This is a genomic window from Actinoplanes sp. NBC_00393, assembly GCF_036053395.1.
In the GTDB taxonomy this organism is placed as follows: domain Bacteria; phylum Actinomycetota; class Actinomycetes; order Mycobacteriales; family Micromonosporaceae; genus Actinoplanes.
The window spans coordinates 6,488,733-6,719,418 of sequence record NZ_CP107942.1 but is presented as its reverse complement, the minus strand read 5'-3'; the positions used below and the strand labels follow the sequence as shown (position 1 = coordinate 6,719,418).

190 protein-coding genes, 1 tRNA gene, 4 pseudogenes and 2 riboswitches (2 of these 197 only partly in view) are annotated in these 230,686 nt (G+C 69.8%); of the genes and pseudogenes, 102 read left to right on the top strand and 93 right to left on the bottom strand.

Going from position 1 to position 230,686, the window contains the following annotated elements; genetic code table 11:
• A protein-coding gene (locus OHA21_RS31080) for a DUF998 domain-containing protein (protein ID WP_328460909.1) crosses the window boundary here: on the bottom strand, positions 1-23 show its start. It extends 661 nt beyond the left edge of the window; the window shows 23 of its 684 coding nt (coding positions 1-23); the start codon lies at positions 21-23; its stop codon lies off the left edge, out of view.
• A 133-nt stretch (positions 24-156) separates the two neighbouring features.
• Here OHA21_RS31080 and OHA21_RS31075 point away from each other — a divergent pair, with 133 nt between their 5' ends.
• Positions 157-480, top strand: a complete 324-nt coding sequence (locus OHA21_RS31075; RefSeq protein ID WP_328460907.1) for a YciI family protein — start codon at positions 157-159, stop codon at positions 478-480.
• Positions 477-2,342: an RNA polymerase sigma factor gene (locus OHA21_RS31070; protein WP_328460905.1), complete on the top strand. Its 1,866-nt coding sequence runs from the start codon at positions 477-479 to the stop codon at positions 2,340-2,342. Before OHA21_RS31075 ends, OHA21_RS31070 begins: the two co-directional genes overlap by 4 nt.
• 1,027 nt (positions 2,343-3,369) lie before the next feature.
• Here OHA21_RS31070 and OHA21_RS31065 read toward each other — a convergent pair.
• Positions 3,370-4,533, bottom strand: a complete 1,164-nt coding sequence (locus OHA21_RS31065; protein WP_328460903.1) for an acyl-CoA dehydrogenase family protein — start codon at positions 4,531-4,533, stop codon at positions 3,370-3,372.
• An 83-nt stretch (positions 4,534-4,616) separates the two neighbouring features.
• Here OHA21_RS31065 and OHA21_RS31060 point away from each other — a divergent pair, with 83 nt between their 5' ends.
• From OHA21_RS31060 to OHA21_RS31030, 7 genes are all read left to right on the top strand, one after another.
• Positions 4,617-5,612, top strand: coding sequence for a polyprenyl synthetase family protein (locus OHA21_RS31060; RefSeq protein ID WP_328460901.1), 996 nt, complete (start codon positions 4,617-4,619; stop codon positions 5,610-5,612).
• Between the two features lie 64 nt (positions 5,613-5,676).
• Complete coding sequence (locus tag OHA21_RS31055; RefSeq protein ID WP_328460899.1) at positions 5,677-6,492, top strand: MEDS domain-containing protein; 816 nt, start codon at positions 5,677-5,679, stop codon at positions 6,490-6,492.
• On the top strand, positions 6,489-7,409 hold the full coding sequence (locus OHA21_RS31050) for a sensor histidine kinase (RefSeq protein WP_328460897.1): 921 nt from the start codon (positions 6,489-6,491) through the stop codon (positions 7,407-7,409). Before OHA21_RS31055 ends, OHA21_RS31050 begins: the two co-directional genes overlap by 4 nt.
• A 76-nt stretch (positions 7,410-7,485) precedes the next feature.
• Entirely contained in the window at positions 7,486-9,276 is a 1,791-nt protein-coding gene (locus tag OHA21_RS31045; RefSeq protein ID WP_328460895.1) for a putative Ig domain-containing protein, read from the top strand.
• 17 nt (positions 9,277-9,293) lie between these two features.
• Entirely contained in the window at positions 9,294-9,965 is a 672-nt protein-coding gene (locus tag OHA21_RS31040; RefSeq protein ID WP_328460893.1) for a PulJ/GspJ family protein, read from the top strand.
• Positions 9,966-10,006: 41 nt separating this feature from the next.
• Entirely contained in the window at positions 10,007-11,491 is a 1,485-nt protein-coding gene (locus OHA21_RS31035; protein WP_328460891.1) for a ricin-type beta-trefoil lectin domain protein, read from the top strand.
• A 25-nt stretch (positions 11,492-11,516) separates the two neighbouring features.
• On the top strand, positions 11,517-12,422 hold the full coding sequence (locus tag OHA21_RS31030; RefSeq protein WP_328460889.1) for a DUF6282 family protein: 906 nt from the start codon (positions 11,517-11,519) through the stop codon (positions 12,420-12,422).
• Here OHA21_RS31030 and OHA21_RS31025 read toward each other — a convergent pair.
• Together OHA21_RS31025 and OHA21_RS31020 are read right to left on the bottom strand one after the other, a co-directional pair.
• Complete coding sequence (locus tag OHA21_RS31025) at positions 12,416-13,216, bottom strand: hypothetical protein (protein WP_328460887.1); 801 nt, start codon at positions 13,214-13,216, stop codon at positions 12,416-12,418. The two genes, OHA21_RS31030 and OHA21_RS31025, sit on opposite strands and share 7 nt — an antisense overlap.
• Positions 13,213-13,719, bottom strand: a complete 507-nt coding sequence (locus tag OHA21_RS31020) for a SigE family RNA polymerase sigma factor (protein WP_328478633.1) — start codon at positions 13,717-13,719, stop codon at positions 13,213-13,215. The genes OHA21_RS31025 and OHA21_RS31020 overlap by 4 nt, the downstream gene beginning before the upstream one ends.
• A 165-nt stretch (positions 13,720-13,884) precedes the next feature.
• Between OHA21_RS31020 and OHA21_RS31015 the strand changes: the two genes are divergently transcribed.
• A complete protein-coding gene (locus OHA21_RS31015; RefSeq protein WP_442874919.1) occupies positions 13,885-15,141 on the top strand; it encodes a hypothetical protein in 1,257 nt (418 codons plus the stop codon).
• Between the two features lie 148 nt (positions 15,142-15,289).
• Here the strand turns inward: OHA21_RS31015 and OHA21_RS31010 are convergent, their stop codons facing one another.
• Positions 15,290-17,731, bottom strand: coding sequence for a glycogen/starch/alpha-glucan phosphorylase (locus tag OHA21_RS31010; RefSeq protein WP_328460885.1), 2,442 nt, complete (start codon positions 17,729-17,731; stop codon positions 15,290-15,292).
• A 126-nt stretch (positions 17,732-17,857) separates the two neighbouring features.
• Positions 17,858-21,055 (bottom strand): helix-turn-helix transcriptional regulator, encoded by a 3,198-nt coding sequence (locus OHA21_RS31005; protein WP_328460883.1) that lies wholly within the window; start codon positions 21,053-21,055, stop codon positions 17,858-17,860.
• Between the two features lie 97 nt (positions 21,056-21,152).
• Here OHA21_RS31005 and OHA21_RS31000 point away from each other — a divergent pair, with 97 nt between their 5' ends.
• The gene (locus OHA21_RS31000; RefSeq protein WP_328460881.1) at positions 21,153-21,968 is read left to right on the top strand and encodes a methyltransferase domain-containing protein; all 816 of its coding nucleotides are present in this window, start codon (positions 21,153-21,155) and stop codon (positions 21,966-21,968) included.
• Between the two features lie 12 nt (positions 21,969-21,980).
• Entirely contained in the window at positions 21,981-22,637 is a 657-nt protein-coding gene (locus tag OHA21_RS30995; RefSeq protein WP_328460879.1) for a 4'-phosphopantetheinyl transferase family protein, read from the top strand.
• Positions 22,638-22,705: 68 nt separating this feature from the next.
• Here the strand turns inward: OHA21_RS30995 and OHA21_RS30990 are convergent, their stop codons facing one another.
• Positions 22,706-26,812: an AAA family ATPase gene (locus OHA21_RS30990; RefSeq protein ID WP_328460877.1), complete on the bottom strand. Its 4,107-nt coding sequence runs from the start codon at positions 26,810-26,812 to the stop codon at positions 22,706-22,708.
• A 102-nt stretch (positions 26,813-26,914) separates the two neighbouring features.
• Between OHA21_RS30990 and OHA21_RS30985 the strand changes: the two genes are divergently transcribed.
• Both OHA21_RS30985 and OHA21_RS30980 read left to right on the top strand, forming a co-directional pair.
• Positions 26,915-28,426 carry a glycosyltransferase family 39 protein gene (locus tag OHA21_RS30985; RefSeq protein WP_328460875.1) on the top strand — a complete coding sequence of 504 codons (1,512 nt, stop codon included), beginning with the start codon at positions 26,915-26,917 and terminating at the stop codon, positions 28,424-28,426.
• Between the two features lie 834 nt (positions 28,427-29,260).
• The gene (locus OHA21_RS30980) at positions 29,261-30,100 is read left to right on the top strand and encodes an LLM class flavin-dependent oxidoreductase (RefSeq protein ID WP_328460873.1); all 840 of its coding nucleotides are present in this window, start codon (positions 29,261-29,263) and stop codon (positions 30,098-30,100) included.
• Position 30,101: 1 nt separating this feature from the next.
• Here OHA21_RS30980 and OHA21_RS30975 read toward each other — a convergent pair whose 3' ends face one another.
• The 5 genes and pseudogenes from OHA21_RS30975 to OHA21_RS30955 form a co-directional block, all read right to left on the bottom strand.
• Positions 30,102-30,869 carry a class I SAM-dependent methyltransferase gene (locus OHA21_RS30975; RefSeq protein WP_328460871.1) on the bottom strand — a complete coding sequence of 256 codons (768 nt, stop codon included), beginning with the start codon at positions 30,867-30,869 and terminating at the stop codon, positions 30,102-30,104.
• A gap of 132 nt (positions 30,870-31,001) precedes the next feature.
• Positions 31,002-32,195 carry a CynX/NimT family MFS transporter gene (locus OHA21_RS30970; RefSeq protein ID WP_328460869.1) on the bottom strand — a complete coding sequence of 398 codons (1,194 nt, stop codon included), beginning with the start codon at positions 32,193-32,195 and terminating at the stop codon, positions 31,002-31,004.
• A 71-nt stretch (positions 32,196-32,266) separates the two neighbouring features.
• Complete coding sequence (locus OHA21_RS30965) at positions 32,267-33,106, bottom strand: siderophore-interacting protein (RefSeq protein ID WP_328460867.1); 840 nt, start codon at positions 33,104-33,106, stop codon at positions 32,267-32,269.
• A gap of 791 nt (positions 33,107-33,897) precedes the next feature.
• Positions 33,898-34,443: pseudogene (locus OHA21_RS30960) on the bottom strand (Pecanex-like protein 1); the annotation flags it as partial.
• A 417-nt stretch (positions 34,444-34,860) separates the two neighbouring features.
• Positions 34,861-35,622, bottom strand: coding sequence for a glycerophosphodiester phosphodiesterase (locus tag OHA21_RS30955; protein ID WP_328460865.1), 762 nt, complete (start codon positions 35,620-35,622; stop codon positions 34,861-34,863).
• 135 nt (positions 35,623-35,757) lie between these two features.
• Here OHA21_RS30955 and OHA21_RS30950 point away from each other — a divergent pair, with 135 nt between their 5' ends.
• The 15 genes from OHA21_RS30950 to OHA21_RS30880 all read left to right on the top strand — a co-directional run bounded on the left by OHA21_RS30950 (position 35,758) and on the right by OHA21_RS30880 (position 55,876).
• Positions 35,758-37,239 (top strand): GMC family oxidoreductase, encoded by a 1,482-nt coding sequence (locus OHA21_RS30950; protein ID WP_328460863.1) that lies wholly within the window; start codon positions 35,758-35,760, stop codon positions 37,237-37,239.
• A gap of 3 nt (positions 37,240-37,242) precedes the next feature.
• Positions 37,243-38,268, top strand: coding sequence for a quaternary amine ABC transporter ATP-binding protein (locus OHA21_RS30945; protein ID WP_328460861.1), 1,026 nt, complete (start codon positions 37,243-37,245; stop codon positions 38,266-38,268).
• Between the two features lie 116 nt (positions 38,269-38,384).
• Positions 38,385-40,187, top strand: coding sequence for an ABC transporter permease (locus OHA21_RS30940; RefSeq protein ID WP_442874918.1), 1,803 nt, complete (start codon positions 38,385-38,387; stop codon positions 40,185-40,187).
• Positions 40,187-41,137, top strand: a complete 951-nt coding sequence (locus OHA21_RS30935; protein ID WP_328460858.1) for an ABC transporter substrate-binding protein — start codon at positions 40,187-40,189, stop codon at positions 41,135-41,137. Before OHA21_RS30940 ends, OHA21_RS30935 begins: the two co-directional genes overlap by 1 nt.
• Positions 41,138-41,140: 3 nt before the next feature.
• Positions 41,141-43,477: a GcvT family protein gene (locus OHA21_RS30930; RefSeq protein ID WP_328460856.1), complete on the top strand. Its 2,337-nt coding sequence runs from the start codon at positions 41,141-41,143 to the stop codon at positions 43,475-43,477.
• Positions 43,478-43,487: 10 nt separating this feature from the next.
• Positions 43,488-44,627 (top strand): N-methyl-L-tryptophan oxidase, encoded by a 1,140-nt coding sequence (solA, locus tag OHA21_RS30925; protein WP_328460854.1) that lies wholly within the window; start codon positions 43,488-43,490, stop codon positions 44,625-44,627.
• Between the two features lie 6 nt (positions 44,628-44,633).
• On the top strand, positions 44,634-45,743 hold the full coding sequence (locus tag OHA21_RS30920) for an aromatic ring-hydroxylating oxygenase subunit alpha (protein WP_328460852.1): 1,110 nt from the start codon (positions 44,634-44,636) through the stop codon (positions 45,741-45,743).
• An 84-nt stretch (positions 45,744-45,827) separates the two neighbouring features.
• Complete coding sequence (locus OHA21_RS30915; RefSeq protein WP_328460850.1) at positions 45,828-46,592, top strand: L-type lectin-domain containing protein; 765 nt, start codon at positions 45,828-45,830, stop codon at positions 46,590-46,592.
• A 108-nt stretch (positions 46,593-46,700) separates the two neighbouring features.
• The gene (locus OHA21_RS30910; protein WP_328460848.1) at positions 46,701-47,534 is read left to right on the top strand and encodes a glycosyltransferase family 2 protein; all 834 of its coding nucleotides are present in this window, start codon (positions 46,701-46,703) and stop codon (positions 47,532-47,534) included.
• A complete protein-coding gene (locus tag OHA21_RS30905; protein WP_328460846.1) occupies positions 47,531-48,676 on the top strand; it encodes a glycosyltransferase family 4 protein in 1,146 nt (381 codons plus the stop codon). Before OHA21_RS30910 ends, OHA21_RS30905 begins: the two co-directional genes overlap by 4 nt.
• Before the next feature lie 32 nt (positions 48,677-48,708).
• Positions 48,709-50,607 carry a hypothetical protein gene (locus tag OHA21_RS30900; protein ID WP_328460844.1) on the top strand — a complete coding sequence of 633 codons (1,899 nt, stop codon included), beginning with the start codon at positions 48,709-48,711 and terminating at the stop codon, positions 50,605-50,607.
• A gap of 797 nt (positions 50,608-51,404) precedes the next feature.
• Positions 51,405-51,926 (top strand): hypothetical protein, encoded by a 522-nt coding sequence (locus OHA21_RS30895; RefSeq protein WP_328460843.1) that lies wholly within the window; start codon positions 51,405-51,407, stop codon positions 51,924-51,926.
• Positions 51,920-53,446 carry a lipopolysaccharide biosynthesis protein gene (locus tag OHA21_RS30890; RefSeq protein ID WP_328460842.1) on the top strand — a complete coding sequence of 509 codons (1,527 nt, stop codon included), beginning with the start codon at positions 51,920-51,922 and terminating at the stop codon, positions 53,444-53,446. Before OHA21_RS30895 ends, OHA21_RS30890 begins: the two co-directional genes overlap by 7 nt.
• A complete protein-coding gene (locus OHA21_RS30885; RefSeq protein WP_328460841.1) occupies positions 53,443-54,684 on the top strand; it encodes a glycosyltransferase family 4 protein in 1,242 nt (413 codons plus the stop codon). Before OHA21_RS30890 ends, OHA21_RS30885 begins: the two co-directional genes overlap by 4 nt.
• Positions 54,659-55,876 carry a glycosyltransferase gene (locus OHA21_RS30880; protein WP_328460839.1) on the top strand — a complete coding sequence of 406 codons (1,218 nt, stop codon included), beginning with the start codon at positions 54,659-54,661 and terminating at the stop codon, positions 55,874-55,876. The genes OHA21_RS30885 and OHA21_RS30880 overlap by 26 nt, the downstream gene beginning before the upstream one ends.
• On the opposite strand, the gene OHA21_RS30875 is transcribed toward OHA21_RS30880, so the two are convergent.
• The 4 genes from OHA21_RS30875 to OHA21_RS30860 form a co-directional block, all read right to left on the bottom strand.
• On the bottom strand, positions 55,813-57,339 hold the full coding sequence (locus tag OHA21_RS30875) for a cellulase family glycosylhydrolase (protein ID WP_328460837.1): 1,527 nt from the start codon (positions 57,337-57,339) through the stop codon (positions 55,813-55,815). The two genes, OHA21_RS30880 and OHA21_RS30875, sit on opposite strands and share 64 nt — an antisense overlap.
• A 201-nt stretch (positions 57,340-57,540) precedes the next feature.
• Positions 57,541-59,193 (bottom strand): precorrin-2 C(20)-methyltransferase, encoded by a 1,653-nt coding sequence (locus OHA21_RS30870; RefSeq protein ID WP_328460835.1) that lies wholly within the window; start codon positions 59,191-59,193, stop codon positions 57,541-57,543.
• A gap of 2 nt (positions 59,194-59,195) precedes the next feature.
• Positions 59,196-59,813 carry a precorrin-8X methylmutase gene (locus tag OHA21_RS30865; protein ID WP_328460833.1) on the bottom strand — a complete coding sequence of 206 codons (618 nt, stop codon included), beginning with the start codon at positions 59,811-59,813 and terminating at the stop codon, positions 59,196-59,198.
• Positions 59,813-61,231, bottom strand: a complete 1,419-nt coding sequence (locus tag OHA21_RS30860) for a precorrin-3B synthase (protein ID WP_328460831.1) — start codon at positions 61,229-61,231, stop codon at positions 59,813-59,815. The genes OHA21_RS30865 and OHA21_RS30860 overlap by 1 nt, the downstream gene beginning before the upstream one ends.
• Before the next feature lie 76 nt (positions 61,232-61,307).
• Positions 61,308-61,432, top strand: a riboswitch (cobalamin riboswitch).
• A 36-nt stretch (positions 61,433-61,468) separates the two neighbouring features.
• Here OHA21_RS30860 and cobN point away from each other — a divergent pair.
• Positions 61,469-65,005 carry a cobaltochelatase subunit CobN gene (gene cobN / locus OHA21_RS30855; RefSeq protein ID WP_328460829.1) on the top strand — a complete coding sequence of 1,179 codons (3,537 nt, stop codon included), beginning with the start codon at positions 61,469-61,471 and terminating at the stop codon, positions 65,003-65,005.
• A gap of 3 nt (positions 65,006-65,008) precedes the next feature.
• Here the strand turns inward: cobN and OHA21_RS30850 are convergent, their stop codons facing one another.
• Entirely contained in the window at positions 65,009-65,461 is a 453-nt protein-coding gene (locus tag OHA21_RS30850) for a carboxymuconolactone decarboxylase family protein (protein ID WP_328460827.1), read from the bottom strand.
• A 93-nt stretch (positions 65,462-65,554) separates the two neighbouring features.
• Between OHA21_RS30850 and OHA21_RS30845 the strand changes: the two genes are divergently transcribed.
• Together OHA21_RS30845 and OHA21_RS30840 are read left to right on the top strand one after the other, a co-directional pair.
• Positions 65,555-66,397 carry a sigma-70 family RNA polymerase sigma factor gene (locus OHA21_RS30845; RefSeq protein ID WP_328460825.1) on the top strand — a complete coding sequence of 281 codons (843 nt, stop codon included), beginning with the start codon at positions 65,555-65,557 and terminating at the stop codon, positions 66,395-66,397.
• Between the two features lie 101 nt (positions 66,398-66,498).
• Complete coding sequence (locus OHA21_RS30840; protein WP_328460823.1) at positions 66,499-66,996, top strand: GNAT family N-acetyltransferase; 498 nt, start codon at positions 66,499-66,501, stop codon at positions 66,994-66,996.
• Here the strand turns inward: OHA21_RS30840 and cobF are convergent.
• Entirely contained in the window at positions 66,969-67,736 is a 768-nt protein-coding gene (cobF, locus tag OHA21_RS30835) for a precorrin-6A synthase (deacetylating) (RefSeq protein ID WP_328460821.1), read from the bottom strand. The genes OHA21_RS30840 and cobF overlap by 28 nt on opposite strands.
• 70 nt (positions 67,737-67,806) lie before the next feature.
• A complete protein-coding gene (gene dinB, locus OHA21_RS30830; RefSeq protein WP_328460819.1) occupies positions 67,807-69,003 on the bottom strand; it encodes a DNA polymerase IV in 1,197 nt (398 codons plus the stop codon).
• 77 nt (positions 69,004-69,080) lie between these two features.
• Here dinB and OHA21_RS30825 point away from each other — a divergent pair, with 77 nt between their 5' ends.
• Positions 69,081-69,434 (top strand): Hsp20/alpha crystallin family protein, encoded by a 354-nt coding sequence (locus tag OHA21_RS30825; RefSeq protein WP_328460817.1) that lies wholly within the window; start codon positions 69,081-69,083, stop codon positions 69,432-69,434.
• Here OHA21_RS30825 and OHA21_RS30820 read toward each other — a convergent pair.
• The 9 genes from OHA21_RS30820 to OHA21_RS30780 all read right to left on the bottom strand — a co-directional run bounded on the left by OHA21_RS30820 (position 69,428) and on the right by OHA21_RS30780 (position 80,406).
• A complete protein-coding gene (locus OHA21_RS30820) occupies positions 69,428-70,051 on the bottom strand; it encodes a carbohydrate-binding protein (protein WP_328460815.1) in 624 nt (207 codons plus the stop codon). The two genes, OHA21_RS30825 and OHA21_RS30820, sit on opposite strands and share 7 nt — an antisense overlap.
• Positions 70,052-70,182: 131 nt before the next feature.
• Complete coding sequence (locus OHA21_RS30815) at positions 70,183-71,091, bottom strand: TIGR03619 family F420-dependent LLM class oxidoreductase (RefSeq protein ID WP_328460813.1); 909 nt, start codon at positions 71,089-71,091, stop codon at positions 70,183-70,185.
• A 473-nt stretch (positions 71,092-71,564) separates the two neighbouring features.
• Positions 71,565-71,999 (bottom strand): TIGR03618 family F420-dependent PPOX class oxidoreductase, encoded by a 435-nt coding sequence (locus tag OHA21_RS30810; RefSeq protein ID WP_328460811.1) that lies wholly within the window; start codon positions 71,997-71,999, stop codon positions 71,565-71,567.
• Positions 72,000-73,139: 1,140 nt separating this feature from the next.
• On the bottom strand, positions 73,140-75,863 hold the full coding sequence (locus OHA21_RS30805; protein ID WP_328460809.1) for an EAL domain-containing protein: 2,724 nt from the start codon (positions 75,861-75,863) through the stop codon (positions 73,140-73,142).
• 77 nt (positions 75,864-75,940) lie between these two features.
• The gene (locus OHA21_RS30800) at positions 75,941-76,594 is read right to left on the bottom strand and encodes a response regulator transcription factor (protein WP_328460807.1); all 654 of its coding nucleotides are present in this window, start codon (positions 76,592-76,594) and stop codon (positions 75,941-75,943) included.
• Between the two features lie 2 nt (positions 76,595-76,596).
• Positions 76,597-77,712: a sensor histidine kinase gene (locus tag OHA21_RS30795; protein ID WP_328460805.1), complete on the bottom strand. Its 1,116-nt coding sequence runs from the start codon at positions 77,710-77,712 to the stop codon at positions 76,597-76,599.
• 102 nt (positions 77,713-77,814) lie between these two features.
• Positions 77,815-78,765 carry a DNA polymerase domain-containing protein gene (locus OHA21_RS30790; RefSeq protein ID WP_442874917.1) on the bottom strand — a complete coding sequence of 317 codons (951 nt, stop codon included), beginning with the start codon at positions 78,763-78,765 and terminating at the stop codon, positions 77,815-77,817.
• Positions 78,766-78,783: 18 nt separating this feature from the next.
• Complete coding sequence (locus OHA21_RS30785) at positions 78,784-80,046, bottom strand: ABC transporter substrate-binding protein (protein WP_328460803.1); 1,263 nt, start codon at positions 80,044-80,046, stop codon at positions 78,784-78,786.
• A 111-nt stretch (positions 80,047-80,157) separates the two neighbouring features.
• The gene (locus OHA21_RS30780) at positions 80,158-80,406 is read right to left on the bottom strand and encodes an SCO4226 family nickel-binding protein (RefSeq protein ID WP_328460801.1); all 249 of its coding nucleotides are present in this window, start codon (positions 80,404-80,406) and stop codon (positions 80,158-80,160) included.
• A gap of 199 nt (positions 80,407-80,605) precedes the next feature.
• Between OHA21_RS30780 and OHA21_RS30775 the strand changes: the two genes are divergently transcribed.
• Entirely contained in the window at positions 80,606-81,223 is a 618-nt protein-coding gene (locus OHA21_RS30775; protein WP_328460799.1) for a hypothetical protein, read from the top strand.
• 53 nt (positions 81,224-81,276) lie between these two features.
• The gene (locus tag OHA21_RS30770) at positions 81,277-81,630 is read left to right on the top strand and encodes an MmcQ/YjbR family DNA-binding protein (RefSeq protein ID WP_328460797.1); all 354 of its coding nucleotides are present in this window, start codon (positions 81,277-81,279) and stop codon (positions 81,628-81,630) included.
• 11 nt (positions 81,631-81,641) lie between these two features.
• On the opposite strand, the gene rnhA is transcribed toward OHA21_RS30770, so the two are convergent.
• A complete protein-coding gene (rnhA, locus tag OHA21_RS30765; RefSeq protein ID WP_328460795.1) occupies positions 81,642-82,100 on the bottom strand; it encodes a ribonuclease HI in 459 nt (152 codons plus the stop codon).
• Between the two features lie 255 nt (positions 82,101-82,355).
• Here rnhA and OHA21_RS30760 point away from each other — a divergent pair, with 255 nt between their 5' ends.
• The 7 genes from OHA21_RS30760 (at position 82,356) to OHA21_RS30730 (ending at position 90,861) form a co-directional block, all read left to right on the top strand.
• Positions 82,356-83,273 carry an ABC transporter ATP-binding protein gene (locus tag OHA21_RS30760; protein WP_328460793.1) on the top strand — a complete coding sequence of 306 codons (918 nt, stop codon included), beginning with the start codon at positions 82,356-82,358 and terminating at the stop codon, positions 83,271-83,273.
• Positions 83,274-83,341: 68 nt separating this feature from the next.
• Positions 83,342-84,028 carry an ABC transporter permease gene (locus tag OHA21_RS30755; protein WP_328460791.1) on the top strand — a complete coding sequence of 229 codons (687 nt, stop codon included), beginning with the start codon at positions 83,342-83,344 and terminating at the stop codon, positions 84,026-84,028.
• A gap of 84 nt (positions 84,029-84,112) precedes the next feature.
• The gene (locus OHA21_RS30750) at positions 84,113-84,949 is read left to right on the top strand and encodes an ABC transporter ATP-binding protein (protein ID WP_328460789.1); all 837 of its coding nucleotides are present in this window, start codon (positions 84,113-84,115) and stop codon (positions 84,947-84,949) included.
• The gene (locus tag OHA21_RS30745) at positions 84,946-85,737 is read left to right on the top strand and encodes an ABC transporter permease (protein WP_328460787.1); all 792 of its coding nucleotides are present in this window, start codon (positions 84,946-84,948) and stop codon (positions 85,735-85,737) included. The genes OHA21_RS30750 and OHA21_RS30745 overlap by 4 nt, the downstream gene beginning before the upstream one ends.
• Positions 85,698-86,864: a sensor histidine kinase gene (locus OHA21_RS30740; RefSeq protein WP_328460785.1), complete on the top strand. Its 1,167-nt coding sequence runs from the start codon at positions 85,698-85,700 to the stop codon at positions 86,862-86,864. Before OHA21_RS30745 ends, OHA21_RS30740 begins: the two co-directional genes overlap by 40 nt.
• Entirely contained in the window at positions 86,861-87,478 is a 618-nt protein-coding gene (locus OHA21_RS30735; RefSeq protein ID WP_328460783.1) for a response regulator transcription factor, read from the top strand. Before OHA21_RS30740 ends, OHA21_RS30735 begins: the two co-directional genes overlap by 4 nt.
• A 333-nt stretch (positions 87,479-87,811) precedes the next feature.
• Positions 87,812-87,891, top strand: a riboswitch (cyclic di-GMP riboswitch).
• A 15-nt stretch (positions 87,892-87,906) separates the two neighbouring features.
• The gene (locus tag OHA21_RS30730; RefSeq protein WP_328460781.1) at positions 87,907-90,861 is read left to right on the top strand and encodes a Calx-beta domain-containing protein; all 2,955 of its coding nucleotides are present in this window, start codon (positions 87,907-87,909) and stop codon (positions 90,859-90,861) included.
• 64 nt (positions 90,862-90,925) lie between these two features.
• Here the strand turns inward: OHA21_RS30730 and OHA21_RS30725 are convergent, their stop codons facing one another.
• From OHA21_RS30725 to OHA21_RS30715, 3 genes are read right to left on the bottom strand one after another with little or no spacing between them, the layout of a single operon-like run.
• The gene (locus tag OHA21_RS30725) at positions 90,926-92,884 is read right to left on the bottom strand and encodes an ABC transporter ATP-binding protein (RefSeq protein ID WP_442874916.1); all 1,959 of its coding nucleotides are present in this window, start codon (positions 92,882-92,884) and stop codon (positions 90,926-90,928) included.
• A complete protein-coding gene (locus tag OHA21_RS30720) occupies positions 92,881-94,620 on the bottom strand; it encodes an ABC transporter ATP-binding protein (protein WP_328460779.1) in 1,740 nt (579 codons plus the stop codon). Before OHA21_RS30720 ends, OHA21_RS30725 begins: the two co-directional genes overlap by 4 nt.
• Positions 94,614-95,237, bottom strand: coding sequence for a TetR/AcrR family transcriptional regulator (locus tag OHA21_RS30715; protein ID WP_328460777.1), 624 nt, complete (start codon positions 95,235-95,237; stop codon positions 94,614-94,616). The genes OHA21_RS30720 and OHA21_RS30715 overlap by 7 nt, the downstream gene beginning before the upstream one ends.
• Positions 95,238-95,334: 97 nt before the next feature.
• Here OHA21_RS30715 and OHA21_RS30710 point away from each other — a divergent pair, with 97 nt between their 5' ends.
• Positions 95,335-96,990, top strand: coding sequence for a sulfatase-like hydrolase/transferase (locus tag OHA21_RS30710; RefSeq protein ID WP_328460775.1), 1,656 nt, complete (start codon positions 95,335-95,337; stop codon positions 96,988-96,990).
• On the opposite strand, the gene OHA21_RS30705 is transcribed toward OHA21_RS30710, so the two are convergent.
• Positions 96,987-97,961, bottom strand: a complete 975-nt coding sequence (locus OHA21_RS30705) for an Acg family FMN-binding oxidoreductase (protein WP_328460773.1) — start codon at positions 97,959-97,961, stop codon at positions 96,987-96,989. The genes OHA21_RS30710 and OHA21_RS30705 overlap by 4 nt on opposite strands.
• Before the next feature lie 70 nt (positions 97,962-98,031).
• Between OHA21_RS30705 and OHA21_RS30700 the strand changes: the two genes are divergently transcribed.
• Together OHA21_RS30700 and OHA21_RS30695 are read left to right on the top strand one after the other, a co-directional pair.
• The gene (locus tag OHA21_RS30700; RefSeq protein ID WP_328460771.1) at positions 98,032-98,571 is read left to right on the top strand and encodes a GNAT family N-acetyltransferase; all 540 of its coding nucleotides are present in this window, start codon (positions 98,032-98,034) and stop codon (positions 98,569-98,571) included.
• 7 nt (positions 98,572-98,578) lie between these two features.
• Positions 98,579-99,250, top strand: a complete 672-nt coding sequence (locus OHA21_RS30695) for an adenosylcobinamide amidohydrolase (RefSeq protein WP_328460769.1) — start codon at positions 98,579-98,581, stop codon at positions 99,248-99,250.
• A 15-nt stretch (positions 99,251-99,265) separates the two neighbouring features.
• Here OHA21_RS30695 and OHA21_RS30690 read toward each other — a convergent pair whose 3' ends face one another.
• Together OHA21_RS30690 and OHA21_RS30685 are read right to left on the bottom strand one after the other, a co-directional pair.
• Entirely contained in the window at positions 99,266-99,856 is a 591-nt protein-coding gene (locus tag OHA21_RS30690; protein WP_328460767.1) for a DUF1684 domain-containing protein, read from the bottom strand.
• Complete coding sequence (locus tag OHA21_RS30685) at positions 99,853-100,317, bottom strand: molybdate ABC transporter substrate-binding protein (protein ID WP_328460765.1); 465 nt, start codon at positions 100,315-100,317, stop codon at positions 99,853-99,855. Before OHA21_RS30685 ends, OHA21_RS30690 begins: the two co-directional genes overlap by 4 nt.
• Positions 100,318-100,434: 117 nt before the next feature.
• On the opposite strand from OHA21_RS30685, the gene OHA21_RS30680 reads away from it, so the two are divergent.
• Positions 100,435-101,415, top strand: a complete 981-nt coding sequence (locus OHA21_RS30680; RefSeq protein ID WP_328460763.1) for a class I SAM-dependent methyltransferase — start codon at positions 100,435-100,437, stop codon at positions 101,413-101,415.
• A gap of 75 nt (positions 101,416-101,490) precedes the next feature.
• On the opposite strand, the gene OHA21_RS30675 is transcribed toward OHA21_RS30680, so the two are convergent.
• Together OHA21_RS30675 and OHA21_RS30670 are read right to left on the bottom strand one after the other, a co-directional pair.
• Positions 101,491-102,585, bottom strand: coding sequence for a hypothetical protein (locus tag OHA21_RS30675; protein WP_328460761.1), 1,095 nt, complete (start codon positions 102,583-102,585; stop codon positions 101,491-101,493).
• A gap of 11 nt (positions 102,586-102,596) precedes the next feature.
• The gene (locus OHA21_RS30670; protein ID WP_442874915.1) at positions 102,597-103,538 is read right to left on the bottom strand and encodes a phosphotransferase; all 942 of its coding nucleotides are present in this window, start codon (positions 103,536-103,538) and stop codon (positions 102,597-102,599) included.
• 38 nt (positions 103,539-103,576) lie between these two features.
• On the opposite strand from OHA21_RS30670, the gene OHA21_RS30665 reads away from it, so the two are divergent.
• From OHA21_RS30665 to OHA21_RS30655, 3 genes are read left to right on the top strand one after another with little or no spacing between them, the layout of a single operon-like run.
• Positions 103,577-104,719, top strand: a complete 1,143-nt coding sequence (locus OHA21_RS30665; RefSeq protein ID WP_328460757.1) for an NAD(+)/NADH kinase — start codon at positions 103,577-103,579, stop codon at positions 104,717-104,719.
• A gap of 12 nt (positions 104,720-104,731) precedes the next feature.
• Positions 104,732-106,390 carry an FAD-dependent oxidoreductase gene (locus OHA21_RS30660; protein WP_328460755.1) on the top strand — a complete coding sequence of 553 codons (1,659 nt, stop codon included), beginning with the start codon at positions 104,732-104,734 and terminating at the stop codon, positions 106,388-106,390.
• Positions 106,391-106,393: 3 nt separating this feature from the next.
• Positions 106,394-107,860 (top strand): ATP-binding protein, encoded by a 1,467-nt coding sequence (locus OHA21_RS30655; RefSeq protein ID WP_328460753.1) that lies wholly within the window; start codon positions 106,394-106,396, stop codon positions 107,858-107,860.
• A gap of 8 nt (positions 107,861-107,868) precedes the next feature.
• Here OHA21_RS30655 and OHA21_RS30650 read toward each other — a convergent pair whose 3' ends face one another.
• Genes OHA21_RS30650 through OHA21_RS30640 form a run of 3 tightly spaced genes read right to left on the bottom strand, consistent with a single transcriptional unit; the run spans position 107,869 to position 110,442 of the window.
• A complete protein-coding gene (locus OHA21_RS30650; RefSeq protein ID WP_328460751.1) occupies positions 107,869-108,369 on the bottom strand; it encodes a mycothiol transferase in 501 nt (166 codons plus the stop codon).
• Positions 108,370-108,371: 2 nt separating this feature from the next.
• Entirely contained in the window at positions 108,372-109,085 is a 714-nt protein-coding gene (locus tag OHA21_RS30645; protein WP_328460749.1) for a hypothetical protein, read from the bottom strand.
• 10 nt (positions 109,086-109,095) lie between these two features.
• Entirely contained in the window at positions 109,096-110,442 is a 1,347-nt protein-coding gene (locus OHA21_RS30640) for an MFS transporter (protein ID WP_328460747.1), read from the bottom strand.
• 291 nt (positions 110,443-110,733) lie between these two features.
• Here OHA21_RS30640 and OHA21_RS30635 point away from each other — a divergent pair, with 291 nt between their 5' ends.
• Positions 110,734-111,171, top strand: coding sequence for a hypothetical protein (locus OHA21_RS30635; RefSeq protein WP_328460745.1), 438 nt, complete (start codon positions 110,734-110,736; stop codon positions 111,169-111,171).
• A 561-nt stretch (positions 111,172-111,732) separates the two neighbouring features.
• Here the strand turns inward: OHA21_RS30635 and OHA21_RS30630 are convergent.
• Positions 111,733-112,961: pseudogene (locus OHA21_RS30630) on the bottom strand (IS110 family transposase).
• A 1,138-nt stretch (positions 112,962-114,099) separates the two neighbouring features.
• Here OHA21_RS30630 and OHA21_RS30625 point away from each other — a divergent pair.
• From OHA21_RS30625 to OHA21_RS30615, 3 genes are all read left to right on the top strand, one after another.
• Positions 114,100-115,101, top strand: a complete 1,002-nt coding sequence (locus OHA21_RS30625) for a GDP-L-fucose synthase family protein (RefSeq protein WP_328460742.1) — start codon at positions 114,100-114,102, stop codon at positions 115,099-115,101.
• Complete coding sequence (locus OHA21_RS30620; RefSeq protein WP_328460740.1) at positions 115,094-115,636, top strand: DapH/DapD/GlmU-related protein; 543 nt, start codon at positions 115,094-115,096, stop codon at positions 115,634-115,636. The genes OHA21_RS30625 and OHA21_RS30620 overlap by 8 nt, the downstream gene beginning before the upstream one ends.
• Positions 115,637-115,698: 62 nt before the next feature.
• Entirely contained in the window at positions 115,699-116,793 is a 1,095-nt protein-coding gene (locus OHA21_RS30615; protein ID WP_328460738.1) for a glycosyltransferase, read from the top strand.
• Here OHA21_RS30615 and OHA21_RS30610 read toward each other — a convergent pair.
• The 12 genes and pseudogenes from OHA21_RS30610 to OHA21_RS30560 form a co-directional block, all read right to left on the bottom strand.
• Positions 116,776-117,618, bottom strand: a complete 843-nt coding sequence (locus OHA21_RS30610) for a transposase family protein (RefSeq protein ID WP_328460736.1) — start codon at positions 117,616-117,618, stop codon at positions 116,776-116,778. The genes OHA21_RS30615 and OHA21_RS30610 overlap by 18 nt on opposite strands.
• Positions 117,619-117,819: 201 nt before the next feature.
• A complete protein-coding gene (locus OHA21_RS30605; protein ID WP_328460734.1) occupies positions 117,820-119,127 on the bottom strand; it encodes an O-antigen polymerase in 1,308 nt (435 codons plus the stop codon).
• A gap of 196 nt (positions 119,128-119,323) precedes the next feature.
• Entirely contained in the window at positions 119,324-120,088 is a 765-nt protein-coding gene (locus tag OHA21_RS52825) for a class I SAM-dependent DNA methyltransferase (protein WP_442874914.1), read from the bottom strand.
• On the bottom strand, positions 120,085-120,741 hold the full coding sequence (locus OHA21_RS30600) for a phosphotransferase family protein (protein ID WP_328460732.1): 657 nt from the start codon (positions 120,739-120,741) through the stop codon (positions 120,085-120,087). Before OHA21_RS30600 ends, OHA21_RS52825 begins: the two co-directional genes overlap by 4 nt.
• 331 nt (positions 120,742-121,072) lie before the next feature.
• Positions 121,073-122,371, bottom strand: coding sequence for a lipopolysaccharide biosynthesis protein (locus OHA21_RS30595; protein ID WP_328478623.1), 1,299 nt, complete (start codon positions 122,369-122,371; stop codon positions 121,073-121,075).
• An 85-nt stretch (positions 122,372-122,456) separates the two neighbouring features.
• Positions 122,457-123,089, bottom strand: a complete 633-nt coding sequence (locus OHA21_RS30590) for a glycosyltransferase family 4 protein (protein ID WP_328460730.1) — start codon at positions 123,087-123,089, stop codon at positions 122,457-122,459.
• A gap of 491 nt (positions 123,090-123,580) precedes the next feature.
• Positions 123,581-124,606, bottom strand: a complete 1,026-nt coding sequence (gene gmd, locus OHA21_RS30585) for a GDP-mannose 4,6-dehydratase (RefSeq protein WP_328460728.1) — start codon at positions 124,604-124,606, stop codon at positions 123,581-123,583.
• Positions 124,603-125,856, bottom strand: coding sequence for a glycosyltransferase family 4 protein (locus OHA21_RS30580; protein WP_328478621.1), 1,254 nt, complete (start codon positions 125,854-125,856; stop codon positions 124,603-124,605). The genes gmd and OHA21_RS30580 overlap by 4 nt, the downstream gene beginning before the upstream one ends.
• A gap of 761 nt (positions 125,857-126,617) precedes the next feature.
• Positions 126,618-127,111: pseudogene (locus OHA21_RS30575) on the bottom strand (transposase); the annotation flags it as partial.
• Positions 127,051-127,413: pseudogene (locus OHA21_RS30570) on the bottom strand (hypothetical protein); the annotation flags it as partial. The pseudogenes OHA21_RS30570 and OHA21_RS30575, both read right to left, overlap by 61 nt.
• Positions 127,391-127,945: a transposase gene (locus tag OHA21_RS30565; protein ID WP_328478619.1), complete on the bottom strand. Its 555-nt coding sequence runs from the start codon at positions 127,943-127,945 to the stop codon at positions 127,391-127,393. The pseudogene OHA21_RS30570 and the gene OHA21_RS30565, both read right to left, overlap by 23 nt.
• Positions 127,946-128,074: 129 nt before the next feature.
• Entirely contained in the window at positions 128,075-129,346 is a 1,272-nt protein-coding gene (locus OHA21_RS30560) for a sugar transferase (RefSeq protein WP_328460725.1), read from the bottom strand.
• Between the two features lie 483 nt (positions 129,347-129,829).
• Between OHA21_RS30560 and OHA21_RS30555 the strand changes: the two genes are divergently transcribed.
• Positions 129,830-130,486: an arsenate reductase/protein-tyrosine-phosphatase family protein gene (locus OHA21_RS30555; protein WP_328460723.1), complete on the top strand. Its 657-nt coding sequence runs from the start codon at positions 129,830-129,832 to the stop codon at positions 130,484-130,486.
• A gap of 7 nt (positions 130,487-130,493) precedes the next feature.
• Here the strand turns inward: OHA21_RS30555 and OHA21_RS30550 are convergent, their stop codons facing one another.
• The 6 genes from OHA21_RS30550 to OHA21_RS30525 form a co-directional block, all read right to left on the bottom strand.
• The gene (locus OHA21_RS30550) at positions 130,494-131,957 is read right to left on the bottom strand and encodes a polysaccharide biosynthesis tyrosine autokinase (RefSeq protein ID WP_328460721.1); all 1,464 of its coding nucleotides are present in this window, start codon (positions 131,955-131,957) and stop codon (positions 130,494-130,496) included.
• 272 nt (positions 131,958-132,229) lie between these two features.
• Positions 132,230-132,820 carry a hypothetical protein gene (locus OHA21_RS30545; protein WP_328460719.1) on the bottom strand — a complete coding sequence of 197 codons (591 nt, stop codon included), beginning with the start codon at positions 132,818-132,820 and terminating at the stop codon, positions 132,230-132,232.
• A gap of 167 nt (positions 132,821-132,987) precedes the next feature.
• Positions 132,988-134,814, bottom strand: coding sequence for a DUF4012 domain-containing protein (locus OHA21_RS30540; RefSeq protein WP_328460717.1), 1,827 nt, complete (start codon positions 134,812-134,814; stop codon positions 132,988-132,990).
• A gap of 146 nt (positions 134,815-134,960) precedes the next feature.
• Positions 134,961-136,829, bottom strand: a complete 1,869-nt coding sequence (locus tag OHA21_RS30535; RefSeq protein ID WP_328460715.1) for a S9 family peptidase — start codon at positions 136,827-136,829, stop codon at positions 134,961-134,963.
• 10 nt (positions 136,830-136,839) lie between these two features.
• Positions 136,840-138,606 (bottom strand): N-acetylglutaminylglutamine amidotransferase, encoded by a 1,767-nt coding sequence (locus OHA21_RS30530; RefSeq protein ID WP_328460713.1) that lies wholly within the window; start codon positions 138,604-138,606, stop codon positions 136,840-136,842.
• Between the two features lie 25 nt (positions 138,607-138,631).
• Positions 138,632-141,211, bottom strand: a complete 2,580-nt coding sequence (locus tag OHA21_RS30525) for a carboxylate--amine ligase/circularly permuted type 2 ATP-grasp protein (RefSeq protein WP_328460711.1) — start codon at positions 141,209-141,211, stop codon at positions 138,632-138,634.
• Between the two features lie 201 nt (positions 141,212-141,412).
• On the opposite strand from OHA21_RS30525, the gene OHA21_RS30520 reads away from it, so the two are divergent.
• A complete protein-coding gene (locus tag OHA21_RS30520) occupies positions 141,413-142,483 on the top strand; it encodes an NAD-dependent epimerase/dehydratase family protein (RefSeq protein WP_328460709.1) in 1,071 nt (356 codons plus the stop codon).
• 533 nt (positions 142,484-143,016) lie between these two features.
• Complete coding sequence (locus OHA21_RS30515; RefSeq protein ID WP_328460708.1) at positions 143,017-145,143, top strand: bifunctional SulP family inorganic anion transporter/carbonic anhydrase; 2,127 nt, start codon at positions 143,017-143,019, stop codon at positions 145,141-145,143.
• A gap of 1 nt (position 145,144) precedes the next feature.
• On the opposite strand, the gene OHA21_RS30510 is transcribed toward OHA21_RS30515, so the two are convergent.
• The 7 genes from OHA21_RS30510 to OHA21_RS30480 all read right to left on the bottom strand — a co-directional run bounded on the left by OHA21_RS30510 (position 145,145) and on the right by OHA21_RS30480 (position 155,543).
• The gene (locus OHA21_RS30510) at positions 145,145-145,561 is read right to left on the bottom strand and encodes a hypothetical protein (protein WP_328460707.1); all 417 of its coding nucleotides are present in this window, start codon (positions 145,559-145,561) and stop codon (positions 145,145-145,147) included.
• A 58-nt stretch (positions 145,562-145,619) separates the two neighbouring features.
• Positions 145,620-149,171, bottom strand: a complete 3,552-nt coding sequence (locus OHA21_RS30505; RefSeq protein ID WP_328460706.1) for a discoidin domain-containing protein — start codon at positions 149,169-149,171, stop codon at positions 145,620-145,622.
• A 109-nt stretch (positions 149,172-149,280) separates the two neighbouring features.
• Positions 149,281-150,864, bottom strand: a complete 1,584-nt coding sequence (locus OHA21_RS30500) for a glycoside hydrolase family 13 protein (RefSeq protein WP_328460705.1) — start codon at positions 150,862-150,864, stop codon at positions 149,281-149,283.
• 72 nt (positions 150,865-150,936) lie between these two features.
• Positions 150,937-151,809 (bottom strand): carbohydrate ABC transporter permease, encoded by an 873-nt coding sequence (locus OHA21_RS30495; protein ID WP_328460703.1) that lies wholly within the window; start codon positions 151,807-151,809, stop codon positions 150,937-150,939.
• A gap of 7 nt (positions 151,810-151,816) precedes the next feature.
• The gene (locus OHA21_RS30490; protein WP_328460701.1) at positions 151,817-152,755 is read right to left on the bottom strand and encodes a carbohydrate ABC transporter permease; all 939 of its coding nucleotides are present in this window, start codon (positions 152,753-152,755) and stop codon (positions 151,817-151,819) included.
• A gap of 59 nt (positions 152,756-152,814) precedes the next feature.
• Positions 152,815-154,197, bottom strand: coding sequence for an ABC transporter substrate-binding protein (locus OHA21_RS30485; protein WP_328460699.1), 1,383 nt, complete (start codon positions 154,195-154,197; stop codon positions 152,815-152,817).
• Positions 154,198-154,544: 347 nt separating this feature from the next.
• On the bottom strand, positions 154,545-155,543 hold the full coding sequence (locus tag OHA21_RS30480; RefSeq protein WP_328460697.1) for a LacI family DNA-binding transcriptional regulator: 999 nt from the start codon (positions 155,541-155,543) through the stop codon (positions 154,545-154,547).
• Positions 155,544-155,794: 251 nt separating this feature from the next.
• On the opposite strand from OHA21_RS30480, the gene OHA21_RS30475 reads away from it, so the two are divergent.
• The 6 genes from OHA21_RS30475 to OHA21_RS30450 are packed head-to-tail and all read left to right on the top strand — an operon-like array spanning position 155,795 to position 161,939.
• The gene (locus tag OHA21_RS30475; RefSeq protein WP_328460695.1) at positions 155,795-157,516 is read left to right on the top strand and encodes a hypothetical protein; all 1,722 of its coding nucleotides are present in this window, start codon (positions 155,795-155,797) and stop codon (positions 157,514-157,516) included.
• A gap of 29 nt (positions 157,517-157,545) precedes the next feature.
• On the top strand, positions 157,546-158,058 hold the full coding sequence (locus OHA21_RS30470) for a methyl-accepting chemotaxis protein (protein WP_328460693.1): 513 nt from the start codon (positions 157,546-157,548) through the stop codon (positions 158,056-158,058).
• 42 nt (positions 158,059-158,100) lie between these two features.
• Complete coding sequence (locus OHA21_RS30465) at positions 158,101-158,463, top strand: YchJ family protein (protein WP_442875182.1); 363 nt, start codon at positions 158,101-158,103, stop codon at positions 158,461-158,463.
• Between the two features lie 10 nt (positions 158,464-158,473).
• The gene (gene kynA, locus OHA21_RS30460) at positions 158,474-159,325 is read left to right on the top strand and encodes a tryptophan 2,3-dioxygenase (protein ID WP_328460691.1); all 852 of its coding nucleotides are present in this window, start codon (positions 158,474-158,476) and stop codon (positions 159,323-159,325) included.
• Positions 159,322-160,551 (top strand): kynureninase, encoded by a 1,230-nt coding sequence (gene kynU, locus OHA21_RS30455; RefSeq protein ID WP_328460689.1) that lies wholly within the window; start codon positions 159,322-159,324, stop codon positions 160,549-160,551. Before kynA ends, kynU begins: the two co-directional genes overlap by 4 nt.
• Positions 160,548-161,939 carry an amidohydrolase family protein gene (locus tag OHA21_RS30450; RefSeq protein WP_328460687.1) on the top strand — a complete coding sequence of 464 codons (1,392 nt, stop codon included), beginning with the start codon at positions 160,548-160,550 and terminating at the stop codon, positions 161,937-161,939. The genes kynU and OHA21_RS30450 overlap by 4 nt, the downstream gene beginning before the upstream one ends.
• A 154-nt stretch (positions 161,940-162,093) precedes the next feature.
• On the opposite strand, the gene OHA21_RS30445 is transcribed toward OHA21_RS30450, so the two are convergent.
• Positions 162,094-163,113 carry a Gfo/Idh/MocA family protein gene (locus OHA21_RS30445; RefSeq protein WP_328460685.1) on the bottom strand — a complete coding sequence of 340 codons (1,020 nt, stop codon included), beginning with the start codon at positions 163,111-163,113 and terminating at the stop codon, positions 162,094-162,096.
• A 187-nt stretch (positions 163,114-163,300) separates the two neighbouring features.
• On the opposite strand from OHA21_RS30445, the gene OHA21_RS30440 reads away from it, so the two are divergent.
• Entirely contained in the window at positions 163,301-164,128 is an 828-nt protein-coding gene (locus OHA21_RS30440; RefSeq protein ID WP_328460683.1) for a methyltransferase domain-containing protein, read from the top strand.
• On the opposite strand, the gene OHA21_RS30435 is transcribed toward OHA21_RS30440, so the two are convergent.
• The 4 genes from OHA21_RS30435 to OHA21_RS30420 all read right to left on the bottom strand — a co-directional run bounded on the left by OHA21_RS30435 (position 164,118) and on the right by OHA21_RS30420 (position 169,005).
• The gene (locus OHA21_RS30435; RefSeq protein ID WP_442874913.1) at positions 164,118-165,605 is read right to left on the bottom strand and encodes a glycoside hydrolase family 130 protein; all 1,488 of its coding nucleotides are present in this window, start codon (positions 165,603-165,605) and stop codon (positions 164,118-164,120) included. The genes OHA21_RS30440 and OHA21_RS30435 overlap by 11 nt on opposite strands.
• Entirely contained in the window at positions 165,602-166,684 is a 1,083-nt protein-coding gene (locus tag OHA21_RS30430; protein WP_328460681.1) for a glycosyltransferase, read from the bottom strand. Before OHA21_RS30430 ends, OHA21_RS30435 begins: the two co-directional genes overlap by 4 nt.
• Positions 166,681-167,844: a glycosyltransferase gene (locus OHA21_RS30425; RefSeq protein ID WP_328460679.1), complete on the bottom strand. Its 1,164-nt coding sequence runs from the start codon at positions 167,842-167,844 to the stop codon at positions 166,681-166,683. Before OHA21_RS30425 ends, OHA21_RS30430 begins: the two co-directional genes overlap by 4 nt.
• Before the next feature lie 159 nt (positions 167,845-168,003).
• Entirely contained in the window at positions 168,004-169,005 is a 1,002-nt protein-coding gene (locus tag OHA21_RS30420) for a glycosyltransferase family 4 protein (protein WP_328460677.1), read from the bottom strand.
• A gap of 82 nt (positions 169,006-169,087) precedes the next feature.
• On the opposite strand from OHA21_RS30420, the gene OHA21_RS30415 reads away from it, so the two are divergent.
• Positions 169,088-170,785: an alpha-glucosidase gene (locus OHA21_RS30415; protein WP_328460675.1), complete on the top strand. Its 1,698-nt coding sequence runs from the start codon at positions 169,088-169,090 to the stop codon at positions 170,783-170,785.
• Here OHA21_RS30415 and OHA21_RS30410 read toward each other — a convergent pair.
• Positions 170,782-170,931, bottom strand: a complete 150-nt coding sequence (locus tag OHA21_RS30410) for a hypothetical protein (protein ID WP_328460673.1) — start codon at positions 170,929-170,931, stop codon at positions 170,782-170,784. The genes OHA21_RS30415 and OHA21_RS30410 overlap by 4 nt on opposite strands.
• Before the next feature lie 61 nt (positions 170,932-170,992).
• Complete coding sequence (locus OHA21_RS30405) at positions 170,993-172,426, bottom strand: CocE/NonD family hydrolase (RefSeq protein WP_328460670.1); 1,434 nt, start codon at positions 172,424-172,426, stop codon at positions 170,993-170,995.
• Here OHA21_RS30405 and OHA21_RS30400 point away from each other — a divergent pair.
• From OHA21_RS30400 to OHA21_RS30390, 3 genes are all read left to right on the top strand, one after another.
• Complete coding sequence (locus tag OHA21_RS30400; RefSeq protein ID WP_328460668.1) at positions 172,398-173,033, top strand: TetR/AcrR family transcriptional regulator; 636 nt, start codon at positions 172,398-172,400, stop codon at positions 173,031-173,033. The two genes, OHA21_RS30405 and OHA21_RS30400, sit on opposite strands and share 29 nt — an antisense overlap.
• Before the next feature lie 20 nt (positions 173,034-173,053).
• Positions 173,054-173,542, top strand: coding sequence for a TspO/MBR family protein (locus OHA21_RS30395; RefSeq protein ID WP_328460666.1), 489 nt, complete (start codon positions 173,054-173,056; stop codon positions 173,540-173,542).
• A gap of 117 nt (positions 173,543-173,659) precedes the next feature.
• Entirely contained in the window at positions 173,660-175,738 is a 2,079-nt protein-coding gene (locus OHA21_RS30390) for an N-acetylmuramoyl-L-alanine amidase (protein ID WP_328460664.1), read from the top strand.
• Here the strand turns inward: OHA21_RS30390 and OHA21_RS30385 are convergent.
• Complete coding sequence (locus OHA21_RS30385) at positions 175,726-176,634, bottom strand: NADP-dependent oxidoreductase (protein WP_328460662.1); 909 nt, start codon at positions 176,632-176,634, stop codon at positions 175,726-175,728. The genes OHA21_RS30390 and OHA21_RS30385 overlap by 13 nt on opposite strands.
• Before the next feature lie 72 nt (positions 176,635-176,706).
• Here OHA21_RS30385 and OHA21_RS30380 point away from each other — a divergent pair, with 72 nt between their 5' ends.
• The 3 genes from OHA21_RS30380 (at position 176,707) to OHA21_RS30370 (ending at position 182,760) form a co-directional block, all read left to right on the top strand.
• Positions 176,707-177,738: a class I SAM-dependent methyltransferase gene (locus OHA21_RS30380; RefSeq protein ID WP_328460660.1), complete on the top strand. Its 1,032-nt coding sequence runs from the start codon at positions 176,707-176,709 to the stop codon at positions 177,736-177,738.
• A 625-nt stretch (positions 177,739-178,363) separates the two neighbouring features.
• Entirely contained in the window at positions 178,364-182,152 is a 3,789-nt protein-coding gene (locus OHA21_RS30375) for an AfsR/SARP family transcriptional regulator (protein ID WP_328460658.1), read from the top strand.
• 35 nt (positions 182,153-182,187) lie between these two features.
• Complete coding sequence (locus tag OHA21_RS30370) at positions 182,188-182,760, top strand: hypothetical protein (protein ID WP_328460656.1); 573 nt, start codon at positions 182,188-182,190, stop codon at positions 182,758-182,760.
• A 77-nt stretch (positions 182,761-182,837) separates the two neighbouring features.
• Here OHA21_RS30370 and OHA21_RS30365 read toward each other — a convergent pair whose 3' ends face one another.
• A complete protein-coding gene (locus OHA21_RS30365; RefSeq protein WP_328460654.1) occupies positions 182,838-183,116 on the bottom strand; it encodes a DUF1707 SHOCT-like domain-containing protein in 279 nt (92 codons plus the stop codon).
• A 51-nt stretch (positions 183,117-183,167) separates the two neighbouring features.
• Between OHA21_RS30365 and OHA21_RS30360 the strand changes: the two genes are divergently transcribed.
• On the top strand, positions 183,168-184,031 hold the full coding sequence (locus OHA21_RS30360; protein ID WP_328460652.1) for a hypothetical protein: 864 nt from the start codon (positions 183,168-183,170) through the stop codon (positions 184,029-184,031).
• Between the two features lie 59 nt (positions 184,032-184,090).
• Here the strand turns inward: OHA21_RS30360 and OHA21_RS30355 are convergent, their stop codons facing one another.
• Together OHA21_RS30355 and OHA21_RS30350 are read right to left on the bottom strand one after the other, a co-directional pair.
• On the bottom strand, positions 184,091-184,498 hold the full coding sequence (locus tag OHA21_RS30355) for a hypothetical protein (RefSeq protein ID WP_328460650.1): 408 nt from the start codon (positions 184,496-184,498) through the stop codon (positions 184,091-184,093).
• 8 nt (positions 184,499-184,506) lie between these two features.
• Entirely contained in the window at positions 184,507-185,334 is an 828-nt protein-coding gene (locus OHA21_RS30350) for an IS5 family transposase (RefSeq protein WP_328460648.1), read from the bottom strand.
• Positions 185,335-185,716: 382 nt separating this feature from the next.
• On the opposite strand from OHA21_RS30350, the gene OHA21_RS30345 reads away from it, so the two are divergent.
• The 4 genes from OHA21_RS30345 (at position 185,717) to OHA21_RS30330 (ending at position 189,411) form a co-directional block, all read left to right on the top strand.
• The gene (locus OHA21_RS30345) at positions 185,717-186,355 is read left to right on the top strand and encodes a bifunctional 4-hydroxy-2-oxoglutarate aldolase/2-dehydro-3-deoxy-phosphogluconate aldolase (protein WP_328460645.1); all 639 of its coding nucleotides are present in this window, start codon (positions 185,717-185,719) and stop codon (positions 186,353-186,355) included.
• The gene (locus OHA21_RS30340) at positions 186,352-187,281 is read left to right on the top strand and encodes a sugar kinase (RefSeq protein ID WP_328460643.1); all 930 of its coding nucleotides are present in this window, start codon (positions 186,352-186,354) and stop codon (positions 187,279-187,281) included. The genes OHA21_RS30345 and OHA21_RS30340 overlap by 4 nt, the downstream gene beginning before the upstream one ends.
• 95 nt (positions 187,282-187,376) lie before the next feature.
• Entirely contained in the window at positions 187,377-188,927 is a 1,551-nt protein-coding gene (locus OHA21_RS30335; RefSeq protein ID WP_328460641.1) for a pectate lyase family protein, read from the top strand.
• Positions 188,928-188,994: 67 nt separating this feature from the next.
• Positions 188,995-189,411 carry a PRC-barrel domain-containing protein gene (locus OHA21_RS30330; RefSeq protein ID WP_328460639.1) on the top strand — a complete coding sequence of 139 codons (417 nt, stop codon included), beginning with the start codon at positions 188,995-188,997 and terminating at the stop codon, positions 189,409-189,411.
• A 24-nt stretch (positions 189,412-189,435) separates the two neighbouring features.
• Here OHA21_RS30330 and OHA21_RS30325 read toward each other — a convergent pair whose 3' ends face one another.
• Positions 189,436-190,167: a MerR family transcriptional regulator gene (locus OHA21_RS30325; protein WP_328478613.1), complete on the bottom strand. Its 732-nt coding sequence runs from the start codon at positions 190,165-190,167 to the stop codon at positions 189,436-189,438.
• Positions 190,168-190,249: 82 nt separating this feature from the next.
• Between OHA21_RS30325 and OHA21_RS30320 the strand changes: the two genes are divergently transcribed.
• From OHA21_RS30320 to OHA21_RS30305, 4 genes are all read left to right on the top strand, one after another.
• Positions 190,250-191,764 carry a DUF6194 family protein gene (locus tag OHA21_RS30320; protein ID WP_328460637.1) on the top strand — a complete coding sequence of 505 codons (1,515 nt, stop codon included), beginning with the start codon at positions 190,250-190,252 and terminating at the stop codon, positions 191,762-191,764.
• 68 nt (positions 191,765-191,832) lie between these two features.
• Positions 191,833-192,381, top strand: coding sequence for a cysteine hydrolase family protein (locus OHA21_RS30315; RefSeq protein ID WP_328460635.1), 549 nt, complete (start codon positions 191,833-191,835; stop codon positions 192,379-192,381).
• A 7-nt stretch (positions 192,382-192,388) separates the two neighbouring features.
• Entirely contained in the window at positions 192,389-193,279 is an 891-nt protein-coding gene (locus OHA21_RS30310) for a GlxA family transcriptional regulator (RefSeq protein ID WP_328460633.1), read from the top strand.
• Positions 193,276-193,953 (top strand): HAD family hydrolase, encoded by a 678-nt coding sequence (locus OHA21_RS30305; RefSeq protein ID WP_328460631.1) that lies wholly within the window; start codon positions 193,276-193,278, stop codon positions 193,951-193,953. The genes OHA21_RS30310 and OHA21_RS30305 overlap by 4 nt, the downstream gene beginning before the upstream one ends.
• Positions 193,954-194,111: 158 nt before the next feature.
• On the opposite strand, the gene OHA21_RS30300 is transcribed toward OHA21_RS30305, so the two are convergent.
• Both OHA21_RS30300 and OHA21_RS30295 read right to left on the bottom strand, forming a co-directional pair.
• Positions 194,112-194,660 carry a nucleotidyltransferase family protein gene (locus tag OHA21_RS30300; RefSeq protein ID WP_328460629.1) on the bottom strand — a complete coding sequence of 183 codons (549 nt, stop codon included), beginning with the start codon at positions 194,658-194,660 and terminating at the stop codon, positions 194,112-194,114.
• A gap of 641 nt (positions 194,661-195,301) precedes the next feature.
• A complete protein-coding gene (locus tag OHA21_RS30295) occupies positions 195,302-196,840 on the bottom strand; it encodes a hypothetical protein (RefSeq protein WP_328460627.1) in 1,539 nt (512 codons plus the stop codon).
• 111 nt (positions 196,841-196,951) lie between these two features.
• On the opposite strand from OHA21_RS30295, the gene OHA21_RS30290 reads away from it, so the two are divergent.
• From OHA21_RS30290 to OHA21_RS30270, 5 genes are read left to right on the top strand one after another with little or no spacing between them, the layout of a single operon-like run.
• On the top strand, positions 196,952-197,872 hold the full coding sequence (locus OHA21_RS30290) for a hypothetical protein (protein WP_328460625.1): 921 nt from the start codon (positions 196,952-196,954) through the stop codon (positions 197,870-197,872).
• Positions 197,869-198,294, top strand: coding sequence for an ABA4-like family protein (locus tag OHA21_RS30285; protein WP_328460623.1), 426 nt, complete (start codon positions 197,869-197,871; stop codon positions 198,292-198,294). The genes OHA21_RS30290 and OHA21_RS30285 overlap by 4 nt, the downstream gene beginning before the upstream one ends.
• A 5-nt stretch (positions 198,295-198,299) precedes the next feature.
• Positions 198,300-199,478 (top strand): sensor histidine kinase, encoded by a 1,179-nt coding sequence (locus tag OHA21_RS30280; protein WP_328460621.1) that lies wholly within the window; start codon positions 198,300-198,302, stop codon positions 199,476-199,478.
• Positions 199,475-200,101: a response regulator transcription factor gene (locus tag OHA21_RS30275; protein ID WP_328460619.1), complete on the top strand. Its 627-nt coding sequence runs from the start codon at positions 199,475-199,477 to the stop codon at positions 200,099-200,101. Before OHA21_RS30280 ends, OHA21_RS30275 begins: the two co-directional genes overlap by 4 nt.
• 42 nt (positions 200,102-200,143) lie before the next feature.
• A complete protein-coding gene (locus OHA21_RS30270; protein ID WP_328460617.1) occupies positions 200,144-201,793 on the top strand; it encodes a S8 family peptidase in 1,650 nt (549 codons plus the stop codon).
• A 6-nt stretch (positions 201,794-201,799) separates the two neighbouring features.
• Here OHA21_RS30270 and OHA21_RS30265 read toward each other — a convergent pair whose 3' ends face one another.
• Entirely contained in the window at positions 201,800-202,282 is a 483-nt protein-coding gene (locus OHA21_RS30265) for an NADPH-dependent FMN reductase (RefSeq protein WP_328460615.1), read from the bottom strand.
• Positions 202,283-202,460: 178 nt separating this feature from the next.
• On the opposite strand from OHA21_RS30265, the gene OHA21_RS30260 reads away from it, so the two are divergent.
• The 4 genes from OHA21_RS30260 (at position 202,461) to OHA21_RS52820 (ending at position 205,488) form a co-directional block, all read left to right on the top strand.
• Entirely contained in the window at positions 202,461-203,000 is a 540-nt protein-coding gene (locus OHA21_RS30260) for a winged helix-turn-helix domain-containing protein (protein WP_328460613.1), read from the top strand.
• Between the two features lie 255 nt (positions 203,001-203,255).
• The gene (locus tag OHA21_RS30255; protein WP_328460611.1) at positions 203,256-204,284 is read left to right on the top strand and encodes a S1 family peptidase; all 1,029 of its coding nucleotides are present in this window, start codon (positions 203,256-203,258) and stop codon (positions 204,282-204,284) included.
• Between the two features lie 148 nt (positions 204,285-204,432).
• The gene (locus OHA21_RS30250; protein ID WP_328460609.1) at positions 204,433-205,170 is read left to right on the top strand and encodes a hypothetical protein; all 738 of its coding nucleotides are present in this window, start codon (positions 204,433-204,435) and stop codon (positions 205,168-205,170) included.
• 33 nt (positions 205,171-205,203) lie between these two features.
• Positions 205,204-205,488 (top strand): cytochrome P450, encoded by a 285-nt coding sequence (locus OHA21_RS52820; RefSeq protein WP_442875181.1) that lies wholly within the window; start codon positions 205,204-205,206, stop codon positions 205,486-205,488.
• Positions 205,489-205,678: 190 nt separating this feature from the next.
• On the opposite strand, the gene OHA21_RS30245 is transcribed toward OHA21_RS52820, so the two are convergent.
• Positions 205,679-206,620 carry a hypothetical protein gene (locus tag OHA21_RS30245; RefSeq protein WP_328460607.1) on the bottom strand — a complete coding sequence of 314 codons (942 nt, stop codon included), beginning with the start codon at positions 206,618-206,620 and terminating at the stop codon, positions 205,679-205,681.
• A 134-nt stretch (positions 206,621-206,754) separates the two neighbouring features.
• Between OHA21_RS30245 and OHA21_RS30240 the strand changes: the two genes are divergently transcribed.
• Positions 206,755-207,669: a serine hydrolase gene (locus tag OHA21_RS30240; protein WP_328460605.1), complete on the top strand. Its 915-nt coding sequence runs from the start codon at positions 206,755-206,757 to the stop codon at positions 207,667-207,669.
• On the opposite strand, the gene OHA21_RS30235 is transcribed toward OHA21_RS30240, so the two are convergent.
• From OHA21_RS30235 to OHA21_RS30225, 3 genes are read right to left on the bottom strand one after another with little or no spacing between them, the layout of a single operon-like run.
• Positions 207,644-208,231 (bottom strand): DedA family protein, encoded by a 588-nt coding sequence (locus tag OHA21_RS30235; RefSeq protein WP_328460603.1) that lies wholly within the window; start codon positions 208,229-208,231, stop codon positions 207,644-207,646. The genes OHA21_RS30240 and OHA21_RS30235 overlap by 26 nt on opposite strands.
• A complete protein-coding gene (locus OHA21_RS30230) occupies positions 208,228-209,004 on the bottom strand; it encodes an MBL fold metallo-hydrolase (RefSeq protein WP_328460601.1) in 777 nt (258 codons plus the stop codon). Before OHA21_RS30230 ends, OHA21_RS30235 begins: the two co-directional genes overlap by 4 nt.
• Complete coding sequence (locus tag OHA21_RS30225) at positions 209,004-209,501, bottom strand: DUF1990 family protein (RefSeq protein ID WP_328460599.1); 498 nt, start codon at positions 209,499-209,501, stop codon at positions 209,004-209,006. Before OHA21_RS30225 ends, OHA21_RS30230 begins: the two co-directional genes overlap by 1 nt.
• 60 nt (positions 209,502-209,561) lie before the next feature.
• Between OHA21_RS30225 and OHA21_RS30220 the strand changes: the two genes are divergently transcribed.
• Genes OHA21_RS30220 through OHA21_RS30200 form a run of 5 tightly spaced genes read left to right on the top strand, consistent with a single transcriptional unit; the run spans position 209,562 to position 214,291 of the window.
• Positions 209,562-210,515 carry a diacylglycerol/lipid kinase family protein gene (locus OHA21_RS30220; RefSeq protein WP_328460597.1) on the top strand — a complete coding sequence of 318 codons (954 nt, stop codon included), beginning with the start codon at positions 209,562-209,564 and terminating at the stop codon, positions 210,513-210,515.
• Positions 210,508-211,512: a YihY/virulence factor BrkB family protein gene (locus OHA21_RS30215; protein ID WP_328460595.1), complete on the top strand. Its 1,005-nt coding sequence runs from the start codon at positions 210,508-210,510 to the stop codon at positions 211,510-211,512. Before OHA21_RS30220 ends, OHA21_RS30215 begins: the two co-directional genes overlap by 8 nt.
• A gap of 60 nt (positions 211,513-211,572) precedes the next feature.
• The gene (locus OHA21_RS30210; protein ID WP_328460593.1) at positions 211,573-213,000 is read left to right on the top strand and encodes a phosphatase PAP2 family protein; all 1,428 of its coding nucleotides are present in this window, start codon (positions 211,573-211,575) and stop codon (positions 212,998-213,000) included.
• Positions 212,997-213,785, top strand: coding sequence for an endonuclease/exonuclease/phosphatase family protein (locus tag OHA21_RS30205; RefSeq protein ID WP_328460591.1), 789 nt, complete (start codon positions 212,997-212,999; stop codon positions 213,783-213,785). Before OHA21_RS30210 ends, OHA21_RS30205 begins: the two co-directional genes overlap by 4 nt.
• Positions 213,782-214,291, top strand: a complete 510-nt coding sequence (locus tag OHA21_RS30200) for a mycothiol transferase (RefSeq protein ID WP_328460589.1) — start codon at positions 213,782-213,784, stop codon at positions 214,289-214,291. The genes OHA21_RS30205 and OHA21_RS30200 overlap by 4 nt, the downstream gene beginning before the upstream one ends.
• A gap of 6 nt (positions 214,292-214,297) precedes the next feature.
• Here the strand turns inward: OHA21_RS30200 and OHA21_RS30195 are convergent, their stop codons facing one another.
• Complete coding sequence (locus OHA21_RS30195) at positions 214,298-215,884, bottom strand: GGDEF domain-containing protein (RefSeq protein ID WP_328460587.1); 1,587 nt, start codon at positions 215,882-215,884, stop codon at positions 214,298-214,300.
• Between the two features lie 184 nt (positions 215,885-216,068).
• Positions 216,069-217,649 carry a fibronectin type III domain-containing protein gene (locus OHA21_RS30190; protein ID WP_328460585.1) on the bottom strand — a complete coding sequence of 527 codons (1,581 nt, stop codon included), beginning with the start codon at positions 217,647-217,649 and terminating at the stop codon, positions 216,069-216,071.
• A gap of 73 nt (positions 217,650-217,722) precedes the next feature.
• Here OHA21_RS30190 and OHA21_RS30185 point away from each other — a divergent pair, with 73 nt between their 5' ends.
• Entirely contained in the window at positions 217,723-218,625 is a 903-nt protein-coding gene (locus OHA21_RS30185) for a hypothetical protein (RefSeq protein WP_328460583.1), read from the top strand.
• Here the strand turns inward: OHA21_RS30185 and OHA21_RS30180 are convergent.
• The 4 genes from OHA21_RS30180 to OHA21_RS30165 form a co-directional block, all read right to left on the bottom strand.
• Positions 218,622-218,804, bottom strand: a complete 183-nt coding sequence (locus tag OHA21_RS30180) for a DUF4236 domain-containing protein (protein WP_229069700.1) — start codon at positions 218,802-218,804, stop codon at positions 218,622-218,624. The genes OHA21_RS30185 and OHA21_RS30180 overlap by 4 nt on opposite strands.
• A 60-nt stretch (positions 218,805-218,864) precedes the next feature.
• Positions 218,865-219,320, bottom strand: coding sequence for an RrF2 family transcriptional regulator (locus OHA21_RS30175; protein ID WP_328460577.1), 456 nt, complete (start codon positions 219,318-219,320; stop codon positions 218,865-218,867).
• A 66-nt stretch (positions 219,321-219,386) separates the two neighbouring features.
• The gene (locus tag OHA21_RS30170) at positions 219,387-220,271 is read right to left on the bottom strand and encodes a helix-turn-helix transcriptional regulator (RefSeq protein WP_328460575.1); all 885 of its coding nucleotides are present in this window, start codon (positions 220,269-220,271) and stop codon (positions 219,387-219,389) included.
• A gap of 195 nt (positions 220,272-220,466) precedes the next feature.
• Positions 220,467-220,898 carry an SsgA family sporulation/cell division regulator gene (locus OHA21_RS30165; RefSeq protein ID WP_014446635.1) on the bottom strand — a complete coding sequence of 144 codons (432 nt, stop codon included), beginning with the start codon at positions 220,896-220,898 and terminating at the stop codon, positions 220,467-220,469.
• A gap of 276 nt (positions 220,899-221,174) precedes the next feature.
• Here OHA21_RS30165 and OHA21_RS30160 point away from each other — a divergent pair, with 276 nt between their 5' ends.
• The 5 genes from OHA21_RS30160 (at position 221,175) to OHA21_RS30140 (ending at position 224,655) form a co-directional block, all read left to right on the top strand.
• The gene (locus OHA21_RS30160; protein ID WP_328460573.1) at positions 221,175-221,582 is read left to right on the top strand and encodes a TIGR02611 family protein; all 408 of its coding nucleotides are present in this window, start codon (positions 221,175-221,177) and stop codon (positions 221,580-221,582) included.
• Between the two features lie 51 nt (positions 221,583-221,633).
• A tRNA-Val gene (locus OHA21_RS30155) sits at positions 221,634-221,705 on the top strand.
• A 625-nt stretch (positions 221,706-222,330) separates the two neighbouring features.
• Positions 222,331-222,939: a DUF4352 domain-containing protein gene (locus OHA21_RS30150; protein ID WP_328460571.1), complete on the top strand. Its 609-nt coding sequence runs from the start codon at positions 222,331-222,333 to the stop codon at positions 222,937-222,939.
• Positions 222,940-223,142: 203 nt separating this feature from the next.
• Positions 223,143-223,484, top strand: coding sequence for a DoxX family protein (locus OHA21_RS30145; RefSeq protein ID WP_328478611.1), 342 nt, complete (start codon positions 223,143-223,145; stop codon positions 223,482-223,484).
• Positions 223,485-223,569: 85 nt separating this feature from the next.
• Positions 223,570-224,655, top strand: a complete 1,086-nt coding sequence (locus OHA21_RS30140; protein ID WP_328460569.1) for a lipase family protein — start codon at positions 223,570-223,572, stop codon at positions 224,653-224,655.
• Between the two features lie 53 nt (positions 224,656-224,708).
• On the opposite strand, the gene OHA21_RS30135 is transcribed toward OHA21_RS30140, so the two are convergent.
• Positions 224,709-227,336, bottom strand: a complete 2,628-nt coding sequence (locus OHA21_RS30135) for a carbohydrate binding domain-containing protein (protein WP_328460567.1) — start codon at positions 227,334-227,336, stop codon at positions 224,709-224,711.
• A gap of 283 nt (positions 227,337-227,619) precedes the next feature.
• Positions 227,620-228,282: a TetR/AcrR family transcriptional regulator gene (locus OHA21_RS30130; RefSeq protein ID WP_328460565.1), complete on the bottom strand. Its 663-nt coding sequence runs from the start codon at positions 228,280-228,282 to the stop codon at positions 227,620-227,622.
• Positions 228,283-228,361: 79 nt separating this feature from the next.
• Here OHA21_RS30130 and OHA21_RS30125 point away from each other — a divergent pair, with 79 nt between their 5' ends.
• Positions 228,362-229,801, top strand: coding sequence for an MFS transporter (locus tag OHA21_RS30125; RefSeq protein WP_328460563.1), 1,440 nt, complete (start codon positions 228,362-228,364; stop codon positions 229,799-229,801).
• A gap of 19 nt (positions 229,802-229,820) precedes the next feature.
• Positions 229,821-230,686: the 5' portion of a magnesium transporter CorA family protein gene (locus OHA21_RS30120; RefSeq protein ID WP_328460561.1), read on the top strand. 133 nt of this gene lie beyond the right edge of the window; the window shows 866 of its 999 coding nt (coding positions 1-866); it begins with the start codon at positions 229,821-229,823; its stop codon lies off the right edge, out of view.

The window sequence follows — 230,686 nt, the reverse complement described above, 5'->3', positions numbered from 1 at the left end:
CGGGCGAGAGCAATGCTGGTCATCTCGGGCTCCTTCGTTGGTTGTTGCCCAGACGTCGATCCGCCGATGCGACAGATAATGTTCTGATTACCTGTCACATCGCGTCTTTCGACGCCGGAGTACAAGACCAGGCAGCCCGACGAACGGAGAGACACGATGCGTTACCTGATGATGCAGAAGGCCGGCGGCGCCGAGCCGGACGCGCAGCTCTACGCCGACATGGCCGCTTTCGTCGAGGAGCTGACCGCCTCCGGCGTCCTGCTCGCCACCGGCGGTCTGGACCCGGTCGGCTTCAAGATGACCTCGGCCGGCGACGAGATCACCGTGACCGACGGGCCGTTCACCGAGGCCAAGGAGGCGATCGGCGGATTCGCCCTGGTCGAGGTGCGCACCAAGGAGGAGGCGCTCGAGCTCTGCCGCCGCTTCCGCAAGATCGTCGGTGACGGGGAGAGCGTGATCCACCAGGTCTACGGTCCGTGACCGACGTCTCGGCCACGGTCGGCGCCGTCTGGAGGCAGGAGTCCGCGCGCATCGTCGCCGGGCTCCTGCGCCTGGTCCGCGACGTCGGCCTGGCCGAGGAGCTGGCACAGGACGCGCTGGTCGCCGCGCTGGAGCAATGGCCGGCCGGCGGGGTGCCGGACAATCCCGGCGCCTGGCTGATGACCATCGCCAAGCGCCGGGCCGTCGACCACATCCGGCGATCGCGCACCCAGGAACGGCTGGCTCCGGAGCTCGCTCAACTGCCGGAGCCGAGTCAGGACGACGTTCTGCGGTTGATGTTCACGTCCTGTCACCCCGTACTCCCCACGGAAGCCCGGGTGGCACTCACCCTGCGCGTGATCGCCGGCCTGAGCCCGGCGGAGATCGCCCGGGCTTTCCTGGTCTCCGAGCAGGTGATCGCGCAGCGGATCGCTGCGGCCAAGCGCACGCTCGCCGACGCCGGGGTCGCCTACGAGCCGTCCAGACAGCTGGCGTCCGTGCTCGAAGTGGTCTACCTGATCTTCAACGAGGGCTACTCGGCCACCTCCGGCGCCGACCTGATCCGCGCCGACCTGTGCCTGGAAGCGCTCCGGCTCGGCCGCCTGCTCGCCGTGCTCGCCCCCGACGAGGCAGAGGTGCACGGGCTCGTGGCGCTCATGGAGATCCAGCAGTCGCGGTCGGCGGCGCGCACCGGGCCGCGCGGCGAGCCCATCCCGCTGCACGAGCAGAACCGCGGCCGCTGGGACCAGTTGCTCATCCGCCGCGGCTTCGCCGCGATGCTGCGCGCCCGCGAGGCGGCCGGCCCGCCCGGGCCGTATGTGCTGCAGGCGGCCATCGCGGTCTGTCACGCCCAGGCACACACCGCCGAAGACACCGATTGGGTACGCATCTCAGCGCTCTACCAGGCCCTGGAGCAACTGCTCCCGACCCCGGTCGTCCGGCTGAACCGGGCCGTCGCAGTGGGTTTCGCGCAGGGCCCGCAAGCCGGCCTGGACCTGCTGGACGACCTGCACACCGCCCCGGAGCTGGCGGACTACCACCTGCTGCCCAGCGTCCGCGGCGACCTCCTGCTGCGGCTCGGCCGGACCGCCGAGGCGCGCCGGGAACTGGAACGCGGCGCGTCCCTGGCCCGCAACACCGCCGAACGCGCCTTCCTGCTGCGCCGCGCCGCGACCCTGGACGTGCCGGAGGACCAGCGCCCCCGCCTCGGTCCGGCGGTGGCCGACTTCCTGGACTCGCTCGGCCCGGCGACCGCCCGCGCCTACGGCCAGACACTGCACCGGGTAGCCCGCGCCGCAGGCGTCAGCCTTCCGCTCGCCGAGTTGACTCCCGCCCGAGTCGCCGAGATCTTCGCGACGACCTGGCCGTCCGTGGCCCCGCGAAGCTGGAACCGGCACGTGGCCGCTCTTCGCTCCTTCGCCACCTGGGCCGACACCCCCGACCTCGCCACAGCGGTCAGCCCGCGCCCGGTCGTCGCTGCGCCCCCTCGTCCGGCCGTTACCGCGTCGGAGGAGGGGTGTGCGTTGCGGGAACGGGTGCTGTGGTGCCTGCTGCGCGAGTCGTCCGCGAAGGTCGGGGCCGTGCTGTCGCTCAATGTGGAGGATCTGGACCTGGCCGACCGCAGCGCCCGGAACGCGACGATCGTCTGGCGTTCCGGAACGGCCCGGTTGCTCCCGGACCTGATCGGCGGCCGAACCCGCGGCCCGCTGTTCCTCTCCGACCGGCGACCCGGTCCGGGCCGCCCGCCCGCAGCGGCTGATCTCTGCTCGGAAACCGGGCGGCGGCGCCTCTCCTACGAACGCGCCGAGTACCTCTGCAAGCGGGCGACCGGACGCACCTTGGGCAGTCTGCGTGGGGTATGAGGTCATCGGCGGCGGGTCCAGGAGAACCCGATCAGGCCGGTGACGGGCCGGGACGCCGCCACCCACGGTCCAGAACCAGCGGGACGATAAGTCCGGCAGCCAGTCGTGCTCTCCTCCGGAGCGGCCGCCTCCAGATCCGCCGGCGTGGGCACACCGACCTTGCCCGGCCTGAGCGACGGCTCGCGGACTCGGGCCCGTCACCCACGCACGGATTGCGTCCAGTTACCTGCGTGGGCGGCGGCTCGGCGTCGCGAGCCGTCGTTGGGGCCTGGAATGCGGGCCCGGTTACGTGCGTGGGTGGCGGCTCGGCGGCGGGAGCCGTCGTTGGGGCCTGGAATGCGGGGCTGGTTACGTGCGTGGGTGGCGGCTCGGCGGCGGGAGCCGTCGTTGGGGCCTGGAATGCGGGGCTGGTTACGTGCGTGGGTGGCGGCTCGGCGGCGGGAGCCGTCGTTGGGGCCTGGAATGCGGGGCTGGTTACGTGCGTGGGTGGCGGCTCGGCGGCGGGAGCCGTCGTTGGGGCCTGGAATGCGGGGCTGGTTACGTGCGTGGGTGGCGGCTCGGCGGCGGGAGCCGTCGTTGGGGCCTGGAATGCGGGGCTGGTTACGTGCGTGGGTGGCGGCTCGGCGGCGGGAGCCGTCGTTGGGGTCTGGAATGCGGGGCTGGTTACGTGCGTGGGTGGCGGCTCGGCGGCGGGAGCCGTCGTTGGGGTCTGGAATGCGGGGCTGGTTACGTGCGTGGGTGGCGGCTCGGCGGCGGGAGCCGTCGTTGGGGTCTGGAATGCGGGGCTGGTTACGTGCGTGGGTGGCGGCTCGGCGGCGCGAGCCGTCGTTGGGGTCTGGAATGCGGGGCTGGTTACGTGCGTGGGCGGCGGCTTGGGGGGACCGGGCTGCCGGTCGCTGTCGTAGGGGTGACGGCGTGCTCAAGCCCGGCGGGCGCGTTGCAGGCCGCGACGGACTGGTGGGCCGCGCGGCTCGGCGGGACAGGCAGGGTTTGGCGGGACGGGGAGAACCCGTACCCCGAAAGGGTTTTATCGATAGGCGGCGTGACCGGTAAGGGTCTGGCCGATCACCAGGGTGTGGATCTCGGAGGTGCCCTCGTAGGTCAGCACCGACTCCAGGTTGTTGGCGTGCCGCAGCGGCGAGTATTCGAGGGTGATGCCGCTGCCGCCCAGGATGGTGCGGCATTCACGGGCGATGGCCAGCGCCGTGCGGACGTTGTTGAGTTTGCCGACGCTGACCTGGTGGGGCTTGAGCGTTCCGGCGTCCTTGAGGCGGCCGAGGTGCAGCGCGAGCAGTGTGGACGTGTTGAGGTCGACCGCCATGTTGGCCAGCTTCTCCTGGGTGAGCTGGAAGGCGGCGATCGGCTTGCCGAACTGGATGCGGGTGCCGGCGTAGTCGAGGGCGGCGCGCAGGGCGTCGCGGGCGGCGCCGGTGGAGCCGAAGACGATACCGAAGCGGGCCTCGCCGAGGCAGCTCAGCGGGGCGCCGAGGCCGCGGGCCTGGGGCAGGCGGGCGGAATCGGGCAGGCGGACCTCGTCGAGGATCAGCTCGCCGGTGATCGAGGCGCGCAGGGAGAGCTTCTGCTTGATGGTCCGGGAGGTGAAGCCGGGTGTGCCGCGCGGGACCAGGAAGCCGCGGATGCCGTCCTCGGTCTGCGCCCAGACGGTGGCGATGTCGGCGATGCTGCCGTTGGTGATCCACATCTTGGTTCCGGTGAGGATCCAGTCGTCGCCGTCGCGGACGGCGCGGGTGCGCATGTTCGCCGGGTCGCTGCCGTGATCCGGTTCGGTCAGGCCGAAGCAGCCGATCGCCTCGCCGGCGGCCATCCGGGGCAGCCACTCCTGCTTCTGGTCCTCGGATCCGTACTTCCAGATCGAATACATGGCGAGCGAGCCCTGCACCGAGACGAAGCTGCGCAGACCGGAGTCGCCGGCCTCCAGCTCGAGGCAGGCCAGGCCGTAGGCGACCGCGCTGGTGCCGGCGCAGCCGTAGCCGTCCAGGTGCATGCCGAGGACGCCGAGTTTGCCCAGTTCGGGAGCCAGTTCGCGGGGGAAGGTGCCCTCTTCGAACCAGGCGGCGACGTACGGCCGGACCCGGTCGGCCACGAACCGTCCGACCGTCTCCCGGATCTGCCGCTCCTCGTCGCTGAGCAGTCCGTCGATGTCGATCAGGTCGAGCGGGTCGGCGGTCATCGGTCCTCCAGGGGTGTGTTCGGCCGGGCGTACCTGAGGATTCTGCCCGGTTCAGGCTCCTCTCAGCGAGGTGATCTAGCCTCATGATCATGACGGGCTCGAGCGGACTCCACGACCTCATCGATCCGGCCGTCCGGGATTCCGTCGCCGGTTTCCTGGAGTCCGTGGAGGCGGGCCTGCGTACCGCGGTGGCCAGCGACGACCCGCTCGTCACCGAGGTCGCCACCCACCTGGTCGAGGCCGGTGGCAAACGGTTCCGCCCGCTCGTCGTGGCCCTCGGCGCGCAGTTCGGCGACCCGGCCCGGCCCGAGCTGGTGACTTCCGCGGTGCTCATGGAGCTCACCCACCTGGCCACGCTCTACCACGACGACGTGATGGACGAGGCGCCCATGCGTCGCGGCGCGGCCAGCGCCAACTCGCGCTGGACCAACTCGATCGCGGTCTACGTCGGCGACTATCTGCTGGCCCGCGCCGCCGGGTTGGCCGCCGGCCTCGGCCAGGACGCGGTACGCCTGCAGTCGCGCACGCTCGCCCAGCTCGTCGAGGGGCAGCTGAAGGAGACGGTGGGCCCGCGCGGCGACGACCCGATCCGGCACCACCTGCGCGTCATCGAGGACAAGACGGCCTCGCTGATCGCCACCTCGGCCCGGTTCGGCGGCATGTTCGCCGGGCTGCCCGCACCGCACGTCCAGACCCTGACCGATTTCGGCACGTCGATCGGGATCGCCTTCCAGCTCTCCGACGACCTGCTGGACATCGCCTCCGAGTCGGACGAGTCGGGCAAGACACCCGGCACCGATCTGCGCGAGGGCGTGCCGACCCTGCCGGTGCTCTACGCGCTCACCGGCGACGAGAGTCCGCGCCTGAAGGCCCTGCTGGCGCAGGGCCCGCTGACCGACGACGCCGAGCATGCCGAGGCGCTCGCGCTGCTGCGCGACTCGGCCGCGCTGAAACAGGCCCGGGAAACCGTTCATGGGTACGCCGAGGACGCGCGCCGCCACGCCCGGATGCTGCCGGACGGGGCACCCCGTCGCACCCTGGAGTCGATCTGTCACTACATCGCGGACCGCACCGGCTGACCCCCGTTTCAGCGATACCGCCCGTCACCGCCGGGAAAGTAGCGTGACGCCCTGAGGGGGTGTCATGGCCGAGTCAAGTCTGCTCGATCGGCTCACTCCGGGCGACCACGTGTGTCTCATCTTCGACGACGAGCCACTACGCACCCGCAGCGTCGCCGCCTACATCCGGGCGGGCCTGCGCGATCACCACCGCATCCTCTATTACGGGCCGGGCGGTGATCGGGTCGAGGAGGAGCTGACCACTCAGGGCATCGACGTGCGTCCCGCGCTCGATCGCGGCCAGCTCCGGTTCGGCGGGGAGTACCTGCGTGGTGGCGTCTTCGACCCCGAGGCGACCTTCGCGAGCTGGCAGGCCGAGATCAGGGAGACTGCGGCGGCCGGTTACCGGGGCATGCGCGCGGTCGGCGACATGTCCTGGGCGCGCAACCAGGGCAAACAGTTGTTCCGCTACGAGGCCCGGGTGAACCGGATCTTCGCTGAGGGCTTCGCGATGGGGGTCTGCCTCTACGACCGGCGCCTGTTCAGCGAGGACCGGCTGCGGCGGGTCACCGGAACCCACCCGACCACGGTCACCGCGGCATCCGACCCGCGGCTGGTGCCGCTGCTTCGGGCGGTGCGGACCACCGACCCGCCCGGCATCCGGCTCGAGGGCGAGGCCGACCTGTCGAACCGGGAGGCTCTCCGCGAGATCTTCGAGCACCTGGCCGAGGAGTCCGTGCCGACGCTCACCGTCGACGTCAGCGGCCTGCGGTTCGCCGACTCGGCCTCGGTGCGGATCCTGCTGATGCTGGCGGACGGACGGCATCGCGTGGTTCTCCAGGGCTGCTCCGGCGCCCTCCGGCGGCTGCTGGCCTTTCACGGCGCGGACCACCTCCTATGATCACCTTCGAGCATCCGGCGCTCTTCTACCGGGACGTCGAGCAGTACCTGAGTGGTACCACCGGTTTCGTCCGTTCCGCCGTCGCCGCCGGTGACGCGGTCCTGGTCGCGGTACCCGGTAGCAACCTGACCCTGCTCCGGGACGCCCTGGCCGACCTGGACGGCGCGGTGACCTTCGCCGACATGGCGGTGGCCGGCCGCAACCCGGGCCGGATCCTGCCGGGCATGCTGCTGGCGTTCGCCGCGGCCAACCCGGGCCGCCGGGTGTCGATCCTCGGCGAGCCGGTCTGGCCCGGCCGGTCCGCCGTCGAGTACCCGGCCTGTGTCACCCATGAGGCGCTGACCAACACGGCGTTCCTCGGACGGGACGCGGTTGTTCTCTGCCCGTACGACGCGCGACGTCTGCGCCGGGAAAGGCTGGACGACGCGCTGCGTACCCACCCGGTGATGATCGTGGACGAGGTCCGGCGGGAAAGCCGCTGGTACGCCGACCCGCTGGTCACCGCGGCCCGGCACAACGGCCCGCTCTCGCCGGTGCCGCCGGGCGCGCCGGTCCGGTCGTACGCCGGACCGGCCGATCTGAGCGCGGTGCGCCGATCCGTCACCGAACAGGCGTCTTCGGCCGGCCTGTCCGACGAGCGGGTCGCCGACCTGGTGCTGGCCGCCAACGAACTGGCGGTCAACACCATCCAGCACACCGGCGCGGGCGGCACGGTCACGGTCTGGACCGAGCCGGGGTACGTGCTGTGCCAGGTCGACGATCACGGCGACCTCGCGGATCCTCTCGCCGGCCGGATCCCGCCCGATGATGACCGGGAGACCGGCCGGGGCCTGATCCTGGTCAACGAGCTCTGCGACCTGGTTCGGGTCCACGCCCGCCGCGACGGCACGACGATCCGGTTGCACATGGCTCGCTGAGAAAGTCTCCACTTCCGCGGCGCGCTGCCGATGGAGCCCTAGGCAGATCCCTGTCCTGGGGCCAGTTGGGAGTGAGATGCGCAGCGAACCGGTCGGCCGTGGCGCCGATGAGGGCTTCACCCTCCTCGAGGTCCTCGTCTCCATGGTGGTGGTCAGTGCCGCCATGGCAGGGCTGGGCGCGTTCTACGTGAACGGCACGCTCACGGTCGCGCAGCAGCGGGACCAGCGGCAGGCGGCGCAGCTTGCGAACAACGCGCTGGAGCAGGTGCGTGCGCTCGAAGGATCGTCGCTGCTCAACGGCCGCGACAGGGCGAGCGTCCAGGAGCAGTGGAACTACGGCGCGACCGGCCCGTTCAAGGACAAGATGCTCCCATACCTCAAGACCATGGCTCCGCCGACCGAGGCCCTGCCTCTGGGCATGCTGGCGTACGACAACTACGCCGCCGCTGGCAAGGGTGAGGACGCGCCGGTCTCGACCGCGCCGCAGACGATCACCACCGGTGGCATGACCTTCCAGCAGCGGACATTCGTGGGAGGTTGCGAGGTCTACGTGCGCCGAACGGACAAGTGCACCCGTCCGCTGGCCGAGGACGACCCCAAGCGGCCGGACAGTTCGGCAGTTCTGTCGTACTTCCGGGTGGTCGTGCTGATCACCTGGCCGCACAAGAGCTGCACGACCACCGGCGGCGAGTGCGGCTTCGTCGCCTCGACCATGGTCACTCCCGAGAAGGGCGGCGAGAAGTACAGCGACAAGCGGGCGACTCCGGTGATCCGGAAACCCAGCATGGAGATCTTCTACCGGGGCCGTAGCAACGTGTCCGTCCTGATGCAGGCCAAGGGCGGCAACCTGCCGAACACCTGGAGTGCCGTCAATCTGCCGGACGGGCTCACGATCAACAAGGACACCGGTCTGGTGTCCGGTACGCCGACGAAGACCGGTACCTGGTCGTTTGCGAAGACGGGCACGCTGATCACGGTGAAGGAGAGCACCCCGCCCGCGGGTGTGCTGACGCCCCGCTCCGACACAGACAAGGAGGACGGCTCGGTCTGGAAGGTGATCGAGCCGCCGACGGTCACGGTCACCGGTCCGACGGGTGGCTACCCGGATACCGCGGTGACGCTGACGGCTGTCGGCAAGGGTGAGGCGGAGACTCTGCCGTTCACCTACTCGGTGGCGGAGAAGACGCCGCTGCCGACGGGCTTCACGCTCGACGAGACCACCGGTGTGATCAAGGGGACGCCGACCAAGAACTTCTCGTCGACGATCATCGCCACCGACAAGTACGGGCAGACCGCCGAGGTCGTGTACACCTACACGGTCTACCAGCCGATGACCATCCAGCCGATCGCCAACCAAGAGATCACCGCGCTGTCGACGCTCACGCTGAACACGGTCGTGGCGGGTGGTGACGGGAAGTACACGTACACCGCCAGCGGTCTTCCGGCGGAACTGGCGATCAACGCGACCACCGGCGTGATCTCCGGGCTCCCGGTCATCATTCCGGGCCGGTATCTGCCGACTGTCACGGTGACCGACGGGCTCGGCAACTCGGTGAGCACCAGCTTCGAGCTGGTCGTCGCAGCGAGCGCCAACAGCCTGAGCATCACGTCGCCGGCCTCCGTGGTGAAGTCGGTCCGGGGCCAGCAGGTGACTCTGCCGGTCATCACCAATGCCGACGCGATCGACGCCAAGGGCGTCAAGGTCGCGGTCGTCGGACTGCTGCCGCTGGGCACGTCGTGGAACAACGGGAAGGACACCATCAGTGGCGCGCCGACCCTCCCCGGGACGTACCTGGTCACTCTGTCCGCGACCAGCTCGAAACCGGCGCAGACCGTTCTCTACACCTTCACCTGGATCGTCAGTTGAGCCGCAGGGAGACCCGAGTGCGACAGTGGTTACGCCGCCGTCCAGCAGACGGTGACGCCGGATACTCCCTGATGGAGGTCCTGGTCACGACCGCGATCATGTCGGTGGCGACGCTGGTGATCGTGGGTGCCACCATCCAGATCTACTCCGGCACCAAGCAGATCGAGCAGACGTCGGTCGCCCGTGACCAGATGGACACCAGCTTCCGGCGGCTGGACCGGGAACTGCGCTACGCGACCTTCGTCAACCCGCCGAAGATGGTGGGCACCCGGTGGTACATCGAGTTCGCGCTGCCGGCGACCGCCCCCGGAGTCGTTCCGTGCCGCCAGCTGAAGATCGAGAACGGCACGCTGAGCATGGCCGACTGGGTCCGCACCTCGTCCACGACCCCGACGGTGGGGCCGGCGAACACGATCGCCACCGGCGTGGTGCTCTACAACAACATCGATCCGTTCCAGGTCTACGCGCCGGGTGACACTCCCTACGCCTCGGCAAGCGCTGGGACCACAGGCGTTGGTGGCGGATTCAGCAACATGTACCAGATGGTCCGGTTTCGGTTCCAGGTGAAGGACGGCACCGTCACCATGCCGTTCGACAGCGTCTTCACCTCGCAGAACATCGGCGCGGAAGAAGTGAAGACCGCTCCCGACGGCGCCAGCGACTGCAAACTAGGAAGGCCGACGAAATGATGCCGTTCCGCCGTTCCGGCGACGATCGCGGATCCCTGCCAATGGCGATGATGATCATCACGGTCGGAGTGGTTCTGTCGGTGGCGCTCCTGCCGGTCATCGTCCGGCAGGTCACCACCACGCGCAGCTTCATCGACCGCAACGCCGCTCTCAGCGGGGCACAGATCGGCATGGACGTCGTGCTGGCGCGGATCGCGGCGGCGGCCGACACCGACGACGAGTCCAAAGGCCTGCTGGAGGATCTGCCGAGGGACTGCGTGTTCACCGGTGACGCCGGCGTGGCCGGCACCGGCGAGAAGCTGTCGTACGAGGTGACCATCCACTACTACGACGAGAACAATGTCGAGCTTCCCTGCCCGCTCACCAAGGCGCCGAGGAGCGCGAAGATCGAGTCGAAGGGGTACGGCACCCTCAACCAAGCCGCGACGGGGTCGGACGCGACCTATGGCTCGCGCACTCTGGCCGGCACCTACACGTTCACCCTCGACAACACAAACATCGACGGCGGCGCGATCCGGGTCAGCTCCTCCACGGTCGGCAACCTCTGCATGGACGCCGGCTCGACGACGCCGGCGGCCGGCACCGCGGTCAAGATGAAACTCTGCGACGGCAGTAGCACGCAGCAGTTCCAGTACACCAAAGAGCTGTACCTGCACCTGGTCAACTCGGAGACGGACGCCAATCCGAACGGCATGTGCCTGCACTCGGGCGCCACGCACTCCAGTGGCAATGCCGTCGTGTTGCAGCCGTGCCCGACCGGAACCGCCATCGTGACGCAGTACCAGTGGAGCCTCGACGGCAACAGCGCGATGCACTCCACGAGCCCGACCCAGTCGGTCGAGAGCCTCTGCATCAGCCTCAAGAACGCGAACAAGGTCGACTCGACGCTCCAGCTGGGTGGTTGCGGCGCGAACGGTTCGACGAACGTCTGGCGGTTCGACGCCGGGGTCGGCGCAGGCATGGCCGGTGAGGAGACCTACCAGCTGGTCAACTACTCGCAGTTCAGCCGGTGCCTGGACGTCACGAACAAGAGCGTCGGCTACGCGTACATGATCGCCTGGTTCTGCAAGCAGGACCCGAAGGGCGTCGTGGAGTGGAACCAGATCTGGGTGCACCCGATCCCGGTCGCCCCGGCGACTCAGAAGCTGGGTGCCATCGTGGTCACCAACAGCGGAACGAAGTACTGCCTGAAGTCGCCGTTGAAGGCCACCACCGACAGCTGGGTGACGACGGAGAAGTGCCCCTCGAACTACACCAACGTCGATGCGCTGAAGGTGAGCAACCCGAACCTGGTGTGGAACGTGCGGCACAACACCGGCAGCTACACCACCAGCTACCGGATCGAGGACACCAAGGGCTTCTGCCTGCAGCCCACCGATCTCACCAACGCGCCCAAGGAGACCCTGCACTCCGACGGCACGAGCCGGGTCAAGGTGGCCGTCTGCAACAGCTCCGAACTGCAGAAGTGGAACGCCCCGGCGAACCTCACCAGGCGGACCCCGCTCAGCGACGTCAAGGAGAAGTAGCCGGCGCTGTGACAGCATGGGCGGCATGTCGGGACCCTCGGCTGCCGCCCGTGCGCTTGTCGCCGGGGCCTATGACACCCATGTGCACGTCGCTCCGGATGTGATGGAGCGGCGCATCGACGACCTGGATCTGGCCCACCGCTTCGCCGCGGTGGGCCTTTCCGGTTTCGTGCTCAAGTCGCATTACGTGACCACCGCTGAGCGGGCCGCCGTGGTCCGCAAGGCGGTGCCCGGCGTCGACGTGCTCGGCGCGATCACCCTGAACGGCTCGATGGGCGGCATGAACCCGGCCGCCGTGGAAATTGCCGGCCGGCTCGGCGCCCGGATCGTCTGGATGCCGACCGTCGACTCGCGCAATCAGCGCACCAGCACCGCCGGCGATCTGCCCGGGGCGAGACCGGCCATGTGGGGCGCGCTGCAGGCCGACCTACACGCCCAGGGGATCGTGCCGGACATCGTCGAGGTGGTCGGTGCGGACGGGGAGGCGCTGGACAGCGTGCGCCGGGTGCTGCGGGTGGTCGCCCGGCACGACATGGTGCTGGCCACCGGCCATCTCGCGGCCGCCGAGATCGTCGCGGTGGTGCGGGCGGCACGCGACGAGGGGGTACGCCGGATCGTCGTCACCCACCCCGAGTTCACCTCGCAGCGACTGCCGGTGGCCGACCAGCGCCGCCTCGCCGGGATGGGCGCCCTGCTGGAACGCTGCTTCACCACCCCGCACACCGGCAAGGTCGCCTGGGACGACCTGTTCGCCAACATCCGCGCGGTCGGCCCGCAGCATTCGGTGCTCTCCAGCGACCTGGGTCAGCCCTTCAATCCGCCGGTCGAGGACGGCCTCGCCCTGTTCGCCGACCGTCTCCTCGCCGCCGATTTCACCGAGGAGGAGGTGCACACCATGGCGGTGGCCAACTCTCGCGCGCTGGCTCAGTAGAAGTCGCCGGCGACCTTGAGTGCGGCGCCGTTCGCCGAGGTCGCGGTCGCCTCGTAGGTGTCGGCACCGGCGTCACGGCGGTCGGAGAGGTGGGTGTATTTCGCCGTGAACGTGTAGGTGCCCGGCGCGAGGGTGTCGGCCGAGGACAGCACGAACCGGTAGATCAGCGCGCCCGGCTCCTCGGTGACCGAGGTCGAGACGCTGGCGCCGGGTGTCTGTTTGGTCCCGCCGCGAGAGATCAGGCCATCGGTACGGGCTACCCGAACGATCACTTCGAGGGCGGTGAGCTGCTCGGTCGTCTTCAGGGTGAGCACGCTGGCGCGGCCCTCCGGGTCGACCGAACCGTCCGACCAGAGCGGTCCCTGCTCGGCCCGGGGCGTGTCGGCCGGGGCCGGTGGCGACGAAGGTGGCGCGGCGGGCCGGCTGGCAGGCCTCTTCGACCCCGGTGCCCGCGACGCTGGCACCGCCCGGCTGGGCGAGGTCGCCGGGCTGGGCGGAACCGTTGTGCTCGGCGAGGCCGCCGGGCTGGGCGAGGCGGTGGTGGCAGTGGCGGTGGGCGCCGGCTCGGGGTCCGAGCTTCCGGCGAGCGCCCAGTTCGCGATGCCCCCACCAGCGAGAACGGCGACCACCGCGGCGGCTGCGGCGGTCATCCGTACCCGGTGACGGCCCTGGACCGGGCGTGCCGGATCCATGGCGGTCTGCGTGATCCGGTGGAGCATCGCGTCGCGGTCGGGCCGGTGCGTAGCCGCTTCCGCGCGCAGCGCGGAGCGCAATTCGTCGTCGGAGAGCCTCATCGTGCCGCCTCCCACCCGTCGATCCGGCCCACGTGGCTGTCGCCCAGCAGTTCGGCCAGTTGTCTCGCTCCGCGAGAGGTTGCGCTCTTCACCGCGCCGACCGAGATGCCGAGGACGGCGGCGACGTCCTTCTCCGGCAGGTCGAAGGCGTACCGCAGGACCACGCAGGCACGCCGGCGATGCGGCAGCTTGCGCAGGGCGCCGCGCACGTCCAGCACGGCAGGAACATCACTTTCCCGGGTACGCCGTAAGCCCTCGAACGACAGCAGACGTTCCCGGCCGCGGCGCCGGACCCAGTTGCGGGCCAGGTTCATCACGATGCCGTGCCCGTACGCCGCGGGGTCGTCGGCCGCGGTGACCCGGTCCCAGTGCCGCCACACCTCGGTCAGCGCGTCGGCCGCCAGGTCGTCGGCGGCCTCGGCCTCGCCGGTCATCAGGTAGGCCAGCCGGGACAGCGAGGCGTGGTGCTGCTCGAAATACGCGCGGAACGCGTCGTCGTGCATCAGCACCCCTCTCCTTCGGCGAAATGACCGGCCGGACCGCACGACGTTAGAGATCACGGCGGGTTGCAGGCAAGGGCTGGGCGGCCGGTGAGACGTGGATATCAGCCGTGTATCAGACCGTTCACATACTTTCCCGATGGGCAATATTGACGACACTCCATCGAAATGTTCACATTGATCATGGCCCGGAAATCGCTGGTTGCCCATGTCCTGACCGCCGCCGCCTCCATATTCCTCCTGCTCACGCCGGTCGCTCCGGCCCAAGCCGCACTGCCGGCCGCAGCCGTGGCGCTGGGCGACAGTTTCATCAGCGGGGAGGGCGCCGGCGCCTATCAGCCGGTCACCGACGTCAACGGAACGGCTCAGGGCTTCCCGGGCTGGTCCGCGGCGAACTCGAACGCGTACTTCTGTCACCGGTCGGCCAACGCCTCGATCTTCCGGGCCGATCTGCCGGGCATCTCGGCCCGGATCAACCTCGCCTGTTCCGGCGGCCGGCCGTACGACATCGCGTCGGCCTCGAACACCCGGGCCAACGGCCGTCAGGTGGCCGCCCAGATCGATCAGTTGCGAGCGGTCGCGCAGACCCACGACATCGACCTGGTGCTGCTCGGGCTGGGCTCCAACAACAGCTCGTTCACCTTCGGCGACGTGGCGGTGAAGTGCGCGAACCGGTTCATCGCGGACGCCTGGACCGGGTGGTGGGAGTTCTGGGCGTACCTGGGCGGGCCGGTGGAGCAGGAGCCGTGCGCCCCGGACGACCTGGCCACCGCGGCCCAACTGTCAGCGGCCACCGCCGAGACCGTGCAGGCGGTCCGGACCCTGCTCACCGTCCTGGACGAGATCGACACTGACGGCCAGCACCGGGTGGTGTTGCAGGACTACACGAACCCGCTCGCCCCGGACGTGCTGCCCAGCCTGATCGAGGAGGACAGCCGGCAGGACGACCGGGACAAGTTCCGGGCGCTCGGCGCCGAGCGGTACCGGGCCGGCTGCCCGATCCACCGCGCCAGCCTGCCGTCCGGGCACGTCTTCTCGGCCGCGCTCGGTGACCTGGTCGGCTCGGTCCACACCCAGCTCTCGCCGTCGTTCCCGGAGCTCGTCCACCTCAACGTGCAGCGCGCCTTCGACGGCGCCCGGCTCTGCGAGGCGAGCACCAACCCGGCCACCACGCTCGCCACCCCGATCCGGGTGCAGGACGGCACGACCGGCGTCTTCCTGACCGACCTGGCCGGCTACGACAAGATCGCCATCCAGCGGATCGCCAACACCTGCGGCACCTACTACCAGACCTGCCAGGAGTCGTGGCACCCGAGCGCGGCCGGGCACGGCGTCCTCGCCCAGTGCCTCACCGGCGCGGCCGCCACCACCGCCCGCAAGGTGAGCTGCGTCCGCACCGCCGGCGGAACGGTCACCGTCGGCTGACCCCCAGCCGAAAAACCCACTGCTCAAGCCCGGCGGCGGCGTTGGAGGCCTCGCGTGGCTGGTGGCCGCCCCGGGCACGGCGGGACGGCGTGGGTTCGGCGGGACGGGTCGGCCTTGATGCGGCGGATCGACTGGCGGACGTCCTCGGTCAGTCCTCCCGGGGAACCGGGACCGGGGCGACCCGCCAGATCCGGGCCGCGTAGTCCGCGACGGTGCGGTCGGCGGAGAAGAAGCCGCTGTGCGCGGTGTTCAGGATCGACATCCGGGTCCAGGTGTCCGGCTCGCGCCAGACCCGGTCGACCTCGTCCTGGCAGTCGACATAGGAGCGGTAGTCGGCGAGCGTGAGGTACTCGTCCCAGCCGAGCAGGGAGCCGGCCACCTCGTGCCCGACGCCGCCGAACGTCCCGCACTGGATGGCGTCCAGCGCGGCCCGCAGCTCGTCGTCCTTCTCGTAGAGGTCACGCGCCCGGTACTGCCCGCTGTAACGCAGCTCGGCCGCCTGGAACGCGTCCAGTCCGAAGAGGAAGAAGTTGTCCGCGCCGACCCGCGCCCGGATCTCGATGTTCGCCCCGTCCAGCGTGCCGATCGTGAGCGCGCCGTTGAGGGCCAGCTTCATGTTGCCGGTGCCGGACGCCTCCTTGCCGGCCAGCGAGATCTGCTCGCTCAGGTCGGCCGCCGGGACGATGCTCTCGGCGAGCGTCACGTTGTAGTTCTCGGCGAAGACGACTTTGAGGTACGGCGAGACGACCGGATCGGCCGCGATGGTCGCCCCGACCGCGTTGATCAGCCGGATGATGTCCTTGGCCGCGTGGTAGGCCGGGGCCGCCTTGCCGGCGAACAGCACGGTACGCGGCACCCAGTCGGCGCCCGGATCGTTCCGGATCCGGTGGTACATCGTGATGATGTGCAGCAGTTTGAGCTGCTGCCGCTTGTACTCGTGGAACCGCTTGATCATCACGTCGGTGAGCGAGTCCGGGTCGCCGGCGGCCAGGTCGACCTTGTTGGCCCGCTTGATCGCCCGCCACCGCTCCTTGAACGACGCGTCGTCGGCGAGCGCTTCCAGCTCGGCCAGTTTCTCCAGGTCCTTGAGCCAGCCGTCGCCGCCGAGGCCTTCGGTGATCAGATCGGACAGACGCGGGTTGGCGATCTTGATGAACCGGCGGGGCGAGATGCCGTTCGTGACGTTCTGGAACTTGGCCGGCCACAGGTCGGCGAAGTCGTTGAGCACGGTCTCGCGCAGCAGCTTGGAGTGCAGCTCGGCGACGCCGTTGACGGCCTCGGTGCCGACCACCGCGAGGTGGGCCATCCGGACCCGGCGCTCCGGCTCCTCCTGGATGATCGACATGCGCCGGAGCCGGTCGGTGTCGCCCGGGAAGTGGGCCTCGACCTCGCGCAGGAACAGCATGTTGATCAGGTAGATGATTTCCAGGTGGCGGGGGAGCAGCCGCTCGAAGACGTGCACCGGCCAGGTCTCGAGCGCCTCCGGCAGCAGGGTGTGGCACGTGTACGCGAAGGTGCGCCGGGTGATCGACCAGGCCCGGTCCCACTCCAGTTCGTACTCGTCGACGAGCAGGCGCATCAGCTCGGCGATGGCGATCGTCGGGTGCGTGTCGTTGAGCTGGATGACCGTCTTGTCGGCGAAGTCGTCCCAGTCCTCGTTGCGCAGCCGGAACCGGCGGATGATGTCGCGCAGCGAACAGGAGCAGAGGAAATACTGCTGCTTGAGGCGTAGCTCCCGGCCCAGCTCGGTGCTGTCGTCCGGGTAGAGCACCTTGCTGATGTTCTCGGCGCGGACCGCTTCCTGGACCGCCTCCGCGTACTGCCCGGCGGAGAACCGGGACAGGTCGAAGGAGGCCTCGCTGCCCCGGGCCCGCCACAGCCGGACGATGTTCACCGTCTCGGTGCCGTAACCGGGGACCAGCATGTGGCTGGGCTCGCCGAGCACGACCTCGCCGGGCACCCAGCGCTTGCGCGTCTGCGAACCGGGGACCGGCTCGGTGTGGCCGTAGAAACCGACGGTCTGCCGGTCGTCCGGCGCCGGGAACTCCCACGGGTTGCCCTGGAACGCCCAGTCGTCCGGCCCCTCGGCCTGCGCCCCGCCCGCGAGGGACTGCTTGAAGATGCCGAAGTCGTAGCGGATGCCGTAGCCGACCGCCGGGATGTCCCGGGTGGCCATGGCGTCGACCAGGCAGGCGGCGAGCCGGCCCAGGCCGCCGTTGCCCAGGCCCGGCTCGATGTCGAGGTCCTCGAGCTCGTCGAGGGTGAAACCGAGCGCCTTGACCGCCTCGGCAGCGAGCTCGCCGGTGCCCGAGTAGAGCAGGTTCTGTTCGAGCTGGGCACCGAGCAGATACTCCGCCGACAGGTAGTACACCCATCGTGGGTTGCTCGCGTAGTGCGCGGCCGCGGTGCGGGCCCGGCGCTCGGCGAGGCGGTCCCGCACGGTCAGCGACAACGTCTCGTACGCGTCGCGGGGGCTCGCCGATTCGACGGTCGTCCCGCGCCGGTAGAAGAGGTTGCTCAACAGGTCCTGCTGGAACTCATCGGCGGTCCTGCCGAGACGGCGCAGACCGATGCCCTGGCGAAGATCCATGCGGCCCATTCTGCCCGCCGCACGTTTCGGATGGCTGCCGTTCCCGGTTCCGGAAGGCGAAGTCGCGCCCAAAGTCCGAGATCCGACCGGCTCGTCCGGATGTCCGATTACGCCGTTCGGCATAGGTCAACCCCGCATTCGCCCCGGTCCCGGGTCGGGTCCTCGGTGGAGCTTCGCCGATCGATCCGCGACGCCCACGAGTTCGGCCCGGGAATGGATGTCGAGCTTCTGGTACGCGTGCGCCAGATGCGTCTCCACGGTGCGCCGGCTCAACGTCAGCCGTTCGGAGATCTGGCGATTCGTCAGGCCGTTCGTGGCCAGGCGGACCACCTGCCGTTCCGCATCGGTCAGCGCGTCCACCCCGTGCTGTGCGGTCCGGCGCGGGCGGGCGCCGGCGGCGTGCAGCTCGGCCAGGGCCCGCCCGGCGAGCCGAGCCGCGCCGCCGGCATCGGCTATTTCGAGAGCCGCGCGCAACGGTTTCCTCGCCTCGGCACCACGATGGGTACGGCGAAGCGCCGCCCCGAGGTCGTGCAGGGCGTACGCGTGTTGCAGCCGGTTGGGTGTGCCCGCCGTCGCCCGGACCGCCTGATCGAGCCGGTCGATCCGTTCGATCCCGGTGGTGACCAGCGCGGATGCCCGCAAGGCCGCGCCCAATGCCTCCGGGGCACCGGTCCGCAGTGCCGAGGCGAGGTACTCGTCGGCCGTGCGGCCCGCTTCCTCGGGCCGGTTCAGAGCGAGGTACGCGCGGACGGCGCCGGCCGGCCACGAGACCAGCGTGGGATGGGTGATGTCCAGTTCCACCCAGCGGGCGGCGGCGTTGCGCAGGTCGGCGAGGGCTTTCGCGGGCTGTTGCTGGGCCAGCCTCAAGCGGGCTCGGCTCTGCAGGAACATCGGGGCGGTCAGGGCATGCGGTGGCGGTTCGGCGTCGGCCCCGGCCGCAGTGCCGCCCCCGGCCGCAGTGCCGCCCCCGGCCGCCGTGGCGCCCCCGGCCGCCGTGCCGGCTACGGCTTCGGCTTCGTCAAGCCGGTCGGCCTCGACCAGTGCCTCGACGAGCGGGGCGAGAGCCCAGAGGACGGCGGCGGCCGGCGTCGTACCCGTCTCGATCTTGAAATTCAGTGCGGCCCGGGCGTCCGTCACGGCCGCGCCGATCGCGCCGGCCGGGACCAGGGCCAGCGCCCGTAGAAAGCGGCCGTGCGCCACCGTGCTGGGCCAGCCCCGCGCCTGACCGTCAGCGATCATCGCGTCGGCCAGGGCACGCGCGTGATCCAGATGCCCACCGGCGGTCAGCATGATGGCGGTGGCCGTGGGCAGCAGAGAATCGGTCTCGGCAGCCAGGGCGCCGCTGTCGAGCAGGGGAGCGAGCAGCGTCAGGCACTCAGCAGGCGGATGACCGGAAAAGGTCGCCTCGGAGGCCGCAGCGACCCGCCAGAGCTCGCCCTCCCCGCCGGGCCGATGCTCGCCGCGGAGCTTCCCGCCGGGCCGATGCTCGCCGCGGAGCTTCCCGCCGGGCCGATGCTCGCCGCGCGGCTTCGCGCCGCGCCCCGTGACGGCCGGGGACTCACCGGCGGACGACGCTTGCCGGGCGAGGGCCAGGGCGCCGGCCGCCGGGCGGGTGCGGCTGTCGGTCCAGGCGTTGGCGGTCCACTCGGCCTCGATCCGGGCCAGAGTGGACGGTGGGACGTCGCCGGGCTCGTCCATGATCAGCCGGTAGAGGTCCATCGCGGCCGGTTGATCACCGGTCAAGGCCAGCGCGCGGCCGCATCGCAGGGCGGCGTCGGCCCGGTCGGCGGGTGTGTCGATGCCGGCCACCAGGCGTCGCGCCAGTTCGGTGGCGCCGGCCTGCCGCCCGGCCGCGAGGGCCAGCGCCAGGTCCAGCCGGATCGCGGTGTCGGCAGCGCGGTCGGCCGGCGGCTCGTCCAGGGCCCGGCGCAGAAAGGTCACCGCCACCTCGGGCGCGCCGCGCGAGGTCGCATGCCGGGCGGCGGCCTGCAGCAGCGCGGTCGCGAAGGCGTCACCGGCCGGCTCAGCATGCAGGAGATGTAGGGCCGCGCGTTCCGGGTCATTTGCGGCGAGGCCGGGACCGGTGCCGAGAGGGCCGGGGGTGTTGTCGGGCGGGCCGGTGCCAAGGCCGGGACCGTTGTCGGGCGGGCCGGTGCCAAGGCCGGGACCGTTGTCGGGCGGGCCGGTGCCAAGGCCGGGACCGTTGTCGGGCGGGCCGGGGGCAGGGCCGTTGACGGGCGAGTCGCTCTCAGGGAAGCCTTCGGCGGCCAGCAGGCGGGCAGCGCGGGCATGCTGGAGGCCGCGCAATCCCGCGCCCATGCCGTCGTACAGGGCGGCTGCCACGATCGGATGGGCGAGCATCGGCGCCGGGTCCGGGCTGAGCAGGCCGGACGTACGCATGGTGTCGCTCAGGACGGCCGCGCGGGCCGTGCTGAGGCCGGCGAGTGCCGCCGCGTGCCGCAGGGTGGCGGCCGGGCCCAGCACGGCGAGGGCCCACGCCAGCTCTCGGGCGCCGTCCGGCAAACGCCGCAGGTGCTGCTCGACCCAGCGGTTGATCCGGTCCGGGCCCGCCGTGCCCAGCCACGGCACCGCATCGTCGTCCGGGGTGATGCCCGCGGCGCGTACCTCGGAGAGCAACGTCGTCAGCAGGAACGGATTGCCACCGGTGCTGGTGTGGCACGCGCGGGCGAAGCCCGGCGTCGCTGTGGGCAGCGCGGACCGAACCAGCGCGGCCGCCGCGGCCGGATCGAGCGGCTGCGGCCGCACCACGGACGCGGCCGCGGTCAGTTCGCCGAGGATGCGCGGATCGAAAACCGGCTCCCCGGTACGCGTGGCCAGCACCACCACCAGCGGCATCTCGTCGATCCGCCGGGCCACCCCGACCAGCCACCGCAGCGACGGCAGATCGGCCCAGTGCACGTCGTCGACGCAGAGCACCGCCGGACCCCGCGCCGCGTGGTTGGCGGTGAGCCAGAAGAGGCCGTGCGCGGCGGCGTGCATCGCCTCCACGTTGTGACCGGGCGCGGGCGGCTCGGTGGTGAGCACCCGCTCGGCGAGCTCGGCCGGTCCGCGGCAGATCGCCGCCCAGGCCGCGGTGGCCCGAACCGGAGCGAACAGCTGACGGGCGATCCCGAACGCGAAGTCCTGCTCGAGCGGGTTCCCCCGGGCGCGCAGCACCGTCATACCGCGACGGCCGGCCTCCGCGGCGGCGGCGTCGAGCAGGGTGGTCTTGCCGATCCCGGCGGGGCCCTCGACCACCACGACACTGCCGGTACCGGCGCCGGCTGCGGCCAGGTGCTGCGACAGCACCGCGAGCCCGCTCATCTGCACCCCCGGCGAAAACCTCAGTACGGCTTCCACGATGAGCGTGTCCGGCGCCCGGGGCCAGTCTGGCGACACAACCTGACAGCCGGGAGGAACGATGACCACCACCGAGGGGTACGTGCTGGGGCGTACCGATGCCGAGTACGAGCGACTGCGCGCACAGGCACGCGTCTGGGAGCAGGCCACGGCGACCCTGCTGGACCGGGTCGGTCTGGCCGCCGGGGCGCGCTGCCTGGACGTGGGCTGCGGGCCGGGCGAGACGATGCGGCTGATGGCCGAGCGGGCCGGTCCGGGCGGCACGGTCGTCGGGATGGACATCGACGCCGCAGTGGGCGCATCCGCCGTCGCCATGTTGCACGCTGCGGGACACCGGCAGTGCACGTTCGTGGCCGGGGACGCCACCCGCGACGATCCACCGGCGGGCGGGTACGACCTGGTCTTCGCCCGTCTGCTGCTGCTCCACCTCACCGAACCGGTGGCGGCGCTGCGCCGGATGTGGCAGTGGGTCGCGCCGGGTGGGCACCTCGTCGTGCAGGACTACGACATGCGTACGGTCGACGTCGACCCGCCACTGCCGGTGGTGGCCGAGTGGCGCCGGGTCTTCCTCGGCACGTTCACCGCGGCCGGCCGCGACATCCGCCTCGGGCACCGGCTGCCGCACCTGTTCGCCGAGGCGGGACTGGGCGCGCCGGACGGCATCGAGGTCACCGGCCGGATGGAGCCGCTACGTGCCGCCGGTGGGATGCTCGCCGCCACCTATCGCAGCGTCGCACCGGCTGCGGTCTCGCTGGGCATCGTCACCGAGCCGGAACGGGACGCGTGGCTGTCCGGCATGGAACGCGCCATGACCGAGCACGGCGACCACACCGCGATGTGGCCGCTCCTGATCGGCGTGCACAAGCAACGCGGATGACACACTCCTCGCGTGCTGGAACTGTTGCTGCCGTCGTCGGTGGTCACCGCCGAGGCGTACGCCGACGACGACACCGAACTGTGCTTCCCGGGCGAGGAGGACCTGGTCGCCACCGCGGTCGTGGGACGGCGCCGGGAGTTCGTCACCGCACGGCGGTTGGCCCGGGATGCCCTCGCCGTTCTCGGGCACCCGCCGGTGGCGATCCGGCCCGGGCCCCGCCGGGAACCGGTCTGGCCGGACGGGTTGGCGGGGAGCATCACCCACTGCAGCGGGTATCGGGGTGCGGCTGTCGCGCGTACCGATGAGGTGGTGAGCCTGGGAATCGATGCGGAACCGCACGCACCGCTGCCGCCGCGCGTGCTCGGCGCGGTGACCGCGCCGGGCGACGCCGAGCACCTGGCCGGGCTGGCGCGTGCCGAGCCGGCGGTGCATTGGGACCGGTTGCTGTTCAGCGCCAAGGAGTCCATCTACAAGGCCTGGTATCCACTCACCCAGCGCTGGCTGGGCTTCAGCGACGCGAGGCTCACCCTGCAACCGCAGATGGGTACGTTCACCGCGCACATCCTGATCGACGGCACCCGGCTCGACGGCGGGCCGCCGCTCACCAGCCTGCACGGCCGATACCTGATCGAGAACGGTCTGGTGGTGACCGCGGTGTGGGTCGTCTGAGAAACGACCCGGTGTGCCGAGACCGAGGAAGTGCCGGCACACCGGGAAGGTAAGGGTAGCCTAACCTATCAACGGCACAGCGGGGAGACCTCAGTGTTTTCGGTCCGGCTGAGCGGCACCGCGATCTGACACAGACGGTGTACGGCCACCGCCGGATCCAACGACCAGACGCCGACCTGGGTGTCGGTGCCGCCACTGGCAAGCAGAGCACCATCCGGCGAGAACGCCAGCGCCGCCACCGTGTTGGTGTGCCCCTGCAGGGTCGCCGTCATCCGGTGGCTGCGGGCGTCCCAGAGCTGGACCGGGCCGCCGGCATCGGTGGTCGCCAGCGTTCGCCCGTCCGGTGAGAAGGCGATGCGATCGACCTGACCCGGTCGAAGGTCCGACTCCCAGCGCACCGCGGACCCGTCGGCAGTGCGGATCTCCATCCGTCGGTTGGTTCCGGCGACCGCGATGGACTGCCCGTCCGGCGAGACGGCCAGGTCCAGCGCCTGGTGATCCCCCAGGCCGAAACTTCCCAGCGAGCTCAGGTCAGAGGTGCGCCAGGAGCGAAGCTCGGAGCGGACACTCGCGAGGTTGGTCACCTCGTCGATCTTGCTGGTCGTGGCCGCGGCGTGCAGCGTGGTGCCGTCGGCGGAGAAGGCGATCGCATACGCGGTGTCGAAGCCAAGCGCGATGCTGCCCCGGAAGCGTCGTTGCCGGACGTCGTAGATTTCGACCGAGGACTTCACCGTCTCGGGAGGGTCTTCGACGGCGGCCCCGACCGAAACCGCAAGCAGGCTTCCGTCCCGGGAGACGGCGACATCCTTCGGCTCGGCGACGAGCTTCGCCGAAGCCTGTCGCCGCCCGGCACCGTCCCAGATCTCCAGAGTTCTGGCGAAGGTGGCGACGCCGAGCACATCGTCCGCCGCGTAGCCGATCCCGCTGACCATGCCGGCCGGGCGGAACGAGGTGATCAACTCTCGCGTGGTGGTGTCCCAGATGCGTACCTCGTCATCCATGCCTCCGGAGGCAAGTCGGCGGCCGTCCGGCGAGAACGCGGCGTCGTAAACGGGGCCGTCAGTGTTCAGCATGTTGATCACCCGGCGGTAGACCACGGTCGGCGCGTCCGGCGCGGTGACCACGACGACCTGACCGTTCGCCGACGCGGCACCCGCGCCGAAGCTGGCCTGCCCGGTGTTCAGCGAGCCGGTGACGTCGCTGGTGAGTGACCACAATGTGGCGGTGCGCCGAATGCCATTGGTGATCACCATCCCGTCGGGGGTCACGGTGATGGGCCGCGGCGGGGGAGTCGACTCGGTGCCGGGCGTGATGTCTCGCAGCCGCCGGCCGGACGGAACCGCCCATTGCGCCAGCTTTCCCTCGTTGTCCTCGGTGAGCCGGATCGTGACCAGAGTCCCGTCCGGAGCGAACGCCAGTTGCCGCGCCTCCGGAACGGTCATCGCCAGGACCCCGTCGTCCAGCCCCCAGACCTGGGCGCCCCCGTCAGCGCCGATCTCCGCGACGAAACGGCCGTCGGGACTCACCGCGACATCCATCGCGGTGGTGGGCCCGGCCCGGAACAGCGGGCTAAGCTCTCCGGTCTCTGCCTCCCATCGGCCGAGCGGCAGCCCGTTCATCACCCGAGCGGCCACCACTGCCGTTGTGCCCGGCACCCAGGCCGCCGCACCGACGGCCGGTAGCGTGCGCACCAACCGACCGGTTGTCGCATCCCAGATCTTGACGCCGTGTTCGGCCATCAAGCCGCTGGCCAGAAACCGGCCGTCCGGCGAGAACGCCACGGTGATCACCTGGTCGGCCTTCGGGTAGGCCATCCGCTCGCCGATCTTGGTGAGCGTGTCGGTGTCCCAGAGTTGGACCGTGCCGTCGGAGTTACCCACCGCGATCCGCTTGCCATCCGGGCTGACTGCCGCTGACCAGCCGCCCGGCTCGTCGCCGAGCCGGCCCGCGAAGCGCACCATCTGGGCGGAGAGCAGGGCACTACGCGCCTCGGTCGTCTGTCCGCTCTGCCAGGCATCGAGCGACTTGCCCACGGCGGCGGCCTCGTCATCGGCGGCGAGCGCACCCATCGCCTCGGCCGCTGCCTGGCGCGACACGGCTGCGCGGCGGTTCGCCTCGGCCTCCTCGCGCTGGTCCAGGGCGACCAGCCCACCCCCGACCGCCAGCAGCAGAGCCACCCCGAGCCCTGCCACCAGCTGCCGCAACCGTCGCGTCCCACGCCGCCGGGCTTCCTCCTCCTGCTCGGCCGCTGCCCACCCGGCCGCCAGGTATTCACCGACCACCGGTGGCACGCCTTCGCCGTCCGGCACCCGTTCCCGCGCGGCCAGCAACCGTGAACCCCGCAGCAGCAGATCCGGATCGCGGCCGGACCGCGACCAGTCCTCCGCGGCCGAGGTCACCTGCTGGCGCAGCAGCAGGTCCTCGCGCGCCTCGGCGAGCCACCCGGCCAGCCGGGGCCAGCTGGTCAGCAGCGCCTCGTGGCTGATCTCCACGGTTTCCGTGCCGACCGTCACGAGTCGTGCCTTCACCAGCCTTCGCAGCACGCGCGAGTCGGCAGCGGCCCGCTCGCCGCGGCGCCGGACGACCGTACCGTTGCTGGTGACCGTGACCAGGGCGAGCAGTGCCGACCGCAACCGTTCGCGATCCTCGGCGCTCAGCTCCACATAGATCTTCTCGGCGGTCTCCGCGACGGCGTGCCGGATGCCGCCGGTCGCCTGGTACGCCCCGACGGTCAGCCGGGCGCCCTCCCGCCGGTCCCAGGTGGCCCGGAGTGCGTGGGCGAGCAGCGGCAGAGCGCCCGGCTCGTAGCCGTCCCGGCCGTCGGCGCCGAGGTCTCGCAGCAGCAGGTCGGGCAGGCCCGGTTCGACGCTGAGCCCGGCCTGTTCGGCCGGCTCGACGACGGCGCGGCGGATCGCGTCGGCGTCGAGCGGGCCGAGGACGACGTGCCCGGCGGCCAGCACCTTCGCCAGCGGAGGCAGCTCGACGCACGCCGGATAGAAGTCGGAGCGGACCGCGATCACCACGAGCGCCGGGGCGGCGTTGGTCAGCGCGGTCACGTAGGCGAGGCGCTCGGCCGGGTCGGGGCACTGGGTGAACAGCTCCTCGAACTGGTCGACGACGATCACCGGGCGGCGGCCCTCGGCGGCGGCTTTCGCGGCCAGGTCACCCAGCCCGTACGGTTCCCTGCCGTCCACATCGGCCACCGACCGCAGTCGCCGCTCCAGGTCAGCGAGTGGGCGTACCCCCGGGTTGGTCAGAATCCACGGCCATGCCGCCGCCTCTGTGCCCAGCGTGCCTCCGGCGATACCGGGCAGCAGACCGGCCCGGACCAGCGAGGACTTGCCGGCGCCGGAGACCCCGGTGATGATCAGCGGCGGACCGCCGACGGCCTGCTCGGCGAGGCGCCCCAGCAGCTCGGCCACCTGCGGCTCGCGGCCGCGGAACCAGGGCGCGTCCTCGGGCTGGAAACTGGCCAGACCCGGGTACGGCGGGACCGCGCCGGGCGGCACCTCGGCGGGCACCGGGTCGTCGGGCGGCAGTTGTTCCCGGGTGAAGGCGTACAGGTGACGGCGTACCTCGTTCAGCTGCTGATGCAGCGACAGACTCTGCTGCGCGAGCTGCTGACGCAGGCCGTCCACACTCTGCTGCACGTCGGTGAGCATCCAGCGCAGCTCGCTGACGCCCAGCCCCAGCTCCTGGAACGCGCTTTCCAGAGTGTGCCGCAGCTCCTCGTCAGTAACGGCGGCCTCGGAGATCGCCGTGCCGACCGCGTCCACCTCGCGCAGCACCTGCGAGATCTCCTCGTGCAGCGCGCGGCCCTGGTCGCCGGCGGCGGCCAGCCGGGGGAGCAGGTCGGCGGCGATCGCGTCGCGCCACTGCTCCTCGCTCGGCTTCTCGTCGTCCGCCCGCAGCTTGCGGGCCGTGCCGGCCAGCGCGTCCGACAGGAAGTTGCTGCCCACGCCGCCGAGCTGGTCCAGCGCGGCGGTGAACTCCGCGGAGGCGCCGAGGCCGGCGCCGGCGATCGGCGCGACCGCCGAGGCGGTCAGAAAGGCCAAGATGGCGTACGGGCTGGCCGACCGGACCCGCGCCCTGGTGCGCCGGCCGGCGTCGCGCACCCACGCGCGTACGCCGGCACGGGCCCGCTCGGCGGCTTGTTCGGGATCCGGTTCGCGCAACGTCGGCCGTCCTTCGTGGACATCGATACGCTTCGGCGTTTCATCATGGCACTGGCGGGCTACCGGACTGCGGAGATGGCGCTCCTCTTCTAGGGTGGGGGCGTGCTCGATGCGCTGAGTGACCCAGCACCTACGGAACGTATTGATGCGGCTCGGCGATCGATCGCCTGGTGGCCGGTCGGGCTGATCGCGGCGGCCACGACGTTACTGCTGCTCGGCACCGCCAACCGGTACGGCTACCACCGCGACGAGCTCTACTTCCGCCTGCTCGGCGAGCATCCGCAGTGGGGGTACACCGACCAGCCGCCGTTCACCCCGCTGCTCGCCCGTCTCGGCATCGAGCTCTTCGGCGACACCGTGTGGGCGATGCGCGTACCGTTCGCGATCCTTCTCGGACTGACCGCGATCGTCGCCGCCATGATCGCCCGCGAGCTGAACGGCGGACCCGCCGCACAGTCCCTCGCCGCCGTCGGCGTTTTCAGCGCCGGCCCGCTCTCCGCCGCGCACGTCAGCTCGACCGCCGCCCCCGACCTGCTGGTCTGGCTCGGCGTGAGCTACTTCGTGATCCGCGCCCTGCTCGCCGGCCGGGAACGCGCCTGGATCGGCGCCGGCCTGGTCACCGGGCTCGGCCTCTACAACAAACACCTCGTGGTGCTCCTGCTGCTCTGCATCGCCGCCGGCCTGCTCTGGCTCGGCCCGCGGCACGTGCTGCAGTCCCGCTGGCTGTGGGCCGGCGCCGGCGTCGCCCTCCTGATCGGCCTGCCCAACCTGATCTACCAGGTGGCCAACGGCTTCCCGCAGGCCGACATGGCCGCCGCCATCGCCGAGAACAAGGGCACCGAGTCCCGCGTCCTGCTGCTCCCGCTCCAGTTCGTGCTGCTCATGCTGCCGCCGGTGTGGATCGCGGGCATCGTCACCCTGCTCCGCGACCCCCGGCTGCGCCCGCTGCGTGCCCTGGCAGTCGCCTACCCGCTGATGCTCGTCCTGGTCCTGGTGATCGCCGGCCAGCCCTACTACCCGGTCGGCCTGCTCTACGCCCTCTTCGCGATCGGCGCCGTACCCACCGCACGCTGGGCTTTCGGCCACCGCCCCCGCCAGGCGCTGCTCGCCGTCGGCGTCACCCTCTCGGTCGCCATGGGCATCGTCTCCGCACTCCCCGTCATCCCCGAACGCAGCCTCGCCGGCAACCCGGCAGTCGCCGCCAACCAGACGATCGCCGACCAGATCGGCTGGCGCGAATACGTCTGGCAGATAGCCGGCGTCCACAACGAACTGTCCCCAGCTGATCAGGATCGGGCAGTCCTGTTCACCGGCAACTACGGCGAAGCCGGCGCCCTGGACCGCTACGGCGCCCAGTTCGGCCTGCCGCCGGTCTACAGCGGCCACAACGAGCTGCACAACTTCGGCCCGCCGCCGGAAGGAAAAACCGTGGTGGTCGCGGTCCTGCAGGCCCCGCTGCCGCGGGCCGCGGCCCTCTTCGGCGCCTGCCAGCAGAAGGCCACGCTGCACAACTCGCTCGGCGTGGAGAACGAGGAACTGGAGGCTCGGATCTACGTGTGCCGAACCAGCGAGCCGTGGGCCGCCATCTGGCCACGCACCCAGCATTACGACTGACCAGTACGACCTGCGCCGCCCACTTCCCACCCACGAAGCGACCCGGCCACCCACTCCAGGCAGCGCCCCCGCCGGGCTCACCCAGGGCCCCGCGCACCCCGCCGGGCTCACCCAGGGCCTCGCGCACCCCCTGCCGGGCCACCAGCGCCGCCCGCTGTGCTCGCCCGCGGCTTCCCTGGGCTCCCGCGCTCGCGGGTTTTGCGGCCCGCGAGGTTGCTGCCGCCGCCGGGCTCACCCACGGCCTCGCGTAATCGCCGCTCACCGCCCAAGCACAGACCCCTCCCGTCAGTCACTCACCAGCCCACCGGGGGCGCTGCCCGGCGAACGACCCTGGGAGTCGGGCCTGGCCTGCCTGCTGCCGGGCTGACCGTGAGCGCAGCCTCCCTGGCCGGGAGACGACCGTGAGTGCCAGCTGGGCGGCTCGGCTGACGGTGGGTGTTGCTTCCGGTGGTTGGAGGCAGCGTTGGGGGTCAGCTGGGCGGCTCGGCTGACTTCGGGCTGAGCTGACCCCGCCCCGGCTGACTGTGAGGGCTGCTTCGGCGGCCGGGAAACGACCGTGGGGCTCAGCTGGGCTTGTCCGGCTGACTGTGGGTGTTGGTTCCGGCGGTGGGAAACGACCGTGGGGGTCAGCTGGGCTTGTCCGGCTGACTGTGGGTGTTGGTTCCGGCGGTGGGAAACGACCGTGGGGGTCAGCTGGGGTTGATCTTGAAGGGTGCGGCGCGGGGAGGGGGGCGGCGGAAGGGTTGCAGGGGTGGCTTCTACGTTGCGGGGCGTAGGTGGGGGGTCGACTGGGGGCGGATGTGGGGGAGGCCGGGTGGCGTGAGGGTTGGGGGTATGACTGAGCGGGCGTTTCGGTTCGGGGTGGTTGCGGGGGTGGCGCATTCCGGGGCTGAGTGGGTGGGTGTCGCGCGGAAGGCTGAGGGGCTCGGGTATGACGCGTTGCTCGTACCGGACACGCTTTTCACGCTGGCGCCGTTTGCGGCGCTTGCCTCGGCAGCTACGGCGACCACCGCATTGCGTGTGGGGACCTATGTGCTGAGCGCGCCCAATCGGGCGCCTGCGCAGGTGGCGTGGGAAGCCAGGAGCCTGCAGACGCTCAGTGATGGCCGCCTGGAGCTCGGTGTCGGTGGTGGGCGGCCGTCGGGTGAGGCGGATGCGGTTGCGCTCGGCGGGGAGTTCGGCACGCCGGGGGAGCGGCTGCGCAGGGTTGCGGAGACCATCCGGGCGGTTCGGGAACTGCCTGCGCCGCCGCCTGTGCTGGTGGCTGCTTCGAAGCCGGGCATGTTGCGGCTGGCTGCTGAGCAGGCTGACATCGTGACGTTCGGGTTGCCGCCGGGTACGCCGTTCGGTGAGTTGGCTCGTGCGGCCGCAAGGTTCCGTGAGCTGGCGGGGGACCGGGCGGATGCGGTTGAGCTGCAGTTCAACGTGGCGGCGGTGGCCGGGAGTGTGGACGCGCTGCCGTACTGGGTGTCGCGGCAGGTTGGTGGTGACGCCCGTGCGATGGCTGCGGCCGGGGGCGCGAGTTTTCTGATCGGTGATCCTGATCGGATTGCTGAGGAGCTTCTGCGGCGGCGGGCTGAGGCCGGGTTCTCCTATGTTGCGATCAACGCCATGTTCATGGAGGAGTTCGAGCCGGTGGTGGCTCGTCTGCGCGCAGTGGCCCGGGCCGGCTGAGTCAGGTACGGGTGCCGCGGACGGCCCAGGCAGCGGCGGTCAGCGGGATGGAGCCGTCGGTGCTGGTGGGGAGGCGGGTGCGGAGCAGTTCGCGGAGGGCGTCTCGGTCGGGGTCGGCGAGGGTGGCGACGTAGCTGGGGGCCGGGCCCTGACCGCCCAGGAACGGATTCCAGAAGTCGTCGAAGTCAGTGAAGATCGTCCGGATTTGGATGCGGCGGGTTGATACGTCTCGGAGTCCGGCCTGATGCCAGAGGCCGGCCAGGACGTCGTCGCGGCAGAGTTCGAAGCGCAGGTTCTCGGCGAGGGCTGCGGCGGCCGGGTCGCGTTCGGCGGCTGCGGCCCAGAAGTACCACATCATCTCCATGCCGCCGGCGTAGTCCCAGACGTAGGCGGCGACGACCGCGCCCGGTGCTGCGACGCGGCTGAACTCCTGGACTGCGATCTCCGGGCGGCCGACGAAGTTGAGTGCCAGGCCACTGACCACGGCGTCGAACGAGGCGTCGGCCAAGGGCAGGGCGGTGGCGTCGCCGACGCAGAGGGCCGGCCCGGAACGGGCGGTGGTCAGGAAGCCGGACGAGCGATCGACTCCGACGAGGGTGCCCGGGCTGGTGATGGAGCTGGTCAGGGCGCCGGTGCCGCAGCCTACGTCGAGCCAGCGGCGGTTCGGGGGCACGTCGAGCCAGGACACGAAGGTCTTGGCGACGAGCCGGCTCCAGCGCCCGACGTACGCCTCGTAGGCGTCGCCGGACTCCCAGACAACCCGTCCCATCGCCGTACGGTACGCCGGGAGCGCCGGAAAGAAGAGGGCGCCGGAAAGGAGAGCGCGCCGGAAAGGAGAGCGCGCCGGAAAGGAGAGGGCGCCGGAAAGAAGAGGGCAGAGGGTGGGGAAGGGGGCAAGCGTTCAGATCTGGCGGTTCCGGCCGGCGGCCATGCCGGCCAGCATCTGCGGGATCATCAGGCCGGCCATGACCGCCAGCGGGACCTCCCAGCCACCGGTGGCGTCGTGCAGCGCACCGATCAGGATCGGTCCGGGGATGGCGATCAGGTAGCCGACCCCCTGGGCGAAGGCAGACAGCCGGACCACCGTGCCCGGGTTCTTGCCGCGCAGCGCGATCATGGTCAGAACCAGCGGGAACGCCGTGTTGACCACGCCCAGGAAGACGGCCCACAGCCAGGGCGCCGCGCTGGGCGAGGCCCACAGCCCGCCCCAGCCGGCGATGCCGAACAGGCCCAGGACCAGCGCGATGCCGCTCTGGCTGCGCAGCCGCCCGGCCAGGGCGGAGAGCAGGAAGGCCAGCGGGATGCCGAGGAACGAGGTGACCGCGAACAGCACGCCGGCCATCTCGGCGGAGATACCGGCGTCGCGGTAGATCTGGGGCAGCCAGCCGATGATCACGTACGCCGAGGTGGACTGCATGCCGAAGTACAGGGCGAGGGCCCAGGCGACGGGGTGCCGGCTCACGCGTACCGGGGCGGGTTGCTCTTGGGAAGCCGGGCCACCGGCGGCCGTGCGATCGCGTGCCATCAGCAACCACGGCGGCAGCGCGATCAGCGCGGCCAGCGTCCATCCGGCCAGGCCGAGCCGCCAGTCGTCGAACGTGTTGGTCAGCGGCACGGTCGCGGCGGCGGCGGTGGTCGCGCCGATGTTCAGCGCCACCGTGTAGAGGCCGGTGACGGTGCCCACCTGGTCCGGGAACTTGTCCTTGACGACCGACGGCAGCAGCACGTTGACCAGCGCGATCCCGGCCATCGCAACCGCGCTGAGCAGCAGGAACAGGATCGGCCCGCCGGTGTAGGGGCGCACCGCCAGGCCTGCGGTCAGCAGCAGCAGACCGCCGAAAATCACCGGCGCGGTGCCGAAGCGCCGGGCCAGGCGCGGCGCGGCCAGGCCGATCGAGGCGAAACAGAGCACCGGTACGGACGTCAGCAGCCCCGCCATCGTGGCGCTCATGCCGAGGCCGTCCTGGATCTCGCGCAGGACCGGGCCGACGCTGGTGACCGCGAGTCGCAGGTTCAGCGCCGCCAGGAGTAGTGCGACGAGGGTGAAGAGTCGTCCCTGGCGGCGGCTGACCGCCTGTTCTTCCCGGATGGCCACGGGCCCATCATCGTCCGGTTACGCCGAGGTTGCGCGGCCAGGTGTGTACGGTCACACCCGCTGACCGCTACTTACACCGCGGCGGGGGTCTCCTGCTCACGCTCGACCTGTTCGTTCCACTCGCGCTTGCTGGACTGCCAGCCGTCCTCATTCATCTCGCGCCGCCAGTAGCCGGAGATGGAGAGCTGATCCATCGTCAGCCCGCGCTCCCGCCGCAGGTGACCGCGGAGGTCCCGGACGAACGTGGCCTCGCCGTGCACGAAGGCCTGCACCCGTCCCTCGGGGAAGGTGATGCCCCGAACCGTGTCGCAGAGCAACTCGCCGACCGGCCGGGCGCCCCGGTGCAGCCAGGTGATCTCCGCGTTGGCCGGGGTGACGAGTCTCTGCTCCTCGGCGGGCCCCTCGACCTCGATGAACGCCTTCACCGGGGCGCCCTCGGGCATCCCCTCGAGCGCGGCGGCGATCGCCGGCAGGGCGCTCTCGTCGCCGGCCAGCAGGTGCCAGGCGGCCTCCGGGCTGGGGGCGTAGCCGCCGCCGGGGCCCATGAACCGGACGATGTCACCGGGCTTGGCCTGCGCGGCCCACGGGCCGGCGATGCCGGTGTCGCCGTGCACCACGAAGTCGATCCACATCTCGGGGATCTCGGGCAGCCATTTACGGACCGTGTACGTCCGGACGGTGGGCCAGTCCTCCCGGGGCACGCTCTCCCGGATGACACCCATGTCGAAGGGCTCCGGGTAGTCGACGCCGGGGCGGGGGAAGAGCACCTTGATGTAGTGGTCGGTGCAGTGCCCGGCCTCGATGCGGGACAGAGCGTCACCGCCGACCACGACGCGCACCATGTGCGGGGTCAGCTGCTCGACCCGGGTGACCACGCCCTCGTGGGCCGGTCGCGCCGGTCTGTTCGCCATGACTGCACCTCACTGCCGGGGATGGATCAGCAGGTAAGGCTACCCTTATTCCGGGCGATCAACCGGTCCGGACCGCGTTTTTTGAGGTTTCTCCTGACGTGTTGACATGACGATGGGCGGGACCTCTCGCGAGGTCCCGCCCATCGGGTGGTTCGTCAGCGCCAGTTGTTACGCGGGCGGCTCCGGGCGAACGCGAGGGCGATCAGGGCGATCAACAGGAACACCGCCCCGCCACCGACCCACGCCAGGTTGTTGCTGATCAGGGCGAGCGGTCCACTCTGCTCGGCGGGCGGCTCGGCCAGCGTCTTGTCGGGGTCGGCCGCCTCGTACTGGAAGTCGTCGGGAGCGCCGTCGTCCTCACCGGCGGCCAGGGCCGGACCGTCGGTCTCGGTCGGCTGCGGCTTGGCCTTCTTGGTCGCCTTCGGGGTCGCGGTCTCCTCGGCTTCCGTCTCCGTGCCCGAGTTCTCCGTGCCCGAGTTCTCCGAGTTCTCCGAGCCGGAGTTGTTCTCGTTGTTCGAGGTCGCGGTGCCCTCGTCGTCGCGGGTCTCGGAGTCCGGCGTGGTGGCGTTGGTCCGCGGCGGGGTGGTCGCCTTGGTCGTCGCCTTCGTGGTGGGGGCCTTGGTGGGGTTCGTGGTGGCCGGGTTGGTGGCGGCGGGCTTGGTGGGCTTCACCTCGCCGCTGTTGGTGTTGTTGCCACCGCCGTTGTTGTTCCCGCCGCCAGCGTTGTTGTTCCCGCCGCCGCCGTTGTTGCCGCCACCGTTGTTGTTGCCGCCGTTGTTGTTGCCGGCGGCGCGGACGGTGACGCGGACGGAGTCGAGCGCCGGCGTCTGGTTGGCGCGCTCCATCATCGGGATCCGGTGCGAACCGTCACCGGCCCACGACGAGCACTGGGCGGTGCCCTCCTGCGGCAGGCCGGGCACCTGGATGGTGACCGTGTCCGGGGTGGCGTTGCCGCGGCTGTCCTCGGTGGCGACGAAGAAGGCCGGCACCGGCGCGGGGTCCGGCGCCTCGTTGGTGCTGGTCAGCATCCGGCAGGCGGTGTGGAAGTGACCGCGGACCAGGCCGTTCTGCAGAACGCTGCTCTCCACGTAGTACCCACCCTGGCCGGCCGCGAGGAAGCGGTCACGGATCAGGTTCCGGGTGCTGATGCGGAGGGTGAACGGCGCGCCGACCGTGACGTTGCGCGGGGCCTCGGTGATCAGCAGTGTCGGGTTGTTCGCCGCCGAGCCGACCTCACCGAACTCGGTGGAGACGCACCGGTTGCCCTTCTGGAAGCCGTCGTGCGCCTCCAGCTGGCTGTCGATGCAGGTGTCGGTGAGGATCGTCAGGTTGTTCCCGACCACCTTGCCGGCGCCGCTCTCGGTGGCCGCCCGGGTATTGGCGGTGTCGTCGGCCGAAGCGAACTGGGTGAAGCCGATGACACCGGCGGCCGCGACCAGGACTGCTCCCGCGGCCAGGATCCGGGTGCGCCGGGGGTGACCCGATCTACGCATGACGAGACCTTCTTTTCCCTGAATTCCAGGACCGTCAGCCACCCCTGCGGCGCCGACGCCCAGACGTTAAGAGCAGCTCTCACAGAAATCAATTCCGCGGTGTCAATTAACCAATTCTTGTCCGGAACTTAAGGAAGAAATATGGGTCCGGCCGTGAACCCCCGGCATCATCCGTTCGGATGATGTCCCCGGTTCACGTGATCATGTGCCAACTTCGCTGACCTGGGAGATTAGCGGAACCCCCGTCGAGGCGGTAGTTCCTCAGGCCGGCCAGAGGCCGCGCGCGCCGAAAACGTCCCGGAGCACTTCGATGCGGTCCGTCAATATGCCGTCCACACCCATGTCGAGAAGCCTATTCATTTCATTCTTCTCGTCTATCGTCCAGACGTGCACTGCTAGGCCGAGCCGGTGCAGATAAGCCAGGAACCGCGGAGTGAGCACGGTTACCCGGCCGTGCCGGACCGGGATCTGGGCGGCGACGACCGACGGGGGCACCCGCAGCGGCAGGCCGGTGGTCGAGGCGATCCGCAGCCGGGCGATCCCGCGCATCCCGATCGAGGTGGCCACCCGGGGACCGGCCAGCGCGCGGACCCGGGTCAGGCGGGAGTCGCTGAACGAGGCGAGTAGCACCCGGTCCTCGGCGCCGGTACGCCGGACCGCCTCGACCGCCGGTTCGACCACCCGGTCGTCCTTCACGTCGACGTTGAACCGGACCTGCGGCCAGGCGTCCAGCACCTCGTCCAGGCGGGGCACAGCGGACGCCCCACCGACCCGTACGGTCGACAGGTCCGCCCACGTCAGCGCGGCCACCCGCCCGGGCCGCCCGGCGACCCGGTCCAGCGCCGGATCGTGGATCACCACCGCCACGCCGTCCGCCGTCGCGTGCACGTCGGTCTCCACGTACCGGTAGCCGAGTTCGATCGCCCGCTCGAAGGCCTTCGCGGTGTTCTCGTCACCCGCCGCCGCCCCGCCCCGGTGAGCGAACGCCAGCGGTCCCGGTGCGTCGAGATACGGATGATCCACGGGAGCCAGTATGGCGGGGTTTATTGCGCACGGGTAAAACACCTTCGTTCCCATTGACCGCCGCCACTGCACGTGAAGATCCTGTTTGTCTGGGCCCACGGAAGGTGACGCAAACTGGAAACGATCGAGTACGACGTGGTAATCGTCGGCGGCGGCACGGCCGGATCAGTCGTGGCGTCGCGGCTCTCAGCCGACCCCGGACTCCGGGTGTGCGTCCTCGAGGGCGGCCCCTCTGACGTCGGTGACCAGCGCATTCTTCAACTTCGCAACTGGCTGAACCTGCTCGAGACGCCATTCGACTACGACTATCCGATCGTCGATCAGCCGCGCGGGAATTCGTTCCTGCGGCATTCCCGGGCGCGGGTGCTCGGCGGGTGCTCGTCGCACAACACCATGATCAGTTTTCTGCCGCCGGCCGAGGATTTCACCGATTGGGTGACGTCCGGAGCGGCCGGCTGGTCGTACGACGAGATGATGCCCTACTGGAAGCGGCTGGCGATCAATATCAGTCCGGTGGCCGAGCGGGACCGCAACCCGCTGACCGCCGACTTCGTGGCGGCCTGCCACGCCGCGCTCGGGGTGCCGGTGCACGAGGACTTCAACGCCGGCCCGTTCGCCGACGGGACCGGCTTCTTCCCGGTCGGGTACCACCCGGAGACCGGGGTCCGGTCGTCCGCCTCGGTCGCCTACCTGCACCCGCACCTGGACCGGCCCAACCTGACGATCCGGACCGAGACGTGGGCGTACCACCTGGATCCCGAACGCGGGGTCACGGTCCGCGACGCCGAGGGGGTCAGGCTGATCCGGGCCCGGCAGGAGTACGTGCTCTGCGCCGGCGCCATCGACACCCCGCGTCTGCTGCTGCTCTCCGGCATCGGCCCGGCCGCCGACCTGGACCGGCTGGGCATCCCCGTCCGGCTGGATCTGCCCGGCGTGGGGGATCATCTGCTGGACCATCCGGAGTCGCTGATCCTGTGGGAGGCGAGCCGGCCGATCCCGCCGATGTCGGCGATGGACTCGGACGCCGGCCTCTTCGTCCGCCGGGACCCGTCCGCGACCAGGCCTGATCTGATGTTCCACCTCTATCAGATCCCGTTCACGGTCAACACCCAGCGGCTCGGCTACGACGTGCCCGAGCACGGCTTCGGGATGACGCCGAACGTGCCCCGGCCACGCAGCGTGGGCAAGCTGACGCTGGCCGACGCCGATCCGGACACCAAGCCTCTGCTGGACTTCCGCTATTTCACCGACCCCGAGGGGTACGACGAACGCGCCATCGTGGACGGCCTGCGACTCGCCCGTGAGGTGGCCGCCACCGAGCCGTTCGCGTCGTGGATCGCCCGGGAGATCGCGCCGGGTCCGCACCTGCGCACCGACGAGGAGCTCTCCGCGTACGGGCGGGCCGCCCACCACACCGTCTACCACCCGGCCGGGACGTGCCGGATGGGCGCCGTGGACGACCCCGGCGCCGTCGTCGACCCGGAGTTGCGGCTGCGGGGGTTCCCCAACGTACGGATCGCCGACGCCTCGGTCTTCCCGACGATGACCTCGGTGAACCCGATGGTCGCGGTGCTGATGATCGGGGAACGCGCCGCCGACCTGATCGGCCGGGGCTGAGCGATGATCACGGTGACCGGTTTGTGGAAGGTGTTCGGGCCCCGCGCGGACCGGGTCGTCGGCACCCCGCTCGCCGAGCTGTCCCGGGCCGAGCTGCGGGACCGCACCGGTTGCCTGGTGGCGGTCCGGGACGTCAGCTTCGAGGTCCGGCCGGGCGAGGTGTTCGTGGTGATGGGACTCTCCGGCAGCGGCAAGTCCACCCTGGTCCGCTGCCTGACCCGGCTGATCGAGCCGACCGCCGGCGAGGTTTTCCTGGACGGCGAAGAGGTCGGCGCGATGTCCCCGAAACGGCTGCGTGAGCTGCGCCGGCACCGGGTGGCGATGGTCTTCCAGCACTTCGGGCTGCTGCCGCACCGGGAGGTGCTGGACAACGTGGCCTACGGGCTGGAGATCCAGGGGGTGGGCCGCGCCGAACGGCACCGCCGGGCCGCCGAGATGCTCGAGCTGGTCGGGCTGACCGGGCACGAGCACCAGTTCCCGGAGCAGCTCTCCGGCGGGATGCAGCAGCGGGTCGGGCTGGCCCGGGCGCTGGCCGGCGATCCCGACGTGCTGCTCTTCGACGAGCCGTTCAGCGCGCTGGACCCGCTGATCCGCCGCGACATGCAGGACGAGGTGCGGCGGCTGCACGCGGAGGTCGGCAAGACACTGGTCTTCATCACCCACGACCTGACCGAGGCGCTCACCCTGGGTGACCGGATCGCGGTGCTCCGGGACGGCGAGCTGGTCCAGGTGGGTACGCCGGAGGATCTGGTCGGCGACCCGGCGGACGGGTACGTGGCGGACTTCGTCCGGGACGTGCCGCGCGCCGACGTGCTCACCCTGCGCTGGATCACCCGGCCCGCGGTGGACGGCGAGGAGTACGAGGACCCGCCGCTCCCGCAGGACACGGTGATCCGGGACGCGGTGCCACGGGTGCTGCGGGCCGCCCGGCCGATCCCGGTGGTGGACGGCGACCGGCGGATCGGTGTGGTCGACGCCGAGCAGCTGCTCCCGGCCCTGCTGGGACACCGCAGACAGGTACCTGCGTGACCACGACCGTAGCCCGCCCCGAGCTCAAGCCCGGCGGCCCCGCTGGGGCCCGGACCGGGCGCGGAGATCGGTGGGGACTCCGGGGACTTCTGTCGGCCCGTACCATCGCCGCGTTCTTGATCGTGGCAACCGTCGCCGCCTATCTGAGCTTCGGCGGGACGCAGGCCGCGGATTCGGCGGACGCCGCGGCGTTCCGGTTCTTCGACTCGGTGCGCGAGTGGGTGGATGCGAACCGGGACAGCCATCCGGTGTTCCTGTTCGGGGTGAACTATCTGCGGCTCGGCGTGCGGTTGCTGGTGGAGGCGGTCGGGGCGGCGCTGACCGGGCTCGGATTCGCCGGGCTGGTGGCGGTGGCCGGTGCCGTGTCGTTCGTGCTCGCCGGTTGGCGGGCCGGGCTGCTGGCGGTCGCCGGGTTCCTGAGTTTCGCGGTGCTCGGGCTGTGGACCGAGAGTGTGGACACGCTGGCTCTGACGCTGGCGGCGGTGCTGCTCTCGGTGCTGATCGGGGTGCCGCTCGGCGTTCTGGCCGCGCGGGTGCGCTGGATCGGTGCGGTGCTGCGGCCGGTGCTGGACGTCATGCAGATCCTGCCGACCTTCGCCTATCTGGCGCCGATGACGCTGCTCTTCCTGATCGGCTCGCCGGCCGCGGTGCTCGCGACGCTGATCTACGCCGTGCCGGTGACGATCCGGATCACCCAGCTCGGGATCGCCGGGGTGGCGCCGGCCGCGGTCGAGGCGGCCACCGCGCAGGGCTCCACCCGGCGGCAGTTGCTGACCAAGGTACGGCTGCCGATGGCCCGCCCGGTGCTGATCCTCGCGGTCAACCAGACGATCATGATGGCGCTCTCGATGGTGGTGATCACCGCCCTGATCGACGCGCCCGGCCTGGGCCAGAACATCGTGCGCGCGCTGGAACGGGTGAACGTCGGCGCCGCCTTCGACGCCGGCCTGGCCATCGTGATCATGGCGGTGGTGCTGGACCGGGTGACCACGGCCGCGTCCCGCCGGCGCCCGATGCCCTGGCGGGTCTCGGTCCCGGTGCTGGTGGCGGCGGCGGTCGTCGCCCTGCTGCCGGTCGGCGACCGGGTGCCCACGTTCTCTCTCGCGGCGCCGGTCAACCGGCTCACCGCGTGGGTAGAACTGCACTGGTACGCGGGCACCGAGTGGCTGAAGAACACGGTGAGCGCCTATCTGCTCAACCCCCTGGAACACCTGCTCGTGACCACGCCGTGGTGGCTGTTCGTGCTGGTCGTGTTCGGGTTCGGCCTGCTGGCCGCGGGCTGGCGGGCGGCGCTGATCGCCGCCGGAGCGGCCGCCGGAGTGGCGGCGCTCGGGCTCTGGGCACACGCCATGCAGACCCTGGCCACGGTCCTGGTCGCCACCGCGATCACCCTGCTCGCCGGGGTCTGGGCCGGGGTGCTCTGCGCCCGGCACGACCGTTTCGCCACCGCGGTCCGGCCGCTGCTGGACGCGGCACAGACCATGCCGTCGTTCGTCTACCTGCTGCCGGCCGTCGCGCTCTTCGGCGCCAGCCGGTTCACCGCGATCGTGGCAGCGGTGATCTTCGCCGTCCCGCCGGTGGTCCGGCTGGTCGAGCGCGGCCTGCGGGACGTGCCGGCGACGGTGGTCGAGGCCGCGCTGTCGGCCGGGTCCACCCCGCGGCAGCTGCTCTGGAAGGTGCAGCTCCCGATGGCCCGCGGCGGCCTGCTGCTCGCCGCCAACCAGGGGATAGTCATGGTTCTGGCGATGGTCGTGGTCGGCGGTCTGGTCGGCGCCGGCGCGCTCGGATACGACGTGGTCGCCGGGTTCTCCCAGCGCGAGGACTTCGGCCGCGGACTGGCCGCGGGCTTCGCGATCGTGCTGCTCGGCGTCCTGCTGGACCGGCTCACCCAAGGGTTTCACTCGAAGGGACAGACCTGATGAAGATTTCCTACATCGCGGTTGCCTGCCTGCTCCTCGCGGCCGGCTGCGAGGGCGCAAGCTCGGGCGACGGGGAGCCGGCGGCCAGCGCCGGCAGCAAGGGCACGGTCAATCTGGCGGTCAACCCCTGGGTGGGGTACGAGTCGAACGCCGCGGTCATCGAGCACCTGCTGGAGAAGAAACTCGGGTACACCGTCGAGCTCAAGAACCTCAAGGAGGAGATCTCCTGGCAGGGCTTCGAGACCGGCGAGGTCGACGCGATCGTGGAGAACTGGGGTCACGACGACCTGAAGAAGACCTACATCGAGGAGAAGAAGGTCGCCGTCGACGCCGGCCCGACCGGCAACACCGGCGTGATCGGCTGGTACGTCCCGCAGTGGATGGCCGACCAGTACCCGGACATCACCGACTGGAACAACCTCAACAAGTACGCCGACCTGTTCAAGACCTCCGAGTCCGGCGGCAAGGGCCAGCTCCTGGACGGCGACCCGTCCTACGTCACCAACGACGAGGCGCTGGTGGCCAACCTGAAGCTGAACTACAAGGTGGTCTACTCCGGCAGCGAGGCCGCCCTGATCAAGGCCGCCCAGCAGGCCACCGCGCAGAAGAAGCCGCTGCTCTTCTACTTCTACGAGCCGCAGTGGCTGTTCGCCAAGGAGAAGTACGCCCGGGTCAAGCTCCCCGAGTACAAGGCGGGGTGTGACGCCGACCCGAAGAAGGTCGCCTGCGACTACCCCGACTATGTCCTGGACAAGATCGTCAGCAAGAAGTTCGCGGACACCGGTGGGGCCGCGTACCAGCTGGTCAAGAACTTCAAATGGAGCAACGACGACCAGAACCTGGTCTCCGACTACCTCACCAATCAGGGCATGACGCCGGAGCAGGCCGCCGAGAAGTGGGTGTCCGAGCACGAGGCCACCTGGAAGCCGTGGATCCCGGCCGGGAGCTGACCGATGGCCGGACCGAAGGTCGTGATCATCGGTGCGGGCGTGGTCGGCTGCGCCCTCGCCGATGAACTGACCGGGCGCGGGTGGACCGACATCACCGTGCTGGAGCAGGGGCCGCTCTTCGTCACCGGCGGCTCCAGCTCGCACGCGCCCGGCCTGGTCTTCCAGACCAACCCGTCGCGGACCCTGGCGCGGTTCGCCCGGTACACCGTGGAGAAGTACGCCGAGCTGGAGTGCTTCGCGGCGGTCGGAAGTCTGGAGGTGGCGACCTCGGCGGCGCGGCTGGCTGAGCTGCATCGGCGGTTCGGGTTCGGGCAGTCGTGGGGGATCTCGTCGTCGGTCCTTGATGCCGACGAGTGCGTCGCGCTGTTTCCCTTGCTGGACAAATCGGTCATCCTGGGCGGGCTGCACGTGCCGTCCGACGGGCTCGCGTCAGCTGTGCGAGCCGCCGAGATGCAGGCCGGCCGGGCGATCACGCGCGGAGCCCAATTCATCGGCAATATCCGTGTTACTGAGGTGTTGTCGGATGGAGGCCGCGTCACCGGGGTCGGCACGGGCGACGAGACGTTCGCTGCGGACATCGTGGTGAGCTGCGCCGGCTTCTGGGGTCCGGCGGTCGGCGAGCTCGCCGGCGTACCGATCCCGTTGCTGCCGATGGCGCACCAGTACGTCCGGACCACCCCGGCCGGCGCCTCCGACGACCTGCCCATCCTGCGGCACCAGGACCGCGACCTCTACTTCCGGGCCCACGGCGACCGGCTGGGCATCGGCTCCTACCTGCACGAACCGATGCCGGTGGAGCTCGCCGACATCCCCGGCGACGCGCACCCGTCGATGCTGCCGTTCACCCCGGCGGCCTTCAAGCAGTCCTGGGCGGCGGCCGCGGAGCTGATCCCGGCGCTGCGCGGGACCGCTCTGGACGACGCCTTCAACGGCGTCTTCTCGTTCACCGCGGACGGCTTCCCGCTGCTCGGCGAGGCCCGTGACCTGCGCGGCTTCTGGGTGGCCGAGGCGATCTGGGTGACCCACTCGGCCGGCGCCGCGAAGGCGGTGGCCGACTGGATGGTCGACGGCCGCCCCGGCATCGACCTGCACGAGTGCGACCTGAATCGGTTCGACCCGGCCCAGCTCGCCCCGCAATACGTGCGCAAACGCGCGATCCGCAGCTTCGTCGAGGTCTACGACATCATCCATCCGCTGGACCCGCCGGCGGTGCGCAACCTGCGGGTCAGCCCGTTCCACCCGCGCCAGGTCGAGCTGGGCGCGACGTTCGGCGAGGCGATGGGCTGGGAGAGACCCCTCTGGTACGCGACCAACCCGCCCCCGGAAGAGCTGCGCCCCCGCGACGAGTGGTCCGCCCGGCACTGGTCCCCGATCGCCGAGACCGAGGCCCGGCTGACCCGGCGGCGGGTCGCGCTCTACGACATGACCCCGCTGACCCGGCTCGAGGTGATCGGGCCGGTCTCCTTTCTCAACGGCCTGACCAGCAGCAACGTGGACCGCCCGGTCGGCACGGTGGTCTACACCCTGCTCCTCGACCCGGCCGGAGGGGTGCGCAGCGACATCACCGTGGCCCGGCTCGCGGAGGACCGCTTCCAGGTCGGTGTGAACGGCCCGCTCGACCTGGACTGGCTGCTGCGGCACGCGCCCGCCGGGGTCTCGGTCCGCGACGTCACCGGCGGCACCTGCGGCCTGGGAGTGTGGGGCCCGCGGGCGCGGGAGCTGGTCGCCTCGCTCACCGACGTCGACGTCTCGGCCGACGCGTTCAAGTACTTCCAGGTCCGGCAGGGTCATCTCGGCATGGTGCCGGTCACCATGCTGCGGCTGTCCTACGTCGGCGAGCTGGGCTGGGAGATCTACACCGAGGCCGAGTACGGTCTGCGGCTCTGGGACACCCTCTGGGAGGCCGGACCGGAGCTGGGGCTGATCGCGGCCGGCCGGGTCGCCTTCAACAGTCTGCGGCTGGAGAAGGGCTACCGCGCCTGGGGGATCGACATGACCGCGGAGGACGACCCGTTCCAGGCCGGGGTGGGCTTCGCGGTTCGCCCGGAGGCCCGGCCGGCTACGCCGCCGGACCGGCGCCTCACCTGCCTCACGGTCGCCGACACCGGGGACATGCCGATGGGCCGGGAGCCGGTCTACGCCGGCGGGTTCGCGGTGGGCCATGTGACGAGTGCGGCGTACGGCTACACGGTCGGCGGCCCGATCGCGTACGCCTGGCTGCCCGCGGCCCTGGCCGTGCCCGGTACACAGGTGGAAATCGGATACTTCGACCGGCGGCTGCTCGCCACCGTGGCGGCCGAGCCGCTGTTCGACCCGAAACACGAACGTATCCGGCGCTAAGGAGCTCGACGTGCCCGCATTTGACGTGATCGTTGTCGGCCTCGGGGGCATGGGCAGTGCCACCGTGCACCACCTCGCCGCCCGCGGGCACCGGGTGCTCGGGCTGGAGCGGTTCGGTCCCGGCCACGACCGGGGAGCCAGCCACGGCGGCTCGCGGATCACCCGGCAGTCCTACTTCGAGGGCGCGGAGTACGTGCCGTTGCTGCTCCGGGCCTACGAGCTGTTCGACCGGCTGGCGGCGGACTCCGGCCGGGACGTGATCACGTTGACCGGCGGGGTGATGGTGGGCCGGCCGGAGTCGCGTACCGTCTCCGGCGCTCTGGCCAGTGCTCAGCAGTGGGGCCTGGAGCACGAGATGCTCGACGCGGCGGAGCTGCGCCGGCGGTTCCCGACGATGGCGCCGGCCCCGGACGAGGTGGCGCTCTTCGAGGCGAAGGCCGGGTTCGTCCGGCCCGAGCGGACCGTGCTGGCCCAGCTCGACCTGGCCGGCAAACACGGCGCTGACCTGCGCTTCCACGAGCCGATGGAGTCCTGGGAGCCGGACGGGGACGGGGTGCGGGTGCGAACCGCGGCCGGCGAGTACACCGCCGGGCAGCTGGTGATCACTCCCGGTCCGTGGGCACCGCGGCTGCTCGCCGACCTGGGCGTGTCGTTCCGGATCGAGAGGCAGGTCCAGCACTGGTTCCGGCCGCGCGGCGGCGTCGAGGCGTTCCAGCCGGACCGGCACCCGATCTACATCTGGGAACCGGCCGAGGGCAGCCAGATGTACGGCTTCCCGGCCATCGACGGCCCGGACGGCGGGGCGAAGATCGCGTTCTTCCGGCGGGGCACCGAGACCACCCCGGAGGCCCTGGACACCGCGGTGCACCCGGACGAGATCGACGAGATGGCCCGCGGCGCCGCCCGGATCCTGCCCGATCTGCCGGGCGAGTGGCTGCGCGGCGAGCCCTGCATGTACAGCACCACGCCCGACGAGCACTTCGTGATCAGCCGCCACCCCGCGCACGAGGCGGTGACCGTGGCCTGCGGGTTCTCCGGGCACGGATTCAAGTTCGTACCGGTGGTCGGGGAGATCCTGGCCGACCTGGCGACCACCGGGACCACCGCCCACCCGATCGACCTGTTCCATCCCCGCCGTTTCCGGGAGTGATGCCCCATGACGTCGTCGCTGCTGCCCACGCTCGCCGGCAACTACTACACCGATCCCGCGTTCTTCGCCCGTGAGCAGGAGCTGATCTTCGAACGGATGTGGTTCTGCGTGGTCCGGGGCGCTGACGTCGGGGCGCCCGGCGAGTTCCGGACGGTGCCGGTCGGGCGGGAGAGCGTGCTGGTCACCCGGGGGCGGGACGGCGGCGCGCGGGCGTTCCTCAACGTCTGCCGGCATCGCGGGGCACAGTTGTGCGCGGAGGAGTCGGGGGCGGTGAAGCGGACCTTCCGGTGCATGTACCACGCGTGGGCGTACGACCTGGACGGGCGGCTGGTGGCGGCGCCCAACCTGGTGAAGATGCCGGACGTGGACCGCGACGAATACGGCCTGCGCAGGGTCCACGTCCGGGAGTGGCTTGGCTACGTCTGGGTCTGCCTCGCCGACGAGCCGCCCTCCTTCGAACGGGACGTGATGGGCGCCTGCGTGGAGCGGCTCGGCGACCTCGGCTCGATCGAGCGGTACCGGCTCGGCTCACTCGCGGTGGGCCGGCGGATCCGGTACGACGTACGCGCCAACTGGAAGCTGATCATCGAGAACTTCATGGAGTGCTACCACTGCTCGACCATCCACCCGGAGCTGGTGCACGTGCTGCCGGAGTTCGCCGGCGGGTACGCCGCCCAGTACTACGTCGGCCACGGCGCCGAGTTCGGCCCGGACGTCGACGGGTTCACCGTGGACGGTTCCGGCGGCCTGGCCACCATCGAGACCCTCAGCGAGCAGCAGGATCGCCGGTATTACGCGATCACCGTGAAACCGCAGGTCTTCGTCAATCTGGTACCCGATCACGTGATTCTGCACCGGATGTTCCCGCTCGCCGCGGACCGCACGATCGTCGAGTGCGACTGGCTGTTCCGGCCGGACGTGGTCGCCGCCGGCGCCGACCTGAACCCGTCCGTCGAGCTGTTCGACCGGGTGAACCGCCAGGACTTCGAGGCCTGCGAGCGGTGCCAGCCGGGGATGGCGTCCCGGGCGTACGCGTCCGGCGGGGTTCTGGTGCCGAGTGAGCACCACATCGCCTCGTTCCACCAGTGGATCCGGGAAACCGTCGGGAGTAAATAACCGCGACTCGCACACGCGGCTCCGTGGTCTGCCCTACCTTTGGCCGAGTCTTAGTCGGGCAAAACCACTGAAACGGAGCATGTCGTGCGTTCCTCCAGAATCGCGCGGGGCGGCCTCCTGGCTTCCGCCCTGCTCTCCATACTGGCCGGGGTGCACGCCGGAGGCGCCCTCGCGGCCGACGGCGACGCCCTGTCCTACCGGCCGATCGACGCCGGGTACACGCAGTCGCTGGCCCTGAACGGCACCGCCAAGGTGAGCTCGGAGCGCGGCGAGAACCGGGTCATCGAGCTGACCAACGGCAGCTACAAGCAGGCCGGCTCGGCATGGTCCACCCAGCAGGTCGACCTGACCGACTCGTTCGAGACGTCCTTCAAGGCGCACCTGCACCACGGCAAGCCGGGTGCGGACGGCGTCGCCTTCCTGGCCCAGGGCGCCGGCCCGCGCGCGCTCGGCGGCTGGGGCGGTGGCCTCGGCTACCGGGGCATCCGGCAGAGCGTCGCGGTCGAGTTCGACACCTACCAGAACACCCCGGACCCGAGCAGCAACCACCTCGCCGTGGTGCTCGGCGGCAACCCGGACAAGCACTCCGCCACCGCCGAATCGTCGATCCCGCTCTTCGGCAAGCCCTTCCAGGCCCGGGTCCGCTACGACGCCGACGGCCACAACCTCAAGGTGTACGTCCGGTCGCTGACCGCCGGCGCCACCGAGGAACTGCTCCTCGACCAGACGGTCGACCTGGCCAAGGGCGCCGGGACCGGCAACGGCTGGATCGGGTTCACCGCGGCGACCGGTGAAGTCACCGCACGCCAGGACATCTACGACTGGACGGTCGACGCGCCGCTGTCGTGAGCGATGCCGGCGCCGCCGCCCCGGCGCCGGCCAGCTGAACCCCTCCGTTGCTCTCCCTCCCTCCGGCCCGGACCGGGCCGGCTCGACCCTGCCCGATCGGAGACAGACATGCCCACGGTCGACCGCGTGCTTCCCGGTGAGCCCGGCACTGAGCGGATCACCGCCGAGCCGCCGGTCCCCGCCGGACCGAAAGAACCCACTGTCAGCGTCATCGTCCCGGCGCTGAACGAGGCCCAGAACCTGCCGCACGTCTTCGCGCGACTGCCCCAGGTGGACGAGATCGTGCTGGTCGACGGCGGGTCCACGGACGACACCGTGGCCGTCGCCCGCCGGCTGCGCCCGGACATCCGGGTGGTCCGGCAGAACCGCCGCGGCAAGGGCAACGCGCTGGCCTGCGGCTTCGCCGAGGCGACCGGCGACATCATCGTCATGATCGACGCGGACGGCTCCACCGACCCGCTCGAGATCCCCAGCTTCGTCGAGGCCCTGCGCTCCGGCGCCGACTTCGCCAAGGGCTCCCGCTTCCGGCCGGCCGGCGGCAGCGCCGACATCACCCGGCTGCGCCGGGCCGGCAACAAGTGCCTGAGCATGCTGGTCAACGCGCTGTTCGGCACCCGCTACAGCGACCTCTGCTACGGCTACAACGCCTTCTGGGCGCGGCACCTGGACGTCTTCGACCTGGACAGCACCTCACCGGCGCCGGACAGCACCGACGGGCGGCTCTGGGGCGACGGCTTCGAGATCGAGACCCTGCTGAACCTGCGGGCCGCGCAGGCCGAGCTGACCATCGTCGAGGTGGCGAGCTTCGAGCACAACCGGATCCACGGGGTGAGCAACCTCAACGCCTTCACCGACGGTCTGCGGGTGCTGCGCACCATCGCCCGCGAGTGGCAGCCGCGCCGGTCCCGGACACGGCGGGGTGCGGAACGGCAGGTGCGATGAGGATCGGGGTCGTCGCCAACGCGTACCACCCCGACATCGGCGGGGTGGAGACCCACGTCCGGCGCCTGGTCGCGGGCCTCGCGGCCGCCGGCGACGAGGTCGAGGTGATCACTCAGGCTGCGGGCCGGTCCGTGGAGACGATCGAGGGCGTTCTGGTACGCCGCTTCCCGCTCACCGTGCCGGCCGGCAACTACCGGCTCTCCGTGCCGCTGTGGCGCTGGCTGCGGGCCCACGCCGACGAGTACGACGTACTGCACGCGCACAGCTACCACGCCCTCGTCGCGCTTTGCGCCGCGCTGGGCAACCGGGCCCCGCTGGTCTTCACTCCGCACTACCACGGCACCGGGCACAGCCGGTTCCGGGCCGCGCTGCACCCGCTCTACCGGCCGTTCGGGCGGACCATCATGGCCCGCTCCGGCGCGGTCGTCTGCGTCACCGCCGCCGAACGTGACCTGGTGCTGCGGGACTTCCCCGAGGTCGGCGACCGGGCCGTGGTCATCCCGAACGGGACCGACCCGCGGCCCTCCGTCCCCGCCCCGGTGTCCCGGGTACGCCGGATCCTCTGCGTCGGCCGGCTGGAACAGTACAAGCGGGTCGACCGGGTCATCCGGGCGATGTCCCACCTCGGACCCGACCACCGGCTCGACGTGGTCGGCACCGGACCGGCTGCCGCGCAGTGGCGCCAGCTCGCGGCCCGCCTCGGCCTGGCCGGGCAGGTCGTCTTCCACGGCCGTCTCGACGACGCCGCCTTCGACGCCTGCCTGGCGCAGGCGTCCGCGGCCGTCTCCGCCTCGGCGCACGAGGCCTTCGGGATGGCCGTGGCCGACGCACTGGCGGCCGGCCTGCCGACGGTCGCCGCCCCGATCCCGGCCCATCGCGAGGTGGCCGGGCTGGCCGGGGACGGCGCCTGGCTGCGGCTCACCGACCCGGACGACGAGACGGCCCTGGCCGCGGCCCTGAGCGAGGCGGCGGCCGCCGGGCGGACCCGTCCCGCCACGCTGCCCAGCTGGGACGACGTGGTCGGCGCGACCCGGGACATCTACGCCGCGGTGACCGGGCGCCCGGCATCGGTGATCCCTCCCCGGGGACCGGCTTCGGCGGTCCTGCCGGAGGGCTCGGTCGCCGGGGCCGGCGGTCGATGACAGCCACGACGGCCGGGCCTGCCGTTGGCCGGGTGGCCGCACGGCGTACCGGATCGGCTCGGCGGGCCGGAATCGAAGCCGCCGCGTGCGCGCTCACACTCGCCGCCGCGGCGGCGGCCGGGTCGGCCGCCCTGGTCACCGCATACCGGCGGGCCGAGTGGGGCGAGGCCGGACAGTTCGCCTGGTTCTGGGCGGGCATGCTGATCTTCACGCTGCCGGCAACCTTCTGGGCGGTACGCCGTACGTCCGGCCCCCGACTGCGCCTGGCCGTGCTGATCGGCTACGGATGCTTCACCTACCTGCCGAAACTCCTCCGGAACCCGACCGGACCGCTGTACCACGACGAGTACGCGCACTGGGGCCAGAGCCACGACATCCTCCTCGACGGCCTGCTCTTCCAGCAGAACGCGATCGTCCGGGTGATCGGCGACTACCCCGGGTTGCACGCGACCGTCGCCTCGCTCGCCGCGCTGACCGGCCTGACCGTCTGGCACGCCGCGCTGCTGATCCTGGTGCTCGCCCACGTGCTCGTCGTCCTCGGCGTCGCAATGCTCGCCGGGCAGCTCTGGCCGGACCCCAGGGTCGGCGCCGCGGCCGCGATCATCTACAGCCTGAACAGCTCGTTCCTCTTCTTCGACACCCAACTGGGGTACGAGTCGCTCGCGATCGGCGTACTGATCTGGGCCCTGGTCGCCGGGCTTCGTGCAGTCCGTGCCGGCGCCACCGGCGTCCGGACCGGCTGGGTCGCGCTGGTCCTGGTGCTCGCCGTGGCGATCACCGCCACCCACCACCTGACCGCGCTCTGGCTGACCGGCATGTTCGCCCTGCTCGCGCTCGCCTGCACGGTCTTCTCGATCCGCCACCGCGCGCTCGTCGCCGGTGCCCGCACCGCCTGGGCGCTGACCTGCGTCGCGGCGGTCGTCGTGGCGGTCTGGATGAGCGCGGTCGCACCGCGGACCGGTGACTACCTGGACCCGTACCTGGGCCGGGCCCTCGACCAGTTCGGCGGCCTCGCGGGCGGCGACTCCGGCGGCCGGACCCTGTTCAGCCAGTCGGTGGCGCCCTGGTGGGAGCAGAAAGCGGCGTTCATCGCCCCGGTCTGCGCGCTGCTCTTCCTGGCCGGCGCGGCCGTCCTCTGGTGGCGCCGCCGGGACGCCGACCCGCTCACCCGGGCCGCCTCCGCCGCGATGCTGCTGCTCGGCGCCCTGTACTTCCCGGCGACCCTGCTCATCCTCACCCCGTCGGGTGCGGAGGGCGCGCGCCGCTCCTGGGCGTTCAGCTACCTCGGCATCGCCGTGGCCGTCGCCCCGTTGATCATCGCATTCCTGAACCGCGCGCGCGGCCGGATTCGGTCGATCATGACCGGCGCTGTGCTGCTTGCCGTCTGCGCCCTGATGCTGGTCGGCAACAACGCGGCCGGGATGAACCCGTCGTACCGCTTCCCCGGCCCACCGGTGTTCGGCTCGGACACCCGCGCCGCGACCCCCGAGGTGCTGGCCGCGGCCACCTGGCTGCGCCAGACCCACGGCCGCGAGGCTCGGCTGGTCGCCGACCGCTACACCGGCCTGATCTTCGGCTCGTACGGCGAGCAGGAACCGACCACCGGCTCGGCCACGTTCCCGGCCTACGACCTGTACCTGACGCAGCCCGGCCGCCCGATGCCCCCCGGCCTGCTGCACCAACTGCGGAGCTGGCGCTTCGAGTACCTGATCGTCGACCGCCGGATGGCCACCGAGGTCCCCGACATCAAGATCTACTTCGAGACGAACGAGCCGATCCCGCACGACGGCCGGCCCGCCTTCACCCCGGCGCAGCTCACCAAGTTCGACCAGCTGCCCTGGCTGATCAAGATCTACGACGGGCCGAACGTCGCCATCTACCGCTTCGACTTCGACAGCCTGGGCCGGCAGACCCGCGGGGGTGCCCGATGACCGTACTGCTGATGCTCCTCGCCTACGGTTCCCTGGCCACCATCCTCCCGGCCGCCGGGCGGCCGTGGCTCGCGTTGCCACTCACCCTGACCGCCTTGGCGGCCATCGGAGCCCTGTGGCTGCGCGCCCTCCCGGGCGTTGCCCCGGCTGCTCACTCCGAGCCGTCCCGGCCGGCAACCCCCAGCGCCGGCTCAGGCCGGCCTCCCGCGCCCAGCTCCGGGTCGGGCCGGCGGTCTGAACTGGGTGCCGGCCCGAGCGGACTTGCCGTGCCTGACTTGGACCCGGGCGAGCTCTCCGCGCCCAGCTTCGGCCCGCACCGGCCCTCCACGCCGGGCTCCGATCCCGGACGGCCGTTCGGGCTCGGCGCTGCATCGGGCTGGTCTTCCCCGGCCGGTGCCCGGCTCGAAACCGGGTGGCCGGCTGCCCGGATGGCATTCGCCCTGGTTGCCGGGCTGGTCACGCTTCCGCTGGTGGCCCTCGCCCTGCATGCGGCCGGCGAGCCGGTCCGTCCGGCGCCGCTGGTGGTCGGCGGCGCGGTGGCGGCCACGCTGCTGGGTGCGGTCGCACTTCTCCGAGAGCGGCTGCCTGCGACTCGCCCGAGCCGCAAGGCGGGCCCGGTCGGTCTGCCGGCCCAGCGCACGCCCGGCGGTACCGCCCCCAAAGCCTCCGGACCACAGCCTTCCTCAGCTTCCCCCGCTCCGGCTTCCCCGGCGCCAGCTTCTGCGGCTCCGACTTCTGCGGGTCCGGCATCCACGGCTCCGGCTTTCGCGCCCCATGCCTCCGGGGCTCCTGGTTCCGTGACCTCGGCGAGCCACCTCGTGAGTCCGGCAGCGTCGGGCGGCTCGCGCTTGGCGCGTATCGCCACCGGCTGCCAGACCGCCGCGGCGGTGACTGTGCCGGCCGCGTTGGCGCTTACCATCGGCGGATTCGCGGTGCGCGCTTACGTGTCGGCGCCGCATCCCGCCCAGCCCGGCTACCTGAGCGTGGCCCTCAACGGCTGGGCTGCGCAGATCGACCGTCCGGTGACCGTCCCGGCTCGCGGCCTCTCCGTCCCGGTCCGCGTCACGAGTTCCGGCCTCGACACCCTCAACACCGTGCTCCGGCTCCGCATCGGCGGCCAAGTGGTCAGCACCCGCCCGGTCACCGTAGCTGCTGAAACAGCACGTTCGATCACCGTGCGAGTCCCCGCGCTGCCCCCGGACGGCTGCCTGCGCGCCGTGCACATCAGCGTCGGCAAGATGGGTACCGGCTTCTACGCCCAGGCTGCGGCTGGGATGGCGGCGGTGCGGCCTGGCCTGCGGGGGCGCGCGGCGTGTTGATCACCGCTGCCCGGCGGCTGGCTGGGGACTCGCTGGCTCGCAACAGCCTGCTGATCATGGCGACCACGGTGATCAATGGCGGTCTCGGTTACTGCTTCTGGATGTTGGCTGCCCGGGCGGTGCCGACATGGCAGATCGGTACAGCGACCGCGCTCATCTCGGCCGCCACAGCGGTCAGCATGATCGCGAACCTGGGTGCCGGGCACATGTTCATCCAGCGGCTTCCGGCTGCGGGCGGCGACTGGTCCCGGATCGTCAGCGGTGGGTTGATCTTCGGTGCGCTGGCCACGGCGGCCGTTGCCACTGCCGGTGCGCTGGTTGCGCCCCGACTGGTGGAGAACTTCTCCTTCCTCTCCGGGTCCACCGGTCTCGCCGCTCTGACCTGCGCTGCGGTCGCGGTTACGGTGACCACCCTGCTGGACAACGTCTATGTGGCGCATCGGGCTGGGCGCGGAATGTTCGTACGCAATCTGGGTCTGGCTCTTGGCAAAATCGTCGCCCTGCTCGCCGTGGTGGCCATGGGATGGCACTCGGCCGGCGCCGTACTGATCTCCTGGACCCTGCCGATCCTGCTGGTCAGCGCTGTCACGATGATCGCCGGTCTGGGCCGGCTGCGGTCCGGCGCGCGGCTGCGTGCCGCCGGGATCGTGGCCGAGCTTCCGCATCTGCGTGCCGCCCTGACCGGCCATCACCTGATCAATCTCAGTCAGGCTGGTCCGGCGGCGCTGTTGCCCGTGATGGTCACCGCACGGCTGGGTGCGGATGCCAACGCGCATTTCTACCTGGCTTGGATGACCGCCTCGATGCTGTTCATGGTGTCGCCGGCGGTTGCCTCCGCCCTCTACGCGGAACGCACCAACGCGGCCCGGGTGAGCGTGACGCGCGCGGCCGTCGTGGTCGGCGCGGTCGTCGGTGGGCCGGGTGCCGTGCTGTTACTGGCCGGGGATCGGATTCTCGCGCTGTTCAGCGCCGGGTACGCGGACACCAGCGGCCTCCTGCTCAAGATCCTGGTGATCGCCGCGATCCCGGACGCGATCACGAACCTCGCGGTCGCGCACTGGCGTTCGCGGGGCGAGTTCCGGCGGTGCCGGCGCCTCAACATCGTCCGGGCCGGCGCGTGCCTGTCGCTGACCTGGCTGCTTCTGCCCGGTTGGGGCGTGACCGGCGCCGGGATCGCCTGGCTGACCGGCCAGACCGCGAGCGCCCTGCTCGTATTTCTGCTCGCGGCCACCAGCCGCCTCCGCCCGGCTGGCGCTGACGGCTGTTTCGGAGGTCGGGAAACAGCAGGGAGCGCCAGCCAGGCAAGCGCGGCTGTCACTGAGGGCTGTTTCGGAGGCCGGGAAACAGCAGTGAGCGCCAGCCAGGCAAGCGCGGCTGTCACTGACTGCTGCTTCGAAGGCCCGGAAGCAGCACTGGGTGACAGCCGGGGTGGGGCCGGCGGCGCGGAAGTGGGGCCGGCCGACCGCCGGGTGGAGCGGCACGAAGCCGGCGACGCGCCGGCGATCCGGAGGAGCCGATGAAGATCCTGCATCTGTCCAACCTCTACGCCCCGGTCATCGGCGGCCTGGAGCGCAGCATCGCCACCAGCGGCGAGGAGATGGTGCGGCGCGGCCACGAGATCACCGTGCTCACCCTGGCCACACCGAAAGCAACGGACGACGAGGAGATCAACGGAGTACGCGTACGCCGGGTCCGCAGTGTCGCCAACACCCTGCTGCCCAAGCTGAACAAGGATCCCGGCAAGCCGTTCCACCCGACCGTCCCGGATCCGCTGACCACCGCCGCGATCGCGCGCGTCCTGCGTACCGAACAGTTCGATCTGGTGCACAGCCACGACTGGCTGATGTACAGCTACCTCCCGCTGCACTTCGGCCGGAACGGGCTGCCGCATGTGCACACCGCGCATGATTTCGGGCTGACGTGCGTACGCAAGACTTTCTCCCGGAACGGCCGCCGGTGTGCCGGCCCCAGCCTGTCCCGGTGCCTGCCGTGCGCCTCGACCCAGTACGGCCGGCCGCGCTCCGCCGTCCTCACCGCCGGGCTGCGCGCGCACCGGCATCGCGGCATCGACTGCCTCACCGCGATCTCGTCGTCCGTGGCCGCCGCCCTGAACCTCGCGCGGCTCCCCGGCGAACTCCCGGTCCGGGTGCTGTCCAGCCTGGTCCCGGACGGCCTGGACGAGCTGGCCCGCGCCACACCCCGGCCGGACTGGCTGCCGGACCGGCCCTACCTGCTCTTCGTCGGACAGCTCGGCCCGCACAAGGGCATCGATGTGCTGTTCACCGCGTACCGAAGATTGGTTGACAGCTGGCCTGGCCCGGACCCGGCGCCCGCGCTGGTCTGTCTCGGCACCGCGCGTGACGACACCCCGCCGATCCCGCCCGGCGTGCTGGTCCGGCATGACGTGCCGCACGCGCAGGTGATGGCCGCCTGGCGCGGCGCCGCGGCCGGCGTGGTGCCGTCGCTGCTGGAGGGGATGGGCCAGGTCGCGGTCGAGGCGATGCTGGCCGGCGCGCCGCTGGTCGCCTCGGCGTCCGGCGGGCTGCTCGACGTGGTGCGCGACGAGGTGGACGGCCTGCTGGTGCCGCCGCGCGACCCGGACCGCCTGCACGACGCGCTGCTGCGCGTGCTCACCGACCAGGACCTGGCCGCGCGGCTGCGCACGGCCGGTCATCAGCGCGGGCTCGATTTCACCGCGGCCCGCGTCGTCCCCCAGATCGAGGAGGTCTACCGTGCCTGCATCGCTGCCCGGCGCTGAGCCGCGCGTCCTGGTCGTCGGCTCCGGCTGGCGGTTCCTGTCCGGGATCAGCTACTACACCTGCCGGCTGAGCAACGCGCTCAGCGGACGCTTCCAGGTGGGCACGATCCTGATGCGCCGGCTCCTGCCGGCCAGGCTCTATCCCGGGCGTGAGCGGGTCGGTCACTCTCTTGCCGACCTGCGTTACACCGATGGGGTACGCGTATTCGACGGCATCGATTGGTGGGCGCTCCCGAGCCTCGCCCGGGCCGTCGCTTTCCTGCGCGAGTTCCGGCCGGACGTCCTGGTGCTGCAGTGGTGGACCGGTGCGGTGCTGCACTCGTACCTGGTGCTCTGCCTGGCCGCCCGGTCGCTGGGGATCCGGGTGATCGTGGAGTTCCATGAGGTGCAGGACACCGGGGAGGCCCGGCACCAGTGGGCGACCCGCTACGTGAAGGCGTGCATCCGGCCGCTGCTGAAGCGCACCGACGGGGTGATCGTGCACTCGCGGTTCGATCAGGCGGCGCTGGCCGAGGCGTACGACCTGGGCGGGGTGCCGACCGAGGTGGCGTTGCACGGGCCGTTCGACCATCACGAGCCGGCGGCCCGGCGGCCCGGTCCGGACGGGGTCTGCCGGCTGCTGTTCTTCGGGACGATCCGGCCGTACAAGGGTCTCGAGGACCTGATCGAGGCGTTCGCGCAACTGGGGCCGGGCTATCACCTGACCGTGGTGGGGGAGACCTGGGAGGGCTGGACCCTGCCGGGGGAGTTGATCACCGACTCGCCGGTGCGGGACCGGATCACCTTCGTCAACCGGTACGTCGCGGACGTCGAGGTCAACGAGTACTTCGCGGCGGCGGACGTGGTGGTGCTGCCGTACCGGCGCAGTTCGGCCAGCGGGCCGTTGCACATCGCGATGAGCCACGGCCTGCCGGTGGTGGTGACCGCGGTGGGCGGCCTGGTCGAGGCCGCCGAGAGCTACAGCGGCACGGTGTTCGTGCCGGCCGGCGAGCCGGCGGAACTGCGGGCGGGTATCGAACGCGCCGCCGGCCTGGCCGGCCGGCGGCACGTCGATCCGTCTTCGTGGGAGCGTACGGTCGCCGCGTACGACCGCCTGCTGAACCGGATCGGGATCGCGACCGGGGCGCCTCAGGACGAGAGCGTCACGTCGTCGAACCAGACGGTTCCGGTGTTGTCGCCCGACTTGAGGTGAAGCTGGACGCTGGTGGCGCCGGCCGGCGCCACCGCGTCGACGGTGAGTTTCGTCCAGCCCGTGGTGCCGGTCTTCAACCGTGCCGACGTGGCCTGCCCGAGCCACTTGTCGTTGATGTCGAACCAGCTCAGCGCGATCTCGGTGATCCCGGTCGCGTTGCTGCCCCGGGCCCAGGCCGCGGCGTGCCAGCGCTGCCCGGCCTGGACCGGGCTGATCGGTGAGGTGCGCAGCGCGGGCAGGCCGCTGCTGGTCCGGGTGGTACGCGAGAAGCGGGCCGCCGTCGATCCGCTGTGCGCCACGTCGTCCACCAGGACAGCGGTGCCCAGTTGGGGCAGGTTGCTCTGCCACGGCGAGTTCTCCGGGGAGGCCTCGAAGTCGAGGTTCAGGATGTCGTCCTCGGCCAGGGCGCCGGTCGTCCACGCGCTGCGGACCACGTCGGCCGCGCGCTTCGCCGACCCGTCGGCCCGGAGCAGGCCGAACCGGTACTGCGCCGGCAGCTTCGACACCGCCGAGTTCGACGGGATCGCGCCGTCCCGGAAGTCGTACAGGGTCCACGGCGCGACCGAGTCCACGCCGGCGACCGCGGCCGCGCGGAACACCCGGGCCAGGTACGCCGCCTGGTCGCCCTCGCTGTGCGAGGTCGTGCTCAGACCGGTCTCGCCGATCACGATCGGGGCCGGGGCGACGGCGGCCTGCGCCTTGCGGATCTCGGCGAGCGCGCGTTCCGAGTTTCCGTAGAAGTGGAAGTCGTAGTAGTCCAGCGGGGTGGCGGCGAGCAGCGACTTGATCCGGGCCAGGCCGGCGGCACCGGTCTGGCCGTCGGTCGAGAGGGTCAGTGGGATCTCCGGTACGGCTGCGCGTACCACGGGGATCAGGTTGCGGACCCAGGTGACGGCGGCGGTGTCGGCCGGCTGGAATTCGTTCTTCAATTCGACGGCGAGCACCCGCGGGTCGTTCGCGTACGGGGTGAGCAGCGCTTTCACCCAGGCAGCGCTGCCGGCCGCGTCGCGGTAGCCGGCCCACCAGTCGAAGAGGGTGAGCTTGACGGTCAGGCCGTGGGCGTCGGCGATGCTGATGAACTTGCGGAGCCGCTCCGCGTACTCGGCCTTCGGGGTGGGGAAGCCGAACGACTGCGGGAACACGATGACCCGTACGTTGTCGGCGCCGAGCGCGGCGGCCTGCGCCAGGTCCGCGTCGATGCGGGCGGCGTCGAAGGACGTCCACATCGCCGACCAGCCGGCGTTCGACGGGTAGTAGTTGATGGTCCGGGCCTGCAGTGCCGCGTCGAGCCGGCTGTTCCGGGTGGCCACGACCTCACCCTGCACCTTCGCGACCGCGCCGGAGGTGGATCCGGGTCCGGGTGCGCTCGTACGGATGGCGGCCAGCGTCTCGGTGGCCGGCAGGGTGACGGCGAGCAGCAGCGAAGAGGCCAGAATCGCTGCACGTTTGCGTGCGGAGTTCACGGGGGCAGCCCTTCACAAGAGTTGCAATTCCAGTGGCACTCCTTTCGGTCGGACAGCTGGGCGCGGGCAGGGTTCGAATGGCTGCAGTGCGGTTGCGGCCGGTAGCGAAACGGGTGACCCGCTACGTTTCCCCGGCCGCGGCCGATGGTGCGCGCCCGGGCCGGAAGCGGCCCGACCCGGCCCGGCCGATGCGGGCCGGTGTCAGCCCGGGTAGTGCCGGGGTGTGTAGACCGCCGTGGTGCCGTCGCCGCGGGTGACCGCGCGGGTCTGCGACGAGCCGATGATCAGCAGGCAGCGCATGTCGACGGTGGCCGGGTCGAGGCCGGCCAGCGTGGTGACCCGCACCGACTCGGACGGGCCGCCGACGTCGCGGCCGACCACCACCGGGGTACGCCCGGCGCGGTGCCGCCGTAGCAGCTCGAGAGCGCGGACCAGCTGCTCGGTCCGGCTCTTCGACGCCGGGTTGTAGAGCGCGATCACCAGGTCGGCGGTGGCTGCCGCCTCCAGCCGGGTCTCGATCGCCGACCACGGCTTGAGCCGGTCGGAGAGCGAGAGGATGCAGAAGTCGTGCCCGAGCGGGGCGCCGGCCCGGCTCGCCACCGCCTGTGCCGCGGTCAGCCCCGGCACGACCCGGATCGGCACGTCTTTCCACTGGTCGTCCTCGGCGACCTCGAGCACCGCCGCGGCCATCGCGAAGACGCCGGGGTCGCCCGAGGACACCACGGCCACCCGGCGCCCGCGCTTCGCCAGGTCCAGCGCGAACGCGGCCCGCTCGGCCTCCACCCGGTTGTCCGAGGAGTGCCGGCGCTGCCGGGGGTTCGGCGGGACGCGGTCCACGTACGGCCCGTAGCCGATCAGGTCGTCGGCGGCGGCGAGTGCGGCCTGCGCCTCCGGGGTCAGCCAGTCACGGGAGCCGGGGCCGAGCCCGACCACGGTCACGCTGCCGGCGCCGGCCACGTGCTCGCCACCGGCCAGGACAGCGGCGTTCGCGCCCTCCAGGCTGATCATCGGGGCGGTGGCGGTCTTCTCGGCGCGCATCGCGGCGAGCCGCTTGGTGCTCACGAACTCGGTGCTGTGGTCGGTTTCAACAGCCGGCGCCGGGGCGCCGGCGAACGCGGCGGCCGCCGGGCTGGGCAGCAGGGCGAGCGAGAAGTACGGCACCGACTCCGGGTCGACCTCGCGCAGCGGGGCGGAGCGTTCCCGGTCGGTGGTGGCCCGCTCCACATACCACGCGTCGTCGATGCGGCCGGCCCGGTCCAGCGCCTCCCGGACGCCCTCGAACGTCCGGCCCAGCTTCATCACGGCGGCCGAGTCGGTCCCGGCGAGCCGGGTCGCCAGCTCGTCGGTGGAGAGGGTGCCGGGGAGCACGGTGAGCACCTCGTCGCGCTCCATCAGCGGCCGGCCGAGGACGGCGGAGGCGGCGCTGACCGAGGTGACGCCGGGGACGACGGTCGTCTCATACCGATCGGCGAGGCGTTTGTGCATGTGCATGTAGGAGCCGTAGAAGAACGGGTCGCCCTCGGCGAGCACCACCACGTCACGCCCGGCGTCCAGGTGCGCGGCGAGCCGGGCCGCGGACTCGGCGTAGAACTCGTCGATCGCGCCCTGATAACCGCCGGGGTGATCGGTGTTCTCCGTGGTCACCGGGTAGATCAGCGGCTCCTCGATCTGCCCGTCGTGCAGGAAGCCGGCCGCGATCGCCCGGGCGTTGCTGCGCCCGTGCCGGGCCGCGTGGTACGCCACCACGTCGGCCGAGCCGATCAGCCGGGCCGCCTTCACCGTGACCAGTTCGGGATCGCCGGGGCCCAGACCGACTCCGAAGAGCCGACCGGGCTGAACCACATCGTTCGTCATACCTATTCCGCTTCCGAGGCGAGGGCGTTCACCGCGGCTGCGGTGATGGCGCTGCCACCCCGGCGACCGCGGACGATCAGATGTTCCAGGCCGGACTCGGCCAGCGCTTCCTTGGACTCGGCCGCGCCGATGAAACCGACCGGGATGCCGAGCACCGCCGCCGGCCGGGGCGCGCCGGCCGCGACCATCTCCAGCAGCCGGAACAGCGCGGTCGGCGCGTTGCCGATGGCCACCACGGCGCCGCCCAGGCGGTCACCCCACAGGTCGAGCGCGGCGGCGCTGCGGGTGTTGCCGATCCGCTGCGCCAGCTCCGGGACGCCGGGTTCGCGTAGCGTGCAGATCACCTCGTTGGCCGCCGGCAGCCGGCTGCGGGTCACCCCGGACGCCACCATCTCGGCGTCGCACAGGATCGGGGCGCCGTCGAGCAGCGCCTTGCGGGCCGCGGTCACCACCCCTGGGCTGAACCGCACGTCCTCGACCAGGTCGACCATCCCGCAGGCGTGGATCATCCGGACCACCACCCGCGACACGTCGTCCGGCAGCCCACCCAGATCGGCCTCGGCCCGGATCGTGGCGAACGACCGCCGATAGATCTCAGCGCCGTCCCGCACGTACTCCATCAGGCCTCCCTCGCCGCTGCCACCACGTCCCCCAACTCCCGATCCACCACGTCCCGCCGATCTGGGCCGCTTCCGGCCGGGCCGCCGCCGGGCCTACGGCCGCCGGGCGCAGTCTTCCCGGAAGGAGGGGCCGCGGTCCTCGTCCTGCCGGGCGGAATGCCGGGGACGAAGGTCCCGTCCGCGATCCCGACCCCGCCTGGATCGAGGCCCATGCCGCTCGAGCCAAGATCATCTGTGGGTGCAGCGGACCCGGGAGCCGGTTGCCGAGTGACCCGGTAGCCGACGGCCGTCGCTTCGACGCGGACGTGCCGGCCCGCCGGGCTGCCGCAGGCCCGGCCGCAGCCCACCCAGTGCGCCGGCAGACCGTCGACGAAGCGGGATGTCGCGGTGGCGTCGGCACGCACGTCGGCCAGGGATTTCGCGCAGCCGGGCCGCCCGGCGCAGCTCGTCACGCCGACCCAGGGCGAGTCGGCCGCGGTCGGCAGGCCGGCCGCGACCAGGCGATCAGCCCACGCCTGTGCCGCGGGGCGCGCCAGATCGGGCACGACCACGCCGCGCCAGGGCGTCACCACCAGGTGGTCGGCCTCTTCCAAAACCCGCAACGGTACGCCACTGAGCTGCCCCAACGGCACCAGAGCGCCCACCGCGACGAGCCCGTCCGGCTGCTCCAGGAGACCGAGGTGATCACCCGGCTCGCACGCCTCGACCGGCACTGCCGCCGCCACGCCGGCCGGGGTCACGCCGAGCGCGGCAGCGACCCGCGCCGACACGCGGGCCGGACCGTCGGTGAGCTCCCGCAACCGCCAGGCCGCCGCGCCGTCGCCGCGCTGCGCCTCGCGCTCCGCCAGGAACCCGTGTGCCGCCGCGATCAACGCGGGAACGACCTGCTCAGCAGCGACCCGCAGACCGGTGTCGTGCCCGGCGAACCGCAACGCGAAGCGGCCGCCGGCCGGATCGGGGCGGCCCTCGATCGGCACCGCTGCCACGTCGGCTGCGAGCGGAACGTGACCGATCGCGAACAGGAACTTGCCGGGCAGTCGGGACAGGGCCGGATCGCCGCAGACGGCGGCGTCCAACGCGGACACGAGTGCCCGGGACGGCGATTTTTGAAGTGGCGGCGACGCGATGTTCCGTACCCCATCGTGGGTTGTGGAAGGCAGCAGCCCGGCCGCGCGCAAGCCGGCCGCCAAGGTCTCCGTGTGCTCCGCCGGCACTGCTCTGATCTGCAGGTTTGCCCGGGACGTCAGCTCCAGCCGGCCGTCGCCGTGGCGCTCGGTCAGCTCGCGCAGCGAGCGCAGCTGAGCGCCGGTCAGCATGCCCCCGGGCAGCCGGACCCGCGCCAGCAGCCCGTCGGCCGCGGCATGCAGCCGCAGCGCGCTCGGGCAGGCGTCGACGTCCGACGATCGGGGGGAGACCACGGCCCGGATACTACGGGCGGGCACCGACAGAACCGCATCCTCGGGTCGGCAGAGTCACACATCCGCCTATTACCGATGTCGAGTAGCGTGTGCCGGAAAAGCGGCGACGCCGCGGAGGAAGCCGGTGCGAGTCCGGCGCGGTCCCGCCACTGTCACCGAGATCTTCTCGGGAGCCAGGAACTCCGGTCGCCGTGATCTCTACTACCCGGGGCGCGGACCCCGAGGGGGAGCGCACGCGTGTTCTTGCTGCTGTCGACGTCCGACACCGACCTGCTCAGCGCCCGTGCCAGCGGTTCCGCCTGGCGCCTGGCGAATCCGGCCCGGACCGGGGTCACCGATCTGCCCGCCCTGCTCGACGGCGTCGATCTCGTGGTGGTGCGCATCCTCGGCGGCCGCCGGGCCTGGGAAGAGGGCCTGGACGCGCTGCTCGCCGGTGACGTGCCGGTGGTCGTGCTCGGCGGCGAGCAGGCGCCGGACGCCGAGTTGATGAAGCTCTCCACGGTTCCCGCCGGGGTCGCGGCCGACGCGCACACCTACCTGGCGCAGGGCGGCCCGGAGAATCTCACCTCGCTGCACGACTTCCTCTCCGACACGGTGCTGCTGACCGGCAACGGCTTCGCGCCGGCGGTCGAGAGCCCGCAGTGGGGAGTGCTGCCCCGACTCTCCGTTTCCGGAACGCCGACGGTGGCGGTGCTCTACTACCGGGCTCACCACATGGCCGGCAACACCGCGTTCGTCGAGACGCTCTGCCAGGCCATCGAGGCCAAGGGTGGGCAGGCGCTGCCGATCTTCACGGCGTCGTTGCGTACCGCGCCGCCCGAGCTGCTCGCCGAGCTGCGCAAGGCGGACGCCCTGGTGGTGACCGTGCTGGCGGCCGGCGGCACCAAGCCGGCGACCGTGGGCGCCGGCGGGGACGACGAGGCCTGGGACGTCGGGGTCCTCGCCGACCTGGACGTGCCGATCCTGCAGGGGCTCTGCCTGACCAGCTCACGGGCGGTGTGGGAGGCGAGCGACGACGGGCTGTCGCCGCTGGACGCGGCGACGCAGGTGGCCATCCCGGAGTTCGACGGGCGGATCATCACGGTGCCGTTCTCGTTCAAGGAAATCGATCCGGACGGGCTGTCGGTCTACGTGGCCGACGCGGAGCGGGCCGCTCGGGTGGCGGGGATCGCGGTGGCCCACGGCCGGCTCCGTCACGTGCCGCCGGTGAAGCGCCGGATCGCGTTGATGCTCTCCGCCTATCCGACCAAGCACTCGCGGATCGGCAACGCGGTCGGTCTGGACACCCCGGCCTCGACGGTTGCCCTGCTGGCCGCGCTGAAGGAGCGCGGCTATCGGATCGGCGATTTCGACTCCTATGACGGTGACGCCCTCATTCACACGCTGATCGCGGCGGGTGGTCAGGACCCGGACTGGCTGACCGAGGAGCAGCTCGCCGGCAATCCGGTCCGCATCCCCGGCGTTGCGTACAAGTCCTGGTTCGACACCCTGCCGGCGGACTTCCGGGAGAGCGTGGAGCAGCACTGGGGCCCGCCGCCCGGCGAGCTGTACACCGACGGCGGCGACATCGTGCTGGCCGCGCTGCGCGACGAGAACATCGTGGTCATGGTGCAGCCGCCGCGTGGGTTCGGTGCGAACCCGGTGGCGATCTACCACGACCCGGATCTGCCGCCCTCGCATCACTACCTGGCGGCGTACCGGTGGCTGGCCGACGACTTCGGCGCGCACGCGGTGGTGCACGTGGGCAAGCACGGCAACCTGGAGTGGCTGCCGGGCAAGAACGTCGGCATGTCCGCTTCGGACGGGACCGACGCGGCGCTCGGTGATCTGCCGCTGATCTACCCGTTCCTGGTGAACGACCCGGGCGAGGGTACGCAAGCCAAGCGCCGGGCGCACGCCACGCTGGTCGACCACCTCATCCCGCCGATGGCGCGCGCCGAGTCGTACGGGGACATCGCCCGCCTCGAGCAGCTGCTCGACGAGCACGCGAACATCGCGGCCATGGACCCGGCGAAGCTGCCGGCGATCCGGGCCCAGATCTGGACGCTGATCCAGGCCGCCAAGATGGACCACGACCTCGGCCAGGCGAACCGTCCGGACGACGAAGAGTTCGAAGACTTCATCATGCACATCGACGGATGGCTGTGTGAGGTCAAGGACGTGCAGATCCGGGACGGGCTGCACGTGCTGGGCGCGGCGCCGGAGGGCGAGGCGCGGATCAACCTGGTCCTCGCGATGTTGCGGGCGCGGCAGATGTGGGCCGGTCAGGTGGCTGCGCTGCCGGGCCTGCGGGAGGCGCTGGGCCTCGCCGAGGGCGCGTCCGTCGCGGAGACCGACGCGATTGAGGCGCAAGCCCGAGCGTTGGTGACGGCCATGGAGGAGCGCGGCTGGCCCGAATCCAACATTTCTGATCTGTCGGATAACGCGGATGTGCTCCGCGTGCTGGAGTTCGCCGCCCGCGAGGTGGTTCCCCGGCTCGCCCGGACCACTGACGAGCTGACCAACGTGCTCCATGCCCTGGACGGCGGCTACGTCCCGGCCGGCCCCAGCGGCTCCCCGCTGCGCGGCCTGATCAACGTGCTGCCCACCGGCCGCAACTTCTACTCGGTCGACCCGAAGGCCATCCCCAGCGCCCTCGCCTGGGAGACCGGCCAGGCCATGGCCGAGTCACTGCTGAACCGCTACCGGACCGACTACGGCGACTGGCCGCGCTCGGTCGGTCTCTCCGCCTGGGGTACCAGCGCGATGCGGACGGCCGGTGACGACATCGCCGAGATCCTGGCGCTGATCGGCGTCCGGCCGGTCTGGGACCCCGCGTCGCGGCGGGTCACCGGTCTGGAAGCGATCACGGCCGAGGAGCTGGGCCGTCCCCGGGTCGACGTGACGGTCCGCATCTCCGGCTTCTTCCGGGACGCGTTCCCCCACGTGGTGGCGATGCTCGACGACGCGTTCCAGCTGGTCGCCGGGATCGACGAACCGGACAACTACGTCCGCGAGCACGCGCTGCGCGACCAGGAGTCGCACGGCGACTGGCGGCGGGCGACCACGCGGATCTTCGGGTCCCGGCCCGGGGCGTACGGCGCCGGCATCCTGCCGCTGCTCGACAGCCGCAACTGGCGGGACGACGCCGACCTGGCCGAGGTGTACGCGGTGTGGGGCGGGTTCGCCTACGGCCGCGGCCTGGACGGCGTGCCTGCGCGACCGGACATGGAGAACGCGTACCGGCGGATCGACGTCGCGGCCAAGAACATCGACACCCGCGAGCACGACATCGCCGACTCCGACGACTACTTCCAGTACCACGGCGGCATGATCGCCACGGTGCGTGCGCTGACCGGGCGCGCGCCCGCGGCGTACATCGGCGATTCCACCAACCCGGACCAGGCACGCACCCGCAGCCTGACCGAGGAGACCGCGCGGATCTTCCGGGCGCGGGTGGTCAACCCGCGCTGGATCGCCGCCATGCGGCGGCACGGCTACAAGGGCGCGTTCGAGCTGGCCGCGACGGTCGACTACCTCTTCGGGTACGACGCGACGGCCGGCGTGGTGACCGACTGGATGTATGAGCAGCTGGCCGCGAGTTACGTGCTCGACGCGGAGAACCAGGAGTTCATGAAGCAGTCGAACCCCTGGGCTCTGCACGGGATCACCGAACGCCTGCTGGAGGCGGCCGACCGCAAGCTCTGGGACTCCCCATCACCTGAGACGCTGGCGGCACTCCAGCAGCTCTACCTGGAGACCGAGGGCGACCTGGAGGACGGCTCGGCCTCCTGACGCTCAGCCCCAGCTCTGCGGCGCCTGCTGCCGGGTCGCCGCGTTGATCCGGTTGAAGAAGTTGGTGGTGGCGATCCACAGCACGAGCGCCCCCAGCTGCGGCTCGGTGTAGTGCTTCGCGGCGGCGTCCCAGATCTCGTCCGGCACGGCGTCGGCCCGGTCGGCGAGCCGGGTCGCCGCCTCGGCCAGCGCGAGGGCGGCCCGTTCGGCGTCGGTGAAGTAGGTCGTCTCCCGCCAAGCCGCCACCGCCCACAGCCGCTCCTCGGTCTCGCCGTTCTTCTTCGCGCTCCGGGCCCCCGAGTCCACGCAGACACTGCATCCGTTGATCTGGCTGGCCCGCAGGTGGACCAGTTCCAGGGTGGCGTTCGGTACGCCGGCCGAGTGCGCCTCCTTGTACAGCAGGTTGACCGCCTTCATGATGTCCGCCGAGGCCGAGCTGGTGATTCGAGCCTGCATGACTGTCTCCTCGTCACATCGGTGTGTTCGCATCCGTCGGTGGGGTGACGGGCCCGATCGGGGCGATGTGACGAATGTGACGGGGGTCACTTCATGTATGAGGATGTGCTGGCCGAACGCTTCGAGGCGAACCGGTCGCGGCTGCGGGCGGTGGCGTACCGGATGCTCGGCTCGGCGGCCGAGGCGGACGACGCGGTGCAGGAGGCGTGGTTCCGGCTGAGCCGTGCCGACGCCGGCTCGGTGGACAACCTGAGCGCCTGGCTGACCACCGTGGTCGGCCGGATCTGCCTCGACATGCTGCGCTCCCGGGCCTCGCGCCGGGAGGACCCGGAGGTTCCGGACACGGTCGCGTCCACCCCCGGACCGGAGGACGAGGCCCTGCTGGCCGACTCGGTCGGCGTGGCCCTGCTCGTGGTGCTCGAGACGCTCACCCCGACCGAGCGGCTGGCGTTCGTGCTGCACGACCTGTTCGCCGTCTCGTTCGAGGACATCGCGGTGGTGGTGGGCCGCAGCCCGGCCGCCGCGCGACAGCTGGCCAGCCGGGCCCGCCGCCGGGTGCAGGGCGGCGCCCCGTCCGAGCCGGAAGCCGCACGCAAGCGGGCGATCGTCGAGGCGTTTCTGGCGGCGGCCCGGGGCGGCGACATGGCGGGGCTGCTCACCATCCTCGACCCGGACGTGGTGGTCCGCGGCGACGAGACCGCCGCGCGGATGGCCGACCGGGGTGAGACGCGCGGCGCCGAAGTGGTGGCCCGGTTCTTCGCCGGACGGGCACAGGCCGCGGTCCCGGCCTACCTCGACGGCGTGCCCGGCGCTGTGGTGATGGTCGGCGAGACGATCCGCCTGACACTCGTCTTCGACATCACCGGCGATCGGGTCACCGGCATCTTCACGGTCGCCGATCCGGACGAGCTGGCTCGTACGGAGGTGACCCTCTGATCCGGTTGCCCCGGGGTGTGCCCGGCTTTCGGTTGCCCCGGGGTGCGGCCGGCCTTCGAATTTCGGTTGCCCGGGCGTGCTCGGCCGGACAGGCTGAGCCGATGATCGTGCAGCGGGAGACTCCGGGCCGGGAAGCGGCCATTCACGCGGTGACGCTGGCCGCCTTCGGGCAGCCGATGGAGGCCGGCCTCGTCGACCAGCTCCGAGCTGACGAGGGCTGGATTCCACAGCTATCCCTGGTGGCGCTCGACGGTGACGCCGTGATCGGGCACGTCGCCTGCACCCGGGCCCGGCTGGGCGGCGAGCCCGCCCTGGGCCTGGGCCCGCTCAGCGTCCATCCGGACCATCAGAAGCGCGGCGTGGGATCCGCGCTGGTGCACGCGGTCCTGGGCGGGGCCGACGCGCTCGGCGAGCCGATCGTGGTGCTGCTCGGCAACCCGGCCTACTACTCCCGGTTCGGGTTCCGGCTCGCCGCCGAGTACGGGATCACGCCCCCGGTGGCCGAGTGGGCGCCGCACTTCCAGGCGCGCCCCCTCACCACCTATCAGCCGTCGCTGCGGGGCGACTTCGTCTACTCGGAGCCGTTCAACCGGCTCTGACGCCGCAGCAGGTAGGTATCCATGATCCAGCCGTGCTGCTCGCGCGCCGCGGTCCGCCGCTCGACGATCCCGTCACCCACCTCGGCCACCGTGCCCGCCGCGAGCAGCTCGTCCTCGGTGCTGACATAGGCGCCCCAGTAGATCTCCGCCTCCGGGTATTTCGTGAACGCCTGCTGCGCGTCCAGCATCACGACCACGTCGTCCACCCCCTCCGGCCAGCCCTCGGCGAGCCGCCGCCCGGTGGTCACCTGGACCGGCTGCCCGACCCGGTTCAGCCCGATCCGGTGCTTGGCGGCGAGCGCGGAGACACTGCTGATGCCGGGGATCACCTCGTACTCGAAGGTGGTCGCGCCGCGCGCCAGGATCTCCTCCAGGATCGCGATCGTCGAGTCGTAGAGCGACGGGTCGCCCCAGACCAGGATCGAGCCGATCTCGTCGTCCTTGAGGTGCTCGGTGATCAGCTCCTCGACGACCAGCGAACGGCGATGCCGCCAGTCGGCGATCGTCCCGGTGTAGTCGGCGGGCGTGCGGTCCCGGTCGGGGTCGCGGCCCTCGACGATCCGCTTCCGCGGATGCGAGTAGCCGCGGATGATCCGCTCCCGCAGGTCGATCAGGCTCTGCTTGGCCTCACCCTTGTCCAGAAGGAAGAACACATCGGTACGGCCGATCGCCTTCGCCGCCTGCAGGGTCAGATGGTCCGGGTCGCCCGCGCCGATCCCGACTACATAGATCTTCCGCACGTCTTGAAGTCTGCCTGGCCCGGCCGCCGGGCCCGCCCCCGGGGCCGCATGCCGGGCGGGCGAGCCGGCGTCAGTCGGGCAGGATGGGAACCGACGGGTGCAGGTCACGGCCCACCATGTCGGCCCGGCGCAGGGCACCCGAACCGAAGCGGTCGCGGATCTTGTCGACAGCGGCGTCCAGGCCGTCGTTGCCGGGGCTGTCGAACGGGAACTCCAACTGCACGTTCCCCTCGCCGTCGAGGTTGCTGACCGCCACACCGACCAGCGTCAGACCCCGCTCCTCGATCAGGAGCCTTGCCTCGCGCAGGAGCTCCTCCGCCGTACGCAGAATGGCCCCGGTCTGCATGGTCGCCTTCAGCAGGCTGCGTGACCGGGTGGCCCGGGTGAAGTCGCCGAACCGCAGCCGGACAGTGACCGTGCGCCCGGCCCGGTGTGCCTTGCGCATCCGGTGCGTCACCCGGTCGACTAGCGCCGCGAGGGTCGCCTCCACCTCGGTGAACGGTCGCTCGCGGCGGCCCAGGGCACACTGCGCGCCGATCGAGCCGCGCCGGTGACCGGTCCGCACGCGGCGGGGGTCGCGGTTGTGCGCGAGGGCGTGCAGGTGCCGGCCGGCGCCCGGCCCGAGCATGGCGACCAGGGCGGCCTCGCCGATCCGGGCGACGTGCCCGACCGTGTGGATCTGCCGATCCCGCAGTTTCGCCGCGGTGACCGGGCCGACGCCCCACAGCTTCTCCACCGGCAGGGGGTGCAGGAACGCCAGCTCCTCGCCGGGCGGCACGACGAGCAGGCCGTCCGGCTTGCCGGCCCCGCTGGCCACCTTGGCCAGGAACTTCGTGCCGGCCACACCGACCGTGATCGGCAGCCCGGCCTGCTCCCGGACGTCCGCACGGAGCCGCTCGGCGATCTCGACCGGGCTGCCGCGGATCTTGCGAAGGCCGTCGACGTCGAGGAACGCCTCGTCGATGGAGAGCGGCTCGACGATCGGGGTGGTGTCGTGGAAGATCGCGAAGACCTGCTTGCTGGCCGCCGAATACGCCGACATGCGGGGTGGCACCACGATCGCGTGCGGGCAGAGCGCCCGAGCCTGACTCAGGCTCATCGGCGTGCGCACCCCGAAGGCCTTCGCCTCGTAGCTGGCGGCGAGCACGACCCCGCCGCCGACCAGCACGGGCCGGCCACGCAGCGCCGGATCGTCGCGCTGCTCGACCGACGCGTAGAACGAGTCGAGATCGGCGTGCAGGACCACGCGCGCCAGCTTAGTACACATGTTCGAGGGAATCACGCGGTGGGATTTTCGGTTTCTCGGCTTGAGTCACCCACGCTCAAGTCTCAGGAGCCACCACCATGTTGCTCAGCACTCCGACCGTCCGGGAGCTGGAGCGCCTCACCGCGCGCGTCTTCGCCACCCGCGACACCGGCGCCCGGCTCGACGCGTACCGCGAGGACGACACGTTTGTCATCGACATCGACCTGCCCGGCGTGGACCCGGCCTCGATCGACATCACCGTGGACGACAAGGTGCTGACCGTCCGGGCCGAACGCAAGCGCGCACTCGTCGTCGCCGAGCGCCCGATGGGCACCGTCGCCCGGCAGGTGTTCCTCTCCGCGAAGCTGGACACCGACCGGCTCGACGCCCGCTACGACGACGGCGTCCTGACCCTGTCGATCCCGGTCCTCCCGCAAGACCTCGCTCAGTGATCGAACTGCAGCCAGTTGATATTGACGAACTCGCTGTCGTCGGTGGTCGTGAACGTGACGAAGACGGTGTGCACGCCGGTCACCGGCTCCAGCGCGGCGGAGACGGTCTGCCAGTTCTGCCAGCCGCCGGTGTTCACCACGGAGACCTCGCCGACCGGCGGGTTGTCCTTGCTGTCCAGGCGGAACTGAACCCGGCCGGCGACACTCGCGGCGGACGACAGGCGTACCCGGGCCTTGACCGCCGGCACCTCACCGAAGTCGAAGTTGTCGAACCGCAGGTGATCGTTGCGGGTGATCCAGCCGACGTTCTTGCCGCCGCCCTCGTCCGAGGTGTCCTCACTCTCGATGCCGGCCAGCTCGGTCGCCGACTCGGCCTGCAGCACCGCGTACTCCACCTTCCGCGGTTCCTCCGTGGTGGGCGGGGCGGCCGGCGTCTGTGTCTGTGCCGGCGTCGAGATGACCACCACGGGTGGGGCGGAGACCGCGGCCGGGGTGTCCTGCCACCGGCCGATCAGGTAGCCCAGCAGCACCAGGCCGACGCCGCCGGCGGCGGTCAGCGCCCGGCGGCGGTTCGTCCAGGAACGGGTCCGGTACACGGTCGGAGATCGCGGGTCCACCGGACCAGGGTAATCAGTCGATCTCCCGGCATCCTCGGCACCGCAGTCCCAATGATCAACTTCGGCCCGACCTGGCGCTGATCATCTTCGGCCCGGGCTCGCTGATCACCTTCGGCTCGGGCTCGCGGTGATCAACTTCGGCCCGGTGCCAGGGCGGTGAGCACCTCCTCGCCGAGCGCCGCCGCAGTCGCCGGATCCGCGTCCGGCCCGCCGATCCGCGGATCCCAGTTCGGCTCGTAGAACAGCTCGGTCGCGCCGGCCTCGGCGTACCGTTGCGCCCCTTCTCTGATCTGCTCCCAACTCCCGGACAGCGGAATCGCCTCATCCCGCTCGCCCGCCTGCACCACGCCGCGCACCACGATCCTCACCGCGCCCGGGTCACGGCCGGCCTTCTCCGCCGCCTCGCGGACGATCTTCGCGCCCCGCGCAATCTCCGGCAGGCTCGCCCGGCTGCTGCTCACCCAGCCGGCTGCCAGCCGCCCGGCCCGCCGCAACGCCACCTCCGCACCACCGCCGAGCAGCACCGGCGGCCCACCCGGCTGCACCGGCGCCGGCGCCATCCGGCTCGGCGGAACCCGGTAGAACCGCCCCTCGAACTCCCCCTCACCCTGGGAGAAATGCGCCGCCAGCGCCGCCAGGTACTCCTCGGTGCGCGGCCCCCGCGGATTCGGATCCGATCCGGTCGCCACGAACTCCGGCTCCGACCACCCGGTCCCCAGCCCCAGATCGAACCGCCCACCGGACAACACATCCAGGCTGCCCACCTGCTTAGCCAGGTAGGCCGGCGCCACATAGGGCAGGTTGATCACCGACACCCCGAGCCGAATCCGGGTGGTGATGGCCGCCGCCCACGTCAGCGCAACCATCGGATCAAGCACGCTGTGATAGATCGGCGCTATCTCCTGTCCGCGACCGATCAGCAGCCGCTGGAACGCCCACAGCCCGTGATACCCACCCGCCTCGGCTCGCTGCGCGATCCTCGTCAGCGTCTCCGGCCGCGCCCAGGCACCCGACACCGGCAATCCGAAACTGATCAACATCCAGAAAACCTATCCCTTGTACGGGTCGACGAAGAGTCCCGCCAAGCCGCGCGACCCAGGCCCAACGCAAGGCCGCCCAGCGACCGCCGGGCTGAAGCATCTCCACCAGCTCACCCCAGCCGCGTTCTACCGCCGCCTCAGCCCTCCAAAGCAACGTCGGCCATCAGCCGATCACCCTCAGCTGTCACCGACCGCTGCTTCAGCGGCCGGGAGGCAGCGTTGGCTGTCAGCTGGTCGTCTCGGCTGTCGCTGGGTGCTGCTTCGACGGCCGGGAGGCAGCGTTGGCTGTCAGCTGGTCGTCTCGGCTGTCGCTGGGTGCTGCTTCGACGGCCGGGAGGCAGCGTTGGCTGTCAGCTGGTCGTCTCGGCTGTCGCTGGGTGCTGCTTCGGCGGCCGGGAGGCAGCGTTGGCTGTCAGCTGGTCGCCTCGGCTGTCGCTGGGTGCTGCTTCGGGGCCCAGGTGACGGGCCGGATGTTAGGGGTAGATGCGGGTGGGGGTGATCAGCACTGCTGCCCGGCGCTCCTTGACCATGGTGCGGTCGTAGGTATCCCAGTCGTCGTGGGTACCGCCGGCGGCCGTGAAGATCTCGCGCAGCAGCAGCCGGAGCCGCTCCGCGTCCAGCCAGGGCTGCGGATCGTCGGGCCCGGCCAACAGAGCTGTTCCTTCGACGGTCGCGTACTGCCAGCCGTTACGGAACGCCACGGCCAACTGTGGTCGCTCCCGCAGATTGCGCTGCTTGACCGCCCCGACCGCGACGAACGCCAGCACCGGCGCCCCGTCCGCAGGGCTGTTGATCAACCCGGTATTGACCAGCGTCGACTGCACGGTCAGATCCGCCCGGACGGTCGACACGATCGCCAGCCCGGACTCACCCCGGCTCAACTCCCAAGCGTCCTCAAGCGAACCCACACCGCGACCCTACGCGCCCCAACCACCCCGCCACACTCCCAAACCGCCCGGTCTCCGGCCGCTATCCCCGCCCGCCCGCTTTCCCGGCCGCCCGCTTTCCCGGCCCGCCCGGTTCCCGCCTGCCCGGCTCCCGCTGGCTTCCGCCCGACCGCTCTTACCGCCCACCCGGTTCCCGGCCGGTTCCCGCGCCCACCTGGATTCCCGGCCGGTCCCCGCGCCCACCCGGTTCCCGGCCGCTTTCCGCGTGTGCTCGGTCCTGGCCGTTTCCCGCGCCCAGCTCGGTCCTGGCCGCTTGTCCCAGTTGCTCGGTTCTCGCCGCGCTTCCTGGCTCGGCGGGGTTCTGGCTGCACTCTCCAGCTACCTGATTCCGATCGAATTCCTAAGCCGCCCGCCTCCTTTGCAGGATGCGGGCGCACTCGACCGGAATCCCGATCGGAAATTCGGTGGTGGTGCCGATAATTGGCATGATCAATATGACCGCGGCCTGGACTTGGTCGCGCGATGCGAGGAGAATAATTGCATGGGGCAGATGCAGTTCTTCACCGCGTCACAGTTAGCTGAAATGCGTGACCGGACGGCGTCGCGTAATCATTCGGCAGTTGCCGAAGAATTCCGTCGTCAGCACGAGTGTCATCGCGCACGAGGGCTTCGCCGTCGCCACGCTGACCGGTTGCGTCGAGCGCGCGGTGCTACCCGCGGCCCACGAGTGGTGCCTGTGTGCGGCGAGAGTGCCGATGTCGAGCACCCGAATCCAAGAGGCCGGCCTGTCCCGTCCGGCGTTAGTCGGGAAAATTCGAGCGACGGCAGCAAATGACTGCTAATCCCAGGGGTGGTCCGGTCTTCCGGCCTTTTTGGTAAGTTTTCCTGGAGGTATCAGGTAACTCATGCAGAGCTTGGCGATGCGAGCGGATCGGTTATCAATACTTAGGGTGGCGCAAAACGGAGCAGGCCGGGGAAAGGTAAATCTATGCGGCAGCCGTGCCGTTTCTGGCGGTTGCCGGCCGGCCTGGGAGCGAGGCCGGCCGACCAGGAGGCTGGCCGGTTGAACAGGTGGCGGGCTGAGCAGGTGGCGAGGCTGGCCGGCTGAACAGGTGGCGGGCTTGACAGGTAGCGATGGTGGCCGGCCGGAGAGGGGTGGGGTCAGGCGGGGGTTTCGGCGCCTTCCAGGAACAGGCGGCCGGCTTCGGCGGCGGGGACCGGGCGGGAGAAGTAGTAGCCCTGGGCGAAACCGCAGCCCATTTCGCGGAGGGCGGCCAGCTGGCCGAATTCTTCGATGCCCTCGGCGACGGTGGCCATGCCCAGGCTGCGGCCGAGGCGGACGATGGTGTCGGTGAGGGCGGTGTCGTCCTCCAGGACGCCGAGGCGTTCGACGAAGGAGCGGTCGATCTTCAAGGTGTCGACCGGGAAGCGGCGGAGGTAGGCGAGCGACGAGTAGCCGGTGCCGAAGTCGTCGATGGCCAGGGTGAGGCCCAGGGCTTTGAGGCGGACCAGCTGCTCGAGGTTGGCCTCGGTGTCGGACATCAGGACGCTTTCGGTCATCTCCAGGCAGAGGCGGTCGGCGGGCATGCCGGTTTCGGCGAGGACGGCGGCGACGGTCTCGGCGAAGTCGGGCTGGTCGAACTGGCGGACCGAGACGTTCACCGACATCTTGAGGGGGCGGCCGCCGGCAGCCGTCGTCCAGGCGACGGCCTGGCGGCAGGCCTCGTGCAGGACCCAGCGGCCGAGCGGGACGATCAGGCCGGTGGCCTCGGCGATCGGGATGAAGTCCAGCGGGTTGATCATGCCGCGGGTGGGGTGGGACCAGCGGACCAGCGCTTCGAAGCCGACCACCACGTGGGTTTCCAGGTCGACCGTCGGCTGGTAGTGCAGGCGCAGGTCGCCGCGTTCCAGGCCGGCACGCAGGTCGGATTCGAGTTCGAGGCGTTCGATCAGGCCGTCGCGCATCCGGGTGCGGTAGCGGGCGAAGACGCCGCCGCCGGCCGCCTTGGCGTGGTGCATGGCCAGGTCGGCGTTGCGCATGAGCTGTTCGGCGCGTTCGCCGGGGTGGTCGCTGTCGACTTCGCCGATAAGGTCGGCGCCGGCCAGGCCGATGCTGGCGCGCACGTGGATCTGGCGGGCGCCGATGACGATCGGCGTCTCCAGGTTGTCCAGGATGCGCCGGGCCACCTCGTCGGTGCCGTCGTCCTCGAGCAGCACCCCGAACTCGTCGGCGCCGAACCGGGCCACCAGGTCGGTGTCGCGGACGCAGGCGCCGATCCGGTCGGCGACCTGGACCAGGAGCTGGTCGCCGGCCAGGTGCCCGAGGCTGTCGTTGACCCGCTTGAAGCCGTCCAGGTCGAGGTGCAGCACGGTGGCGTCGGCGCCCCGGTCCAGCGCGGCGGCGGTGCGGTCGCGGAACAGGGCACGGTTGGCGAGCCGGGTCAGCGGGTCGTGGTACGCCTCGTACACCAGCTGTTCCTGCAGTTCCATCCGCTCGCTGATGTCCCGGGTGTTCAGGACCAGACCGTTCACGTGCGGATCGTCCAGCAGGTTCGTGATGGTCATCTCGGCCTGGCGGGGCCGGCCGTCGCGGTGGGGGACGGTCAATTCCAAGACCGTGGTGGCGTACGGACGACCCGCCACCTGCCGCATCGCCTGGGCCAACCGGTGACCGGATGCCGGGTCGAGCAGCTGGGTGAGGCGGCGACCGGTGAGGTGCCGCGGCACGTAGCCGAGGACCCGGTGTACCGACTCGCTCTGGTAGATCACGTCGGCCTCCGGGCTGACCACCGTCACCACGTCCGAGCTGTGCTGCACGAGGGCGTGGAACTGCTGCTCACGGGCGTACAGTTCGGCGGTACGGTCGGCGACCCGGGCTTCCAGGGTCCGGGTGAGGTCGCGGTTCTCCAGCTGGGTGAGCAGCTGCCGCCCGATGATGAGCAGGATCAGCCCGGAGCGGGTGAAGGCGACGAACGGGTGACTGCCGCCGCTCTGCACGTGGAACAGCACGGTGGCGCCGACCGCGGCCAGGACCGCGACGTACGGCAGCAGCACAGCGCCGGTTCCGACGCTCGCCGACAGGGGAATCAGCGGGACTGGCCGCGTACGCGGGCGCGCGGCGCCGATCACGATGAGGGCGTATCCGGCGAGCCAGCCGAGGTCGGCGGTCCGGCCGGCGCTGATGTCGTGGATCAGGCCCTGGTAGGCGTACCCGGCTTCGGCAATGGTGAAGGCCGTCAGGCCTGCGGCGATGAACGCCATGTGCGCGCCGCAACCGTGCCGGTTCCGCTGCTGCGGCAGCATGTAGACGGCGATGGTGGCGAGCACGATGCCGCCCAGCGGATAGACCAGCGCGTAGTAGAAGGGCGGCCCGACCGGGATCCGGTCGGCCAGCGGCTGGATCGCGAAGACCCAGCCGACCAGTACGAGCGACGCCGCGATCAGCAGACCGTCGAGAACGCTGCGGATCCGGTTGACCAGCGGCTGACTCGCGCTCGGCAGGATCAGCAGACCGGCCGCGACCAGCGCCATGCCCAGCATCCCGAGGCCCGGTCCGACGGGCAGCGGGGTGGCCTCGACCGGTGGACCGGCCTGGCGCAGGAAGGAGAACTGGCTGAGACCCCAGCTCAGCAGCCCGACGCCGAAGGTCGTCCAACCCCAGCGGGCCCGGCCGGTGAAGCCGCGTGACCGCCACAGGCAGGCCGCGGCGGCGGCGACCGCCCCGGCGAGGACCGAACCGAGGCAGATCGCCCGGGTGGTGCCGGGGCCACCGGCTCCGGTGCCGATCAGGACGGCGAGGACGGCGAACAGCGCACCCACGGTGACGCAGAGACGGACCCAGCGGCGTTCCGCGATCGGGTCCGGGGCTGCCTTGCTGACTGGCATCCGACGAGCCTCCGGGTTCGCCACCTCTTCGGGTGGACATCCGGGACATCGGGCCGCACGGGTCGCTTCTGAGTGTTTCAGCCCACCAGACCGTCCTCGTACGCCACGATGACCAGCTGTACCCGGTCCCGGACGCCGAGTTTGGCGATCGCCCGGGTCACGTGGGTCTTCGCGGTCAACGGGCTGATCACGAGCTCCCGGGCGATCTCCTCGTTGGAGAGGCCGGAGGCGACCAGCCGGACGACCTCGCGCTCCCGTTCGGTGAGCACGGCCAGCCGGCTGCCGCCCGGGGTGGCGGCGGCCGGCGCCGGGCGGTGCGCGAACTCGCCGACGACCCGGCGGGTGACGCTGGGGGAGAGCAGGGCGTCCCCGGCGGCGACCACCCGTACCGCGGTGCGCAGGCCGTCCGGATCGACCTCCTTGGTCAGGAAGCCGCTGGCGCCGGCGGCGAGCGCGGAGAAGACGTACTCGTCGGTCTCGAAGGTGGTCAGAATGATGACCTTGGTGGCCAGCGTCTTCAGGAGCTCCCGCGTCGCGGTGATGCCGTCCATGCCGGGCATCCGGATGTCCATCAGGACGACGTCCGGCTGCAGCGCCCGGGCGGTGCGGACCGCCTCGTCGCCGGTGGATGCCTCGCCGACCACCTCGATGTCCCTACCGCGCCGCAGCAGGCTGCGGAAACCGGCGCGGACCAGGTGCTGGTCGTCGGCGAGGAGAACCGTGATGGGCATGTTCACTCCGGAACGACGTCAACGACGTCGGCGATCGGGATGTCGGCACGTACGGTGAACCCGTTCGGACCCGGCCGGGCGGTGAGCGCGCCGCCGAGCGCCGCGACCCGTTCCCGCATCCCGGCGATGCCGTGCCCGTCGGTGATCTCCGGCGCGGGCTGCCCGTTGTCCTGGACGTCCACCACGACCCGGTGCGGCGCGTAGCGCAGAGTGACCACCGCACGGGTGGCGCCGGCGTGCCGGACGGTGTTGGTGAGCGACTCCTGCACCACCCGGTAGACGGCGGTGGCGACCGGGGCGGGCACGTCGACCGGGTCGCCGAACTCGTTCAGCGACACCTTCAGCCCGGCCTCGCGGACCTGGTCGAGGAGCTGGTCCAGGCTCTCCAGCGCGGGCAGCTCACCCTCGCGCAGCACGCCGACCAGGGCGCGCAGGTCGGTCATGGCCTTGCTGCGCACCTCCTGGGCGAGTTTCAGCGAGGCCTTCGCCTCGTCCGGTTCGGCCTCGAAGGAGTCCATGGCCACGTTGAGGTGAACGCCGACGACGGCCAGCGTGTGCGAGACCACGTCGTGCAGGTCGCGGGCGATCTCCACGCGCTCCTCGGCCCGGCGGCGGCGGGCGTCGATCTCGCGCTGCTGCTCGTCCCGGGAGATCCGGTGGGCGACCTCGGCACGCCAGCGCAGCGTGTTCCGGTACGCCGTGGCGCCGGCCAGCACCGCGCCGAGCCAGAGCGCCTCGCCGCCGACGTGCGCGTACACCTGGTCGGAGGACTGCATGGTGACGAAGCCGTCCCAGGCGAAGGCGTACGCCAGCGCCGTCACGCCGATGACGACGGCGGTCCGCAACCGGCCGGCCAGCACGACGGCGAGGAAGGCGGCGGTGGCCGGCCATATCCAGCCGGCGTCGATCAGGTACGACGAGCGCCAGCCCGCCACGACGAGCAGAGTCATGATCAGCGAGGCGACCGGCCACCTGCGGGAGGTCAGCACCAGCCCGGCGACCCCGGCCGCCAGGCTCGGGACCATCACGATGTCGGTCGTGCCGCCGGTGATCGCGATGCCGGCCGGGACCCCCACCAGGGTGAGGGCGGCGGCCACATAGGTGAAGTTCTTCGTCATGCCGGGAACGCTAGGTTCGTCCCCCGGGCGGGCGCGTCGTACCGGTGTGGTCACCTGCATCGACTCCTCCCGCGTACGGCGTACACCGTACGGTGTAGTCGGTTATTCCTGCGCGGCCCTTTTCGCGCGGGCCCGCCGCTTGCCCTCGTGCATGGCCTGGACCCGGGCCACCGGGATGGTGTGCCCCTCCTCGACCAGCCCTTTTTCCAGCGGAACCGGCCCAGGAAGCGCCTCCGCCCACGGGTCGCGGTCACCGGCCAGCCCGGCCGCATTGCGTACGGTGAAGTCGCCGGGCGTCACGGAGTCGAGGTCGGCCCAGTCCACCGGGAACGACACCGGCGCGCCCGGCCGGATCCGCGGGCTGTACGCGGCGACCACGGTCGCTCCGCCGGCCCGGGTGGCGTCCAGGAACACCTTGCCGTGCCGGTCCTCCTTGATGAACGCGGTCGTCGCCAGGTCGGGGTCGAGCCGTTCGGCGCGGGCCGCGACGGCGCGCTGGACAGCCGCGACGTCCTCCGGCGCGGCGTCCGGGGCCAGCGGCACGAAGACGTGCACCCCCTTGGACCCGCTGGTCTTGACCGCACCGGGCATCCCGGCCTCGGTGAGCACCTGCTGAACCAGCCGGGCCGCCGCGACGGCGAGCCGGAATCCGCCGTTCTCCGGTGGATCCAGGTCCATGATCAGGTGGGTCGGGTGGTGTGAACCGGCGAGCATCAGCGCCGGGTGGTACTCGACTGCCCGCTGGTTGCCGAACCACAGCAGGGTGCGGCGGTCGTTGCCCAGCGCGTACGTCACCTCGCGATGCGAAGCATCGGCCCAGATCTTGGTCCGCGGCACCCAGTCCGGCGTGTACTTGGGCAGGTTCTTCTGCATGAACTGGTCCTGGCCGCGGAGCACCCGGATCACCGAGAGCGGCCGGTCCCGCAGCACCGGGATCAGCCGGTCGGCCATCGCGTCCAGGTAATCGATCAGGTCCCGCTTGGTGACGCCAGCGTCGGGGAAGAGCTCCTGGTCCAGGTTGGTCAGCGGTACGCCGTCCCGTTCATCGGCCATGACCCCTATCGTGCCGTACTACTGCTGCACGTACCGGGCTGCTGTCGCGGCGAGAGCCGCCTGCAGACCGGGGACATCCTTTTCGGCCGCGGTGGAGAAGGCGCCCAGGGTGGCGTTCACGGTGTTCTGCCAGTCCTGTGAGCAGGCCGAACCGTGGGCGCAGGAGGGCACCGGGGTGGCTGTCTTCCAGTCCGCCATGGCGTCCATCTGGTACGCCGAGAACCCGTCCCCGGCCACATCGGTCCGCGCTGGGATCGAGCCCTTCGCCAGGTTGAAGTCCCGCTGCCCGTCGACCGAGGCCACGGTCTTCAGCCAGCACCGGGTGCCGTCCGGGTTGCCGGCGCCGTCGGGCAGCACGAACGAGTCGGCGAGCCACTGGAAGACGCCTTCGGTGCCGGGGAACGTGAAGTACTCGTACGCCTGGAAGTTCTTCGCCGCCAGATCGGCGGCCTCCCAGTCGCCCATCACCTGGTAGCCGGCCCGGCCGTCGATGAGCAACCGCTCCGCGTCGGGCCAGTCCAGCGCGTCACGGTCGGCGTTGCTGTAGGCGAGCAGCTGGACGTAGTCGTTCAGCGCCCCGCGGACCGCCTTGCTCTTCCAGCTGGTCGCCCCGGTGAACAGCCCGGCGAACCGCTTCGCGCCCAGGTCGGCGATCAGCACCGACTCGAGCAGCATCAGCTGGGTCCAGTCCCGGCCGAGCGCGAGCGGGGACTCGACTCCCGCTCGGCGCAGCTTCGCCAGGTCCTGCAGGAACGCGTCCAGATTCTTCGGCGCCTGCAGGATCCCCGCGTCGGAGAGCACCTGGCTGTTGGCCCAGACCACGTTGGCGCGGTGGATGTTCGCCGGCACCGAGTAGAGCTTGCCGTCGACAGTGAGGTCGTCGAGCAGTCCCTGGGGGAGGGCCGCGCGCAGGCCCCACGAGTCGTAGTCGGCGGAGAGGTCCTGGACCCGGCCGGCCGCGATGTAGTCGGCGAGCTCGGCTCCGGCGTGGACCTGGAACGTGTCCGGTGGGTCGTTCTGCGCGATCCGCGCGTTGAGCACCTGCTTGGCGTTGATCCCGGCGCCGCCGGCCACCGCGCCGTTCTCGAACTCCTGACCGGGGCATGCCGTGCCGAACCGGCTGACCAGGGAATCCAGGCCGGCCTTCTCGCCGCCCTCGGCCCACCAGGTGAAGACCTCGACCTTGGCGGAACCGGAATCCTCGTCAGCCGAACCGCAGGCGGACGCCGCCAGCACCACGACGCTGACGACGGCCGCCAGGGCTCGTCGCGTGGAGAGCATGCCTACCCCATTCATATGGACAACTGGGGTTACCGTGCTACTCCACTCCTAAAGGTGTCAACTCGTGACCTATCACCGCGTCCTTACGCAGAGCGACGAAGATGATCTTGGTCATACCTCGGCGGTGACCTCGTACACCTCGGTGGTGGGATGACCGGCCCGCTCATGGATCCGCATCACCGCCTCCTTGCTCGGCGCGGTGCTGAGGCAGAACGCCTTTCCCGACTCCCGGTCCAGCCACGCCTTCTCGAAATGCACGCCCTCCTCGCCCTCGATCTTCAGATCGGCGTCGTGCGCGGCGTCGAGTTGCTCCTGGGTGACCCCGAAGAATCCGTCGTGCACGTCCATGAACTTCGCCATCGAACCGTCTCCTTTCTCCTTTCGGCCAGCATGGGTCGCGGCCGGAGGCCGGACATCGGTCAGAACACCTAGAAAGCCGGCTCGCCAAGGTTGAGCCTTCGAGCTAATTCATTCGTGGTAAGTCAAACGGGCCATAGCTCGCGGTCTATCAAAATGGCCACAATGCTGGCATGAGCGAGCGCACCCCGTGGACCCGCCGATGACCGCACCGGGCGACATCGTGATCCTTCTGCTCCTGCTTGCCTCGCTGCTGGCCTGCACCGGATACGCCATCGGCCGGGTGCACCAGCGGCACCAGAGCGGGCCGGACCGGGAACAGGCATTCCGCCATGGATACGACTCCGCCACCCGCAACGTCTTCAGCATGGCCGCGAGAGCAGCCGGCCGCCGCCGTGATCGCGGCCCGGTCCAAGGGTCGGCCAGTGTCCCCGCGGACGCCGCAGCGCAGGAATCGCCCACAGTTCCGGTGCCCCCTGCGCCCTTGCCGCCCGCGCCGGTCGAGGGGCCGACCAAACCGGTTCCGCAGGTCGCGCCCGGTTTCCCGGCGCCGCCCCCGCACACCGGTCCGGGGCTGCCACCTCCCGCGGCGACCGGCGGCGTCACCTACTCGTCGTTGCCCGACCCGCGCTGGTCCGGCGTCGCCGACCTGGTGCCCGAGCAGCGCGAACCCGAGCCGCGGCGGGGGCGGCACACCGTACCGGAGGAGTTGGTCCGCGCTGCCACCTATGTGCTGCCACCGGACCGCGTGGCCCGGGCCAAGGTGGTCCCCCCGGACGAGCCGGTCGACCCGCACGTGCCCCGTCCGCGCGGCGGATGACCCCTCCGGCGCCGCGCCGGAAAGTGTCGTACCCCCGGACTACCGTCCTCGGCATGGTCACCATCGATGACGTACGCCGGGTCGCGCGCGACCTGCCACGCAGCGAGGAGCACCTGATCCGGGACAGGGTCAAGTTCCGGGTCGGCCGCATCGTCTATGTCGCGTTCTCCCGGGACGAGACCGAGATGGGCTTCGGCTATCCCAAGGAGGAGCGGGACGCCCTGATCGCCTCCGACCCCGAGACCTTCCATCTGCCCCGACCATCCGACCTGCGATATCACTGGGTGGAGGCCTGGCTCGAGCGCCTGGACCGGGAGCGGATGACCGAGCTGGTCATCGACGCCTGGACGATGACCGTGCCCAAGAAGGTGTGGTCCGCCTACCGGGAGTCTGCGGACTCCGGCTGAGCCCGGCCGGGTCAGCTCTGGCCGAGGGCTTCGCGCAGGCCCCGGGCGGCGAGACGGTCGGCGCGTTCGTTCTCGGGGTGTCCGGCGTGGCCTTTCACCCAGTGCCACTGCACCTCGTGCCGGCGGACGGCTTCTTCGAGGCGCTGCCACAGGTCGACGTTCTTCACCGGCTGGCGTGCGGCGGTCTGCCAGCCGTTGGCCTTCCACCGGGGGATCCACTTGGTGATGCCGTCCCGGACGTAAACGCTGTCGGTGTAGATGTGCACGACCAGTGGGGCCCGGTTCAGCGTTTCGAGGGCGCGGATCGGCGCCATCAGTTCCATCCGGTTGTTCGTGGTCGGGTTGGCCTCGCCGCCACAGAGATCCTTCTCCGCCCGGCCGTACCGGAGAACAGCGCCCCACCCGCCCGGTCCGGGGTTCGGCACGCACGCTCCGTCGGTGTAGATCTCCACCACGGTCGGGTCACTCATTCCGGGCACCCTACCCAACCGCACCCTGACCAGCCTGGCCGCCGCCCGGAGGGAGCAACGAGCAGCATTCATTCCTGGCGGGTGGTTCATCGCGTGCGGCTGTCCGGGAGCCTGAGGGCCCGGGGTAGTACAGAGGGTGAGGCATTCCATCTCGCGGACGGGCAAGGCAAGGGCCGGCCGGCTTCGCCGTAAGGTGGCCGTGGCGGACGGAAACAGGGCAGACCTGGTGGGGCGGGACTCGTGGAGGGTGGCGACGTGGCCGCGGTTGAGGTACGAGACGCCGTCGTGCGCTGGGGCGACACGACAGCGGTGGACGGCGTGTCGCTGTGCGTGCCACGCGGGCGGGTGCTCGCCCTGCTCGGCCACAACGGTGCCGGGAAGACCAGCCTGCTCCAGGTGTGCGAGGGTTTCCGCAGGCCGGACGCGGGTGAGGCCCGGGTTCTCGGGCTCGACCCGGTCAGCGACCACGACGAGCTGATGCCCCGGCTCGGGATCATGTTGCAGTCCGGTGGCGTCTACCCGTGGGCGGCCGCCGGGGAGATCCTGCGGTTGTTCGCCTCATTCGCCGCCAACCCGCTCGACACCGAGATGCTGCTGGACCGGCTGGGTCTGCGCAAAGTGGAGCGCACCCGGTTCCGCCGGCTGTCCGGTGGCGAGCAGCAGCGGCTCAGCCTGGCCGTCGCCCTGGTCGGCCGCCCCGAGCTGGTCTTCCTGGACGAGCCGACGGCCGGCATGGACACCGAGGCCCGGCACACCACCTGGCAGCTGATCGAGGAGCTGCGGGCTGACGGGGTGTCGGTTCTGCTCACCACACACCTGCTGGACGAGGCCGAGCGGCTCGCCGACGATGTGGTGATCATGCGAGCCGGGAAGGTCGCGGCGACCGGCACACCGGCCGAGTTGACCGCCGCGGCCGGGATCGACCTGCTGGAGGTCCGGGCCGATCCGGGTCTCGACCTGACCGGCCTGCGGGCGCACCGCAAGGTCACCGAGAGCTCGCCGGGTGAGTACGCGATTGCCGGCGAACTCGACACCAAGGGCCTGGCCGACGTGCTGGGCTGGTTCGCCGCAGTGGACGCGCACGTCACCGCGGTGAGCAGTCGCCGCCGTACGCTCGAGGACGTCTACCTGTCCTTGAGCAGGGAGAATCTGACCGTAGGAGCCGCCGAGTGAGCGCCGGAACCTTTACGCCCGCTCCCGGCCGGGCCCCGATGCGCACAATCATCGGCAAGCAGCTCCGGATGGAACTGCTGCTGACCGCCCGCCGTGGCGAGGCCGTTGTGCTGGCGATGGGCGTACCGCTTCTGGTTCTGCTCGGTGCCGGCCTGTTCGAGGTGACCAATCTGCCCACCGATGACCGGCTGGGTTTCGTGGTTCCCGGGGTGCTGGCGCTGACCGTGATGTCGACGGCTTTCACCGGCCAGGCGATCACCACGGGTTACGAGCGCAGTTACGGCGTACTGAAAAGGCTCGGCGCCTCGCCGCTGACCCGGCCCGGGCTGCTGCTGGCCAAGACCGGCTCGGTGCTGGTGCAGATCGTGCTCCAGGTCGCGGTCCTGGCGCTGGTCGGCTTCGCGGTCGGGTGGCGCCCACATCCCGAGGCGCTGCTTCCTGCCGCCGGCGTGACCGTGCTGGCCGTGGCCGGTTACAGCGGCCTGGCGTTGCTGCTGGCCAGCGTGCTGAAACCGGAGACCACCACGGGCGCCGCCACGCTGATCTACGTGGTGATGCTGTCGGTCGGCGGCATCATGTTCGCCGCGCCGGACCTGGGCACGGTCGGCTGGTTCCTGCTGCCGCTCGCCGCGCACGCGCACGCGCTACGGGAGACCATGACCGGCGGGTCGGTGCCGTTCTCGATCTGGCTGAGCCTGGGACTGTGGGCGGTCGTCTGGTTGACCGCGGCGGCCCGCAACTTCCGGTGGGAGTGAGCCGCTGTCCATCGATCGGTTGACAGCCGGTGACAGCCGCGCGGACGTCCCGCCGGGGTACCCCGTCACGGCACGATCGTCTGCATGGAAGCCATCGAGGTAAGTGGACTTCGTAAGACATATCGCGACCGGGACGCGGTCGCGGGAATCGATCTCGTCGTCGCCCGCGGCGAGGTCTTCGCGCTGCTCGGACCGAACGGCGCGGGCAAGACCACCACGGTCGAGATCCTGGAGGGTCACCGCCGGCGTTCCGGCGGCGACGTGCGCGTGCTCGGCGAGGACCCGGGCAAGGCGGGCTCGGCCTGGCGTACCCGGATCGGCATCGTGCTGCAGGACGCCGAGGACGCGGCCGACCTGACCGTGCACGAGATGGTCCGGCACATCGCCGGCTTCTATCCGGACTCGCGCCGGCCGGACGAGGTGATCGACCTGGTCGGCCTCACCGCGAAGCGCAACAGCAAGATCCGTACGCTCTCCGGCGGCCAACGACGCCGTGTCGACGTGGCCCTCGGCATCGTGGGCCGTCCCGAGCTGCTCTTCCTCGACGAGCCGACCACCGGTTTCGACCCGGAGGCGCGCCGCCAGTTCTGGGACCTGATCCGCACGCTGGCCGGCGACGGCACCACCATCCTGCTCACCACCCACTACCTGGACGAGGCGGAAGCCCTCGCCGACCGGCTCGCGGTGATCGCCGACGGCCGGATCGTCGCCGAAGGCACCCCGACGACGCTGGGCGGGCGGGCCGCAGCACACGCTGTCGTCAAATGGCGGGAGAACGGCGTGACGCACACCGAGCAGCACGCCGACCCCGCACCGCTGCTGCGCCGGCTGCTCGAGGACGGCGTCGACCTGACCTCGCTCACCATCGCCCGGCCGACCCTCGAAGACACCTACCTCAGCCTGATCGGAGCAGCCCGATGACCACCCTTGGGATGAGCGTCAGTCGTGGTCACGTGGAGCTGCTGCAGTTCCTGCGGGACAAGACCGCGATGGTCTTCACCTTCTTCTTCCCGGCGATGCTGTTGCTGCTGTTCGGGACGATCTTCGGGGACGAGTACAACGACTCCGGGGTCAGCGCGAGCCAGGTCTTCACGGCGAGCATGGTCGCGTACGGGATCCTGAACACGGCGTTCGTGACCATGGGCTCCGGCCTGGCGATGGACCGGGAGGACGGGACGCTCAAGCGGCTCCGGGGGACACCGATGCCGGCTTCGGCGTACCTCATCGGGAAAGCCCTCCTGGTGCTCGCGCTGAGCGTCGCTGAGGCGGCCGTGCTGCTCCTGGTCGGGGTGTTGATCTTCGATATGCCGCTGCCCGATGCGAGCCACTGGGTGACCTTCTCCTGGATCTTCCTGCTCTCGGTGATCTGCTGCTCGCTGCTCGGCATCGCGGTCAGCGCGCTGGTCAAGAACGCCCGCAACGCCGGCGCCATCCTGAACGTGCCGGTGGTCGCGCTGCAGTTCGTCTCCGGCGTCTTCATCCAGCCGATGAGCCAGCTGCCGGACTGGCTGGAGAACTTCGCGTCGCTCTTCCCGGTCCGCTGGATGGCGCAAGGCTTCCGGTACGTCTTCCTGCCGGACGAGGCGAAGGCCCAGGAGATCGGCGGCACCTGGGATCTCGGCATGGTGGCCATGGTGCTCGGCATCTGGTGTGTGATCGGATTGGTGCTGTGCCTGGTGACGTTCCGCTGGACCTCCCGAAACCAGTGACCCCGTCACCGTCCCTCCGGCTCTGGGACCTGTATTTCGTGGTGGTCGTGGTCGCCGTGGCGGCCGCGGCCATCGCCACGGACTGGTTCTCACCCGCTCGGCAGGCGATCGCGGTGGGCGCCATCGCGGCCATCGGGCTGCTCTACCTCTTCGCCGCCCGCCCGCTGATCCTGCGTGACGAGCAGGGCACCCCGGCACTGCTGGTCAGCCTCGTCCAGCTGCTGCTCTTCGGCGTGGCGGTGTTCGCCGTGCCGCTGTCCACCTGGCTGATGTTCATGGTCATCCCGGTGTTCTTCATGCTGGTCCCGCTGCGCACGGCGGTCGTCCTGGTCCTGATCGCCAACCTGATCCCGGTCGTCGCCGAGCTCCGGGCCGACCCCGGCGGGATCGCCATCGACCTGGTCATCGCGGCAATCTCCACCGCCGCCGGCATCTGCATCGGCGTCTGGATCACCAGAATGGCCGAGGAGAGCGAACAGCGCGCCCAGCTGATCGCCGAACTCGAGGCCAGCCGCGCCGAACTCGCCCGGCTCTCCCACGAGGCCGGCGTCGCGGCCGAACGCAACCGCCTGGCCGGCGAGATCCACGACACCCTCGCGCAGGGCTTCACCAGCATCATCACGCTCATCCAGGCCGCCGACCCGTCGCTTCGCGACGAGCGACTCGCGCTCGCGGTGCGTACCGCTCGCGAGAACCTGGCCGAATCGCGGGCGCTCATCGCGGCTCTGTCACCGTCGGCATTGGCTTCCTCTTCACTGCCTTTCGCCGTACGCCGGCAGAGCACCCGATTCGCCGAAGAGGCGGGCGTGCCCTGCACCTCGCGCGTCACCGGTGAACCGCGTGACCTGCCGACCCGGGTCGAGGTCGTGCTGCTGCGCGCGGCCCAGGAGGCGTTGACCAACGTGCGCCGGCACGCTTCGGCTTCGGAGGTTGCGGTGCTGCTGGCGTACACGCCCTCCTCGGTGCGCCTGGTCGTCCGCGACGACGGTGTCGGCTTCGACGCCTCCGCGGAGGGCGGGTTCGGGCTGCCCGGCATGCGGTCCCGGGCTGGTCAGGTGGGCGGCACGCTGACCATCCACAGCTCCCCTGAATCCGGGACCACCGTCGAACTGGAGATCCCCGCGTGATCCGCATCCTGCTCGTCGACGATCACCCCGTGGTCCGGATGGGCTTGCGCGGCATGCTCGACGCCGAGCCCGATCTCACCGTGATCGGCGAGGCCTCCTCCGGCACCGAAGGCGTCGCGCTGGCCCTGGCCGAACGACCCGACATCGTGCTGATGGACCTCCGAATGCCCGGTGGCGACGGGGTGGACGCCACCGCCCAGATCCTGTCGAGCTCCTCCGGGATACGGGTCATGGTCCTCACCACCTATGAATCGGACCGTGACATCCTGCGCGCCATCGAGGCCGGCGCCTCCGGCTACCTGCTGAAGGACGCCTCGCCGACGGAGCTGGCGGACGCCGTGCGGGCGGCCGCCCGCGGCGAGACCGTGCTGGCGCCGAGCGTCGCGTCGACGCTGGTCCGGCAGGTGCGTAGCCCGGCCCCACCGGCCTTGTCAGCACGCGAGACCGAGGTGCTGAGGTTGGTCGCGGCTGGTCTTACGAATGCCGAGATCGGCAAACAGCTGTTCATCAGCGAGGCGACGGTCAAGACCCACTTGTTGCGAACTTTCAACAAGCTGGACGTCGCCGACCGCACCGCCGCCGTAACCACGGCGATGCGCCACGGCCTGCTCTGACCTGGCTTTCCGGCTGGCCCGTGTGCCGCCGCTGGCTCTTCGCCGCAGCGCGGGGTCACAAGATCGTCATGAGGGCCGCGGTGTCGCCGGGATGGCTGTGGCCGCAGTGGGCGCTGGCGGGCTGTGATCGCTGATCTTCTTCGCGGGTTCCCCGGGTCCGGCGTGCCACCTGCGGACTGCTGGGGGATTTAGGAGAAAAATTCTGTTCCGCCGGTAAGGGTGCGTTACGCCGGTTAGATTACGGATGGCGCGACCTCATGAGGAACCTTCGATCGAGCGTTTGCGCTGCTCACAACCGATTTATCGGTACCCCAGCCGCCCCCTCAGGTGCGGTACCCGAACAGGCAAACCCGCTGCGAGGCGGGGACGCAAAGCTAGGGGCCTCCCCGGACGGAGGTAGCCCAGCCGCCGAAGGAGAAAGAAAACACATGCGCTATCAAGAAGCCCATGCGGCCAAGAGCGGCTCGGTTCCGTTCGCGCTGCGTGGCAAGAAGGCCCTGCGAACGGTGTTGTCGGCAGCTGTGGCCGGTGTGGTGGGCCTCGTGCCGACGCTGATGATCAGTTCGCCTGCAGCAGCGGCAATTACTGGCTATACCGTCACTGGCAACGGCGCCGGCACCGAAGGCGGGGCGGCTATCAGCTTCAGCATCGTGCGTGCCGCAACTGCTGGTGGTGTGGACTTCGCGGGCTCGACAGTGACCTGGACTATCACGCCTGGCAGTGGGCCAGCAACCTCCGCCGCCGACTTTGCTGCCACGACCGGCACAATCACATTCGATGCTATCGTCGGCGGCGCGGCGCAAACCAAGACCGCCACCGTCAATGTGATCGACGATGCCTTTGATGAGGCGACCGAGAACTACACGATCACCTTTGTAGCCTCCAACGTTGCAATGGAGTCGGAGGTGATCAACGCGGCTATTACCGACAATGACCCGACACCTACCGTCACGTACTCCACGGACAAGACCACCGTTGCCGAGAATGGCGGGTCGGTCACGCTCACCGCGACGCTGTCGGCGCCCTCGGGGCAGACCGTGACTGCGGATTACTCGACGGCGAACGGGACGGCAACCGCGAGTCAGGACTACACCACGACCACAGGGACGTTCTCCTTCGCGCCTGGCGAGACGGTCAAGACCGTATCGATCCCGATTATCAATGACACTGTGTACGAAGGCGGGCCACAAACTTTCACTGTCACACCTGGGGCGCTGGTAAACGCGACTACCACGTCCACGCCGATCACGGTCAGCATCACCGACGACGAGACAATGCCGACGCTCTCACTTTCAAAGGCCGGCACACAGACCGAGGGCAACACGGTGACCTACACGGTTACCGCGAGCAGCGGATCTGAGCAGGTTATCGGCTTCCGCTGGGACGCTGTTGACGCCTCGCCGGCGACAGCGGGCCGGGGGAAGGCGGTGCCGGGGACCGACTTCCCGTATCCCGCCTCGACTGGCCGGGTACTGTCCATCGCGCCCGGCAGCACGACCTACGACATTCCGATCGTGCTGAGCGGTGACGGTCTCAAGGAGCTGTCACCCGAGGAATACGCCATTGAGATTTCGCAGCCGACCAACGCGACGCTGGGTGCGACGACGAAGGTGAACGGCACCATCGCCGATGCGGGTTCCGACGCTGCGCCGACGGTGAGTGTCAGTGGGGGAACGGTCACCGAAGGAAATGACGGTCGCAAGACTGTGACCCTCACCGCCAACCTGAGCGGAGCATCCGGGCAGACGGTCACCGCTAATTGGAACACTGCGAACAACAGTGTCACGCCCGCCGTGGGTGATGCCGTGGCTGGCCTCGACTATGTCAGGAACAGCGGCCAGCTGGTATTTCCGGCCGGAACGACCTCGCAGACCTTCACCGTCGACATCATCGGCGACACCATTGATGAGGGGGCAAGCGGCCGGGTAAATGGTACGACCGCTGGTGCCGAGACCTTCCTCATCGAATTCACCTCGCCCAGTTCAGACACCAGCCTTGCCGCCTCTGGCGATGCCACGATCAGCATCACGGACGATGACGATGCACCGACGATCAGCGTGACCGACAACACGCTGGCGGAAGGCAACGACGCGTCGGCGGTCCTGATCCCGGTGAAGCTGAGCAATGCCAGTGACCACGACATCTCCGTGCCGTTGACTGCCACCGGAACCGCATCGGGCACACTTACGTCGACTGTGGGCAGTGGCGACTACACTCTGCTCGGCGGCACGGTCTCCATCCCGGCAGGCACGATGACCGGATATGCAATTGCCCTGGTTAACGGGGACAGCATCCATGAGGGCGACGACGCGATCAACATCTCCGCCGCCGCGAGCGATGCCTTCCTCGGTAGCTCCACAGCAAAGACCGCGACAGTCACCCTGACCAATGATGACGAGGCGCCTGACCTCGAGGTCGACAGTGTGACGACTGAAGAGGGCCAAACGGTCGCCGTCACCGGCACTGTCACCGGAATGTCAGCCTCGGAGACCCGGGTCAACGTGACCTTCGTGGGAAGCGCGGCCGACGGTCACCGAGCCGCCAGCCCGGACGACTTCAGTAACCCGGGTGTGCAGGCTGTCACCATCGAGGCAGGCACTCTGCCGGGCACCAAGAAGGCCATCGTCAGCATCCCGATCACCGACGATGCCACAGCCGAGCCAGCCGAGTCGATCTTGGCTTCCGGTTTCGGTGTGGGCAACGTTGGCAGCGTGACCGACGGCGTCATCACTATCGCGGCCAGTGACGGCGGCACTACGCCAACCGATCCGACGGATCCGACGGACCCGACTGACCCGACGGACCCGACCGACCCGACGGACCCGACCGATCCGGAGCCCACCGCTCCCACCATCAGCACGACGACCACCACGCTGGTCGGTGGCGGCATCGTGACCTTTACCGGTATGGCTGAGCCCGGCAGCACTGTCGAGCTGTGGGGCCGGGCGATGGGCAGCCAAGCCGAGGGCGCCCGGATGGCGTCCGGTACGGCGAACGCGTCCGGCAACTTCTCGATTGCTCGGTGGATCGGGCAGGGATACGTGTTCCAGACCGCGGTCGGCGACATGTTCTCCGACAACGAGGTCACTGTTCGGGTCAAGCAGAACCCGAGTCTGCGGGCTTCTTCGCCCAGCCGGGACAAGGTGAGTGTCACGGTCGCGGGTAACCCGAGGGCGGCGGGCTCCACGGTGACGGTGCAGAACTACGTCAACGGCGCCTGGCAGAACCTGTACACGGGCAAGCTCGGCGCGGATGGCTCGCACACGCGGTCCGTCACGACCCGGACCAACCAGCTCATTCTGCGGACCATGGTCACCGGCAACGCTGACATGGGCATCTTGAACAGCAGCTGGACGGCCCTGAAGCGGGTCAACGTCAAGTAAGCAGCAAGTCAAGCGTTACGGGGGCGGCTGGATGGCCGCCCCCGTTCCGTATCTGGATACCTGGTCAGTCCACTTCGGCGACTGCCTGGGCGAACTGGGCGGAATACAAGCGGGCGTACGCGCCGTCGGCCGCGATCAGGGAGTCGTGGGTGCCCTGTTCGACGATGGAGCCGTTCTCCATCACCAGGATCACGTCGGCGTCGCGGATGGTGGAGAGGCGGTGGGCGATCACGAAGCTGGTCCGGCCGGTCCGCAAGGTGGCCATGGCCCGCTGGATCAGGACCTCGGTGCGGGTGTCGACCGAACTGGTCGCCTCGTCCAGGATCAGGATGCTGGGCTCGGCGAGGAAAGCCCGGGCAATGGTGATCAGCTGCTTCTGGCCGGCGCTGACGTTGGAGCCTTCCTCGTCAATCAAAGTGTCGTACCCCTCTGGCAGAGTCCGAACAAAGCCGTCGACGTGGGCGGCTTCCGCGGCCCGTCGCACCGACGCGGGGGAGGGATCCGATGCTCCGTAGGACAGGTTTTCCGCAATGGTCCCGCCGAACAGCCAGGTGTCCTGCAGGACCATGCCGATCTGCGAGCGCAGCTGTTCGCGGGGCATGGTCGCGATGTCCACCCCGTCCAGGGTGATCCGCCCGCCGGTCACGTCGTAGAACCGCATCAGCAGGTTGACCAGCGTCGTCTTTCCGGCGCCGGTCGGTCCGACGATGGCCACAGTCTGCCCGGGTTCGACGGTCAGCGACAGGTTCTCGATCAGCGGCTTGTCCGGCAGATAGCGGAACGACACGTTTTCGAACGCGATCTGCCCGCGGACCCGGTCGAGTGGGACCGGAGCGGGGTCCGGCGACTGTTCCGGAGCGTCGAGCAGGGCGAAGACCCGCTCGGCCGACGCCACGCCGGACTGCACCAGGTTGGCCATGCTGGCGACCTGGGTGAGCGGCTGGCTGAACTGCCGGGAGTACTGGATGAACGCCTGCACCTCGCCGAGCGTCAGCGTGCCGGACGCGACCCGCAGCCCGCCGACGACCGCGACCAGCACGTAGTTGACGTTCGAGATGAACATCATGGCCGGCTGGATCAGGCCGGAGATGAACTGGGCCCGGAAGCTCGACTCGTATAGGCGATCATTGTGGGTTCTGAAGACAGAAGCAGCCTCGTGTTGCCGGCCGAAGACCTTGACCAGGGTGTGCCCGGTGAACATCTCCTCGATGTGGCCGTTCAGCTGGCCGGTGACCTTCCACTGTGCGACGAACTGCGGCTGCGACCGCTTGCCGATCGCCGTGGTCAGCAGGATCGACACCGGCACGGTGACCAGCGCGATCAGCGCGAGCAGCGGGGAGATCCAGAACATCACACCGAGTACGCCGACGATCATCAGCAGCGCCGTGACGAGCTGGGCGAACGTCTGTTGCAGGGTCTGCGCGATGTTGTCGGTGTCGTTGGTGGCCCGGCTCAGCACCTCGCCGCGCGCCTGCTTGTCGAAGTAGGAGAGCGGCAGCCGGGCCAGTTTCGCCTCGACCTGGTTGCGCAGGTCGTAGACCGCGGTCTGCACCACCCGGGCGGTGATCCGGCCCTGGAACACGCCGAACACCCAGGCGAACAGGTAGATCACCGTGACCCAGGCGAGGACCTGACCGAGCCGCGTGAAGTCGATGCCCTGGCCGGGTATCGCGCCGGAGCCGGCGACCACGTCGGCGAGGCTGCCTTGGCCGCTGTCGCGGAGGCCGGCGACGGCCTGGTCCTTGGTGAGGCCGGCCGGCAGCATCCGGCCGATCACCCCATCGAAGATCACGTTGGTGGCGTGGCCGAGCAGATAGGGGCCGAGCACCGAAAGCGTCACGCTCGCGATGCCGAACACGAGCACCGCACCGACCAGGGCACGCTGCGGTTTCAGGAGCCCGAGCAGGCGTTTCGTGGAGCCTTTGAAGTCCTGGAGCTTCTCCGGCGGTCCGCCCGCCATCATCATCCGGGCCGCCGGCGGGCCGCCCATGGGCCGCGGCTGCGGCCGGTCAGGCGAGGTCATCGGGTAACCGCCTCTTCTGCCGTGAGCTGCGAGAGCACGATCTCGCGGTACGTCGGGTTGGTCTCCATGAGCTCGTCGTGTGTGCCGGTGCCGACCACCTTGCCGTCGTCCAGCACGATGATCCGGTCGGCGTCGCGGATCGTGCTCACCCGCTGCGCCACGATCACGACGGTGGCGTCCGTGATGTGCTCGGTCAGGGCCGCTCGCAGCGCCGCGTCGGTGGTGTAGTCGAGCGCCGAGAACGAGTCGTCGAACAGGTAGATCTCCGGCCGGTGCACCAGGGTCCGGGCGATCGCCAGGCGTTGCCGCTGGCCACCGGAGACGTTGGTGCCTCCCTGCGCAATCGGCGCGTCCAACTGCCCGTCCATCGACTCGACGAACGACCGGGCCTGGGCGATCGTCAGGGCGGCCCAGAGATCCTCGTCGGTAGCGTCCGGGTTGCCGTAGCGCAAGTTGGACGCCACTGTGCCGCTGAACAGGTAGGGCCGCTGCGGGACCAGCCCGACGGTCCGGGAGAGCAGGGCCGGGTCCAACTCGCGCACGTCGACGCCGTCGACCAGGACCGCGCCGCCGGTGGCGTCGAAGAGCCGGGGAATCAGGTTGAGCAGGGTGGTCTTGCCGCTGCCGGTGGAGCCGATGATCGCTGTCACCTCACCGGGGCGCGCTTTCAGGCGTACCCCCGAAAGCACTGCGGCCTCGGCCCCCGGATAGCGGAAGTCGACGTCGCGGAGCTCGAGTTCGCCATGGCGGGCCAGCGTCGTGACCGGCGCCGCAGGCGGCGTGACGCTGCTTTCGGTGTCCACCACCTCCTTGATCCGTTCCGCGCAGACCTCGGCGCGCGGGATCATCATGAACATGAAGGTGGCCATCATGATCGACATGAGGATCTGCATGAGGTAGCTGATGAACGCGGTCAGCTCGCCGACCTGCATGCCGCCGGAGTCGATCCGGTGGCCGCCGAACCAGACCACCGCGATGCTGGACAGGTTCACGATCAGCATCACGGTCGGGAACATCAGCGCCATGATCCGGCCGACCCGCAGCGAGACGTCGGTGAGTTCGTCGTTGGCGACCTCGTAACGGGCCCGCTCGTGGTCGTCCCGGACGAACGCGCGGATCACCCGGATGCCGGTGATCTGCTCGCGCATCACCTGGTTGACCCGGTCGAGGCGCTCCTGCATGGACCGGAACAGCGGCCGCATCTTCGCGATGATCAGGCCGATCACGGTGACCAGCACCGGGACGATCACCAGCAGCAGGCCGGACAGCGGAACGTCCTCGCGCAGCGCGAGCACGATGCCGCCGACGCACATGATCGGCGCCGACACCATGAGCGTGAACGTGAGCAGCACCAGCATCTGGATCTGCTGGACGTCGTTCGTGCTCCGGGTGATCAGCGACGGGGCGCCGAACTGCCCGACCTCGCGTGCCGAGAACGTCTGCACCCGCTCGAAGATCGAGGCGCGCAGGTCACGGCCGACCGCCATCGCGGTCCGGGCGCCGAAATACACCGCCACGGCCTGCGCGGCGATCTGCACGAGCGTGATGCCGAGCATGCCGGCGCCGACCCGCATCACATAGCCGGTGTCACCCTGGACCACGCCGTTGTCGATGATGTCGGCGTTGAGCGCCGGCAGATAGAGCGTCGCGAGCGTCTGCAGGAACTGGAACAGGACCACGAGGGTGATCGCCGTCCGGTACGGCCGCAGATGGACGCGAAGCAGTTTGATCAGCATGTCGGCTGATCCCCCCGTTCGGATGTGTGGGTCAGGATGCCGTCGAGCAGCAGGGTCGCCAGCTCTGCGCCGCTGAACGCCCCGGGCTCGCCGAACGGCCCGAACGCGTTGGCGCCGCAGTGCAGCAGCAACAGCCGGGCGGCCCGGTCGGCGGAGACTCGCAACCGTGCCGCGTCCGGCAGGAAGAGCAGGACGATCGCGAGGTGCAGCCGCTCCCGGGACGCGGCCATCTGGGCCTGTGCCTCCGGATCCGGCTTGTTGTCGAAGATCAACTTGCGGGCCTCGCTCATCAGGTGCGCGTGCTCGATGAAGCGGGCGTGCACCAGCTCGGCCGCGTCGGCCACCCGGATCCGCAGGTCGGCCTGGGGGTCGATGGCGGCGAGGGCGTCGAGCGTGGGCTGCGGGTCGAGCGCCTTCACCATCGAGCAGACCACGAGCTGGCTCTTGCTCTCGAAGACGCCGAAGATCGTCCCCTCGGCCACGCCGGCCGCGTGGGCGATCTGCCGGGTGCTCACGTCCAGGCCGTGCTCGTGCAGCAGCGGGATGGTCGCCGCGATGAGGGCGGCCCGCCGTTCCTCCGGCGCCAGGGCCGGGACGCGTCTGCGTCGGGATTCCATGGCGCGAAGCTTAATGAGCGAGCACTCACTCATCCACTGACTTTTGTCATGGGTACCCCTTCGAACCGCCCGGGCCGCTCAGGCGTATGAACAGACCGTGAGCGAAAAGAAGTCGTATCGCCGAGTCCTGCGGCACCTGACCACGGGACTCGCCGTGGTCGTGGTCTTCCTGGCGCTGATCGTGCCGGACCAGATCTTCCGGCTGCCGCCCGGCAACTCGGTGCACACCGCGCTGCTGCGCGTACCGATCGAAGCGGTGATCCTCGGGATCCTCCTGCTTCTGCTGCCGGGACGGTTCCGGCGGCCGGTCGCCATCGGTTTGGGTGCGCTGCTCGGCGCGCTCACCGTGGTGAAGCTCGTGGACATCGGCTTCTTCGCCGTGCTGGCCCGCCGGTTCGACCCGGTCCTCGACTGGGTGCTCTTCGACGACGGTTTCAACTTCATGGTCGACTCGATGGGACGCGCCGCCGCGATCGGCATCGCCGTCGGCGCCCTCCTCCTCGCCGCTGCCCTGATCGCCGGGATGACCTGGGCGGTCGTACGGCTGAGCGGCGTCCTGACCGCCCACCGCGCCGGGGCCTGGCGGGGCCTCGGCGCGGTGGGTGTCGCCTGGGTGGCCCTGTTCGCCATGGGTTTCCAGCTGATCGGCGGCATCCCGGTCGCTTCGCACACCGCCGCCGACCTCGCCGCGCACACCGCGCTCGCTCTGCCGAACGACCTGCGCGACCGCAAGCAGTTCGCCGCGGAGGTGCTGGTCGACGCGTACCGGGACCGGCCCGCCGACCAACTGCTCACCGCGCTGAAGAAGAACGACGTGCTGATCTCATTCGTGGAGAGCTACGGCCGGGACGCCCTGGAGAACCCCGCGTTCAACGGCGCGGTCCTCAAGTCGCTGGCGGAGAACGGCGACCGGCTCACCAAGGCCGGCTTCTCCGCCCGCAGCGGATGGCTCACCTCGTCGACCGCGGGCGGCGGCAGCTGGCTCGCGCACGCCACGTTCCTGTCCGGGCTGTGGATCGACAACGAGCAGCGCTACCGCAGCCTGGTCTCCAGCGACCGGCTCACCCTGACCCGGGCGTTCAACAACGCCGGGCACCGGGCGGTCGGCGTCGAGCCCGGCATCACCTTCGCCTGGCCCGAAGGGCAGTTCTACGGGTACGACCACATCTACGATTCGCACACGCTGGGTTACAACGGTCCCGCGTTCAGCTGGTCCACCATGCCCGACCAGTACGTGATGTCCGCCTTCCACGAGCTGGAGTACGCGAAGAAGAACCGCGGCCCGCTGCTCGCCGAGATCACGCTGACCTCCAGCCACACCCCGTGGGCGCCGGTGCCCACCATGCTCGACTGGGACAAGATCGGCGACGGCAGCGTCTACGGCCCGATGGTCGCGAACGCCGAGTCCACCCAGAGCGTCTGGAAGGACAACGCCCGGATCAAGACCGAGTACGCGCGATCAGTCGCGTACTCGATCGACTCCCTGCTCTCCTACCTGGAGAAGTACGCCGACGACGACACCGTCCTGGTCTTCCTCGGCGACCACCAGCCGGCCCCGGTCGTGGTCGGTCAGAACGCCACCCGCGACGTGCCGATCACTATCGTCGCCAAGGACCCGAAGGTCCTCGACCGGATCGACTCGTGGGGCTGGACCGACGGCCTCAAGCCGGACCCGGCCGCCCCGAACTGGCGGATGGACACTTTCCGTGACCGCTTCCTCGCCGCTTACGGCCCGGAAGGCGACCCGCACTAGTCGGCGATCACCTCGATGACCTGGCCGGCCGGCAGACGCGGGGTCTTCGGCGGGGCGGAGTGGGCCGGATCCAGGGTGCCGAGCCGCACCGCCAGGAACGGGTAGCCGGTCCCGCTGAGCATGCCGCGCAGCGCCTGCCGGGTCGAGGCGATCTCCACCGGGCCGCTGAGCGGGAGCAGGCTCACCGCCTGCTCGGTGGCGGCCAGCCACAGCCGGCTCAGCGCCTCCCCGCCGCGCAGCCAGTCGACCGCGTCGTCGCCGGTTCCGTAGAGCACCGCGTACGTCGCTGCCTTGTCGTGCCCACTGCCGGCCGCAAGCGTGCCGGGGGCCTGGAAGTCGCGTTCCGCGACGGTCGTGAGCGGCAGCTCCTCCGGCAGCGCCGAGGCCGGGATGCCGGTGCCCTCCTCGCGCTCGCCGCCGACCCAGGCGGCAGTCTCGGCACGCAGGCGTTCGTCGGTGTTCTGCGCCTGCTGCGCCCGGTCCACCACCGCCGCCAGCTCGATGACCTGGTCGCGGTCGAGCACGTGCAGCCGCGCCCCGCCCTCCTCGGTCGCCTTCGTCAGGTGCCGCAGGGTGTCCTCGGGAACCGCGTCGTCGGTGACGGTACGCCGGTCGGTACGCCGTACCTGAAGCATCTGGAAATGCCGGGTCGCCTCCGGCCGGACCGGCTCGTGCTCGATCGGCTTGATCGTGGCGAGCGGCTCGGCGGCCGGCCGTTTCACCTCGTGCCGCCAGCCCTCGGCGGTGAGCGCGACCTGGGCGTGGTGCAGGGCGGTGCCGCAGCTCAGCAGGAGCATCCGCCCGGACGGGTCCTGCTCGAGCAGCTGCCGCTCGGAAACCCCGAACAGCTCCAGCCGGCCGGCCCGGACCACCCAGCGCCACGGCTGGGTGTTGTGGATCGACGGGGCGAACCGGGCCGCGTCCGCCGCCTGCACCAGTGCCCGTGTGACCTCGTCGGTGTGCTCGCTCATACCCTTCATGGTGCCCGATTACCCGATGCCCGGTACGGTCTTAAGCCCCTGGCGTCGCTAGGCTTCTCAGGTGTTCTCTATCGATCTTGGCGACGGCGCCGAGCTGCGCCCCCTCGAACCATGGCAGGCCGCGGAGTTCCTCGCGCACATGGACCGGGCCCGCGCCACCGTCGACCCATGGATTCCATGGGCCAGCGTGAGCACGGACGTGGCGACTGCCACCAAAACCCTTCAGCGGTACGCCGACAAAGCCGCCGCCGACACCGGGCGCCTCTTCGGCATCTGGCTCGACGGCACGCTGGTCGGCGGCACGATGTTCGTCGCGTTCGACGCCGCCGCCGGCAACTGCGAGGTGGGCTGCTGGCTGGAGCCGTCCGCCACCGGTCGCGGCCTGATCACCAAGGCGGTCCGGGTGCTGCTCGACTGGGCGTTCCGGACCCGCGGCATGCACCGGGCCGAATGGCTCTGCGACCCGAACAACACGGCCAGCTCCAACGTCGCCCGCCGGCTCGGCATGACCCGCGAGGGCCAGAAGCGGGAGTCGTACCCGTGGCAGGGCACCCGCCGGGACACTGAGATCTGGGCAATGCTGGCAGCGGAATGGAAGTAACGACCGGATGTTCGCCGAACCGTCGCTGACCCACCGGCGCGAGGGCGGGTACGACGTACCGTTGCTGCTCTGGCGTTTTCCCGAGCCCCTGCTGGCGGTCTCCAGCGCGGTCCTGGGCGGCGGCATCGGCCCGCGCGAGTGGCTGATCAACGCCAGCGTGGCGATGTCCTACGCCCGCCCCGACCCGGACACCCACCTGGCCGAACTCGCGTCCGGGCTCGGTCTGACCGGCCCCGGCATCGGCCTGCTGACCGGCGTGGACGTGGCCGACGTGGTCACCGAGACCGATGACGAGGTGCGGGTCTACGCGACCGTCGGCCTGGGCGCCCCGATCCGCGCGGCCGACCCGGACGCGATCGGTTTCGGTCACCACCCCGGCACGGTGAACATCGTCATCGAGGTGCCGCAGCGGTTCTCGGACGGCGCTCTGATCAATGCGGTGGCCACCGCCACCGAGGCGAAAGCGCAGGCCCTGGCCGAACTGGGCCTGAGCGCGACCGGCACGGCCACCGACGCCGTCTGCATCCTCTGCCCCCTCGCCGGCCCGCCTGCTGCTTACGGCGGCCCGCGTTCCCGGTGGGGCGCGCCGCTGGCCCGCGCCGTGCACCGGGCCGTCCTGAAGGGCGGCGCCACCAACCTGGCCACCGGCCGCTCCTGGTCCGACCGCGCAGCCCACTGAAGCGCGGGTGGCGGGTCAGGGATGGTAGGTGAGTTCGCCGGCCTCGATCGGGGTGGGGACCCGGTTCGACGGTGGGGCCAGCGGGCAGGACCACTGCGGGTCGTAGGCGCAGCTCGGGTTGTAGAGGTAGTTGAAGTCGAGGCGTACCCGGTCCCCGGCGAGGCGGTGGAGGCCCCGGCCGTGCGTGCCCTTCACTGTGTCAGTGAGGTAGCGGCCGCCCCCGTAAGTTGTCTCGCCGCAGGTGGCGTCTCGGACGGGCAGGAACAGGCCGCCGCCGTAGGCGGCGATCCACCAGAGTGACAGCTCGCCGTAGGGCGTCTCCAGGATGCCGGCCCGCGTGTAGTGGATCACCCCGTCCGGGCCGCCGGTGTCGACGTCGAGCGAGCCCGGTGAGGGGCGCAGGCGCACCTCGACCACCGCGGCGTCGTTCGGCGGGAAATAGCGCAGGCCGGGGAAGTCGGGCCGCGCCTCGGCCGGGATCGGGGACTGCGGGTGGCTCGCGAACAGCGAGTCGCGGCGTTTGCGGAACGATGCGAGGTCGGTGTCCTCGAGATATATCCGGGCCACGGCCGCGCGGAAGTCGGCCAGCTCAAGTGCCTCCGTCACGGTCGAAGTATGCCGGTGTCCGTGAAGATCCGCTGGGCTGCGCCCTCTTTGACGAACGCGACGAAGGGTTCGCCGGCCGGGGCGAGCGGGGCGACGCTCAGCCGGCCTCCGCCGAAGACCGCGGCCTTTTCGCTGAGGCCCGCGGTGGCCATCGCGGAGACGTCATCGGTGGCGAAGACCTCGGCAGGTTCGCCGCCGGCTATCTGCCGGGCCAGGTCGATTCCCGCACCGTACGCCAGGACGACCTCGATGCTCGGATGCTGTGCCTCGAACATCGTCTCGACCTGGTCGAAGGCGGGACGCAGTGACTCGTCGGCGAGCACCCGGACCTCCGTGAGGCCGCCGGTCGGGTCGGCGCCCGCCGGCGGGTCGTTGCCCGGGCCGTCGCGAGCGCCCGCGCAGCCGGCCGGCGCCAGGGCGAATGCCAGGGCGGCTGCCAGCGCGACTCCGGCCGGTCTCATCGTCCTACTGTGCCCGCCTTGACCCGGTCACCTCCACCCGCCCGTGACAAAGTGGCACAAAGCGTTCCGCGTGGGGGCCGTTGCGCGCGTCACACGTACCCCGTCATGCTGGTGGGCGTGCCGGAACGCATCGCCGAAGTCACCGCACTGCTCGCCGAGGTGCTGGCGCCGCGTGCCCCGCTCACCGTGATCGTCGACGGCGGCGATCCCGGCGCTGCGGCGGCGTTCGCCGCCCGGCTCGCCGCGGCGTTCCCGTCCAGCGCACGCGCGTGGAACGTGGATGCCGTCCTCGGCCTGACCGGCCCGGGCGGCAGCGTCATCGACTCGGCGCTCAATGTGCTCGAGCCGGCCACCGACCGGATCCTGGTCTTTCTGCGCGGCGGTCCGCGGCACCGGTTCGCCGAGGGGGACGGCGAGCGCCGCGCCCAGGTGGTGATCGACCATCGCGACCCGGAGTGGCCGGTGATCCGCCAGATCCATCCCGACCTGGCCGACCCCGACCGGTGGTATCTGTCGGAGAGCCGCGCGTTCTTCGCCGCCCGGGCCGCCGACTGGGACAGCAAGTTCGGCGACGACATGCCGCGCTACATCGAGGCGGTCCGGCTCGCCGGCATCGGCCCCGGTGACATCGCCCTCGACGTCGGCTGCGGCACCGGCCGGGCACTGCCCGCGCTGGCCGGCGCGGTCGGGCCCACCGGGCGGGTGCTGGGCCTCGACTTCACCCCGGACATGCTGCTCGCCGCCCGCAAGGCCGGGCGGGACGACTGCGCGAGCCTGGTCCTGGCCGACGCCCGCCGCCTTCCGGTCGGCGACGCCACCGCCGACGCGATCTTCGCGGCCGGCCTGGTGCACCACCTGCCGGATCCGGTCGCCGGCCTCACCGAGCTCGCCCGGGTGACCCGGTCCGGTGGCACGCTGGCGATCTTCCATCCGACCGGCCGCGCGCAGCTGGCCGCCCGGCACGGCCGCACGCTGCGGCCGGGCGAGGCGCTCAGCGAGGAACGGCTCGGCCCGCTGCTCGCCGACTCCGGCTGGAAGTTGCGCAGCTACGAGGACGTCCCGGACCGGTTCCTGGCCCTGGCAACCCGGCAGGGCTGAGCCGGCCGGGCGCCGGCTCGAAAGGACCGGCCCGGCTGAGTGAGCCGCGGCACGGCTCGAAAGGCCAACCGGGGCTCAGCCGCGGCGCTGCCACCAGCGGCGTTTCCCGGCCTGCGACGGCGGGGGCGGCGCGTCGTCCGTGTCCTCGCCGGTGTCGTCCACCTGCGCCGCGCGCTCCAGGACGGCGGTCGCGAGGCCGCGGTCGTCGGCGGTGCAGCCCGGCGTGATCAGCATCAGGTGGGCCAGGGACTCCTCGATGGTGACCAGCCGCGGCGCGGAGGCGGCGGCGTTCAGCCGGGCCCGGACCAGGTCGTGCACCTCGGTACGCAGTTCCCGCTCCCGATAAGCGGCGGTGACCAGCGCGAACAGTGCGGCGTCGGCGGTCCAGTCCTCGATGCCGAGGGCCAGGTCGATGAGCACTTCCCGGCGGGTGGAATTCGCCCACGGCTCGTGGCTCGCGTGGTGCAGCAGGCCGAGGCAGACCCACGGCTGCAGGAGCCGGAACCAGTAGGTCGGTGTCGACTGGTTCAGGTACTCCCAGCGGGGCGTGTCCGGCGGGCCGGGCAGGTGCGCGAGCAGGCCGAGCAGGTCGTTCAGCGGCAGCTCGCCGAGGGGCGCGGCCTGCACGTACCCGGAGAGCGGCGACGCCCACGGCTCACCACCGACCTCGTGCAGCACCCGCGCCGCGGCAGCGGACGGCGCCGCCACCGCCGGAACCGGGTCGGTGCCGTCGTAGCGCCAGACCGCGTACCGGCCGCGGCGCAGCGGAACCCGGATGTCCGGGGCCGGGAAGTCGCCGATGCCGAGTTCGACCTCGCCCATCACCCGGTTCGCGGCGGTGATCGCGCTGGCCGGCTCGGCGGCCGAGAGGGCCAGCCGGATCAGGCCCATGTCCTCGCCCTGCGCCCGGCGGCTGCCGACCTCGTCGGCGACGTTGCAGATCGCCTCGCCGGGCATCGGCACCCAATTGAGCCAGGTCCGCTTCGACCCGGCCATCGCGAACACCACGTCGGTCATCGCGCACGGGTGCGGATCGTCCTCGATCGCGACCAGATCCGCCACGTCCCCACCGGCCCGGAACCGGATCGCGCGCAGGGCGGCATCGCGGTGCTGGAACGACGGATCGTCGGCCAGTCGCCGCAGTTCGGCATCGGCATCACCGGGGATCATGGCGCGGAAGCCTAGCGGTTCGGACTTCGATCGTCGTCGAGGGCGTCCAATTCGGCGGTGAGCAGGTTGGTGACGAAGGCGTGGCGTCCGTCGGCGGCCGGAATGCCCCGGCTCGGACCCTCGGCCAGCATCAGGACATAGAGGTGAATGCGGTACAGGGTGAGGCGGGTCCGGGCGGCCCGGTCCAGCGTGCCGGGGCGGTATCCGGCCAGGAAGGGGTGGTCGTCCTCGTCCTCGATCCGGCGGAACAGGGCGGGCGAGACCAGGTCCAGCAGCGGGTCGCCGTACAGGTAGCGCTCGCCGTCGACCAGGCCGCTCAGGGCGCCGTCCGGGCCGACCAGCACGTTGCCGTCCCAGAGGTCGAAGTGCAGCAGCGCGGGGCGGGTCACCGTGGCGAGCAGGTCGCGGTGCCGGTCGACCACGCCGTCCAGCGGGGGCAGCGGGACCTGCCAGCGTGCGGCGTCGGCTCGCAGCGAGTCGATCATCGCGGCGAAGGCGGTGGGCCAGTCGGCTCCGGCCGGGCGGTCGCCGGTGTAGCCGAAGTGCGTACCGGTGATGGTGTGGACTTTGGCGATGGCCGCGCCGAGCTGCCGGCGCGCGGTGGAGGAGTCGCCCTCGGTGAGGGCGCGGCCGGGCAGGTGGCTGGTGATCAGCCAGTTCGGCCCGGTGGCCAGGACCTCCGGAACCGGTACGCCCGGAGCATGCGAACGGACCAGCTGGAAGTACTCCGCCTCGGCCGGGAGCAGGCTTTTCTCGTACTCCAACAATGGAGCCGACTCCGGTGGGCCCACCTTGACCACCACCCGGCGGCCATCGCGCAGCGTGGCCTGCCAGACCGTGGCGAACCCGCCGCCGGTGAGTTCGGAACCGTCTGTGACGTCGGCGCCGAGACCGTCGCGGACCAGCGCGGCGAGATCAGCGAGCTCAAGTGTGAGTTGAGTGGGGCTACGCACAGCAGACATTGAACGCTCGGCGTGCAAGGCTGCAAGCCATGGGTTTGGTGAAGGTCGTCGGTCTCGTGCTGCATCCGCGCCGGGACTGCGGTTCGGCGGTCGACGCCATCGTGAGCTGGGCAGCCGAGCGGGGCGCCACGGTGCTCGGCCTGCCCGACGAGATCGACCGGATCGCCAGCGACGCGGTCCCGGTGACATCGGAGGAGCTGGTCGAGCGGTCCGGGCTGCTGGTCAGCCTCGGCGGCGACGGCACCATGCTGCGCACGATGCGGCTGGTCGAGGGCCGCAAGACGCCGGTGCTCGGGGTCAACGTGGGCCGGCTCGGGTTCCTCGCCGAGGTGGATCTGCCGGATCTCGGGGAGTCGCTCTCCGCGATCGACGACCACCGGTACACGGTCGAGTCGCGTACCGCGGTGCGGACCACGCTGCCGGACGGCCGTGCGGTGACCGCGTTCAACGACATCGCGCTGGTCCGCGTGCCGGGGGAGGGCCTCGCCGCGGTCGGCATCCGGGTCGAGGGCAGCAGCTTCGTCAACTACGCCGCGGACGCGGTGATCGTCTCCACGCCGACCGGGTCGACGGCGTACAGCTTCTCGGCGGGCGGCCCGATCGTCTCGCCGAACGTGCAGGGCCTGATCGTCAGCGCCGCGGCCGCCCACTCGTCGTTCAACCGGTCCCTGGTGCTGGACACCTCCGAGCACCTGGCCCTGGAGGTGCTGCCGACCAGCGGCCGGCTGGCGATCGAGGTGGACGGCATCATCGAGGGCTACGCCGAGCCGGGCGCCTGCCTGCAGATCGAGCCGCTGCCCGGCGCGGCCCAGGTGATCCGGTTCGGGCGGACCTCGTTCTACGAGCGGGCCCGCCGCAAGCTGCGGGTCGAGGGCAGCGCCCAGGTCGGTACGGGCAGCGCCGCCGACGCCGTCGTGGTGGACAGCTTCGAGCAGCAGCGTTACGAGATCCTGCTCGGCGGCGAGGTCGCCGGGGTGCTGCACTACCGGCGTCACGGCGACCGGATCGAGCTGCTGCACACCGAGGTCGACCAGGCCTTCGCCGGCCGCGGGCTGGCCGGGCGGCTGGCCGCCGCGGCCCTGTCCGACGCCCGCTCGCGAGCCACCCCGGTGGTCGCCACCTGCCCCTTCGTCGCCGGATACCTCGAACGCCATCCCGAATACGAGAGCTGAGGACTACGACCCATGGGCCAAGCCGCGATCCTCACGGTCGACGACGACCCGTCCGTCTCCCGCGCCATCGCGCGTGACCTGCGACGCCACTACGGCGACCGGTACCGGATCATTCGGGCTTCCTCGGCCGCCGAGGCGCTCGAAGCGCTGCGCGAGCTGAAGCTGCGCGGCGGGCGGGTCGCGGTGATCCTCGCCGACTACCGGATGCCGCAGATGAACGGCATCGAGTTCCTGGAGCAGGCGATGGACCTGTTCCCGCACGCGCGGCGGGCGCTGCTCACCGCGTACGCGGACACCGACGCAGCCATCCAGGCGATCAACGTGGTGGACGTCGACCACTACCTGCTCAAGCCGTGGGACCCGCCGGAGGAGAAGCTCTACCCGGTGCTGGACGCGCTGCTCGACGCCTGGCAGGCGACCGGTGACAAGGAGCTGCCGGACATCCGGGTGGTCGGGCACCGGTGGAGTGAGCCGTCGTTCCAGATCCGCGACTTCCTGGCCCGCAACCTGGTGCCGTACAAGTATTTCGGCGCCGACGAGGAGGAGGGCCGCCGCCTGCTGGAGGCGGCCGGCGCCGGGCCGGAGGCGGTTCCGCTGGTGGTCACCGCGGACGGGCGGGCGCTGCCGCAGCCGAGCGTGCAGGAGGTCGCCGAGGCGGCCGGGCTCTCCACCAACCCGGGCCGCGACTTCTACGACCTGATCATCGTGGGCGGCGGGCCGGCCGGTCTGGGCGCCGCTGTCTACGGCGGCTCGGAAGGGTTGAAGACCCTGCTCATCGAGCGGCAGGCGGTCGGCGGGCAGGCCGGGCAGAGCTCCCGGATCGAGAACTATCTGGGCTTCCCGGACGGGATCTCCGGCGCGCAGCTCACCGACCGGGCCCGGCGGCAGGCCGACAAGTTCGCGGCCGAGACCCTCAACACCCGCGAGGTGGTCGGGCTGCGCACGGACGGGTCCGCTCGTACGCTGACCTTCGCCGACGGCGGGGAGATCTCCGCGCACGCCATCCTGCTGGCCACCGGCGTCTCCTACCGCCCGCTGCTCGCCGAGGGCGTCGCCGACCTGACCGGCTCGGGCGTCTTCTACGGTTCGGCCGCGACCGAGGGGCCGGCCTGCGAGGGCAGCGACGTCTACATCGTCGGCGGGGCCAACTCGGCCGGGCAGGCGGCGCTCTTCTTCTCCCGGTACGCCCGGAGGGTGACCCTGCTGGTCCGCGGCGACTCCCTCGAGGCGTCCATGTCGTACTACCTGATCCAGCAGCTGGCACAGGTGCCGAACATCGAGGTGCGGACCAGGTGCGAGGTGATCGGGGCGCAGGGCGACGGGCACCTGCAGGCGATCACCATCTGCGACAGCAAGGACGGGACGAAGGCCACCGTCGAGTGCGGATACCTCTTCGTCTTCATCGGCGCCGAGCCGCGGACCGACTGGCTGGGTGATGCGGTCCAGCGGGACGGGAAGGGCTTCGTGCGTACCGGATCGGATCTTCTCGTGGGTGGTGAGCGGCCGCGGGGATGGGATCGGGACCGCGATCCGTTCTATCTGGAGAGCAGTGTTCCCGGCATCTTCGCGGCCGGCGACGTCCGGGCCAACTCGATCAAGCGGGTGGCCTCGGCGGTCGGCGAGGGCGCGATGGCCGTCGCGCTGGTGCATCGTTACCTGGAGGCGCAGTAGCCCATGTCCGACACCGAAGAGATCCGGCTGGAACCGTGTGAGCCCGGCCGGCTCACCCCGGCCGAGCTGAAGACCCTGTTCCTGTTCGAGAAGCTGACCGACGAGCAGCTGATCTGGATCGCCGAGCACGGCTGCACCATGCGGGTGCCGGCCGGTGGGCTGGTGATCCGCGAGGGCGATCCGGCCGAAGCGTTCTTCGTGCTGCTCAGCGGCACGATCTCACTGATCCGCCGGGTCGGGCCGGACGACGTCACCACGACCCGCACCGAGCAGCGCGGCGTCTACATGGGCGCGACCAACGCGTACCTGAAGGACGACGGCGTCCCCCGCAAGTACATGGCCTCGATGCGGGCGCTCTCCGACAGCGAGTTCTTCATGCTGTCGGCCGCTGACTTCGGCCGGCTGATGCGCGAGTGGTTCCCGATGGCCATCCACCTGCTGGAGGGCCTGACCCTGGGGCAGCGCAGCATGCAGGCGGCGATCGGCGAACGGCAGCGGCTGGCCGCGCTCGGCGCGCTCTCCGCCGGCCTGATGCACGAGCTGAACAACCCGGCGGCCGCCGCCTCCCGGGCCACCGGCGCGCTGCGTGAGCGGGTCGCCGCGATGCGGATGAAACTCGGCAAGCTCGCCGCCGGCAAGGTCGCCCCGGATCGGCTCACCGCCCTGCTCAACCTCCAGGAGGAGGTCATCGAGCGCGCCGCGAAGGCGCCCGCGCTGACCGCCCTGCAGATCGCCGACCTGGAGGACGAGCTCGGCGAGTGGATGGACGAGCACGGCATCACCGGCGCCTGGGACGTCGCCCCGGTCTTCGCCCAGGGCAACATCGACACCGAGTGTCTCTCCCAGATCGAGGCCCGGCTGGCCTCACCGGAGCTGCTCGACCAGGCCATCCACTGGATCGGGTACGCGCTGGAGACCGAACAGCTGATGAGCGACATCGAGGACGCCACCGGGCGGGTGTCGTCGCTGGTGCTGGCCGCCAAGCGGTACTCGCATCTGGACCGGGCCGCCCACCAGTGGATCGACGTGCACCCCGGCCTGGACAGCACCCTGGTCATGCTGGCCCACAAGATCGGCCAGGACATCCGGTTGGTCAAGGACTACGACCGTACGCTGCCGCAGGTCCCGGCCCACCCGGCCGAGCTGAACCAGGTGTGGACCAACCTGATCGACAACGCGGTCCAGGCGATGGCCGGCTCCGGCACCCTGACGATCCGCACCTACCGCGAGGACGACCACGTCGTGGTGTCGGTCGGGGACACCGGGCCGGGCATGCCTCCGGAGGTGCGCAAACGGGTCTTCGAGCCGTTCTTCACCACGAAACCGGTGGGGGAGGGCACCGGGTTGGGACTCGACATCTCGTACCGGATCGTCGTCAACGGTCACGGCGGTGACATCACCGTGCAGTCCCAGCCCGGCGACACGAAGTTCCTGGTGCGGCTGCCGGTCAGCGAGCCGCCCTCGGCCTGAATGGGCGCCTAGAGCAGGCCGCGCACGTAGGCGGCCTGCCCGGCGTGCTGGGCGTCGTCGTCGATCACGCTGACCAGGCGGACGCCCAGGGTCACCGGCGGATCCCAGGCACGGTCCACTACCCGGTCCAGGTCCGCGGCGGTCAGGCCGCGCAGGAATTCCGCCGTACGCTCGTGCACGGCCCGGTAGTAGCCGGTCAGCGCCTCGACGCTCTCCGGTGCGACGGCCGCCACCTGCGACGCGTCATGCCCGTACCCGGTGTCCGACGGGTCCGGCTTCAGGCCGAAGCGGGGCGCCCAGTCGCCGGTCAGGTAGACCTGCTCGGCGTCCAGGAGCTCGGCGACGTGGCTGTCCTGCACCCGGGTGAGATGCCAGACGAGCCAGCCGATCGGATTGGCGCCCGGCGCCGGGGCCCAGCGGAGCTGATCCGGGCGGAGCCCCTGCACGGCGGTCTCCACCAACTCAGGCAGGCGACCGTGCGCCTCGCCGAGGATGTCTTTCGCGTCCATGATCAAGAACCTTCCTGCTGCTCGGGAAGTTCCTGCGCGGGCTGCTGCCCCTCCACGCCGGTCTGATTCTCCTCCGGCGCGGTCGTGGTCTCCGGCTGCGGCTCGGTGGTGGTCTGCGGCTCCCCGGCCGGTGCGGGAGATGCCGGCGGGTCGGCCGGCTCGGTGCTGGTCTCGCCTGTCTCCCCGGTCGGCTCGGTGGCCGGTGCGCTGGGCTCGCCGGAGTCGGTCTGCTCGGCGTCCTCGTCGCTGCTGTCGCTGGTGTTCGAGGTGTTGAACAGGCTCGGCGGGCTGTCGCCGCCCCGCCCGCTCAGGGCGTCCGCCGCCGACCGGCCGGCGACCAGCTCGATCGCGGTCAGCGTGCCGAGCCCGAGCACGAACAGCGCGGCCGCCACCATGCCGACCCGCTTCCAATGGATCTTCCTCGGGCTCTCCGACGAGGACGGCGGCTCGTGCGTGGCCGCCACCTCGGGCGTGCCCACCGCGGCCGGTGCGGTCACGAACGCGGACTGCAGCCTCTTCGCCCCGCGGTCGATGGACCGGTGGTAGAGCTCGGTGCCGATCGAACTGATCAGGCTCACCACGGCGGCGCCGATCAGCGTGCCGGCGATCCCGAGGAACGAGCCGGCCACCGCCGCGGAGACGGCTGCCAAGGTGCCGGCGAGGGTCTTCGGAATGTCGATGCCGGACCAGAACCGGGGTTGCGCGTGGTCAGTCATGGGCCCCCTTTCAGTCGCGCCAGTTTTTCGCCTTTACCGCACGCTCCAGCGCTAAACCCCGTCGTTCCGCCAAGGCGACCCGCAGCGGGCGGATGACCACGCCCTCCTCCTCTTCCAGCTTTCGCCGGGCGAGCTTGCGGGTCCGCAGAATCCCCAGCACACCGACCGCGGCGACGAGGAACTGCACCGACATCGCGACCCGGAAGTCCGAGATGTGATAGTCCGCACTACCGCCGGTTCGGGCATCGAGAATCAGGCCGATCAATTCGATGGTCAGCAGCGAGGCCACGAAACCGCCGACGTTCACCACGCCGGTCGCGGTGCCGAGACGGCTGGGCGGATTGAACGTACGCGCATAGTCGAACCCGATCATCGAACCCGGCCCGCCCAGCCCGAGCGCCAGCACGAGAACCACCAGCAGGGGCATCGGCGCGTGCCCCGGCCAGGCGATGACCGCAGCCCACGCGCCCATGTTGAAGGCCACGATGCCGAGCACCAGCAACGACCGGCGCAGCGGGTAACGCTGGGTCAGCAGCCCGAGCACAGGGCCGGACGCCATGCCGGTCAGCACGAACAGGATCAGCAGCGCGCTCGCAGCGCCCCGGCTCAGGCCCTCGCCGGCGATCAGGAACGGAATGCCCCACATGAGCGCGAAGACCGTACCGGTGAACTGGGTGGTGAAATGCGTCCAGAGACCGAGCCTGGTGCCCGGATGCCGCCACGCGCTGCCCAGATCGGCGCCGAGGCGCTGCCAGGAGACCGCCTGGCCGGTGTTGATCCGGGTGTGCGGGGTGTCGTGCATGGCGACGAGCGCGACGATCGCCACGAACACGCCCGCAGCGGCGGCGCCGAGGAACGCGGTGGTCCAGCCGGGCCCGGCAAGAAGAGCCGCCAACGGTACGGCCGACAGCACCTGCCCGATCTGGCCGACGATCCCGGTCAGCTGGGTCACGACCGGCACCCGCTTGCCGGGGAACCAGTGCGGCACCAGGCGCAACACGCTGATGAAGGTCATCGCGTCGCCGGCGCCGACCAGCACCCGCGCCAGGACAGCGCCGCCCACGTCGTCGGTGAACGCCATGAGGGTCTGCCCGGTCGCCATCACCAGGGCGCCGGCGAACACCAGCCGCAGCGACCCGAACCGGTCCAGCAGCAGCCCGACCGGAATCTGCAGCCCGGCGTAGACCACGAGCTGCAACACGGCGAAGCTGGCGAGCGCACTCGCCCCGACGTCGAACCGCACCTGCGCGTCCAGCCCCGCGACCCCGAGCGAGGTCCGGTGCAGAACGGCAATGACGTACGCGGCGAGGCCGGCGGACCACACGGCCCAGGCCCGGGCTCCGGGACGCAGGGGCATGGGTCGCCTTCCAGTTGCTGTGCAGGACGCACAACAACCCTTTCTCGCAGCTAGACGCCCTGCAACGTGCGCTTCCTCACCGTCGCGGACCACCAGCCTTTCCGGCAGCGCAATGACGCTCCATTACGCGAAAGATTCGGGTGCGTCCTCGTTTTCGCTCGAACGCGGGAACTTAAGAATGTCGTCGCGGATCTCCGTGGCGCGCCCGTTCGAAGTGGGCATAGTGGGGCAGCGCCGGAAACGCTTGTCTTTCCGGCTCACTCTTCCATTCCGTTTAGGTGAGGGATCTCTGTGAAGAATGTCCTGAGGCTGGCCGTCCTGACCGGCGCAGTGGCTGCAACATTCGGCTTTTTCGCGGCGCCCGCGAGCGCTGCGCCGGACGCCGGCACGGCCGTTGCCGTCAAGGCCGAACCCCGTGACGACAAGAAAGACAAGGTCAACCACACCACGACGAACAGCGTCAACCACAGCAAGAACAACAGTGTCAACCACAGCAAGAACAACAGCGTCAATCACAGCAAGACGAAGAGCCTCAATCACAACAAGACGTACAGCACCAACTACATCACGAACTACGTCACCAACCACAGCACCAGCCAGAACGACAACTTCAACACGAATTACAGCGCGAACAACAACACCAGTTTCAACCGGAATTACAACCGGTCGTACGACACGGACGGCGGCGGGTTCTCGCTTCCTCTTTTCGGGTCGTTGCTGGGGCTGTGACCGAAACGTTCGGTGACGGTCAGCAGGGTCAGCCGCTGCGAACCACCGGCTCACCGAGCCGACTACGGCGGCCCACGATCGTGCTCGCCTTCACAGGCGAGACCAGTGCGGCCACCGTGCCTGGCCCCCTCAGCGGGCGCAAGACGCCCTCCCCGGATCAGTAGACGACGGGCAGCTCATCGTCACGACGGACAACGCCCGCCCCAGACGCTGGGGCGGGCGTTCGGCCCGGTGGATCCGATCTTGACCGGGCGATGGTCGCCGCGGGCGTCGCTCGTGGCTGCAACCGTAAAGACACGGCCGAATTCTTTCCTCCGCATGATGGCCGATACGGTGTCGAGGTCCACGGCCGGGGTCACTGAGTCAGCCGAGGCGCGGTAGGCAACCGCGCCGTCAGGCGACAACGTACCGGACGTCGCAGCGAACTGTTCGGCTGTTCGCAGGCCACGATCACCCCGCTAACCACCAGATCCTGCAACCGATCCTGCGCTGAGTCACCCGACCCGATGTGGGCCAGCGTCTCGAGCGAACCCGCAGCGGGGGGTGTCCCTATGGGTTCTGTCAAGCAGCGAGGGCGAGCTTTTCTGCTGGTTTGTGCTGGTAGGGGGTCGCTGTGCGGAGCATGGCGTGGAGGACGTCGACGCGGCGGCGGGCCAGGCAGATGGGCGCGGCGTTGCGTGTCTTGCCCTCAGCGCGCTTTCGGTCGTAGTAGCTCCGGCTGGCCGGGTCCGCTAGAGCCGCGAACGCGGACAGGAAGAACGCGCGTTTGAGCTGTTTGTTGCCGCCTTTGGGCGGGTGCTCGCCGCGGATGCTGGTGCCGGAACGTCGGGTCACCGGAGCAAGCCCGGCGTAGGCGGCCAGGTGGCCGGAGGTCGGGAACGAGCTGCCGTCGCCGACTTCGAGCAGGATCCGGGCTGCGGTCCTGACTCCGACGCCAGGCATCGAGGTCAGGACCGAGGAAAGAGGGTGCGTATCAAGCATCCCCTCGACCTGCTCCGCGATCTGGTCACGCTGGTTGAGCAGGTCACGCAGACTGTCGGCCAACCTCGGCAGGATAGTCTCGGCTGCGTTGCTGCCCGCAACGACGACGGTCTGGGCGTCGAGAGCGGTGAAGATCTGCTCGACCAGGCGGGCACCCATGCGCGGAGCTCGAGGCTTGACGACCTCGGTGAGTTTGGACCGGCCGGTTTTGCGGTGCCCGGCGGGGCCGCCGCACCGCGACAACGCTTTGAGGACGGCCGGGTGCTGCGCTTTCGGGCCCAGCACCTTCTCCAGGGGCGGGTGGATCTGGGTGAGCAGGCCGCGGATGCGGTTGGCGATGCGGGTGACCTCGCCGGCGAGGTCGTCGTCGTAGCCGACCAGCACTTCCAGCTCGCGAGGGTGTCATCACCGGTGTCGACCCGGCGCAGCGTGTGTGGCAACGTGCGGGCCGCGTCGGCGATTTCGTAGGCGTCGCGAGCGTCGGTCTTGGCCGTGCCGGGGTGCAGGTCAGCGAGCCGTCGCATGACCAGGCCGGGTAGGTAGGCGACCTGGTGTCCGCAGGCCCGGGCGACCGCGACGGGCAGGGCGCCGATCGAGGCGGGCTGGTCGACCACCGCCAGGATCCGGCCGTGCCGGCCGAGCTTGTCGAACAGTTTCCGCAGCCCAGCCTCGGTATTCGGCAGCGCCGCGTCATGCAGCCGCTTACCCGCCGGGTCCAGGGCGACCGCATGGTGGTCACTCTTGCCGACGTCAAAGCCGAGGAACACGCCGTACTCGTCGTGCACGCTTTCGCCTCCCACGATGTCCATCATGGGCTCGGCCGCTGGTCTGAGCTTCGGACTGCCGGCAGCCACGTTGCGGAGAGACCTACCCGAGGGGTGGCCGGGTCTCTATCAGCGGTCCGCCGACGCCACCCGGCCCGGCGACAACACCCCCGGATCATGCGTACGACAGGAGCAGTAAGTCATACCGGACCAGCGACCGAGCAGTCCCCGGCTGGGGACGATCAAAAAGGTAACGGGGCGTGCTGGTCGACGGCTTCCTCCCCCAGTCGGGGATCGTGAGCACTGCCACGGCTTCTCCGGAAAGAAACACCTGTCAGGGCAGAACGTACAGGTCACCGCGCTGAAGATCGATCTTCAGAAACACCTCGCCAGGTTTGAATATCATTCAGGGGCTGACCGTTCTGAATACCCCTTCTTGCGAAGACCCACGGTTCGAAACGCCGTTGACCGAGGGGTGACCGAAAAAACGACGCTGCCACCTTAAATTGGGCTTAAAGTTCCACCCGCCGCCGAGCGGTCTGAGGCTTCCCAACGGGTGACGAGCCATGATTACGGAGGCGACGTGTTCGGGGCACAGCCCACCGCCATATCGTCGATGTGGGCGAAAGAGACACCAGGTGGTCACCTGCCCGCGTGGATCCCAATTCTGGGATCCGACGCTCTGGCGCGGTCAATTGGACCCTCAGCAAGTCCTATCTTCCCTGATCAGAAGGCACTTCTTGTTTTCAGCCCACTCCGTGGACAGGCCCTTAACGAAGGGCCGAGGCTAAGTGCCGTTGCAGTATTAGCCCGATCCGGTGAATTTCCGTGGTTTGCGCGGCGTAGCTGAATGGGTGACATTGGTTTTTCGATGCGAGATCCATGATGTTCCGTTCAGCTGCACACCTGTTCGCGCGTTGGGTCGTTGGTCCATACATCGCCGAGGAGTGAAGGGAATTCCACATGGATCTGCGCTACTCCTTGGCAAGCGTGGGTTGAGGATGGTGTCGGGTTCGGTGATGGCGGCGCCGGGGCCAGGTACAAATCAACTTGGCGCCCTGTGGTGCGCGGCCACGATGAAATTCCATTGTCGAACCCAGACGTCCGGAGTGTCGGACGCGCTGCGGGGCGGCCGGTTTCTCGCAGCAGCGCGGCCTGCCGTCCGGTAAGGAGATGACTTCCCATGGATATCTCTCACGGCCATGAGGGATCTCGATACCGCGCCCGGGCGAGCTCTGAGTTGATCAGCAGCGACGACATGATCTATGTCGCTGGGCATCGGGGCATGGTCGGATCGGCGGTGTGGCGACGGCTCGCGGCGCAGGGCTTCGACCGACTTATTGGTGCCACCTCGAGCGAACTCGACCTTCGTCGCGCGGAGGCGGTCGAGGAGTTCTTCGCCGCCAACAAGCCCGATGTAGTCGTGCTGGCTGCGGCCAAGGTCGGCGGCATCCTGGCAAATGCCACCTACCCGGCCGACTTCCTCTCGGACAACCTGCGGATCCAGCTCAACGTCATGGATGCCGCGCTGCGCCACGGCGTACGGCGGCTTCTGTTCCTCGGCTCGTCGTGCATCTACCCCAAGCATGCCCCGCAGCCGATCCCGGAGAGCGCTCTGCTGACCGGCCCGCTGGAGCAAACCAACGACGGGTATGCCATCGCGAAGATCGCTGGGATCATGCAGGTGCAGGCGATCCGTCGTCAGCACAACGTGCCTTGGATCTCGGCGATGCCGACGAACCTATACGGCCCCGGAGACAACTTCGACCTCAAGTTCAGCCACGTGCTCCCGGCAATGCTGCGCAAATTCCATGACGCCAAGGTCGAGGCGCGGCACAACGTCACCCTGTGGGGCAGCGGCACCCCACGGCGAGAGTTTCTCCACGTGGACGACCTGGCCGCCGCATCTGTCTTCCTACTGCAGCACTACAACGAGGCCGAGCACATCAACATCGGTTCGGGGGTCGATGTTGCCATCTCCGACCTCGCGGGCGAGGTCCGCGACGCCGTCGGCTACGACGGCCACATCGATTGGGACGTGACCATGCCCGACGGAACTCCTCGGAAGCTCCTCGACGTCAGCCGGCTCACCGGAATGGGTTGGAAGCCAGAGATATCACTCGGGGACGGCGTCGCCGCCACCTACCGCTGGTTCCTTGACCACCCGGAGGCGCGGCGTGGCTGAGCAGACCGTCGTGCGCCGCCGTTTGGCCGGCTTCACCGGTGCCGGCTACGACAAGGGCCGCAACAAGCTGTGGCAGGCCGCCTGGTTCGCCACTTCCAACCTGGTCTTTCAGAAATGGTGGCTCCCGGTGCGGTTACGCCCGGCCCTCCTGCGACTGTTCGGCGCTCAGATCGGCCGCAACGTGTTCATCCGCCACCGGGTGCGAGTGCACTGGCCGTGGAAGCTCGTCGTCGGCGATGACTGCTGGATCGGCGAGGACGCCTGGCTGCTCAACCTCGAACCCATCAACGTCGGAGACGACGTCTGCATCAGCCAGGCCGCGTTCCTGTGCACCGGCAGCCACCGCTGGGATTCCCCAACCTTCGAATACGACAACGGCCCTATCGTCATCGAGAGCGGAGCGTGGATCGCGGCACGGGCTACGGTTCTGCGGGGCGTTGCCGTCGGCGCGGGCGCGGTGGTCGGAGCACAAGCTCTGGCGCATAAAGACGTCCCCGCTGGAACGGGGTTTGTCCGTCGGGTAAAGGGCCAGTAACGACCATGCGCATTCTTCATGTAGTGACCTTAGTGGACGACCGAGGATCATACGGTGGACCCTTGACGGTGGCCATCGGTCACTGTGCCGAGCTCCGTCGTCGAGGCCATGACGTCCTTCTCAGCGCCGGATGGCAAGGAAGCGGTGCACCGCCCACGCAACTGGAGGGTGTTCCAGCGCGTTTGTGGCCAAGCAGATCCGTCCTTCCCGGATACCGACATGCCAGCCTCTATTCGGTCGATATGCATCATTGGATCCGGAAGCATGCGAAGGATTTCGACGTAGCCCATCTGCATCTCGCACGCGACTTGGTACCGCTGATTGCGGCGTCCGCTCTGAGACGAGCCGGCACGCCGTACGTCGTCCAGACCCACGGTATGATTCGGCCTGACGGACGGCTCACCGCCCGGCTGATCGACCTCGGTCTGACACTTCCCGCGCTAGACGGAGCGACGCATTTGCTCTCCCTGACGCCGGCCGAGGACGATGACCTCGTCCGTGTGACGAGAGGAAAACGAAGCCCTTTGCGGCTCCGCAACGGAATCGCGGTAAATCAACGGCACGTGCGGCGCGCACCCGACGAAACAGCCGGCCTGCTCGACATCCTATTTATGGCGCGGCTCCACCCGCGTAAGCGGGTGATGACCTTTGCCCGCGCAGCCGCAGCTCTCATCATTGAAGGCGTACCCGCACGGTTCAGCATCGTCGGGCCCGACGAGGGAGATCTTCCGCTCGTGATGGAGCTTCTGGCAGAGCACCCTGCAATTGGACGACGCCTAACCTATGAAGGTGCTCTGGACCACGAGGCGGCGATTGCTCGTTTGCGGATGGCAGACGTCTACGTCCTCCCATCAGTGCACGAACCCTATCCCATGACCGTTTTGGAAGCATTGGCCGCGGGCATCCCGGTTGTTTGCACAACGAGTTGCGGACTGTCATCATCGCTTGATCATGAAGGTGCGGCCGAGGTTGTTGATCCGGCGGAGGACGAGATTGTCCGAGCCATACGCCATCTGATCCTTGACCGTGACCGCCGTAGAGAGCTTGGCAAGAGAGCTCTTGAAACGGCTGCGTCAACATATTCTCTAAGCGTGGTGGTCGATGAACTTGAAGCAATGTACGCAGATAGTGAGGTGATCTCAGCGACCTCCGGATAGATATCGGTATTCGAAGTGCGTGAGGTGAAGTGCTGCGGCGACGACGTCGCCGATTCTTGTCAGGCTGATGGTGCTGTGCCGGTGTGTTTTCCAGCGGCCGGTCAGCATGGCAAAGCCCTGCTCGCCTTGCCAACGCAGGCCGCGTAAGAGCCGGTTCACCGTGTGGTTGGCGACGGCGAGGGGTTTGCCGTCGGCGGGTTGCCGGGTCGGGGTCTTGATGCCGTGACCTGCGCCTTCGTAGTCGGCGTCGGCGAGGGCGGGCAGGTCGAGTTCGGCGGCTGCCCAGTTGAGGGCGGCGGTGATGCCGAGTTCCCGGGCGCAGCTCAGGTCGTGAAGATGGTCCGGCATCGCCTCGGCGGTCCAGATCGGAAGTCCGTCCGGATTGATGATCGCCTGGATGTTGGCGCCGAAGTCGCGGTGCTTTCCCGAGTACCAGGCGTCGATCGTCTTGCCTTTGATGCTGGTGGTGGTTTCGGCCAAGCGATCGCTGTCGAACAACTTGCCGTCGAGGATCACGAAGGCCCAGCCGTCATCGGCGGCGCAGCGCAGGGCGTCGTGCAGATCAGGTCGTTGGGCGGCCAGTACCGTGATGCCTTCGGCGATGTAGCGGTACGCGGTCGCCCGGCAGACCCCGAAACCGGCGCCGAGCAGGGCGGTGTCCTCGACCTTGCGGAACCAGATCAGGATCATCAGCGCCTGGTAGTAGCAGGTCAGGGCCCGTGTCCGGCGGCGTGTCCCGAGCAGCCGGCGGTGATCCGTCAGGAGTCGGGCGAGGTGACGCACGAGTTCCCTGGGCACGTCGAGCATGGCAAGATAACCGATCACGTGGAGCCCTCGAAGACTTGTATCTGTCGCAAGAACATGTCTATCGATGGCTCCACGCCTACATCCCGGACCGTCCGACCTGTCCCGGTATGCCCGCGTCGATCAGGGCAGGCTCATTCCTCTCGCTGAGATCACCTCGGTGGTACCAAATAGCAGAGGCGCCACAATCGGTCAGCATTCAGGCCCCTTGCGAGATCGCGATCAGGGCTGCGGAAGGCCTGCGCTTCGCGAAGGTCCGAAGCGTAGTTCGGCTACGCCCCGCAACACCCAGAGCAGAGGTAGCAGTGCAAACGCCATCCTGAAGTAGTCGACGCCGATACCGCCCCGCATAAATACAAAGGCGTAGGGTGAACAAACAGCAAAGACCGCGATGGCTGCGGCGTTGGCACGGTTCTTCTGCAAGAATTCATAGAGCGCTCGCGCGGCTATCCCCAAGGTGCTCAGGACCAAGATCTCACCCACCCAACCCAGGTTGAGCCAGGGCTCGCCAAAGACCGAGAAGGCCACCCCAGTCCCCCTTTCGTAGCTGCTAGAAAACAGAAGTGCGTTGAGCTCCTCATCCGCGCTTCGAGGCTTAGAGGCCCACAATGTCCTCGGGACAGGTTTAGCAAGAGCGTTTACAAAGGTGGCCCCGTACGTGAAGTCATACCGTTCCGGAACAGCATCGACCTCAAAGGCGAGCGCGTCTACCATGGCGGTGTCCGGGCCGAGAAGAAAGTCGTCCAGTGATTGACGGACGTCCACCGACGTAGACCAAGCTGAGGTAAGGCCGTTTTCGTTTACTTGGGTGTCTCTGTAGACACGTGGAAGCGTAATCCCGATCACGAAAACGACAACGACTGCGGCAAGCAAAGCTGAAAGGGAGGGACGCCTGTTTCGTACGAGGTAGTAGGCCATGGCCAAGGCGAGAATCTGGGGCAAGAAATAGCTCCTACTCCCCAGCCCAAGGACCGCGATATCGCTATAAATCATAAGAATCAACGCGATCACGATCCAAAGCTTTCGTCGCGCCCGGACGCCGATTGCAAAGATCCAAACGGAGATTCCGGTCACTGCGAGAGGCGCCAGGTATAGATAACCCGAGCTACTACGAAGCGCTAGAGTCACCTCGGGAGACCGGCCCGCCCAAAGGGACATCAGGAAAGCTAACCCGCCGTGCGAAGCTACCAATGACGCGAAGCCAAGGGCACTGATAAAGAAGACAACAAAAATTCTACCTTTGAAAAAGGTTGGGCATTCTATGTGCGAAGGTGGAGGAACTCGCTGACCGAGTGTCTTTCCAAGGGGCATACCGTAACCAACGCCAAAGAATAACAACCCGAAGGACGCGACAACGACGGCTTTGCCCATAGTCGCGGGTATGGGGAGGCCAAGAAAGGATTCCCCGAACGACGATGATCGAAGCTCATAGATCGGCCGGATGACGAACAGCAGCGCGAAGCTGAGCGAAAAGATGACTGCGGGATTGAATAGATCCAGACCGCCTGACGTGACCCGGATGATCACCATGGTGAGAGTGAAGGAAAGCACAGCCAGAAGAATCGGGGCGCCCAGGGGAGTATCCGAGACTACGGCTGCGCAGAGTCCGAGCGCGCAGAGTCCGAGCAAGGACGAGAAGAAGACTACAAGGGCCAATGAAAAATCGGAAGGCCGTGATCTGAACGGATCCGAAATTGGCAGGAGTCTCGAAACCACGCGAATACCCCTACCTGACACTTGGATTTGTAAGCGGACGGCATGCGTACAGCCGATTGAGAAGAACCCATTTCATAGCCCGACTTCTTGATGCCTTTCTTTCGACTCGAGCAACGATTGCAGATGGAAGGAGCCGCCACAATTTCTCGCCGGCCAAACCTGTCGACCTCCACTCGACAATCTCAAAGCCAGAGTCCTTCAGGAGGCGCATCACAGCGCGATGGCTGAGGCGGTTGTGGTTGAGCTTCAAGAAGGGGCGAACCATAGTCCAGGCAGCGTGCGAGACGGATCGAATTGAGGGTGTACTCCCGTGGTTGTTAATAATGAGGACGGAACCCTCATCCGCCAGATTCGCTCGAATCCCTCGGAGAGCGCTCGCTCGAAGCTCTTCCTCGGCGTTGAAAAGGAAGCGAAAGGCTGTCACCAGCTGGAAGGGTGCCTCCGGAAGCAATGCGCCCGTACTAAGATCAGCTTGATGAAGAGTCGCGGTGGGGCAACTCGCCTTCGCGATATCGAGCATCGGCTGGGCTACATCTACACCGACTACCGACGGAAAGAACTCAGAGATCACCGGCAATACTCGGCCGGTTCCAGTGGCAAAGTCAAGTGCTCGGTGACGACTGGACTCCGCGCAGTGACTCCGGATTAGCTCGCGGAGTTGCTCGCGCTCGATATCCCACAAGAGATTATCGTACGTGCTGTTTGTGTATCGCTTCGCGTAGGCCGCCGCTGCGTCGTGCGACGAAAAGGCCTGGCGGTACGTTTGTTTGGTCACGGAAACGTTCTCCTAAGCGAGTCTAGGGCGGCTGCATTCCCTCTAGCTCCCAGGAACACAAGTGCCGCTACGGTGTCAGCCATGGGTAGGTCAGTGGAGTTCGAAATCTCGTCCGCAGTCGCGGTCAGCCGAGAATGAGTCAGCATATCGACATGATTTGCGACCAGATCAACTGAAACGGGACCTTCAGTAAAGGACGATTCCCAGTCGATGAGCCAATATCGGTCCTTCTGTTTGAGGATGTTGGACTTCGTCAGATCCCCATGAACCGGGGCAATGGCAATGGGTGCCTCGGTATCTTGAAGCCAGCGAACGGCGGCGCTTAGGTGGGGAACGTCGGACTCGGGCGAATCCGGTCGGGTCCAGGCCGGTGGAGAGGCGGCCGGCAGGGGGGAGCGGCGGCTGGCGGCGAAGCGTGCGGCGATTGCGGATCGGAGCTCGCCAGGGAATCTAGGCACCGACGTTGCTCCCGAAATAAGGGTGGAAGCAACCAGATAACTGCATCCCAGGTTGACGGCATATCGGAACTGAGGAACCAGAAAGTCGGCATAGCGTCCGCCGAGTAACTGGAGTGTCTCACCTTCCCGAATTAGCGCCCACTTTTGAGCGAGCGGTGCAACCTTGACGAACAGCTGTTCGCTGCTCGTATCCACAACGACGTAGGCTCTGGGCCGTTGAGGATTGGTGCTCCAATGAATGACCGGAGCGAATGCAGTTGGTTCTCGCGCAGTTACGCACTGAAGAAGGTGGGAAATGGAGACGCCAAACACTGGCCGGAGTGGTTCCGCAGTCCGCCCAATGGGGATGCGAGTAGCCGCGATCCCACTTATAAGCATGGCTAGAAACCGCCTCTTCGGCGTAAACGTGGGGAGATGCCGTAAAGACCGGAGTGCGCCGCGTTTGGCGCTGAGGAGGGCGGCATAGGGGCGTTGCCGGAATTGGAACACATCATAGGCTGAGACGCGAGGCGGGTCATTCCTTGTATCAGCCATCTTGTAACGATCTCGGTGACGTGGCGCAGTCGAGCTCGACGTGCTTGGTCCGGGAAAGCCTTGCTGCACAGATGAAGGCGGCGACGGTCGCCGCCAATTGCGACATTAGAAGGAGCGTGGCGATACGGAGATCGGTGCACGAATCACGTAACAACATGGCCACGCTCGCGAAGAAGAGAACCGTGACAATTTCGATGACCGTTGGGTACTCTGGGCGACTGAGTGATCTAAGGAAGTCTGAAAGTATGAGTCTTACAACGCTGAGGCTTGCTGCAATGAGCAGCGTCAAGAGAAGGCTCGGTGCGGGTTGGAAATCCCGTCCGTATGCAAATACAATCAATTGTTGCAGTGGGGGAGTCAGCGCCGGTGCGATACCAAGAATAACGCCGGAAGCGAGTAGGGACTGTCGGAGGCGTTGATCCGCCGGAACGGCGCCGGCGGCGAACTTTGGAAAGAGGACGGCGCTGAGCCCGGCACCTTGGACTCTGATGAGAAGTGCGGCTGAGACGGAAACAGCGTAGATGCCTGCCGAGGTTGGCGAAAGAAGGAAGACGGCAACAAAGAGATCCACTTGAAGGCCGTCTATCGGTGCGATAGTGCCCAGGTGGGCTTTTACGCCGTACGTAAAGAGCTGCCTTGAGGAGACGGGCTCGTTTTCCGTTGGTCGACGCCTGTGAAGATGGACGACACGGCTGAGCGCAACGAAGAGGGCAGCCAGACTGGCAAGAACGGAAGATCCAACTACGGATACGAGCGAGATCGTGCGATGCGTCAGTAAGAGAAAGGCGAGAGTGGAAATGTATATGACTGGTATTGAGACCGACGTAACTAGGAATCCCCATCCCGAGCGGTAAGCCTTGAGGAGGGCAAGAAGGGGCCGAGCGCAGATCGTGAGAAACGTCAGAAGCGCGACGAGAACGAGTGCCGGGATGGAAGCACTGTGCGGGTTGGCCAAGACGATCAGGGCGGTGATCCCGCTGCCCGCTAGCGCAAGTGCGAAGGTGGGGAGAAGGAGTATCGTCACCGAGTGTCTTGGTGTGAGTCTGCCCTGCGAAGCAAAGAAAACCGTCGCGCTCGAGAGGCCGAGGTCAAGGAGGACTGGCACGGCGGTAGCAGGCTGCGTGTATGCGGCTAGTATGCCGCGTCCATCGGGGCCGAGTTGACGAGACACCAGGACGCCGCCGATTACATTAAGGGTGACCACCGCGGAGTATGACGTATATGTAGGGAGCGACGGGGATCGAAGTAGCGTCCTCGCTGTGCGCGTCACGTTTGTACTCGATAAGGTCATTTTGTACCGCCCGGGAGCCCGCATGGGCTCTTTATGGAACTTGGCTGGGGCCTGGCGAGGGGAGTGGGAACTCCGTGGCGGATGCTCAGAGTATGCGCTCCTTGTAGAGCTGTACTACTCGGTTGCCATACGCCCGCCACGAGTGCTGTTTTGCAGTTGTCAGGGCGTTGTGCTGAAGTCGGGCGTATTCATGTGAATCCTTGAGCAACTCCTGCACACTATTGATGAACGCGTCGATATCCGAGTCCGGAAAGACCGCGCCTGCCGAGTTGAGGGCGACAGCGTCTGCCACTCCACAACTGTCGCTGATGATGACGGGTAGGCCGGTCGCCATCGCTTCAACGGCGACCAGACCGAAGGCGTCGGAGCGGCTTGGCAACACAAGCAGGTGCGAGTTGTGGAACTCCTCCTGCAGTGCTTCTTGCGTTAGCTGCCCGAGGATCCGCACATTGCCGGGAATCCCGTCGTGCAAGACCTCGGCATCCCGGATGGTGCCGGCTAAGCGGAACTGATATTGCGGCCCGAGGCGCTTGGCTGCACGGAGGATGAGGTCGACTCCCTTGAGGTAGGAGATCCGTCCGGCGAAGAAGATGCGCGAGGGCGTTTCGAGTCGACGTGCCTGTTCTCTGGGAACGAATCTGTCCGTGGACACTCCTAGTGGAATCGCCACCACCTTCTCGGCGGGAAACCCTCTGTCGAGGAAGTCGCTACGTGCCAATGCAGAGCTTGTTAGGATATAGTCCGCAGCGTCGAACTCCTGGCGGAGCCGATTAGCTAGGGGGTCATTTTCCCCCGCGTGTCCCGGGAAACGCGATCTATGATCGCAAATCACTGTAGATCCGTGCCGTTTTGCTTGAAGTAATTGTGCGGTGCAGATTCCGGAGTGCGCATGAAGAACGGCCGCCTTGCCTACCCTGCGCGGTATACATAACTCGACTGCGCGAGCATGAATCGTCCGGATGATGTCGTAGCTCAGTGGGAGTGTCCGGACGGTCTGAGAGGCGAACTCCATGGCGTATAGAGTGTGCCTAGGAAGCCCTAGGGACTCATCAAAGTATCTCTTCTTGAGTTGCCTTGCCCACCGATTTGGTAATCCCTCGGGAATCGTGTCGGCGAGGACCGGAGCATAATATTTCGCGAGCAGGTTCGCATCGCAAAGGGCTCGTGCCGTGAAGATGCTGTGTGCAATATTGGACACCAGGGTCACAGTCATTGGGGACCCGCTGTGCAGTCTTGTTGGGTCTCGACTTTCCCGACCCGTGGGATGACCACCTGCTGTTCACTTTCCACCATCGTCGCCGCCAACTCTCTGGCGTGAGTGGTCGCTGTCCACGATAGGACGAATCGCGCCCGTGCGGCGTCTCCAATGAGGGCATCTACTTCCGCCGGCCGTAGGTAGCGCTCGTCGAAGCGTACGTACTTCTGCCAGTCTAGACCGACGTGCTCGAAGCAGAACTGAACGAAGTCGCGGACTGTGTGGGCGGTTCCGGTGGCGATGACGTAGTCCATGGGTTCGTCGTGCTGAAGCATGCGCCACATGGCATCGACGTATTCGGGGGCGTAGCCCCAGTCGCGTACGGCGTCGAGATTTCCGAGGTAGAGGTGCTCCTGCTTGCCGGCGGCGATCCGGGCCGCCGCCATGGCGATCTTCCGGGTCACGAAGGTCTCGCCACGACGGGGGCTTTCGTGGTTGAAGAGGATTCCGTTGACTGCGAACATCCCATAGGACTCTCGGTAGTTGCGGGTCATCCAATACGAGTAGACCTTGGCCACGCCGTACGGGCTGCGGGGGTAGAACGGAGTTTCTTCGTTCTGCGGCGGGGGCGAGGCGCCAAACATCTCCGAGCTGCTTGCCTGGTAGTAGCGGCAGTTCAGCCCTATCATGCGGATCGCTTCGAGGAGGCGGGTGGTGCCCAGCCCGGTGGTCTGGCCGGTGAAATCCGGCTCGTCGAAGGAGACTCGCACATGGCTCTGTGCCGCTAGGTTGTAAACCTCATCGGGCTGCACTTTTTCTAGCAGGGTCACCAGGCGACTGCCGTCGGTGAGATCACCGTAATGCAAAAAGAAGCGGGTATCCGGATCATGCGGGTCCTGGTAAAGGTGATCGATGCGGGAGGTGTTGAACGTCGAAGCGCGCCGGATGATCCCATGCACCTCGTAGCCCTTCTCCAGCAATAGCTCCGTCAGGTAGGAACCGTCCTGGCCGGTGATTCCCGTGATCAGCGCCCGTTTCATACTCCAGCCTCTCTTGAATACGTCGAATCCCTCAACACGGCTTCCAGCAGGCGTGAAAGCCCGTCGAGTGCGGCCGTCGGGTGCAGATGCCGCCGTGCGTACGCCGTGCCGGCCGCGCCGAGCCGTGCGCACAGGTCCGGGTCACCCCGTAGCGCCGCGACACGGTCCGTGAAGGCCGCCGGGTCCAGCGGCTCCACCAGCAGCCCTGCACCGCTGCGGGCCAGCTCGGCTGCCGTTGCGGAGTCGTCGCGAACCACGGCAAGCACTGGGCGTCCGGCGGTGAAGTAGCTGGTCAGCTTGCTTGGCAGGCTCATGTCCCGCACCGTGCTCCGCTCGTGTACGAGCAGTGCATCCGCCGCGTTCAGCAGCAGCGGATACTCCTCGGCGGGGACCGGATCGCGGATTTCGACGTTGCCCAGGCCGGCCGTTGCCGCCTCCAGGGCGAACCGCCGGCTACCCTCGCCGACGAACGACACCAGCGCCTCAGGTGTGGCGCGTGCCAGGTGGCGCAGCGCCGGGGCCAGATCCTCCAAGCCCTGCTTGAGCCCCATGTTGCCGGTGTGCGCGATGACGAGCCGGCCCTGCCAGCCCAGCCGCTGCCGCAACGCCTCCCGTGCCACCCGGCGAGGCGCGTCGCCCTCCGGCCCCGCATCCTCGGGCACCGTATCCGCGATCCGCGACCAGTTGGGCACCACGGTCACCGGTGTGTCTGGCGCGAGTCGCTGCACGACGGGTACGAAGGCCGCGGAGGGGACCGTCACGTGCACGCTGCGCCGGAAGGTGCGGGCCTCAATCGCAGACAGCACCCTGCCTACCCGGCCGGCACCGCCCATGCCCGACTGCTGTGCCGCGCTGGTGATCAGGTCCTGCGCCACCGTCATGCACGGCAACCCGGACTTCGCCGCGACCCGCGCACCCAGCCAACCTGCGAACAAGGAGGGGGTGCAGGCCAACACGAGATCGGCATCGTCGGCCCGGACGTGGAAACGCGCCGCCAACACATACGCGAGCTCGTAAAGCGCCCGTCGGAGCAGGGTCGGTCGGCGGGGCACGTAGCCGGGCACCCGTACTACCTCGACACCGTCCTCATACGAAACCGTGAGCGCGTTCGGCACGCCCTCGGGACGCCGCCACGCCGGGTAGTGGGGTTGCGCCGCGACGACCCGTACGTGAGCACCCATCACAGCGAGGTGCTCGGCCAAGTCCGCCGTGTACGGGGCTGAGCCCGTCGTCTCCGGCCGGTAGTACATCGACACGATGAGCACCCGGGCACCGGCCAGCCGCGACCCGCTACTTTTGGTTTGGGCAGGCAAGTGGTGCGCCACGGGTAGGGCCTCGTCCGCCAACCTGACCGCCTTAAGGATTGCTGCCGACGTATACCGTGATTGCGTGCCCTGCCTACGTTGATCAACGCCCGAGGCCAGCGCTGAGTAGTCACTCAAATGGGCCAATCTCAGGAGATTTTGAGGGCGGGGTAAGTGGACGCGATCTGGCTTTCAGGCGCAACCGGGTCCGACAGCCAAAACCGGCGGTAAGAGAGCTCCGCAAATCGAGGCTGGTGTCAGGGTTCCGGAATCCCGTTTGGTCGAAGGAGATTCTGGAAAGTTGTGACTCATGAAGCTGGGCCGGTGAGCACCAGTTTCTGGGGTACGCCGGCGCATATCCGCACACCCTCGTCCGTCGCTCCATCAGGCGACGGGCGCAACGATCGGCCGGCCAAAAGGTTTCTACCAACCCGCACTAATTCTGTGCTTGCGTGATTCGGTTGGGCAGGGCGCCGAAGTAGCGAAGTGGTCCAGTGTGGTCCGGCGATTTGGCGTCCCTTTCGGGTTACACCGTTTGCGTTCCGTGTCACCGTGATTTCATATGCATCGGACTCTACGTTGAGATCCGGGAGTCCGGGTGTCGGCAGATGTGTGACCGTGTGAGAGTGTCACTGCGCTGCTCTGTTTGCCTAACCTTTAGTTTCCCCGATCATCTCCAGAAGGTCACCTATGCCGACTCTTCGAAGTTAAGCGGGGTTGAGGTGTCCGCGGTGGCGGCGGGTTGTGGTCGCGCAGGTGCGGAGGCGTTGGTTTTCGGGGTTGCGGAATCCGTAGGCCTCGCGGGCGACGGGCTTGATGACGCGGTTGGTGCCTTCGGAGCCGGCGTTGGTGATGCCGGTGTGCAGGAACGCGAGGATTTCCGGCCACCAGGTCTCGATCGTGGTGGCGTGCCGGTGCAGTTCGAGCAGGTCAGGGTCGGCGCAGCGGGTGTAGAAGCGGTGCAGCAGCCGGGCGATGGTTTCCCGGTTCGGGTGGGTGCGGGCGAGCGCGAGCAGGTCGAGCAGGTCCTCTTTCGCGTTCCAGGCGGCCAGGATCGGGCGCCGATCTTCGCCGGCAGGTTGTTGAGGGTGTCGGTCAGCCGGTCGACGTGCTCGGCGCGCATCCGGAAGGCTGACCTGGTCAGCCGGTTGCGTTGCTGCCATTCCGGGTCGCTTGCCCGACCGCGGCGGCCGCTGTGAGTGACCGGAATCGGGTCGTGGAGATCTGGGCCGACCCGCATGGCTCGGACCAGCGTGACCGCCTGATCAAGCGGGCAACGATGAACAGCGGCGGCAATGTCGTGGCTGCCTCAAGGTCACCAGGAACACCCTGGTGACCGCCGTCATGGATGTCGAGGCGGCGTTCCCAGCGCACGGCGAGTCGGCGGAACTGGTGGAGCAGAGCGAAGGTCTGCTCCACGACGTAGCGCAGCCTGCCCAGGCCTTTGACTCCGCTGGTCTTGCGCTTCGGGATGATCGGCTCAGTTCCACGCTCCCAGCAGGCGCGCCGGAAGGCGTCGCTGTCGTATCCCTTGTCCGCGAGGAGAGCGTCGAATCGGCGGCGGGGCCGGCCCGGGGCGTCCGGCGATGGGTGGGTAGCAGTCGAGCAGGTCGACGGCGCGGCTAATGTCGGGCACGTTCGTGCCGCTGGTCAGCACGTAGATCGGGCTGCCATTGCCGTCGCAGATCAGGTGGTGCTTCGAGCCGGGCTTGCCGCGCTTGACCGGCGACGGGCCTGTCCCGGAACCCCCTTTTTCGCGTCGATGTGACTGCCGTCCATCGCCGCCCGTGTCCAGTCGATCCGGTTCGCCGCGTTCACCCGGGCCAGCAGTATCTCGTGGACCTTGGTCGAATACGCCCGCCTCGGTCCAGCGGTGCAGTCGGCGCCAGCAGGTCATGCCCGAGCCGAAGCCGAGTTCCTGCGGCAGATCTTCCCAGCCAATGCCGGTATGCAGCACGAACAAGATGCCCTGCAGACACTGCCGATCGGGTACCGGCCGCGGCCCGGAAGCCTTCTGCGGCCACGGCGGTAGCACCGGCTCGATCAGCTTCCACAACTCGTCATCGACGACCGATGCCTTGCTCACGCTGACCGAACCAGATCGATCTTCAGCCTGGAACGCTGATCATCATCGATTCAGCAGATCGTCTTAGGAGCTTTTAGTCTAATGTCCCCCGCCGGAGACGACCTCGCGCAGGGTGCGAACGACGATTTTGAAATCGAGCCACAGCGACCAGTTCTCGATGTAATAGTTGTCGAACCGGGCACGGTCGGCGATCGGTGTGTCGCCGCGTAGTCCACTCACCTGGGCCAGTCCGGTCAAACCGGCCGGGACCCGGTGCCGCCAGCTGTAGTCCTGATACTCGGAGGAGAAGCGCTCGACGAAGAACGGACGTTCCGGTCGCGGGCCTACCAGCGTCATGTCGCCCCGGAGGATGTTGTACAGCTGCGGAATCTCGTCCAATGACGTCCTTCGCAGAAAGCGGCCGAATCGGCCCATCCGCGTGTCCTGTGCCACTGACCATCTCGTCTCGGACTCGAGCTCATCGACAGGGCGCAGCGATCGGAACTTCAGAATGTGGAACAGCCTTCCGTTCCGCCCAACGCGTTCCTGACGGAAGAGCACCCCGGGGCCGCCCTCAAACCGGACGCCGAGCGCGCAAAGCAGGAAGACCGGCGCAAGTAGTGCCATTGCCAGCAGGCTCACGACGATGTCGATGGTCCGCTTCAGAAGGCACTGCCAGCCGGACAACACGGGCGGCCTGATACGCATCACGGGGATCGCGCCGATGTGGTCGGGTAGCCCTGTCTGAGTGTGGAATGAGTGCACCCTGGGGACGATGAAGATGTTCCGAGTAGCGCTCAGCGCGTCGCGCAGAAGCTCGGTCAGTAACATGTCTGATGTGACCGGGTCGGCGATGATCAGCGTGCTTGCCCGGTTGCTGCGAAGCGCGCCGCTGAGGTCGCTCAGATCGCCCAGGCAAGGCACGGACGCTGCCATCACCGTGGTCCGGTCAATGGCATCGACGTAGCCGATCGCGCGAAGGCCGTACTGGGGGTGCCGGGCGAGGACCTGGGCCAGCTCGACGGCCAGCCGGCCGCCTCCCACCAGAATCGTTCGATGGCTTGCCAGCCCTCGACGCCGAATGGTGCGGATCGTCCACGTAGACAATGCGCGCCCGAGCACACACAGCACGATGAGCACCGCGGACGCCCGCAGAAAGCCGTCGATCGCGATGTCGTCGTACCAGACCGCAAAGATAGTCGAGACCAAAGCAGTCGCGATCAGCAGCCGGCCGACCAGACGCGGCAGGTCGTCCAGGAGCGACAGGTGAAGCCGGGGCCGGTAGAGGCCACCGGCGGCGTTGAGCGCCAGGATGAGCGCTGCTGTGACGCTGAGCCCCGGGAAGAACGAGGGGAAGCAGAAGATCGCCAAACTCAAGAACGATAGGTCGACCGAAAGCGTCAGGGCCCAGGAGGGTGCGAATGAGGCCAGTGGTTTTCCGGCTGTATCTGGGGAGAGGCTCTCGGGGGTTGCCGCTATGTACCGGGGAGAAACGGCCGGTGCTACTGCGGTCGCTGAATTCCATGGGCCGGTGGGGTTCACCTGACGCCCAATGCGAATACCGTCTCCCGGCATCGTCGGCCTTTCTCGGGTCTCGTTCATGGCTAATGACAGCGCAACTCATACCGCTATTTCGATCTTTATTGGTTATAGCCGAATCCGGGCCGTCCCGTGGGCTTGTCTCCGCTGACCCCTCCTGAGGATGACGGCATCACTGGGTTGGCCGCGAAAGAGATTCGTGATCTTTGCGTGCGGGTGTCGAAGGGCCGTGACCTCCGTCCTGCCTGCGCGTTGGAAGGAGGAGGGCGAACCTCAGCTCGCCGAATAAATGCGCATCGCCGCTCGTTGAGCGGAATGAAGCGGGAAGATCTGAGGGGAGATCGCCTCGTGGATCCTTCTTCGGCAGAATCGCCGTCGGCGTCAGAGTCCCGCCCATTTCGAATACTGTTGGTCTGCCACGCCAATATCTGCCGCTCCCCGATGGCTGAGCGGATCACGAGGCGGATGCTGAGGGATGTCTTCGGCTACGCGGCGTCGGCCGTTTCCGTGGAGAGCGCGGGCACGTCCGCGATCTCTGGCGACCAGATTCACGCGTACTCCGGGCAGATCCTGAACGAGTGGGGCATCAACTGCGAAGACTTTCGGAGTCGTGCCCTCACCACCGTGCTACTGGACAGCGCCGACCTGATCCTTGCCGCGGAGCGGACGCAACGTGCCGCCTGTGCCTCATTGCGGCCGGCCGTGGTCAGGAGGACCTTCACGCTTCATCAGTTCGCGCGTCTCGCTGCTCACGCCGCTGTCCACTCATCCAAGGTCAGCTCGTCCGTCCCGGAGAGCTTCCACGCGTTGCTGAGGCTGGTCGATCGGACGAGGCATCTCGCACCGCCGACCCAGTCTCGGGTGGACGACCTTGCCGACCCCGTCCAGCGGCCGATCACTGAGTTTCGCACGTGCGCCGTGGAGATTCATAGCAGTATGGCGGCGATCCTCCGAGCTGTGGATCAGAGTTGACGCGGCCTCATTCAGCGGATCCATCGTGGGCCGTCACGGCGCCGGTCGGCTCGGGAACGAAGCGGCGTGATGTCGGTGGCTGTAGAGGCACAAGCGGCTGCGCCGACGGCGAGTCCGGTGCCTCCTTGGCCGGCTTGTTCCGGTCCGTGCCGTAGTAGGCGTAGGACCCGGTGCTCCGATGGGGGGTCATGTTGAGAATGCAGCCGTGCAGCGAGGCGCCTGCGGCGCGAAGCGCTGCGGCGGCGGCCTGTGCTTCGGTAGTGGTCGTGCTGCCGTGGCGGGAGACCAAGACGCATCCATCCGACATGGCTGCGACGACCGCGCCGTCGGTGACTGCCAGCAGGGGAGGCGTGTCGACGAGCACCATGTCGAAGGCGCTGGTCAACTCCTCGAGTAGATCGGACATGTTCCGGGAGGCCAGCAACTCGCTCGGATTCGGCGGGATATAGCCACTTGGCAACACCTGAAGTCCGGTAGGTCCCCATGGCTGCATTGCATCATCGAGGGATGCCTGCCCGGCGAGAACGTTCGCCAGTCCGACCGCGCCCTCCAGGTCGAGGTATCTGGCGATGGTGGGACGGCGCAGGTCCGCATCAACGATGAGTACGCGGTACCCGGCTTCCGCCAGAATGATGGCGAGGTTGCAAGTCGTCGTTGACTTCCCCTCTCCCGGGAGCGCGCTCGTCACCACCAGGCTTCTGAAGGGTTGGTCGACGCTGACGAATTGCAGGTTCGTGCGGAGTCGGCGAAGAGCCTCCGCGCGTGCCGAGTACGTGCTGTCCTCAGCGATCAACGGCGACTTCGCTGAGGTGCTCTCGAACGGCACCGTGGTCAGAACCGGTGCAGAGGTCAACACGGCGAGGTGGTCGCTGTCTCGTACGGCTTTGTCCAGAATATGGCGCAGGAACGCTGCCGCTGTTCCGAGGAGAAGGCCACCCAACAAGCCGGCCGCCAGCGTGACGGCGACACGCGGAGAGACGGGCTCCGGCGAGACGACGGCAGGCTTGGTGACAGAGATCTTGACCGGCGAGACTCGCGCGCCCCTTGGCGTTTCGATCTGATTGACCAGGGCGGAGAAGTGCGCCGCGATCTCGCGAGCGATCTCTTGTGCCCGATCCGGTGAACTGTCCGTCACGACGATATCAATCAACACCGAGTCGAGAGGCGAGGTTGCCTCGACCCGCTTGGCGAAGGATTGCGGCGTGTCTGGCAAGCGGAGGCCTTGGATCACCTTTTGCGTCACCAACGGGCTGGTGACAATGTCCACATACGATCGGACGCGTTGCTGAGTGAAGGCGCTTCCCTGGCTCAGGTCGCCGTAGCTGACGGGGGCCGCTGTCGTGGATACGAAGAGCTGCGTCTCGGCCGCATACAGAGGTGTTTGAAAATAGACGACAGACCCGCTTACCGCTAAGCCCGCAATAGTCAGGGAAACGACGAGCGCCCATCGCATACGCAGCATGCGCAGCAAGGTTAAAAGTGTCACGTATATCCTTAGATGGCGGAAGTGCGGGCGGATCTTGCACAACGTACTCCATTGTCGGCGCGACGACCATTCTGACGCGTGAGAAATGGTCCGCTGTCACCTTCGCGGATTTTTTGAGACTGCTTCGTGAAAATGCGCCTTGGCCCCATTCGGAGCGCGGTGCCGGCAAAGAGCAGTGCATGGCACGCTGGTACAACAACGGCCCTCCCCAGCGCTGCTGGGGAGGGCCGTGCCGGGCGATGAACCGCCGAGCCGCGTCAGCCGCGCCGACGACGGCGGACCAATGTTGCCGTCGTGATGGCGCCGCCGGACAGCGCGAGCAATCCGAGCCCACCGAGCGCTGCGCCGACCATCGGGTCAGTCCGCGGCTCCGGGGCCGCCTCCAGCCGAGTCGTTGACGCGGCCGGCACGAACGGCTTCACGGAGTGCCCCCGGGCTCGCTTGTCGATGACGAACACGTATGCCGAGGAGGAACCTTCCGACCTGGTTCCTCGCGCGTTAATGATGATCCGGCCCGGGCGGGAGGACTTGAGGTTGAACGCGAACCGTCCCCTGCGGTCGGCGGTAACGATGCCCTTTCGTTTCACGTACCGCTTCTGCGAGTTCTTCGGCTTGAACGTGACGAGTACATAAACCCGTTCACGCGGTGCCCACTGGTTGCCCTTGGCACGAACCGTCACGCCGAACTTCACGACGCCGCGGTTGACGGTGAGTGAGGGGGGTGCCGGCGGATAGAGCTTCCTCGGCGCGGCCGATACCGCCGCCGGCGCTATGGTCAATGCCGCTACTGCCGTAGTCAGGGCGGCAGCGACCGCCATGAGTAGTCCGGAGCCACGAATACGGCTCATGATTCTCCTTCTTCATACCTCGCCAAACCTCCCCTCCCTTATATTTCCTCAATTCGGCGCGCACATCTGAAATTGGCGGCAGAATCCGGCATGCGGAACCGCCCGGACTAACCCTTAAGAGTTCTCTGTTCTCGAACGCCGTTGTTAGGCCGGCGAGGCCGGTAGCATCATCGGGCTCCGGAGCAGGCGGCTCCACCGGTGACCGACGACTTCCAGGGATGAACGGTCGGCGTCGTCCACAGGCGTGCGGTTACCGCCTCCTCTGCATCCGGGATCGTCCCGGCCCGTAGCGTGATGTCGAGAGTTCTGGTCTTTCCCGGGGGCAGGTCTAGGGTGATGACTCCAACCCCACGATTCCTTTCCATGCCGGTGCCGAAATCGATGAGCTCGCCATCTTCCTCGACGCTTTCCACCGCACCGCCCGTCGGGCTGAAAATCATGACGTTGGTTCGCGACGTGTACTTGTCGCCGGAAAGAGCCAGCCCGGTGACGTAGTCGGGCAGTCCCGATCTCGGCGCGGTGGAGCCGATGGTCACCTTCAATCGCATGGCTCGCCCGCCGTCGGTCTCGCAGTCACCGACGCGCAGCATCGCACTGGGAACCAAGTAGTAGCTCAGCTTTGACCCGCCGCCGTCATTGAGGAAAACGCCCACGGTGGGAGTCCTGCCGTCGTCGTTCGGCATCCTTCCAGCCAGAACCGTGTCGGTCACGATCGCCTCCTCCTCAGGATCGGCGCTCCAGACCAGAAGGCGGCGCTCTCCCGCAGCCCTGGCAATCGCGCTGATGAAGCCCTGAGGCTCGCCGCGGCCCGTCAGGAGCGCGGCGAACACGGCCTGCGCTGCGGCGGAGAAATAGGTGTCCTGATCCGACGGATCCGGATATCGCGAATAGACCTCGGACAGCAGCAAGCGGACGGCGTTGTCGGCAGTCAACGGCTCGCCCCCCGAGACCTTCACCGCACCCGTCACGCGAAGGAGATAGGACAGAGCCACGGGGTCGGTCGCGATCACGCCGTCGACCGCAAGTCGCTTGCGCTTCTGGTACATGGCGCGGGCAAGCTGGGCGGCAAGGGGGAAGTCCGGGGTCAGATTCACATTCGCCGGGAAGGTGGCCAGGCGGTCGGTGTACAACGACTCCATGTCGGTGCTCAGGCGCAGCACGGGGCTGTCGAACGGCTGGAGATCCGACGTCGTACTACCCCCATCGGAGATGCTCACGGCGCCCGCATCTGCTTTGACCACGACATAAGCACCAGGCATGCCGCCGGTCGCTCGTACCTCGGCGTTGTTCTGGAACAGGACGAGGTAATGACGCGGCCCGCGCGCACCGAGCAAGCCGGGCAGCAGCCGTGCGGCGCGGTCCACCACGCCGACCAACCGCTCGGCGTCGGCGAGCCCGTCCGACATTTCGCGCACCGCAGCCGACAGCTGATCCGTCAGACCCGCGGTGCCGATGGTCGCGACGGATCTCCGGGCACTCTGAATCGCAGCCAGACCCGTGGCAATCCGGGATGATGCCGCTGAAATGTTGGCGACGTTCAATTTGCCACCACTGGGTGCCCAAGTTTCGGGACCGAGCAGGGAAGCGGCATCAAGAAGAGGTGGCAAGCCGCCGTGAGTCAGTTCGTCGAGGGTTCTCGACACGGTCCGTACCGTGGTGATGTCATCGCCCACGAAGGGAATCCGGCTCGCGGTCGCCCAGTCCCAGCCGTCCGTAGCATCTCGTGCTGACCTCGTCTCCCGCTGCAATTCGACGACAGTGCCTCTGGCGGCGTCCAAGTCGGTGTCGACAAGTTCCTGGCGCAGTTCCCGGAATAGACCCGCAGCCTGGTAAAGGTGATCCTTCGTCGTGACTCCGTGCAGACCGGTCAGCCCGGCGCCGGCCAGCAGAGCGATGGTCAGTCCTGCGCCTATGGCGATGTAGAGACGGCGAATCCGTTTCGGAGGATCTGTCGGTGGTGTGATTTCGTCGCGCGGCTGTTCCCCATTTTCCACTGCAATCTCTCCCGAGTCGTCTCCACCTACCTTGTTGCAACGTGATTACGGCAGTGAAGGTGACTGCGCTGGGTAGCCGGAAGGTGGCAGGGTGCAATGGAATTGCGAAGCGTTGTGACGTCGATTGCTGACTCCGCAATTGCGCATCACGCAGTCAGGTGGGTCTCCAGCCAGTCGAGGGTGGCCTGTAGGTAGGCGGCGCGGGATGAGCGGTGCAGCAGTTCGTGGCCCTCGCCGGGGAACAGCAGGTAGCGGTGCGGCACGCCGCGCGCCCGCAATGCCGCCACCACCTGTTCGGCCTCGATTACCGGGACGTTGCTGTCGTTCTCGCCGTGGACGACCATCAGCGGGGTCCGCAGGCGGTCGATCCGGGTGATCGGGGAAAGGTCGCGCAGCAGGTCGGCGTCGTGGACCGGGTCGCCGTATTTGCTGACGGCAGCAGCCGCGATCCAAGGCTCTGTGTGCTGATAAAACGTGGAAAAGTTGGACATTCCGCAGACGTCGATGCCGACATCGAACAGGTCGGGGAACGTTGTCAGCGCGGCCAGCGTCAAGTAGCCGCCGTACGACCGGCCCATGATGCCGACCCGGCCGGCGATCCCGGCGGAGCGCAGGTAGGTCACGCACGACCGCACGTCTTCGATCGCGCCGTATCGCAGTGCCCCGTTGTCCGCGTCGACGAACGACCGTCCGAAGCCCGACGAGCCGCGCACGTTCGCCGCGAAGACTGCGATCCCGCGGTTGACCAGCGATTGGAAGAGCGGCCCGTGACCAGGGCGTTCCTGTGCTTCCGGGCCACCGTGGAACCACAGCACGGTCGGATGCGGGCCGGCCGAGTCCGGCCGGAACAGCCATCCGGTGAGGGTCAGCCCGTCGTGCGCGGAGAACGACTCCAGCGTCGGCCGGACCGCGTCGGGCGCCGCGGGAAGCGCGGCTACCTTGCGGATTTCGCTGCCGTCCCGCGCGCACACCCACACCCCGTGCGGCTGGCCGGGCCCTTCCGCGGTGAGAGCCAGCGTCGAACCGTCGAAACTCCACGCCAGCCCGCTGACCACCCGGCCGGGCAGCGGCGCGAGCCGGCTGGGCACGCGATCACCGTCGTGGTCCAGGTCGAGCAACGCGACCTCCGACTCGCCACCGCGCACATTCCAGAGCACCGCAGCGGTACGACCATCCGCCGTCACCGCGAAAGTCTCCACCTCCCCGCCGAGAGAGCCGACGGGAGTGGGCGAGCCGATGGGGGTGGCTGAGCCGGCGGGGATGGGCGAGCCGACCGGGGGCGAGCCGACCGGGGTAGGCACGTCCGCCGAGGGGGTCAGGGCCTCCACGGCGTCGCCGGCGATGCGGAGCAGGACGGGGAACTCGCCGTCCTGGCTCAGGGCGTACACGCAGCCGCCGCCCGGGCTGAAGACGGCCTGCTCGCCGCTGGTGATCGGCTTCTCGTCGCCGGTGGACAGGTCGCGGAGCACGATGTGGCGGGCGCCGCGTGGCCCGTACCGTAGAAGCGCGAAGCGCCCGGCCGGGTCCACGTCGAGAAGCGAAAGCAGCTCGCCCTGCGCAACCACCCGCCTGGCCCCGCTCACCACGTCGATGAGCACGGCCCGGGTCAGGTTCTCGGTGAGGGCCAGCAAAGAGCGGCCGGGCAGCCAGCGCATGTTGTCCGCGGTGTCCGCGCCGAAGCCGGCGACCTGGTGCAGGTCGGTGCCGTCCGGGCGGACCAGCCACACCTCGTTGCGGGGCGCGCCGCCGGGGGCGATCTGGCAGGCGAGCCAGCCGCCGCCGGACGACCACTGGACCGCGGACACCGGTTCGCCGCCGGTGTCGACCCGGAAGGTCAGCTCACTGCCGACCGGCTGCACCCAGACCGCGGGTACGCCGCCCCGGTCGGAGACGTAAGCCATGTGCCGCCCGTCGGGCGAGAGTGTCGGTGACCAGTTGCCGGCCACCTCCGACTCGTGTGCCCGCCAGCCGGTCGGCAGCATGGTGACGTCGACCCGGTGGAGCTGACCATCCATCTGTCCCCCTCTAGATCCCCTTGTCCTGCAACCACATCTCCAGCAGCGCCAGCTGCCACAACTGGTTCGCCCCGAGCGTCGTGCGCGCCGTGTTCGGGTCGGCGAGCAGCTCCGACACGTACTCCGGCCGGAACAGCGCCCGTTCCCGGGCGGCCGGCGCGTGCAGCGCGTCGCGCACCTTCTCGAGCATCGCCCCTTCCAGGTGCCGGATGCCGGGCACCGGGAAGTAGCCCTTGGGCCGGTCGATGACCTCGTCCGGCACGAGGCCGCGGGCCGCTTCCTTGAGCACTCCCTTGCCGTCCTGCGCCAATTTCAGTTCGGGCGGGCAGGCCGCCGCGAGTTCCACAAGTTCGTGATCCAGGAACGGTACGCGTGCTTCCAGGCCCCACGCCATCGTCATGTTGTCCACTCGCTTGACCGGGTCGTCGACGAGCATCACCTGGGAGTCGAGTCGCAGGGCGGCATCGACGGCGGTGGTGGCGCCGGGCCGGCCGAAGCTTTCCGCGACGAATTCGCGACTGACGTCGCGATCCAGCAGCCAGGCGGGGTTGAGCTGCCGGGCCAGGTCCGCATGTGGCCGGTCGAAGAACTCCTTCGCGTACGCGTCGACAGCGCGTTCCCGAGGCACGCCGTCAAGGGGTGGGTACCAGCTGTATCCGGCGAAGATCTCGTCCGCTCCCTGCCCAGATTGCACGACCTTGACATGCTTCGCAACATCTTCGCTGAGTAGGTTGAAGGCGATGCAGTCGTGACTCACCATCGGCTCGCTCATCGCTGCGACGGTCCGCTGCACCGCCGGCAGGAACCGGTCCTTGCCGATCCGGATCTGGTGGTGCACGGTGTCGAACTTGCGGGCGATCAGGTCCGAGTACTCGAACTCGTCACCGCTCTCCCCACCACCCGACTCGAACCCGATGCTGAACGTGGTCAGCCCCTGCTGACCCTGCTCGGCGAGCAGCGCCACGATCAGGCTGGAGTCGAGGCCCCCGGAGAGCAGCACCCCGACCGGCACGTCGGCGACCATCCGCCGGTCCACCGCGGTACGCAGCTTCTCGCGCACGGCGTCGGCCCAGTCCTGTTCTTCTTCGAAACGCGTGAACGAGGCCTCCCAGTACACCCGCTCCGACGTCGTTCCGTCGGCGCGGATCACCCGTACCGTGGCCGGCGGCAGTTTCCGGATCCCGGAGAGGATGGTGCGCGGCGCCGGCACCACCGAGTGGAACGTCATGTAGTGCTGCAACGCCACCTTGTCGATCGTGGTGTCCACGCCACCGGCCGCGAGCAGCGCCGGCAGGGTCGACGCGAAGCGCAGCCGCCCCGGCGACTCGGCCAGGTAGATCGGCTTGATCCCGAGACGGTCCCGGGCCAGGGTGACCGTCCCGGTGTCGTGCTCGGCGACCGCGAAGGCGAACATCCCGAAGAACCGGGTGACACAGTCCGCACCCCACCGGTGGTACGCCTTGAGGATCACCTCGGTGTCCGAGGTGGAGAAGAACCTGTAGCCGCTCTTCGACAGCTCGTCGCGGAGCTGCTGATAGTTGTAGATGCAGCCGTTGAACACCACGGTCAGCCCGAGCTCGGGGTCGGTCATCGGCTGACCGCCCTTCTCGGACAGGTCGATGATCTTCAGCCGTCGGTGCCCGAAGGCGATCCGGCCGTGTTCCCACAGGCCTTCCCCGTCCGGGCCCCGCGATTCCAGACAGGGCAACATCCGCCGGACGGCGTCGGTGTCCGCGGGCCGGTCGCCGAAGCGAAGTTCGCCGGCGATTCCGCACATGAGTGGAGCCTCCTTAAATCGACTGCTATCCGAGCAACCAGGTGTCCTTCGAGCCGCCGCCCCGGGACGAGTTGACGATCATGCTGCCCGCCGGGGCGACCCGGGTCAGCGCCGCCGGGGCGACCACCGACGAGTGGGCGCCGGTGAACACGAACGCCCGCAGATCGACGTGCCGCGGGGCGAGCCGGTGACCGTCGAAGACCGGGTGGGTGGAGAGGTTGACCAGCTCCTGGGCCACCCAGCGGTGCGGCGCGGTCTGGATCTGCCGGCGCAGCGCGTCCAGGTCCTCCGCGGACGCGTGCGGGCCGATCACGATCCGGTCGCCGCCGTAACCGTCGACCGGTTTGCAGACCAGCTCGTCCAGGCGGGACAGCACCTCGGTGCGCTGGTCCGGGATGCCGCACAGGTACGTGGGCACGTCGGCGAGCAGCGGTTTCTCACCCAGGTAGTACTCGATCATGCGGGGCACGTACGCGTACACCGCCTTGTCGTCACCGATGCCGTTGCCCAGCGCGTTGGCCAGCACGATGGTGTCCGCGTGCAACGCGGAGACCAGGCTGGGACCCAGCGGCATGCCGTCCGCGCCGGGGGAGTGCACCAGGCTGTCCTCGCCCATCCGCAGGTAGATCACGTCGACCGGATGCCGGTGACCGTCGCGCAGCCGCCACACCCGGCCCTCGTCGACGTAGAGCTCGGTGCTGCGGACCACTGGCACGTCCATCGCCTCGGCGAGCATCTTGTGCTCGAACCAGGCCGAGTCGTCCGGGCCCTGGCTGAGCACCACGAGCGCCGGGTCGTCGCCGGCCGCCGGACCGGCCGCCTCCAGCAGCGCCTGCTTGAGCAGCTTCGGGGTGTCCTCCACCGACAGCAGGGCGGCCGGCCGGGGCAGCTCCGGCAGGACGCTCCAGGTCAGACGGCGGTTCTGCATGGCGTACGCGATGCCGGACGGAACCCGCAGATTGTCCTCCAGCACACACCAGCGGCCCTCGCCGTCCCGGACCAGGTCGACGCCGGCCACCTGGGTGCGTACCGCCCGGCGCCGGATCAGCGCACCGCTGGCCCGCAGCTCCGGCGAGCCGTTGATCACCCACTCCGGCACGGTCCCGTCCGCGACGATCTGCCGGTCGCCGTAGATGTCGTTGAGGAACATGTCCAGCGCCCGGACCCGCTGGACCAGGCCCTCGCGCAGCGGCCGCCAGTCGTCGGCGGGCACGATCCGGGGCACCAGGTCGAACGGGAAAAGCCGGGTGGCGGCCTCCCCGGCCACGCTGAACGTGATCCCGCGGGCGCGCTGCTCGTCGTCGCGGACGTCCTCGCGGTGCCGCAGCCCGGTCGAGCCGAGCGAGGTGAGCACCGGCAGGATCCCGGCGTACGCGGGGTCGACCCGCCCGTCCGGGAACGCCTCGTCGCCCTGTGCCACGTACGCCTCGATCCGGGTCGGCGCCGGCGTGCCGGCCGGACCGGCGCCGGTGACCCCGCCTCGGGTGTCGGCCACCAGCAGGTCCACCACGTCGGAGAGCCGTCCGCGGCGGGCCAGGGCGCGTCGTTGCCGGGCCGCCGAGCTGCCCTGGCTGATCGCCCGGACCGTGAGGTCGTAGACCTGGTCCCAGTCGCCCAGCTCCTCGAGCTGCGGCCGTAGCTCGGTGATCAGCCGTTCGACGGCCAGGGCGGCCGGGATCGGCACCGGTGACCGGGGCAGGTCGAGCAGGTCGCCCTCGAGCCCGGAGCGGGCCGCGCGCCACATCGCGGCCCGGTGCAGCGGCGGACGGGCGACCGGCAGCGGGACTCCGGCGCGGTGCTCCTCGCGGGCACGCAGCACCAGGCCCCGGAAGATCCCGGCCAGCAGGACGATCGTCTCGGTGTCCGGGCTGGAGTCGGTGACCCGCAGCTCCACGGTCGGCACGTGCGCGGACGGCCGGACGTCGAAGTAGACCATCTTCGGGTCGCTGATCGTCCCGGACGCGATCAGGTCGCTGACCAGCGCCTCGTGCTCGGCGGCGGAGGCGAGCGGGCCGCTGTCGCCGGCGGTCGGCCAGCGCATCCAGACCAGCGAGCGGACGCTGGCGTACCCGGAATCCTCGCCCATCCAGTAGGGCGAGCTGGTGGAAAGCGCCAGCAGAACCGGCAGGGCCGGCGCGACCCGCTGGGCGACTGAGACTGCTTCGTCCCGGTCCGGGACACCGACGTGCACCTGGGTGCCGCAGATCAGCTGCTCACGGACCAGCATCTGATACTCGTGCAGCATCCGCTGGTAGCGGGAGGTGGGGGTAATCGGCAGCGAGTCCAGGTCGACCAGCGGCACGGTGCCGGCGGCGACCAGGCCGAGGCCGAGGGACTCGGCGACACTGATCGCGGTCCGCCGTCGCTGCGCGACGCCGTTCCGCAGGTCATCCAGGGTTGCGCTCACCGGTGTGTTGGTCTCCACCACCGTGCGGTGCAGCTCGGCGGAGAAGTGCGCGCCGTCCAGCCGGTCCAGGATCTCCGGAGCCCGGGGTACGAGTTCGCGCGTGGAAAGATCGACGACGTGGAGCTCTTCCTCCACGCCGAGGGTGAGAGCGGCCTGTTCGGGCACGCGGGGTTTCGGGGCCTGGAGGGCATCCGTCATCGCGACCGCCTTCGTACTCAAGTTCCGGCACAGCCGTGCTTATCCGCCGGAGCCTTCCGATCGGATGTGGCGAATCTGTGACGTGCCCGTTTCACGCACTCGTCAAGCATCACGATCGCGACACCCCGGACCGGGCCACGGGCGAGGTGCGTACCACCGGTAGTCTCGCCGCGTGGCGACCGACAACCCGCGGAGGTCCTGATGAGCAGCGTCGTCGTAATCACCGGCTCGGCCGGCCTGATCGGTTCCGAGGCGGTCCGGCACTTCGCCGGGCTCGGCATGGACGTGGTCGGCGTCGACAACGACATGCGGGGCTACTTCTTCGGCGCCGACGGCTCCACCCAGTGGAACCTGCAGCGGCTGACCAAGGAGGTCGGCGACCGCTACACCCACCACTCGCTGGACATCCGTGACCGGGACGGGCTGGACGCGCTCTTCGCCAAGCTGGGAAAGAACGTCGGCCTGGTCATCCACGCCGCCGCTCAGCCCAGCCACGACTGGGCCGCCCGGGAGCCGTTCACCGACTTCGACGTGAACGCGGTCGGCACGATCAACATGCTCGAGGCGACCCGGCGGCACGCCAAGGACGCGCCGTTCATCTTCACCTCGACCAACAAGGTGTACGGCGACACGCCCAACTCGCTGCCGCTGATCGAGCAGCCGACGAGGTGGGAGCTGCCCGAGGACCACAAGTGGTACGGCGGGATCGACGAGACCATGTCGATCGACAGCAGCATGCACTCGGTCTTCGGCGCCTCCAAGGTGGCCGCCGACATCATGGTCCAGGAGTACGGGCGCTACTTCGACATGCCGACCGCGGTCTTCCGTGGCGGCACGCTGACCGGCCCCGGTCACTCCGCCGCTGAGCTGCACGGCTTCCTGGCGTACCTGATGCGCTGCGTCATGGAGCAGCGGGTCTACAAGATCTTCGGCTACCAGGGGAAGATGGTCCGCGACGCCATCCACTCGCACGACCTGGTGTCCGCGTTCGAGGCGTTCCACAAGGCGCCGCGCATCGCCGAGATCTACAACATGGGCGGCGGTCGCTACTCCAACTGCAGCCACATCGAGGCCTTCAAGATCGCTTCCGAGATCACCGGTCTGGAAGCGCGGACCGAGTACGTGGACCAGAACCGCGCCGGCGACCACCAGTGGTGGATCAGCAGCACCGCGCGGTTCGAGGAGCACTACCCGGACTGGAAGATGACCTACGACGTGCCGGCGATCCTGCGCGAGATCTACGAGTCGAACCAGGACGTCTGGAAGGCCTGACCCGCCGCTCCTCCTCTGGCCGCGCACTCCACCGCGCAGCCGTGCCCCCTTCCACGCAGCCGCTTCGCTCGGCTGACGCTGAGCGCTGCCTCCGGCGCGTTGAGGCAGCACTCCCGGTCAGCCGCTTTGGGCCGGCTGACGCTCAGCGCTGCCTTCGGCGCGCGGAGGCAGCGGTGGGGTCAGCTGGGTTGGTCGGCTGACGCTCAGCGCTGCCTTCGGCGCGGGGAGGCAGCAGTGGCGGTCAGCTGCTTGGGCCGGCTGACGCTCAGCGCTGCCTTCGGCGCGCGGAGGCAGCGGTGGCGGTCAGCTGCTTTGGGCTGGCTGACGCTCAGCGCTGCCTTCGGCGCGGGGAAGCAGCGGTGGTGGTCAGCCGGGTTGGTCGGCTGACGCTCGGTGCTGTCTTTGGCGTGTGGAGGCAGCGGTGGGGGTCGGCTGCGTTGGGTGGCTGGGGGGTGGGCGGGAGTTTGCTGTGGCTTGTCTGTAAGGAGTGTTTCGGTAATCACCCGTTAATCATTCTTGGGTACTTTTCCGACATGTCCGACTTGACGCAGTCTTTGCGCCGGGACTTGCCGGCGTCCATCGTCGTCTTCCTGATCGCCATTCCCCTGTCGCTCGGCATCGCCGCAGCGTCCGGGGCCCCGTTACTCGCCGGATTGGTCGCCGCCGTGGTCGGCGGCATCGTCGCGGGCGCCCTAGGCGGCGCCCCGCTGCAGGTCAGCGGCCCCGCAGCCGGTCTCACCGTGATCGTGGCCGGTACGGTGGCCGACTTCGGGTTCGCCGGCACCGCCGCCATCGTCGCGGTCGCCGGCCTGGTCCAGATCGTCCTCGGCGCCTCCCGGCTGGGCCGCGCCGCCCTCGCTCTCTCACCCGCCGTCGTGCACGGCATGCTCGCGGGCATCGGCCTGGTCATCGCGCTGAGCCAGGTTCACGTGATGCTCGGCGGCGCCGCGCAGAGCTCCGCATGGCAGAACCTGATCGACCTGCCCGGGCAGATCGCCGCCCATCACGGCGCCGCCGCGGTGCTCGGCGCCCTCACCGTCGTCATCCTGCTCGTCTGGCCCCGCCTGGTGAAGGTGTCCCTGCTGCCCGCCGCCCTGGTCGCGGTGGTGTCGATGACCGCGCTCGCCGCCGCCATGGGCGCCGACGTGGAGCGGGTCCGGCTGCCGGACGAACCGCTGGCCGGACTGATCCGGCCGGTCTGGCCGGACGCGCCGCTGCGCGAGATCGTCGTCGCGGTGATCACCATCGCGCTGGTGGCCAGTGTCGAGTCGCTGCTCTCCGCGGTCGCGGTGGACCGGCTCCACGACGGGCCGCGGGCCAACCTCAACCGGGAACTGGTCGCTCAGGGCGCCGCGAACACCGCCTCCGGTCTGTTCGGCGGTCTGCCGGTGACCGGGGTGATCGTGCGCAGTTCCACGAACGTGGCGGCGGGTGCGCGTACCCGGGCCTCGGCGATCCTGCACGGCGTCTGGATCGCGGCGTTCGTGCTGCTCTGGACCGACCTGCTGGAGACCATCCCGATGGCGGTGCTCGCCGCCGTGCTGATCGTGGTCGGTCTGCGGCTGGTCAGCCTGGCCCAGATGCGGACGTACGCGCGGCACCGGGAACTGCCCACCTACCTGGTCACCGGGCTCGGCGTGGTCTTCACCGACCTGCTCACCGGGGTGGCGCTCGGCATGGTCACCGCGGCGCTGCTGATCCTCTGGCGGCTCACCCGCTCGGAGATCCGCCGGGTCGAGCGGGCGCCCGGCGAGTGGCTGGTCACCATCAACGGCACCCTGTCGTTCGTCGAGTCGGCCCGGCTCGCCCGCGAACTCGGTGCGCTGCCGCCGGGCGCGGACGTCGACGTCGAGCTGCACCTGGACTACCTGGACCACGGGGCGTTCGAGACGATCCGGGACTGGCGGGAGGGCTACGAACGTTCCGGCGGGCAGGTCCGGATCCGGGAGGTGCACGACTCCTGGTTCTCCCAGGCCACCTCGGGCCGGCTGGGCAGCGGGAAGCGCACGCCACGGCTGCTCGGCTCGTGGTCGCGCTGGCAGGACATGGACCAGCAGCGGCGGGACGCCATGGCGGCCGGGATCGCGGAGTTCGAGCGTACGGTCGCGCCGCTGGTCCGGCCGCACCTGGCCGACCTGGCCCGGGACGGGCAGCGCCCGCAGCAGCTCTTCATCACCTGCGCCGACTCCCGGCTGGTGCCGAATCTGATCACCGCGAGTGGGCCCGGTGACCTGTTCTGCGTCCGCAACATCGGCAACATCGTGCCGCCGAACGACGCCGGGGACGTCTCGGTCGGGGCCGCCATCGAGTACGCCGTGGACGTCCTCGGCGTCACCACGATCACCGTTTGCGGCCATTCCGGCTGCGGCGCGGTCCGGGCCCTGATGACCAGCGCGGCTTCGCCCGGTTCGGCGCTCGGCGACTGGCTGGCGCACTCCGGCGTGCGGTTCACCGACCCGTCCGACGAGGAGCGCTGCGTCACCGACAACGTGGTCAGCCAGCTGGTCAACCTGCGTACCTACCCGACCGTGCTGGCCGCCGAGGCGTCCGGCCGGCTGCGGCTCACCGGCATGTACTTCGACCTGGCCGAGGCCCGGATGTACGAGGTCGACCCGATCCTGGGTGATTCCCGCCCGGTCTCGTCGCTGCCTGCGGCCTGACTCAGGGCCGGCGGCGGCGGAGGAACGAGGTGATCGCGCCCGGCTCGTCCCGGTACGGCGGCGGCACCAGGAAGCGGGGCCGGTTGGTGGCGCTGACCAGCATGTGCAGCGGAACCAGCGGCACGGCGACGATGAGCGAGCCGAGCCCGGTCCAGCCGAAGATCGGGGTCAGCACCTCCGGCGCACCGGCGAAGCGCAGCAGCAGCACCACGCCGATCATCAGGACCCCGAAGGTGCCGGGCACCAGCCAGAGCAGATAGGCCAGGTAGTTGCGGGGCGGTACCTGCCCGAACTGGGTCGGCACCCGGGCGTCGGCCGGGGTGGCGCCGGACCAGATCGGGCGTAACGGCGTGAAGCTCTGGAACAGCAGGTAGACCGATCCGGCCACCAGGATGAGGCCGGTCAGCAGTTCGAACATGGTCGACAGGGTAGAGGCCGGGGCCCGCATCCCCGTATTGCGGGCCCCGGCAGTCCGGCTAGTTGCGAACGATCGTGAACGTACTGGTCGGGTTCTCGATGTCCTTGAAGTTGTTGCTCATCTGCAGGTTGTTGAAGGTGGCCGAGCCGACCGCCGGGCCCTGGCCCGCTTCCGGCATCGGGTTGGCCCAGATGCCGTAACCGGACTTGGCGTCGTAGGCATCGCCGCTCTTCTTGGCGCCGCTGATCGTGACGTTGGTGAAGACGATGTCCTTGATCGGGTTCTGCGGCTGACCGCCCACGTAGTTGGTCTGGAACATGATCCCGGAGTAGGTCGGGTCGACGATGTCGACGTTCGACACCCGGATGCCCTGGAAGACCTTCGACGCGGAGAACACCCAGATCGCCGGGAAGACCTGGCTGCCCCAGAAGTGGCCACCCGCCCGGACGATCGAGATGTTGTCGAACACGGTCGGCGGGTTGGCGCCGAAACCGTTCATCGGGTAGCCGAAGTCCAGCGAGCTGATCGTGATGCCCGAGTAGACCAGGGTGTCCGCGATGTAGATGTTCTTGAAGGTGTTGGCGTACCCGCCGTAGACCGCGATGCCGGCGGCCCGCCAGGTCAGCGTGCTGGACAGGTTCGAGTAGACGTTGTTGATCTCGTCGGCGCCGCCCGCGTCGATGGCCGAGAACAGCGCGAAGCTGTCGTCACCGGTGGCCCGGGCGTCGTTGTTGTCGACCAGGTTGTCGGTGCTGCCGTTGGTCATGTTCACGCCGTCGGCGAACATGTTCCGGATCCGCGAGTTGGTGATCTTCATCCGGTCGGTGTTGGCGCCCCAGTAGAGGCACACCGTGTGCTCGGCCCAGATGTTGTCGATCGTGATGTCGGCGACGTTGGCCAGGTCGAACACCTTGCCGGGGCCGTCGATGCGGATCGTGTAGTTGCCGAAGAACGCGAAGTTCGCGAACGTCGACCCGTTGGCGGTGGCGTCGGCCCGGAAGCCGGCGTCGGTCTCGCTCTGCGTGGACGGGGTGTGGAACCGGGTGTACCAGGGGCCGGCTCCGATGACCCGCAGCGAACGCCCGTACACCTGGAACTTGTTGCTGGTCTGGTAATCGCCGGCCGGAAGGTACACGCCGAGCTTGGTGCTGTCCTGCCGGGCGGTGTCCAGCGCGTTCTGCACCGACTGGTGGTCGAAACCGGCCGGTACGACGTAGCGCGCCGGATCCGGGTTGGCGACCGGAGCGACCTGCTCGGTGTTGATGAAGTCGATCGCGATGGTGCCCGAGTTGGCGGCGTCCTTCTGAAGCTTGATCGTGCTGCCCGCCGGGAACGAGCCGGTCAGCATGATGTTGGCCTCGTCGTAGATGTGCCGCGGACCGGTGCCCGAGTTCTGCGGGTTGGTCTCGTTGCCGTAGAGCCACGCATATTTCGAGGTCAGCGGCAGGGTCTTGTTGAGCGACCCGTTGACGTACACGTTGATCGAGCTGTTCGTGCCGTCCGGGATGGAGAAGCGGGCCACCACGGTGTTCGTCGCCGCCCGGGTCGTCCACTGCACGAACGCGCCGGTCTGGTTCAGCGTGACCGCCCGGCGCCCGGACGCCTCACCGGCCAGGTCGCCGACGGTGCGGTTCGGGCCGACCACGTTCGCGCCGCCGCCGGTCTGCCCGTCCTCGGCCTCGTACATGTCGTACGGCATGTTCGCGCCGCGGCCCACGAAGAACGGCTTCTCGCTGGTGTTGTTGGCCTGCTTGACCGCCAGTTCGTTGCCGTCCGCGGCCACCACGGTCCGGACCGTGTACCGGCCGTTAGCCGCGGTCCAGGTGCCCAGGTTGATCGCCGGCGAGGAGGCGCCGGCCGCAAGCGTCCCGGTCCAAGACCCGGTGAGGGTCTTCACGACAGTGGCGCCCGACAACAAGGAAACCGTCACCCCATGGGCGCCGCCCGTCGTCGAAGCGGAGCCCTGATTGCGAAGGGTGACCGAGAAGGTGACCGTGTTGCCGGCCGCCGGTGTGCCGGGCGACCAGTTGACCGCCGAGGCGACCAGATCGGAGCTGCTGACCGGCGTCACCACAAGGGAAGACGGGTTGCTGTACGAGTTGTTCGCGTCGTTGGACTCGATGACCGTGTTGGCCTCGTCGACCTTCGCCGACAGGGGATAACTGCCGGCGTCCCGCGCGCCGATCGACGCGGAGACAGTGGTGGAAGCGCCGGCGGCGAGAGCTCCGACCGAGGCAGTGCCGGCTTTGGTCGTACCCAGGTAGAAGTTGACGTTGGAGGCGGGAGACGCAGCGTTGCCCGCGTTGCGGACCGTGGCGGACAGCGTGATCGCGTCGGTCTCGACCGGCGCGGCCGGAGAGAAGGTCATGGCCGTGACCGTGAGGTCCGGATTCGGCGCCGCGACGCCGATCACCTGGAACTCCGCGACCTGCCCACTCGGCGCGCCGGTGTTGGCGGTGAAGGAGAGGCGCACGTCCGCGGCGGTCGCGCTGACCGGGACGGTCACCGTGTTGCCGGTGGCCGGATTGAAGGTGTACGTCGCCGAGTTCGCGATCGTGCTGAAGCCGGAGGCGGACTGCTCCCGGCCGAGGACCGAGAAGGTCTGCTGGCGGGTGCCCCACGCGGTGGCCGGGTTGAGCTTGACCACCACGGACTGCACGGTGGCGTTCGCGCCCAGCTTGACCGTCAGGTTCGCCGGGTACGCGCTGCCCTCCCAGTAGGTGGCCGTGTCGTTGTCGTTGGCGTTGGCCGCGACGAAGGTGTGGATCGTCGAGGACGCTTCGATCGGCCGCCCGGCGGCCAGGTTGGTGCCGTTGCCCGGCGTCCCGTTGCGGGTGACCGTGTTGCTGTTCGCCGAGGCGTTGCCCGCCGCGTCGCGGGCCCGGACGTAGTAGGACACCGTGGCGCTGTCCGGCTGGCTGTCGGTGTACGTCAGCACATTGCCGGCGACACTCGTCTTGAGAACCCCGCCGGCGTAGACGTCGTAGCCGGTCACGCCCACGTTGTCGGTCGACGCGTTCCAGGTCAGCCGGATCTGCCCGCTCGCCGGCTGGGTGTAGGCCAGGTTGCCCGGCGCGCTCGGCGCCTGGCTGTCCCCGCTGACCGGGCCGTACACCTCCAGTTCGGAGATCTGCCCGGCGGCCCATCCGGTGTTGCCGGTGACGTTCACCCGCAGGAACCGGGCGCTGGCCGCGGTGAAGTCGATGGTCACGGTGTTGCCGGAGGCCGGGTTGAACGTGTACCCGGCACTCGCCTTCAGCGTGCTGAACGAGGATCCGTTCGTGCTGCCCTGAATGCTCAGCGTCTGCGTCCGGGTGGCCCAGGCCGCGGCCGGCGGCAGCTTGAGGACGGCCTGGTTGACCTGCGTGGCGGTGCCCAGGTCGACCTGCAGCCACTGCGGGAACGCGTTGTTGTTGCTCTCCCAGTAGGTGTTCGCGTTGCCGTCGCCGGCATTGCCGGCCGGGTAGACGTCGGTGAAGCTGCTGGCGCTGAAAGTCTTGCCGGCCGCCAGGTTGGGACCGGCGGCCGAGGCGGCCGGTGCGTGGGCGAGGGCGGCGACGACGCTCGCGACGACGGTGGCGGCGAGGACTCTTCGTCTGAATCTGGACATGCGGGAGCGCACCTTCTTCCGTGAAGGATTTGGGGGATTTTTCCTTCCGCTCGTCCTGTGGCCGGGGTCCCGGGCGCCGCCGGCGGTGGAACCGGCGGCGCCCGGGAGATCACTCCCCGGTACGCAGGCGCAGCCAGACGGCGGTGTCCGTCGAGAGAAGATCACCGTCGAGCGGGCCACTGGCGAGCAGACAGGTCTCGTGCTCCGGCAGGGGGATCGGTCGGCCGGAGAGATTGAGGACGCAGGCGAAATCCGGGCCGCGGGTGTAGGCGAGCACCTGGGGATCCGTATCGAGCCAGGTCATGGCTTCGGCGTGCAGGCTGGGTTCGGCGCGGCGCAGTTTGATCGCCGACCGGTACAGCTCGAGCATCGAGCTGGGGTCGCCGGTCTGCGCCTGCACGGTCCGGTCCTTCCACTCCGCCGGCTGGGGGAGCCAGGGGGTGGCGGTGAGGCTGTCGCTGAATCCGAACGGCGGTTCGTCGCCGGTCCAGGGCAGCGGGACCCGGCAACCGTCGCGGGTGTGGCCGCGGCGGCCGTACATCGGGTCCTGGATCTGCTCCACCGGGATGTTCTCGTTCTCCCAGAGGCCCAGCTCCTCGCCCTGGTAGACGTAGGCGGCGCCGGGCAGCGAGAGCGAGAGCAGCGCGGCGGCCCGGGCCCGGCGGGTGCCGAGTTCCAGGTCGACCGGGGTGCCGTCGAGGTTGTTGTCGAAGCTGAACGTGGTGTCGGTGCGGCCGTACCGGGTGACGTGCCGGGTGACGTCATGGTTGGAAAGCACCCAGGTGGGCGGGGCGCCCACCTGGGCGTGCGCTTCCAGGGTGCGATCGATGCAGGACCGCATGAGGTACGGGTCCCAGGCGCATCCCAGGAAGTCGAAGTTGAAAGCGGCGTGCAGCTCGTCCGGTCGCAGATAGTTCGTGAAACGCTCGACCTCCGGCATCCACACCTCGCCGATCAGCGCCCGGTCCGGGTACTCGTCGGCGATCCGCCGCCACGACCGGTAGACGTCGTGCACCCGGTCCAGGTCGTGGAACGGGTGCGGGGCGCCGTCGGTGACCTCGGGCAGGGCCGGGTCCTTGTGCAGTAGCGCCGCCGAGTCGATCCGGATGCCGTCGACCCCGCGGTCGAACCAGAACCGCAGGATGTCCTCGAACTCGGCCTGCACCACCGGATGCTCCCAGTTCAGGTCCGGCTGCTCCGGGGTGAACAGGTGCAGGTACCAGTGGTCGCCGACCTGGGTCCACGTGCTGCCGCCGAACTCGCCCTGCCAGTTCGTCGGCATCTGCTCGCTCTTGCGGAACCAGAAGTACTCCCGCTCCGGCGCGTCCGGGGAGGCCAGCGCGGCCTGGAACCACGGGTGCTCGCTGGAGATGTGGTTCGGCACGATGTCGACGATCATCCGGATGCCGGCCGCGTGCGCCTCGGCGATCAGCGCCTCGGCGCCGGCCAGGGTGCCGAAGACCGGGTCGATGTCGCGGAAGTCCGCCACGTCGTAGCCGGCGTCCGCCATCGGGGACGGGTACCAGGGGCTCATCCAGATCGCGTCGACCCCGAGGTCGCGGAGGTGGGTCAGGTTTGCGCGGATGCCGTCGATGTCCCCGATGCCGTCGCCGTCGGCGTCGGCGAAACTCCGCGGGTACACCTGGTAGATCACCGCGCTACGCCACCACGGACCGGCGTCTGTTGTGGACACGAGCACCTGCTTTCTGTCGGTACGTAGGTACGTTGTTGCAGCTTCGTTGCCGCCGGTGGACTGCGGGGCGTGTCAGCCCTTGAGGCTGCCCGCGGTCAGGCCGGACATGATGTTCCGCTGAAAGATCAGGAAGATGATCACGGTCGGGATCGCGGCGATGACCGAAGCGGCGATCACCACGTTCATCGGGGTGCCGCCGGAGAAGGCGTAGATGCCGACGCTGACCGTGCGGGTGTCCGGGTGCGGCATGACCAGCTTCGGCCAGAGGAAGTCCTTCCAAACGGCGGTCACCGCGAAGATCGACACCACGCCGAGGATGGGGCGCGACATCGGCAGGATGATCGACCAGAGCGTGCGCAGCGGCGAGGCGCCGTCCACCTGGGCGGCGGCCATCAGGTCTTCCGGGATCGAGTCGAAGAACCGCTTCAACAGGAAGATGTTGAACGCGTTGGCGACCAGCGGCAGCCAGATCGCGAACGGCGAGTCCAGCAGGCTGATGTGCAGGATCGGCAGGTCGATCACGGTCACGTACTGCGGGACGATCAGGACCATCGCCGGGATCATCAGGGTCGCCAGCATCAGACCGAGGATGGCGTTGCCGAACACCGGCCGCAGCTTCGACAGCGAGTACGCCGCCGCGGTGTCCAGGACCAGCTGGAACAGCACCGCGCCGGCCGCGTAGTAGAACGTGTTGAACAGCAGCTTGGCGAGGTCCAGGTTGGTCCACGCGTCGACGTAGTTCTGGACCTGCGGATCCTGCGGGAACAGGGTGGGCGGGGTCTGCGCGATCTCCTGCCCGGACTTGAGCGCGCCGGTGACCATCCAGTACAGCGGCCCGAGGAAGACCAGGGTGAAGATCACCACGACGACGGCGAGCAGCGTCCAGTAGAGCACCCGGCCGCGGCCCCGCTGCAGCTGCGCCTGGGAGATGAGAGTCCGAGTCATGGTCGTCCTAGTCCTGTTTCGTGCTCAGCCGCACGTACACGGCGGAGAAGGCGGCCAGCACCACGAGCATGATCACGCCGAGCGCGGCGGCGCCGTTCAGGTCGTTCTGGAAGAAGCCGTGCTGGTAGATGAGGTAGGCGACCGAGGTGGCCGAGTCCTGGGTGCCGGCGCCGTTGGCGAGGATCAGGGGCTCGATGAACAGCTGCATGGTGGCGACGATCTGGAGCATCGCCAGCAGCGCGAGGATCAGCCGGGTCTGCGGGATCGTCACGTTCCAGATCCGCTTCCAGACGCCGGCGCCGTCGAGTTCGGCCGCCTCGTACAGCTCGCCGGGGATGTTCTGCAGCGAGGCCAGGTAGATCAGCACCGCGCCGCCCATGTTCATCCAGGTCGAGGCGATCACCATGGCCGGCATCGTCATCGTCGGTGACTGCATCCACTCCGAGGTGGGCAGATGCAGGAACTTGAGGATGGCGTTGAAGAGCCCGGCCTCGCTGGGGTCGTACGCGTAGAACTTGAAGAGGAACAGCGCCGAGGCGGGCGGCAGCATCACCGGCAGGTAGACCAGGACCCGCAGATAGCCCTTCGCGTGCCGGAACTCGTTGAGGATGATGGCGACCGCGAACGGCACCAGGAACCCGAGGACCAGCGCCAGGGCCGTGAAGTAGAAGGTGTTCTTCCAGGCGGTCCAGAAACTGGGGTCGTCGATGATGCGGATGTAGTTGTCCCAGCCCACCCAGGTGGTCTCGCCGCGCCGGGTCCGCTGGAAGCTCATGACCACGCCGCGGATCATCGGGTACCACATGAAGAGGGCGAAGCAGACGACCGCCCCGATCAGGAACGCGTGCCCGGTGAGGTTGTCGCGGATCTTGCGGCTTCGTTTCGTCCCCGCCGGGGGTGTGGAGGCCGTGCGCTGGGCCGGCGGCGGGAGAGTGAGGACTGCCAAGGGTTACTCCTGCGGAGAGGGGAGCGTGCGGGCCGGCATCCCGGCCCGCACGCCTCGGATCAGCTACCGGCGGCCTGAAGCTGGTTGACCTTGTCCTCAGCGGTCTTCAGCAGGGCGTCGATGTTCGCGTTCTTGTCGGTCAGAACTCCGGACATCGCGGAGTCGAGAACCGCGTAGATCGCCTGCGCGTTCTGCGGCTCAGCCTTGATCGGAACCGGGTTGGCCTCGAAGATCTTGAAGTTCTCCGTGTCGACGTTCGCGTTCGCCTTGCGCAGCTCGAGCTCCTGCTTCTGCGCCTCGGTGCCGTTGGTGAACAGCAGCGGCTGGGGCAGGCCCACCGGGTAGTTCTGCGGCTTGGCCCGCGCGTAGTCGAGCTGGCCCTTGCCCACTGTCAGCTTCTGGAACGCGATCCACTTGAGGCCGGCCTTGACCTGCGCCTCGGAGAGGCCCTTCTTGAAGAAGTAGCCCTCGCCGCCGCCGAGCGTCCCCTTCGCCGCACCGGTCTGGCCGGGCAGCGGGGCCATCGCCCAGTCCTCGTACTTGCCCTGGAACTGGCTGACGATCGCCTGGGTCGCATCCGGCGCGCCGATGAACATGCCGACCTTGCCGGCGGCGGCGTTGGTCAGCAGGTCAGCCCACTGCAGCAGCTGGCGGCTGCCCATGCTGTTGTCCACGTACCGCATGTCCTTGAGGTTCTGCAGGACCTGCTTGCCCTCGGGGCTGTTGAACGCGGCCTTCTTGCCGTCCTCGCTGAGGATCTGGCCACCCTGCGAGTAGATCAGCGAGGTGAAGTGCCAGCCGCCGGTGTTGCCGGCGCTGTACTCCGAGTAGCCGGCGATGCCGTTGCCGAGCGCGGCGATCTTCTTGGCCGCGTCCCGGACCTCGGGCCAGGTCTTCGGCGGGTTGTTGACGTCGAGACCGGCCTTCTGGAAGAGGGTCTTGTTGTAGACCAGGCCCATCGAGTAGTTCTTCACCGGCAGGGCGTAGAGCTTGCCCTGGTCGGTGAACGCCTCCTTCAGCGACGGGTCGATGTCGTCCCAGGTCGCGACGGTCTCCTTGGTGGCGAACTCGGTGACGTCCATCGCCTTGCCGGAGTCCAGCACCTGCGACAGGTCGGTCATGTAGCCGTAGAAGACGTCCGTCATCGTGCCGCCGGCCAGGCGGGCCGTGAAGTCCGGCGGGTTGTTGCACTGCTCGCCGACGCTGACGCTCTTGATGGTGATGTCGGGGTTCTGCTTCTGGAACTCGGTGACGTCAGCGTTCCAGTTCGCCAGCAGCTCTTTCTGGGCGGCGACCGGCTGGCAGTCGACGCTGATGGTCACCTTGCCGCCGGCGGTGTCCCCGCCGTCGTCGTCGCCCTTGGTCGAGCACGCCGTGAGGCTGAATCCCAGGCCGGCCACGAGCGCGAGCGCCGCAACCTTCCGGTACTGCGGTACGGACATCTGTCCATCCCTTCGGGAACGGGGTGTATCCATGGCCTTCGCTGATCTGCGTTGTTGTCACTGCGCTTCGTAGTGAGTGGAGTCACTGTAACGACGTCGACTTATGACGGCAAGGTTTCGATCGTGCTTTGAAAAAAACCGACTTCGCAGCGGCAGGTAGCGACAAGGGGTGGATTCGTCCGCTCTTGCATGCAAAAAGGCCGCCGACCGCTCATTGCGGTCGGCGGCCTACGGCCCGAAATCAGTGAATGGCCGTGGTGTGCGGCCCGGGAAGGATTAGTGCGTGGCCGTGGTGTGCGGCCCGGGAAGGGTCAGTGCGTGGCCGTGGTCTGCGGCCCCCGGAAAGGTCAGTGCGTGGCCGGCCCGGTGGATCCGCGGACGACCAACTCGGGCTCGAACAGCAGCTCGTCGCTCAGCACCCGGGCCTCCTCGATCTGGCTGACCAGGATGTCGACGGCGGCCTGGCCCATCGTCTCGATCGGCTGCCGGACCGTGGTCAGCGGCGGATCGGTGCAGGTCATGAACGCCGAATCATCGAAGCCGACCACCGACACGTCGGCCGGCACTGCGCGGCCCAGCCGCCGGGCGGCCCGGATGGCGCCGAGCGCCAGCACGTCGGAGGCGCAGATGATGCCGGTGACGCCGCGCTCGACCAGCTTGGTGGCCGCCACCCGGGCGCCCTCCATGGAGAAGCTCGACCGCTCCACGAACGCATGATCGCCGGTCCAGCCCGCGACCTGGATCATCGCGGTCAGCTTGCGGCGGGACGGGACGTGCCCCTCCGGCCCGAGCACCATGCCGATCCGCTCGTGGCCGAGCGAGCGCAGATGCCCATAAGCCTGCTCGACGGCCACCGCGTCATCGGTCGACACCCGGGGGAAGCCGAGCTCGTCGACGCCCGCGTTGACCAGCACCACCGGCAGGCCGCGGTCGGTGAGCCGGCGGTAGTGCTCGTGCGAGGCGTCGGCCAGCGCGTAGGATCCGCCGGCGAAGATGACACCGGACACCTGGTGGTCCAGCAGCATCTCCACGTAGTCCGACTCGGGCACGCCACCGATCGTCCGGGCGCACAGGGCCGGGGTGAACCCGCGCTGCGCCAGGGAGCCGGTGACCACCTCGGCGAGCGCCGGGAAGATCGGGTTCTGCAGCTCCGGAAGGACCAGGCCGACGAGCCGGGCACGCTCCCCGCGCAGCTTGGTGGGCCGCTCATAACCCAGGACATCGAGGGCGGTGAGCACCGACGCGCGGGTGGCCTCGGAGACGCCGCTGCGTCCGTTGAGCACCCGGCTGACGGTGGCCTCGCTGACCCCGGCCTTCTTTGCCACCTCGGCAAGACGTTTGGTCACTCCGGAATCCTACGTCAGATCCCTGCAAGAACTGAACCGCTTGCGGCGCTGCAAATCGGGCGGGTCCGGTTGTGCTTGCATCTGCTTGCGAAGCCGTCTGCTGGCCGCTTTCGGTCAGTTCCACAGCGGGTAGGGGAATCCGGGTCGTTAAACGGTTAAGTGGTCGCTCAGCGCGATCATCCGGGCGGCAGCGCTTGCAGCCACTGCCGAAAATCCCAGCGGCCGATGCCGGGCGACGGCAGGATGGCGCGATGACGCGACCCGAGCCGGCAGTCCCCGGCCACGCCGCTCCCGCCGACGCTGCCCGCGCCGCTTCGGCCCACGCCGCTCCCTCCCGAGCTGCCCACGCCGCTTCGGCCCACGCCGCTCCCTCCCACGCCGTTCTCGCGCAGGCAGCTCTCGCGCACGCCGAGCAGCGCGGCGGCGAGGCGATGAACCGGCTCGTCGCTCATCTCGCCGGCCTGGCTCTCGACGACCCGGCCGCCCAGACAGCGGCGCTGTCCGCCCTTGGCTCCCGGCCGCGCCTGCTCGTCCGTCTCGACGAGTACATCCGCCGGGACTGGGCTTGGCGTTCCGCAGGCGGCGCGGCGAATGGGCCGGACGAATTCCTCCGGCGTCTCCTGCAGACCGCGGAGCACGGCCAGGGTTCAGTCGTGGACCGCGGCCTGGGGCCGGCGGTGGAGTGCGGTTCAGGGCGGGCCGCCGAGCGAGGGCCGGGGCCGCTCGCTGTTGCGCTTGCGGCGGCGCACCGGGACGGGCGGGTTCGGGAAGCCGCCGTGCTGGTCATGGCTGAGCAGGGCCGGATCGAGCAGCTTCCGTTCCTGGTGTTGCGCTGCGACGACTGGGTGGTCCGGGTACGGCGGGCGGCCCGGGCGGCGGTGGCGGCGCTGCTGCGTGAGCGGCCCGAGGAGGCGGTGCCCGCGGCGCTGCCGATGGTCACCTATCTGGCCGGGCGGCAGCGGTCCGGCACCCTCGTGCGCCTGGTCGACGAGGTGGTCGAGGAGCACCTCGACCGGATGATCCCGGTGCTGCTGGCGACCCACGACCCACGCAGCCGGCGGCTGGCCTTCGCTGCTGGGGAGCGGCTGGCGCGGTGGACATACTCCGATTTGGTCGGGTTCGCGCTGCGTGAGCCGGACCCGGTGGTGAGGCTCAAGGCCGCTGAAGCGGCCTGCCGGGCCGCGGTGGAACAGGGCGATGCGGACACGTTGCGCTCACTTGCGGCGGCGCGTTTCTCGGCGGTACGGGCACTCGCGCTCGTCGGCCTGGCCCAGCTGGGGTACGACGCGGAGGTCGCCGCCGCCCTGGAGGACCCGTCGCCGCTGATCCGGGCCTACGCGCGCAGCCGCGCCACCGATGCGCTCGCGCTTTATCGTGCCGCCGTGGCTACCCGGCCGAATCCAGAGGCGGTCGCCGGGCTCGGCGAGGTCGGCGGCTACCGGGACGCTGAACTGCTCACCCCGCTGCTGGGACAGGCCGGCCACCGGCTCCGGGCGGCTGCTGTGCGAGCCCTGGTGGCGCTCGACGCCGTACCCATCGAGGAAGTGACGTCCCTGCTCACCGACCCGGCGGCGGCCGTGGTGCGGGAGGCCTCGCTCGCCCTGCGCCCCTACCGGCGGCGGCTGCCGCCGGAGTTGCTCTGGCGGCTGCTCGCGGATGCGAACCCGGCGGTACGCCTCGGCGGATACCGGTTGCTCGCCGTCCGCGGCCCGGCGATCCGGCTGGCCGCCGCCCTCGTTCTGACCGCGGACGGAGAACCGACCCTGGCCGCGCGCGGGCGTGCCGAGGTGCTCCGCCTGTCGGCTCTGCGGCCGGAGGAATCCCTGCGGCCGGAGGAGGGCCTGCCGGCCGGCCTCGAAGAGCTGCTGGAACGGGCGCGACAAGGGCTGGGCGACCGCTACGAGGACGTCCGTGACCGGCTCCGGGATCGAGCAAAACGCTTCGCGGCCGGTGGGCGGGATGGGATGTTTTGAGGCGACCGGTAGAAAGGAATCGCCGCCACATGTCCGACTGGGATCAGAACGACAGCTGGTCGTCCGGGGACCAGCCGGACTACTCGGCCGGCTCCGGCCACAACCGTCAGCACGACTCGGTGCACCGGCTCGCCAACGTCAGCAACGACATGGCCACCGCCACCCAGGCCGCGGTGCGGGCCGCCGAGACCGCGGTCCAGGTGATCCAGCGGCTGGAGGCGAGCAGTTCCGAGATCGGCAAGGTGGTGCAGCTCATCGCCACCATCGCGAAGCAGACCAACCTGCTGGCGCTCAACGCGACCATCGAGGCGGCCCGGGCCGGCGAGGCGGGGCGCGGCTTCGCGGTGGTCGCCAGCGAGGTCAAGGATCTCGCCAACGAGACCGCCACCGCGACCAGCGAGATCGGTACGCAGGTCGGCGGCATCCGGGCGGACACGCAGAACGCCGTCTCGGCCATCGAGGAGATGCAGGGCCTGATCGAGGAGCTCGACCGCTGCCAGAAGGTGATCAGCGGGATCGTCGTGGAGCAGCAGGCCGGGTGAGAGACACTGGGCGGCATGTCTGCTCGCAGGAGAGAACCTTCTTTGTGCCCGTGCGGGCGTACGTCGTACGCGGAATGCTGCGGCCCGGCGCACGACGGAAAGCCGGCGGCGGACCCGGAAGCGCTGATGCGGTCGCGCTTCAGCGCGTTCGCCCTGGACAAGGGTGACTATCTGCTGCGCACCTGGCATCCGCAGACCCGGCCGGAAGCGGTCGGGAACGAGCCCGGCCTACGCTGGACGAGGCTCGAGGTGCTGGCGAGCAGCGGAGGTGGCGTCTTCGACGCGGAGGGCACGGTCGAGTTCCGGGCGCACTACCGTGACGGCGGCACACCGGGAGTGATGGCGGAGACGAGCCGGTTCGTCCGGCACGACGGTCAGTGGGTGTACTGGGGTCCCCTGCGGTAAGGAAGTAAGTATGTCGGCACAGCGGCCCCTCGAGGACGGCATCGTCCAGGACTTCAAGGTCAACCTCTCGTACGGGCAGTACCTGCACCTCGACGAGATTCTCAACGCGCAGCATCCGGTCAGCGTGCCCGAGCACCATGACGAGCTGCTCTTCATCCTTCAGCACCAGACCTCGGAGCTCTGGCTGAAGCTGGTCATCCACGAGCTGCGGGCGGTGCAGCAGCACCTGTCGAAGGACGAGCTGCGGCCCGCGCTCAAGGGCCTGGCCCGGGTCAAGCACATCCAGCGCACCCTGACCGAGCAGTGGTCGGTGCTGGCGACGCTCACCCCGAGTGAGTACGCGGAGTTCCGCAGCTTCCTCGGCACGTCGTCGGGTTTCCAGTCGTACCAGTACCGGGCGATCGAGTTCCTGCTCGGCAACAAGGACCGGCGGATGCTCAAGATCTTCGAGAATCATCCGGCGGCGCTCGAGCTGCTCGAGGAGGCTCTCGGCACGCCCAGCGTGTATGACGAGTTCCTGCATTTCCTGGCCCGCCGCGGACATCAGGTGCCGGTCGAGATCCTGCAACGCGACGTCACCAAGCCGTACGAGTACCAGGCCGACCTCGTCCCGGTCTTCCAGCAGATCTACGAGAACGCCGAGCAGAACTGGGACGTCTACGAGGCCTGCGAGGAACTCGTCGACCTGGAGGAGAACTTCCAGCTCTGGCGCTTCCGGCATCTCAAGACGGTGGAGCGGACCATCGGCTTCAAACGTGGCACCGGTGGCTCCAGCGGGGTCTCCTTCCTGAAGGCGGCCCTCGATCTGACATTCTTCCCGGAGCTCTACGCCGTTCGGACCGAGATCGGAGTGCCCCGGTGAGCGATGACCTGCTGGCCCGCGCCCACGCCCTGGACGCGGCCGACCCGCTGTCCGGCTATCGGGACAGGTTCATCACGCCGCCCGCCGGCGAACTGCTCTCCTACCTCGACGGCAACTCGCTGGGCCGGCCCCTGGAGGCGACCGCCCAGCTGGTCGACGAGTTCATCCGGGAACAGTGGGGCGGCCGGCTGATCCGCGGTTGGGACGAGGGCTGGCTGGAATGGCCGCTCACTCTGGGTGACCGGCTGGGTGCGGTGGCGCTCGGGGCGGCCGCCGGGCAGACCGTCGTCGCAGACTCGACCACGGTGCTGATCTACAAGCTCGCCAGCGCGGCGGTGGCCGGGCGGCCGGGGCGGCGCAAGGTGGTCCTGGACACGGACAACTTCCCGACCGATCGGTACGTGCTGGAGGGCATCGCCGAGGCCCAGGGTCTGACGCTCACGTGGATCGAGACTGATCCGGAACGCGGTGTCGAGCCGTCGCAGGTCGCTTCGGTGGTCGACGAGGACACCGCGCTCGTGCTGTTCTCGCACGTGGCGTACCGGTCGGGCTGGATCGCCGACGTCGCCGAGATCAACCGCATCGCGCACGAGGCCGGCGCGCTGGCCATGTGGGACCTCTGCCACTCGGCCGGGTCGGTGCCGATCGCCCTCGACGAGTGGGGCGTGGACCTCGCCGTCGGGTGCACGTACAAGTACCTCAACGGCGGGCCGGGCGCGCCGGCCTTCGCCTATCTGCGCCGGGAGCTGCAGGACACGCTGCGCCAGCCGATCCAGGGCTGGATGGGGCACCGCGCGTCGTTCGAGATGGGCCACGGGTACGAGGCGGCCCCGGGCATCCGCGCGTTGCTCAGCGGCACCCCGCCGATCCTGGCCATGGTGCCGTTGCACGCCAACCTGGACATGCTCGCGTCGGCCGGGATCGAGGCGGTCCGGGCCAAGTCGCTGCTGCTCACCGGGTACGTGCTGGAGCTCGCGGACGCCTGGCTGGCCCCGCACGGCGTCGAGGTGGCCGGTCCGCGCGACGCTTCGCAGCGAGGTGGGCACGTGACCCTGCGCCGGGAGGGCTTCCGGACGCTGCTGGAGCCGTTGTGGGACAGCGGCGTGATCCCGGACTACCGGCGGCCGGACGGTCTGCGCATCGGGCCGGCCCCGCTGAGCACCAGTTTCGCCGAGGTCCACCAGGGCCTGTCGGTGCTGCGCGACCTGGTCGAGAAGCAGCAGTGACCACTGCCGGCGAGGGTGAGGCCGCGCCCCGGCGGGTCTCGGCCGGCTGCTGCGGCGGCTCGTCGTCGGGCGGCGGCTGCGGTGGCTCGGCGGCCCGCCTTGCCGCCTGCGCCCCCGGCGCCGCACCGGCCGCCGATGCCGCATCGACCACCGACGCCGCTCCGGCTGCCCGTGCGACGAAGACCGCCGGCGCCGCTCCGGCTGCCCGTGCCACGAAGACCGCCGGCGCCGGGCCGGCCGCTGGCCGGATCGGCTGGCTGCTCGCTGACTCGGTGTGGTGGGGCGGGCGGCTGCGCAGCGGCGTCGCGCTGCGGGTCGCGCCGGACGGCGTGGTCAAGCCGGTGCCGGCTGAGCTGGCGCCGGCCGGTCCGGACACCCGGCGCTTGCCCGGCACGTTGCTGCCGGGGCTGGTCGATGCGCATGTGCATTCCGCGCTGGTCGATCTCGGGACGGTTCGCGCGGGCGGGATCGCCGCGGTGTGGGACCTGGGCGGCGTGCCGGCGGCCGTGCGGGAACTCGCGGAACGCGCCCGGAGCCAGCACGGTCCGGTGGCCGCCGATGCGCGGAGCCAGCGCCCGGCGTCGGCCGATGCGCGGAGCCGGCGCCCGGCGTCGGCCGATGCGCAGAGCCAGCGTCCGGCAGCTGCTGACCGGACGCCTTATCCGGCGGTGAAGCTGCCGCGGATCCGTTACGCGGGTCCGTTCCTGATCGCTCCGGGCGGCTACCCCAGTGATCGGGAGTGGGCTGCTGCGGGCAGCTGGCGGGAGATCGGTTCGGCGGCGGACGCCGGCGCGGCGGTGGCTGACGCCTGGTCCGGCGGGGCCGGGCTGATCAAGGTCACCGCGCACACCGGGGGACCGCAGCTGCCGCAGCCGGTTCTGCGTGCGCTGGTGGATGCGGCACATGCCTCCGGGCTTCCGGTTGTCGTGCATGCGGAGGGTCCGGGGACGGTGGCCGCGGCCTACACGGCAGGCGCCGACCTGCTGGCGCACACGCCGTGGACCGAGCGGCTCGACGACGCGCTGGTGCGTGCCTGCGCGGCCCGGATGTGCTGGATCAGCACGCTGGACATTCACGGCTGGGGCGAACCGGACCCGGCGCGGGAGATCGCGATCGACAACCTGCGGCGCTTCCGGGAACACGGCGGGAGCGTCCGGTACGGCACGGATCTGGGCAACGGGCCGCTTCCGCCGGGGATCAACGTCCGTGAGATCCGGGCGTTGCAGGCGGCCGGCCTGACACCGGACGACGTTCTGTCGGTGATGACCGACAGCGACAGCATCACCGAGGTGTCCTGGGTCGCCGGTGGGCTCGACCTCGATCCGGAACGCTTCGCCGACGTCCTGGCGACCGCCCGGGTCGTCGACGCCGACGTCCGTCCCGCGTGACAGTGCAGCTGGTTGTCAGGGCTGTTTCGACGACCCCGGAACAGCCCTGTTAACCAGCCACGTGCTTCAGCCCGGCGGCCGCTGTGCGGCCTGGAGTGGGCTGATGGTCGCGCGGTAGAGCGGGTACCTCGGCAGACCCGTACCCCGAAACGGTCTAGAGAGTGACCGAAGCGCCGCTGGTGGCGCTCTTGCGGGCCGCGTCCAGGATCTCCATCGCGCGGACGGAGTCCCAGGGGTCGACCGGCAGCGGGCCGGTGCCCAGGACCGCCTCGGCGAAGGCCGGATAGAAGCTGTCCCAGCGACCGCGGGAGCTCTCCACCGGGGCGCCGGTCGCGCCGCGGAACAGATGACCCCAGCGGTGCTCGGGCTCGACACCCCAGCGGTCGAGCAGCTTGGCCGGGGTCCGGCCGGCCTTGAGCACCTCTTCCTGGCAGTCGAGCTGGGCGGAGATGTAGGTGCCCGCGGAACCGGTGACCCGGAAGCGCGGGCCGGGGCCGGCCTGCCGCCAGCTGCCCCACAGGTGCGACTCGACGCCGCTGGTGTGGTGCAGGGCCAGGAAGAAGTCGTCGTCGAGCGGTTCGCCGCGCATCTCGGCGTAGACCCGCTCGGCCGGGCCGTGCAGCTGCAGCGCCTGGTCGACCAGGTGCGAGCCGAAGTCGAGGAGGGTGCCGCCACCGGCAGCGGGGGGCTCGCGGTCGGGCGCCCAGCGTTCCATCCGGGACTCGAAGCGGCGGATCTCGCCGAGCGACCCCTTCTCCATCAGCTTGCGGACGGTCAGGAAGTCGGAGTCCCAGCGCCGGTTCTGGTAGACGGTCAGCGGCACGCCCGCCGTCTCGGCCTCGGTGACCAGGTCGCGGGCGGTCGCGGCGTCCAGGGCGAACGGCTTGTCGACGACCACGGCCAGCCCGGCGGCGATGGCCTCGCGGGCCAGGGTGGCGTGCGTCGCGGCCGGCGTCGAGATCGCCACGGCCTGCACGCCCTCGGCGGCCAGCGCGGCGATCGAGTCGTAGGCCCCGACACCCGGCAACTGGGCCGCCACCTGCGCCCGGCGCTCTGGCGACGTGGTGACCACACCGACGAAGTCGACGTTGGCCGCCGACGCGATCAGGGGCGCGTGGAAGATGCGCCCGCCGGTCCCGAAGCCGACCAGCCCGAACTTAACCCGCTCGATCATGTCCGGCAGTTTTTCATACTCATTGCTGTCCTGTTGCACATGATCTCGGACGTTACTTGTGACGCACGCCCCACTACGCGCAGTGATGTGCGTATTCCGCACACTCTCGACGGGATCAAGCGAAACCGCATGTCGGATGGATGACCACGGGCCGTCGAACGGCGCCTCCGGGATGAACAATCGCCTGATGGAACCCGCGCAGAAGGAACGGACCCCGTTTGCCGACATCGATGGTCTTCCCGCGCAGATGTCCGAGATGGTGCTGGACGCCCTGACCGAAATGGGTCGCCATCCGGAGATCCGCCGGGTGCGCCGGGTGGCGTACGAGCAGTTGCGCCCGGCTGCCGGCCAGCGCCTGCTGGACGCGGGTTCCGGTGGCGGTGACGTGGCCCGCCTGCTCGCCGCCGACGTGGGCCCGCTGGGCGAGGTGATCGCCCTGGACCATTCGGCGTCGGTCACCGCGGCGGCGATCCGGCGCCACGACGGCAGCAGCGTGCGGTACGTGACCGGCGACGTCGCCGCCATGGACCTGCCCCGCGGCTACGTCGACGGGGTCTGGTGCGAGCGGCTCCTGCAGCACGTCGACGACGCGGACCGGGCGATCGGCGAGCTGATCCGGGTGACCCGGCCGGGCGGGCGGATCTGCCTGGTCGACACCGACTGGGCGTCGCTCGCCTTCGACGGGATGCCGGCCGGGCTGGGCGAGGTGGTGATGGCGCACGCGCGCGGGCACTTCACGCCCCGGCAGTTCGACATGGGGCGTACGCTGCGGCGCCGGCTCGTGGCCGCCGGCCTCACCGGGGTGACGGCCACCCCGGTGACCTGCTTCTTCGCCGATCCCGCGTCGGCCGCCGTGGTGCTGCCGATGGTCAACCCCCGGGTGCCCGAGGACAGCTGGGGGACCCCGCCCGGCGTCCGCGACGAGTGGCTGGCCTGTGTCGAGGCGGCCGGCGCGAGCGGGACCTTCCTGGCTGTGCTCACCATCTGGGTGGTGGCGGGCACGGTTACTGGCTGATCGGTTGCATCCGGTGGAGCAGGCGGTCCAGCGGCAGGCTGGCGAAACTGATCCGGACGTCGCTGGAGGCGTACGGCAACCAGAACCGCCCGTCGTGCACGAGTCCGCCGCAGGAGTAGAGGACGTTCGGCACGTACCCCTCGCGCTCGATCTCGTCCGGGTCGATCAGGCCCTGCGGGAGATCCGCGATCACGCGTGACGGGTCGTCCAGATCGAGCAGCATGGCGCCGATGGCGTACCGGCGCATCGGGCCGACCCCGTGCGTGAGCACCAGCCAGCCGGCCTCGGTCTCGATCGGTGAGCCGCAGTTGCCGACCTGGATCAGGTCCCAGCCGCGATGCGGTACGAGCAGCGGCCCGGCCGGTTGCCAGCGGTGCTGCTCGTCGCGGACCGCGAGGCCGAGGGTCTCCCCGTCGGACCGGCAGAGCGCCATCTTCTTCCCGTTGATGTAGCGCGGGAACAGCGCCATGCCCTTGTTCCGGGCGGCCGGCCCGTGCAGCGCGGTCACCTCGAAATGCCGCAGGTCCCGGGTGTAGATGACCCGCCCGGCGATGTTGTGGCCGTCGTACGCGGTGTAGGTCGCCTGATAGGCCAGCCGCCCGTCCGGATCCACCACCTGGACGAACCGGGCGTCCTCCATGCCCCGGCTCTCGCTCGGCGTGGCCGGCCAGAGCACCCGCTGGTGCAGCGGCATGGTGGGCGGGAAGGTCACCGCGTAGTCGTCCATGACGATCCGGCGGATCAGGTCCAGCGTCATCGGGGTGGTGGGCCGGGCCAGGATCTCCGGCGGCAGGTGGCTGAGGACGTCCTCGAAGACCTGGTCGTCGTAGCGGTCCGGCAGGGTGCCCAGGATGTACGCCGAGCACTCGTTGTCGATGTCCTCGTCCCCGAGCGCCGCGAAGAGCTGGTGTTTCATGTGCTTGGCGCCGACCCGCTGACCGATTGCCAGCGGCCCGTCCCGGTCCTCCATGCGGATCGCCGCGCCCGGGCCCAGCACCACGCTGCAGAAGCCGATCGAGGAGATGTGTCCCTCGCCGATCTGCCGCAGGCTGAGCGCCGCCCGCAGCTCGCCGGGACCGAGGTCGCTCTGGTCCGGGTGCGGCACGATCGACGGGTTGCAGAGCGCGGCCGCCTCGACCGAGAACTCGTGGCTGAAGTACGCGCCGATCAGCGTCCGGGCGGCCGGGGACAGCTCGATCTCCGGCGGGACCCGGTGCTGCACCACCTCGTAGTGGTGCTGGAAGACGCCGAGGATGTCGTGGTGCCGCCCGGAGAAGCGGTTGAGCACGTCGTCCAGCAGCGAGGTGATGTCCGCCTCGTCCAGTTGCAGGACGCGCTCGATCAGGCAGGACGCCCGGTTGTGGGTGATGTGCGCGTCCTCGCCGGGGACGAACAGCTTGATCACCACGCGGCGGCCGTCCGGCGCCATGGTGATGTTGTGACGGGTGATGTCGTGCGTATTCACGGTTGCGGTCACGCTAGGCCGCCTGACGGTCGGGTCGCGCTCCGGTTCGCCAGCGTGCGGGCATGCTGCAGCGTGGAGACGAGCGCGAGGGTGGATTCGGCTCCTTGGTTCAGATTAGGACCATCCGCCGTCAAGCCGTCATAACAACCGGAAGTCTCCGGGTCGTACATCACCGTTCCGGTGTCGTTGTCGCCGAGGAACCAGGTGATCGCCTGGAAGAGCGGCGCGTCCCAGCGTTCGTCCCCGGTGACCGCGGCCGCGGTGGCGCAGGCGTCCGCGGTGGCGGCGGCCTCGATCGGCTGCTGGTCGAAGCGGTGCCGCTCGACGCCGGGCCGCCAGCCGCCGACTGGCACGGTGGAGAGGTGACCCCGGTGGTCCTGCATCTCACCGAGCCAGGCGAGCATCCGCAGGCCGTCGTTGAGCAGGCTCTCGTCGCCGAGCAGGTCGCCGGCCGCGATCACCACCTCGGCGAGTGCGGGGTTGGCGTACGTCAGCTCGCGCTCCGGCCAGACCCAGTCCGGATCCGAGCCGGGCAGCCCGATCACCGTGGCCGCGTCGCCGAGCAGCTGGGCGGCCTCCCGGTCGTGCGGGTCGGCGCGCAGCACCTCGGCCGCGCCCAGCCCGGCGAAGGCCATCGCGCGCGGCCACGGCGACCGGCAGCGTACGCCCTGACGGAAGGCGTTCATCGCCTCCCGCCGCAGCCAGCCGGTGCTGCCGCGCGCGGCGGCCGTGCCGAGTCCCCAGATCGCCCGGCCCCACCAGTCGCACAGGGACGGCTCGTCGAGCCAGCGCCGGTCGAAGCTCATCCGGTTGTGGAAGGCGCCGTCGGCCGCCTGCGCGTGGGTCAGGAAGGCCAGGTAGCGCTCGGCGTGCCGGATCAGCTCCGGGCCCGGCCGGGGTTCCCGGCAGGCGATCAGCAGGCCGCGGGAGACGTCGTCGACGCAGTAGCCGTGCTCGCGCCGGACGATCGCGTTGCGGGCGTGCTCGAGCAGGCCGGTGTCGTCGGAGAGGCGGAACACGTGGTCCCAGCGGGGCGGCGGTACATCATTGAGCCGGATGGGCGGCGGAAGCAGCCGCAGACCCAGGCTCATGCCGGAATCGTGGCCGCGGCGAGCGGCCTCCGATCCGCGACCAACCGGGCGGCGAGGGACTGGTAGCGCGCGGCCACCGCGGGCCAGCGCAGGGTGGGGCCGCCGGCCAGGCCGGTGAGCCGGCCGGGCAGGCCGGGCTCGGCGAGCACCCGCCGGATGGCCATGGCCATCGCTTCCGGATCCTGATGGGGTACGAGCAGACCCGGCCCGTCCGCCAGCAGTTCCACCGCGTGCGGGAACTCGGTGGCGACCACCGGCACCCCGGCGCCCACCGCCTCGATCAGCACGCCGGAGGTGACCTGCTCGGTCGAGTCGTACGGCAGCACGACGGCGTCGGCGGAGCAGATCAACCGGGACAGGTCGGCCTGCTCGAGGTAGACGTCGGACCACTCCACGCAGTCCTGCACGCCGAGCTCGGCGGCGAGCGCCTTCAGCGAGTCCCGGTACGCGTCGCCCTGCTGCTCCAGCACCTTGGGGTGGGTCCGGCCGGCCACCGTGTAACGGGGTCGCGGCTCGGCGCCGTCGAGGAAGGCGAGCGACCGGATCGCCCACTCGATGCCTTTGCCCGGCCCGAGCAGTCCCCAGGTGAGCAGGTGCGGCCGGTCGTGCTCCTCCCGCGGCGCGGTGCTGTGGCTGCCCGCGCCGTGCGGGATCACCGTGATCTTGCGCGGGTTCACCTCGTAGTGGGTGGTGAGCCGCTGGCGTGCGGTGTCGGTCATGGTGACCACCGCGTCGGCCGTGGCCGCGATCTGTTCGAGGACGGCGCGCTGCAACGTGTCCGGGTGGGTCAGCACGGTGTGCAGCACGACGATGACCGGCACCCGCAGGGCCCGGAGCACCGGAAGGATCTCGGCGCCGGCGTCACCGGGGTAGATGCCGTACTCGTGCTGCACGATCGCCACGTCGAAGCGGTTGAGCGCGGTCGCGGCGGCCACCCAGCCGCCGGGGCGGTCGGTGTGCCAGGTGTGCACCACCCGTGGCGCGGCCCGGTCGAGCGCGATCCCGCTGTTCCCGCTCCCGCCGATCGCGGTGTCGCCGGCGAGGAGCCGCACCACACCGGAGGAACCGGCGTTGAGATGAGCGCCGAGTGCCGCATTGAACGTCGCCAAACCGCATTGAGTGGGCGGATAAGTGCTCAGAAACCCGTATGTCGCGGGCATGACAGGGCCTTTCTCCTCGGCCGGCTGCCTCCCCGCAGCACGGACTCAGCGCGCGCGGGCAAAGTGCGCAACACCGCGCGAGAACGGCGCAAAGACGGTCCAGGAAAAAGGCCCGTTTAACGCGCAATTCACATTGCGACGTTAACAAGATCTACCTAATCAGCTGATGATTTTTCGGTAAATCGTCAGGTAGTCCTCGACCATCCGGTCAGCGGAGAAGCGTTCCCTGGCGCGGGCCGAGCAGGCCGACCGGTCGATCTCCGCGAGCCGGCCCACCGCGTCCACCGCCTGGTCGACGGTGTCCACGACCCGCCCGGTGACGCCCTCGTCGACCACCTCCGGCATCGAGCCCTTCCGGAACGCGATCACCGGGGTGCCGCAGGCCATCGACTCGACGACGGAGAGGCCGAACGGTTCGGCGAACCGGATCGGATGCAGCAGCGCCGCACCGGAGCCGAGAATCGTGCCCCGCTCGTCCGGGCCGACCGAGCCCAGATAGACCACCCGATCGCCGTCGATCAACGGTTCCACCCGTTCCGCGAAATAGTCACGGTCCTGCACGATTCCGCACATCACCAGCCGGCGGCCGGCCCGGCGGGCGATCTCGATGGCGATATCGGTGCCCTTGTCCGGGTGGATCCGGCCGAACAGGATCAGATCGTCGCCGCCGTCCGGATGGAACGGCAGAGCGGACAGATCGACCCCGTGGTACACGGTGGCGAGATAGTCCAGATCGGGGGAGCGGTCGCTGTCGGAGATGGCGACGAAGTGCGATCGGGCCCGGCGGTACGCGGGCAGGATGTTCGACCCGGAGAAACCGTGCACGGTGGTGACCATCGGTGTCCGGCAATGCGCGGAGAAGGCCAGTGGCAGCCAGTCCAGATGGTTGTGGATCAGATCGAACTCGCCGGAGCGTTCCAGCGCGTGACTGACGTGGATGGCTTCCCACACCCGGCCGTCGATCTCGGCGCTCTCCTCGTACCCGGTGGGCACGACGCCGTCGAGGGTGGCCTTGGTGATCGAGTCCAGGGTGGCGAAGAGCGTGACGTCGACCCCCCGCTCGGTCAGGCCCTCGGCGAGCAGGCTGGTGATCAGTTCCCACGGGCCGTAGTGGAGGGGCGGCGTGCGCCAGGCGATCGGCCCCAGGAGTGCGACCTTCATGACAAATAAGAATTTCCGGTCATAACCACGTGGTCAGTATGCATCTCCGGTGACGCGCCCGTTCTCGTGTTAGAGAAGACCAATGACGGATTCGTGGTGGAAGAAGGCGGTCGTCTACCAGATCTACCCGCGGAGCTTCGCGGACTCCGACGGCGATGGGATGGGCGACCTGCGCGGCATCATCGACCACCTCGACCATCTGGCCGAGCTCGGCGTCGACGTTCTCTGGCTCTCCCCGATCTACCCCTCGCCGCAGGACGACAACGGCTACGACATCAGCGACTACCAGGACATCGAACCGCTCTTCGGAACCATCGAGGTCTTCGACGAGCTGCTCGCCGGCGTGCACGCCCGCGGCATGAAGCTGATCATGGATCTGGTGGTCAACCACAGCTCGGACGAGCACCAGTGGTTCCTGGAGAGCCGGTCGGGCAAGGACAGCCCGAAGCGGGACTGGTACTGGTGGCGCCCGGCCCGGGACGGGATGGAGCCCGGCACGCCCGGCGCCGAGCCGACCAACTGGGGTTCCGTCTTCGGCGGCCCGGCCTGGGAGTACGACGACAAGACCGGCGAGTACTACCTGCACCTGTTCTCGAAGAAGCAGCCCGACCTCAACTGGGAGAACCCCGAGGTCCGGGAAGCCGTGTACGCCATGATGCGCTGGTGGCTCGACCGGGGCGTGGACGGCTTCCGGATGGACGTCATCAACATGATCTCCAAGGACGTCAGCCTCCCGGACGGCCGGCTCTCCGCCGGTGCGGCGTACGCGGACGGCTCGGCCGGCTTCGTCGGCGGCCCGCGCCTGCACGAGTTCCTGCAGGAGATGCACCGCGAGGTCTTCGCCGGCCGCGACGGCCTGCTGACCGTCGGCGAGATGCCCGGCGTCACCGTCGAGGAGGCGCGGCTGCACACCGACCCGGAGCGGCACGAGGTCGACATGGTCTTCCAGTTCGACCACGTCTGGGTCGACCGCGGACCGGACCCGTGGCTGCTGCTCCCGCTCCAGCTGACCCAGCTCAAGGCGATCCTCGGCCGCTGGCAGGCCGGGCTCGCCGACCTGGGCTGGAACAGCCTCTACTGGAACAACCACGACCAGCCGCGAGTGGTCTCCCGGTACGGCGACGACAGCCCCGAGCACCGGGTCACCTCGGCCAAGATGCTCGGCACCGTGCTCCACCTGCACCGCGGTACGCCCTACGTCTACCAGGGCGAGGAACTCGGCATGACGAACTATCCGTTCGGCGGGATCGAGGACTTCCGTGACATCGAGGCGCTGGGGCAGTACAGGCAGGCGCTCGATATGGAGGGGCGGACGCCGGAGGAGGTCCTCACCGTCCTGCGGGCCCGGGGGCGGGACAACGCGCGTACCCCGATGCAGTGGGACGACTCGCCGAACGCCGGCTTCAGCAGCGGCACGCCGTGGCTGCCGGCCAACCCGAACTATCCGGAGATCAACGCGGCGGCGCAGCGCGACGATCCCGACTCGGTGTTCCACTACTACCGCCGGCTCATCGAGCTGCGGCACACCGAGCCGGCGGTGGCGGACGGCGACTTCACCATGCTGCTGCCGCACGACGAGCGCCTGTACGCGTACACCCGCCGGCTCGGTGGCACCGAACTCCTGGTGATCGGCAACTTCTCCGGCGAGCCGGTCCGGGCCGAGCTGGAGGACGCCGCGGCCTGGGCGGGCGCCGAGCTGGTGCTGACCAACCTCGGCGCGCCACCCGCCGACCTGCTGCTCGCGCCCTGGCAGGCGGTCGTCTACCGGCGGACGGTCTAGCCCTCGGTGATGGTCGGCCAGGCGTACCCGAGCAGGGCGAAGGCGGCGCCGAGCAGCGCCAGGCTGACGCCACGGGTGCCGATCGGCAGCGCCGCGAGCACCAGCAGGATCACCGCGATGAGGTAGAAGAGTCCCTGAATCGACATCTTTGCTCCTTGATGTGGGGGATTGCGGGGCGGCGACGCCTTACCCCCACATCGAGGAGCGCTAAACAACCGGCAGGACCAGGATCGACCCGTGTCCCACCGTGGTGCCGGTGGGAACGAGACGGGTGGCGTGGGCCGGAGGCTCCCCGGTGCCGTAGTTGCGCAGGAATCGCGGGTGCGCGCCGCCCGCGATCAGCAACCGGATCCGGTGACCGGGCCGGAACCGGTGTGCGGTCGAGCCCATCGCCACCACGGTCCGCCCGTCCCGGATCCGGGCCAGGCCGTCGCACACGTTGATCGACTTTCCGGCCGGGTCGACGTCGCAGAGGCGGGCGAACAGGTCGCCGCTCGCGGCTGTGGTGGTGGCGTCGAACTCGGCCCGCACGGCGCCCATCACCTCGACCGCCTCGGTGAGGACCGGGCCGGTGAAGGTACGGACGTCGGCGCGCTTCTCCAGCGGAGCGTTGTCGCGCGTTCCCTGGGTCGGTGAGTGCAACGCTCCTCCGACCGACGGCGTGGGGTCGGCTGGGTCGTACCGGAAAGTGGTCGAACCCGGCCCGGCGCCCAGATCCGCGCCGAGCTCGAGCGTGCGCGGCTGCCCGGCCGGCGGCCAGTCGGGCAGATCGCGCCACTCGCCGGCGCCGCCGACGTGCACCCGGACCGGCAGCGCCGGCCGCTCGCCGCGCAGCGTGCGCAGCGCCTGCGTGAAGCTCTCCACCCAGCCGTCCTCCAGCGCGCTGGTGTGCGTCCACGGGCCGATCAGCAGATCCACCGGCCGGCCCGCCGCGCGCCGCCGGGTGTAGACCTCGATGACCTGCTCGGTGACGAGATCGTGCCAGCCGGTGTTGAGGCTGACCGGGATCTCCACCGCGGACATCGCCGGAATGCCACTGGCCCCCGCCCAGTAGTCGTCGCCGGCCTCCGGGGCGTCCAGCCACCGCTCGAACTCGGGACGCCGGCCGTCGAAGGGCACCTGGTAGGCCTCGATCAGCGGCAGGCCGGAGATGGCCCGCTTCAGGCGCCGCTGCAGTTTGACGACAGCCTTCACGTTGTCCCAGAAGGTGGCCGCCTGACCGAACATGGCCAGTCCGCCGACGATCGAGCGTTCCAGGGCGAACGCGCCGCCCGGCCAGAAGAACGGCTGCGGATCGAAGAGCGCGACCTGCGCGACCGCGCCGCGCCACTCCGGCGGCGGCTGTTCGGCGAGCTTCGCCTGCGTGTACGCGGTGTAGCTGGGGCCGAGCGTGAACAGGTCGCCGGTGAACCACTCCTGCTTGCGGATCCACTCGGCCGCCGCCTGACCGTCCGGCGCCTCGTTGCGCCAGGTGTGGAACTCACCGTCCGAGCCGCCGGTGCCGCGGGTGCTCTGCAACAGCACGTGGAAGCCCTGCTCGGCGAAGAGCGCGCCGTACAGCCAGTTGAACGGGAAGCCGGCCCGGATGTACGGGGCGCGCAGCAGGTTTCCCGTGCCCCGAGGTCGTCCTCCGGCGTACACCCGTGACCAGGTCGTGGCCGCGGCGATCCGGCTCGCCGACGGTGACGGGCTGGACGCGGTCACCATGCGGCGGGTGGCCGCGGAGATCGGTGCGGGCGCGATGTCGCTCTACACGTACGTGCCGGACCGCGAGCACCTGATCGACCTGATGGTGGACGTGGTGGCCGGCGAACCGGAGCTGCCGGAACTCACCGGGGACTGGCGGGCCGACCTGTACGCGCTGGCCGCGATGCAGCGCGACCTGATGCACCGGCACGCCTGGCTGCCGGGCGCGCTGGCCGGGCGCGGGCTGGCCGGGCGCAATCTCCTCGGATATCTGGAGCACGGCCTGGCCGCGCTGGAGTCCACGGGTCTGCCCGGCGCCACCCGGATGACACTGATCGGCCTGCTCACCGGCTTCGTCGGGTCGTACGTCACCAGTGAGCAGACCGGCGCAGCCACCGGGGAGGAACAGGCGGCCCAGATCGGCGCCGCGGTCGCCAGTGGTGACTTTCCCCGGCTGGCCGGCGTCGTCGCCGAGGGAGGCGGCGCGGCGCCCACCTTCGACCGGGTCGCGGATTGGGTGATCTCCGGCCTGGTGCGGCAGGCCCGAGATTCATTCGGCTGATCTGGGGTATTGCGCACCGCATGACCAGTCATGTGGTGCGTCCGGGCCGAAACGTTTCGCCGTGGCTGGCGCTGGCCGGGTTCGGGGTGGCGGTGGCGCTGGCCGCGCTGATCGGCGGACTCGGGGTGGCCGGCACCGCCTCGGAGTACCAGAACCTGGACCGTCCGGCCTGGGCTCCGCCGTCTTCGGTGTTCGGCCCGGTCTGGACCGTTCTGTACGCGATGATCGCGGTGAGCGGCTGGCTGGTCTGGCGGCGTACCGGGTGGTCGTCCGCGCTGAACTGGTACGCGGTGCAGCTGGTGCTGAACGCGGCCTGGACGCCGATCTTCTTCGGCGCCGGACAGTACGGCCTGGCGCTGGTGGACATCGCGGTGCTCTGGGTGCTGATCGGCGTCACGATTTGGCAGTTCCGCCCGGTGTCCCGGCTGGCGGCGGGCCTGCTGCTGCCGTACTGGGCGTGGGTCACCTTCGCGACCGCGCTGAACGCGTCGATCTGGCTGGCAAATTAAAAATCGGAACTTTTTTCGCGAAACGCCCCACGTGTCACACCTGACGACGGCAAGGTGGCACATGGTCGCCGGTAAATCCCGTATTGACCCCTTTCGCCGGTGGCCGGGGGAGCTCTCATGCGCCGGAACCGGCTGGCCGTCCGTCTCATCCTCGCGACCACCCTGCTGGCTGGTGCGCAACCCTGGCTCACGGGCCCGGAAGCCGTACCGAGAACCGACCGGCAGCGGGACTCGCCGCTGGTCCAGACCTTCGCGCTGACCGCGCCCGGGGCGACCCGGGACATGCGGCTGGTGTCCGCGCGGACGGCCGCCCTGCACACCGCCGAGATGCCGAGCCGGCGGACGCGGCCGTTCAGCCTGCTCGGGGTGAGCTGGGACGACCCGACTGCGGATGCCCGTGGGGCGATCGAGGTGCGTACCCGGTCGGCCGGCACCGGGGAATGGACATCCTGGCAGCTGCTGGAGACCGACAACCCGGACGCCTCCGGCGGAACCGGCGGGCCGGGCGTACGCGGCGCCACCGACCCGCTCTGGGTGGGCCCGTCCGACGGCGTGCAGGCCCGGATGGTGGCGGTCGACGGTGGCCGGCTGCCGGACGGCCTGCGAGTCGAGCTGATCAACCCGGACGCCCGCGTCTCTGACCGCCCGCGGATGGAGCTGGCCTCGTCGGAGGAGGGGATGGCCCGGCGGGCCGGGTTGCCCGCGCGGCCGGTGCCCCGGATGGTGAGCCGGGCCGGCTGGCGGGCCAACGAGGCGATCGTCAAGGAGGCGCCCACCTACACCGGGTCCATCCAGGTGGTGTTCGTGCATCACACGGCGACCGGCAACGGGTATCAGTGCCGGCAGTCGGCGAGCATCGTGCGGGGCATCGAGGCGTACCACGTGCGGACCAAGCGCTGGAACGACATCGGATACAACTTCCTGGTCGACAAGTGCGGCACGATCTTCGAGGGCCGCCGGGGCGGCGCCAGCCGGTCCGTGCTCGGGGCGCACACGCTCGGCTTCAACAACAACTCCAGCGCGATCGCGGTGATCGGCAACTACGGTGGCGTCCGGATCCCGCTCCGGGCCCGTGCTTCGGTTTCTCAGCTGGCGGCGTACAAGCTCGGGGCCTGGGGCAGCGCGCCGGCCGGGCGGACGGTCCTGGTCTCCGGCGGCAGCGACCGGTTCCCGGCGGGCAAGCGCGCGGTGCTGAACCGGATCTCCGGGCACCGCGACACCGGCCAGACCGAATGCCCGGGCAATGCCCTGTACGCCCAGCTGCGCGCCATCCGGACGATCGCGGGAGCGGCACCGGCCGGGCTGCGCTACTCCTCACTCGGCGGGGCGACCGCCTACGGTGGCCGGTACTACAGCAAGGGCCTCGTGCAGGCGTCCTGGAACCTGGCCACCGCGACCCGGATGCTGGACCGGTTCGAGATCTGGGTGGACGGCAAGTTCGTCTCCGGCAGTCCGAGCGGGCACCGGACCTCGCAGGTGCGGCTCACGCCGGGGGCGCACACCGTCTCGGTGCGGGCGGTGCACCTGTCCGGGCGTACCGCGCTGGCCAGCGCCCGGGTCGTCGTCGACCAGGTGGCGCCGGCGTTCACCGGTGGCCCGCACGTGTCGCTGCGCACCGGGACACTGGGCACGACCGTGCCGGTCCGGGTCGGCTGGACGGCCAGCGACCCGAACGGGCTGCGGTCCATCCGGGTCGCCGGGACCAGCAAGGCGGTGCTCGGCGGGGCGGGACGCGCCCTGAACGCGACGGCACGGCTCGGCGAAGCGGGCACGTGGACGGTCACGGCGGCCGACCGATCCGGGAACGTGCGGAACGCTTCGGTCACGCGTACCCCCGTGCTTGTCTCCGAGGCCGGGGCGGCGCGTGCCGGAACCTGGCGCACCCTGCGTGACCCCGGCTTCCTCGGCAGCGAAGCTGTCGCCTCGTCAGCGGCCCGATCCGCGCTGACCTGGAGCTTGACCGGCCGGTCCGCGGCCCTGGTGGCGGGCCGCACGGCAACCTCCGGCCGGATCCGGATCTTCGTGGACGGCGTCGACCAGGGCGTGGTCGACCTGCAGTCGCCGATCGCGAAGCATCGGCAGGCGGTCTGGACCCGGTCGTGGGGCACCAGCGGCCGGCACACGGTCCGGGTTCAGCCGGAAGGCACCGCGGGCCGGCCGTCGGTCATCCTCGACGGGCTCGCCTACCTGCGGTGAATCGTCAGCACCACCTTGCCGCGGCCGTGCCGGGACTCGACGGCCTCGTGCGCCTCGACGACCGACTCCACCGGGTAGGTGCGCACCGGCATCACGACCTTGCCCTGCCCGGCCAGCGCCACCACCTCGGCGAGCCGCTGCGGCGAGCGGCCCGCCCGCACCACCACGGCACCCACCTCGGCGGCCGCCTTGTCGTCCACGATGGTGCCGACCCGATCCGGAGCGATGCCCAGGGCCACCGACTGGGCGATCGCTTCGCCGCCCGCGGCGTCGAGCGCCACCGTGGGCGCCAGGCCGGTGGCCCGGACCGCTTCGATCAGACCTTCGCCGTACGCGACCGGCACGGCACCCAGTTCACGCAGGTAGTCGTGGTTGTTCGGGCTGGCGGTGCCGATCACGGTCGCGCCCGCCAGCCGGGCCAGCTGGATCGCGATCGTGCCGACACTGCCGGCGCCGGCGTGCACGAGCAACACGTCGTCGGCGGTGACCTTCAGCTCCAAGAGGGCGCCGCTGGCGGTCTGCGAGGCGGCGACCAGGGCGGCGGCGGTCGGGAAGTCGAGGTTGTCCGGCTTGGGGACGACGTTCTCGGCGGGGACGGTCACCAGCTCGGCCACGCCGTTCAGCATGGTCGAGCCGAGTACCGGCGTTCCTACTTCCGGGCTGGTCACGCCGGGACCCAGTTTTTCTACGACCCCGGCGTACTCCTGGCCGATCTGCTGCGGGAACTTCGCCTGCACCCACGGCATCGTGCCCTGGCGCACCGCCACGTCGAAGGGCTGGACCCCGGCGGCGTGCACCCGGACCAGCACCTCGCCGGGGCCGGGCTCGGGATCGGGCAGGTCGGTCAGGTGCAGGACGGCAGGCGGACCGTACTGGTCGAAGACGACAGCTCTCATGCACCGATGCTGCAAGCTGAACTCAAGTTGAGGTCAAGCGCGCTGCACTCGGGCGGCGGCAGCGTATCCCTCATGACCAACGCTGCTGAATCAATGGGTGAACGACTGATCGGCGCTCTCACCGGCGCCCTGGAACTCTGCACGGTCGAGATCGGGTGCAAGCTCGGCCTCTACGCCGCCGTCCGGGACGGCGCGAACACTGCGGCCGAGCTGGCCAAGGCCGCCGAGATCGATGAACGGTACGCCCAGGAGTGGCTGGAACAGCAGGCTGCGGCCGGGTTTCTGACCGCAACCTTCGAACTCACTCCCGGCACTGCAGCGGTGCTGCTGGATGAAGGGGGTCCGGCGTACGCGGCGCCGGCGGCTGAGTTCGCGGTGGGGGTGGGGCTGTTGACCCCGACGGTGATCGAGGCATTTCGGACGGGGGCTGGGGTGCCGTACTCGTCGTACGAGCATCTGCGGCACGGGATCGGCGGGTTCAACCGGCCGATGTTCAACCACCTGCTCACCACGGAGTGGCTGCCGGCGGTGTCCTCGATCGACCAGCGGCTGCAGGCTGTGCCCGGGGCGCGAGTGCTAGACCTGGGTTGCGGCATGGGGTACTCGTCGGTCGCCATGGCCCTGGCCTATCCGTCCATCACGGTTCGGGGGGTGGATCTGGACGAGCACTCGATCGGTGAGGCTCGGCGGGTCGCTGCTGAGGCTGGGGTGGCTGACCGGGTCAGCTTCACCAGCGCTGACGCGGCGGCAGCGTCCGGGTCATACGACCTGGTAACGATATTTGAGGCTTTGCACGACATGGGGGATCCGGTCGGCGTGCTGCGTAACGCCCGGGAGCTGCTCAGCCCGTCCGGGAGCGTCTTCATCGGTGATGAGCGGGTGTCCGACACGTTCATCGCGCCGGCCGGTGAGATCGAACGCCTCCAGTACGCGTTCAGCGTGCTGCACTGCCTGCCGGCCACCCGTGCCGAGAACCCGGTCCTCGCCAACGGGACGATCCTGCGGGCGCCTACGCTGCTGGGCTGGGCGCGGGAGGCCGGCTTCGAACAGCCCGAGGTCCTCGACATCCCGAACGACTTCTGGCGCTTCTACCACCTCCGCTGACCCGCTCCGGCCGACCGCCACTGCTGCCTCCTCGCCCGCGAAGCGACGCTGCGCGTCAGCCGAGCCGCCCGGCTGACCGCCACTGCTGCCTCGCCGCCCACGAAGCGACGCTGCGCGTCAGCCGGGCTGCGCGGCTGACCGCTACTGCTGCCTCGGCGCGCGTGAGGCAGCGCTGGGCGTCAGCCGGGCTGCTCAGCTGACCGCTACTGCTGCCTCGCCGCGCGTGAGGCAGCGCTGGGCGTCAGCTGGGCTGCTCAGCTGACCGCTACTGCTGCCTCGGCGCGCGTGAGGCAGCGCTGGGCGTCAGCCGGGCTGCGCGGCTGACCGCTACTGCTGCCTCGGCGCGCGTGAGGCAGCGCTGGGCGTCAGCCGGGCTGCTCAGCTGACCGCTACTGCTGCCTCGCCGCCCGCGAAGCGACGCTGGGCGTCAGCTGGGCTGCGCGGCTGACTGCTACTGCTGTTTCGCCGCGCGCGAGGCAGCGCTGGGTGTCAGCCTGATGTGATCTTGTGGAGCGGCGTTCGGGCGGGATCTGCGGTCTCGGATTGGGACCTTGCTTGTCGGAGATCTGTCGATACGACGATTCTGGCTTGCGCTGCCCCTGGGGCGGGGTCCTAACGTCGGGGAGTGCTGGTCCGGGTTCTTGGACCCTTCGAGGTGGAGGGCGACGACGGGCCGGTCGCCCTGGCCGGCGCTGCGCAACGTGCCGTCCTGGCTCTGCTCGCCCTTCGAGCGGGCCGGCCGGTCGGGGTGGCCGAGCTGATCGACGCCCTCTGGCCGGAGGATCCTCCGCCGTCGGCGCGTAACAGCCTGCAGTCCCATGTGGCCCGGTTGCGCGCCCGGCTCGGCGTGCCCGGGATCATCAGTTTGGAGCCGGCCGGCTACCGGCTCAACGTGCCGCGCTCCAGCGTGGACGCGCTGCTGCTGGAGGACCTGCTCCGGGAGCAGGCGCCGCCGGCCGAGGCGGTCTCGCTGTGGCGCGGTCCGCCGCTGCCCGAGTTCCCAGCCGAGCCGTTCCGCAGCGCGGCGGCCCGCCTGGTCACCCTGCACCGCACGGCGTTGCTCCGCCACGCCGGATCCCTCCCACCCGCCGATGCGGCCGCCGAGCTGCACGCCGCCTTCGACGTCGACCCTTGCTGGGAGGAGGGAACCGTCGCCCTCTCCGGGGCCCTGGCAGCCGCCGGCGCCCGCGGCGACGCCCTGGAGGTGCTGCGCCGCCACGCCGACGCCGTCGTCGACCGCCTCGGCCTCGACCCATCCGATCAGATCCGCCAAGCCCAGCTGAACCTTCTCCGCGGCACCTCACCCCGCCCTGAGCCGGCCCGCCCTGTCTCCGTGCCCGGCCAGCTCGCCTCCGCGCAGACCCAGCCCGCTTCCGTGCCCGGCCAGCCCACCTCTGCGCCGGCCCAGCGTTCGTCCACGCCGGCTCAGCCTGGGTCCGTGCTCGACCAATCCGCGCCCGTGCCCGGCCAACCCGCCTTCACGCCCGGCCAGCCCGCTCCCGTGTCCGGCCAGCCTGCCTTAACGCCCGGCCAGCCCGCTTCCGCGCCGGCCCAGCCCGCTTCCGCGCCGGCCCAGCCCGCTTCCGCGTCGGCCCAGCCCGCTTCCGCGCCGGCCCAGCCCGCTTCCGCGTCGGCCCAGCCCGCTTCCGCGCCGGCCCAGCGCTCGTCCACGCCGGCTCGGCCCAGTTCCGTGTCTGGCCAGTCTGGTTCCATGCCTGGTCAGTCTGGTTCCGTGCCTGGCCAGTCTGCATTTGTGGCCGGCCAGCCTGCCTCAGCGATGGTTCCGCTCGCGGCTGGGCCGGGGCAGCGGTCGTCTGGGCCGGGTGGTGTCTCTGCGGGGCCGGGCCGGCCTGGTTCGGTCGCGGGTCAGGACGTCTCGGTTCCGCGCCAGCGCGGTTCTGAGCTGGGTCGGCCCGGAGGGGCCGGCGTTGCGGAGGGCGTTGCCTTTGCGGGGGAGGGCGGCGTGGGTGACCACCGCATCAGCCCGGCGGGGGCCCTGTGGCCTGGAGTGGGTGCTCAGGTTGCTGGGGAGAGCGGGGACTTTTCGGGACGCGTACAAAATGGTGGTTTGTCTGGGGCGGTTGGGCGGGTGCCGTTGCGGTTCTCTTCGTTTCTTGGGCGGGAGGGGGAGCAGCAGCAATTGGCTGCCTGGCTGGCCGAGCCGGGGCTGGTGAGTGTGGTCGGGCCCGGTGGGGTGGGGAAGACGCGGCTGGTGGCGGAGACCGTTCGGGCTGTGCCGCGGGTGGCCTGGGTGGATGCGGCTGATGTGCGGGAGGCCGATTTTCTGGCTGCGGTGGCGGTGGGGGTCGGGGCCCGGGTGGCGCCGCATGAGGCGCCGGTTGCGGCTATCGCGGCGGCTGCGGAGCGGTATCCGGTGGTGGTGCTGGACAACTGTGAGCATGTGTTGGGTACGGCGGCTGAGCTGGCTGAGTCGTTGCGGGGCGTTCGGGTGGTGGTGACCAGCCAGGAGAGCCTGCGGGTGGATGGGGAGCGGGTTCTGCAGTTGGGGCCGTTGGCGCCGGAGGCGGCGCGGCGACTGTTCTGCGAGCGGGCCCGGGTGATGCCGGCGCCGGTGGTCGGGGAGATCGTGGAGCGGCTGGATTTGTTGCCGCTTGCTATTGAGCTTGCGGCTACCCAGGCTGCGGCGCTCGGTGTGACTGAGTTGCACGCTCGGCTGGATGATCGGCTTGACCTGCTCAGCCGCGGGCGGCGTGGTGGGGATCCGCGCCACCGGACTTTACGTGCGGTGGTGGAGTGGTCGTTCGGGCTGTTGGATCCGGCTTCGGCGCGGTTGTTGCGGCGGCTGGCGGTGTTCGCGGGTGGGTTCTCGGTGGCGGCTGCGGAGGCGGTGGCGGCTGATGAGCAGCTTCCGCGGGCGAGGATTGCGGCCCTGCTGGCGGGGCTGGTGGATCGGTCGCTGGTGGCGCGGCATGGGCCGGGGCGGTTCCGACTGCTGGAGACTGTGCGGGCCTATGCCACGGAGCAGGCTGACCGGAGCGGTGCGGTAGGGGCCGGGTGGCGCGGGGAGGCTGAGCGGGCAGATCCGGCTGGTGCGGTGGGGGCTGAGCGGGCAGATCCGGCTGGTGCGGTGGGGGCTGGGCGGGGGGAACTGGCTGGGCCGCGGGAGACCGGGTGGCGCGGTGATGTGGGGGCCGGTCGGGACGGCGCGGCGGGCTCGGTGTGGCAGGGCGGGAGTGGGCGGCGGGCCAAGCGTCGGGCTCGGTATGCCGGTGGGCTGGCGGGTGGCGGTGGCCAGCAGGCGCCGGCGGCGGAGGCCGGCCGTGGGGGGTGGCGTGGGGCCGCCGGTGGTCGGCATGCGATGCAGGACAGCGGTGACCGGGCAGCCACCGAGGCGCGGCATGCCGCGGCGATGGTTGCCGCCGCGGAGGAGCTTGATCTGCGGATGCGGGGTCCGGAGCAGGCCGCGGCGGTTCGGGAGATCGATGCGCTTCTGCCGGATCTGCGCCTGGCCTATGCGCGGGGCTCGGCCGAGATGCGGGTGCGGCTGGCTGCGGCGATGTATCGGTACGGGTATCGCTGCCAGCACTATGAAGTGCTGGCCTGGGGGCGCGCCGCGGTCGACGGGCCGGCCCACCCGGATGCGCTGGCTGCCGCGGCGACGCACGCGTGGGGGCGCGGGGAGTTGGACGAGGCCCGCAAGCTGGCCGGTCGAGCCGAGCCACCAGGGGCGCCGGCGCATGAGGTGCTCGGGGACGTCGCGCTGATCCTGTGTGATGCGGAGGCGGCGATCGCGCACTACCAGGCCATGGAGGGCGAACCGGTCACGCGGGTCTCCGGGCTGGTCGGCGAGGCGCTGGTTCGGGCCTGGTCGGGGCAGGTCAGCGAGGCGGTCGAGCTGGCCGGCGCGGCCATGGAGATCGCCGACGCGACCGGGAATCCCAGCGCGCGGGCCGAGGCGCGGTACGGGTTGGGGGAGGCGCTCGGTGACACCGACCCGCAGCGGGCGCTGGAGTTGCTCGACGAGGCCGCGGCGCTGGCCGGGTCGGTCGACGACCGGCTCTTTCAGGCGGCGGCCGGGACAGCGGCGGTGGCCGTCCGCAGCCGGCACGGTGATCCGGGGCCGGCGCTGGCGGAGTTCCGGGAGGTTCTGCGGCTGTGGCGGCGGGCCGGCAACGACACCCTGCACGCGGCGGCCCTGCGCAACCTGATGGTGTTGCTGGTCCGGGTCGGTGCGGACGAGACGGCGATGCTGATCGACGCAGCGCTGCCGCCGGCCGAGGTCTACCCGGCGGAGGCTGCCCGCCTGGACCGGGCCCGGGCCGCCGCCGCGGAACGGCTCGGTGAGACCCGGGTGGTTGTCCTGCAGCGGCGGGGCGCGCTGCTCGACGCAGCTCAGGTGGCCGACGAAGCGGTGCGGGCCATCGACGCGGCCCTCGATCGGGGGCGTGGTTGACGACTGCCCGGGTGCCGGGTCGATACGGTGAACGGGTGTCTCAGATCCCGTGGTGGGGCCTGCCCCTGGTGGCCGTCGTGTTCGCCCTGGCCGGGGCCGCAGTGACGGTGCTCGTCACCGCCCGTAACGACTACCTGCTCAAACGGCGACGCCGCACCCGGCGGTGGTATGCCGAACGCAAAGCTGCCTACGTGGACCTGCTGGCGGCGTTCGAGCGCGCCACGCAGCGGCTGCGGGCGGCGTACGAGGCGGGGGAGAAACCGCCGAGCGCGCTGGCGTACCTCGACTCGGTGTCTCCGGCGCTGATGCCGGTGCGACTGCTCGCTTCCGGCCCGGTCCGCAGCGCCGCCCTGGCCGTTCACCTGCAGCTGGAACGGCTGCACAGCGAGATGAACCCGTCCGGTGTGGTCGGCGTTCGACCGCAGACCCACTTCCGCGAGCTGATCGCTCAGGTGCCGCTCGTGATGCAGCAGTTCGAGGCGGCGATCCGGGAGGAGCTGGGCATCCGGGACATGCCGCCGGAGCCGGTGGACTCGCCGAACGGCGTGGTCCGCGGCTTCCTGCGCCGACCGGCTGCGCTCAGCGGGCCGGAATCCGAACGCCGCTGACAATCGTTGCGGGTCCGGCTGCGCTCAGCGGGCCGGAATCCGAACGCCGCTGACAACCGTTGCGGGCCCGGGTGCGCTCAGCGGGCCAGAGTCAGAACGACGGTGAAGACCGCCAGCACCACCGCCGCTGCGAGGAACGCCCACAGCAGGTGACGGTCCTGCTCGGCAGGCTCCTCCAGCGGCGGTAGGTCGGCGGTGGCGGCGGCCAGGTCGCCGTGCGTACGACAGGCCAGAACCCGGTCGACGCGTTCGGCATATTCGTCCAAGGTCAATCTTCCCGCGGCCGCATGCTGTTCCAGCATGGCGACGACACGGTACCGTTCTGCGTCGGAGGCCCGAAGCGTTGGCTCAGTCACGGCGCCAGGGTAACCTCCGCGGCCTTTTCCCCCACCACCTCGGAGGTCAAGATGGCGAACCCGCCCGGGAACAGCCTTCTCGTGATCGAGCGCCTGCTGCGCGATCGCAACGGAATCTGGCGGCAGATCATCGAAGAGCGGGATCTCAAACAGTTGACCGGCCAGATGCTGGTCAGTTCGGCTCTCAGCCTCGCGCTCTACGGTGCGGTCCTCGGTGCGTCGAACAGCGCGCTGCAGGCCGTCTCGTCGTTCATCAAGCTGCCGCTGCTGTTCCTCGCCACCCTCGCCATCTGCCTGCCGACGCTCTATCTGTTCAATTTGGTCTTCGGCGCGAAACTGTCGGTGCTCCAGGCGCTCACACTGATCATGGTGACGATCACCGTGACCGCGGTGCTGACCCTGGCGTTCGCCCCGATCAGCCTGTTCTTCCTGATCACGGCGCAGAGCTACTCGTTCTTCAAACTGCTGAACGTGGCGATTCTGGTGCTCACCGCGGTGGTCGGCTTGCGCTTCCTGACGGCCGGTATGACGGCGCTCAACGAGCACCAGGTGAAGGTCGCCCGCCGGGCGCTGACCCTGCCGCCGGCGGTCGAGCTGCCGGCCGACGCGACGACGGCTGCTCCGGAGAAGGGCAAGGAGAACGGCGCCGTCCTCACGGCACCGGCGCCGGCCCCGGTCAAGCGGCTCTCCGACGTCGGCGGCCGGCCGGAGGAACTGCCGGCTGGTGAGCGTCCGGCCAGCATGACGCTGCTCTACATCTGGATTCTGCTCTTCGGGTTCGTGGGCACCCAGCTCGCCTGGACGCTGCGGCCGTTCTTCGGCAGCCCGGACAAGCCGTTCCAGCTGTTCCGCAGCATCGGCGGCACGTTCTACGCCGACATCTTCCAGACGATCGGCCGCCTGGTCGGTGGCTGAGGCCGCTTGCTCGAGGGTTGAGGCCGCCTGGTTGGTGGCTGAGAGGCCGGTTTGAGGGCTTAGGTCCGTTTCTCGGGTAGGGCAAATACTCCGGGTTCGTTTTCGGTGAGGATGTTGCGGCTGACCATGCGTTTGAGGCGGGCGCGGGCGCTTTCGACGTGGCTGGGTGCGGGGTCGACGCCGACGGCGAGGCAGATGTCTTTGGCCCGCATGCCGGCGGGCGCGGCGTGCAGGACTGCCAGGATCTGCTGGTAGGGCGTGCTGGCGATGGTCGGGTCCTCGGCGGTGAACTCGGCTGCGGTGAGTGCTTGCAGGGTGGTGCGGGTCGTGGCGAGGTCGGCGAGTTCGGTGTCGGTCTGCGCGAGTTGCGCGGTCAGGGCGGTGATCTGTTCTCGCAGGCCGGTGGCAGTTTGGTTGGCGGCGGCTTCGCGGATGGCGATCAGGTCGAGGATCGTGGTGATGTTCATTGGCGGGTTCACCGCCAGGTCGGGGTGCTGGTGCCGGTCAGTCGGCGCACGATGTTGGCCATCGAGGCCCAGAGGGTGCGTGACACCGATGACTCGGGTCGGCTTTCGTATTCGCGGGTCAGCCGCCGGTGCAGCATCAACGTGCCGTTGACCTGCTCGACGATCCACCGCTTCTTGACCGGCACGAACCCGGCGGTGGTGTCGGATCGTTTGACGACCTCGACGTCGACGCCCAGAACCGCGCCGTGCAGGGCGAAGTCCTGCTGGAACCCGGCGTCGACCCATGCTCGGGTCACCGTGGGGGTGTGTTCGGCGATCTTGTCGAGCAGCTTGATGCCGAGCACGTTGTCGCTGATCGACGCGGCGGTCACGACCACGGCGATGATCAGGCCAAGGGCGTCGACGGCCAGGCCTCGTTTGCGGCCGGGGACCTTCTTGCCGGCGTCTTTACCGGTCGTCGCCGCCGGGACGTGGTTGGCGGCGCGCAGCGACTGGGTGTCCAGCACGACGGCGCTCGGGTCCTCGGCGCGGCCGGCCTTCTCTCGCGCCTGACAGCGCAGCAGGTCATGGATCGCCTGGTCAGTACCGTCGTCACGCCACAACGCGAAGTAGTAGTACGTCGCCGATTTGGGCGGCAGGTCGTGCGGCAGATAGGCCCACTGGCAGCCGGTCCGGGTCTGGTAGAGGATCGCGTTCACGATTTCCCGCAACTCGTAGCCGCCGCCCTGTTGGCCGGTCACCGAGACGCGTTTCGCCTGCCACGCCTGCAAAAACGGCCCGATCAGGTCCCACTGCGCGTCGGTCACGTCGCTCGGATACCGCTGTCGATCACTCATGACCAGCGCAACGCTGCCATGATCTCCCGGTCGCGATCGAGGCTCACCTTTCAATCCTTCGAGTGATCACCATCTATGACAAACCTCTGGAATGATCCCCAACCGGACCCAACACATAGATCAACGCGAAGACCACCGAACCACCCTCTGAGGCCGCTTGCTCGAGGGTTGAGGCCGCCGGGTTGGTGGCTGAGGCCGCTTGCTCGAGGGTTGAGGCCGCCGGGTTGGCGGCTGAGGCCGCTTGCTCGAGGGTTGAGGCCGCCGGGTTGGCGGCTGAGGCCGCTTGCTCGAGGGCTGAGGCCGCCGGGTCGGTGGCCGAGGCTCAGGATCGGCGGTGGCCGAGGGCTTACTGCAAACGGTTGCATCGGGCAGGATCGAAGGGGTGACCGATCAACACAAGCCTCTCGATCCTGTCTCCGCCGCCATCGTCGAGAGCGGCCTCGTCGCCATCCTCCGAGCCCCGACCGCCGACGGGTTCGCCCCGGTGGCTGAAGTCCTGGTCGCCGCCGGCATCACTGCCATGGAGGTCACCCTGACCTCGCACGGCGCGATCGAGGCGATCGCGGGCCTGCGCCGCATGCTTCCGGACTCGGTGGTGGTCGGTGCCGGCACCGTGCTCACCGCTGACGATGCGAAGGCCGCCGTCGACGCGGGCGCCACCTTCCTGGTGTCGCCGATCGGCGGCTCCTTCGGGGTGGACGTGCCGCATTACCCGGGCGCGTTCACGCCGAGCGAGGTCTACGCCGCCCATGTCGCCGGCGCGCCGCTGGTCAAGCTTTTCCCGGCCGGGGGTCTCGGCCCGGGCTACCTGAAGGATCTACACGGTCCGCTGCCCCAGGTCCGGATCATGCCGACCGGCGGGGTCGGCCTCGACGACATCTCGAAGTGGATCTCCGCGGGTGCGGTCGCGGTCGGTCTCGGCGGCCCGCTGATCGGCGACGCCGCCACCGGCGGCAGCCTCACGGCGCTCGCCACCCGGGCCCGGCACGCCGCCGACGCGGTCGCCTTCGCCCGATCATGAGCGGACCGATTTTCGCCCTCGGCGAGTCGATGGGGATCTTCGTCGCTGACGGGATCGGCACCCTGGAGAGCGCCCGCGCCTTCACCCTCGGCGTAGCCGGCGCGGAGAGCAACGTGGCCATCGGCGTGGCGCGCCTGGGCGGCGACGCCACCTGGCTGGGCCGGATCGGCCCGGATGCCACGGGGGCGCTCGTCGCTTCCCGGTTGCGCTCCTTCGGGGTACGCACGATCGCGATCCCGGACGACGCCTTCACCGGCCTGATGATCCGGTTCCAGCGGTCCGGCCAGTTCATCCACGCCGACTACCACCGTTCCGGCAGTGCCGGTTCCCGTCTCAACGCGGCGGACGTGCCGGTCGCCGAGATCGAGGCGGCCGGGATCGTGCACGTCACCGGCATCACCACCGCGCTCAGCGCTTCGGCCCGCGCCGCCGTCTTCCACGCGGTGGACGCGGCCCGGGCGGCCGGGGTGCCGGTTTCGGTGGATGTCAACTACCGCAGCAAGCTCTGGTCGCGGTTCGAGGCGGCCCCGGTGCTGCGCGATCTCGTGGCCCGCGCCGACGTGGTCTTCGCCGGCCCGGACGAGGCGGCCATCTTCGTCGACTCTCCGGACCCGGTGGAGGGTTTGGCGAAGCTCGGCCCGGCGGAGGTGATCGTCAAGGACGGGGCGCGGGGATGCGTGGCGCTGATCGGCGGCGTCCGGTTCGAATTGCCCGCCCTCCCGGTGACCGCGGTCGACCCGGTCGGCGCCGGTGACGCCTTCGTGGCCGGCTATCTGGCGGACCGGCAGGCCGGCGCCGGCCCGGAGCAGCGGCTGCGGACGGCGATCGCGGCCGGCGCGTTCGCGGTGACCGTTCCCGGCGACTGCGAGGGCCTCCCGACCAGGGCTGACCTGGCCGCTCTCTCGGGCGGCGACATCAACCGCTAGCAATGTGACGACGGTCACACCGCTCCCGGACAACCGATCTTGCGTCGCGGCACACCTCTGATACGCCCCATCCCCCAGGAAACAGGTGTAGCCAGATGAAGAGATCAGTCGCGCTGCGACTTTCCGCGGTAGCCGGTGTGGCCGGCGTGGCCGGAGCCATCGCCTTCGGCCTGCCCCAGCACGACGCGTCGGCGGCGACCAGCCCGGCCACCGGCTTCGCGAGCGCCAACGGCGGCACGACCGGCGGCGCCGGCGGAGCCACGGTCCGGGCCACCACCGGCACCGAGATCCACGCGGCCCTGTGCGGCCGGGCGGCGACCGACACCCCGATCACCATCGAGGTGCAGGGCACGATCAACCACGGCAACACGGCCAAGGTCTCCGGTGACAGCTGCAACACCGCGGCCGGCCTGATCGAGCTGAAGGGCATCAGCAACGTCACGATCGTCGGTGTCGGTAGCGGCGCGGTCTTCGACCAGCTGGGCATCCACATCCGCGACTCGAGCAACATCATCATCCAGAACGTGACCGTGAAGAACGTGAAGAAGTCGGGTTCGCCGACCTCGAACGGCGGTGACGCGATCGGCATGGAGAGCACGGTCCGCAACGTGTGGGTCGACCACGTCACCCTGGAGGCCTCCGGCGGTGAGTCGGAGGGCTTCGACGGCCTGTTCGACATGAAGGACGACGTTCAGTACGTGACGTTGTCCTACAGCGTCCTGCGCAACTCGGGCCGGGGCGGACTGGTCGGGTCGAGCGAGACGGACACCGGCAACAGCTTCATCACGTACCACCACAACAAATACGAGAACATCGATTCGCGTACGCCGTTGCTGCGCGGCGGTGTCGCGCACATCTACAACAACCACTACCTGAACCTGAACGAGTCGGGCATCAACTCGCGGGCCGGCGCGAAGGCCAAGGTGGACAACAACTACTTCGAGGACTCGAAGGACGTCCTGGGCACCTTCTACACCGATGCCGCCGGCTTCTGGCAGGTCTCCGGGAACGTCCTGGACAACGTGACCTGGTCGGCGCCGGGCACCGACAATAAGCCGGCCGGGCCGAACCTGACCTCGACCACGACGGTCAGCGTGCCGTACTCGTTCGCCCTGGACAACGCGTCCTGCGTGCCGAGCATCGTGAGCCAGACCGCGGGCGCGAACAAGGGCCTGAAGGTATCCACCGGCACCTGCTCGGCGACCGCAGCCCCGACCGCGGCCCCGACCGCCGCGCCGACCACCGCCCCGACAGCGAGCCCCACAGTGGCCCCGAGCCAGCCGACCGGCGCCAACCTCAGCATCGGCGCCGGCGCGGACGGCTCGAGCAAGGCCGGCGGCACCAGCTACGGCAACGTCAAGGACGGCAAGACGAGCACGTTCTGGTCGCCGAACGGCGCCACCGGCGAAGTCTCGATCAAGTGGAGCTCCGCCACCACCGTCGCGAAGGTCAACGTCATTGCGGCGGCCGGCGCCTCGACCGGCTCCTACCAGATCCTCAACGGCACCACCGGCGCGATCCTGAAGACCGGCACCGGCGCCGGGGTGATCACCTTCCCGGCCACCTCGCTCACCAAGCTCACGCTCAAGGTGACCAGCTCGTCGAGCACTCCGAAGATCGCCGAGCTGGAGACGTACGCCTCCTGAGTTTTGCTCCCGGGGCTGGCGGGTACGGATCGTGCAGCGGCAAATTCATCGATTTGAGGAGGCCGTGATGCAACCTACGCCGTTCACCCCGTGGTCCTGGCGTGACCCGTCGAGCCTGGCCGGAACGTATGACCCGGCCGCGGCGGACAGCGTCGAAGAAGGCGGGCGGACCGGCGTGGACCTGGTCGGATACAAGGTCGAGGCGACCGATGGGCACATCGGTTCGATCGACCAGGCCAGCTACGACGTCGGTGACGCTTTCCTGGTGGTCGACACCGGACCGTGGATCTTCGGGCGGAAGGTTCTCCTGCCGGCCGGCACGGTGCAGACCGTCGACCATGACGAACGCAAGGTCTACGTCGACCGTACGAAGGATCAGATCAAGAGTTCTCCGGAGTACGACAAGGACACCTTCGAGACACCGGAGTACCGCGAGCAGGTCGGGGATTACTACACCGGTAGTTACCGCGACTTCCCGCGCTGATCCAGTAGGCCGCCGCCCCGCCCGTCAACCCCCACGGGCGGGGCGGCGTACGTCTGCCCCGGCACTGTCCAGCAGATCGAGGTAGTCGGCGAGGCGGGCGGATCCGGTCAGCATGGCGCGGCCGCGGGCGGTGACCCGCTCCTGCCAGCCGGCGAGCGAGCCGGCCAGGGCTTCCGGGTCGCCGGCGTCGCGGACCTGGCGAAGGACCGCGGCGATATGGTCCAGCCGGTAGCCGCCGCGCCGCAGCAGATGCGCCAGCTCGGCGTCACGGACGTCGTCGGGCGAGTAGACCCGGTAGTGGGTCGCCCGGTCCCGGGCCGGCACCAGAATTCCGGCCCGCTCCCATTTACGCAGCGTCGCCGGGGTGACGGCGAGCCGGTGGGCGACCGCCCCGACCGGAAGCGATCGGTCCCCGGGCCGGGCCGGCGGCGCCGAGGCCAGGACGGTGACCGCCGACGCGACAGTTGCCAGCGTCTCCCGGTCCCGCTGTAGTTGAACGTGTGCGGCGTCGACGGCGGCGAACGCGGACTCCGGATCATCCCGGCCGACGGCCCGCATCACGACACCGGCCGTGCGGTAGCCGTACCCCTGAACCAGAGCGAGATAGGCGCTCAGCGCGGCCACGTGCTGGTCGGTGTAGACCCGGTAGCCGCTCGCGGTGCGCTGCGCGGCGGGCAGCACCCCGTCCCGCTCGTAGTTGCGGATCGCCTGGGTGGACAGGCCGTGCAGCCGGGCCAGATCCACCGGCCGGTGCACCGCTGTTTGAGGGTTCACCGGACCATTCTGCGCTCCGGCGGCCGTGACCCTCAACAACAAGTTCAACGATACGGTGAAGGCCATGGAGCAGTTGCTTTCCCTCGTCGGATCGCGTGATCCGCAACTTCTGGCCCTGGGCGAGCCCACGCACGGCGAACCCGCCTTCGCCCGCCTGAGCAAAGAGATCTTCCAGCTCCTCGCCGGGCACGGCTTCCGCTCGATCGCGCTCGAGTTCGACCGGGTCGCCGGGCTCGCCGTCGACGACTACGTGCGCGGCGCGGCGGAGACCGGGGACGGCCCCCGGGGACTCGTCGAGTGGATGCGGGCCCACAATGCCGGGTTGCCGCCGGAGGAGCAGCTCGCGTTCCACGGTTTCGACGCGCCGCTGGAGATGATGTCGGCGGCCGGGCCGGGGCGGTACCTGCGGCATCTTCGCGACTATCTGGGCGTACCGATCCCGGATCTTGATCTTCTGATCGGCGACGAGAGTCGCTGGAGCGACCCGGCCGCGCAGCTGGACCATGCGCGATCGATCGGCCGGTCACCGCAGGCAGCCGCGCTGCGGGTGATAGCCGACGATCTTCTGACTCAGCTGTACGCCGAAGCACCGCGCCTGATCGCCACAAGTTCGGCCCGGGCCTGGCAGCAGGCCCGGACCCACGGCATCGCCGCACTCGGCCTGCTCCGCTATCACGCGGTGGCGGCCGACCCGGCGCCCGCGGCCGAGCGCACCTCCCGGATGCTCGGGGTGCGGGACGCGCTGATGGCCCGGAACCTGCTCGACATCCGCGAGTTGGAGCAGAGCCGCGGGCCGACGCTGGTCTTCGCGCACAACCGGCACCTGCAACGGCACCCGAGCCGGTGGACGCTGGCCGGGATGGACCTGGAGTGGCACAGCGCCGGCGCGACGGTGTCGGCGCTCCTCGGCCCTCGCTACGTCTTCATCGCCGGGAGTCTGGGGTCGAGCCCGTCGCTGGGCCTGGACAGTCCACTGCCGGGCACGTTCGAGTCACAGCTGGAACCGGGTCTGTCCACGCCGCGACCGGCCGGGACGGTTCGCGACGATGTGAAGGTCGAGCAGGGGTATTTCCCGCTGGACGCGGAGACGATCGAGGGGGCTGACATGATCTTGCACGTGAATTCGGGCGACGATCCGGCGGCCGGGCTGGCTGCGCGGATCAGGGCTCTGCCCGGCGTCGCCGAGCACCGGATCGAGCCGGATTCCGGGATGCCGGAATACACCTGGGGTGACCGGTTCTTCTTCGCCGGCGAGGACCGGAAGCGGCCGTTCGCCACGATCGTCGGGCACGACATCCCGGACTTCGACTCGCGTTCCCACCTGGACCGGCCCGGGGCCTACCGGCTCAACATCGAGCTGGGGCGGGCCGAGTTCAAGAACGCTTTCGGGTACGGGCCGGAGGAGTTCGCCGCACACAGCGACGAGATCGACTTCACCGCGGCGGACATGCTGATGCCGCACCCGGCGTACGCGGTGCAGGGCTGGGCGAGCGTCGTCAACCCCGGCCCGGCCACGGCCGCCGACGTGGACCGGCTCCTGGAGCACGCCCGAGCCCGGTCCGCCGCCCGCCAGAGATGACCGGATCGGTCCGGGCCGGGGCGTGATGGTGCCTTATCCAGCGCGGCCCGGCGGCGTTGAATCGAAGCATGACCAACGCCCTCGTCGTGATCGACGTCCAGGAATCGTTCCGTGCCCGGCCGCTCTGGAGCAGCGTCAACAACCCCGACGTGGTGAAGAACGTCGGCCTGCTGGTGGAGGCCGCCCGGGCCGCCGGCGACCCGGTGATCTGGGTGGTGCACGCCGAACCCGGCACCGGCGGCGTCTTCGACCCGGAGAGCGGTTTCGTCCGGGTGGTGGACGAGCTGACCCCGGCCGACGGTGAGCCGGTGCTGGTGAAGACCGTGCACAACGCCTTCACCACCACCGACCTGCAGCATCGGCTCACGGTCGCCGGGATCCGCTCGCTCACGATCTGCGGTCTGCGCACCGAGCAGTGCGTGGAGACCACCACGCGGGTCGCGTCCGACCTGGGGTACGAGGTCACGTTCGTCACCGACGCCACCGCGACCTTCCCGATCCCGCACTGGAACGGCGGCAGTACCCTCTCCGCCGAGGACGTGGTGGCCCGGACCGAGTACGCGCTGGCCGGCCGTTTCGCCACGATCCGGACCGTTGCGGAGATCGTCGGAGGGTGACCGGATCGTGAGCCAGGTGGTGTTCGTGCTGACGCCGCAGGTGCACCTGCTCGACCTGGCCGGCCCGGCGCAGGTGTTCTCCACCGCGCCGGGCTACCAGCTGCGGTACGTGGCCGAGGCGTCCCCGGTACCCACCTGGCAGGGCGTCGCGCTGCAGGCCGACCTGGACTGGCCCGCACTCACCACCGACGATCTCGTGCTGGTGCCCGGCTGGCGCGACGGGCACGGCTACTTCGCGCCGGCCACGTTGGAACGGATCACCGCACACCACACCGCCGGCGGAACCGTGGCCAGCGTGTGCGCGGGCGCCGACGCGCTCGGCCGGGCCGGGCTGCTCGACGGGCGCCGCTGCACCACCCACCACGACCTGCAGGATCAGCTGGCGCGCCGGCACCCGGCCGCGACCGTGGTGCGGGACGTGCTCTACGTCGCCGACGACCGGGTGGTCACCTCGGCCGGCATCGCCAGCGGCATCGATCTGGCGTTGCACCTGGTCGCGCTCCGGCACGGCCCGGCGGTCGCCGCCCGGGTGGCCCGCGAGATGGTCGTCTACGCCCGGCGCAACGGCGACGAACGCCAGCACAGCGCGATGCTGCGGCACCGGGCGCACCTGAGCGACGTGGTGCACCGGGTCCAGGACCGGATCGACGCCGGCTTCGCCGAACCGCTGCGACTGGGCGAACTGGCGGCCGACGCGGGAGTCAGCGAACGCACCCTGACCAGGTTGTTCACCGCCGCCACCGGGCGGACCCCGCTGCGCTACCAGCAGCTGCTGCGGGTGGAACGCGCCGAGTACCTGATCGGGCACGGCTCCACCGTGGAGGCCGCGGCCCGGGCGGTCGGGTTCGGCGACGCCCGCATGCTGCGCCGACTGCGGGCCCGTAGCCTGTCCGCATGATCGTGCGCGGCGTGCTCTTCGACCTCGACGGCACGCTCGGCGATCACGACGGTTCGGTCGCGTCTGCCCTGGCCACCTGGCTGCCGACCCTCGGCGTGCCGTTCAGCGCGGAGGTCCACACGCTCTGGGACGAGATCGCCGAGCGGCATCTGGCTGCCTGGCGGCGACGTGAGATCGACTTCCGCGAGCAGCGCCGGCGCCGGCTGCGGGATTTCCTGCCCACGATCGGGATTTCGTACGAGCCGGAGCACCTCGACGACATCTTCGCCGGCTTCCTCGTGGCCTACCAGTCGGCGTACCACGCCTACGACGACGCCCTCGACGCGCTGGCCGCGGTCTCGGCCGCCGGAATGGCGGTGGCGGTGCTGACGAACGGCAGTTCCGTGCAGCAGCGCGCAAAACTCGACGGAATGGGAATGGCCGGGCTCGGCCTGGTCTGGACACCCGAGGAGTTGGGTGTCGCCAAGCCGAACCCGGCCGCCTTCCGGCAAGCCTGCGCCCGCTGGGGGATAGCACCGGGGGAGGTGCTCAGCGTCGGCGACAGGCACGAGTTCGACGTGCTGGCGGCGCGGGCCGCCGGGTTGCGGGCGGTGCACCTGGACCGGCAGGGGATCGGTCCACACGACGAACCGCATCGGATCAGCTCGCTGCGGGATCTCGCCATTTACCTGTAGGCATTTCCGGAACCAATGATGGCCTCGGGAAATGCTGGGAGTCAAACCGCTTAAGAAACAAATAAACCATTCCGGCAATCAATTAGAGTGCTGCTTTCTGCCCGGTAAGTGTGCGCCCGGCCCGGAAAGGTTGCCCGTAATTTTGTGCTACCACCCGGTCACCTAGTGTCAATGTCGTGGTCGTCGGCGACATCACCGACCGGCACCACCCGGACGTCGTGCGTGCGCAGGTAGTCGCGCGCCCCGCGGTCCCCGGTCGCGGTGCGGGCCACCCCGTCCCAGTGGTCACGCCCGAGCAGAACCGGATGGCCGCGCCGGTCGCCGTACCCACCCATCACCAGCGCGTCCCGGGCGGCGTGGCCGAGGATGCGGCGGACCGCCTCCGCGGTGACGCCCGGCATGTCGACCAGCAGGATCACGGCGGCGATGGCCGGGGTGCCGGCCAAAGCCGCGAGGCCGGCCTTCAGGGACGAGGCCATGCCGGTCGCCCAGTCCGGGTTGACCACCGTCTCCGGCAGATCGGGCGCGGCCGCCCGCACCTCGTCGGCGGCCGCGCCGAGCACGACGATCCGCCGCTCACAGCCGGCCGCCCGCAGAGTCTCGGCGGCGTGCTGCACCAGCAGCCGGTCACCGTGCTTGGCGAGGGCTTTCGGCATCCCGTAGCGCTTTCCCTCACCGGCCGCCAGGACCAGTCCCGCAGTCTCCATCCCCGCGACCCTATTGCCGCCCACCCGCCCGACCCCCGTCCCACCCCGCCCGACACCGCGCCGTCCCCGCCGTCGCCGCTTGCCGTCCCGGCCGTCGCCGCGCTGTCCCGGCCGACGCCGCTTGCCGGCCGCGGCTTGCCGGCCGCCGCTCAGGCACGTTATGGGCGGCTCGTGGTGGCGGGCCGCCGCTCAGGCAGGTTATGGCTGGTTGGTTGGGTGGCTGGTGGGCGGCTCGTGAATGCGGGCCGCCGCTCAGGCAGGTTATGGCTGGTTGGTTGGGTGGCTGGTGGGCGGCTCGTGAATGCGGGCCGCCGCTCAGGCAGGTTATGGCCGGTTGGTTGGGTGGCTGGTGGGCGGCTCGTGAATGCGGGCCGCCGCTCAGGCAGGTTATGGCCGGTTGGTTGGGTGGCTGGTGGGCGGCTCGTGGTGGCGGGCCGCCGCTCAGGCACGTTGTGGCCGGTTGGTTGGGCGGCTGGTGGGCGGCTGGTGGTGGTGGGCCGCCGGTCAGGCAGGTTGTGGGCGGCTGCGTTGGGTGGCTGGTGGGCGGCTCGTGGTGGTGGGCCGCCGGTCAGGCAGGTTATGGGCGGCTGCGTTGGGTGGCTGGTGGGCGGCTCGTGAAAGCGGGTCGCCGGTCGGGTGCGTTATGGCCGGGTGGGCTGTGCGCGGCGGGGGAGGAGCAGGCCGCGGACGGCGGCGAGAGGCAGGGCGGTCCGCGGGTGGTAGGCGACCCGCCACAGGCCGCCGTGGGCCGCGGCGATCGCCTCGTCCTCCCAGGCGGCGGGCCGGGCCGGGCGGGGATTGCGGATCTGGTGCACCATCAGCGCGGCCATCAGCTTGCTGGCCGTCGCCGGTTCGAAGATCTCCACGTCGAACAGGTGCGCGCCCGCGTACGCGGCGGCGAGCAGGCGGTTGCTGACCACCGAACGGGTCCGGGTGGGCGGCGCGACCGCGAAGCTCACCACACCGTCGCGCCGGCCCAGGGTGGCCCGCCAGCGGTGGATGCGCTTGGCCAGCGCGTAGTTCGGCCCCTGCTGCGGGACCAGGCTGTCGTTGATGCCGGGCGCCACGTCGCACGGGTAGTTGGGGCGCAGCAGCCGGCCGGCCGAAACCGTGCCGGTCAGCCCGGCGAGCCGGGACCGCTCGGCGTACCGCGCCCGGCCCTGCGCGACCGCGCCGGCCGGCACGGCGTAGACATCGGTCGGCGTGGCCAGAACGGCCAGCGCGGTGTCGTGCCGATGCTGCCGCAGATGTACGCCCAGCGCGTCCACCGCCGCCGCCAGCCGGGGGTACGCCGCACCCGGCGCGTACCCGTAGTTGCCCAGGATCAGCCGCCCGCTGAAGTTGAGCAGCCACTGCGCCACCGCGCTGAGGTCGGTGAGCAGGTCGGCCCCCGGCGTCTGGTCGTCGCGGACCGGTGCGAGCAGCCGGCCGGCCGATTTCGACGCGGCGGTGCTGATCCGCTGCCAGAGCTCGTCCCGGGGCAGGTCGACGGCGAGGACGGTGCCGCCCCAGCCGAGGACCGCGGCGACCGGGCCCATCTCCGCGCCGGCGCCGAGCGCGACCAGGCGCTGGTCACTCAGGTCGAGCCAGTCGGGGGAGGCGGCGACCTCGCGTACCGCCTCGGCGCACGACTCCTCCACGACACCCGCGGCGATCCAGGCGTCGAGCTGACGCTGCAGTTCGTCGCCGCGCAGCAGCTTCCCGCGGTACGGCAGGACGAGTTCACGCTCCGGCTCGCCGGAACCGGTCACCTCGACGGTGTCCAGCGGCTGCTCCGGTGCGGCCAGCAGGGCCTGGGCGAGGGTGAACTCGCCGTCCTCGCGGTGGTACCGCATCCGGGCGTGCACCGAGGCCAGGCCGGCCTCGGCGATCTCGTAGCCGGCGGTCCCGTCGGCGGCGAGACCCGCCTCCACGAGGGCCTGGAAGTGGCGCAGATAGCCGCGCCGCCAGTCCGGTTCCTGTTCGGCGGCCGCGGCGGCGGCGGGGTCGACGGGGCGAAGGGCGTCGGCGACGACGGCACGACCGAACGCGCTGCTGCTGCGCCGTCCGGAGTCGTCCGCGGGGAAGTCGGTGATGCTGTGCATTATGGGCATGTTCTCCTGGCCCTCGCCGGCGGCCTCGTAGGTCAGTGCGGCTGGGTGCCGCTCGGTGCAGTCGCCCACGCCGAAGGTGGGATGCACGGCGTCAGTATTGCGCCCTCCTACCAAGGTAGGAGAGGGGCTCCGACGAGTGGCCGCGGATGCGGCCGCCGGTCGGGCGATTCGGGCGGCCGGGAACGCGACGCTGATCCCATGACCACCGTCGATTCGTTCACCGCGGGACACCTGCCCGCCCTGCGTAGCCCGGTCCGCTGGAACCGCCCGCTGCTCTGGCTCACCGCGGCGTGCGTGGTGCTGGCCCTCGTCTCCGCCGTCGGCATCCTCGTCGACGGCCGGATCCTGACCGGCGTACCGATCTGGTTGAAGCCGTTCAAGTTCGCCGTCTCGTTCGCCGTCTACGCCTGGACGCTGGCCTGGATGCTCGCCATTCTGCCGCGCCGCAGCCGTCCCGCCGAGTGGGCCGGCGTAATCATCGTCGGCGTGACCGTCCTGGAACTGGCGATCGTCGTCATCCAGGTGATCCGCGGGACGACCAGCCACTACAACATCGCGACGCCGTTCGACGCGGCGCTCTGGTCGGCCATGGGCACCTCGATCATGGTGTTGTTCTTCGCCCAGGTGGTGATCGGGGTCAGCGCGCTGCGGCAGCGGATCCCGGACCGGGTGGCCGCCTACGCGATCCGGCTGGGGCTGGGGATCTCGCTGCTCGGCATGGGGCTGGCGTTCATCATGACGTCGCAGCAGACCGCGGGCGGCGCGATCGGGGCGCACTCGGTCGGCGTGCCGGACGGCGGTCCGGGGATGCCGCTCACCGGGTGGAGCACCACCGGCGGCGACCTGCGGATCAGCCACTTCGTCGGGCTGCACGCGCTGCAGGCGCTGCCGCTGCTGGCTTACGCCCTCGGGCGGTGGACCGGCTGGACCGAGCGGGTGCGCGGGCGCCTCCTGCTGGTCGCCGGGGGTGCTTACACCGTACTGGTGCTGCTGTTGACCTGGCAGGCGCTGCGCGGGCAGCCGCTGTTGCAGCCCGATGCCGTTACTCTGGCCGCGTTCGCCGCCTTGGCGGTCGGTACGGCGGCAGCGGCCGCCGCGGTGGTGAGGAAGCCGGCGTGACCGAGGTCCTGTTCGAGTTGACGTTCCTGCTGGCCGCGCCGTTCTGGGCGCTGATGATCCTGCTGCCGAAGTGGTCCTGGACCACCCGCGTCGTCTCCTCCCCGCTGATCGTGCTGCCGATCGTGGCGATCTATGCGGTGCTGGTGATCGGGGACTTCGGCACGGTGTGGCCGGCGGTGACGAACCCGACCCTGGACGGGGTGGCCGAGTTGCTCGGCTCCCCGGCCGGGGCTGCCGCCGGTTGGGCGCACATGATCGCTTTCGACCTGTTCGTCGGCCGCTGGTCCTATCTGGACAGCCGTGAGCGCGGCGTGCCGGTGCTGCTGATGGCCCCGATCCTGCTGCTCACGATCCTGCTCGGGCCGCTCGGGCTGGCCGCCTACCTGGCGGTGCGTGTCCGCTGGCCGCAGCGCCTAGGCTGAGCGGCATGACCTGGGCGGGCCGCCTCTTCAACGTGCGGGAGACGTTCCCGCGGATGCTGCTGCTCGACCTCAGCGGCCTGGCCTACCTGCTCGTCACCTGCCAGACCGACAACCCGCCGACCGGGCCGCAGTGGGTGCTCGCGGTTCTCGCCTTCGCCGCCGGCCTGCTGCTGCACCGCCGGCGGGTGTGGAGCCTGGCGGCACAGACCGCGCTCTTCGCGGTGGCCATGGCCACCGTCGCCGACACGACGATCAACAAGGTCGGCACCGCGTGGGCGCTGGGTGAGCTGGCGTTCTGGGCGCCGCGGTACGCGTACGTCTGGGCCGGCACCGCCGCGGTCGCGGTGGTCTACCTGGCGCTGGAGGTGCCGGCCTCCCCGGACGGGGTGTTCGAGGAGGTGGTCGGGCTGGCCACCGGCCTCGGGCTGCCGGTGCTGATCGGCACGGTCGGGCGGACCACCCGCGAGCTGGGTGTGCAGGCCGCCCGCCGGGCCGAGGAGGAGCAGCGGCGGCGCGAGTCCGAGCACCGGGCGGCTCGGTCCGACGAGCGCAGCGCGATCGCCCGGGAGCTGCACGACGTGGTGGCGCACCACGTCGCGTCGATGGTGCTGCGGGTCGGGGTGGCCCAGCACGTGCTGCCCGGCCTCGACCCCAGGGTGGCCGAGGTCTTCGACGACGTGCACCGGACCGGCACCGCCGCCCTGGCCGATCTGCGGCGGCTGGTCGCGGTGCTGCGCGACCCGGACGGCGTACGCGGCGACGCCTCCCTGACCGCGATCGACCCGTCTGCCCTGCCCGCCGCCCTGGACGGCGCGGTGGAGACGGCCCGCCGGGCCGGCGTGATCGTGGAGGCCGAGATCGACCCGGCGGTGGGCAGCCTGGACGCGGTACGCGGTCTCGCCGTCCTCCGCCTGACCCAGGAGGCTCTGACCAACGTGGCGAAACACGCGGGCACCTCGGCCCGGGCCCGGCTGCGAGTGGCCGTGGACGGCTCGGACGTCGACTGGGAGGTGGCCGACGACGGCGGGCTCACCGCGGCGCGCCCGGCCGGCGTGCCACCCGGCGGCGGGCACGGGCTGATCGGCATGCGGGAGCGCGTCGAGGTGCTCGGCGGGGTGCTCACCGCCGGCCCGTCCGGGACCGGCTGGCGGGTCGGCACCATGCTGCCGGGGGAGTCCGCATGATCCGCGTCCTGCTCGTCGACGACCAGCAACTGATCCGGGCCGGCCTGCGGATGCTTTGCGACGCCGAAGCCGGCATGGAGGTGGTCGGTGAGGCCGGCGACGGCCGGGTCGCGGTGGAGCTGGCCGCCCGGCTGTCGCCCGACGTGATCGTGATGGACCTGCGCATGCCGGGCGTCGACGGGATCACCGCGACCAGCCGGATCATCTCGGCCCGGCCGGCCGCGCGCGTGCTGGTGCTGACCACGTTCGGCGACGACGACCACCTGTACCCGGCGTTGCAGGCCGGCGCCTGCGGCTTCCTGCTCAAGGACGCGCCCCCGGCCGAGCTGCTGAACGGGATCCGCCAGGCCGCCTCCGGGGAGAGCCCGTTCAGCCAGGAGGTGCTGCGCCGGCTGGTGCGGCGCGCGGTCGACGCGAAACCGGAGGCGCCGCGCCGGGTGGAGAACCTGACTGTGCGCGAGCAGGAGGTCCTGGACCTGGTCGGCGAGGGACTGAGCAACACCGAGATCGCCGAACGGATGCACATCGGCGTGACCACGGTGAAGACCCACATCACCGCGTTGATGACCAAGACCGGAAGCCCCAATCGGGTACGCCTGGCGTTGCTGGCACACCGGGTCTGAGCATCCCTCAACCGGGGACATGTTCGACCGATCACGCGGGGCATGCGTAACTGGATCCTCGGCCCGGTGCTCACCGCGGCGATGGCGGCCTCGGCCGTAGTGGTGACTCCCGTGGCGGCGGCCGCGGAACCGTCCGGGGCTCGGCCCGGGCGCTACATCGTCACGCTGAAGAACACCACCGCCCGCGTCGCGGTCCACAGCTTCGGCGCCGGCCGGGTGGTGCGCACCTTCAGCCGGTTCCCCGGCTTCGCCGCGGAGATGACCGCCACGCAGGCCCGGCGTCTCGCCGCCGACCCGGCGGTGCGCATGGTCGAGCAGGATCGCGTGGTACGCCTGACCGCCACCCAGAAGAAGCCCACCTGGGGACTCGACCGGGTGGACCAGCGGGGCCGGACGCTGTCGAAGACGTACCGGGCGACCGCGGACGGCGACAACGTCCACGCCTACGTGATCGACACCGGGATCCGGGTCAGCCACAAGCAGTTCGGCGGCCGGGCGTCGTACGGCTACGACTTCGTCGGCAACGACACGAAGGCCGACGACTGCAACGGGCACGGGACGCATGTGGCGGGGACGATCGGCGGCAGCACGTACGGCGTCGCGAAGAAGGCGAAGCTGGTGGCCGTACGGGTGCTGGACTGCCGGGGTGAAGGCATGATCTCGGACGTCATCGACGGCATCGACTGGGTCACCGCCAACGCGGTCCACCCGGCGGTGGCGAACATGAGCCTGGGCGGCGACTACAGCCCGTCGCTGGACTTCGCGGTGCAGGACGCGATCGACTCCGGCATCACCTTCGTGGTGGCGGCCGGCAACGAGAACATGCCCGCGATGCTCGGCAGTCCGGCCGGGGTGCCCGACGCGATCACGGTCGCGGCGACCGACGCCAAGGACCGGCGGGCCTCGTTCTCCAACTACGGCAGCGTGGTCGACATCTTCGCGCCGGGTGTGAACATCGTGTCCAGCGTGGCGAGCAGCAACACCGCGCGGGGCACGTACAGCGGGACGTCGATGGCGGCGCCGCACGTGGCCGGTGCGGCGGCGCTGCTCCTGGACGCCGCCCCCGGGCTGACTCCGGCCCAGGTCCGCGCCAAGCTGGTCAGCAACGCCACGAAGGGCCGGGTCACCGGACGGGCCGGATCGCCGGACCGGCTGCTCTACGTCCCGGCGCCGCCGAAGGCCCCGGCGATTCGGACGACGCGGACGGCGGCGGCGAGCGTGTTGCAGCCGTACCAGTTCACGATGCAGCGGACCGGCACGAGCCGGGGCACCTGGCGGATCGTCGGCGGCACCCGTCCGCCGGGTCTGACCCTCGACTCGGCGGGCCGTCTGCGCGGGACTCCCACGCAGCCGGGCACCTACACGGTGACGGTCCGGTTCACCGACTTCGTTCCGCAGTCGGCCACCCGTACCGTGGTGATCCCGGTGCTGGCGACCAAGCCGGTCATCGCCACGGCGTCCTTGCCGCCGGCCGTCCTCGGTGAGGGGTTCGAGACGCAGCTGGCCGTGACCGACTCCCGCAAGGGCACCTGGTCGCTGGCCGCCGGTGAACTGCCCGCCGGGCTGACGCTCTCCGAATCCGGGCTGCTCAGCGGCGTGCCGACGGTCACGGCCGACTACACCTTCACGGTGCGGTTCACCGATGTGTGGCGTGGGACGGTGGACCGGACCTACACGGTGACCGTGGGCTGACCGGGGTCACCAGTCCAGGGCGGCGGCGTACTTCTGCGCGATCGCCTCCGACTCACCCAGGTCCGCCTCGACCACCGGAAGGCCGGGGCGGACCGCGATCGCGCCGAGCTCCACCAGCAGCTGCCGGAGCAGCGCTTCGGCGCCGGCCGCCTGCGGCGCCACGCCGGCCGTGACCACCGGGACCGCGAGCTTGCCGGCCAGCGCCTGGGCCGACAGCTGGTCCAACAGCACTTTCAGTACGCCGGTGTAGCTGCCCTTGTACGTCGGTGTCGCGATGACCAGCAGATGCGCCTCGGTCAGCGCGGCCACTGCCGCCTTGGTCGCCTCGTCGCCGGGGGTGAGCAGACCGGCGCCCAGTGTGCCGACCTCGATCACCGTGGGTTCCGGCGAGCCGAGCCGGGCGGCTATGGCCGCACCGACCGCGACGGCCAGCGCCGAGGTCCGAGAGCTGGGGCGCGGGTTGCCGGACACCACCACGATTCCCGTCATGTCGTCCGCCTCCTTTCCTTGTCAGGGCCGGTTGCCCGGCCTTGCGGTATCGCCGGGCCTACCACTGCGGAGTTATGACCCTGGCCACTGGCGTCAATTGCCTATCTAACAGATAGGGAATGTATCCTTGCTGGGCGTCGCTCCGCAATCGGCGGCGCTCACTGTCGAAGGAGTAGCCATGTCCGCTCTCGCCGTCGCGCATCCACACGCCACGTATCCCCGCCCCGCCCGGCTGCGGCCCGTGCCCGACCCGCCCCCGCCGGAGAACCGCGACGACGAGGCCCCGGTGACCGTGACGATCAGCATCAGCGGAGGCGCCGGCGGGCGGGAGCGGGTGCTGGCCGCGCTGCGTGAGCTGGTCGACGCCGCCGGGCCGGCCGCGGCGGTGGAGCTGGACGCGGCCGTCGAGCCGCAGACCGGCCTCGGCATCCGGCTGGACCCGCGGGCGCGTACCGCCTTCCGTGGTGGCCGGCTCCTCGAGCTCAGCCGCCTCGAGTACGACCTGCTGCTCTTCCTGGCCCGCCACCCGCGGCAGGTGTTCAGCCGCGCGCAGTTGCTGACCCACGTCTGGGGGCACCGGCACACCACCAACCGGACCGTCGACGTGCACGTCAGCCGGTTGCGTACCAAGCTCGACGATCCGGATCTGATCACCACGGTGTACGGCCTGGGCTACCGCCTCGCGGACGACGCCCCGATCGTCGTCGTCGACAAGTAGGGAGATCGATCGGGTGTCCGGCTGTCTCGTGCCGGCCGGCGGCTAGCGGGCCGCCGGCCGGCTTCGTTCATAGTTGATTCATCCCGACTGGGTAATACGCCCGCGATATGGCTATTGCGTCCTCGCAGTTCACGAGCCTGTTGATCGTCGCAGGGAGATCGTTTCACCGGCTTGTCAGTTAATAGATCAACTTAAATACTTCGAGCACGGGCGCGCCGGATCGGCGTCCCACGCCCCATCCCCCTGGGAGGAACCGTGCTCAACCCGAAGCTTCGCCGACCGATCGTCGGCCTTGCGGTCGGCATTCTCGTCGGCAGTGGACTGGCAGCCACACCCGCCACGGCTGCCCCGGTCGCCGGTGACGCATCCACTCTCGCCGCATCCCTCGACTCCCGTCTCGGCACCCGCGACGCCGGGTCCTACCTGGACTCCTCCGGCAAGGTCGTGGTCAACGTGACCGACGCGGCGACCGCGGCCGAGGTCAAGGCCTCCGGCGCGACCGCGCGTTTCGTGGCCCGCAGCGGCGCCACCCTGGCCGCCGCCGACAACAGCCTCAAAGCCGGCCTGAAAACGCCCGGCACCGCCTTCGCCGTCGACCCGGTCAGCAACCAGGTCGTGGTGAGCGTCGACGAGACCGTCACCGGGGCCAAACTGGCCGCGGTCAAGGCGACCGTCGCCAAGCTCGGCGACGCGGCACGGATCGAAACCGTCTCCGGCAAGCTCAGCGTCATGATCTCCGGTGGCGACGCCATCTACTCCGGCAGCGGCCGCTGCTCGCTGGGCTTCAACGTGCGCAACAGCGCGGGCGCGTACTACTTCCTGACCGCCGGCCACTGCACGCGTGGCTCGTCGAGCTGGAACAACGGTTCCACCACCCTGGGCACCACGGCCGGCAGCAGCTTCCCGGGTAACGACTACGGCCTGGTCCGCTACACCAACACGTCGATCACCAAGACCGGCGGCGTCGGCACGTCGATCGACATCACCCGGGCCGCCACCCCGACGGTCGGCGCCACGGTCTACCGCCGCGGCTCTACCACCGGCACCCGCTCCGGCCGGGTCACCGCGCTGAACAGCACGGTCAACTACGCCGAGGGTTCCGTCTCCGGTCTGATCCGGACCACCGTGTGCGCCCAGCCGGGCGACAGCGGCGGGCCGCTCTACTCCGGCACCACCGCGCACGGCCTCACCTCGGGCGGTAGCGGCAACTGCTCCACCGGTGGCACGACGTACTTCCAGCCGGTCACCGAAGCCCTCAGCGCGTACGGCATGTCCGTCTACTAGGCCGCTCGGCGGAACCGCGTCCCTCGTGACGCTCTCCGGCACAGGGCCGAGCAGACGCCCGCCTTCGATCCTTGCGATCGGGGGCGGGCGTCCCGGTTCCGGTTCTTCCGGGGCGGCGGGGATGGATCTCATGTCTCACAATCGTCGAATGACCTCAGTCGACAGCAGCCGGAAGGTGAACCGCGGTCCCCGGGCGCCCGGCTGCCCCGTTCGCGTCGACGCCGACGGGGTGTGGCACATCCAGGACTACGCGACGGCGCGGCAGTTCCTGCGGCACACCGACACCCGGCAGGCCGGCCTCGGCATCGAGAACGCCCTGCGCATCCAGGACCGGATGCGCCTGCCGGTGCTGTACCGCGACGGGCCCGAGCACCGGGAGCACCGCCGCCAGACCGCCAAGTACTTCACGCCGAAACGGGTCGAGTCGGCGTACCGGGAATTGATGCACCGTCTCGCCGACGAACAGTGCGAAATCCTGCGGCGCCGCGGTGCGGCAGACCTTTCCACGCTCTCGTTCCACCTCGCCGTCGCGGTGGCCGCCGAGGTCGTCGGCCTGACCGAGAGCCGCGGCGACATGGCGAAACGCCTCGACCGCTTCTTCCGGGTCCCCGACCCGGACGCGCGCGGCCTGACGGCCGCACGACAGCAGGCCTTCAACAACTTCACGCTCTTGTCGTTCTTCTGGCGCGACGTACGCCCAGCGATCGCCGCCCGCCGCCGGAACCGCCGCGACGACCTGATCTCCCACCTGATCGGCGAAGGCTGCAACAAGGCCGAGATCCTCGGCGAGTGCGTCACCTTCGCCGCGGCCGGCATGGTCACCACCCGCGAGTTCATCACCGTCGCCGCGTGGCATCTGCTGACCGACGAGTCGCTGCGCTCGTAGTACACCACCGGCGACGAAGCCTCGCGGACCGCCATCCTGCACGAGATCCTGCGCCTCGAACCGGTCGTCGCCGACCTGCTGCGCTGGACCACAGCCGACGTGACGCTCGGCGAAGTCACGATCCCTTCGGGCGCCAAGGTGGACGTCGGCGTCGCCGCCGCCAACCTGGACGGCTCAGCCGTCGGCCCCGACCCGGCCGCCGTCTGCCCCGGCCGCCCCTATCCGACGGCGTCGCCGACGCAGGCCTGTCCTTCGGAGACGGGGCGCACCGCTGCCCCGGCGCCTACATCGCCATCCAGGAGACCGACATCTTCCTGAGCAAGCTGTTCGCCATGCCGAACCTGCGCCTGATCCAGGAACCCACGGTGACCATCCGCCCGGACATCGCTTCCTACGAGCTGAAGGGCATCATCCTCGCCGCGTAGCCTTCACCCGCCGAGCGGCCCCGGTCAGCCGCTGGGCCTTGACCGGCCGCTCGGTCTCTTGGCCGGCGGCCCGGTTGGGGTGGTCAGTCGTTGACGCGTTCCTCGCCTCGGCGGCGGAGAATCTTCAGGCCGGGGAGGCCGGCGATCGCCAGGTGGAGGTCTTCGGTGACCTCGAGCAGTTTGTGCAGGTCGGGGCCGACCTGGTCGAGTTTGCTCAGCAGCGGCATCACGTCGTTGGTCAGGTGGTTGAGCAGGCTCGGCAGGTGGTCGACGACCCGGATGGCGGCGGTGACCTCGTCCGGGGTGAGTTCGGAGACGAAGCGGGCGGCCAGTGGGGCGGCCTCGCGCAGCGTCGGGGCGTAGCCGTTGAGCAGTTCCTCGGCCTCGGCGGCGGCCGTTCCGGCGCGTGCGACCACCGCGTCGGCCCGGTCGGCGACCGCGGAGGCGTTCGCGACGATCTCGCGCGCCGAGCCGGTGATCGTGGCGACCTCGTTGATCGTGCCGGACGCCTCCGAAGAGATCGACGCGACCTCGGTGATCGCTTCGGCAGCCGCAGCGGTGATGGCCGAGACGTCGGTGATGGCGCTGGAGGCCGCGGTTGTGATGATCGTCACTTCAGCCACGGCTGCGGCCGCGTCGCCGACGATCACGCCGGCGGCTTCGGCCGTGAGCGACGTGCGGCGGACCAGGTCGCCGGCTGCGGCGGAGATGGTGCTCGCCTCCTCGACGGTGAGGGATGCGGCGGTGGTGATGGCCCGCGCCTCGGCGACGGTGGTCTCGGCGGCGGTTGCGACCGCGGACACACGGGTGATCAGGTCCTCGGCTTGGGCGACGGCCAGGTTGACCCGGTTGAGCAGCAGTTCCGCCTGTCCGATCAGGCCCACGGCGCGCACCGGCACGGTCGCTGCCGCGGCGGCTGTCTCGATCACCTGGCCGGCCACGGTGCGGGTGAGGTCGATGGCGGCGACGGGGACGGCAAGCACGGCGCGGGACAGCTGTACGGCTCGGGACACGAGGAATGCCATACCCCCCATCATGCGCCGCATACGCACGCTAGATCGGTCACTGACGGTGTCGGTACCACAGCCGAGGGTCGAAAGTTGCGAATCCACAGCATTCCGGGCGACATCGGCGACCGCAAACACGGCACTATGCATGGGTGCGACGTACCCGGAATCTGATCTTGCTGATTGCTGCCGTGGGCATCCTCGGGGGTTCGATCCTGGTGGCCAAAGGGATGTCTGATGACGAATCGGGCGGTGGAACCGTCCCTGTCTCGGGTGCCGCACTGGCTTCGCCGAAGAGTTCGCCGTCGCCGACCGGGCCGAGCCCGGAGGAGCTGGCGGCACGCGAGCGCGCCAAGCGGGTCAAGGCGCTGGACGCGGCCCTGAAGAAGTATGCCGCGAATCAGCCGGAGTTCTCGGTCGCGGTCCTGGACCGCAAGACCGGTGAGGTGTACGCGTTCCGGGGCGACGAACGCTACGAGACGGCGAGCGTGGTGAAGGTTCAGGTGCTCGCGTGCCTGCTGCTCACCGCGCAGGACGACGGCCGGAAACTGACCGCGAACGAGCGGGCGCTGGCCGACAAGATGATCCGCCTCAGTGACAACGCGTCCACCACGTCGCTGTTCAACAGTCTGGGCCGCCAGAGCGCGATCTCCGCCTGCAACAAGCGCCTCGGTCTCACTCAGACCCGGGTGAACAGCGCCTGGGGTCTCACCCAGACCACGGTGAAGGACCAGGTGAAGCTCCTCGCTCAGCTGGTCGACCCGAAGAGCAAGCTGACCGCCGCCTCCCGGACGTACGCGTTCAAGCTGATGAACACCGTCGTCCCGGATCAGGACTGGGGTGTCCCGGCGGCGGCGAAGACCGGCGAGAAGTTCACCGTGAAGAACGGCTGGCTGCCCCGGTCCACCGAGAACAACCGGTGGATCATCAACTCGGTGGGCCGGATCACCGGGAAGACCACCGACGTCTCGATCGCGGTGCTCTCACACGGTCACGTCGGCATGGACGGCGGCATCGCGGTGGTGGAGCGGGCCGCGAAGCTCACCCGGACGCATTTGAAGTACTAGGAGTGGCCGCGGTCCGGCGCTTCTGAACCCAGGTGACCACCTGGTTCACCACGAGGATCAGGACGATGGCGGCCACCACGCCCTGCCACGGCTTCGGGAAGATCGAGCCGCCGGCCAGACCGATCGTGGCGTACACACCGGACCACAGGGCGCAGGCCGGCAGGTTGGCGACCACGAAGGTGCGCCAGGAGATGCCGACGAAGGCGGCCGCCAGGAGCACCGGGACCCGGCCGCCCGGGATCAGCCGGGACACCAGCAGCACCGGGACCTGTTTCTGCTTGAGCCGGTCCTTCACCCCGATCAGGTGTTCCTCGTCGCGCAGCCAGCGCAGCCGCCGGGCCAGTTGCTCGCCGCCGAAGCGGCACATCGCGTACATCACCAGGTCGCCTACATACGCCCCGGCGGCGCCGGCCAGGACCACGAAGCCGATGGTGAACGGGTGCTCGTGGAAGGCGAACGCGGTCGCCCCGCTGACCGCCGCACCGGTGGGCACGATCGGCACGATCGCGCCGAACGCCACGACCAGGAACAGCGAGCCCAGGGTGGCCAGTTCGTCGATCACGCGGCCGGCTCCACGGTCAGGGTCTCGCCGTGCCTCAGGACCCGGACCTGGGTGTCGGGCGAGGTGCGCACCGCGTGCTCGGCGAACCGGGCGCCCGGCTCGTCGAACATGTGCCGGCGGACGCGTCCGAAACCGATCGGCCACAGCGTGCCGTAGTGGATCGGCACCGCCCAGGACGCCTTGACCCGGCGCAGCGCCTCGGCCCCGTCGACCGCGTCCAGGTGGCCGTGCGCGCCGAGGGTGGGTCCCCAGCCGCCGACCGGGATCAGCGCCAGATCCAGCGGGCCGAAGTCGTGCATCTCGTCGAAGAGGCCGGTGTCGCCCGCGTACCAGGTGCGGGCCGCGCCCTCGACCACGAAGCCGACCGCGACGGCCCGCTCCCGCGACCACGGGCCCCGGCCGCCGTCGTGGCGGGCGGGGACGGCGCGGACCCGTACCCCCGAAATGGTCGTGTCGTCACCCGGCGCGAGCTCGACGCAGCGGTCGGCCACCTCGCGGCCCAGGGTCTTGGCCGCGAAAGCGGCGGCGCCGCGCGGCACCACCAGCAGGGGCTTGCCCGGCACCGCCTTGAGCGAGGCGATGTGGAAGTGGTCGGCGTGCAGGTGGGAGAGGAGCACCGCGTCCGGCGGGCCGGGCAGCTCGGGGGTGGGACCGGCGATCCGGCGCAGGTGGGCGAGGCGGTCGGTCAGCACCGGGTCGGTGAGCAGGTTGACACCCGAGTCGGCGAGCCACACGGTGCTGTGGCCCAGCCAGGTGACCGATGTCGTGCCCACTAGGCCACCGTACTCACCCGGCGCAGCGCCCGGCCGCAGAGGCGCGCGTAGAGGTGCTGGAAGAGCACTGCGACCGGGCCGCCGAGCCGCATCAGCGTGCCGGCGGGCCGGGAGAACGCGGTGACCGCGAACCACACCTGGTCCTGCGCGTCGCGTTCCACCACGAACGACTCCTCGCCGCTGGCCGGGTGACCGGCGCGGGTGCCGTACCCGAAACCGATCCGGTCGCTCTCCGCAACCGTCCAGACCACCTGGCAGGGCGCTTTCAGGGGGCCGAGACCGACGGTGAGCCGGACGCCCGGCTCGGCCCGGGCGGCGTCGGTGCGGATTCGTGCGCCGGTCGCGCGGTGCATGCGGAAGGTGACGATCGCCTCGCCGGCGCGGCGCAGGACCGCCTCGCCGGCGCCGATCCGGGTGCGGTAGCGCAGATGGCGGTAGCCGGCGGGCAGCGGGCCGGTCCGCGTGAGTCCCACTTCGGGGTACGTCAGTTCGGTCACTTCAGCAGTGTGCGGGATTCTCGGGTCGCCGGTCCGGACGGCCTCCGGCAGACTGATCCCGTGACCGGACCTCGCTCTGCTGTTGTGGTGAATCCCGCCAAGGTGCCCGAACTCGATCAGTTGCAGCAGGTGGTCAGCGAAGGCCTGGCGAAGGCCGGCTGGCCCGAGCCGAAGTGGTACGAGACCACCCCCGAGGACCCCGGGCGCGGGCAGGCCAAGCAGGCGATGGCGGACGGCGCCGAGCTGGTCTTCGCGTGCGGCGGTGACGGGACGGTCACCTCCGTCGTCACCGCGCTGGCCGGCACCGACGTGGCGCTGGCCGTGCTCCCGGCCGGCACCGGCAACCTGCTCGCGGCCAACCTGGGGCTGGGGACCGATCCGCAGACCGGTCTCGAGGTGGCGCTGGAGGGCGGCCGCCGGCGGATCGACGTCGGCGTGATCGACGACCGGTGCTTCGTGGTGATGGCCGGGATGGGTTTCGACGCCCAGATGCTGGAGGCCACCTCGGAGCGGGCCAAGAAGCACATCGGCTGGCTGGCGTACGTCGGTGGCGGCGCCAAACACCTGCTGGACCGCCCGATGCGCGCCCGGATCCGGCTGGACGGCGGCCCGCCGATGCCCCGGCGCCCGAAAGCGGTCATCGTCGGCAACGTCGGCCGGCTGCAGGGCGGCGTCCGGCTGCTGAGCAAGGCCGAGCCGGACGACGGCAAGCTGAACGTGGCGATCCTCAGCCCGGGCAACCTGGCGCACTGGGCGCAACTGGCCTGGGCGGTGCTGCGCCGGCAGGACCGGGTGCCGCTGATGGAGACGTACACCGCATCACGTGTCGAGATCTACAGCAACCGGGCACAATCGCGGCAACTCGACGGGGACCTGATCGCACCGGGGAAAGCCATGAAGATCCACGTACGGCCGCGGGCGCTGCTGCTCTGCGTGCCGCAGCCCGATTCCGATCCCGACCTGGCGTACGACGCCGACAAGGTGGCGAAGCGCGCGGAGAAGAATCTTGAGTAGCACCGAGCCCGTTCCCGAGACCCGGATGATGCCCGGGGACCAGCTCTCGGCGGACGACGCCTTCCTGGCGCTGCGGCACTACGGGCGCTGGCCCCTGCTCCACGACGCCTTCGTCCGGTTCCGGTACGGCGACGGCTTCAGCCACGCCCGGGCCTTCGCCCTGCAGCTGTGCCTGGCGATCGTGCCGTTCCTGATCGCCCTCTCCGGGCTCGCCACCGATCTCGGTGCGGAGTCCGGCGGGCAGATCGTGGCGGACACCGTCATCGCGCTGACTCCGGGTGACAGCAGGAACCTGGTCGAGGAGTTGTTGGTGGACACCGACAGCACCGAGGAGGCCGGCGAACTGGCCCTGACCCTGGGCATGATCACCGGTCTGTTCGCGCTGACCACCGCGATGGCGCAGATCGAACGCGGCGCGAACCGGATCTACGGCGTGGAACGCGATCGGCCGGCCCTGCAGAAGTACATCCGGGCCGCCACCCTCGCGCTGGTCGCCGGTCTGCCCGCGCTCTTCGGCTTCCTGCTGCTGGTCGCCGGCCGGACCGCCGGGGATTCGGCGCAACGCCATCTGGACCTGCCCGACGGCGTACGGGTGGCGTGGGACCTGGTCCGCTGGCCGCTCAGCCTGCTGCTCATCGTCTTCGCGGTGGGCCTGCTGTTCCGCCACTCGGTGCGGCGCAAGCAGCCGGCCCTGTCCTGGCTGCTGTTCGGCGCGGTGATGTCCACCGTGCTGTGGTGGCTGGCCAGTCTGGCGCTCGCCGGGTACGTCCGGTTCAGCGACAGCTTCGGCGCGACGTACGGCCCGCTCACCGCGATCATGGCGTTGCTGGTCTGGGCGAACCTCACCGGCATCGCGCTCTTCCTGGGGCTGGCCTTCGCCGCCCAGCTGGAGGCCCGCCGGGTCGGCGCGCGCCCGGCCAAGGACGATCACTGGGAGCCCGGCCCGGAGATCCCCGCCCAGCGCGATCCCGGTGTACCGGTTGAACCGTCCGGGTAAGAACCGCGCGTGGCTGTGACGGATGACAATCGTGTAGTAGAGCGCGCAGGCTGGGCGCCGGTGCGGCACTTCGCTGAACGCAGTGTGCTGGGCCTGCTCGTGGTGACCACGATCGGCCTGGCCTTCGGCGTCCTGCTGCTGCTGGTCCGGTTCCACTGGAGCCCGCTGCAGAGCCTCGACCGGAGCGTGGCGGACGGCCTGAACCGCTGGGCGTCCGGGTCGGAGACCACGGTGGCAGTGCTCCAGCAGATCTCGTCGGCCGGCGGGCGCGGCTTCATGATCCCGCTGGTCGCGCTGCTCACCCTGATGCTGCTGATCCGCCGCCGGCCGCGCCCGGCGGTCTACCTGATCGTCACCGGCGCCGGCGCGCTGCTGATGGATCCGTCGCTGAAGGCCCTGATCGGCCGGCTGCGCCCGGTGGTCGAGGTGCCGGTCGCCACGGCACCCGGCAACAGCTTCCCGAGCGGGCACGCGCTCGGCTCGATGGTCGTCTACGGGATGATCGTGCTGGTCTTCCTGCCGGCGATGCGGCGCCGGTGGCGGCCCTGGTTCATCGGTGCGGCCGCGGTCGTGGTCGCGGCGATCGGGTTCACCCGGATCGCGCTGGGTGTGCACTTCCTCTCCGACGTGCTGGGCGGGTGGCTGCTCGGACTGGCGTGGATCAGCGTCACGGCGTACGCGTTCCGGATCTGGCGCCGCGAAGCGGGTCATGAGACCCCGCCGCTCACCGACGGCCTGGAGCCGGAGGCCGGCCCGGATCTGCGGCTCGCGCCCGCCGAGGGCGCCGTGCTGCCGCACCCGTGGGCCAAGGCCGCGGAAATCCTGGTCGGCTGGGTCTTCGTGTTCGGCCTGCTCTACGTCGTCGGCTACACAGTCACCCGGTGGACGCCCGGCTTCGACACCGCGTTCCCGGCCTGGCTGCAGAGCTTCCGCACCCCTCAGCTGGACGACCTGAGCTGGTGGTGGAGCAAGTTCGGCGACACCCACGCCATCCTGTTCATCTCGCTGATCTTCTGCCCGATCGCGCTGGCCCTGTGGCGGCAGTGGCGCCCGGTCCTGTTCCTGGTGCTGACCATGGTCGGTGAGCTCACCCTGTTCCTCTGCGCCGCGGCCGCGGTGGACCGGCCGCGCCCGCCGATCGAGCAATTGGACGGCCCGATGCCGACCTCGTCGTTCCCGTCCGGGCACATCGCCGCGACCATGTGCGTCTGGGCCGCCATCGCGATCATCGTGATGGCCCGGTTCCGGCAGCCGTGGCGCTGGATCTTCCCGGCCCTCGCGGTGATCATGCCGGTCGGTGTCGCGCTGTCCCGGATGTACCGCGGCATGCACCACCCGACCGACTTCCTCGGCGCCGCCCTGCTCACCACCGCGTGGCTCACCGTCCTGTGGTTCACGGTCCGGCCGAACGCCCATGCCGAGACCGCCGAGGAAGCCGCCGAGGAGGCAGCCCAGGTCACCCACCGGCCATTGGAGACCGCCCGGTGACGTTGCGGTTGATGACCTGGAACATCCGCAACGGCGGCGGCGATCGCCTGCCGGCGATCATCGAGGTGGTCAAGGCCGAGCGCCCGGACATCCTGGCCCTGCAAGAGCTGCGTGACTTTCCCCGGTACGACCGGACGACCCATTTCGCGACATCGGTGGGGATGACCCCGCACCTGGCCCGGTCGGTCCTCGGTCAGCCGGTCGCGGTGCTGGTCCGCCCGCCGCTGCAGCTCGGCAAGCGGGCCGCCGTCACCTGGCGGCTGCACCACGCCGCCGCGGTCGCCGAGGTGGCGACCACGGCCGGCCCGTTGCGGGTGGTGAGCACCCACCTCAACCCGTTCTGGCCGTATCGCCGGATGCGCGAGGCCCGCTGGCTGGCCGCCCGGTACTTCGGCGACCGCACGCTGATCGCCGGCGACCTGAACGGGCTCGCGCCGGGCGTCGACCACACCGAGGCGCTGGCCGCGCTCCCCGCGATGTACCGCCGCCGGCATCTCGACCCGGACGGCACGGTCGCCACCGGCGCGATCGCCGCCTTCGCCGACGCCGGCTTCACCGATCTGTGGCCGGCCGCCGGCCCCGGTCCCGGCTCGGATGCCGGGGAGACGGTTCCGACCACCGGTCTGCGGGGTCACGAGTTCGGGTCGACACGGCTCGACTATGTGCTGGCCGGCTCGGCCGTGGCGCCGCTGGCCCGGGACATGCGGGTGGTCCGCGGCGGGACGGCCGAACACGCCTCGGATCACTACCCGGTCGTCGTCGACCTCGACATACTCGCGGCATGACGATCGAGTTCCCGTCGCCGACGACGCCCGCCGCGAACCGCTCCGAGGTCTTCGTCCGCTACCTGGACTACTTCCGGGAGAGCCTGCTGGCCAAGGCGTCCGCGCTGCCCGAGGCCGAGTTGCGGTCCAGCCGGCTCGCCTCCGGGTGGACGCCACTGGAACTCGTCAAGCATCTGCGCTGGGTGGAGCTGCGGTGGATCGAGTGGGGCTTCCAGGGGCGGTCGGTCGGCGACCCGTGGGGTGACCGGCGGGACGACCGCTGGCACGTGGCCGAGTCGGAGACCCTGGAAGAGCTGGCGGGGGCGTTGCGGGCGCAGGGCGTACACACCGCCGAGGTGATCACCGGCAGCGATCCGGCGGCGATCGGGCAGCCCGGGCCGCGCTGGGACGGCGATCCGCCGGCTTCGCTCGAGCGGATCTGCTTCCACCTGGTCCAGGAGTACGCCCGGCACCTCGGGCACCTGGACATCGTCGCCGAGCTCGCCGGCGGTCCGGTCGGCGAGTGAGCGGGCTCAGAGCTCCAGGTCGGCGATCACCCGGTCGCGGCCGCTGCGCTTAGCCGCGTACAGATTGCGGTCCGCCTGGGAGAGCAGCGCGGTGAACGTGCCCTTCCCGTCCGGCGTGGTGGCGGTGACCCCGATGCTGGTGGTCACCGGCAGCCTGCCGGTGACCGGCACCCAGTTGTGCGCGCGGACCCGCAGACGGAGCCCTTCGCAGTGCAGCGCGGCCTCCCGCGCGTCCAGCCCGGGGAAGACCAGCAGGAACTCCTCGCCGCCCATCCGCGCGGCGATGGCCGAGCTGCCGGCGGCCTCCTCCAGCAACTCGGCGATCTGCTGGAGGACGGTGTCCCCGGTGGCGTGCGAGAGCGTGTCGTTGACCCGCTTGAAGTGGTCCAGGTCGACCAGGGCGACGGCCAGCGGGCGGCGGTGGCCCGCGGCCTCCTGCAGCAGGTCCGGCATCCGGTCGTTCACGTACCGGCGGTTGTAGAGGCCGGTCAGCGCGTCCCGGTGGGCCATCTCCCGGAAGTGGTCGCTGGCCCGGCGAGCCTCGTTCGCCTCGAAGACGGCCTGCAGCGCACGGGCGCGGGCGTCGCGCTGCGCCGAATGCTGGGCGGTCGCCGCGGCGTGGAAGGCGCGATGCTCCTCGTACGCCTCGGCGAACCGGCCGGTCGCCGCGTACAGAGCGGCCTGCTCCTGACGGATCCGGGCGCCGATCGCGGCCAGTTCCCGGTCGGCGCAGAGCTCCCGGTTCCGGTCGAGGGCGGCCTGGGCGTCGTCGTACCGGCCGTCGAGGCGGCGGGCCAGAGCCAGGGTGAGCAGGCATTCCGCGATGGCGTCACCCTCGTTTGCGGCGACCCGGTCGTCCAGGACCGGGGCCATCAGCTCTTCGACCGCCGCGTACCCACCGCTCATCATGTCGACCCGGGCCATGGTGTCCAGCAGGTTCGCGCCGAGCTGCACGCCGGTACGCGTGTGCAGCTCGCGCATCTGCCCGACCAGGGTCCGCGCGGCCGGCTCGTCGTCCTGCTCGAACGCGCTGTAGGCCATGTTGTTGAGGACCTGCAGGGTCAGCTCGTGGTCGCCGGAGACCGCGGCCAGCGCCAGCGCCTCCCGGGCCCGCTGGTCGCCGCCCTTGACGTCGCCGGCCTCCTCCATGGCGATGGAGAGCGACACCAGGTGCCGGGCGCGGACCACCGCGGGCGCGTCCTCGGCCAGCACGGCGACGCACTGCACCGCGTGGGTCAGGGCGTCCGAGAAATCACCCACGGCGCGAAAGAAGCTGGACAGCTCCCGGTGTGCGCGGGCCAGCAGGTAGGTGGCCCGGTGCTCGTCGGCCCAGGCCTGCACCTGGTGCGCGATCCGGCCGGCCTCGCCGGTGCGGCCCTCCCGGAGCAGCACCCCGGCGAGCAGCAGCCCGGCCCGCTGCGCGAGCTCGTGCGCGCCGAGCTCCTCGGCCCGGCGCTGGATCTCCGCGGCCGGCTCCCGCACGGTCCGGAACTGCGAGTTGGGCCGGCCCTCGAGTTCCGCAACCGCGGTTTCGAGGGCGCCGAGCTCGTCGTGCAGCCCGGTGGGGACGCAGCTGGCCGTGTCGGTCGTCACTGTCCCTCTTTCCTCTGGTCGCCTGACGATCAAAGGTGCCACCCGTGGGGTCGCAGGCCGGGTGACAGCCGGTTGCGAAGAGGTTGCAATGAACCTTTTTCAACATGGCCAGGGCTGCACCGCCGTGAGCTGGCAAAAGGCCCGGCCCCTTGGACCGATGCCAGGTTGAAAAAGGTTCACTGGGTCAGCGTGTGGTGCAGATCGGGGCCGAGGCGGCTACCTGGCCGGCGGTGTTCTCGACGGCGACGGAGAAGCAGTAGTTCAGCTTCGCGTTGAGGCTGTAGACGATGAAGTCGGAGGCGCCGGCCGGCAGCTCCTGGAACTTCCGGGGCTCCTGCCCGGTGCGCCCACCGGAGATCTGGACCGGCCCCTTGGCGCTGCCGGGGTAGACCCACTGCAGGGTGACGCTGTCCCCGTTGTCACGGATCCGCAGGTTCTGCGGGGCGCCGGGGGCACCGGTCGCGGTGAGCGCGCCGGCGGCCGGGCCGGACGGCGCGACCGACGATGGCGCCGAGGGGGTGGACTGCGCCTCGGTGGCGCCGTCGGCGTCCGGCAGGGTCAGGATGACCACCGCGGCGGCCGCGGCCACCCCGCCCGCGAGCAGGCCGGCGAGCAGCAGCGGATGAGTGCTGCCGCGCGGCTTCTCCGGCCGCTCGCTGTGCATCGGCACCAACGAGTTCGGTGGCCCGGTGAGCGTGCTGGCCCGGGCCGTCCCGACCGGCACGGCCCGGCCGTCCTCGCCGTAGTCGGGCGCCCGGTGGCCGGGCAGCGGGGGAGGGGTGTCCGCGCGGGCGTGCCGGCCGGTCAGGTCGCCGGGCAGCCGGTGCACGTCACTGAGGTAGAGCGGCTGCTGGTAGACGGTCCCGTTCGGGTCGGTGGGCCGGTTGTCCGGCGGTGGCAACTCCGGCGCCGAGTAGACCCGGCCGTTCGGATCGGTCGCCCGGTCGTCCGGTGGCGGCTGGCCAGGGGCGAGCGCGGGGAACGGCGCCGGGCGGGCCGGCCCGGGGTCGGGCACAGTCGGGCGGCGCGGGAACGGGCGGAACGGGGCGTCCCCGCCCGGCTCGACACGGCCGCAACTGTGCCGGCCGGAACGCTTGGCCCCGGCGAGGGCGGCGGCCTGCCGGGCCAGCGGATGGTCGGCCGGCAGATAGCGGGCGCTCAGATCCTGCGCCAGGGCCAGATGCTCGCGTGACTCCGTGTCACGGCCGCACTCGCGCTCCATCACGCCGAGCCGGGCCAGCATCTTGATGCCGGCGGGGGCGGCGTCACCGTACACGTCGTGGTGGTGCCGCCAGGCGCGCGACAGCCGCGCCCGTGCGGTGCCGCAGTGCCCGGCAGCGTGCTCGGCGGTGGCCAGATCCGCCTCGGCGGCGAGCACCCGCGGCGCGTCCGGACCGTCCAACCGGGCCAGCTCGGCGACCAGGTCGTGATAGACCAGGGCGGCCCGGCCGTGCTGGCCGATCAGCTGCAGGACGGCGGCGTGGGTGGCCGCGGCGGCGATGGTGCGCTCGTCCTTGGGCCCGTGCAGCCGCTCCTCGGCGGCGTGCGCGAACGCGGCCCAGAGGCGGGCGGACTGCGGGTCGCCGAGTGCGATGAGGACCCGGGCGTGCAGGGCGGCGGCAACCGCCAGATCCGCGGTGGCCCGGCGGGGGTCGGCGTCCGCGGACCGCAGGACGTCGTCCAGAACGGCACGGGCGCCCACGAGATCACCGGCCGACGTCAATGTCTGCGCCTGCGCGGTCAGTTCGGCGAGCGGTGGGGGCATTACCTCATAGTGCTCGGTTGAATACCGTAGGTACAAGTTTCGGGGAACGAAGTGGACGCGGTACAAACTCCGTATGCACCCGATCGCCACGGTCAAACGCGAACTGCTCGTCCGCCACCTGCAAGCCTGGGCCGCCGGGGCGCTGCACCGCGCCCGGCGGGTGATCTATGTGCACGGTTACGCCGACGCGGACGGCGGCGCCGCTGCCGAAGAGGCCGTCCGGGTTCTCGCCGACCTGCCGGACCTGGCCCGCGGCCGGGAACTGTCCATGGTGGCAGTCGGCGACGACGTCAGTGCGGTGACCGGGCTGCTCACCGCGGCGCAGCGGGAGGCCGGAGCGGCGGCCGGGCTGGCCGTGTTGCCGGTCGGTGGCGGGACCGACGAGCGGGTGCCGGTGGCGCTCAAGGCGGCGGGTGCTTCGCGCGTACCGATGCTGGCATTTCTGGACGCTGCGGGCGCAAGTGAACCGCCTCGGCCGGCCACCGTCGCGGCGGTGGCGGCGGGCAAGCCCGCGGAAGTGCTGCTGGTGCTGCCGCCCGGCACCTCGCTCGAGCCCTACCGCGACCTGGGATTTCCGCTGCTCACGGCAGCGGAGCTGGCGACCGGGCCGGAGCCCGGCGAGGTGGTGGCCTTCGCCACCACCTCGGCCAAGAGTCTGGAGAGCTTCAAGGAGGCGCTCTGGGCGGTCGACGAATTCGCCGGGGTACGCCTACGCGACCCCGCCGACCCGGAACGGCACCTGATCGACATCTCGCTGTCGCCGCACCCCGGTCCGCTGCGCCGTGAGCTGCTGGCGCACCTGGCCGAGGTCGGCACCGCGACGGTGACCGAACTGCGCACGTTCGCGTTGACCGAGACCGTCTACCGCTCGGCCGACGCCACCCGGGTGCTGCACGCGCTCGTCGACGCCGGATCGGTCACCCGGCGGCCGGAGCACGGCCGCCTGGGCGGCGACGTCCTGATCAGCCCGGCCTAGCGGCTGCGGGACTTGTCCTGCTTCCAGGACACCGGACCGGGCAGGTCGTAGCGGTGCGCGCGGGTCTTGGAGTTCCAGGACCAGCGACCGATCTTGAAGGTCCAGGACGAGTAGCCGTTCTCGGTGAAGTTCAGGATCAGGGGGCCGAACTTCTTGCGGCTGCGAAACACGAGTCCCATCGGAACGCTCCCATCTGTTCAGATGGGCGGACGGTTCCCGATCCGGCGGATCTACAAACGTCAGCGTGGTTGCCAGGCGTCCGGCCGGGTGGTCAGCTTGCGCACGTGCGCCGGCATCCGCCCGCTGATCAGCTCGGCGAGGCTCACCTCGTCGACCACCTCGCGGACCGCCGCGCGCACCGCCACCCAGAGGTTCGGCAGGTTCTCGGCGGCTCCCGCGTACTGCGTCTCCTCGGGGCGCAGGCCGCGCACCCCGGCCAGCGGACCGTCGACCGCCCGCAGGATCTGGCCGATCGTCACGTCCCTCGGTGGGTGGGACAGCGTGTAGCCACCCTCCGCGCCGCGCTGTGCCCGCACCACGCCGGCACGGCGCAGGTCGGCGAGCACCGCCTCGAGGAACTTGCGGGGCATTTCCTGGTCCTGGGCAATGGCCTGGGCGGACATCAGTGCGGGGTAGGACTGAGCCAAGCTGAGGGCTGCCCGGACCGCGTAGTCGCCACGCGCGGAGATCTGCACATGACTATCATGCCTCGCGCCCGCATCCCCTGATGCACATACCCCAGGGTTTTGTGGGAATTACCCTCAGTCCGCCGGTGGTCGCTGTCCGGGTATCCCGCTCGGACGGTCGGTTGTGTAGTGCGCGCGGAACTGCCCGGGGCTCAGCCCGGTCTCCCGGTGGAAGAACCGCCCGAAGTTCGTCGGCTCGCCGAAACCCAGGTGGCGGCCCACTTCAGCGACCGACAGGGCGGTCGCGGCGAGCAGCCGCCGGGCCTGCAGCGCCACCCGGTCGTCGACCACCTGCTTCGCGGTGCGACCGGTGAGGGCGAGGCTGGCCCGGGTCAGGGTACGCACGGAGCAGCCCAGATCGGCCGCATAGTCCTCGACCCGGCGGGTGTGCGGGTAGCCGTCCTCCAGGCGACGGCGGAACCGCTCGAACGTACGGCTCTCGACGTGCCCGGCCCCGGCCGGTCCCGGATCGAGCAGCGCGACGCGCAACAGCAGCGCGGCGAGCTCGTGCCGCAGCAGTGCCGCGGTGGCCGGACCCGGTTCGCCACCGGTGTCCCCGGCGAGCCGCTCGAAGGCGGCGCGGAACACCGATGGGTCCGGCAGCGGCAGCGGCCTGCGGGCCGGGCCGTCCGGATCGTCGGGCACCAGCCCGGGAAGCTCGTCAGCGGCGAACAGTCCGGCGCGGAAGGTGACCGTCACGGCCGGCTCGTCCACCCGGGTGGGATCGAACCGGACCGCCTGCCCTGGTCGTAGCCAGAGCAGTGTGCCCGGCTCGCAGGTGTGCTCGGCGAAGTCGATCTCCGCGGTGAGCGGTCCGGCGATCGTGAGCACGATCGCGTGACACTCCAGGAGATCGGTGACCGCGCCGGCGATCACCGGCAGAGTGCAGCTTCCGATGCCCGCCCAGTCCGGGGGCAGACAAGCGGTCTTCGGGTCGGCGACATGAATGAGTGCTGGCATCGCCGCAGACAGTAACCGTCGATGACCGTCAACGCGACCACTAGCGCACCGACTGAACTATTTGTCCGATTTCCTGCTCGGTATTCGCTATACGTTCGATTCCGATTGCTTTTCGGAGATCACTTGCATTTCCGGATAAAGGGCGACCCGCGCAGACCGGCAGTGTCCGCGCGGGTCGCCCTGATTCCGTTCTTGCTATCGCCCCGCCAGCAGGCGGTTGACCGCCGCATCGACGTCCAGATGGTCCGACTCCCGGCCGCGCGGCACCACCACGTAGGTGCGCCGCAGGAACCGGACCAGGACACTGCGCGGGACCTCGAACAGCGCGTTGCCGTCGGGTGACGACAAGGCCAGGGCGACGAAATCGCCGCGCGGCGTGGCCCACGGCCACACCCGGACGTCGCCGATCCCGGCCGGCTCATCGAGCCCGGTCACGAGCAGTTCGCGCGCAAAGGACCAGCTCACGGCTTCCCCACCGGCTGATTCTGCGTGGAACAACACGTGGACCGCATATGGGTCGGCTGGGTCGTACCGCAGGCTGGCGCGTACCGGCAGTGCCGTCGCGTCAGGCGCTACGAGCCGCAGCGAGGTTTCGACCTCGACGGTCGTTGGACGAATGGTACTCATGGACGAACTCCCCCCGGCACCGCTGCGAGGCTGGTGAACCCCGCGTTTCCCATACTCAGGTGATCCCTGTCGTTACGCTCCGCCATACGCTGATCTCACCCAGTAGTGGGAAGACGGTTCCGAAAACGACTCCGCGCAGGACGTAAAGCGATATCTTGTCCTGTTCTGCCCAGGTACTCGGCTCCGCCCGGCGTCGGGTGGTCCAGCAGTTGACTTACTCCGGTAACGTCCATTCCTCCCGGGCGGTGACGGGGCTCCGGGACACTGGGGGATGAAATGGGTGTAAAAACGGACGACGGGGTTACGAACGTGCGTGTGCTCGACCGTATCCGGTCCAACCCCACCGGGCGCCTGGCTCTGAAGATCACGATCGGAGTGGTCGGCGCGCTGGTGGTCGCGATCGGCATCGTCCTGATCCCGTTCCCCGGCCCCGGCTGGGCGATCGTGATCCTCGGTCTGGCCATCCTCGCCATCGAGTTCGCCTGGGCGAAGGACCTGCTCCACTTCACCAAACGCCACGTGCAGAGCTGGACCCACTGGGTCGGCCGGCAGAGCCTCGCCGTGCGGGCCGTCATCGGCGTCGTCGGCATGGTCTTCATCAGCGCCGTGGTCTGGACGGCGGTCTACCTGAGCATGGACATCAACCTGGTGACCTGGACGCTGGACTTCCTCAACCTGAGGTGACCCCTGATTCGCGGGCCGCTCACGGCGTCCGGTAGAGTCTGGATCCGTTGAGGGCGATTAGCTCAGCGGGAGAGCGCTCCGTTCACACCGGAGAGGTCACTGGTTCGATCCCAGTATCGCCCACGAGTATTTGAGCTGTGAGAAAGCCTCCTGCATCGGTTGATGGCAGGGGGCTTTTCGCATGCCTCGACAGTGACGCCGTCCTCCTCGAGGTGCCCTCCATCAATCCGAGTGCTGACCGACCTATGGGCTCGTGGGGTGGTCAGCCGATTAGTTGATCTTGTTTGCCGTGTCGACGGCGGTGGGTAGCCGTCCGTTGGCGACCGGTACTTGCTCGTTGCCGATTCCGCGCCGAAGTGCGGAAGGCGTCTGGAGCCGCGATCGGATTGAGTGATCCGGCGGTCGGGTGTCCGGACTGGGGCCGGCCGCAACCGGTTCCTTTCCCCGTCCGTGGAGACGTCGTCCTGTGACCGAGCAGCCCATCACCCCAGGCCCGGGGCAGCCAGCTGTCCCGCCGACCGGCCAGCCCGCCTTCGGCGGCCAGCCCACCCCGCCCGGGTATCCGCCGCAAGGCCCGCCGGCCGGGTATCCGCAGCCTGGTGTGCCGGCTGGGTATCCGCAGCCTGGTGCGCCGGCTGGATATCCGCAGCCTGGTGCGCCGGCCGGGTATCCGCCCGCACCCGGTCAGCCGGTTTATGGGCCGCCGCCCGGTTACCCGCAGCCCGTCGCGCCCAAGAAGAAGTCGAAGTTGCCATGGATCGCGGGTGGCGCCGGCGTACTGGTTCTGCTGATCTGTATCGGTGCGCTGTCCGGCGGTGACACCACCGACACCGAGAAGGCGAGCGCCGACAAGGCCGCAGCCGCCGGGACGGCCGGCAAGCCGGCCGAAGCGGCGACGTCGGCGGCCGCCGCCGAGCCGGTCGCGGAACCGGAGCCGCAGAAAGCCACCGAAGAGGCCCTGCCGGGGATCGGTGACCCGGTCAAGGACGGCAAGTTCCAGTTCACGATCACCAAGATGGTCTGCGGCAAGAAGTCCGTCGGGTCCTCGTTGCTCAACAAGAAGGCCCAGGGCCAGTTCTGCCTCATCACGATCAAGGTGAAGAACATCGGCGACGAGGCGCAGATGTTCGCCGGGATAAATCAGAAGGCGTTCGATGCCAAGGGCACGGAGTACTCGAACGACAACACCGCCGAGATCTACGCGAACAGCGAGGCGCAGACGTTCATCAACGAGATCAACCCGGGGAACTCGGTGACCGGCAAGCTGGTCTTCGACGTACCGAAGTCCACCAAGCTCACCCGCATGGAGCTGCATGACTCGATCTTCTCCGGTGGTGTCGAGGTCGCCCTGAAGTAGGTCCGCCCGGCTCTGGCTGACGCCGTCACACATCGCGTGTGGCGGCGTCGCGCGTTGGGGAGACCCTCTCCCGGTTGTTGTGCGCGACTTCGCCACCCGCACCCTCTCTGCCGAGCTCGTTCTGCGGGTGACTTGCTCTTCTTGCTTCGGGTGACGCCGGTCACGTGGGTTCACGGCTGGCGAGGGTGTCTCGTCTCGTGGGCATGTCTGCTACCGCGATCGTCACCGTTGTTGCTGCTCTCTGGGTCGGGTTCTCGGCCGTGTCCGTGTTCCTGCGCGCGAAGTGGGTCGTCGAGCCGCTCGCCGCGTACGGCGTACCCCGCTCCTGGTGGCCCTGGCTCGGCGCCGCGAAGGCAGCCGGTGCGCTCGGCCTGCTCGTCGGCCTCGCTGTGCCCGCCGTCGGTGTCGCCGCCGCCGTCGGCCTGATCCTGTACTTCATCGGCGCCGTCGTCACCGTGCTGCGGGCCCGCGCGTACGGGCACGTGCCGTTCCCCCTGCTGTACCTGGCGCCGGTCGTCGCCGCGCTCCTTCTGGGCATAAGTTAGGGTTGCCTAACCTAATGAGGCCACTGTGGTCGAACCGAAATGAGTGATGCCCGTGCGTCCGAGCCGCCTTCTCGTATCCCTGGCCGTGGGCCCGCTTCTGGCCGTCGGGGCGGCCGTGCCGGCCTCGGCCGCTCCGTCCGACGCGCCCGGCAAGGTGATCGCGTCGACGCCGCTGCCGGGGAAGGAGGCGCCCGGATCCGTCGCGACCTCGATCACGTACTGGACGCGGGACTCGCTCGACCAGCCGCGGCACGCGCTCGCCACCATCTACGTGCCCACCGGCACGGCGCCGGCCGGCGGCTGGCCGATCCTGGCAAACGCGCACGTCACGGCCGGCCTCGGCGACGACTGCGCCTACACCGACGACTACGGGACGGCCGCGGCCGACGTCAACATCGTGACTCCGTGGATCCAGGCGGGCTTCGCCTTCGTCGCGACCGAGTACATCGGAATCGGCACCGAGGGCTCGCACGCCTACCTGGACGCCGACGCGGAGGCCAACGCCGTGATCGACTCGGTCCGCGCGGCCCGGTCGGTGGCGCCGGCCCTGTCCACCAGCTATGTGGTGAACGGCATCTCGCAGGGCGGCCACGCGACGCTCGCCACCGCGGCGAAGGCCGCGGAACGGGCGCCGGAGCTGCATCTCGCCGCCGCCATGGCGGACGCGCCGGCCACCAAGGTCGAGGGATACATCCCGATCGCCGGGCCGTACATCCCGCCGCTGCCGGCACCGGACTACACGACCTACGTCTCCTACATCCTCGCCGGGTTGGAGACCGCCCGGCCGGACTTCGACCTCGACGCCTATCTGACGCCGGTCGGCCGCGCGCTCGTCGACGACGCGCACCGGCTCTGCTATTTCGACATGAACACCCGTGCGCAGGGCACCTCGATCGGGCAGATGCTGACGAAGCCGCTGCTGTCCGGTGACTTCCGGTCGGTTCTGCGCGACGTCACCGAGCTGCCGGTGTCCGGTTACGACGCGCCCGTGCTGGTGAATCAGGGCCGCTTCGACCTGACCGCCTTCCCGTTCCTCACCGACCTCCAGGTGGCTGAGATGAAGGCGAAGGGTGCGAACGTCACCTACCGGCACTATGCGACCGGGCACAACGTGTGGGCGCAGGCGCTGCCGCACAACATCGCGTTCGCCCGCAAGCATCTCGCGGGATAAGGGGACGAGGACGAACGGGCCGTCCCGCCTCTCGGCGGGACGGCCCGTTGCCGTTACTTCAGCCAGGCGGTGTCGGCGCCGACCTTGCCGGGTGCCGGCGTGCTGGAGGTGGAGAGGACGTACGCCCGCAGGTTGCCCTTGGCGTTCAGGCCGACCGTCAGCGAGCCGTTGGTGACCGTCCTGGTGTCACCGGTGACGGCGTCGACGTAGGTGCCGTTGGGGATCCCCGAGAACGTCGCCCCGCCGGAGACGGTGACCAGCGCGAAGCTGTCCACCCCGCCGGCGGTGTACCGGCGCTTGTACGCCATGTTCCCGCTGACGCCCTCGGTCGAGTACTGCCCCATCTGCAGGGCCGGCACCGCGCGGCGGATCTGGTTGAGCCGCTGCAGGTGCTTGACCAGCGGCTTGGACAGCGTGGTGGCGACCGCGCCGCTGGCCGAGCCGACCACACCGAAGTCGCTGGCGGTGACGCTGCCCGCGAGGTGGTTGCCGTAGTAGGCCCGGCCGGTGCTCTCCAGCGGGCAGCTCGGCCCGCAGTCGATCTTCTGGCCGGCCTTGAACTCGATTTCCGAGCCGTAGTACAGCGTCGGGATGCCGCGGAACGTCCACATCATTGACATGTTCTCGGCCCACGCGTCGGTGCCTTCGGCGTAGCGGACCGACGACTTGTTCGGGCCGTAGTCGTGCGAGTCCACGTAGACCACGTTGTAGGTGGCGTCGTTGACCGAGTCGTCCGAGTCCTTGCCGTTGTGGAAGGCGTTGGACGCGTCGCCGAAGTTCATGTGCATCCGCATGTCGATGATGTTCATGCCGGAGAACTTGCTGTGGTCCGGCGCGTGGTAGTTGTTGCCGGACAGGAACGCGTTCGTGCTGGTCGGCTGGTTCCCGGTGCCCAGGTTGTTCTCGTAGTTGAACTGCTCGAGCGCGGCCGCGGTGTCGTCGGCCGAATAGGTCGTGCGTTCCTTCCAGGTGAAGAACTGGGCGGAGTGGTTGACCGAGCCCCGGTTCCACTTGTCGTTCACGAACGCGGCGACCTCGCCGAAGATGTAGAAGTCCTTGGCCTTCGCGGCGCCGTACTTCGCGGTGAGGTGGGCCTGCAGGGCGGGCAGGAACTTGCGGTTCCAGGTGACCCGCGGGATGTGCACCGCGGTGTCGATCCGGAACCCGTCGACGCCCATGTCGATGTACTTCTTGTAGGCGCCGATCAGGTAGTTCTGCACCGTCTCGTTCTCGGTGTTCAGGTCGGCCAGGTCCTCGTGCAGCCAGCAGGAGCGGGCGTCCTCACCCTCCCAGTTGCCGATCCAGCACTGGTGGAACAGGTTCGACGGGAACATCTTGGCGGTCGGTGACGGCCACTGGCAGTGGTAGACCGTGTAGCCCTCCTGGCTCTTGCCGCCGGTGGGCTGGCCGTAGTTGGGGCAGGTGTTCCCGGCCGGTGCCGTGCTGCTCCACAGATCACCGTTGTACGTGTGCCCGGCGCTGTTCTCCTCGAGCGGGTTGTACTTCTTGCCGGCCACCTTCTCGCTGTAGTACCAGCTCCACTGGTTGTCGCGGACGCCGTACACGGTGGGGGTGAACAGCCCGTTCGCGCCCCAGCGCGAGGTGTGGTTGAAGACCACGTCCTGGTAGATCTTCAGGCCCTTGGCGTGCGCCGCGTCGATCAACTGCTGGTACGACGCGCCGTCCGACTCCAGCCGAGGGTCCACCTCGTAGAAGTCGTACCCGTGGTAGCCGTGGTAGTCGTAGTCGGACCGGTTCAGCACCACCGGCGTGATCCAGACGGCGGAGAAGCCGAGCGCCTTGATGTAGTCGAGCTTGTTCACCAGGCCCTTGAAGTCACCGCGGAACATCGGGTCGTCGCCCGCCGCGTTGCCGGACTTGGTGTGCTGGTTGCCGCCCCGGTTGTTGCCGCTGTCGCCGTCGTAGAACCGCGCGGTGAGGACGAAGTAGATGCTGTCCTTGCGCGGGTCGCCACCGAGCATCTCGCCCCGGGTGGCCGGAGTGGACGGCGACGGGGAGGGAGTGGGGGAGGGCGACGAGGTCGGTGACGGTGACGGCGACGGCGAGAGGGAAGCCGTGCAGGGCGAGGTCGCGTTCGCGGTGATCACGCCGGCGTTGACGGTGGTGACCCCGGTGCCGAGAGCGTAGTTGCGGCCGGAGTTGTTGTCCCACGTACCCGAGCCGTTGTTGAAGGTCGCCGCCCAGGTGGTCGCGCTGCCGAGGTCGACGGTCTTGCGTGCCCACCCGGCGCAGGCCTCCTCGTTCATCACCACGCCCGGCGCCGTGGTCCACGATCCGCCGGTGGGCGCGAAGTGCAGATAGGTGCCGGTCCACGCAGTCTTGTAGAACACCGTCGCGGTGTTGCCGGCTGTCGTGCTGCACGGCGCGGTCGAGTTGACCGCGCCACCGGAGACCGTCACGATGCCGGTGCCGGCGCTGTAGTTGCGGCCGCCGTTGTTGTCCCAGGTGCCGGAGCCGTTGTTGAAGACGAGTTGCAGGCCGGTCGCGCCGCCCAGGTCGACGTCCTTGCGGTACCAGCCGGCGCAGCTGTCCTTGGCCATCGCAACGCCCGGAACCGCGGTCCAGGACCCACCGTTCGGCGCGTAGTGGAGGTTGACCGTCGTCCATGACGACGCCGGCTTGTAGTAGATGGAGACCTGGTCAGCCGCTTGCGCGGCCATCGCGGGAACTATCAGGAAGAGGGGTACGGCGCAGAGCGCACCGAGCACTCTGCGAAGGATTCTGGACACGGCGGAGCCTCCGTCGAGCTAGGGGGACGGCGCTGTTGGTGTGGACGTGCTGTTGCCGGGGATGCACGGGCTTAGCGAAGCGGTAATCCCGCGTTCACATGTGCCGGACGCTAGCAAGTTCTTGCATGCACTGGAAGACCTGTCATGCCTTTGCAAAAAGATGCAGCCGAAATAGACGGCTATGAGCTTGCAATGATGGGTGACGATCTGTCGGCTACCGCTTGGCGGCGGCCATCGCCTCGACGCCGGCGACCAGCAGGTCGGTGTAGAACGCGTAGTAGCGGTCGAGGTCCGGCTCGTCCCGGTAGGACGCGGCGAGCTCGATCATCATCGGGTAGCGGTCGGCCGGCATCGCTTCGAGCTGAAGCCGCTTCTGCCGCCGCCACTCCGGCTCCTGCTCGGCCGGCATCCCGGGTGGGCAGCCCGGCTGCCCGCTGACCATGCCGATGCAGCCATTCAACAGGTACGACGCGACCCAGTACCCCTCTTCGACGGTGAACCCGGCGTCGCTCAGCAGGGCGAGCGTGTCGTTCGTCGCGCGGTTGAAGCTCTCCGTCCGGGTCTTGTCGACCGCGTGCAGGAGGACGGGCAGCGACGGGTGCGCCCGCAGCACACCGGCCACGGCGTCGACCACGGCGCGTAGCCGTTTCGGCCAGGAGTCACCGGCGGTCTGGTCGGCGCGAACCCCGGACAGCGCGTGGTCGACCATGCCGAGCAGCAGCTCGTCCTTGTTCTTGAAGTGCCAGTAGAGCGCCATCGGGGTGACGCCGAGCTCCTTGGCGAGGCGACGGACGGTGACCGCCTCGGGGCCCTCCCCGTCGGCCAGGCGCAGCGCGCGGTCGGCCACGGCGGCCTTGCTCAGTCGTTCACCCGTCACTTGACAACCATACAACGTACAGGTCTCATGTACGAGGTACATGTACGTTGTACATGGACGCCGTACAGGGGGAGATCAAGTGGAGAAGAACCGTCGGTGGTGGGCGCTCGTCGCAGTGGCGCTCGGCACCTTCATGACGTATCTGGACAACAACGTCGTCAACGTGGCGCTGCCCAGCATCCAGCGGGATCTCGGTCTGAGCATCGCCGGACTGGAGTGGATCACCAGCGCGTACATCCTGGTCTTCGCCGGTCTGCTGCTGGCCGGCGGCCGCATCGCGGACGTGCTCGGCACCCGGCTCGCGTTCCTGTCCGGCCTGGTGATCTTCACCGCGGCGTCGGTGGCGGCCGGCCTCGCGGACACCCAGGCGCTGCTGATCGGCGCGCGGGCGCTCCAGGGGGTCGGCGCGGCGCTGCTCGCGCCGGCATCGCTGGCGCTGCTTCAGGAACTCTTCCCGGACCCCAAGGAGCGGGGTACGGCCATCGGCGTCTGGGGCGGCGTCGGCGCCCTTGCTCTGGCGGTCGGCCCGTTCACCGGCGGGGTGCTCAGCGAACACGTCTCCTGGGGCTGGATCTTCCTGATCAACCTGCCGATCGGCGTGGCGACACTGGCCCTGACGCTGTTCAGCGTCCCGGCCGGGCACGGCGCGGCGAAACGGACGGCCGGGCTCACCCGGGCGCTGCGGCGACTGGACCCGGCCGGGCTGGCCGCGTCGTCGGTGTCCCTGTTCGCGCTCACGTACGCCCTGATCGAGGGTGACGCGGAAGGCTGGACCTCGCCGCTGATCCTCGGGTCCTTCGGGGTGGCCGCGGCAGCGGCGGTGGCGTTCGTGATCGTGCAGAGCCGCAACGCCGACTCGATGGTCGACCTCGCGTTCTTCCGCTCGCGGATGTTCACCGGCGGGCTGCTGGCGATGGGCCTGTGGGCGTTCGGTGTCTTCGGGATCTACTTCTACATGGCGATCTACCTGCAGAACGTGCTCGGTTTCTCGCCGACCGGCGCGGGCGCCGCGTTCATCCCGATGGCGATCATCACGGCGGTCGGCGCGGTCCTGGCGCCGCGCCTGGAGATGCGTTTCGGCGTGGCCCGGGTGACCGCTTTCGGTCTGGCCGTGATGGCCGCGGCGATCGGCGGCATCGCCCAGTACGGCGAGGGCACCACCTACCTCGACCTGCTGCCCTGGTTCGCGCTGTACGGCGTCGGCGGCGGCCTGCTCATCCCGCTCAACACCGTGGTGGTCGACGCGCTGCCGCCCGAGCGCGCCGGGATCGCGTCCGGGATGCTGAACGTGTCCCGTGAGGTGTTCGGCCTGCTCGGCGTGACCGTGCTCGGCGCCATCCTGACCAATCGGGCGAACGCCGCCAGCGGCTCCGAGATGCACCGCTTCCTGGAGGGCTACCAGTTCTCGCTGGTCGTCGCCGCGGTGCTGGTGGCGGTCGGGGTGCCGGTCAGCCTCTGGATGCTGCGCCGCGGACGCCGCCCGGAGCCGACCGAGGAGCGGGTGCTCGAAGCCGTCTGACCGGTCCTACTGTGGTCCGGTGACCGCACCTTCCTGTCCCGTCCGGACCCGCCTCTACGAGGCCGGCCGGGTGATCGCGGAGGACTTTCCGGCGGCCGAGACGGCCGCTCTGCTCCGCGATCACCCGGACGCGGTGGCCTGGCTGGATCTGTTCTCTCCCGGCCTGGCCGACCTGGAGGCGGTGGCCGCCGAGTTCGGGCTGCACCCGCTGGCCGTCGAGGACGCCGTCGAGGACCACCAGCGCCCCAAGATCGACCGGTACGCCGACCACATCTTCGTCAACCTCTACGCCGTCCGGTTCCACGGGGGCCCGAGCACGGCGGAGCTTCGCAAGATCGAGATCAGCGCGTTCGTCACGAAGCGGGCGCTGATCACCGTGCACAAGTCGCCCGGTGACAGTGACCTGCTGATCGCCCGCTGGGACAAGGACCCGGAGCTCGGCGCCCTCGGCGGCGTCAACTTCCTGGTCTACGGCCTGCTCGACGTCGCCGTGGACAGCCAGTACGCGACCGCCCGGGCGATCGACGAGGCGATGGACGGCGCCGAGGACCAGCTGCTCGAGGAGGGTGGCGCGCCCCGGGCGGCCCGGCTCTACGGGTTCGCGCTGCGCAAGTGCCTGGCCAACCTGCACCGGGCCGTCGCGCCGATGCCGGAGGTGATCGACCAGCTCGACAAGGCCGAGATCGAGCTGGTCAACGACCATCTGCGGGCTTATTACCGGGACGTCGCGGACCAGGCCCAGCGGACCGTCGAGCTGACCGAGCACGCCCGGACCCGGATCACCGAGCTGCTCGACGCCGACTCCACCGAGCAGAGCAACGTGCTCAACCAGGTCACCCGCAAGCTCGCCGCCTGGGCCGCGATCATCGCGGTGCCGACCGCGCT

What these genes read in the sequence shown, in the direction of transcription:
- OHA21_RS30790 (WP_442874917.1), bottom strand. Translation starts at nt 78,765, where the DNA reads ATGGCCGATGAACGGGACGGCGTACCGCTGACCAACCTGGACCAGGAG.
- OHA21_RS30525 (WP_328460711.1), bottom strand. Translation starts at nt 141,211, where the DNA reads ATGACGGATGCCCTCCAGGCCCCGAAACCCCGCGTGCCCGAACAGGCC.
- OHA21_RS30840 (WP_328460823.1), top strand. Translation starts at nt 66,499, where the DNA reads ATGATCGTGCAGCGGGAGACTCCGGGCCGGGAAGCGGCCATTCACGCG.
- OHA21_RS30920 (WP_328460852.1), top strand. Translation starts at nt 44,634, where the DNA reads ATGACGTCGTCGCTGCTGCCCACGCTCGCCGGCAACTACTACACCGAT.
- OHA21_RS30260 (WP_328460613.1), top strand. Translation starts at nt 202,461, where the DNA reads ATGTCCGCTCTCGCCGTCGCGCATCCACACGCCACGTATCCCCGCCCC.
- OHA21_RS30160 (WP_328460573.1), top strand. Translation starts at nt 221,175, where the DNA reads ATGGGTGTAAAAACGGACGACGGGGTTACGAACGTGCGTGTGCTCGAC.
- OHA21_RS30185 (WP_328460583.1), top strand. Translation starts at nt 217,723, where the DNA reads ATGCACCCGATCGCCACGGTCAAACGCGAACTGCTCGTCCGCCACCTG.
- OHA21_RS30905 (WP_328460846.1), top strand. Translation starts at nt 47,531, where the DNA reads ATGAGGATCGGGGTCGTCGCCAACGCGTACCACCCCGACATCGGCGGG.
- OHA21_RS30545 (WP_328460719.1), bottom strand. Translation starts at nt 132,820, where the DNA reads ATGAGCCGTATTCGTGGCTCCGGACTACTCATGGCGGTCGCTGCCGCC.
- OHA21_RS30785 (WP_328460803.1), bottom strand. Translation starts at nt 80,046, where the DNA reads ATGCTCTCCACGCGACGAGCCCTGGCGGCCGTCGTCAGCGTCGTGGTG.
- OHA21_RS30395 (WP_328460666.1), top strand. Translation starts at nt 173,054, where the DNA reads ATGACCAGTCATGTGGTGCGTCCGGGCCGAAACGTTTCGCCGTGGCTG.
- OHA21_RS31025 (WP_328460887.1), bottom strand. Translation starts at nt 13,216, where the DNA reads ATGAGGCTCTCCGACGACGAATTGCGCTCCGCGCTGCGCGCGGAAGCG.
- OHA21_RS30770 (WP_328460797.1), top strand. Translation starts at nt 81,277, where the DNA reads ATGGTCACCATCGATGACGTACGCCGGGTCGCGCGCGACCTGCCACGC.
- OHA21_RS30190 (WP_328460585.1), bottom strand. Translation starts at nt 217,649, where the DNA reads ATGCCCCCACCGCTCGCCGAACTGACCGCGCAGGCGCAGACATTGACG.
- OHA21_RS30510 (WP_328460707.1), bottom strand. Translation starts at nt 145,561, where the DNA reads ATGTTCGAACTGCTGACCGGCCTCATCCTGGTGGCCGGATCGGTCTAC.
- OHA21_RS30660 (WP_328460755.1), top strand. Translation starts at nt 104,732, where the DNA reads ATGGGCCAAGCCGCGATCCTCACGGTCGACGACGACCCGTCCGTCTCC.
- OHA21_RS30135 (WP_328460567.1), bottom strand. Translation starts at nt 227,336, where the DNA reads ATGGCCGCGCAAGCGGCTGACCAGGTCTCCATCTACTACAAGCCGGCG.
- OHA21_RS31000 (WP_328460881.1), top strand. Translation starts at nt 21,153, where the DNA reads ATGACCACCACCGAGGGGTACGTGCTGGGGCGTACCGATGCCGAGTAC.
- OHA21_RS30775 (WP_328460799.1), top strand. Translation starts at nt 80,606, where the DNA reads ATGACCGCACCGGGCGACATCGTGATCCTTCTGCTCCTGCTTGCCTCG.
- OHA21_RS30695 (WP_328460769.1), top strand. Translation starts at nt 98,579, where the DNA reads ATGTTCGCCGAACCGTCGCTGACCCACCGGCGCGAGGGCGGGTACGAC.
- OHA21_RS30930 (WP_328460856.1), top strand. Translation starts at nt 41,141, where the DNA reads ATGGCCGGACCGAAGGTCGTGATCATCGGTGCGGGCGTGGTCGGCTGC.
- OHA21_RS30665 (WP_328460757.1), top strand. Translation starts at nt 103,577, where the DNA reads ATGGGTTTGGTGAAGGTCGTCGGTCTCGTGCTGCATCCGCGCCGGGAC.
- OHA21_RS30650 (WP_328460751.1), bottom strand. Translation starts at nt 108,369, where the DNA reads ATGGACGCGAAAGACATCCTCGGCGAGGCGCACGGTCGCCTGCCTGAG.
- OHA21_RS30865 (WP_328460833.1), bottom strand. Translation starts at nt 59,813, where the DNA reads ATGGAGTACGTGCGGGACGGCGCTGAGATCTATCGGCGGTCGTTCGCC.
- OHA21_RS30495 (WP_328460703.1), bottom strand. Translation starts at nt 151,809, where the DNA reads ATGACTCGGACTCTCATCTCCCAGGCGCAGCTGCAGCGGGGCCGCGGC.
- dinB (WP_328460819.1), bottom strand. Translation starts at nt 69,003, where the DNA reads ATGTGTACTAAGCTGGCGCGCGTGGTCCTGCACGCCGATCTCGACTCG.
- OHA21_RS30270 (WP_328460617.1), top strand. Translation starts at nt 200,144, where the DNA reads ATGCGTAACTGGATCCTCGGCCCGGTGCTCACCGCGGCGATGGCGGCC.
- OHA21_RS30180 (WP_229069700.1), bottom strand. Translation starts at nt 218,804, where the DNA reads ATGGGACTCGTGTTTCGCAGCCGCAAGAAGTTCGGCCCCCTGATCCTG.
- OHA21_RS30640 (WP_328460747.1), bottom strand. Translation starts at nt 110,442, where the DNA reads ATGCCCCTGCGTCCCGGAGCCCGGGCCTGGGCCGTGTGGTCCGCCGGC.
- OHA21_RS30165 (WP_014446635.1), bottom strand. Translation starts at nt 220,898, where the DNA reads ATGAGTACCATTCGTCCAACGACCGTCGAGGTCGAAACCTCGCTGCGG.
- OHA21_RS30415 (WP_328460675.1), top strand. Translation starts at nt 169,088, where the DNA reads ATGACGGATTCGTGGTGGAAGAAGGCGGTCGTCTACCAGATCTACCCG.
- OHA21_RS30515 (WP_328460708.1), top strand. Translation starts at nt 143,017, where the DNA reads ATGTCCGACTTGACGCAGTCTTTGCGCCGGGACTTGCCGGCGTCCATC.
- OHA21_RS30800 (WP_328460807.1), bottom strand. Translation starts at nt 76,594, where the DNA reads ATGCCCATCACGGTTCTCCTCGCCGACGACCAGCACCTGGTCCGCGCC.
- OHA21_RS30870 (WP_328460835.1), bottom strand. Translation starts at nt 59,193, where the DNA reads ATGACGAACGATGTGGTTCAGCCCGGTCGGCTCTTCGGAGTCGGTCTG.
- OHA21_RS30475 (WP_328460695.1), top strand. Translation starts at nt 155,795, where the DNA reads ATGACGCGACCCGAGCCGGCAGTCCCCGGCCACGCCGCTCCCGCCGAC.
- OHA21_RS30485 (WP_328460699.1), bottom strand. Translation starts at nt 154,197, where the DNA reads ATGTCCGTACCGCAGTACCGGAAGGTTGCGGCGCTCGCGCTCGTGGCC.
- OHA21_RS31055 (WP_328460899.1), top strand. Translation starts at nt 5,677, where the DNA reads ATGGCCGAGTCAAGTCTGCTCGATCGGCTCACTCCGGGCGACCACGTG.
- OHA21_RS30335 (WP_328460641.1), top strand. Translation starts at nt 187,377, where the DNA reads ATGAAGAGATCAGTCGCGCTGCGACTTTCCGCGGTAGCCGGTGTGGCC.
- OHA21_RS30655 (WP_328460753.1), top strand. Translation starts at nt 106,394, where the DNA reads ATGTCCGACACCGAAGAGATCCGGCTGGAACCGTGTGAGCCCGGCCGG.
- OHA21_RS30250 (WP_328460609.1), top strand. Translation starts at nt 204,433, where the DNA reads ATGACCTCAGTCGACAGCAGCCGGAAGGTGAACCGCGGTCCCCGGGCG.
- gmd (WP_328460728.1), bottom strand. Translation starts at nt 124,606, where the DNA reads ATGAAACGGGCGCTGATCACGGGAATCACCGGCCAGGACGGTTCCTAC.
- OHA21_RS30675 (WP_328460761.1), bottom strand. Translation starts at nt 102,585, where the DNA reads ATGATCCCCGGTGATGCCGATGCCGAACTGCGGCGACTGGCCGACGAT.
- OHA21_RS30780 (WP_328460801.1), bottom strand. Translation starts at nt 80,406, where the DNA reads ATGGCGAAGTTCATGGACGTGCACGACGGATTCTTCGGGGTCACCCAG.
- OHA21_RS30200 (WP_328460589.1), top strand. Translation starts at nt 213,782, where the DNA reads ATGACGATCGAGTTCCCGTCGCCGACGACGCCCGCCGCGAACCGCTCC.
- OHA21_RS30290 (WP_328460625.1), top strand. Translation starts at nt 196,952, where the DNA reads ATGACCACCGTCGATTCGTTCACCGCGGGACACCTGCCCGCCCTGCGT.
- OHA21_RS30410 (WP_328460673.1), bottom strand. Translation starts at nt 170,931, where the DNA reads ATGTCGATTCAGGGACTCTTCTACCTCATCGCGGTGATCCTGCTGGTG.
- OHA21_RS30755 (WP_328460791.1), top strand. Translation starts at nt 83,342, where the DNA reads ATGGAACTGCTGCTGACCGCCCGCCGTGGCGAGGCCGTTGTGCTGGCG.
- OHA21_RS30975 (WP_328460871.1), bottom strand. Translation starts at nt 30,869, where the DNA reads ATGGGACGGGTTGTCTGGGAGTCCGGCGACGCCTACGAGGCGTACGTC.
- OHA21_RS30815 (WP_328460813.1), bottom strand. Translation starts at nt 71,091, where the DNA reads ATGTTGATCAGTTTCGGATTGCCGGTGTCGGGTGCCTGGGCGCGGCCG.
- OHA21_RS30170 (WP_328460575.1), bottom strand. Translation starts at nt 220,271, where the DNA reads ATGCCAGCACTCATTCATGTCGCCGACCCGAAGACCGCTTGTCTGCCC.
- OHA21_RS30470 (WP_328460693.1), top strand. Translation starts at nt 157,546, where the DNA reads ATGTCCGACTGGGATCAGAACGACAGCTGGTCGTCCGGGGACCAGCCG.
- OHA21_RS30420 (WP_328460677.1), bottom strand. Translation starts at nt 169,005, where the DNA reads ATGAAGGTCGCACTCCTGGGGCCGATCGCCTGGCGCACGCCGCCCCTC.
- OHA21_RS30580 (WP_328478621.1), bottom strand. Translation starts at nt 125,856, where the DNA reads ATGTACTACCGGCCGGAGACGACGGGCTCAGCCCCGTACACGGCGGAC.
- OHA21_RS30305 (WP_328460631.1), top strand. Translation starts at nt 193,276, where the DNA reads ATGATCGTGCGCGGCGTGCTCTTCGACCTCGACGGCACGCTCGGCGAT.
- OHA21_RS30505 (WP_328460706.1), bottom strand. Translation starts at nt 149,171, where the DNA reads ATGTCCAGATTCAGACGAAGAGTCCTCGCCGCCACCGTCGTCGCGAGC.
- OHA21_RS30750 (WP_328460789.1), top strand. Translation starts at nt 84,113, where the DNA reads ATGGAAGCCATCGAGGTAAGTGGACTTCGTAAGACATATCGCGACCGG.
- OHA21_RS30705 (WP_328460773.1), bottom strand. Translation starts at nt 97,961, where the DNA reads ATGAGCGAGCACACCGACGAGGTCACACGGGCACTGGTGCAGGCGGCG.
- OHA21_RS30355 (WP_328460650.1), bottom strand. Translation starts at nt 184,498, where the DNA reads ATGAACATCACCACGATCCTCGACCTGATCGCCATCCGCGAAGCCGCC.
- OHA21_RS30320 (WP_328460637.1), top strand. Translation starts at nt 190,250, where the DNA reads ATGGAGCAGTTGCTTTCCCTCGTCGGATCGCGTGATCCGCAACTTCTG.
- OHA21_RS30425 (WP_328460679.1), bottom strand. Translation starts at nt 167,844, where the DNA reads ATGCCCGCGACATACGGGTTTCTGAGCACTTATCCGCCCACTCAATGC.
- OHA21_RS31020 (WP_328478633.1), bottom strand. Translation starts at nt 13,719, where the DNA reads ATGCACGACGACGCGTTCCGCGCGTATTTCGAGCAGCACCACGCCTCG.
- OHA21_RS30385 (WP_328460662.1), bottom strand. Translation starts at nt 176,634, where the DNA reads ATGAGAGCTGTCGTCTTCGACCAGTACGGTCCGCCTGCCGTCCTGCAC.
- OHA21_RS30350 (WP_328460648.1), bottom strand. Translation starts at nt 185,334, where the DNA reads ATGAGTGATCGACAGCGGTATCCGAGCGACGTGACCGACGCGCAGTGG.
- OHA21_RS30245 (WP_328460607.1), bottom strand. Translation starts at nt 206,620, where the DNA reads ATGGCATTCCTCGTGTCCCGAGCCGTACAGCTGTCCCGCGCCGTGCTT.
- OHA21_RS30825 (WP_328460817.1), top strand. Translation starts at nt 69,081, where the DNA reads ATGTTGCTCAGCACTCCGACCGTCCGGGAGCTGGAGCGCCTCACCGCG.
- OHA21_RS30795 (WP_328460805.1), bottom strand. Translation starts at nt 77,712, where the DNA reads ATGACGAAGAACTTCACCTATGTGGCCGCCGCCCTCACCCTGGTGGGG.
- OHA21_RS30745 (WP_328460787.1), top strand. Translation starts at nt 84,946, where the DNA reads ATGACCACCCTTGGGATGAGCGTCAGTCGTGGTCACGTGGAGCTGCTG.
- OHA21_RS30850 (WP_328460827.1), bottom strand. Translation starts at nt 65,461, where the DNA reads ATGCAGGCTCGAATCACCAGCTCGGCCTCGGCGGACATCATGAAGGCG.
- OHA21_RS31050 (WP_328460897.1), top strand. Translation starts at nt 6,489, where the DNA reads ATGATCACCTTCGAGCATCCGGCGCTCTTCTACCGGGACGTCGAGCAG.
- OHA21_RS30535 (WP_328460715.1), bottom strand. Translation starts at nt 136,829, where the DNA reads ATGGATGGTCAGCTCCACCGGGTCGACGTCACCATGCTGCCGACCGGC.
- OHA21_RS30935 (WP_328460858.1), top strand. Translation starts at nt 40,187, where the DNA reads ATGAAGATTTCCTACATCGCGGTTGCCTGCCTGCTCCTCGCGGCCGGC.
- OHA21_RS30315 (WP_328460635.1), top strand. Translation starts at nt 191,833, where the DNA reads ATGACCAACGCCCTCGTCGTGATCGACGTCCAGGAATCGTTCCGTGCC.
- OHA21_RS31010 (WP_328460885.1), bottom strand. Translation starts at nt 17,731, where the DNA reads ATGGATCTTCGCCAGGGCATCGGTCTGCGCCGTCTCGGCAGGACCGCC.
- OHA21_RS31030 (WP_328460889.1), top strand. Translation starts at nt 11,517, where the DNA reads ATGTCGGGACCCTCGGCTGCCGCCCGTGCGCTTGTCGCCGGGGCCTAT.
- OHA21_RS31045 (WP_328460895.1), top strand. Translation starts at nt 7,486, where the DNA reads ATGCGCAGCGAACCGGTCGGCCGTGGCGCCGATGAGGGCTTCACCCTC.
- OHA21_RS31015 (WP_442874919.1), top strand. Translation starts at nt 13,885, where the DNA reads ATGTTCACATTGATCATGGCCCGGAAATCGCTGGTTGCCCATGTCCTG.
- OHA21_RS30445 (WP_328460685.1), bottom strand. Translation starts at nt 163,113, where the DNA reads ATGATCGAGCGGGTTAAGTTCGGGCTGGTCGGCTTCGGGACCGGCGGG.
- OHA21_RS30725 (WP_442874916.1), bottom strand. Translation starts at nt 92,884, where the DNA reads ATGACCTCGCCTGACCGGCCGCAGCCGCGGCCCATGGGCGGCCCGCCG.
- OHA21_RS30555 (WP_328460723.1), top strand. Translation starts at nt 129,830, where the DNA reads ATGAAGCGGGAAGATCTGAGGGGAGATCGCCTCGTGGATCCTTCTTCG.
- OHA21_RS30145 (WP_328478611.1), top strand. Translation starts at nt 223,143, where the DNA reads ATGTCTGCTACCGCGATCGTCACCGTTGTTGCTGCTCTCTGGGTCGGG.
- OHA21_RS30845 (WP_328460825.1), top strand. Translation starts at nt 65,555, where the DNA reads ATGTATGAGGATGTGCTGGCCGAACGCTTCGAGGCGAACCGGTCGCGG.
- OHA21_RS31005 (WP_328460883.1), bottom strand. Translation starts at nt 21,055, where the DNA reads ATGAGCGGGCTCGCGGTGCTGTCGCAGCACCTGGCCGCAGCCGGCGCC.
- OHA21_RS30715 (WP_328460777.1), bottom strand. Translation starts at nt 95,237, where the DNA reads ATGGAATCCCGACGCAGACGCGTCCCGGCCCTGGCGCCGGAGGAACGG.
- OHA21_RS30980 (WP_328460873.1), top strand. Translation starts at nt 29,261, where the DNA reads ATGACTGAGCGGGCGTTTCGGTTCGGGGTGGTTGCGGGGGTGGCGCAT.
- rnhA (WP_328460795.1), bottom strand. Translation starts at nt 82,100, where the DNA reads ATGAGTGACCCGACCGTGGTGGAGATCTACACCGACGGAGCGTGCGTG.
- OHA21_RS30605 (WP_328460734.1), bottom strand. Translation starts at nt 119,127, where the DNA reads ATGGTGATCATCCGGGTCACGTCAGGCGGTCTGGATCTATTCAATCCC.
- OHA21_RS30380 (WP_328460660.1), top strand. Translation starts at nt 176,707, where the DNA reads ATGACCAACGCTGCTGAATCAATGGGTGAACGACTGATCGGCGCTCTC.
- OHA21_RS30645 (WP_328460749.1), bottom strand. Translation starts at nt 109,085, where the DNA reads ATGACTGACCACGCGCAACCCCGGTTCTGGTCCGGCATCGACATTCCG.
- OHA21_RS30945 (WP_328460861.1), top strand. Translation starts at nt 37,243, where the DNA reads ATGATCACGGTGACCGGTTTGTGGAAGGTGTTCGGGCCCCGCGCGGAC.
- OHA21_RS30265 (WP_328460615.1), bottom strand. Translation starts at nt 202,282, where the DNA reads ATGACGGGAATCGTGGTGGTGTCCGGCAACCCGCGCCCCAGCTCTCGG.
- kynA (WP_328460691.1), top strand. Translation starts at nt 158,474, where the DNA reads ATGTCGGCACAGCGGCCCCTCGAGGACGGCATCGTCCAGGACTTCAAG.
- OHA21_RS30300 (WP_328460629.1), bottom strand. Translation starts at nt 194,660, where the DNA reads ATGGAGACTGCGGGACTGGTCCTGGCGGCCGGTGAGGGAAAGCGCTAC.
- OHA21_RS30720 (WP_328460779.1), bottom strand. Translation starts at nt 94,620, where the DNA reads ATGCTGATCAAACTGCTTCGCGTCCATCTGCGGCCGTACCGGACGGCG.
- OHA21_RS30330 (WP_328460639.1), top strand. Translation starts at nt 188,995, where the DNA reads ATGCAACCTACGCCGTTCACCCCGTGGTCCTGGCGTGACCCGTCGAGC.
- OHA21_RS30530 (WP_328460713.1), bottom strand. Translation starts at nt 138,606, where the DNA reads ATGTGCGGAATCGCCGGCGAACTTCGCTTCGGCGACCGGCCCGCGGAC.
- OHA21_RS30965 (WP_328460867.1), bottom strand. Translation starts at nt 33,106, where the DNA reads ATGGCGAACAGACCGGCGCGACCGGCCCACGAGGGCGTGGTCACCCGG.
- OHA21_RS31060 (WP_328460901.1), top strand. Translation starts at nt 4,617, where the DNA reads ATGATCATGACGGGCTCGAGCGGACTCCACGACCTCATCGATCCGGCC.
- OHA21_RS30685 (WP_328460765.1), bottom strand. Translation starts at nt 100,317, where the DNA reads ATGAGACCGGCCGGAGTCGCGCTGGCAGCCGCCCTGGCATTCGCCCTG.
- OHA21_RS30440 (WP_328460683.1), top strand. Translation starts at nt 163,301, where the DNA reads ATGGAACCCGCGCAGAAGGAACGGACCCCGTTTGCCGACATCGATGGT.
- OHA21_RS30885 (WP_328460841.1), top strand. Translation starts at nt 53,443, where the DNA reads ATGAAGATCCTGCATCTGTCCAACCTCTACGCCCCGGTCATCGGCGGC.
- OHA21_RS30520 (WP_328460709.1), top strand. Translation starts at nt 141,413, where the DNA reads ATGAGCAGCGTCGTCGTAATCACCGGCTCGGCCGGCCTGATCGGTTCC.
- OHA21_RS31035 (WP_328460891.1), top strand. Translation starts at nt 10,007, where the DNA reads ATGGCGATGATGATCATCACGGTCGGAGTGGTTCTGTCGGTGGCGCTC.
- OHA21_RS30595 (WP_328478623.1), bottom strand. Translation starts at nt 122,371, where the DNA reads ATGACCTTATCGAGTACAAACGTGACGCGCACAGCGAGGACGCTACTT.
- OHA21_RS30430 (WP_328460681.1), bottom strand. Translation starts at nt 166,684, where the DNA reads ATGAGCCTGGGTCTGCGGCTGCTTCCGCCGCCCATCCGGCTCAATGAT.
- OHA21_RS31065 (WP_328460903.1), bottom strand. Translation starts at nt 4,533, where the DNA reads ATGACCGCCGACCCGCTCGACCTGATCGACATCGACGGACTGCTCAGC.
- OHA21_RS30275 (WP_328460619.1), top strand. Translation starts at nt 199,475, where the DNA reads ATGATCCGCGTCCTGCTCGTCGACGACCAGCAACTGATCCGGGCCGGC.
- OHA21_RS30625 (WP_328460742.1), top strand. Translation starts at nt 114,100, where the DNA reads ATGGATATCTCTCACGGCCATGAGGGATCTCGATACCGCGCCCGGGCG.
- OHA21_RS30910 (WP_328460848.1), top strand. Translation starts at nt 46,701, where the DNA reads ATGCCCACGGTCGACCGCGTGCTTCCCGGTGAGCCCGGCACTGAGCGG.
- OHA21_RS30390 (WP_328460664.1), top strand. Translation starts at nt 173,660, where the DNA reads ATGCGCCGGAACCGGCTGGCCGTCCGTCTCATCCTCGCGACCACCCTG.
- OHA21_RS30805 (WP_328460809.1), bottom strand. Translation starts at nt 75,863, where the DNA reads ATGCCAGTCAGCAAGGCAGCCCCGGACCCGATCGCGGAACGCCGCTGG.
- OHA21_RS30730 (WP_328460781.1), top strand. Translation starts at nt 87,907, where the DNA reads ATGCGCTATCAAGAAGCCCATGCGGCCAAGAGCGGCTCGGTTCCGTTC.
- OHA21_RS30280 (WP_328460621.1), top strand. Translation starts at nt 198,300, where the DNA reads ATGACCTGGGCGGGCCGCCTCTTCAACGTGCGGGAGACGTTCCCGCGG.
- OHA21_RS31075 (WP_328460907.1), top strand. Translation starts at nt 157, where the DNA reads ATGCGTTACCTGATGATGCAGAAGGCCGGCGGCGCCGAGCCGGACGCG.
- OHA21_RS30340 (WP_328460643.1), top strand. Translation starts at nt 186,352, where the DNA reads ATGAGCGGACCGATTTTCGCCCTCGGCGAGTCGATGGGGATCTTCGTC.
- OHA21_RS30360 (WP_328460652.1), top strand. Translation starts at nt 183,168, where the DNA reads ATGGCGAACCCGCCCGGGAACAGCCTTCTCGTGATCGAGCGCCTGCTG.